This window comes from Occallatibacter savannae (assembly GCF_003131205.1).
GTDB classification, from domain to species: domain Bacteria; phylum Acidobacteriota; class Terriglobia; order Terriglobales; family Acidobacteriaceae; genus Telmatobacter; species Telmatobacter savannae.
Window position 1 is genome coordinate 288,358 of sequence record NZ_QFFY01000001.1, and the last position, 230,686, is coordinate 519,043.

General features: G+C 59.2%; 204 protein-coding genes, 3 tRNA genes and 1 pseudogene (1 of these 208 cut by a window edge). 105 read left to right on the plus strand and 103 right to left on the minus strand.

Annotation, left to right across the window (positions count from 1 at the left end):
• Positions 1-61: 61 nt before the first annotated feature.
• The 4 genes from DHV10_RS01280 to DHV10_RS01295 form a co-directional block, all read right to left on the minus strand.
• On the minus strand, positions 62-385 hold the full coding sequence (locus tag DHV10_RS01280) for a hypothetical protein (protein WP_109484513.1): 324 nt from the start codon (positions 383-385) through the stop codon (positions 62-64).
• A 29-nt stretch (positions 386-414) separates the two neighbouring features.
• The gene (locus DHV10_RS01285) at positions 415-660 is read right to left on the minus strand and encodes a hypothetical protein (protein WP_109484514.1); all 246 of its coding nucleotides are present in this window, start codon (positions 658-660) and stop codon (positions 415-417) included.
• Positions 644-1,405 carry a prolipoprotein diacylglyceryl transferase gene (locus DHV10_RS01290; RefSeq protein ID WP_109485646.1) on the minus strand — a complete coding sequence of 254 codons (762 nt, stop codon included), beginning with the start codon at positions 1,403-1,405 and terminating at the stop codon, positions 644-646. Before DHV10_RS01290 ends, DHV10_RS01285 begins: the two co-directional genes overlap by 17 nt.
• Positions 1,406-1,561: 156 nt before the next feature.
• Positions 1,562-2,314 (minus strand): tetratricopeptide repeat protein, encoded by a 753-nt coding sequence (locus tag DHV10_RS01295; protein ID WP_162601107.1) that lies wholly within the window; start codon positions 2,312-2,314, stop codon positions 1,562-1,564.
• Positions 2,315-2,662: 348 nt separating this feature from the next.
• Here DHV10_RS01295 and DHV10_RS01300 point away from each other — a divergent pair, with 348 nt between their 5' ends.
• The gene (locus DHV10_RS01300) at positions 2,663-4,231 is read left to right on the plus strand and encodes a malectin domain-containing carbohydrate-binding protein (protein ID WP_109484516.1); all 1,569 of its coding nucleotides are present in this window, start codon (positions 2,663-2,665) and stop codon (positions 4,229-4,231) included.
• 537 nt (positions 4,232-4,768) lie between these two features.
• Complete coding sequence (locus tag DHV10_RS01305) at positions 4,769-8,311, plus strand: TonB-dependent receptor (protein WP_109484517.1); 3,543 nt, start codon at positions 4,769-4,771, stop codon at positions 8,309-8,311.
• Between the two features lie 66 nt (positions 8,312-8,377).
• On the opposite strand, the gene DHV10_RS01310 is transcribed toward DHV10_RS01305, so the two are convergent.
• Both DHV10_RS01310 and DHV10_RS01315 read right to left on the minus strand, forming a co-directional pair.
• Entirely contained in the window at positions 8,378-9,487 is a 1,110-nt protein-coding gene (locus DHV10_RS01310; protein WP_162601108.1) for a multiheme c-type cytochrome, read from the minus strand.
• Entirely contained in the window at positions 9,453-10,565 is a 1,113-nt protein-coding gene (locus DHV10_RS01315) for a tetratricopeptide repeat protein (RefSeq protein ID WP_109484519.1), read from the minus strand. The genes DHV10_RS01310 and DHV10_RS01315 overlap by 35 nt, the downstream gene beginning before the upstream one ends.
• A gap of 1,022 nt (positions 10,566-11,587) precedes the next feature.
• Here DHV10_RS01315 and DHV10_RS01320 point away from each other — a divergent pair.
• Complete coding sequence (locus DHV10_RS01320; RefSeq protein WP_109484520.1) at positions 11,588-11,848, plus strand: hypothetical protein; 261 nt, start codon at positions 11,588-11,590, stop codon at positions 11,846-11,848.
• Positions 11,849-11,959: 111 nt separating this feature from the next.
• On the opposite strand, the gene DHV10_RS01325 is transcribed toward DHV10_RS01320, so the two are convergent.
• From DHV10_RS01325 to DHV10_RS01355, 7 genes are all read right to left on the minus strand, one after another.
• Positions 11,960-12,382, minus strand: coding sequence for a type II toxin-antitoxin system VapC family toxin (locus DHV10_RS01325; RefSeq protein WP_109484521.1), 423 nt, complete (start codon positions 12,380-12,382; stop codon positions 11,960-11,962).
• Positions 12,379-12,891 carry a hypothetical protein gene (locus DHV10_RS01330; RefSeq protein WP_109484522.1) on the minus strand — a complete coding sequence of 171 codons (513 nt, stop codon included), beginning with the start codon at positions 12,889-12,891 and terminating at the stop codon, positions 12,379-12,381. The genes DHV10_RS01325 and DHV10_RS01330 overlap by 4 nt, the downstream gene beginning before the upstream one ends.
• Before the next feature lie 184 nt (positions 12,892-13,075).
• Positions 13,076-14,746, minus strand: a complete 1,671-nt coding sequence (gene groL, locus DHV10_RS01335) for a chaperonin GroEL (RefSeq protein WP_109484523.1) — start codon at positions 14,744-14,746, stop codon at positions 13,076-13,078.
• Positions 14,747-14,868: 122 nt separating this feature from the next.
• Entirely contained in the window at positions 14,869-15,180 is a 312-nt protein-coding gene (locus tag DHV10_RS01340; RefSeq protein ID WP_109484524.1) for a co-chaperone GroES, read from the minus strand.
• A 258-nt stretch (positions 15,181-15,438) separates the two neighbouring features.
• Complete coding sequence (locus tag DHV10_RS01345) at positions 15,439-16,377, minus strand: glycosyltransferase family 2 protein (RefSeq protein WP_109484525.1); 939 nt, start codon at positions 16,375-16,377, stop codon at positions 15,439-15,441.
• A 113-nt stretch (positions 16,378-16,490) separates the two neighbouring features.
• Positions 16,491-17,840: a GntT/GntP/DsdX family permease gene (locus DHV10_RS01350; protein WP_109484526.1), complete on the minus strand. Its 1,350-nt coding sequence runs from the start codon at positions 17,838-17,840 to the stop codon at positions 16,491-16,493.
• Positions 17,841-17,882: 42 nt separating this feature from the next.
• Entirely contained in the window at positions 17,883-19,334 is a 1,452-nt protein-coding gene (locus DHV10_RS01355) for an N-acyl-D-amino-acid deacylase family protein (RefSeq protein WP_109484527.1), read from the minus strand.
• Positions 19,335-19,390: 56 nt separating this feature from the next.
• Here DHV10_RS01355 and DHV10_RS01360 point away from each other — a divergent pair, with 56 nt between their 5' ends.
• Together DHV10_RS01360 and DHV10_RS26870 are read left to right on the plus strand one after the other, a co-directional pair.
• Entirely contained in the window at positions 19,391-20,662 is a 1,272-nt protein-coding gene (locus DHV10_RS01360; protein ID WP_239461241.1) for an amino acid deaminase, read from the plus strand.
• Positions 20,663-20,848: 186 nt separating this feature from the next.
• Positions 20,849-20,942, plus strand: a tRNA-Sec gene (locus DHV10_RS26870).
• Positions 20,943-21,043: 101 nt separating this feature from the next.
• Here DHV10_RS26870 and DHV10_RS01365 read toward each other — a convergent pair.
• On the minus strand, positions 21,044-21,490 hold the full coding sequence (locus DHV10_RS01365; RefSeq protein WP_109484528.1) for a MarR family winged helix-turn-helix transcriptional regulator: 447 nt from the start codon (positions 21,488-21,490) through the stop codon (positions 21,044-21,046).
• Positions 21,491-21,584: 94 nt separating this feature from the next.
• On the opposite strand from DHV10_RS01365, the gene DHV10_RS01370 reads away from it, so the two are divergent.
• The 4 genes from DHV10_RS01370 (at position 21,585) to DHV10_RS01385 (ending at position 28,061) form a co-directional block, all read left to right on the plus strand.
• Positions 21,585-24,041, plus strand: a complete 2,457-nt coding sequence (locus DHV10_RS01370) for an ADOP family duplicated permease (protein ID WP_109484529.1) — start codon at positions 21,585-21,587, stop codon at positions 24,039-24,041.
• Positions 24,042-24,205: 164 nt separating this feature from the next.
• Complete coding sequence (locus DHV10_RS01375; protein ID WP_109484530.1) at positions 24,206-24,394, plus strand: hypothetical protein; 189 nt, start codon at positions 24,206-24,208, stop codon at positions 24,392-24,394.
• A gap of 145 nt (positions 24,395-24,539) precedes the next feature.
• Positions 24,540-24,616, plus strand: a tRNA-Asp gene (locus DHV10_RS01380).
• Between the two features lie 472 nt (positions 24,617-25,088).
• On the plus strand, positions 25,089-28,061 hold the full coding sequence (locus DHV10_RS01385) for a beta strand repeat-containing protein (protein WP_109484531.1): 2,973 nt from the start codon (positions 25,089-25,091) through the stop codon (positions 28,059-28,061).
• A 54-nt stretch (positions 28,062-28,115) separates the two neighbouring features.
• Here the strand turns inward: DHV10_RS01385 and DHV10_RS01390 are convergent, their stop codons facing one another.
• From DHV10_RS01390 to DHV10_RS01420, 7 genes are all read right to left on the minus strand, one after another.
• Positions 28,116-28,802, minus strand: a complete 687-nt coding sequence (locus tag DHV10_RS01390) for an endonuclease III domain-containing protein (protein WP_162601109.1) — start codon at positions 28,800-28,802, stop codon at positions 28,116-28,118.
• A 60-nt stretch (positions 28,803-28,862) separates the two neighbouring features.
• Positions 28,863-30,584, minus strand: coding sequence for a hypothetical protein (locus DHV10_RS01395; protein WP_109484533.1), 1,722 nt, complete (start codon positions 30,582-30,584; stop codon positions 28,863-28,865).
• Complete coding sequence (locus DHV10_RS01400; RefSeq protein WP_109485648.1) at positions 30,577-31,341, minus strand: ABC transporter ATP-binding protein; 765 nt, start codon at positions 31,339-31,341, stop codon at positions 30,577-30,579. Before DHV10_RS01400 ends, DHV10_RS01395 begins: the two co-directional genes overlap by 8 nt.
• Before the next feature lie 187 nt (positions 31,342-31,528).
• Positions 31,529-33,238 carry a sensor domain-containing diguanylate cyclase gene (locus tag DHV10_RS01405; RefSeq protein ID WP_109484534.1) on the minus strand — a complete coding sequence of 570 codons (1,710 nt, stop codon included), beginning with the start codon at positions 33,236-33,238 and terminating at the stop codon, positions 31,529-31,531.
• Between the two features lie 69 nt (positions 33,239-33,307).
• Positions 33,308-33,991, minus strand: a complete 684-nt coding sequence (locus DHV10_RS01410; protein WP_109484535.1) for a Dph6-related ATP pyrophosphatase — start codon at positions 33,989-33,991, stop codon at positions 33,308-33,310.
• Between the two features lie 3 nt (positions 33,992-33,994).
• Entirely contained in the window at positions 33,995-34,825 is an 831-nt protein-coding gene (locus DHV10_RS01415) for an Mrp/NBP35 family ATP-binding protein (protein WP_109484536.1), read from the minus strand.
• A gap of 40 nt (positions 34,826-34,865) precedes the next feature.
• Complete coding sequence (locus DHV10_RS01420) at positions 34,866-35,393, minus strand: acyl-CoA thioesterase (protein WP_109484537.1); 528 nt, start codon at positions 35,391-35,393, stop codon at positions 34,866-34,868.
• Positions 35,394-35,553: 160 nt separating this feature from the next.
• Here DHV10_RS01420 and DHV10_RS01425 point away from each other — a divergent pair, with 160 nt between their 5' ends.
• The 4 genes from DHV10_RS01425 to DHV10_RS01440 all read left to right on the plus strand — a co-directional run bounded on the left by DHV10_RS01425 (position 35,554) and on the right by DHV10_RS01440 (position 38,954).
• The gene (locus DHV10_RS01425; RefSeq protein WP_109484538.1) at positions 35,554-35,874 is read left to right on the plus strand and encodes a tetratricopeptide repeat protein; all 321 of its coding nucleotides are present in this window, start codon (positions 35,554-35,556) and stop codon (positions 35,872-35,874) included.
• 93 nt (positions 35,875-35,967) lie between these two features.
• Entirely contained in the window at positions 35,968-36,972 is a 1,005-nt protein-coding gene (locus DHV10_RS01430) for a glycosyltransferase family 2 protein (protein WP_109484539.1), read from the plus strand.
• A gap of 162 nt (positions 36,973-37,134) precedes the next feature.
• On the plus strand, positions 37,135-38,103 hold the full coding sequence (locus tag DHV10_RS01435; RefSeq protein WP_109484540.1) for a quinone oxidoreductase family protein: 969 nt from the start codon (positions 37,135-37,137) through the stop codon (positions 38,101-38,103).
• A 134-nt stretch (positions 38,104-38,237) separates the two neighbouring features.
• The gene (locus tag DHV10_RS01440) at positions 38,238-38,954 is read left to right on the plus strand and encodes an SIR2 family NAD-dependent protein deacylase (RefSeq protein ID WP_109484541.1); all 717 of its coding nucleotides are present in this window, start codon (positions 38,238-38,240) and stop codon (positions 38,952-38,954) included.
• Positions 38,955-39,062: 108 nt separating this feature from the next.
• On the opposite strand, the gene DHV10_RS01445 is transcribed toward DHV10_RS01440, so the two are convergent.
• Positions 39,063-41,366 (minus strand): TonB-dependent receptor, encoded by a 2,304-nt coding sequence (locus tag DHV10_RS01445; RefSeq protein ID WP_109484542.1) that lies wholly within the window; start codon positions 41,364-41,366, stop codon positions 39,063-39,065.
• A gap of 570 nt (positions 41,367-41,936) precedes the next feature.
• Between DHV10_RS01445 and DHV10_RS01455 the strand changes: the two genes are divergently transcribed.
• Entirely contained in the window at positions 41,937-43,235 is a 1,299-nt protein-coding gene (locus DHV10_RS01455; protein WP_109484544.1) for a homoserine dehydrogenase, read from the plus strand.
• 56 nt (positions 43,236-43,291) lie between these two features.
• Positions 43,292-43,504, plus strand: a complete 213-nt coding sequence (locus DHV10_RS01460) for a hypothetical protein (RefSeq protein WP_109484545.1) — start codon at positions 43,292-43,294, stop codon at positions 43,502-43,504.
• A 3-nt stretch (positions 43,505-43,507) separates the two neighbouring features.
• Here DHV10_RS01460 and DHV10_RS01465 read toward each other — a convergent pair whose 3' ends face one another.
• Positions 43,508-44,587 carry a LacI family DNA-binding transcriptional regulator gene (locus DHV10_RS01465; protein ID WP_109485649.1) on the minus strand — a complete coding sequence of 360 codons (1,080 nt, stop codon included), beginning with the start codon at positions 44,585-44,587 and terminating at the stop codon, positions 43,508-43,510.
• Positions 44,588-44,683: 96 nt separating this feature from the next.
• Positions 44,684-47,116, minus strand: coding sequence for an alpha-L-rhamnosidase-related protein (locus tag DHV10_RS01470; RefSeq protein ID WP_109484546.1), 2,433 nt, complete (start codon positions 47,114-47,116; stop codon positions 44,684-44,686).
• A gap of 232 nt (positions 47,117-47,348) precedes the next feature.
• Between DHV10_RS01470 and pstC the strand changes: the two genes are divergently transcribed.
• From pstC to DHV10_RS01495, 5 genes are read left to right on the plus strand one after another with little or no spacing between them, the layout of a single operon-like run.
• Complete coding sequence (gene pstC, locus DHV10_RS01475; protein ID WP_239461242.1) at positions 47,349-48,431, plus strand: phosphate ABC transporter permease subunit PstC; 1,083 nt, start codon at positions 47,349-47,351, stop codon at positions 48,429-48,431.
• Positions 48,432-48,460: 29 nt separating this feature from the next.
• Positions 48,461-49,330 carry a phosphate ABC transporter permease PstA gene (gene pstA / locus DHV10_RS01480; protein ID WP_109484547.1) on the plus strand — a complete coding sequence of 290 codons (870 nt, stop codon included), beginning with the start codon at positions 48,461-48,463 and terminating at the stop codon, positions 49,328-49,330.
• The gene (gene pstB, locus DHV10_RS01485) at positions 49,331-50,089 is read left to right on the plus strand and encodes a phosphate ABC transporter ATP-binding protein PstB (protein ID WP_109484548.1); all 759 of its coding nucleotides are present in this window, start codon (positions 49,331-49,333) and stop codon (positions 50,087-50,089) included.
• The gene (phoU, locus tag DHV10_RS01490; RefSeq protein WP_109484549.1) at positions 50,086-50,784 is read left to right on the plus strand and encodes a phosphate signaling complex protein PhoU; all 699 of its coding nucleotides are present in this window, start codon (positions 50,086-50,088) and stop codon (positions 50,782-50,784) included. Before pstB ends, phoU begins: the two co-directional genes overlap by 4 nt.
• A 60-nt stretch (positions 50,785-50,844) precedes the next feature.
• Positions 50,845-52,665: a MutS-related protein gene (locus DHV10_RS01495; RefSeq protein WP_109484550.1), complete on the plus strand. Its 1,821-nt coding sequence runs from the start codon at positions 50,845-50,847 to the stop codon at positions 52,663-52,665.
• On the opposite strand, the gene DHV10_RS01500 is transcribed toward DHV10_RS01495, so the two are convergent.
• The gene (locus tag DHV10_RS01500; RefSeq protein ID WP_109484551.1) at positions 52,662-56,324 is read right to left on the minus strand and encodes a UvrD-helicase domain-containing protein; all 3,663 of its coding nucleotides are present in this window, start codon (positions 56,322-56,324) and stop codon (positions 52,662-52,664) included. The genes DHV10_RS01495 and DHV10_RS01500 overlap by 4 nt on opposite strands.
• Complete coding sequence (locus DHV10_RS01505; RefSeq protein ID WP_109484552.1) at positions 56,311-59,031, minus strand: PD-(D/E)XK nuclease family protein; 2,721 nt, start codon at positions 59,029-59,031, stop codon at positions 56,311-56,313. The genes DHV10_RS01500 and DHV10_RS01505 overlap by 14 nt, the downstream gene beginning before the upstream one ends.
• Positions 59,032-59,141: 110 nt before the next feature.
• Between DHV10_RS01505 and DHV10_RS01510 the strand changes: the two genes are divergently transcribed.
• The 8 genes from DHV10_RS01510 (at position 59,142) to DHV10_RS01545 (ending at position 68,126) form a co-directional block, all read left to right on the plus strand.
• Positions 59,142-60,041, plus strand: a complete 900-nt coding sequence (locus DHV10_RS01510) for an SCO family protein (protein WP_239461243.1) — start codon at positions 59,142-59,144, stop codon at positions 60,039-60,041.
• A gap of 41 nt (positions 60,042-60,082) precedes the next feature.
• On the plus strand, positions 60,083-61,162 hold the full coding sequence (locus tag DHV10_RS01515; protein WP_109484553.1) for a PfkB family carbohydrate kinase: 1,080 nt from the start codon (positions 60,083-60,085) through the stop codon (positions 61,160-61,162).
• Between the two features lie 86 nt (positions 61,163-61,248).
• Entirely contained in the window at positions 61,249-61,629 is a 381-nt protein-coding gene (locus DHV10_RS01520) for a hypothetical protein (RefSeq protein WP_109484554.1), read from the plus strand.
• Positions 61,630-61,633: 4 nt separating this feature from the next.
• Complete coding sequence (locus tag DHV10_RS01525; RefSeq protein ID WP_239461244.1) at positions 61,634-63,526, plus strand: ABC transporter ATP-binding protein; 1,893 nt, start codon at positions 61,634-61,636, stop codon at positions 63,524-63,526.
• A gap of 136 nt (positions 63,527-63,662) precedes the next feature.
• Positions 63,663-64,478, plus strand: coding sequence for an IclR family transcriptional regulator (locus DHV10_RS01530; protein ID WP_109484556.1), 816 nt, complete (start codon positions 63,663-63,665; stop codon positions 64,476-64,478).
• Positions 64,479-64,754: 276 nt separating this feature from the next.
• Positions 64,755-64,934, plus strand: a complete 180-nt coding sequence (locus DHV10_RS01535; RefSeq protein ID WP_109484557.1) for a hypothetical protein — start codon at positions 64,755-64,757, stop codon at positions 64,932-64,934.
• A 147-nt stretch (positions 64,935-65,081) separates the two neighbouring features.
• A complete protein-coding gene (locus DHV10_RS01540; protein WP_109484558.1) occupies positions 65,082-66,254 on the plus strand; it encodes a Gfo/Idh/MocA family protein in 1,173 nt (390 codons plus the stop codon).
• Between the two features lie 63 nt (positions 66,255-66,317).
• Positions 66,318-68,126, plus strand: a complete 1,809-nt coding sequence (locus tag DHV10_RS01545; protein WP_162601110.1) for an alpha-amylase family glycosyl hydrolase — start codon at positions 66,318-66,320, stop codon at positions 68,124-68,126.
• 37 nt (positions 68,127-68,163) lie between these two features.
• On the opposite strand, the gene DHV10_RS01550 is transcribed toward DHV10_RS01545, so the two are convergent.
• From DHV10_RS01550 to DHV10_RS01565, 4 genes are read right to left on the minus strand one after another with little or no spacing between them, the layout of a single operon-like run.
• Positions 68,164-68,688 (minus strand): hypothetical protein, encoded by a 525-nt coding sequence (locus DHV10_RS01550; protein WP_109484560.1) that lies wholly within the window; start codon positions 68,686-68,688, stop codon positions 68,164-68,166.
• A gap of 53 nt (positions 68,689-68,741) precedes the next feature.
• Positions 68,742-71,927, minus strand: a complete 3,186-nt coding sequence (locus DHV10_RS01555; RefSeq protein ID WP_239461245.1) for a WD40/YVTN/BNR-like repeat-containing protein — start codon at positions 71,925-71,927, stop codon at positions 68,742-68,744.
• Positions 71,928-71,976: 49 nt separating this feature from the next.
• Complete coding sequence (locus DHV10_RS01560; protein ID WP_109484561.1) at positions 71,977-73,131, minus strand: glycoside hydrolase family 88/105 protein; 1,155 nt, start codon at positions 73,129-73,131, stop codon at positions 71,977-71,979.
• Between the two features lie 57 nt (positions 73,132-73,188).
• Positions 73,189-73,812 (minus strand): NAD(P)-dependent oxidoreductase, encoded by a 624-nt coding sequence (locus DHV10_RS01565; protein ID WP_109484562.1) that lies wholly within the window; start codon positions 73,810-73,812, stop codon positions 73,189-73,191.
• Between the two features lie 127 nt (positions 73,813-73,939).
• On the opposite strand from DHV10_RS01565, the gene DHV10_RS01570 reads away from it, so the two are divergent.
• Positions 73,940-74,149, plus strand: a complete 210-nt coding sequence (locus DHV10_RS01570) for a hypothetical protein (protein WP_162601111.1) — start codon at positions 73,940-73,942, stop codon at positions 74,147-74,149.
• A 27-nt stretch (positions 74,150-74,176) separates the two neighbouring features.
• Here DHV10_RS01570 and DHV10_RS26875 read toward each other — a convergent pair whose 3' ends face one another.
• Positions 74,177-74,425: a hypothetical protein gene (locus DHV10_RS26875; RefSeq protein WP_162601112.1), complete on the minus strand. Its 249-nt coding sequence runs from the start codon at positions 74,423-74,425 to the stop codon at positions 74,177-74,179.
• Positions 74,426-74,739: 314 nt separating this feature from the next.
• Between DHV10_RS26875 and DHV10_RS01585 the strand changes: the two genes are divergently transcribed.
• On the plus strand, positions 74,740-75,267 hold the full coding sequence (locus DHV10_RS01585; RefSeq protein WP_109484565.1) for a DinB family protein: 528 nt from the start codon (positions 74,740-74,742) through the stop codon (positions 75,265-75,267).
• A 28-nt stretch (positions 75,268-75,295) separates the two neighbouring features.
• Here DHV10_RS01585 and DHV10_RS01590 read toward each other — a convergent pair whose 3' ends face one another.
• From DHV10_RS01590 to DHV10_RS01600, 3 genes are read right to left on the minus strand one after another with little or no spacing between them, the layout of a single operon-like run.
• Entirely contained in the window at positions 75,296-76,210 is a 915-nt protein-coding gene (locus tag DHV10_RS01590) for a dihydroorotate dehydrogenase (protein WP_109484566.1), read from the minus strand.
• A 33-nt stretch (positions 76,211-76,243) separates the two neighbouring features.
• Positions 76,244-77,977, minus strand: coding sequence for an alkaline phosphatase family protein (locus DHV10_RS01595; protein ID WP_162601113.1), 1,734 nt, complete (start codon positions 77,975-77,977; stop codon positions 76,244-76,246).
• Between the two features lie 49 nt (positions 77,978-78,026).
• On the minus strand, positions 78,027-80,090 hold the full coding sequence (locus tag DHV10_RS01600) for an Abi-alpha family protein (protein ID WP_109484568.1): 2,064 nt from the start codon (positions 80,088-80,090) through the stop codon (positions 78,027-78,029).
• Between the two features lie 853 nt (positions 80,091-80,943).
• Here DHV10_RS01600 and DHV10_RS01605 point away from each other — a divergent pair.
• Positions 80,944-81,423 carry a hypothetical protein gene (locus DHV10_RS01605; protein ID WP_204101295.1) on the plus strand — a complete coding sequence of 160 codons (480 nt, stop codon included), beginning with the start codon at positions 80,944-80,946 and terminating at the stop codon, positions 81,421-81,423.
• A 71-nt stretch (positions 81,424-81,494) separates the two neighbouring features.
• On the opposite strand, the gene DHV10_RS01610 is transcribed toward DHV10_RS01605, so the two are convergent.
• Entirely contained in the window at positions 81,495-82,436 is a 942-nt protein-coding gene (locus DHV10_RS01610; RefSeq protein WP_109484570.1) for a branched-chain amino acid transaminase, read from the minus strand.
• 217 nt (positions 82,437-82,653) lie between these two features.
• On the opposite strand from DHV10_RS01610, the gene DHV10_RS01615 reads away from it, so the two are divergent.
• A complete protein-coding gene (locus tag DHV10_RS01615; protein ID WP_162601114.1) occupies positions 82,654-83,337 on the plus strand; it encodes a class I SAM-dependent methyltransferase in 684 nt (227 codons plus the stop codon).
• 212 nt (positions 83,338-83,549) lie between these two features.
• Entirely contained in the window at positions 83,550-84,482 is a 933-nt protein-coding gene (locus DHV10_RS01620; RefSeq protein ID WP_239461246.1) for a carbohydrate kinase family protein, read from the plus strand.
• A 605-nt stretch (positions 84,483-85,087) separates the two neighbouring features.
• Here the strand turns inward: DHV10_RS01620 and DHV10_RS01630 are convergent.
• A complete protein-coding gene (locus DHV10_RS01630) occupies positions 85,088-85,570 on the minus strand; it encodes a nuclear transport factor 2 family protein (RefSeq protein WP_239461247.1) in 483 nt (160 codons plus the stop codon).
• A gap of 131 nt (positions 85,571-85,701) precedes the next feature.
• Between DHV10_RS01630 and DHV10_RS01635 the strand changes: the two genes are divergently transcribed.
• On the plus strand, positions 85,702-86,271 hold the full coding sequence (locus DHV10_RS01635; RefSeq protein ID WP_109484574.1) for a hypothetical protein: 570 nt from the start codon (positions 85,702-85,704) through the stop codon (positions 86,269-86,271).
• Positions 86,272-86,546: 275 nt separating this feature from the next.
• A complete protein-coding gene (locus tag DHV10_RS01640) occupies positions 86,547-88,649 on the plus strand; it encodes a phosphocholine-specific phospholipase C (protein WP_109484575.1) in 2,103 nt (700 codons plus the stop codon).
• Positions 88,650-88,702: 53 nt separating this feature from the next.
• Here DHV10_RS01640 and DHV10_RS01645 read toward each other — a convergent pair whose 3' ends face one another.
• Positions 88,703-91,099 carry a tetratricopeptide repeat protein gene (locus DHV10_RS01645; RefSeq protein WP_239461248.1) on the minus strand — a complete coding sequence of 799 codons (2,397 nt, stop codon included), beginning with the start codon at positions 91,097-91,099 and terminating at the stop codon, positions 88,703-88,705.
• 294 nt (positions 91,100-91,393) lie between these two features.
• Here DHV10_RS01645 and DHV10_RS01650 point away from each other — a divergent pair, with 294 nt between their 5' ends.
• The 13 genes from DHV10_RS01650 (at position 91,394) to ilvA (ending at position 105,772) form a co-directional block, all read left to right on the plus strand.
• Positions 91,394-91,765 carry an NADH-quinone oxidoreductase subunit A gene (locus DHV10_RS01650; protein ID WP_109484576.1) on the plus strand — a complete coding sequence of 124 codons (372 nt, stop codon included), beginning with the start codon at positions 91,394-91,396 and terminating at the stop codon, positions 91,763-91,765.
• 151 nt (positions 91,766-91,916) lie between these two features.
• A complete protein-coding gene (locus DHV10_RS01655) occupies positions 91,917-92,531 on the plus strand; it encodes an NADH-quinone oxidoreductase subunit B (protein WP_109484577.1) in 615 nt (204 codons plus the stop codon).
• Between the two features lie 77 nt (positions 92,532-92,608).
• Positions 92,609-93,280 carry an NADH-quinone oxidoreductase subunit C gene (locus tag DHV10_RS01660; protein WP_109484578.1) on the plus strand — a complete coding sequence of 224 codons (672 nt, stop codon included), beginning with the start codon at positions 92,609-92,611 and terminating at the stop codon, positions 93,278-93,280.
• The gene (locus DHV10_RS01665) at positions 93,277-94,449 is read left to right on the plus strand and encodes an NADH-quinone oxidoreductase subunit D (protein WP_239461249.1); all 1,173 of its coding nucleotides are present in this window, start codon (positions 93,277-93,279) and stop codon (positions 94,447-94,449) included. Before DHV10_RS01660 ends, DHV10_RS01665 begins: the two co-directional genes overlap by 4 nt.
• A 125-nt stretch (positions 94,450-94,574) precedes the next feature.
• Positions 94,575-95,411, plus strand: a complete 837-nt coding sequence (locus tag DHV10_RS01670) for a 4Fe-4S dicluster domain-containing protein (protein ID WP_109484579.1) — start codon at positions 94,575-94,577, stop codon at positions 95,409-95,411.
• Complete coding sequence (gene nuoH / locus DHV10_RS01675) at positions 95,408-96,583, plus strand: NADH-quinone oxidoreductase subunit NuoH (RefSeq protein WP_109484580.1); 1,176 nt, start codon at positions 95,408-95,410, stop codon at positions 96,581-96,583. Before DHV10_RS01670 ends, nuoH (DHV10_RS01675) begins: the two co-directional genes overlap by 4 nt.
• 105 nt (positions 96,584-96,688) lie before the next feature.
• Positions 96,689-97,285, plus strand: coding sequence for an NADH-quinone oxidoreductase subunit J family protein (locus tag DHV10_RS01680; RefSeq protein ID WP_162601115.1), 597 nt, complete (start codon positions 96,689-96,691; stop codon positions 97,283-97,285).
• Positions 97,285-97,599: an NADH-quinone oxidoreductase subunit NuoK gene (gene nuoK / locus DHV10_RS01685; protein ID WP_109484582.1), complete on the plus strand. Its 315-nt coding sequence runs from the start codon at positions 97,285-97,287 to the stop codon at positions 97,597-97,599. Before DHV10_RS01680 ends, nuoK (DHV10_RS01685) begins: the two co-directional genes overlap by 1 nt.
• On the plus strand, positions 97,599-99,686 hold the full coding sequence (gene nuoL / locus DHV10_RS01690) for an NADH-quinone oxidoreductase subunit L (RefSeq protein ID WP_239461250.1): 2,088 nt from the start codon (positions 97,599-97,601) through the stop codon (positions 99,684-99,686). The genes nuoK (DHV10_RS01685) and nuoL (DHV10_RS01690) overlap by 1 nt, the downstream gene beginning before the upstream one ends.
• Positions 99,683-101,203 carry a complex I subunit 4 family protein gene (locus DHV10_RS01695; protein ID WP_109484583.1) on the plus strand — a complete coding sequence of 507 codons (1,521 nt, stop codon included), beginning with the start codon at positions 99,683-99,685 and terminating at the stop codon, positions 101,201-101,203. Before nuoL (DHV10_RS01690) ends, DHV10_RS01695 begins: the two co-directional genes overlap by 4 nt.
• Before the next feature lie 5 nt (positions 101,204-101,208).
• A complete protein-coding gene (locus tag DHV10_RS01700) occupies positions 101,209-102,717 on the plus strand; it encodes a complex I subunit 4 family protein (protein ID WP_109484584.1) in 1,509 nt (502 codons plus the stop codon).
• On the plus strand, positions 102,714-104,264 hold the full coding sequence (locus DHV10_RS01705; protein ID WP_109484585.1) for an NADH-quinone oxidoreductase subunit N: 1,551 nt from the start codon (positions 102,714-102,716) through the stop codon (positions 104,262-104,264). Before DHV10_RS01700 ends, DHV10_RS01705 begins: the two co-directional genes overlap by 4 nt.
• A 293-nt stretch (positions 104,265-104,557) precedes the next feature.
• Positions 104,558-105,772: a threonine ammonia-lyase gene (gene ilvA, locus DHV10_RS01710; RefSeq protein WP_109484586.1), complete on the plus strand. Its 1,215-nt coding sequence runs from the start codon at positions 104,558-104,560 to the stop codon at positions 105,770-105,772.
• Here the strand turns inward: ilvA and DHV10_RS01715 are convergent.
• Positions 105,766-106,776, minus strand: a complete 1,011-nt coding sequence (locus tag DHV10_RS01715) for a hypothetical protein (protein ID WP_162601116.1) — start codon at positions 106,774-106,776, stop codon at positions 105,766-105,768. The two genes, ilvA and DHV10_RS01715, sit on opposite strands and share 7 nt — an antisense overlap.
• A gap of 164 nt (positions 106,777-106,940) precedes the next feature.
• Here DHV10_RS01715 and DHV10_RS01720 point away from each other — a divergent pair, with 164 nt between their 5' ends.
• On the plus strand, positions 106,941-107,564 hold the full coding sequence (locus DHV10_RS01720; RefSeq protein ID WP_204101296.1) for an FMN-binding negative transcriptional regulator: 624 nt from the start codon (positions 106,941-106,943) through the stop codon (positions 107,562-107,564).
• 38 nt (positions 107,565-107,602) lie between these two features.
• Positions 107,603-108,139: an RbsD/FucU domain-containing protein gene (locus DHV10_RS01725; RefSeq protein WP_109484589.1), complete on the plus strand. Its 537-nt coding sequence runs from the start codon at positions 107,603-107,605 to the stop codon at positions 108,137-108,139.
• 28 nt (positions 108,140-108,167) lie between these two features.
• On the opposite strand, the gene DHV10_RS01730 is transcribed toward DHV10_RS01725, so the two are convergent.
• Positions 108,168-109,184 (minus strand): amidohydrolase family protein, encoded by a 1,017-nt coding sequence (locus DHV10_RS01730; protein ID WP_109484590.1) that lies wholly within the window; start codon positions 109,182-109,184, stop codon positions 108,168-108,170.
• 155 nt (positions 109,185-109,339) lie between these two features.
• Here DHV10_RS01730 and DHV10_RS01735 point away from each other — a divergent pair.
• From DHV10_RS01735 to DHV10_RS01745, 3 genes are all read left to right on the plus strand, one after another.
• A tRNA-Leu gene (locus DHV10_RS01735) sits at positions 109,340-109,425 on the plus strand.
• A 27-nt stretch (positions 109,426-109,452) separates the two neighbouring features.
• On the plus strand, positions 109,453-109,755 hold the full coding sequence (gene secG / locus DHV10_RS01740) for a preprotein translocase subunit SecG (RefSeq protein ID WP_109484591.1): 303 nt from the start codon (positions 109,453-109,455) through the stop codon (positions 109,753-109,755).
• Between the two features lie 89 nt (positions 109,756-109,844).
• Positions 109,845-110,471 (plus strand): MBL fold metallo-hydrolase, encoded by a 627-nt coding sequence (locus tag DHV10_RS01745; protein WP_109484592.1) that lies wholly within the window; start codon positions 109,845-109,847, stop codon positions 110,469-110,471.
• A gap of 78 nt (positions 110,472-110,549) precedes the next feature.
• Here DHV10_RS01745 and DHV10_RS01750 read toward each other — a convergent pair whose 3' ends face one another.
• Positions 110,550-111,752: a pyridoxal phosphate-dependent aminotransferase gene (locus DHV10_RS01750; RefSeq protein ID WP_109484593.1), complete on the minus strand. Its 1,203-nt coding sequence runs from the start codon at positions 111,750-111,752 to the stop codon at positions 110,550-110,552.
• 23 nt (positions 111,753-111,775) lie between these two features.
• On the opposite strand from DHV10_RS01750, the gene DHV10_RS01755 reads away from it, so the two are divergent.
• The gene (locus DHV10_RS01755) at positions 111,776-112,489 is read left to right on the plus strand and encodes an HAD family hydrolase (protein ID WP_338042558.1); all 714 of its coding nucleotides are present in this window, start codon (positions 111,776-111,778) and stop codon (positions 112,487-112,489) included.
• Between the two features lie 500 nt (positions 112,490-112,989).
• Here DHV10_RS01755 and DHV10_RS01760 read toward each other — a convergent pair whose 3' ends face one another.
• Positions 112,990-114,342 carry a GGDEF domain-containing protein gene (locus tag DHV10_RS01760; RefSeq protein ID WP_162601118.1) on the minus strand — a complete coding sequence of 451 codons (1,353 nt, stop codon included), beginning with the start codon at positions 114,340-114,342 and terminating at the stop codon, positions 112,990-112,992.
• 333 nt (positions 114,343-114,675) lie between these two features.
• Between DHV10_RS01760 and DHV10_RS01765 the strand changes: the two genes are divergently transcribed.
• Together DHV10_RS01765 and DHV10_RS01770 are read left to right on the plus strand one after the other, a co-directional pair.
• The gene (locus tag DHV10_RS01765; RefSeq protein ID WP_109484596.1) at positions 114,676-115,086 is read left to right on the plus strand and encodes a hypothetical protein; all 411 of its coding nucleotides are present in this window, start codon (positions 114,676-114,678) and stop codon (positions 115,084-115,086) included.
• A gap of 186 nt (positions 115,087-115,272) precedes the next feature.
• Positions 115,273-115,527, plus strand: a complete 255-nt coding sequence (locus DHV10_RS01770) for a hypothetical protein (RefSeq protein WP_162601119.1) — start codon at positions 115,273-115,275, stop codon at positions 115,525-115,527.
• 34 nt (positions 115,528-115,561) lie between these two features.
• Here the strand turns inward: DHV10_RS01770 and DHV10_RS01775 are convergent, their stop codons facing one another.
• The 3 genes from DHV10_RS01775 to murA all read right to left on the minus strand — a co-directional run bounded on the left by DHV10_RS01775 (position 115,562) and on the right by murA (position 119,387).
• A complete protein-coding gene (locus DHV10_RS01775; RefSeq protein WP_109484598.1) occupies positions 115,562-116,143 on the minus strand; it encodes a hypothetical protein in 582 nt (193 codons plus the stop codon).
• 144 nt (positions 116,144-116,287) lie between these two features.
• Positions 116,288-117,814: a phytoene desaturase family protein gene (locus DHV10_RS01780; RefSeq protein ID WP_109484599.1), complete on the minus strand. Its 1,527-nt coding sequence runs from the start codon at positions 117,812-117,814 to the stop codon at positions 116,288-116,290.
• Between the two features lie 295 nt (positions 117,815-118,109).
• Positions 118,110-119,387: a UDP-N-acetylglucosamine 1-carboxyvinyltransferase gene (murA, locus tag DHV10_RS01785; protein WP_109484600.1), complete on the minus strand. Its 1,278-nt coding sequence runs from the start codon at positions 119,385-119,387 to the stop codon at positions 118,110-118,112.
• 158 nt (positions 119,388-119,545) lie between these two features.
• Between murA and DHV10_RS01790 the strand changes: the two genes are divergently transcribed.
• Both DHV10_RS01790 and DHV10_RS01795 read left to right on the plus strand, forming a co-directional pair.
• Entirely contained in the window at positions 119,546-119,863 is a 318-nt protein-coding gene (locus tag DHV10_RS01790; RefSeq protein WP_109484601.1) for a polyhydroxyalkanoic acid system family protein, read from the plus strand.
• Positions 119,864-119,935: 72 nt separating this feature from the next.
• Positions 119,936-120,583: a dihydrofolate reductase family protein gene (locus tag DHV10_RS01795; RefSeq protein WP_109484602.1), complete on the plus strand. Its 648-nt coding sequence runs from the start codon at positions 119,936-119,938 to the stop codon at positions 120,581-120,583.
• A 70-nt stretch (positions 120,584-120,653) separates the two neighbouring features.
• Here DHV10_RS01795 and DHV10_RS01800 read toward each other — a convergent pair whose 3' ends face one another.
• The 3 genes from DHV10_RS01800 to DHV10_RS01810 form a co-directional block, all read right to left on the minus strand.
• Positions 120,654-123,116 (minus strand): serine/threonine-protein kinase, encoded by a 2,463-nt coding sequence (locus DHV10_RS01800; RefSeq protein WP_109484603.1) that lies wholly within the window; start codon positions 123,114-123,116, stop codon positions 120,654-120,656.
• 449 nt (positions 123,117-123,565) lie between these two features.
• Positions 123,566-124,546: an N-acetylmuramic acid 6-phosphate etherase gene (gene murQ, locus DHV10_RS01805; RefSeq protein ID WP_109484604.1), complete on the minus strand. Its 981-nt coding sequence runs from the start codon at positions 124,544-124,546 to the stop codon at positions 123,566-123,568.
• Positions 124,547-124,646: 100 nt separating this feature from the next.
• Positions 124,647-125,774 (minus strand): serine hydrolase domain-containing protein, encoded by a 1,128-nt coding sequence (locus DHV10_RS01810; RefSeq protein WP_109484605.1) that lies wholly within the window; start codon positions 125,772-125,774, stop codon positions 124,647-124,649.
• A gap of 60 nt (positions 125,775-125,834) precedes the next feature.
• On the opposite strand from DHV10_RS01810, the gene DHV10_RS01815 reads away from it, so the two are divergent.
• The 6 genes from DHV10_RS01815 to DHV10_RS01840 all read left to right on the plus strand — a co-directional run bounded on the left by DHV10_RS01815 (position 125,835) and on the right by DHV10_RS01840 (position 133,536).
• Positions 125,835-126,779, plus strand: coding sequence for a TraB/TrbI/VirB10 family type IV secretion system protein (locus DHV10_RS01815; protein WP_109484606.1), 945 nt, complete (start codon positions 125,835-125,837; stop codon positions 126,777-126,779).
• Positions 126,780-126,826: 47 nt separating this feature from the next.
• Positions 126,827-127,435, plus strand: coding sequence for a signal peptidase I (lepB, locus tag DHV10_RS01820; RefSeq protein WP_109484607.1), 609 nt, complete (start codon positions 126,827-126,829; stop codon positions 127,433-127,435).
• A gap of 80 nt (positions 127,436-127,515) precedes the next feature.
• Positions 127,516-128,649, plus strand: coding sequence for a glutamine-hydrolyzing carbamoyl-phosphate synthase small subunit (carA, locus tag DHV10_RS01825; RefSeq protein ID WP_109484608.1), 1,134 nt, complete (start codon positions 127,516-127,518; stop codon positions 128,647-128,649).
• Between the two features lie 80 nt (positions 128,650-128,729).
• Positions 128,730-129,134, plus strand: coding sequence for a carboxypeptidase-like regulatory domain-containing protein (locus DHV10_RS01830; protein WP_162601120.1), 405 nt, complete (start codon positions 128,730-128,732; stop codon positions 129,132-129,134).
• A 19-nt stretch (positions 129,135-129,153) separates the two neighbouring features.
• On the plus strand, positions 129,154-132,471 hold the full coding sequence (carB, locus tag DHV10_RS01835) for a carbamoyl-phosphate synthase large subunit (RefSeq protein ID WP_109484610.1): 3,318 nt from the start codon (positions 129,154-129,156) through the stop codon (positions 132,469-132,471).
• A gap of 9 nt (positions 132,472-132,480) precedes the next feature.
• Entirely contained in the window at positions 132,481-133,536 is a 1,056-nt protein-coding gene (locus DHV10_RS01840; protein WP_109484611.1) for a dihydrodipicolinate synthase family protein, read from the plus strand.
• 184 nt (positions 133,537-133,720) lie between these two features.
• Here the strand turns inward: DHV10_RS01840 and DHV10_RS01845 are convergent, their stop codons facing one another.
• Both DHV10_RS01845 and miaB read right to left on the minus strand, forming a co-directional pair.
• Positions 133,721-134,209: a bifunctional nuclease family protein gene (locus tag DHV10_RS01845; RefSeq protein WP_109484612.1), complete on the minus strand. Its 489-nt coding sequence runs from the start codon at positions 134,207-134,209 to the stop codon at positions 133,721-133,723.
• Between the two features lie 18 nt (positions 134,210-134,227).
• Positions 134,228-135,547, minus strand: coding sequence for a tRNA (N6-isopentenyl adenosine(37)-C2)-methylthiotransferase MiaB (gene miaB / locus DHV10_RS01850; protein WP_109484613.1), 1,320 nt, complete (start codon positions 135,545-135,547; stop codon positions 134,228-134,230).
• A 248-nt stretch (positions 135,548-135,795) separates the two neighbouring features.
• Here miaB and DHV10_RS01855 point away from each other — a divergent pair, with 248 nt between their 5' ends.
• Both DHV10_RS01855 and DHV10_RS01860 read left to right on the plus strand, forming a co-directional pair.
• Positions 135,796-136,206 carry a VOC family protein gene (locus DHV10_RS01855; RefSeq protein ID WP_109484614.1) on the plus strand — a complete coding sequence of 137 codons (411 nt, stop codon included), beginning with the start codon at positions 135,796-135,798 and terminating at the stop codon, positions 136,204-136,206.
• A 27-nt stretch (positions 136,207-136,233) separates the two neighbouring features.
• The gene (locus DHV10_RS01860) at positions 136,234-138,672 is read left to right on the plus strand and encodes an ABC transporter permease (RefSeq protein ID WP_109484615.1); all 2,439 of its coding nucleotides are present in this window, start codon (positions 136,234-136,236) and stop codon (positions 138,670-138,672) included.
• 18 nt (positions 138,673-138,690) lie between these two features.
• On the opposite strand, the gene DHV10_RS27915 is transcribed toward DHV10_RS01860, so the two are convergent.
• On the minus strand, positions 138,691-139,065 hold the full coding sequence (locus DHV10_RS27915) for a c-type cytochrome (RefSeq protein ID WP_109484616.1): 375 nt from the start codon (positions 139,063-139,065) through the stop codon (positions 138,691-138,693).
• A gap of 57 nt (positions 139,066-139,122) precedes the next feature.
• On the opposite strand from DHV10_RS27915, the gene DHV10_RS01870 reads away from it, so the two are divergent.
• Positions 139,123-140,079 carry a threonine dehydratase gene (locus DHV10_RS01870; protein ID WP_275425885.1) on the plus strand — a complete coding sequence of 319 codons (957 nt, stop codon included), beginning with the start codon at positions 139,123-139,125 and terminating at the stop codon, positions 140,077-140,079.
• The gene (locus DHV10_RS01875) at positions 140,076-140,528 is read left to right on the plus strand and encodes a PaaI family thioesterase (protein WP_109484618.1); all 453 of its coding nucleotides are present in this window, start codon (positions 140,076-140,078) and stop codon (positions 140,526-140,528) included. The genes DHV10_RS01870 and DHV10_RS01875 overlap by 4 nt, the downstream gene beginning before the upstream one ends.
• Before the next feature lie 38 nt (positions 140,529-140,566).
• On the opposite strand, the gene DHV10_RS01880 is transcribed toward DHV10_RS01875, so the two are convergent.
• Together DHV10_RS01880 and DHV10_RS01885 are read right to left on the minus strand one after the other, a co-directional pair.
• Positions 140,567-142,090 (minus strand): flagellar hook protein FlgE, encoded by a 1,524-nt coding sequence (locus DHV10_RS01880; protein ID WP_109484619.1) that lies wholly within the window; start codon positions 142,088-142,090, stop codon positions 140,567-140,569.
• A gap of 47 nt (positions 142,091-142,137) precedes the next feature.
• Positions 142,138-142,602 carry a flagellar hook assembly protein FlgD gene (locus tag DHV10_RS01885; RefSeq protein ID WP_239461252.1) on the minus strand — a complete coding sequence of 155 codons (465 nt, stop codon included), beginning with the start codon at positions 142,600-142,602 and terminating at the stop codon, positions 142,138-142,140.
• A 295-nt stretch (positions 142,603-142,897) separates the two neighbouring features.
• Between DHV10_RS01885 and DHV10_RS26880 the strand changes: the two genes are divergently transcribed.
• The gene (locus DHV10_RS26880; protein ID WP_162601122.1) at positions 142,898-143,062 is read left to right on the plus strand and encodes a hypothetical protein; all 165 of its coding nucleotides are present in this window, start codon (positions 142,898-142,900) and stop codon (positions 143,060-143,062) included.
• Between the two features lie 1,306 nt (positions 143,063-144,368).
• On the opposite strand, the gene DHV10_RS01895 is transcribed toward DHV10_RS26880, so the two are convergent.
• The 11 genes from DHV10_RS01895 to DHV10_RS01945 all read right to left on the minus strand — a co-directional run bounded on the left by DHV10_RS01895 (position 144,369) and on the right by DHV10_RS01945 (position 154,293).
• The gene (locus DHV10_RS01895) at positions 144,369-144,833 is read right to left on the minus strand and encodes a hypothetical protein (protein WP_109484622.1); all 465 of its coding nucleotides are present in this window, start codon (positions 144,831-144,833) and stop codon (positions 144,369-144,371) included.
• Positions 144,820-146,148, minus strand: coding sequence for a FliI/YscN family ATPase (locus DHV10_RS01900; RefSeq protein ID WP_109484623.1), 1,329 nt, complete (start codon positions 146,146-146,148; stop codon positions 144,820-144,822). The genes DHV10_RS01895 and DHV10_RS01900 overlap by 14 nt, the downstream gene beginning before the upstream one ends.
• The gene (locus tag DHV10_RS01905; RefSeq protein WP_109484624.1) at positions 146,145-146,810 is read right to left on the minus strand and encodes a FliH/SctL family protein; all 666 of its coding nucleotides are present in this window, start codon (positions 146,808-146,810) and stop codon (positions 146,145-146,147) included. Before DHV10_RS01905 ends, DHV10_RS01900 begins: the two co-directional genes overlap by 4 nt.
• A gap of 97 nt (positions 146,811-146,907) precedes the next feature.
• Positions 146,908-147,945: a flagellar motor switch protein FliG gene (fliG, locus tag DHV10_RS01910; protein ID WP_109484625.1), complete on the minus strand. Its 1,038-nt coding sequence runs from the start codon at positions 147,943-147,945 to the stop codon at positions 146,908-146,910.
• A gap of 70 nt (positions 147,946-148,015) precedes the next feature.
• The gene (gene fliF, locus DHV10_RS01915; protein WP_109484626.1) at positions 148,016-149,623 is read right to left on the minus strand and encodes a flagellar basal-body MS-ring/collar protein FliF; all 1,608 of its coding nucleotides are present in this window, start codon (positions 149,621-149,623) and stop codon (positions 148,016-148,018) included.
• Between the two features lie 82 nt (positions 149,624-149,705).
• Positions 149,706-150,035, minus strand: coding sequence for a flagellar hook-basal body complex protein FliE (fliE, locus tag DHV10_RS01920; RefSeq protein ID WP_109484627.1), 330 nt, complete (start codon positions 150,033-150,035; stop codon positions 149,706-149,708).
• A 19-nt stretch (positions 150,036-150,054) separates the two neighbouring features.
• Positions 150,055-150,516 (minus strand): flagellar basal body rod protein FlgC, encoded by a 462-nt coding sequence (flgC, locus tag DHV10_RS01925; protein ID WP_109484628.1) that lies wholly within the window; start codon positions 150,514-150,516, stop codon positions 150,055-150,057.
• A gap of 26 nt (positions 150,517-150,542) precedes the next feature.
• Positions 150,543-150,899, minus strand: coding sequence for a flagellar basal body rod protein FlgB (gene flgB, locus DHV10_RS01930; protein WP_109484629.1), 357 nt, complete (start codon positions 150,897-150,899; stop codon positions 150,543-150,545).
• 45 nt (positions 150,900-150,944) lie between these two features.
• The gene (locus tag DHV10_RS01935) at positions 150,945-152,252 is read right to left on the minus strand and encodes a sigma-54 dependent transcriptional regulator (protein ID WP_109484630.1); all 1,308 of its coding nucleotides are present in this window, start codon (positions 152,250-152,252) and stop codon (positions 150,945-150,947) included.
• A 29-nt stretch (positions 152,253-152,281) separates the two neighbouring features.
• Positions 152,282-152,983, minus strand: coding sequence for a response regulator transcription factor (locus tag DHV10_RS01940; protein WP_109484631.1), 702 nt, complete (start codon positions 152,981-152,983; stop codon positions 152,282-152,284).
• Positions 152,984-153,240: 257 nt separating this feature from the next.
• Positions 153,241-154,293, minus strand: coding sequence for a GGDEF domain-containing protein (locus tag DHV10_RS01945; protein ID WP_109484632.1), 1,053 nt, complete (start codon positions 154,291-154,293; stop codon positions 153,241-153,243).
• Positions 154,294-154,432: 139 nt separating this feature from the next.
• On the opposite strand from DHV10_RS01945, the gene lexA reads away from it, so the two are divergent.
• Positions 154,433-155,038: a transcriptional repressor LexA gene (gene lexA, locus DHV10_RS01950; protein WP_109484633.1), complete on the plus strand. Its 606-nt coding sequence runs from the start codon at positions 154,433-154,435 to the stop codon at positions 155,036-155,038.
• 53 nt (positions 155,039-155,091) lie between these two features.
• Here the strand turns inward: lexA and trxA are convergent, their stop codons facing one another.
• From trxA to DHV10_RS01970, 4 genes are all read right to left on the minus strand, one after another.
• Positions 155,092-155,424, minus strand: coding sequence for a thioredoxin (gene trxA, locus DHV10_RS01955; protein ID WP_109484634.1), 333 nt, complete (start codon positions 155,422-155,424; stop codon positions 155,092-155,094).
• Between the two features lie 355 nt (positions 155,425-155,779).
• A complete protein-coding gene (gene thrB / locus DHV10_RS01960) occupies positions 155,780-156,688 on the minus strand; it encodes a homoserine kinase (RefSeq protein ID WP_109484635.1) in 909 nt (302 codons plus the stop codon).
• A complete protein-coding gene (gene thrC, locus DHV10_RS01965) occupies positions 156,685-158,040 on the minus strand; it encodes a threonine synthase (RefSeq protein ID WP_109484636.1) in 1,356 nt (451 codons plus the stop codon). The genes thrB and thrC overlap by 4 nt, the downstream gene beginning before the upstream one ends.
• 73 nt (positions 158,041-158,113) lie before the next feature.
• Entirely contained in the window at positions 158,114-159,163 is a 1,050-nt protein-coding gene (locus DHV10_RS01970; RefSeq protein WP_109485658.1) for a UDP-N-acetylmuramate dehydrogenase, read from the minus strand.
• An 80-nt stretch (positions 159,164-159,243) separates the two neighbouring features.
• Here DHV10_RS01970 and DHV10_RS01975 point away from each other — a divergent pair, with 80 nt between their 5' ends.
• Positions 159,244-159,672, plus strand: a complete 429-nt coding sequence (locus tag DHV10_RS01975; RefSeq protein ID WP_109484637.1) for a BrxA/BrxB family bacilliredoxin — start codon at positions 159,244-159,246, stop codon at positions 159,670-159,672.
• A 65-nt stretch (positions 159,673-159,737) separates the two neighbouring features.
• Here DHV10_RS01975 and DHV10_RS01980 read toward each other — a convergent pair whose 3' ends face one another.
• The 26 genes and pseudogenes from DHV10_RS01980 to DHV10_RS02115 all read right to left on the minus strand — a co-directional run bounded on the left by DHV10_RS01980 (position 159,738) and on the right by DHV10_RS02115 (position 184,384).
• Positions 159,738-161,306 carry an APC family permease gene (locus tag DHV10_RS01980; protein ID WP_338042559.1) on the minus strand — a complete coding sequence of 523 codons (1,569 nt, stop codon included), beginning with the start codon at positions 161,304-161,306 and terminating at the stop codon, positions 159,738-159,740.
• 52 nt (positions 161,307-161,358) lie between these two features.
• Positions 161,359-162,000 (minus strand): thiamine phosphate synthase, encoded by a 642-nt coding sequence (locus DHV10_RS01985; protein WP_109484639.1) that lies wholly within the window; start codon positions 161,998-162,000, stop codon positions 161,359-161,361.
• 78 nt (positions 162,001-162,078) lie between these two features.
• Positions 162,079-162,579: a DinB family protein gene (locus DHV10_RS01990; RefSeq protein ID WP_109484640.1), complete on the minus strand. Its 501-nt coding sequence runs from the start codon at positions 162,577-162,579 to the stop codon at positions 162,079-162,081.
• Positions 162,580-162,669: 90 nt separating this feature from the next.
• A complete protein-coding gene (locus DHV10_RS01995) occupies positions 162,670-164,082 on the minus strand; it encodes an MBL fold metallo-hydrolase (protein ID WP_109484641.1) in 1,413 nt (470 codons plus the stop codon).
• A gap of 49 nt (positions 164,083-164,131) precedes the next feature.
• Positions 164,132-166,543: a c-type cytochrome gene (locus tag DHV10_RS02000; protein WP_109484642.1), complete on the minus strand. Its 2,412-nt coding sequence runs from the start codon at positions 166,541-166,543 to the stop codon at positions 164,132-164,134.
• A gap of 111 nt (positions 166,544-166,654) precedes the next feature.
• A complete protein-coding gene (locus DHV10_RS02005) occupies positions 166,655-167,554 on the minus strand; it encodes a flagellin N-terminal helical domain-containing protein (protein WP_109484643.1) in 900 nt (299 codons plus the stop codon).
• 38 nt (positions 167,555-167,592) lie between these two features.
• Positions 167,593-169,014 carry a flagellar hook-associated protein FlgK gene (gene flgK, locus DHV10_RS02010; RefSeq protein WP_109484644.1) on the minus strand — a complete coding sequence of 474 codons (1,422 nt, stop codon included), beginning with the start codon at positions 169,012-169,014 and terminating at the stop codon, positions 167,593-167,595.
• Between the two features lie 312 nt (positions 169,015-169,326).
• Positions 169,327-169,641, minus strand: coding sequence for a flagellar biosynthesis anti-sigma factor FlgM (gene flgM, locus DHV10_RS02020; RefSeq protein WP_109484646.1), 315 nt, complete (start codon positions 169,639-169,641; stop codon positions 169,327-169,329).
• Between the two features lie 67 nt (positions 169,642-169,708).
• On the minus strand, positions 169,709-170,011 hold the full coding sequence (locus DHV10_RS02025; protein WP_109484647.1) for a hypothetical protein: 303 nt from the start codon (positions 170,009-170,011) through the stop codon (positions 169,709-169,711).
• Positions 170,011-171,132 (minus strand): flagellar basal body P-ring protein FlgI, encoded by a 1,122-nt coding sequence (locus tag DHV10_RS02030; RefSeq protein ID WP_109484648.1) that lies wholly within the window; start codon positions 171,130-171,132, stop codon positions 170,011-170,013. Before DHV10_RS02030 ends, DHV10_RS02025 begins: the two co-directional genes overlap by 1 nt.
• A 127-nt stretch (positions 171,133-171,259) precedes the next feature.
• Positions 171,260-171,982: a flagellar basal body L-ring protein FlgH gene (locus tag DHV10_RS02035; protein WP_109484649.1), complete on the minus strand. Its 723-nt coding sequence runs from the start codon at positions 171,980-171,982 to the stop codon at positions 171,260-171,262.
• Positions 171,979-172,449, minus strand: coding sequence for a flagella basal body P-ring formation protein FlgA (locus tag DHV10_RS28140; RefSeq protein WP_109484650.1), 471 nt, complete (start codon positions 172,447-172,449; stop codon positions 171,979-171,981). Before DHV10_RS28140 ends, DHV10_RS02035 begins: the two co-directional genes overlap by 4 nt.
• A gap of 9 nt (positions 172,450-172,458) precedes the next feature.
• Complete coding sequence (flgG, locus tag DHV10_RS02045; protein ID WP_109484651.1) at positions 172,459-173,247, minus strand: flagellar basal-body rod protein FlgG; 789 nt, start codon at positions 173,245-173,247, stop codon at positions 172,459-172,461.
• Positions 173,248-173,265: 18 nt separating this feature from the next.
• On the minus strand, positions 173,266-174,003 hold the full coding sequence (locus DHV10_RS02050; protein ID WP_109485659.1) for a flagellar hook-basal body protein: 738 nt from the start codon (positions 174,001-174,003) through the stop codon (positions 173,266-173,268).
• 138 nt (positions 174,004-174,141) lie between these two features.
• The gene (locus tag DHV10_RS02055; protein WP_162601127.1) at positions 174,142-174,639 is read right to left on the minus strand and encodes a chemotaxis protein CheX; all 498 of its coding nucleotides are present in this window, start codon (positions 174,637-174,639) and stop codon (positions 174,142-174,144) included.
• 84 nt (positions 174,640-174,723) lie between these two features.
• Positions 174,724-175,107, minus strand: a complete 384-nt coding sequence (locus tag DHV10_RS02060; protein WP_109484653.1) for a response regulator — start codon at positions 175,105-175,107, stop codon at positions 174,724-174,726.
• Between the two features lie 962 nt (positions 175,108-176,069).
• On the minus strand, positions 176,070-176,822 hold the full coding sequence (locus DHV10_RS02070) for a FliM/FliN family flagellar motor switch protein (protein WP_109484655.1): 753 nt from the start codon (positions 176,820-176,822) through the stop codon (positions 176,070-176,072).
• Positions 176,806-177,783, minus strand: coding sequence for a flagellar motor switch protein FliM (locus tag DHV10_RS02075; protein ID WP_109484656.1), 978 nt, complete (start codon positions 177,781-177,783; stop codon positions 176,806-176,808). The genes DHV10_RS02070 and DHV10_RS02075 overlap by 17 nt, the downstream gene beginning before the upstream one ends.
• A 35-nt stretch (positions 177,784-177,818) precedes the next feature.
• Positions 177,819-178,643, minus strand: coding sequence for a FliA/WhiG family RNA polymerase sigma factor (locus DHV10_RS02080; protein ID WP_239461253.1), 825 nt, complete (start codon positions 178,641-178,643; stop codon positions 177,819-177,821).
• A 23-nt stretch (positions 178,644-178,666) separates the two neighbouring features.
• Positions 178,667-180,772, minus strand: a pseudogene (locus tag DHV10_RS02085) (flagellar biosynthesis protein FlhA).
• Positions 180,769-181,926: an EscU/YscU/HrcU family type III secretion system export apparatus switch protein gene (locus DHV10_RS02090; protein WP_109484658.1), complete on the minus strand. Its 1,158-nt coding sequence runs from the start codon at positions 181,924-181,926 to the stop codon at positions 180,769-180,771. The pseudogene DHV10_RS02085 and the gene DHV10_RS02090 overlap by 4 nt, the downstream one beginning before the upstream one ends.
• Positions 181,927-182,715 carry a flagellar biosynthetic protein FliR gene (locus tag DHV10_RS02095; protein ID WP_109484659.1) on the minus strand — a complete coding sequence of 263 codons (789 nt, stop codon included), beginning with the start codon at positions 182,713-182,715 and terminating at the stop codon, positions 181,927-181,929.
• Positions 182,716-182,724: 9 nt separating this feature from the next.
• On the minus strand, positions 182,725-182,994 hold the full coding sequence (locus DHV10_RS02100; RefSeq protein WP_109484660.1) for a flagellar biosynthetic protein FliQ: 270 nt from the start codon (positions 182,992-182,994) through the stop codon (positions 182,725-182,727).
• Between the two features lie 13 nt (positions 182,995-183,007).
• Positions 183,008-183,715: a flagellar type III secretion system pore protein FliP gene (gene fliP, locus DHV10_RS02105; RefSeq protein WP_109484661.1), complete on the minus strand. Its 708-nt coding sequence runs from the start codon at positions 183,713-183,715 to the stop codon at positions 183,008-183,010.
• The gene (locus tag DHV10_RS02110) at positions 183,712-183,987 is read right to left on the minus strand and encodes a flagellar biosynthetic protein FliO (RefSeq protein ID WP_338042581.1); all 276 of its coding nucleotides are present in this window, start codon (positions 183,985-183,987) and stop codon (positions 183,712-183,714) included. Before DHV10_RS02110 ends, fliP begins: the two co-directional genes overlap by 4 nt.
• Before the next feature lie 34 nt (positions 183,988-184,021).
• Complete coding sequence (locus DHV10_RS02115; RefSeq protein ID WP_109484663.1) at positions 184,022-184,384, minus strand: FliM/FliN family flagellar motor switch protein; 363 nt, start codon at positions 184,382-184,384, stop codon at positions 184,022-184,024.
• Between the two features lie 184 nt (positions 184,385-184,568).
• Here DHV10_RS02115 and pdxS point away from each other — a divergent pair, with 184 nt between their 5' ends.
• The 3 genes from pdxS (at position 184,569) to DHV10_RS02130 (ending at position 187,097) form a co-directional block, all read left to right on the plus strand.
• Positions 184,569-185,522 (plus strand): pyridoxal 5'-phosphate synthase lyase subunit PdxS, encoded by a 954-nt coding sequence (pdxS, locus tag DHV10_RS02120; protein WP_109484664.1) that lies wholly within the window; start codon positions 184,569-184,571, stop codon positions 185,520-185,522.
• A 111-nt stretch (positions 185,523-185,633) separates the two neighbouring features.
• The gene (gene pdxT, locus DHV10_RS02125; protein WP_109484665.1) at positions 185,634-186,248 is read left to right on the plus strand and encodes a pyridoxal 5'-phosphate synthase glutaminase subunit PdxT; all 615 of its coding nucleotides are present in this window, start codon (positions 185,634-185,636) and stop codon (positions 186,246-186,248) included.
• Between the two features lie 84 nt (positions 186,249-186,332).
• Positions 186,333-187,097: a cytochrome c oxidase subunit 3 gene (locus DHV10_RS02130; protein ID WP_109484666.1), complete on the plus strand. Its 765-nt coding sequence runs from the start codon at positions 186,333-186,335 to the stop codon at positions 187,095-187,097.
• A gap of 9 nt (positions 187,098-187,106) precedes the next feature.
• On the opposite strand, the gene DHV10_RS02135 is transcribed toward DHV10_RS02130, so the two are convergent.
• Together DHV10_RS02135 and DHV10_RS02140 are read right to left on the minus strand one after the other, a co-directional pair.
• Positions 187,107-188,138: a metallophosphoesterase family protein gene (locus DHV10_RS02135; protein ID WP_109484667.1), complete on the minus strand. Its 1,032-nt coding sequence runs from the start codon at positions 188,136-188,138 to the stop codon at positions 187,107-187,109.
• A gap of 32 nt (positions 188,139-188,170) precedes the next feature.
• A complete protein-coding gene (locus DHV10_RS02140; protein ID WP_162601130.1) occupies positions 188,171-188,452 on the minus strand; it encodes a hypothetical protein in 282 nt (93 codons plus the stop codon).
• Positions 188,453-188,834: 382 nt separating this feature from the next.
• On the opposite strand from DHV10_RS02140, the gene DHV10_RS02145 reads away from it, so the two are divergent.
• The 13 genes from DHV10_RS02145 to DHV10_RS02205 all read left to right on the plus strand — a co-directional run bounded on the left by DHV10_RS02145 (position 188,835) and on the right by DHV10_RS02205 (position 202,816).
• Positions 188,835-189,236: an NADH-quinone oxidoreductase subunit A gene (locus DHV10_RS02145; RefSeq protein WP_109484669.1), complete on the plus strand. Its 402-nt coding sequence runs from the start codon at positions 188,835-188,837 to the stop codon at positions 189,234-189,236.
• Entirely contained in the window at positions 189,237-189,743 is a 507-nt protein-coding gene (locus DHV10_RS02150; protein WP_109484670.1) for an NADH-quinone oxidoreductase subunit C, read from the plus strand.
• Positions 189,740-190,960, plus strand: a complete 1,221-nt coding sequence (gene nuoD, locus DHV10_RS02155; protein WP_109484671.1) for an NADH dehydrogenase (quinone) subunit D — start codon at positions 189,740-189,742, stop codon at positions 190,958-190,960. The genes DHV10_RS02150 and nuoD overlap by 4 nt, the downstream gene beginning before the upstream one ends.
• A 200-nt stretch (positions 190,961-191,160) precedes the next feature.
• Positions 191,161-191,490: a transcriptional regulator gene (locus DHV10_RS02160; RefSeq protein WP_109484672.1), complete on the plus strand. Its 330-nt coding sequence runs from the start codon at positions 191,161-191,163 to the stop codon at positions 191,488-191,490.
• Complete coding sequence (locus tag DHV10_RS02165) at positions 191,487-191,999, plus strand: NADH-quinone oxidoreductase subunit NuoE family protein (RefSeq protein ID WP_109484673.1); 513 nt, start codon at positions 191,487-191,489, stop codon at positions 191,997-191,999. Before DHV10_RS02160 ends, DHV10_RS02165 begins: the two co-directional genes overlap by 4 nt.
• On the plus strand, positions 191,992-193,308 hold the full coding sequence (nuoF, locus tag DHV10_RS02170; RefSeq protein ID WP_109484674.1) for an NADH-quinone oxidoreductase subunit NuoF: 1,317 nt from the start codon (positions 191,992-191,994) through the stop codon (positions 193,306-193,308). The genes DHV10_RS02165 and nuoF overlap by 8 nt, the downstream gene beginning before the upstream one ends.
• A gap of 151 nt (positions 193,309-193,459) precedes the next feature.
• A complete protein-coding gene (locus tag DHV10_RS02175; protein WP_109484675.1) occupies positions 193,460-195,796 on the plus strand; it encodes a molybdopterin-dependent oxidoreductase in 2,337 nt (778 codons plus the stop codon).
• A gap of 25 nt (positions 195,797-195,821) precedes the next feature.
• Positions 195,822-196,871, plus strand: a complete 1,050-nt coding sequence (nuoH, locus tag DHV10_RS02180) for an NADH-quinone oxidoreductase subunit NuoH (RefSeq protein WP_420818731.1) — start codon at positions 195,822-195,824, stop codon at positions 196,869-196,871.
• 184 nt (positions 196,872-197,055) lie between these two features.
• Positions 197,056-197,568 (plus strand): NADH-quinone oxidoreductase subunit J family protein, encoded by a 513-nt coding sequence (locus DHV10_RS02185; RefSeq protein WP_109484676.1) that lies wholly within the window; start codon positions 197,056-197,058, stop codon positions 197,566-197,568.
• 1 nt (position 197,569) lies between these two features.
• A complete protein-coding gene (nuoK, locus tag DHV10_RS02190; RefSeq protein WP_109484677.1) occupies positions 197,570-197,887 on the plus strand; it encodes an NADH-quinone oxidoreductase subunit NuoK in 318 nt (105 codons plus the stop codon).
• On the plus strand, positions 197,884-199,791 hold the full coding sequence (nuoL, locus tag DHV10_RS02195; RefSeq protein WP_109484678.1) for an NADH-quinone oxidoreductase subunit L: 1,908 nt from the start codon (positions 197,884-197,886) through the stop codon (positions 199,789-199,791). The genes nuoK (DHV10_RS02190) and nuoL (DHV10_RS02195) overlap by 4 nt, the downstream gene beginning before the upstream one ends.
• A gap of 8 nt (positions 199,792-199,799) precedes the next feature.
• The gene (locus DHV10_RS02200; protein ID WP_239461254.1) at positions 199,800-201,305 is read left to right on the plus strand and encodes a complex I subunit 4 family protein; all 1,506 of its coding nucleotides are present in this window, start codon (positions 199,800-199,802) and stop codon (positions 201,303-201,305) included.
• Positions 201,302-202,816, plus strand: coding sequence for an NADH-quinone oxidoreductase subunit N (locus tag DHV10_RS02205; RefSeq protein WP_109484680.1), 1,515 nt, complete (start codon positions 201,302-201,304; stop codon positions 202,814-202,816). Before DHV10_RS02200 ends, DHV10_RS02205 begins: the two co-directional genes overlap by 4 nt.
• Here the strand turns inward: DHV10_RS02205 and DHV10_RS02210 are convergent.
• Complete coding sequence (locus tag DHV10_RS02210; protein WP_162601131.1) at positions 202,806-204,032, minus strand: glycosyltransferase family 4 protein; 1,227 nt, start codon at positions 204,030-204,032, stop codon at positions 202,806-202,808. The two genes, DHV10_RS02205 and DHV10_RS02210, sit on opposite strands and share 11 nt — an antisense overlap.
• A gap of 120 nt (positions 204,033-204,152) precedes the next feature.
• Between DHV10_RS02210 and DHV10_RS02215 the strand changes: the two genes are divergently transcribed.
• Both DHV10_RS02215 and DHV10_RS02220 read left to right on the plus strand, forming a co-directional pair.
• Positions 204,153-205,268 (plus strand): glycosyltransferase, encoded by a 1,116-nt coding sequence (locus DHV10_RS02215; RefSeq protein WP_109484682.1) that lies wholly within the window; start codon positions 204,153-204,155, stop codon positions 205,266-205,268.
• Positions 205,268-206,431 (plus strand): glycosyltransferase, encoded by a 1,164-nt coding sequence (locus DHV10_RS02220; RefSeq protein ID WP_109484683.1) that lies wholly within the window; start codon positions 205,268-205,270, stop codon positions 206,429-206,431. Before DHV10_RS02215 ends, DHV10_RS02220 begins: the two co-directional genes overlap by 1 nt.
• Here DHV10_RS02220 and DHV10_RS02225 read toward each other — a convergent pair.
• The 3 genes from DHV10_RS02225 to DHV10_RS02235 all read right to left on the minus strand — a co-directional run bounded on the left by DHV10_RS02225 (position 206,428) and on the right by DHV10_RS02235 (position 211,291).
• Positions 206,428-207,645 carry an O-antigen ligase family protein gene (locus DHV10_RS02225; RefSeq protein ID WP_109484684.1) on the minus strand — a complete coding sequence of 406 codons (1,218 nt, stop codon included), beginning with the start codon at positions 207,643-207,645 and terminating at the stop codon, positions 206,428-206,430. The two genes, DHV10_RS02220 and DHV10_RS02225, sit on opposite strands and share 4 nt — an antisense overlap.
• Positions 207,646-207,648: 3 nt before the next feature.
• Positions 207,649-210,033, minus strand: coding sequence for a polysaccharide biosynthesis/export family protein (locus DHV10_RS02230; RefSeq protein WP_162601132.1), 2,385 nt, complete (start codon positions 210,031-210,033; stop codon positions 207,649-207,651).
• A gap of 304 nt (positions 210,034-210,337) precedes the next feature.
• Entirely contained in the window at positions 210,338-211,291 is a 954-nt protein-coding gene (locus DHV10_RS02235) for an SDR family oxidoreductase (RefSeq protein WP_109485661.1), read from the minus strand.
• Positions 211,292-211,401: 110 nt separating this feature from the next.
• On the opposite strand from DHV10_RS02235, the gene DHV10_RS02240 reads away from it, so the two are divergent.
• The 8 genes from DHV10_RS02240 (at position 211,402) to rbsK (ending at position 220,266) form a co-directional block, all read left to right on the plus strand.
• Positions 211,402-212,748 (plus strand): nucleotide sugar dehydrogenase, encoded by a 1,347-nt coding sequence (locus tag DHV10_RS02240; protein WP_109484686.1) that lies wholly within the window; start codon positions 211,402-211,404, stop codon positions 212,746-212,748.
• Between the two features lie 13 nt (positions 212,749-212,761).
• Complete coding sequence (tsaA, locus tag DHV10_RS02245) at positions 212,762-213,214, plus strand: tRNA (N6-threonylcarbamoyladenosine(37)-N6)-methyltransferase TrmO (RefSeq protein WP_109484687.1); 453 nt, start codon at positions 212,762-212,764, stop codon at positions 213,212-213,214.
• Positions 213,215-213,708: 494 nt separating this feature from the next.
• On the plus strand, positions 213,709-215,784 hold the full coding sequence (locus DHV10_RS02250) for a (Fe-S)-binding protein (RefSeq protein ID WP_239461255.1): 2,076 nt from the start codon (positions 213,709-213,711) through the stop codon (positions 215,782-215,784).
• A 14-nt stretch (positions 215,785-215,798) separates the two neighbouring features.
• On the plus strand, positions 215,799-216,242 hold the full coding sequence (locus DHV10_RS02255) for a hypothetical protein (RefSeq protein WP_109484688.1): 444 nt from the start codon (positions 215,799-215,801) through the stop codon (positions 216,240-216,242).
• Between the two features lie 47 nt (positions 216,243-216,289).
• Complete coding sequence (locus tag DHV10_RS02260) at positions 216,290-217,078, plus strand: electron transfer flavoprotein subunit beta/FixA family protein (protein ID WP_109484689.1); 789 nt, start codon at positions 216,290-216,292, stop codon at positions 217,076-217,078.
• The gene (locus DHV10_RS02265) at positions 217,075-218,043 is read left to right on the plus strand and encodes an electron transfer flavoprotein subunit alpha/FixB family protein (protein ID WP_109484690.1); all 969 of its coding nucleotides are present in this window, start codon (positions 217,075-217,077) and stop codon (positions 218,041-218,043) included. Before DHV10_RS02260 ends, DHV10_RS02265 begins: the two co-directional genes overlap by 4 nt.
• Positions 218,044-218,297: 254 nt before the next feature.
• Positions 218,298-219,314: a GRP family sugar transporter gene (locus DHV10_RS02270; protein ID WP_109484691.1), complete on the plus strand. Its 1,017-nt coding sequence runs from the start codon at positions 218,298-218,300 to the stop codon at positions 219,312-219,314.
• A 7-nt stretch (positions 219,315-219,321) separates the two neighbouring features.
• Complete coding sequence (gene rbsK / locus DHV10_RS02275; protein ID WP_109484692.1) at positions 219,322-220,266, plus strand: ribokinase; 945 nt, start codon at positions 219,322-219,324, stop codon at positions 220,264-220,266.
• A gap of 79 nt (positions 220,267-220,345) precedes the next feature.
• Here rbsK and DHV10_RS02280 read toward each other — a convergent pair whose 3' ends face one another.
• Complete coding sequence (locus DHV10_RS02280) at positions 220,346-221,173, minus strand: fumarylacetoacetate hydrolase family protein (RefSeq protein WP_109485662.1); 828 nt, start codon at positions 221,171-221,173, stop codon at positions 220,346-220,348.
• A gap of 182 nt (positions 221,174-221,355) precedes the next feature.
• On the opposite strand from DHV10_RS02280, the gene DHV10_RS02285 reads away from it, so the two are divergent.
• Entirely contained in the window at positions 221,356-222,021 is a 666-nt protein-coding gene (locus tag DHV10_RS02285; RefSeq protein ID WP_109484693.1) for a bifunctional 4-hydroxy-2-oxoglutarate aldolase/2-dehydro-3-deoxy-phosphogluconate aldolase, read from the plus strand.
• Between the two features lie 129 nt (positions 222,022-222,150).
• Here DHV10_RS02285 and DHV10_RS02290 read toward each other — a convergent pair whose 3' ends face one another.
• The gene (locus DHV10_RS02290; RefSeq protein ID WP_109485663.1) at positions 222,151-222,807 is read right to left on the minus strand and encodes a UdgX family uracil-DNA binding protein; all 657 of its coding nucleotides are present in this window, start codon (positions 222,805-222,807) and stop codon (positions 222,151-222,153) included.
• A 172-nt stretch (positions 222,808-222,979) separates the two neighbouring features.
• Here DHV10_RS02290 and DHV10_RS02295 point away from each other — a divergent pair, with 172 nt between their 5' ends.
• The 3 genes from DHV10_RS02295 to DHV10_RS02305 are packed head-to-tail and all read left to right on the plus strand — an operon-like array spanning position 222,980 to position 225,887.
• Positions 222,980-224,209 (plus strand): extracellular solute-binding protein, encoded by a 1,230-nt coding sequence (locus DHV10_RS02295; protein ID WP_109484694.1) that lies wholly within the window; start codon positions 222,980-222,982, stop codon positions 224,207-224,209.
• A complete protein-coding gene (locus DHV10_RS02300) occupies positions 224,206-224,997 on the plus strand; it encodes an SDR family NAD(P)-dependent oxidoreductase (protein ID WP_109484695.1) in 792 nt (263 codons plus the stop codon). The genes DHV10_RS02295 and DHV10_RS02300 overlap by 4 nt, the downstream gene beginning before the upstream one ends.
• Positions 224,998-225,053: 56 nt before the next feature.
• Positions 225,054-225,887 carry a fumarylacetoacetate hydrolase family protein gene (locus tag DHV10_RS02305; protein ID WP_239461256.1) on the plus strand — a complete coding sequence of 278 codons (834 nt, stop codon included), beginning with the start codon at positions 225,054-225,056 and terminating at the stop codon, positions 225,885-225,887.
• Positions 225,888-226,047: 160 nt separating this feature from the next.
• Here DHV10_RS02305 and fucP read toward each other — a convergent pair whose 3' ends face one another.
• Entirely contained in the window at positions 226,048-227,391 is a 1,344-nt protein-coding gene (gene fucP, locus DHV10_RS02310) for an L-fucose:H+ symporter permease (protein WP_239461257.1), read from the minus strand.
• A 201-nt stretch (positions 227,392-227,592) separates the two neighbouring features.
• Here fucP and DHV10_RS02315 point away from each other — a divergent pair, with 201 nt between their 5' ends.
• The 3 genes from DHV10_RS02315 to DHV10_RS02325 are packed head-to-tail and all read left to right on the plus strand — an operon-like array spanning position 227,593 to position 229,843.
• Positions 227,593-229,176: an aldehyde dehydrogenase (NADP(+)) gene (locus tag DHV10_RS02315; protein ID WP_109484696.1), complete on the plus strand. Its 1,584-nt coding sequence runs from the start codon at positions 227,593-227,595 to the stop codon at positions 229,174-229,176.
• A gap of 47 nt (positions 229,177-229,223) precedes the next feature.
• Positions 229,224-229,466 (plus strand): type II toxin-antitoxin system Phd/YefM family antitoxin, encoded by a 243-nt coding sequence (locus tag DHV10_RS02320; protein ID WP_109484697.1) that lies wholly within the window; start codon positions 229,224-229,226, stop codon positions 229,464-229,466.
• Positions 229,466-229,843, plus strand: coding sequence for a type II toxin-antitoxin system VapC family toxin (locus DHV10_RS02325; protein ID WP_109484698.1), 378 nt, complete (start codon positions 229,466-229,468; stop codon positions 229,841-229,843). Before DHV10_RS02320 ends, DHV10_RS02325 begins: the two co-directional genes overlap by 1 nt.
• Here DHV10_RS02325 and DHV10_RS02330 read toward each other — a convergent pair.
• A complete protein-coding gene (locus DHV10_RS02330) occupies positions 229,830-230,156 on the minus strand; it encodes a hypothetical protein (protein ID WP_109484699.1) in 327 nt (108 codons plus the stop codon). The genes DHV10_RS02325 and DHV10_RS02330 overlap by 14 nt on opposite strands.
• A 302-nt stretch (positions 230,157-230,458) precedes the next feature.
• Here DHV10_RS02330 and DHV10_RS02335 point away from each other — a divergent pair, with 302 nt between their 5' ends.
• Positions 230,459-230,686 carry the 5' portion of a FeoA family protein gene (locus DHV10_RS02335; protein ID WP_239461258.1) on the plus strand. Its footprint extends 105 nt past the window's final position, so only the first 228 of its 333 coding nucleotides appear in the window; the start codon lies at positions 230,459-230,461; the stop codon falls past the right edge of the window.

Below are 230,686 nucleotides of genomic sequence, written 5' to 3' on the forward strand. Positions count from 1 at the left end.
TGAAATGGCCCCTCGGGATACGTGTGTGACACTTTGCAAAGTGACCCTCTCCGCGGAAAAGCTAAAACCTGTCTGAATCCGTATCGTTTGCTGATTCACCGGCGGGCGTAGTGCCTGACGTTGCGGCAGCACCGTCGGATGGTCGGTAGAAAATCAGAAATGCTATCAGGACCAGGAAGACAACGCCGGCCAGCAGAGCCTCGACCATCATGTAACCCAAAGCGTCGTAGTTGTGGTTCAAGTGTGTGCCCAGGGTTTGGTCGGACCAGGAAACGGTGGCCGGGGTCCCAAAACACAGACCGATTTGCAGAATGAGTGTTGTCGCGATGATCGCGATCGCCTTGGCCCGCCTGCTCTTTTGTTGCCACCAGCTTTGAAAGCTCATAACGATGTGCCTTCCTTATCGCGATAGCTTCACTTGCGAACGCCCATGATGGTGGCGATTACCCACAAGATGAACGTAATGACTAAGCCGGCAGCAGAAAGCACCATCAGCACCAGTTCGGCGATTGCGAGAGGAAGCATGGCGTCATTCGCTCCCGACCGCCTGGAAAATGCGACGAGAGCCGTCAGTCCGCACGCTCCCAAGGAGACGACCAGTGCAATGGCGAGCACGGAAAAGAGTTTTGCGAAGTTGATTCGACTAAGCAATTGCCGCATCGTTCGAGGCCCTTCCGCGCAGATTTCGCAGATCGTTCAAAAAGAAGACGGCCAGCGCAGCAAGGCCGCTTGCGCATGCCCATTGAATCACGTTCATTCCGCCGACGAGCGGTTGCGGCTTGAAGAAGTCGATTACGATCCGCCAGCCCAGGTACGCAGCTAGAAATATCCGGAAGCGCTGCCCATTGGGAAGAAAGGCTAGTCGGCTCAGCGCAAATGCCAATATGGCCAGAAAGATGATTTCGTAAAGCTGGGTCGGATGGCGTCCGATCCCGTCGCCAAAGTCTACTGCCCACGGCAGCTGCGTCGGCTTTCCAAACGTATCATCGGAGAGCCCCGCTACAAAACATCCGACCCGCCCCACTGCGATCCCTAAGCAAAGCGGAATCACGAATAGATCTCCAGTCCGTGATTGGATTCCGCTGACCCGTTTCGCGATCTCGACGCCGAGCCAGCCCCCCAGCAAGCCGCCGACGATGGTCTTGCCTCCCGGCGTAAACAGGAGGGCGATGATGTGCCCCGAACGGAAGGCGCTGAGAGCCGTAGGCCACTGCTCTGCAATCCCGAGGATGCGGCTGCCCAGCAGCGCCCCGACTGCGGCGGCGGCAATCACGGTCCACCGCTGCGACTCGGGGATGATGTCGCCCTGCCTCTCCCGGGCCCGACGAAATGCAGCGTACCCCGAAGCATAGGCCAAGGTTTCGAAGATGGGGTGCCACAGAGGATGCGAACCGATCGGGATCATTTCGGCCCAGTATACGAGGGGAGAGATGAAGGATCTTTTGACGGATGGCAAGAGCCCGGCTGGACTGCGAAGCTTTTCCGCTTCTGGATTCACAGACAGCACGCCCCGCTGCGATTGCTCGCGGCGGGGCGTGATTGTGCAGCGGGGCAGGTGTAGTTACCGCTTCACAATCTTTTCGAGACGAGGATCGGTCCAGAGCATGGCGAATTCCTGGTCCTTGTAGACCCGTCCCATCTCCGGGAAGCGCCCGTCTCGCGCGCGTTGCAGATACTCGAGCGCGCCGTCGATGTTGCCGCGCTTCGCATACGCTTTGGCGATCAGGAAGTTGACGCGGGCGCGCTGTTCGGGCGTGCTGACGCGGGCCGAGACTCCGGATGCGCTATCGCTCAGGATGTCCGCATCGAGTTCAAGAGCGCGGGCGTATTCGGTCATGGCGCGATCGATTTGATTCATGCCCATCCACGCTTCGGCCAAATTGAGATGAGCCGGCGCGCTCGACTCATCGAGTTCCAGCGCCTGTTTCAGATACTTCACGGCGTTCTTGTACTTCTTATCGAGGTACGAGACGGCGCCTAGATTGTTCAGCGCCGATATGTTGCGCGGATCGTATTTGAGCGCCTGGCTGAAGTGCTTGCGAGCCGGACCGCGATCGCCGATCTTCAGTTCCGCGATTCCGAGCTTGTTGAGGACGGCCGGGTTGCGGGGATCGGCGCGGAGCGCCTGCTGGTAGTAGTTGATCGCCAGGATGAAGTTGTTGTGGACCCGCTCGAGGTCGCCTCTCATTTCTGCCGATTTTGAAATTTGAAGGGCATCGGGTTTCGGCAGGTCCAGTACAGATTCCGCTCTGAGTACCGGCGCCGCAAAGAACGCCAGGCTGGTAACCGCGATTAAGGCGAAGAGTGTGCGCATCGTTCTACCTCTCATACGGAGCATCTCGCTCGACCCTGCCGATCGATGTCTTCGAACCGCTCACGTCCAGCTCAGTAAACGCCAGGCGAAGTGCGGGAACAACGCTACACCTGCTACCTGACGGTTGCGGGACGTACCATACGGTCGCCGTTCATCCCTATCTGCCTGCCTGCATGGGTGTTCTGCAAGGAAGCCCCGGGGCGCTGGAGGGGCGTTTAGCCTCGATTCCCCGGGGTTAAACCCCGTTACATGGGCAAAAGAGCCCGCTAACTACACGGTTAATACCGGCTGGGAACCGAAGAGTGGAACTAAGATGGGTGCGATCGCGAATATGTAGTGCAGGAACCCATGGAAGGCAGGAGCGAGATGGCCGCTGCAGGCGCAGAGACGGTCGAGACAGCATCGCAACGCGCGGAGCTGCAGGCAGTGCTGCGCTCGCAGGATTTCGTGCGTGCGCCGAGGCTTGCTCACTTGCTTTCGTATTTATGCGAGAAGCTTTTCGCGGGAGAGGCCCACCAGATTAAGGAGTACTCGATCGCGCTGGAAGTATTTAACCGCGCTCCTTCTTTCGATCAGGAGTCCGATTCCATCGTGCGGGTTGAGGCGAACAGGCTGAGAAAGCGCCTGGCCGACTACTACAGCGGCGCGGGCGCGTCGCACGCACTGCAGATCACGATCCCGGTAGGGCAGTATGTTCCGCGCTTCGAGCTGCGTCGCACGGCGCCGGAGGAAAGAGAGCTTGCGGCTCCGCCGGAGAGCGCGTTCGTGCAGAATAGCCGCAAAGGGCTTCCATGGTTCATCGGCGCCGGGATCGCGGGGCTGGTGATTGCGGCTGTGGGCACGACGTATATGCTTACCCGTCACCGTGTGGAGGAGCGCACGACTGCTCCCACAAACGGTGCCCAGCTTCAGGCCGATTCTCCGGACGGCCACTTCGGTCCGCCCGCGGGCGAAGAAATTCGTATTCTTGCCGGAGCGTCGCGAAGCCTTGTGGACCACGCAGGCAAGCTCTGGAGCGCGGATGTGGGATTCACTGGCGGAGCCGCCGTGAAGAGTTCGGTTCTGCACATCGGGCGAACGTTGGAGTCCGGATTTTACAGAACCAGCAGACAAGGCCAGTTCCGCTACGACATTCCCTTGAAAGCCGGACTCTACGAACTGAGGTTGCACTTTGCTGAAACTGTGTACGGTCCTGATGCGACCGGAACGGGCGGAGAGGGCAATCGCCTGATGACTGTGAAGGCAAATGGGCAGACTCTGCTGAAACACTTCGACGTGGTGGGAGATGCGGGCGCGAGCGGTATGGCGGACGTGAAGGTCTTTGGCGGATTGCAGCCCGCGAGCGATGGCACAGTTCATCTGGAGTTCTCCGGGGAAGACGGCCGGCCCGCCATGGTTTCCGCCATCGAGATTCTGCCCGGCCTTAAGGGCCACATTCGTCCTGTAAGGGTTCTGGCGCGGCAGTCTCCGTACTACTCGAACGACAGCCATTGGTGGAGTCCCGACAACTATTTTGAAGGCGGTCAGCTTGCAACGTACGCGCAGGAGGTAACGGGAACCGACGATCCGGAGCTATACGAGACCGAGCGTTGGGGGAATTTCTCCTATGCGGTTCCTGTTACGCCCGGGCGCTACTCCGTCGTGCTGCACTTTGCGGCTCGGCATAGCAGGCCGGGAGAGCCGACCAGTGAAACGGCGGATCTTGTCTCGAACGTGTTCAATGTGTTCTGCAACGGTCGAGCATTGCTGTCGAACTTCAATGTCGTCTCAGAAGCCGGCAAGACCGACGTAGTCGTGAAGCGATTTTCGGGGATGGAACCCAACGCGCAGGGAAAACTGCTGCTGAGTTTTGTTCCGGTTGTGGGACATGCCACTTTAGTGGGTCTTGAGGTTCTTCCGGAACGCAAAGAACAGTGAGCTCGCATCTGCAGTTGATGAGCGGTAGATCAAAAGCGTGAGTCGCTGATTTTGATCGCGATAAACTCCGACCTAGAGTGAATGTGATGTTAGTTATAGCTTAGTTTAACTAAGTTACCGCCACTAATCCCCGTTGGTGCAGCGCCACATCCACATTGCATATCGCTCAGTCCGATTTGTGACCGGTGAAGTTGACGCCGCATTGGAAGTGCGGTAGCGTTTGTAGGGTTTAATTAAACGTTTTAGGCAGGTGTGGTACGGGCCACCTACAGGTAGATCCCAGGACGAGAAACTGCTGAGGGGATTTCTGTAGATGGACTGTATTTGCACCTGCTTTTCTCATTGCAGTCAGCAGTTATCAGGCAAGAGCTTTTGAACAAAGCTGAAGCCAAATTTTAGCCAGGCTGCGGCCTGAGGGAGAGTGCGAGCTTCACCAGCATTTTGGTAAGGAGCCGAGATTCCGACCACGGGGAAGCACGATCGCACGTTCCCAGGCTGCCACAACAGAGCAGTATCACTTCGGAATAGGAGAGTCAGATGCAAGACAATACCAGTCGAAGAAGCTGGGTATTTCTCCTTCTGCCACTGATGTTCGTTTTCGCCTGCATGCAGTTATTCGGCCAGGCGAACTCAAACGTCACCGGCATCATTTCGGATCAGTCAGGGGCAGTGATTCCAGGCGCGAACATCACCCTGACAGATTCAGCCACGGGCGCAACGAAGAACACTACCTCCAGCGAGACCGGACTGTATGAACTGGCCGGATTGAACGCTGGAACCTACAACATGACAGTGGCCGCGAAGGGTTTTCAGACCTTCGTGCAAAACGGAATCGTCGTAAACGTATCGGCTACTTTCCGTGTTGATCCCAAGCTCACGGTTGGCGCGGAATCCACCACAATCACGGTACAAGCGGACGCACTGACGGTGCAGAGCGACTCCAACGTCGTCAGCACTCTGATCAGCGAGCAGCAGATCACCGAACTCGCAACTGCCAACCGCAACGTTGTTGCGCTGGCAACACTGGGCCTCGGCGTCAGCGGCAACCTGCCGGATTCGAACACTCCGACATCGGTTGGCTCGAGCTTCGCAATCAGCTTCAACGGCCTGAACCAGGCTCACAATATCTGGCTCATCGACGGCGGCGAAGCATACGATCGCGGATCAGGCGGCAAATCGTCCATGATGCCTTCGCAGGATGCATTGGGTGAATTTCAGGTCCTTGCCAGCAACTATCCTCCGGACTACGGAATCTCTTCAGGCGGCACCGTTTCGATGTCGATCAAGAGAGGGTCGCAGAACTTCCATGGCACGTTGTGGGAGTTTGTCCGCAACGACGCCATCCAGGCGCACAACTACTTCGACTACAATGCGGCAACCCAGACCACGAAGGCCAAGCCGGAACTGCGGCTGAACATCTTCGGCGGCAACATCGGCGGCCCGCTGTTCATTCCGAACGTCTACAACACCAACAAGCAGCGCACGTTCTTCTTCTACAACCAGGAATGGCGCAAAATCGTGCAGGGAAGCGCTCCTGCCGGCATTCACACTATTCCGGCGTCGAACTACATCACGTCCGCACAGGACTTCACCTACGTCGCTCCGGCCTATAACTCGGGCCACCAGATCGTCGTTCCGAAGCCGGCTCCGGGTACCGCACTCGCCGCCGCGATCGCTGCCGGCGGACTGGTTCCGGGGCAGCCATTCCCGGGCAACGTTGTGAAGGCGAACCTGCTGGATCCCGTGGCTCTGCAGTTCATGAGCACAGGCGCGATTCCGAAGGCCAACACCGCGGGCGATCTGGTCTCGATGTCTTCGAAGCAGCCGACCAACGTGCGCGAGGAACTGTTCCGTATCGATCACAATATCAACGACAAGTGGCAGCTCTTCGGTCACTACATCGGCGACTCGGTCAGCCAGACCTATGCCACATCGATGTGGAGCGGCGACAGCTATCCGACAGTCGGCTCAAACTTCAGCAACCCGTCCTGGAGCTCTGTGATCAAGCTGACCGGTTCTATGACGCCGAACGTGCTTCTTGAAGCCGCTTTTAACTTTGACGGCAACAAGATCAACATTCAGCCATCGGGCCCGTCGTTTACCAAGCCCTCAGGCTGGACTGGCTCTTCATTCTTCCCGGCTTCAGCCAATGCGTTGAACCGTCTGCCAACCATCCAGCTCGGCTCGTACGGCACGCAGTTCGATCCGTGGTCGCAGCCCTGGAAGAACGCAGCATTTGACTACGCCGAGGTCTTCGGCCTTTCGGTCACCCACGGCAAACACGGAATGAAGTTCGGTGGCGGGTACAACCGCTACATCAAGAATCAGCAGCTGTTCGGAAACACGAATGGCAACTTCAACTTCGCCGACAACTGGGACGTGAAGAACAACAAGCCGACCGTGGATGGCCTTACCGGCGATTCCTATGTCGACTTCCTTCTCGGTCTCAGCACCAATTACACCCAGCTCCAGGAGCAGGACATTCGCCACTATGTGAATCAGACGGTTTCGGCATATGCCATGGATAACTGGCATGTCACCAACCGCCTGAGCGTGCAGTACGGCATCCGCTACGACGCACTGCCGCACGCATGGGAACGCAATAACTTCCTGGCCAGCTTTGACCCGCGGCTGTATCAGGCCGCTCTGGCTCCTTCCGTCGATGCGACCACGGGTGCATTCTGCACGGCTGTAACAACGAATTGCCCCAAGGTCAGCGCCGGTCTTCAGACCTACAAGGGTGCGCAGTTCTATCTGAATGGCGTTACCATTGCCGGCCAGAATGGCACAACTCGCGGAATGGTGAAGAACTACTCCGATACCTACATGCCTCGACTTGGCTTCTCGTACGACCTTACGGGCAATGGCAAGACCGTGCTCCGTGGAGGTTTCGGGACCTTCTTCGAGCGCATGCAGGGCAACGACATTTACAACATTGCTACGGCTGCACCGTTCTCAAACGCTCCCAGCCTTAACAACGTGACGTTTGCAAACCCATTCCTGAGCTGGCAGACCGGCGCTGCCTTGTCGCAGTCTCAGTTGCCTGTTGTGCCGCAAGGCATGACGACACTCGACCCGAACTATCCGGCGCCGGGTGTTGCCCAGTACAGCATCGGCTTGCAGCGTGAGATCGTTCCGTCTCTCATTCTCGCCAGCCAGTATGTCGGAAATGTTGGATGGCACCAGAACATCATTCTGCCGATCAACGAGTTCCCGTTGAGCACAACTCTGGACACTCGCAAGAAGGCAGCAGCCAACCAGCTCACCACGGCTGAAACGACCCTGACCAGAACCTACCAGGGATACAACAACATTCGCGAACAAACTAACCAGGCGACCACCAGCTACAACAGTCTGCAGGTTGGACTCCGGCAGCAGAGCCGGCACGGCCTGAGCTTCGAAGTCGATTACACGTGGTCGCACCAGATCGACTCGCAGCTGGGAAGCGCGGACCTGACGCAGGTCAGCAATCCTTTCAACCTGAAGTATGACAAGGGCTCGGGCAACCTGGACCGTCGTCATATCCTGAATCTCAACTACATCTACGACATTCCGCTTTTCGCTCATTCAAACGGTATCGCTCATAGCGTGCTGGGTGGATGGACAATCTCCGGCACGATGATCGCCTCAACGGGTCTGCCGTGGGCTGGCGGCAATGCTCCGGGTTATGGCGGCTCCGACACGGTGGGTCTGGGTGGCGACTACACCATCCGTCCCGACTTCAACGGCAAGGTGCAATATCCGAAGGCGAGAAACTCAAAGGGCAACTACCAGTGGGTCTCTCCGGCTGGATTCTCTGCTCCGCTTCCGTTGTGGAACGGCGGCAAGAACCTCGGTTTCGGCAGTGCGCGCCGCGACGTGGTCGTAGGTCCTGGCCGCACCAACTTCGGCACGAACATCTACAAGGCGTTCCATATGACCGAGGGAACGCGCTTTGAGTTCCGCGCCGAGTCGTTCAACACGTTTAACCACACGCAGTTCAACGGCATTCGCAACAACTTTAGCGGAAGCGATTTCGGTGAAGTGAGCGGTGTGCAGGATCCAAGAACGTTCGAACTGGGCGGAAAATTGATCTTCTAGCCTGATTCGAAACTCTCCGGAAAGCGCGGCGGTCGATGATCGTCGCGCTCTTCTTTTGAAGATTTTCTATTCGGGATAGATCTTGCCGGGCTTGACGACGCGAATGAAGTGGTCTGTGAACTGAGCATGCCCGCCGGGGAGTTCGACCTTGGGCATGTGGCAGCTGGCGCAATTCGACTTCGCGACCGGACAGGTCTTGGCAGTTTGAAGATTGTTGGCTGCCGCTGCGGTCTTTGCTTCACCGTGACAGGCGAGGCACTTCGAATCGTAATAGGCAGCGCTGTGATTCAGCGTCTGGTGAGGATTGTGGCACGCCGTGCATGCGATGCGCGGGTCATTACCGACGAAGCACTTGCTCAGTGCCATGCGGTAGGGCTGAAAGCGGACAAAAGCGGGACCGTGCCAGCGGTTGCGCATCACGGTATCGAAGGTGCGATGACACCGACCGCAGAAAGTGGAGATTTGCTCGGCATCGAGATGCTTCAAAGAGGGGGGCAGCGTCTTGAAGTTGTCGCGGGCAGCATCGGCCATGTGCTGTTGTGAGCCTGTGTGACAGTGTTCGCATTCGAGGCCCGGCGTAATCTTCACAACATCAAGTCTATTGCCCACACCCGTTGCGTGGCAGTCGAAGCAGACGCGCGTCTCCCAGATGGGCAGGCGTCTTCCCATGGCCTCTTCAACAGTATGCGGAGTGATGCGCTGGTCGCCCGGAGTCGTGGCGAGCGCGTTCTCGCGCGGGAAGTAGCTGACGAGGCTTTCGTAGAAGTGGCCGTCTTTCTCGAGCACCCAGGTCTGAGTATGCTGGCCGAAGATCCAGTGAATCGGCAGGGACAGCGTGTCTGTTCCGTCTGTCACGGAGTACGTGCTGTGACCGTTGCGAGTCTGGACGGTGTAGGTATACGCGCCAAGCTTTACCGTGAGGTCGGGGTGTGTCGCGAGCAGGGTGTTCGCGCCGTCGGGTTCCATGGCGTGCCGCATGGGCGCCGAGCGAAAGGAGTTCGCTACCCCCGCATGGCAGGTCGCGCAGGTGGGTGAGGCAAGCGCCTTCTGCTGCTGGGCGGAGACGCTCCCGACGCCGAACAGGGCGCACATGAGCGCGACGCACGCGCTGCAGGCGATCGCGGCACTGAGGAGCCGTAAGCTACTTCGCAAGATCGCGGCAAGCCTTGCGCTCACGAGCCTCTTCCTCTCTGTTGCCGGTGCGGGAGTAAATGGAAGCGAGTCCGAGATGCGCCTCAAGGTCATTGGGATCGCGCTGAACGGCGCCGGTCAGAAGCTCGGTTCCGCGCTTCATGTCGCCAGTCTCGGCCAGGGCGCGGCCAAGGGCGACCTGCGCGATGTGTAGATTGGGATCGGCACTGTAGGCTGCCTGCGCGGGCTCGAGGGCCTCAGAAAAGTGGCCTTCATAGATCAGGGTGAGCGCAAGAAGTGCCTGCGTTTCAGTGGTGGGCTTGAGCGCAAGCTCCTCGCGGAACTGGTCTCCGGCCATCGAGGGATCGTGCGGGAACAGGAGGTAACCATAGTAGAAGTGAAGCCCGAGACGAGCGGGATACTGGGCAAACAGCGCAGTGAAGAGCCGGTCAGCCTGTTCGTCATCACCGGAGAGGAAAACATATCCGGCGCGGCCGGCTGACTCGTAGAAGGCGCGGTCTGTCGCAGAAATGTCGGCCGGAAAAGCCGTTGACCTCGTGCCCGCAAGCCCGATCGCAACGAACAGGTCTGGTGCCTCGGCATGCAGATGCGCCAGCGCCGTGTATTGCGCGAGCGCATCTTCGAACCGGGACGCGTGAGCCAGAAGCAATGCGAGGTGAAACCGGATGATTTGCTCGTTGCGAGGCTCATTAGCTGCGCCGTGTGCGACGGCTTCGTCCAGGTCGCGCAGTGCGCTGTCGTAGGCGCCAGTCTCAAACTCGCAAAGCCCGCGCAGTGCCATCGCCGGAACCGCCGTCGGCGCCAGTTGCAGCAGATGCGAGAAGGCGTCGATCGCCCCAGGGTACTGGTTCGAGCTATATTGCAGCACCCCGAGATACCACCATCCCTCCTGCCATGAAGGGTTAACCTGCTCGGCCTGTTTATAGAGATCGATGGCCAGCGGAAGGTTCTGCTGGTCGCGGGCAGCCGCAGCGCGGGCAGCGATGTCGGCGAACTGACTGGAGGACTGCCGGGCAGGTGCGAACCATGGAGCGAACAGGAGTGAAAGGACGATGAGAACGCGGGCACTCGCAGCCGGATTGGGAAAGGAGGGAAGAGCCACTTTACGCGCTGATGTCGGAGCTTCTACTGGGGCTGGTGACCGGTCAAACCTGGACTCGATGTCGCGCCCTGGTCAGTTCGAGCAGGCCTTGGTTCCGCGCCAGATTCATCGTAGCAGGTGCCGAGTTTCCGTTTGCAACCGCGGTGCGGGCAGACCGCATCCACCGGCACATGTACCTCGTGTTGTGGGATACCCGGCCTCACTCCCCCTGAGGACGGGTTCACCTCGGGTCAGGGCCGATCTCCTAGGCGGCCCTGACTCGTTCTCTTGATTTCACCGCGATCAACGGGGATGTGGGACGATGAACACGTACTTCTCGGATTAGTTGATTCCAAGTGCGATTCTGGCGCATCTTGTCGCTAGACGCCGAAGCTTCCCACCATGCCCGGGCGCGCATCCTCCGCGCCCGATGCCTCTCTTCAAGCAAGAAACAGGGAATTCTCCCAGTTGTTCTCTCACGAGATCGGGTTCAAGATTCCTGCATTGGCGTCTGATGAGTGTGTTCGCCGACGAAGCTCCCGAAGGAGCACCCCCCACGGGCTGGCGTCCCGACCGCAGAGGTTGATGCCAGCCCGCGGTAGACCGTATGCGGCTCAAGCTGTTGGATCGATTGACCCAAAACAGGTCGTTCGGTAACTTTCAGACCATCAGGCTTCCCCGAAGAGTGCATACGCATAAGCCGAAGTGTGCATTGGGTTCTGCATCAGACGGAGCTACTCTTTGCCCAAGCAAGTGTGTTTTTCGGCCTTGAGCGGCGCCACGCCGTGGAGTCGCCTGCAGGTTTGTTGTGATCTTGTGTTTCGTGTTCGTGACGCCCGCCTAACCTGGCGGGCTTCCTTTTGCGCCATGCAGCGCGAACCAGAGAGAGTAAGGCCAGTACAAACACCATGGACAAACACGCAGGAAGTGGGGGATCGTTCGGTCCAAAAGTAAGGGGGTCTGCACATTTTTTGTTGCGGCGCAGGGAAGTGCGGGATTATTGTTGGATTTTCCACAGGTCAATAAGTTTCTGGAGAGTCACCATGGTCTGTCCCAAATGCAAGTCGGGAGCCCTCTCGACCATCCCTGCCGAAATCCGGCTCTATCGCAATGCTCCCCGCACGATGAGCCATCCGCCGTTTTCCCCTCAACCCGATGTTCAGGTTTGCCTGGATTGCGGCAACGCAGAATTCGTTATTCCTGAGAAATGGCTCTCCGCTGGATGGCTCCACGGACAGAAGAAGGCTCCGGCGACGGTGAGCGCGCCTACGCTGATCACCGAAGTACGTCGCCATATCGCTTAGGTTGTATAGGTGGGTAGAAGGCGGGCCGAGTGAGTTTGGGCCCGTCAGAGCAGAGTGTTGGACCAGAAGGCCTTCAGCAGAAGCTGAAGGCCTTCGGTTTTGAGTAGTCAACTAGAGTGGTACCTTGTCGAGCGGAGCTATAAACCCGATCCCTGGAACATTGAGCTTGTGAAGAACTTTGTCGTTCGTCACGAAGAGATCGACGCCGAAATGGGCTGCGCACGCCAGTTGGATAGCGTCGGCGCTTCGAAGTGTGTGGGTCGCGCGCAGCGACGCATATCGCCAGGCCACAGACGAATCGAAGTTCACAACCTGAGCCGTGGACTTGATTGCGCGATCGTACTGCTCAATGAGAGAGGTTTGAGCCAACTTCGTCGGTTTGACGAGAACTTCGCCCAGCGTCATAGCTGAAGTTACGATACGATCGCCCCGTTCCAGCATTCTTTTCCGGATTTCCAGCATTCTGCTGCGGTTTGGCTCAAGCCCTTCAAACATGTAGATGAAGATGTTCGTATCGAAGAAGACCTTGCTCATATGTCTTCTCTGCGCAGTCTTTCTACGTATTCGTCCGCGTGCTCGTCAGCCCAGATATGTTTGCCGGATCCGATGAGTCGAATCAGTGGATCATTCTCCCAATCAGGAACGGTGCTTCCACTCTGTTTTCTGGACCACTCTTCATACCAGTCGAGAAGGTCATGATATCTTGACGGAACCTCTTCACGTTTCGGCATCTGTTTGTTGCCTCGTTGAGATCGTCTTTGCGGATCGATCAAATCTCCTGGCCGGTATAGGCGCAGGAAACCTGCTCTCGTCTCAAACAGCATCGCGTATTTGCCCGTTGAAGGCGGCACATTCGCAACGAGGTGCTGTTTCAAATGCGCGTTCACAGAGGCGAGATTCGTTCCACTCCCGAGACCAGACTTGCCGAGTTCTTCCCGTATTTCATGCTTTGAAAAAGCCCTATCAGGAAATGCCCTTTGAAGCATAGCGACGGCGAGCCAAATGCGGTCTGTCAGTCGTAAGTCCGATGTGGTGAGGGTCATGGTGTGTACTCTGTTCCAATATTGGTAGTATACCTTGTAATTATAGGTATGACAATTAAGAACAGAAAGCCCCCGGCCGAAGCCGAGGGCTTTTGACTTTCCGGTGAGGCGCCGCAGGCGCGAATGGGCGCACCGCAGGTGCCTCGGGGTCCCCAGCGATGGGTCTTCGTCGCTGGGGTGATCCCTAGTACATGCCGTCCATGCCACCACCGTGGCCGCCGCCGGCCGGGGCCGCCTTGGGCTCCGGAATCTCGACAACCAGTGCTTCGGTGGTGAGCAGCAGTCCAGCGATCGACGCTGCGTTCTGCAGGGCAGTGCGGGTCACCTTGGTCGGGTCGATAACGCCGGCCTTCACAAGGTTCTCGAACTCGCCGGAGGCTGCGTTGTAGCCGTAGTGCTGATCCTTGGACTCGAGCACCTTGGCAACGACGACTGCACCCTCTTCGCCGGCATTCGCGACGATCTGACGCAGGGGCTCTTCGAGAGCGCGGAGCACGATCTGTGCGCCGATCTTCTCGTCACCCTGCAGGTTGTTGATCAGGTCCTTCACCGCTGCCGAGGTACGAACCAGAGCGACGCCGCCGCCCGGGACGATGCCTTCTTCAACCGCCGCACGGGTTGCGTGCAGTGCGTCCTCAACGCGAGCCTTCTTCTCCTTCAGCTCGGTCTCGGTGGCTGCGCCAACCTTGATGATGGCAACGCCGCCAACCAGCTTGGCGAGGCGCTCCTGGAGCTTCTCCTTGTCGTAGTCGGAGGTGGTCTTCTCGATCTGCGAACGGATCTCCTTCACGCGGCCTTCGATGTCGGACGACTTACCGGCTCCGTCAACGATGGTGGTGTTGTCCTTGTCGATGGTGACGCGCTTCGCACGGCCGAGGTCTTCGAGCTTCACGCCCTCGAGCTTAATGCCGAGGTCCTCTGTGATGGCCTTGCCGCCGGTGAGGATCGCGATGTCGCCGAGAATGGCCTTGCGCCGATCGCCGAAGCCCGGAGCCTTGACGGCTGCCACGTTCAGCGTTCCACGCAGCTTGTTGACGACCAGGGTGGCCAGTGCCTCGCCCTCGACGTCTTCCGCAATGATCAGGAGCGGCTTGCCGCCACGGGCAACCTGCTCGAGCAGGGGAAGCAGATCCTTCATCGCGCTGATCTTCTTTTCGTAGATCAGGATGTACGGATCGTCCAGAACCGCCTCGAGGCGCTCTGCGTCGGTCACGAAGTAGGGGCTCAGATAGCCGCGGTCAAACTGCATTCCGTCGACGGTCTCGAGACCGGTGTGCATGGTCTTCGATTCTTCGATCGTGATAACGCCGTCCTTGCCAACAACCTTCACCGCGTGAGCGATGATCTCGCCGATCTCGGCGTCGCCATTGGCGGAGATGGTGCCGACCTGGGCAACGGAGCCCTCGTCAACCGGCTTCGACAGCTTGCCGAGCGCGCCGGTCTCAGTGAACTTGCCGTCCTTGTCGCGCGAGCCGATCACAGCGGTGACGGCCTTGTCGATGCCGCGCTTCAGGGCGGTCGGGTTGGCGCCGGCAGCAACGGTCTTCACGCCTTCGCGGAAAATGGCCTGGGCCAGAACGGTTGCGGTCGTGGTGCCGTCTCCGGCAACATCGGAGGTCTTCGAGGCGACTTCCTTCACGAGCTGAGCGCCAACGTTCTCAAGCGCGTCCTTGAGCTCAATTTCCTTGGCGACGGTCACGCCGTCCTTGGTGATGGTGGGCGAGCCAAACTTCTTCTCGATTACGACGTTGCGGCCCTTGGGACCCAGCGTCGCCTTCACAGCGTCTGCGAGCACGTTCACGCCCCGCAGTACCGCCTGACGGGAATCTTCACCGTGCAGAATCTGCTTTGCCATTCTTGAATCTCCTTTAGCTGTCAGCCTTCAGCTCTCAGCTGCTTATTGCCATTCGATTTCTTGTGGGTCATCCGGCGAGTCTTTAGCTGATAGCTGACAGCTGAAAGCTCGCGCTCCCCGCGTTACTTCTTGATGATGCCGAGGACTTCTTCCTCACGCATGATCAGGAACTCCTCACCGTCGATCTTGATCTCGGTGCCGGAGTACTTGCCGAAGAGGATCTTGTCGCCAGCCTTGACGTCGAGAGGGAACACCTTGCCCTCATCGTTCGACTTGCCCTTGCCGACGGATACGACTTCGCCTTCTTGCGGCTTCTCTTTTGCGCTGTCGGGAATGATGATGCCGCCACGGATCGTTTCGCCCTCTTCCAGACGACGGACGAGGATGCGATCGTGGAGCGGCGTGAAGGTGGTGGTCACAGAGGTTGCTGCCATTGCTTCGCTTCTCCTTCACACGCGACCGACTGTCGGCCGCGGAGTTGGTTTGAGTTGAATTGAACTTCGGAACCCGGCCCGGACTGGGCTCGGATCTGCCTGCAAGCAGTCCAGGTACTCAGCTGCTAGCACTCGACGCTTCCAATTGCTAAAGATAGGACCGCTTCGAGTGTTTGTCAAGAGGCAGAGGGTGAAATATGAGTGAATCGCACTCAGGTTCCGGAGGTACCATCCGGAAATGGGTCTTCTGCCGACCTTTCAGGGGCGCTTCGGGCTCTTGACGAAGAGACTTAGGCCCTTGAAAGCGGCTTCTAGCTTGAGACTCCAGCTGCTCGAAACGATCTCGCCAGGCTCTCGTGAATCCCTCGGCCAGGCGAGCTCTTTGCCCATGAGCCGCCCGCCTAAAAAGCGGAGGAGAGCAAGACGCTGGCGAGGAAACTCACTGAAAAGCAGCAGCCAGTAGGCAAATGAGTTCCGAGCTTCTCGCTTGAGCTCGAAGCGGGTGAGCGGCGGGTGGTGCACGATTGCTGACGGGATGTACGCGACACTGCGTCCCCGCGAAAGCATTGCCGCAAAGGCGTAGCTTTCGTCGCCGATCTCGAACGGGGCGCCGCGCCCGAGACGCTCGTCGAAGAATTTTCCCGGAGGGCAAGCGCTTTTCCGAAGCGCCATGTTGGCTCCGAAGCCGATTCCGCCGAACGCCGCCATTTCGAACCAGTGTGGATCGCGATCAGAGATGATGCGGGTACTCTGGCGGCGATAGTGGTCGGCAGGGAACGAATCGGGTGTGACTACCTGGCCGCCAGTAGCGCCGATGCGTTCGTCATCGAACGGCTCGACCAGGAGCTTGAGCCAGTCGGAGCAGGGCGTGACGTCGTCATCGAGGAAGACGACGATGTCGGTGTCGCTCTCTGCCAGCGCGCGATTGCGAGCCCGGCAGAGGCCGCAAAGCGGCTCCACGATGTAGCGGGCGCAGTAGTCCCGCGCTACCTTGCGCGTGTCGCTGTTTCCCTCGCAGTTGTCGATGACGAGCACTTCTTTCGGACCGGGATTGAGCCGGGAGACGGCTGCGAGACACTTCTGGAGAAGAACCGGACGGTTGCGGGTGCAGACTGCAATCGTGGCGGTCGCGATTCTTCTCTTTACTTCGTTGGGTGTGGTGGACGACCGGGCCGGTGATTGAAGGAGGGAATTCAAATGCGGACCTCGACCTCACCTTAGATGCACGCACAGCTTTATGAGTCCGGCTTGTCTGCAAGCATGAAAATGCGATCAACACTCCGAGTTCGTTGCCGCGCGGCCGATCTCTCTTACATCACCAGGGATGCGAGCAGAGCGAATCCGAGTCCCGCGAACGAGATGATGGTCTCGCAGATGGACCAGGACTTCATGGTCTCTGTCACGCTGAGATTCAGGTATTCCTTCACCAGCCAGAAGCCGCCATCGTTTACGTGAGAGAAGATCAGCGATCCCGCGCCGGTAGCAATGGCGAGCAGTTCGGGCGACGTGCCGGGTGTTTCCAGCGCGATGGGGGCAACGATACCGGCGGCGGTCGTCATGGCCACGGTGGCTGAGCCCGTCGCCAGTCGCATGAGGGCGGCGAGTGTCCAGGCAAGCACCAGCAAGGGAAGGTGATGCTGCATCGCGATCTTGATCATCGCGTTTGAAACACCGCTATCCTGGAGAACCCGTCCGAAGCCGCCGCCCGCTCCGACGAGCAAGGTGATGGTAGCGGTAGGCGCGAGGCACTCGTTGGTGAACCGAAGAATGGTGTCACGTGAGACGCCTCGCGCCGTGCCGAGCGTGACAAAGCTGATCAGGACTCCGATGAGCAGGGCAATATCGTCATTGCCAACAAAGCGAATCGACTCGTTGGCCAGAGTGCCCTTCGCCGCAAACGCATCAGCCCAGCTGCCGACAAGCATCAGCACGACGGGAAGCAGGATGCTGCCGATCGTAAGCCAGAAACCGGGTAATGCGCGATCCGGGTTGTGATCTTCAAAGTCGTCGGCCATGGGGTTCTCGGCGGGAACCTTGATCCACGGCGTGATCACTCTTGCAAAGAGCGGACCCGAAAGCGTGGCGGTCGGAATTCCAATCAGAAGGGCATAGAAGATAGTGCGCCCTACATCGGCGTGATAGGTGTTGACGGCGAGCAGAGCAGCCGGATGCGGAGGCACCAGTCCATGATCGACGGACAGCGCGGCAACGAGAGGAAGGGCCACGCTGATGAGCGATGCTCCTGTACGGCGCGCCACCGTGAATGCGATCGGAATCAGCAGCACAAAGCCGACCTCGAAGAAGGCCGGCAGGCCGACGATCAGGCCGATGCACATCATCGCCCAGGGAAGGCGCTTCTCGCCGAAGACGCGGATGAGTGTGAGCGCGATAGTATCGGCGCCGCCCGATTCCGCCATCATCTTGCCCAGCATCGTCCCGAGTGCGACGACAACCGCGATGTGGCCCAGCACATTACCTACTCCCACCTCAAAGGAGTGAACGGAGTTTGCCATCGGCATGCCGGAGACGATGGCAAGCGCCAGAGAGGCAAGCAGCAGGCTGAGGAACGGATTGAGTTTGAGCCAGGTGACGAGCAGGATGATCCCGATGACCGCGCCGAGCGCACTCAGGAGGAGAAAGATGCTGTGAGAATCAATCATCGGGTGATGAGCTCGCCGGTTCTGCGGAGATGATTGCGCGTCCTACTGGACCCACTCAGTTCGTTCGCGAGGAAGAAATCGGCCTGCGCGATGGCCTGTGAGTCCCTGAGCAGTGTACGACAGCGTGCCGTTGACCCAGACAGAATGAATGCCTGCAGCGGGGCGAATCGGGTCGGCGAAGGTGGCGGTGTCGCGGATGGTTGCGGGATCGAAGAGGACAAGATCGGCGGCATAGCCCTCGGCAATCATGCCCCGGTGTGCGAGCCCAAAGCGCTGCGCAGGCATTGAGGTCATCTTGCGAACAGCCTGCGGCAGAGAAAACAGTTTTTCCTCGCGGCAGTAGCGGCCCAGGACTCGCGAATACGTTCCCCAGAGGCGTGGATGTGGATGCTTATCCCAGGGCAGTCCATCCGAGCCGATCATCGTAGCGGGATGCGCGAGGATGCGGCGCATGTCGTGCTCATCGATGCTGTGGTAGATGGCTCCAGCCGGTTGAAGCCGGCGTGCGGCGTCCAGATGAGAGAGTTTCCAGTCAGCAGCGATCTGAGCGAGCGTGCGCCCGGCGGCTTCAGGACAGGCCGTGCTCCAGGTGATCTCGATGCGAACGCGCTCGTCCACCTGCTTCAGGTCGAGCGTGCTGGAGCCTGCTGCGTAGGGATAGCAGTCGCAGCCGATCTGCTGCGTGGTGCGAGCTAAGTCGAGCGAGTGTAGGACCTCGGGGCTGCGGCCCCAGTTGGCGATGCCCGCGCATTTCAGATGCGAGATGATGACCGGCGATTGCGCATAGTCGCCGATCCGGAACGCTTCGACCATCGCATCGAGGATCGCGTCGGTTTCCGTCCGCATATGGGTGGTGTAGACGGCGTGCGCGCCGATGAGTGCTTCGGCGAGCGCGAGTACTTCTTCAGTGGTCGCGGCGTTCGCGTTGGCGTAGGCCAGCCCTGTGCTGAGGCCGATTGCGCCGGCCGCGAGTGCGGATGCCAGCTCTGCACGCATGGCTGCGATCTCAGAATCTGTCGCACTGCGGTCGAGGTGATCGAGATGGTTATTCCGGAGCGAAGTGTGTCCGATAAGGGCCGCGACGTTTGTGGAGGGCCGCGCCGATTCAAGCGCCTTCAGGTAGTCAGAAAAGCTGGGATAGCGGAAACGCTCGCGCGAGCCGAGCAGGTTCATCGGGTCGGGCGGATCGGCTTCGAGGCGAACAGGCGAAGCGCTGATTCCGCAGTTGCCAACAATGACGGTGGTGACGCCCTGGGAGATCTTCGGGAGCATCTCCGGTGTATCGATAACGCTGGTGTCGTCGTGCGTGTGCGCGTCGATGAAGCCGGGCGCCAGCGAGAGGCCTTCGGCTTCGACGATTTTAGCGGCCTTGGCGCGGAGCGATGGTTCGATTGCGAGGATGCTGCCGCCAGCAAAAGCGACGTCGGCGAGTTCGGCGGCATTGCCGAGCCCGTCGAGCACGTTTGCATTGCGGATGAGGGTTTCGCAATTCATGCGGGCTGACTCAGACTATAGACTATGGGTTCGCGGAATGACGTGCGGAGGTGTGAGTGGATTCGAAGCGCGCGCAGCCATTGGAATTGATCGAGCCGCTGAACAAGGGAATCGGCGCGCTGACCGAAGACACGCCGGCGTCATCGATTGCGGCACGCAGATGGAATCTGCTTCGCGAGGACCTGTGTCTGCCGGCGGCGGTCCTGTATCAGGACAAGATGGAGCACAACCTTCAGTGGATGCAGCGCTTCATCGATCGCTACGGCGTTAAACTCGCACCCCACGGGAAGACCACCATGGCTCCGGCGCTCTTCAACCGCCAACTCAAGAGCGGTGCGTGGGGAATCACGCTTGCGACGGCACAGCAGCTGCAGGTGGCGTACGCGCACGGTGTGCGCCGCGTTTTGATGGCGAACCAGCTCGTCGGCCGCCGCAACATGGAGATGATCGCCGACGTTGCTGCAGATCCGGAGTTCGATTTCTATTGCCTCGTCGATTCGGTGGCGAATGTGGAACAGCTGGGCGCCTACTTCGGCCAGCGTAAGTTGCGGCTCAAGGTCCTGGTTGAGCTCGGTGTGCCCGGCGGGCGCTGCGGAACGCGGGATGACGCGCAACTGCAGGAGGTCCTCGACGCTCTGGAGCGGTCGCGCGGAATGGTCGATCTCTGCGGATTGGAACTGTACGAAGGCGTACTGAAGGATGAAGACAGTATCCGAGCGTATCTGCGGAGAGGCTGCGAGTTGATGAGACGCCTTCTCGGAGAGCGGAGGTTTGCGCGCACTCCCGCGCTGATTTCGGGCGCAGGTTCGGCGTGGTACGACCTTGTGGCCGAGGAGTTTGCCGCCGCCGGATTCGGAGATGCGGTCGAAATCGCATTGCGGCCCGGCTGCTATCTGACGCATGACGTCGGAAACTACGAGACACAGCAGCAGCGAATACTCCACTCGAATCCCATCGCACGGGAGATGAAATCCGGGCTCATGCCGGCTCTGCACGTGTGGGCTTACGTGCAGTCGATCCCCGAGCCGGACCTCGCCGTCGTAACTATGGGGAGGCGCGACGCCGCATTCGACTCCGGGCTGCCGCGGCCGGCTTTGCACTACCGGCCCGGGAGCGCAGCGCCGAAGAATGTCCCACTTCACTGGGAGACAACCAAGCTTATGGATCAGCATGGCTACGTGAAGATCGCTCCCGGAGACGATGTGCATGTCGGTGACATGATTGGGTTCAACATTTCTCACCCGTGCCTGACCTTCGACAAGTGGCGCGTGCTGGCGATTGTGGACGAGAAGTTTGACGTGGTGGATGTGGTGAAAACATATTTTTGAGTTGTCAGTTGCCAGTCGTCAGTCTTCAGTATTTCGGTCTGTAGTTATCAGTTGTTAGTTCGTAGTCTTCGGCGCGGAACCCCGCAGTGTGTCACTGATCGCGGCGGGTCGCCACGTATGATGAGGATTGCGTGCCGTCTGAGATAGCAAGTTCTCCGGGCTGGTGCTGAACCTCTTCTCACAAATGGAAGCGCTTGGGATCCGGTGATCCTCCCGGTCTTCAAAACCGGCGGTCGTCCTTAGGGGCAACGGTGTGTTCGACTCGCACGCGCTTCCGCCAGTCCCTCAACCCCGCCAGCAGAGAATCCGAAGGTCCGGCCAGACCGGGACCTACATGATGCGTACACAAGAGTCGACACGCAGCCGATGCGAAGTAGCGGCTCAAGAAACTGCGAGCAGATTCCGGCGGAAGGCAGTCCAATCTACGGTTGGAGATTGTTCCTCGATCTCCTCATGCGTCTTCTGCCAGACGGGAAGCGCGCGCACAAGCAGGGCACGGCCCTTCTCTGTGAGAATCAGAACGCGGCTCCTACGGTCGTTCGGATCGTTCTGCACCTTGAGCAGACCGCGTCTCTGCAGCGGCTTCAGCGCGGCGGTCAACGTTGTGCGATCCATGGCCAGCAGGGAAGCGACAGGTCCCATCGAAGGCGGCTCGGGGCGATTCAAGGACATCAGCAGCGAGAATTGTCCATTGGTGAGATCGAAGGGGCGAAGAGCGTCGTCAAAGCGCCTAGCCAGAGCGCGGGCCGCGCGCTGCACATGGAGGCAAAGACAGCGGTCTTTGACCATCAGCGTTGTGACGAATGGCAGCGCATTTCCGCTTGACACATCCGCAGACTAGTTGATATCAACGTATCTGTCAACTTGAGCGGCTTCTCCCGCCGGTTTATCGTTCAGCAGTACCTTCCCCGGAGGTTTCTCGATGTCCTTTCTGCGTGATCTGAAGATTGCCATTCGCTCGCTGTCCCGTGTGCGCGCCTTGTGGTTCACGGTGGCGCTGACGCTGGCACTGGGTATCGGTGCGAATGCGGCGATCTTCAGCGTTGTGCGGGCAGTGCTCTTGCGGCCCCTGGCCAATCGAGACGAGGACCGGCTGCTCTATGTCCGCCAGAGCGCGCAGGGACTCGGAGTCGCCAATGCTACCTTCTCCGTTCCAGAGATCCACGATCTCGAAGGCAATCTGAAGACGATCACGGAACTGGGTACGTTCTCGCAGATCGACTTCACAGTGATCGGTCTGGGAACGCCGCGCGAAATCCCCGCAGGCGTGGTCGACGGGCACTACTTCGAGGTCATGGGACTAAAGCCGGTGCTGGGCAGGCTGCTGGGGCCGGGAGATGACGGCCAGACTGCGGCGGGCGCTGTCGTGCTGACTTACAACTTCTGGAAATCGCAGATGCACTCTGACCCGACGGTTCTGGGCAAGCAGGTTCGGCTGGAAGGCCTGCAGGGCGCCCGGTCGGCCACTGTGGTCGGCGTGCTGGAGCCCGCAGTCCCTTATCCCGTGTCTACAGAGATCATTTCCAACGTGGTGACCAGCCCGCATCATCTTTCCGCCACGATGGTGCAGGGCCGCGAGCATCGCATGACCGAGGTCTTCGCCCGGCTTGCTCCTGGCGCTACTGTCGACCAGGCGCGGTCTGAGCTGAAAACGGTGTATGGCGCCATGATCGCGGCTCATCCAGAGGTCTACAAGCCGAACGATCATTACGCCATCGAAGTGACGCGGATGCACGACCAGATCAACGCTCGTGCGAATTCTATTCTCTGGATCCTCTTTGCTGCTGCAGGATTGCTGTTTGTAATTGCCAGTTCCAATGTTGCGAATCTTGTGCTCGCGCGTACGGTGCGGCGCGAATCGGAGTTGGCTGTGCGGCTGGCTCTCGGCGCGAGCGTCGGGGCCATACGCCGCTCGCTGCTGGCCGAGGGGCTGGTGCTCTGCGGCAGTGGAGCGATTGCAGCGATTGTGCTCGCCATTCCGATGGTCTATGAACTGGGACGCTACGCCGCGCGATTCTCCGTACGGGCCAACGACCTGAGCCTCGATTTCAGTCTGGTCTGGTTCGGGATCGCGCTCGCGCTTGTGGCAGCGGTGTTCCTCGCGTTCATCCCCCGTCTGCCCTCGCCCAACAATGCGCAGGGCGGGTTGTCGGCGCGCGGAGTTCGTTCCGGCGGCGGCAGCAGCAAGCGGCTGCGCGTCTTTGCCGTTACGCAGATCACAGCCTCATTCCTGCTGCTGGCTGGTGCATGCGTGCTGATGAAGACGCTGTTCACGCTCGAGCAGACCAGGCCGCCCTTCGATGCGGCCAAGGTAATGGCCATCAACCTTCCCGTGATGTCATACGGAAAGACAGATGAACAGGTCAGGCAGTTCTACCGCGAGGTGACGCGGCGGGTCAGCGCCATTCCCGGCGTGGAGCATGTCTCCTCAGGTTTCAGCGCGCCGTGGAGAGACGATCGCGGGCTGAACATCAGCTTCGCATTTGCCGCGCAGGGCGCGCGCCGTCCCGATGGACAGGACTTCCGTGCCAGCTTCCGCTCGGTCGCGCCGGGGTTCTTCGCGACTTTCGGCGTGCCGATCACGGCCGGCCGGGACTTCAACGACGGCGACAAGGATGGATCGGAGCGGGTCGTGATTATCAGCCAGAGCCTGGCAAACCTGCTCTATCCCGGGCAGGATCCGCTCAACCGCAAGCTTGAATGGACCGATGGGGTGATGAAGTTCATCGGCATCAGCACCGAGCCCCGCCGGATCATCGCGGTGGTGCCCGACTTCGACGACGAAAACATCATTCCATCCCCGGCCATGACCATCTACCAGCCCGTGGAGCAGGAGGGATGGGGCGGCCGTCTGTTTGTCCGGGCGCACCAGGATCCGTATGCTCTTGTCCCCGCCATCACCAAGACCATCCACGACATGTCGAACGACCAGCCCGTAGAAAAAGCGAGCACGCTGGGAGATGTGCGCGCCGAGGTGCTGACTCCGGACAAGCTCAACGCTGTTGTCTTTGGCGGATTCGCCGCTGTCGCGCTCCTGATCTCAGTGGTGGGTGTTGCGGGTGTTCTGGCGTTCAGCGTGAGCAGCAGGACGCGGGAGTTCGGCATTCGGATGGCGTTGGGCGCTCAGAGGCGCGACATCCTGAAAGATGTGCTGGTGGATGGACTGGCAATGGCTCTGATCGGCGTGGGAGTCGGAGCGCTCGTCGGCTTCGGTCTCGACCAGGCTGCAGCGAGCTACCTCACTGCGCTGGGCAAGCCGGGAGCGCTGGCATTCATCGCCTCGGCGTTCGCCATTCTGACAGCCGCGGTGGTTGCGGCCGCCGTTCCGGCTACGCGGGCAGCAAACGTCAACGCGGTGGAAGCGTTGCGCGCTGAGTAGAGCAGGGCACTGCGCGAAATCTTTACAATCCGTTACACGTTGTGACGGCGCTGCATTGCGAGGCGGGTTCTACTGATTCTGGCGAGTCTGGGTTCGAGGCAGCTGAAACGAGCCTTCGCCTCGCAGGTGGTGTAACCATGCACTCAGTCCAGGATTTGAGACGAATGGGTCTCTCCTTCGCAATCTCTGCGGTGATGCTTGCGCTTTGCCTCGCCTTTGCCGCCAATTCGCAGCAGCGTTTCCCGGTACTCAATCATCCGGCAGTTCACCCCGGGCACGACAAGCATGCGCCGCCGTGGTTGAAGGTTATGGTTGGCAGAGCGATCTCGCTTGCCGGGTACCTTGGGGCCTGACAGTCAGGTCGCTTTCCGGTCATTGAAATCCACTGTGCATAATCCGTCGGCAACGGGAGCGGTACAGGGCGTTTCTGATACACTCAAACATGTTGTGCAGCGCGGCGGTTCCGCCAGCGCGCGACAGTGTTTCAGGTTTTCATCTGGGGACGTAGCTCAGTTGGTTAGAGCGCTGCCCTGTCACGGCAGAGGTCGCGGGTTCGAGCCCCGTCGTCCCCGCCATCATCGAACCTCGATGGCCTACCTCAGATGAACCAGATCAGCCCTCTTCCAGAAGGCTCCCTAAACGGAGCCTTTTCTCTTGCGCCCGCAGTCCCCAAACTCACCAGTGGCATAGTCGCACGCTTCGCGGCCGGATTCGACCTCTCTCGGAGACGCCCAGAGGTAAGTTCCTGACTTTGGTGCTATTACCTGCGTGTCTCAATACCCGTATGTTGTATGTACCCACGCACATTACCCCGCCAAACTAGCTACTGTATCGAATCAGATCAGCCGCGGAACTGGTGCATGTACGAGGGCGCCCTTTCCCACAGAGTCCCCTAGGCGCGAATAAGAACTTTGCGGCTGCCGTCGAAATCGACCCCTGATTCGTTCGATCGCTGCTCCACTTGCTTGTTTTTCCGCGACATTGCGCACGGCCTTGGGCGAATTGCTCCAAATTGAAGGAAATCTGGTTGAGGAAGAGGTCTGTTGTATGAAGAGAATCGGCGCGATCGTATGCTCGATTTTGTTTGTTTGTCTTGGTTTCTCGGGTTGCGGCGGCGGCAGCAGCCATAAGAGCACGCAGAGCAGCGGTGCCACCCGCACGCTTGCTTCCATTACGGTTTATGGAGCGAACGCCGCGCGATCGCTATCAGCCGGTACCACCCTGCAGCTCACAGCGCAGGGCAACTACAGCGACGGAACAATCGCCGACATCACTTCGCAAGTGACCTGGAGCTCGTCCGACTCCACCATCGCGAAGCTCAGCACGGCCGGTCTCCTGACCAGCTACAAATCTGGTTCAGTGATCGCCACGGCGACGCAGGGTACTGTCTCAGGCACACTGGCCATTACGGTGAACGGGGCCGCCCTGAGCTCCATCACGGTGTCGGGTAACGGCGCTCTCGCCGCAGGGCAAAGCGAACAGCTTGCAGCCCAGGGCACCTACACCGACAGCAGCACACAGGTGCTCACCAGCCAGGTGAGCTGGTCGACCTCGGATGCGACGGTCGCCACGGTCTCCAACACGGGCATGCTCAAGTCTCTCAAGGCAGGAACAGTCACCATCACGGCGACCATGAACTCCGTTTCCGGCACCGCTGGGGTAACGGTGGGTTCTGCTGTACTTTCAACCATCAATGTCGGTGTGACCGCTGCTTCGTTGGCATCAGGCAACACAGAGCAGCTGACTGCAACCGCGGTCTACTCTGACAACAGCACTCAGACAGTGACCAGCCAGGCAGTCTGGCAGAGCTCGGACGCGACCGTCGCTTCGATCGCAGCGGGCGGCCTGCTCACGGCTCTGAAGACAGGAAATGTGACGGTCACGGCTACGTGGAATTCGATCTCAGGCAATGCCGGCATCGCTGTGACGGCCCCGGCGCTGTCCTCCATCACCGTCTCGCCGGTCGCGTTTTCAATCGCGTCTGGCCAAAACAAGCAGCTATCCGCACTCGGCACCTACTCTGACGGCACTTCACAGGACGTAACGAGCCAAGCGACATGGAGCTCGAGCACGTCAGCAGCCGGCGTCAGCGCTTCCGGCCTGGTAACTGGCTCGTCAGCCGGCACCTCTACCATCACGGCAACGATCGGCTCGAAGAGCGGATCTGCAGTCGCAACCGTTTCGGCGGCCGCGCTGCAGTCCATCAGCCTCAACCCCCTCGCGGCATCGATCGCGACCGGCCAGACCCAGGTATTCGCTGCAAACGGAATGTTCTCTGACGGAAGCCAGACGGACATCACCAGCGCTGTCACTTGGAGTTCGGCATCGACCAACTTTGCGACGATCGATCAGACGGGTCTTGCCACGGGCGTGAGCGCCGGCGTATCGGCAATCTCGGCGGCTTCCGGCAGCGTGACCTCCGCGGTGCCGGCACAACTGACGGTTACTCCCGCGGTTCTCACCGAAATCGACATCGCCCCGGATGCGCAGTACATCCCGGTTGGTGGACAGCTCCAGCTGAGCCTCACCGGCACTTACAGCGATGGCTCAACGCAGGACGTCACGGCAAATGCGACCTGGTCTTCGTCGGATCCGACGCTGGCCTCGGTCGATCCGGCCACGGGCATCGTGACCGGCGTAGCAAACAGCAACAACAACCCCGTAACGATCACGGCCACGTACGGCAGCATCACGAACACCACTACCGTTTACGTGACGGACGCGGTTCCGGCGTCGATTCAGCTGACGCCCGCCACGGCTTCGATCGCGAGCGGCACCACGCAGCAGTACGCCGTGAACGTGGTCTACACAGACGGCAGCTTGCAGCCGGTGACGACGGGCCTCTCGTGGCTCTCCTCGTCGGCGTCCGTTGCCGGCGTGAACAGCAACGGCCTCGCAACAGCAATCGCGCCGGGCAAGACGACGATCTCGGTCTTCTATGACGGCATGTCGGCGACTGCATCGCTCACCGTAACGCAAGCGGTTCTGACCAACCTGGTCGTTACGCCAATCACCACGGTCGTGGGTGTGAATGGCAACGTTCAGTTCACGGCAACAGGGGTCTTCTCCGATAACAGCACGCAGGACCTCTCTTCGCAGGCGGTCTGGAGCTCCTCCAACGGCGCATTCGCGACCATCAGTGCGAGCGGCCTTGCAACGGGCATCAGCGCCGGAAGCTTGACGATCTCGGCAACATCGGGTGCAATCAGCGGTTCCGCGACGCTGAACGTGACGACGGCAACCCTGCAGTCGATCACAATCAGCCCGGCGAATCCGATCGTTCCTCCGCATTCGAGGGTCCAGCTGACGGCAATCGGTCACTTCTCCGATGGCTCGACGCAGGTGCTCTCGGGCGTGACATGGCGCAGCAGCAAGCCGCAATATGCGATGGTGAGCAGCAGCGGCGTGCTTCGTACCAAGAACGCAAAGAACAAGCCGGTTATCGTCTCAGCTACGCTGAACGGCATCCCGGGCACAACCACGGTGACGGTCACCGCCATGACGGTTCAGACGGTTGCAATCCAGCCGGCGAACCCGACGATGGCAGCAGGCACCAAGCTGCAGCTCTCGCTCATTGGAACCTTCAGCGATGGCGTAACGCAGATCGATCTGACGGCTTCAGCTCGCTGGCAGACGTCGAACTATGCGGATGCGGTCGTCAACCGCCAGGGTCTCGTCTCCGGCATCGCAGCCGGCAGCGTGACCGTGACCGGAGGCATCAACGGCGTGGCCTCGGCAAGCACCACGCTGACCGTGACCAATGCAACCGTGCAGAACATCACGGTGACACCGGCCAACCCGACGGTGGCGCTCGGCTCTTCGCAGCAGTTCGCCGCGAGCGGCTCGTTCAGCGATGGATCGACCCAGGACATCACGAATGTGGTCACCTGGACCTCCTCCACGCCGACCGTCGCAGTTGTGAACCAGAGCGGCATGGCGGCCAGCGCATCGCATGGCACAACCAACATCACAGCAACCCTGACGGGCATCAACGGATCGACGCAGCTCACGGTGAACTAGCCGAAGCTGCACCGGTTCAGAGTAGAACTGATCCAACTCTCAAGGCTCACTCCCTCACGGGAGTGGGCCTTCTTCTTTGTCCGGAGTACCTTGGTGCGGATCGAATGCGAGGGGGCAGTTCTCGCAATAAGCGATTCGGCCGCAGTGAGCCTTTCCCACCGCTACCGTCAAAGCATGAAACTCATTGAACAGCGTCGCGCGAATTTCGGGAGGATCCGCTGAGAACGCCTCAGTCGTGAGCTGAACGAGCGCTTCGTAGCCCCGACGGTTCTTGCCGGGTGCTGGGTGGACCAGCCCATGGCGTGTTGCCACGCGGCGCAGGTATTCGTCCGCAACCGGCACGGGATGGCCCAGAGCGTAGAGCAGGATCGCGTCTGCGGTCTCCGGGCCCACCCCGGGCAGGGAGAGGAGTCTTTCGCGTATGTGCGCCGTCGGAGCCGCGGCGAGCCTCTGGAGCGATCCACCGAACTCGGAATCGACCATAGCGACAAAGGATTTCAGTGCGGGCGCTTTCCGGGTGTAGAAGCCGGAGGGCCGGATGTGCCGCTGCAGATCGGCCAGTGAGAGCGCGCGAAGGCCCTTTAGACTGAGTGCTCGTGCGCGACGAAGGTTCAACAGCGATACTTCGACCGCCTTCCAGGATGTGTTCTGGGTCAGGTAGGCGCCGACAATTACTTCGAAGGGCGTCTTCGCCGGCCACCAGAACTGCGGCCCGTAGGCTTTCACCAATTCGTCGTGCATCGCCCGGAGCCGCGCAGCTGCGGATGGCACTCGGGGCGACCGTTTCTGCTTTGCTTCCATCTAGACGTGTTCGATCTTGGCTGGTTCTGGAGTTCGCGGAGGAGGCAGAAATGTCAGACCGAGTCGAGTGATGACTTCCGGCAGAACTTCGTCATAGTAGAGCACCGCGCTGCGGGCGCGGATGCGATTAGAGATCCAGAGAACCACTGAGATCGCGACAGACCAGGTCATGAGAATAGCGTAATCGCGGGGATGTTGGAGCGCGCGGGATTCATACGCACCGAACAGCAATCCCAGAATCAAGCACACGAATGCTGCTCCCCAGAAGATGACCTGGATGTTCGTCTTTCCTGGGATGAAGGAGCAGGTGAAGGGGACCTTATCGAAACGGACGAGGCAGAGCTCGACCAGCACCCATCCGAACACCGACAGGAATGCAATGTGCTCGTAAGCGTGACCCACGGGTCTGTAGTGGCGAGACAGGAGAGCCGTCACCGCAAGAACGGGAAGTACGCCGAAGAGGAACAGGCAGCGCCTTGTCGCGGCTACGTAGTTGCTGGTAGGCCGCAGCTGCGTGACTCTGAGAACCCAGTTGGCCTTCAGAGATATGGGCAATGAGAAAACTCCGCGCAATCCGACCACAGCGAACCCCATCATGATGATTGTCGGAAGGATGAATCCCGTTGAGATGACCTCTGGAGGTTCCGTCAGCATCTTGCGGGCCATCGAGAGCGCAATCGAGATGACGATTGACCAGTAGAAAGCGAGAGCGATGCGGTGCTGACGGCTGCGGGTGATGGAGCGGAATGCAAAAACTGTGATTGCCGCCTGCAGCGACCTGCCCAGGTTGGGAAGGAATCGAATGGAAGTGGAGCCGGGGTCGATGTCGGGCTGCTCGACTGTGTTTTTCATCGTGCGGAGATAGCACAACGCGAGAGAACCGATTGAGCCGGCAACGACGATGGCTAGTGCAATCGATGCTCGATTTGCGATCCACTGCAGTTCGCGGGGGAGGGTCCCGTTGATGTAGTTGAAGAGTGCGAAAAACCAGTAGGTAGGCGACCACGCCAGGAGGTTGTGATGGGCAGGGCTGGTCAGATCCGGGAAGGTTGCGACCCACGGCTGGAGAAAGCGTCCGGCGAGGATTGCTCCGAATGCAGCTAGCTGAAGAACTGCAGAGACGACCAGCGAAATGCGCCTGGGCAGTAGCAGTGTGCCGAGGCCCTGAATCGCGAGCACTGAGCCATAGAGGAACAGCGAAGCCGTGATCAGGGTGAACCACCAGCAGAAGAAGAAGCGGAAGATGCCGTTCGATCCGCTGCCGAAAACGATGGACATGGCAAATGCGGAGGCGAAGTTGAGTGCTACGATCGCGATGCCGAGGACTTGCGACGAAGCCGACAGCTTGGCGAGAAGAATTGTCCGGGGCAACACGGGTAAAGGGCCCAGCACCATGGAATCGCGCTTATCCGGAAAGGTCGTGTCCCACATCAGAACGGCACACAATCCGATGACGAGCTGAATGTCGGCGATTCGCGCCTGCTCGTAAATCCATGTCTCGGGGCCGGGAGGCGGCGGAAACCACATCAGACCCATCCCGTGACACAAGCTGAGCATGATGAGGATGCCTGCGAACTGGCCTAGGTAGGAGAGGATGTCGGCGTCGATCGACAGCGCTTCCAGATCGATCACCCGCAAAAGGAATTGCGAGTGGAGCACGCGGAAATCACGGGGAAGCCGAGTAGCGATGCGGTCCCTGAGAGCGGAAAGGAGTCTACGCATGGATCAGATCCGCAAACTGCCGTGCCATTGAACCGCTGTCTTGCTCCACAGCGAGTTGAGAGAAGATCGCCTCAAGGTTTGGCAGTTCCATCAGCGAGCGCAGATGCTCAATGGAGTCGTCCGCAACCACCTTGCCGCGATGCAGGATTACGACCCGATCGCTGATGCGTTCCACCGTATCCAACTCGTGCGAGCTGAACAGAACTACTTTGCCTCGGACCGCAAGCTCGGTAATCAGGCTGCGCAGAACCAGCGCGGAGCCGACATCCAGCCCCGAAAAAGGCTCATCGAGCAGAACGAGATCCGGATTGTGCATCAACGCTGCCGCAATCAGCACCTTCTGCCGCATGCCCTTCGAGTATCCGGAGATCCCGGCGTGTCGATCGTCGTAAAGCGAGAGCAGGCGCAGCATGCCGTCGATACGCTCACCGGCGACCCGCGCAGAAAGCCCACGAAGATCGGCAACCATCGTCAGGTATTCGGCGCCGGAGAGGTGAGTGTAGAGATAAGGCTCCTCGGGCACATAGCCCATCCGCCGCTTGTAGGAGACGATGTCGTCTTCGATGAGCTTGCCGTTGAACAGGATTTCGCCGGACGTCATCTCCAGCAGGGCAGTAATCATCTTGATCGTCGTCGATTTGCCGGAGCCGTTCGGGCCCAGGTAGCCCGTCACCTCGCCGGGACGCGCAGAGAAGGTGACATCGTCAACGGCAGCTATGCCGGAGAAATGCTTGGAGACTCGCCTCAGTTCGAGCATGAAATGCACCCCACAGAACCGTGAGCACCGAGAGGGAACGCGACTCGGCTGCCTACCTATGTAGCATTCGGCATAACCGATGTCAAGACGCTCCTCAGCACGGGGCTGTTTCGCCGAAGTTTATTGAACTGTGGGAGGCGTTCGAGTGATTGCGGTCACGATTTGAAGTTCGCATTCCCCGACGGCATCATTTCGCCGAGAAAGCGCGCTCGTACAGGCAGACCTGATTCCTGCCATTGTGCTTGGCGTCATACAGAGCGGCATCGGCGTGCTGCAGCAGCTCCTCCGCGGTCTCGCCATCGCCAGGAAAGAACGCGATCCCGATCGATACGCTGAAGCCGTCGAAGCTGTCGCGTCCTGAGCTGACCTGGAGTTGCGAGATGGCGGTCAGGATCGATTCGGCTCGATCGCAGGCGCCCTTCACTGTCGTATCCGGCAGGATAATGGTGAACTCTTCGCCACCGTAGCGACAGGCGATATCTTCCGACCGGATGTTGGATAGGAAGATATCGGCGAAAGCCTTGAGGACCGCATCTCCGGCTGCGTGTCCGTGCGTATCGTTGAACCGCTTGAAGTGATCGGCATCGAGCATCAGCACCGCCATGATCTGCTTGCGGCGACGCGCGCGCGTCATTTCGCGCTCCAGAGAAATCTGCATGAAGTGGCGGTTGAACAGGCCAGTCAACGAATCGCGGATGGACTGGTTCTCAAGCTTGGCGCGCAGATTCAAAGTCGCGATAGCAAGGGCGGTAATCTGAATAAGCTGTCGCACCGCATCCATGTGTTGATTGACTTGCATCACCAGCTCGTCGCTGTCGCATTGCAGATAGAGCAGGCCGATGGTATTGCCATAAGCCACAATCGGCCGGCAATGATACCGCTCGGGCGCGCTGGCGCTGAAGTGAGCGCATTGAATTTCGGAGATACCCGGCCTGCGCCACCTGGGCTGACCCGATCGCAGCGCGCAGCACGATTCCGGCTGGCTGAAATCATCGTGGCTCGGGGAACCCCAGAAGGAGACGGCCTCGACGTGATTCCGCGAGTTGTTGATCATGTACAGGCAGCCGGAGCTGCCGGGAAGCAGCCGCGAGAAGCTCGTCGCAGCCGTAACGTACACCTGCTGCACATCCACGCATAGCTGCAGTTCGTTGCGGCATGCCGTCATCAGCTCCGACTCCCGCGCCGTCCCCTCGAGGGCGAGAATGCTTCGCGCATGATCGTCGTTCACCTTCTGGGCGGCGATGGCGCTGCGCTGCAGGACGACCGCGTCGCGCAGGAGCAGAGCGAAGAGAATGATCAGGCTCAGAATCGAGACGGGGATGAGGAAGAATTCCGTGCTGATGGAGGTGAGCAGCCGCCTCTTGGAGTGCGCGGCGCGCTCGGTCAGGAGCATCTGCTCCTGATCAGACATGAGGCTGATCGTCTTCTGGCAATCCTGAACATCGCTGGTCGGCAGAGGCGTGTTGCCGGCGAAGCGGGCCATGGTGTCAGAAAGGCGTGAGGCGCATTCCGAGAGGCTCTGTGAATTCGTGGTCTGGTTTGAATTGTCCGCGGTAAGCGCGCGAATGTGGACAGAAGAGGTGACAAGGTTGTTTGCGGCGCTTCGCGCCAGGTTCAAATCGTCCTCGTCCTTGTCGAGAAGGTAGAGGTGCGTGCGGTAGAGGACACGTTCGGAAAGCAGCGACGCACGCTGGAGTGAACTGATCACTTCCTGTGTGTGCTGCACACGCTCGGCTGCCGCGGTCAATTGCTGAGTGTTGAGATAGAGGACAGCCCCGGCGCCCAATGTGAAAAGGACAGCGCCGACGAATGCGGCAATGATGATGATGACTGCATTGCCTGAGGCCGGCCGAGCCTTGCGAGCTGAACCGCCTGAACTGGGGAACCCGGAGAGCATGGGGGAGCTGATTCGATGGTACGCGGAAGCTTGCTGATTGCAGCCACAGGAGCTGGATGGGAGTGCACTTTAGTTACAGGCGACGACAGATGCCCGCAGGGCGAAGTCACTGTAGATGAAGCCATCGCGATCAACCGTCTCGCTTTGCTCCAGAGGTATGGCCCGGGAGAACATCGGGCCATCGTAGACGCAGGAGTGAAACTCGCCATTCTCACCGCAGGGGTCGACGCCAGCCGGGAGGGCGCGGAGGAATTCTGTGTCGAACTCGCGTCCCGCAAAGCCGCGGTCTAGCTGGCCTGAGTCTACACATACTACTTTGGCGCGCAGTCCACCGGAGATCATCTGGAGCGCTAGCTCTTTGGTGGGAATCCCCCAGAGCAGAAAGAGGGGGGTGAGGCCTGTGGGCTGTAGCTGAGCCTCACGATAGGCCCGGATGTCTGGGAGGAAGAGATCGCCGAACGCGACTGAGTTCACGCCTTCCGCAACCGCACGTCTGCAGGCTTCAGACATCTGCTGCTCGTAGATGTCGTTGGGGCACGGCCATGGAAGCGGAATCTGCCACAGGGGCAGACCGGCCGCCGCGGCCTGCGCTTCCAGAACAGCCCGCCGCGTACCGTGCATGGCGACGCGATCGAACTGCGCGTTGACGGTCGTCAAGAGCCCGACGACTTCGATGTCAGGCTCCTGTCGGAGCAAGTGAAGCGCCCACGCGCAATCTTTGCCGCTGCTCCAGGAGAGAAGGACGCGCTTCATCCGCTAGCTGATCTCGATTACGTCTGAAGCGGAGGCTGCAGCCGCGTCCGCGCGCTCCATCAATTTCTGTGCGACATTGAAGAACTCGGTCGCCTGTGGGCTCTTCGGTCCGGCGAGCGTTACAGGCAGCCCTCGATCTCCGCCCTCGCGAATAGCAGGAATCAGTTCAATGGAACCGAGAAACGGAATCTTGAACTGCGCCGCTGTCCGCTCTGCGCCGCCCTTCGAGAAGATGTCGATCTCATGATGGCAATGCGGGCAGGTGAAGTGGCTCATGTTCTCGACGATGCCCAGAACCTCGACGTTCACCTGCGCGAACATCTCCAGCGCCTTGCGCGCATCCTGCAGGCTGACATCGCTCGGGGTAGAGACGACAACTGCGCCCGTGAGCGGAACCGTTTGTACGAGTGAGATGACCACGTCACCCGTGCCAGGAGGCAGATCGACGACGAGGTAATCGAGTTCGCCCCAGTTCACCTGCTGCAGAAACTGCCGGATGATCTGGTGCAGCATGGGCCCGCGCATCACCAGCGGCTTGTCGCCTGGAGAGATGTAGCCGATGGAGATCGTCTTGATGCCGTGAGTATCGTTGGGCTGAATCTGGTTGTTCTGGTCAACCCGGGGAGATTGCGTCGAACCCATCATCAGCGGAACGTTGGGACCGTAGATGTCCGCGTCGATCAGTCCCACGCGCTGGCCCAGCTTTGAGAGCGCGATGGCGATGTTCACGGCGACGGTGGTCTTCCCGACTCCGCCTTTTCCGGAACCAACTGCGATGATTTTCGAGACGCCGGGCAATGCAACCGGCTGCGGCATGGCATGTGAATGAGCCATTGTTCTAAGTGCTCCTTGAGCAGGTTCGTGAGGGTTTCAGTCAGACCCGAGTCAGGCCTGCGTTGCACCGTTCCTGTTTGCGGCGCGCTGCTTCTCGCTCGCGATGTTCGCGGCGAAGCATGGCGTCGTTGTAGCGCCGGACCTCGTTCGGCGTCTCCGGTTGCACAGCCGGAACCTTCTGCCGGCGGCCGTGCTCGTCGACAGCGACAAACACCAGGTAGGCGCTGGCGACATGAAGGTGCGATCCGGTCTGAGGGTCTTCGACCCACACCTTCACGCCGACCTCGAGAGAGGTATTGAAAGCGCGGTTGACGCTGGACTTGAGGATCAGCAGGTCGCCCACATGAACCGGCTGGATGAAGTCGATGTGGTCCATCGCCGCCGTGACGACGTGCGTGCGCGAGTGGCGGTACGCGGCAATAGCGCCGGTCAAATCGATAAAGTGCATGAGCCGCCCGCCCAGAAGATTGCCCAAAGTATTCGCGTCGTTGGGCAGGATGACCTCGGTCATCTCAGACTGCGTGCTGGCGACAGTACGCACAAGCGGGTTGGGTTCAGTCGTACTCATAATTGTCTTGCTCCGGTGATTCTCAAACGGGATCTCGGCACAGTGTTCGCTTCCGGCTACAATGAAGAAACCCGGTGACTTCGCGCCGAGCCGCTAATCCCAGTGTCGGCAATCAGAGGTCATTTACGCAAATCCGCCTTGGTGCAGAGATTTCCAGATTATGAGTACAACCGACAAGATCGCAGGACTTAAAGAGATCCTTGCCCTCGACCCGAAAAACAGCTTTGCCCGTTACGGCATCGCCATGGAATTGGCGAACCGTGGCGAGGTGGATGCCGCATTGAAGGAATTCGATGTCCTGATCGAGCAGAACCCCGACTACGTGGCTGCCTACTTCATGTCGGCCCAGACCCTGGCCAAGGTGGGACGAAACCAGGATGCGGCGGAGAAGCTGAAGGCCGGCATCGCCTGCGCTGCGCGGACTGGCAACCGCCATGCCCTCAGCGAGATGCAGCAGATGCTTGATGAAATAGATCGCTAACCACCGGCCGCTCCGGTTACACACCAATGTTCGCCCCGATTGGCTGGCGAATATCTGCGCCTTTCATAATTGACCCGCGTCTATACTGTAGATATGCCGAAGTACTCGATTGTCGTTCCTTTTCACAATGAAGAGGACAATGTAACCGTTCTGTACGCGCGTCTGAAACAGGTCATGGAGCAGGTGGGCGACACCTTTGAGCTTGTCCTGGTCGATGACGGCTCGAGCGATCGCACCTACAAGCTGCTCGAAGAGATTGCCGCAGTCGACAGCCGCGTGCTCGTCGTCAAGCTGCGCCGCAACTTCGGACAGACCTCGGCGCTGGCGGCAGGGTTCGACAACGCTTCGGGTGAGTTCATCCTGGCGATGGATGGCGATCTGCAGCACGATCCCAACGAGATTCCGAACTTCCTCGAGAAGCTGGAAGAGGGCTACGACGTCGTTTCCGGCTGGCGTAAGGAGCGCATCGACAACTTCGTCATGCGGCGGATTCCTTCGCGCTGCGCCAATTGGCTGATGGCCAAGCTCTCGGGCGTGGACATCCACGATTTCGGAACGACGTTCAAGGCCTACCGCCACGAAGTGATCCAGAACATTCCGCTGTACGGCGAGATGCACCGCTTCATCCCGGCATTGGCGAGCTGGTACGGCGCCTCGATCTGCGAGATTCCCATCAAGAACGTACATCGCGAGCGCGGCAAAAGCCACTACGGCATCGGCCGCACCTTCCGCGTCTTCTTCGACCTGCTGACCATTCGCTTCCTGCTCAAGTACATGAGCAGGCCGCTGCACTTCTTCGGCACCTTCGGAGCACTGGGCATTCTGTTCGGCGGAATCATTTCGACGCTCCTGCTCGGCATGAAGATCTTCAATCCGCATCAGAACGTGATGGATGCGCACGGGCCGCTATTTGTCATCGCCGGTGTTCTGATTCTTGGCGGAATTCAGTTGCTGGCAATCGGGCTCCTTGGCGAACTGCAGGTGCGGCATTACTACACCGGCCAGCAGCGCACGCCTTATGCGATCGATCGCATCGTGCGGCTGCGGACTCCGGAAGAGCCCAGCATTCTGTCCGACCGGAATGGTGACAGGTTTTAAGAAACAGGGATCAGCGATCAAAAAAACATAAGCCCCGCGCGGAGATGATCCGGGCGGGGTTTGTGTTTGTGGACATGAAAGCTCACTCAGGCGAGTCGAGCGAGGCGAACGAGAATACTTCGCTTGCAGTGACGCGGTGTCAGGGTGCATGCTTTCGCATGTATGAACGCAATACAAATTCACAACACTGGCGGGCCTGAAGTTCTGCAGCTCGTCGACTTGCCGATTCCTGTTCCCGGTCCGGGACAGGTTCTCATTCGTGTTGAAGCCGTCGGTGTGAACTTCATCGAAATCTATTTCCGCAAAGGCCAGTACAAGGCGACGATGCCTCTTGTTCCCGGCAGCGAGGCTGCGGGGACCGTCGAAGATCTCGGTTCCGGTGTCACCGGGTTCAAGCCGGGAGATCTTGTCGCATCCGTAGGCGTGCTGGGTAGCTATGCGGAGTACGCTCTGGTGCCGGCCGCGCAACTGGTGAAGGTGCCCGACGGGCTGAGCCCCGAGCAGGCCGCAGCTGCGATGCTGCAGGGCATGACCGCGCACTATCTCGCGCACTCTACTTACCCCCTCAAGGCCGGAGAAATCGCGCTAGTCCATGCCGGCGCGGGCGGGGTGGGATTGCTGCTCACGCAGATGGCATCGAAGATCGGCGCGCGTGTCATCACAACCGTCTCTACAAAGGAGAAAGCGGAGCTGTCGCGTGATTCCGGCGCAGCGGAAGTGATTCTCTATACCGAGCAGGATTTCGTCGCGGAAACGAAGCGCCTCACGGGCGGCAAGGGTGTCGATGTCGTATACGACTCGGTAGGGAAGACGACCTTCGAAGGCAGCCTGAATTGCCTCCGCCCGCGCGGACTGCTGGCGTTGTTCGGCGGATCAAGTGGCGCAGTGCCGCCATTCGACCTGATTCAACTGAGCAGCAAGGGTTCCTTATTCATTACCCGGCCGACGCTGTGGCACTACGTCGCAACCCGGCACGAGCTGGAATGGCGTGCGGGCGAGGTCCTGAGTGCGGTGAAGAGCGGAGAGCTGAAGCTGCGGATGGAACACATGTATCCGCTGTCGGACGCGGGGCGTGCGCAAGCAGAGATGGAAGAGCGGAAGACAGCAGGCAAGATTCTGCTGGAACCGTAAACACAGCTACTAGCTATTAGCTTTTAGCCATCAGCTCTTAGCTCAATGCCAGAATGGATTAAGAACCTGCGATTGAGCGAGCAGGGCTTACGGCTAAGAGCTAAAAGCTAAGGGCTAAGAGCTCGTATTCAAAGATGGGCAAAATCAATATCAAAGCATCGGATCGCGTGTTTGTCTTGACTGGGGCGGGAATCAGCGCGGAGAGCGGACTGCCGACATTTCGCGCTTCCGACGGATTGTGGGCCGGACATCATGTCGAGGATGTCTGCACGCCTGAGGCCCTCGAGCAAAATCCTGAACTCGTCTGGCAGTTCTACTCAGAGCGTCGCGAGCAGGGAGCAAACGCGAAACCGAATCCGGCGCATCTCGCGCTGGCTGAACTTGAGGCGAAGCTCGGCGACCGCTTCTTTCTTTGCACGCAGAATGTTGACGATCTGCATGAGCGTGCCGGTTCGAAGCGCCTGATCCACATGCATGGCGAACTGGCAAAGTCACGCTGCTCAGAAGAGTGCGGGCAGCCTCCGATTGAAGATCGCCGTGTCTACAAGAATCTAAGCGAAGTGGGACGCTGTTCATGCGGTGCTCGGCTGCGTCCGCATATCGTCTTCTTCGGCGAGATTCCGCTGGATATGGGAATGATCCAGCGCGAGATCGACCAGGCCACCTTGATGATTGTGGTCGGTACTTCGGGCTCCGTATATCCCGCAGCGAACTTCGTCCACTGGGCGCGCCAGAACGGCGCACGGACCGTCTACATCGGCCCCGAGCCGCCTCTGAATGCAAGTGCCTTCACCAACGTGGTCGAAGGCAAGGCGGGCGAAGTGATGCCGGGGCTCTTTGAGGTGGAGTAGACGATCGTATATCACCCAAGCAGGACCAAAAGCAGATCCTTCACTCCGCTGAAGAAGACCGCTCCGTTCAGGACGACAGCGTTGCCCGGAAAATTGCTGTTGCGTGCCTCAGAACTTAAACCGATACCGCACCTGCCCCGAAATCATCCTCGGGTCGTTGAAGTGAAATCCACCGACTGTGATGCTGTTGTCCTGCAGCACACGATGGTTCGTCACATTCACCGCGTTCACTGCGAAAGACAGCCTCTCGCCGAAGCTGTGTCCAAACGACGAATCAAAGGTGGTGTGCGCCGGCAGATAAGGTCCGTTGTAGGGGCCGACATTCGCGCCTGCCAAGCCGTTGGCGAACCCGCTGCCATAGTAGACATTGCTTGCAAACCAGCTTCGCATTGGCAGTTTCGCCGTGAAGCCCGTGTTGAGCGTGTGGCGCTGGTCGTGATCCACGGGCACGTAATCAGGGCCTTCAGAACACGCTTCGTCGCCCGGCTTCGAACAAGTAAACCCTCCGGTAATGCTGCCGCGCTGCTGCGCAATTTGGTTCGAGTACGCGAGGTGAAACTGGCCGAAGTGCGCCAGCTGCGGCGAGCGGATCGCCAGTTCCCACGGGCGCACCAGCGCCCCATCCACCGAGATCGGAAAGTAGATGTTCGACTCGCCGACGTTGGCGTGATCGAGGAAGTTGTTCACGCGATTCCGTGAGTTATTGATGTCGACTGTCCATCCGCGCCACGGAATCGTGATGCCGAGTTGATGTTCCTCATCGCGTTCCGACGGGATCGGGACGAAGGCGTTCTGCCCCGGCTGGCTGTGAACGTAATCCAGAAGCGTTGATGAGACCGTCTGGACTGGCGCCGGCTGAAAGTAGTGCCCGTAGTAGCCGCGGAAAGCCCAGTGCAGATGCGGAATCTCGACCGTCGCACCGATGCGCGGGTATGCTGCGTTCTCCGTCAACGCCGCATGGTAGCTGGAAATGCGCATTCCGCCGTAAAGCGAAACGTAGCGGCCAACCCGGAACTGGTCAGAGAAGTGGAACTCCGCTATGCCGGCATTCTCGGTTGAGGTGGTGTCGGGAACGCTGGAATCCGCAAAGCTGTCGTCGTTGATCCGCAACCCGAATACATCGCGCTCACGCTGGAAGAACGAGTAGAGTCCGCCGGTGAAGTTGTTCGGCCCGACGCTTGTGTGCACGTCAGCCTGCGCGCCAACGTAATTCGACGTCTGATGCCATGTGGTCGCAACAGGGAAGTCGTTTGCCGGAGAGTCGTAGTTCGCCTGGTTGAAGTGATAGAACGGAGCCACTTCGAAGGTCGTCTTCGGCGAGAGTGTTCGCACCCAGTTAAAGATGGCGAACGAATCGCGTTCGCGCTGTCGGTCGCGTAAACCGTAGGAGTTGTAGTAGTCCGCGGTCTGCTCCCAGTCGTTCGGATCAGGATCGTACGGGATCTGAAAGAAGTCATTCCGAAACTGCGCGTCGAGCCGAAGCTGGTCGCGGGCGGTCTGGTTGCGCAACAGCGATGCGAATACGCTCTCCGAGTTCGTCGAGTCGTGCCGAATCTGCGGGATCGGCGTTTCCAGCCCATAGTTCGATCGCGAACCGGTTCCGCTCAGATACCATGCAGTCTTCGACGTATGGTCTCCGAAGGAGAGCTGCGCCTCCCCTGTATCGAGATTGCCGCCGGAGACGAGCAGTTCTGCTTCGTGGTCGCGTTCGAATCCGTTCCGCGGCAGGACATTGAAGATGCCGTAGGTGCGGTCGCCTACATCGGCCTGGTAGCTGCCGCGCTGCGTCTCCACCTCGTCGATGTCCTTCGGATCGATCTGCGGCCCGACATTCGATGCGATCTTTGTATTCGGAATCGAGACTCCATCAATGAGCCAGCTGGTCTGGTGGCCGCCGCGGATGTGAAGCATGTTGTGGCTCATATAGGAGCCAGGAACGAAGTCGGTGATCATCTGCATGCCAAGCGTCCGCGTTGCGCCGGGTGTTTCGTCGATGTCGGCGCGGCTGACGAGAGCGGTGGGCGAAGTAGCCTCAACCTCCAGCGGTGAATAACCCTTGGCGCTCACCGTAACGCTCTCCTCGGTCCCCGCGATCGCCAGAGGGATGTGCAGAACCGGATTCGAAGACGATGTGACGGTCAAAGGTTGATCGTAGTCGACATACCCCGCAGCGGAGATGGATAGCCGATAAACGCCGAGCGGCACATTCGCAATTGCGAAGGTGCCGTTATCAGCCGTAAAGGCTTTGAGTGAGAAACCTGAGTCGGCAGCGGCAACGGTCACCTTTGCGCCGGTGACAGGATGGTGCTGGGCATCGTGCACAACGCCGTGGATTGTCGCGAATACGGTGGCGTGGCCCGGAACGGAAAACAAGCCAATAAGGAAGCACGAAAGAAAGCGGGGAAAACGCATGCGGCAATGACCTCACGACAACAGGGGCTGCGCGCCAAGCTGAAGTAAGCGCGCGTGACCGAGGGAAGCTTAGGATGTTGTTGTCAGCTTGCGTGCGTTGCCGGAGGGCCGCGTAGGACGGGAGTCCTGAGATGGATGCTCGTGCAGCCGGAGTCAGCGGGAACAGGGCACTTGATCTCCCGCGCAGCATAGACCGCAGCCTGATAGAAACCTTGAGCCGCCGCGAACGATGTTGTTCTTGCATCCGGGTGCTGGGGAAACTCGGAGCACCGCGAACGCACTTTCACTGCGGCATTACCGCCAGCATCCTGCGCCCGCTGTCCATCCATTGCGCAATGGTGAGCGCCAAGGCGGCGGCAGCATGCGGGCAGTGAAACGTCGTCGCTCGCGTTATATGCGAACGAGAGAGGTCCGGCTCCAAAAAGGAGCACTAGCAGGATGGAAAGGGTTCGCCGCATCCTTTGACCCATGCTACATGACGCATCGCATTACCTGCGATTCAAGGGGAACTTCTTGCTTTCAGGTATCATCGAGACATCCTGAACCCCAGGCTGCCGATGGAAGGATTTGATGCCGTCCGAAGTGAAAACCTCTGTCTCAGATTCCCCGAGTCTCATTGAAGCGAATGGCCGTCCACCGCTGCGCATCGCGCTTTTCGGGTTCGGAACAGTCGGCAGCTCTGTCGCCCGCATTCTGCTCGAGTCGAAGCCTGAAGGCCTCGAGATCACGCATGTCTATAACCGGAACGTAGCTCGAAAGAAGGTCGACTGGGTTCCCCGCAGCGTGGTCTGGAGCGACAACTGGGAAGAGGTGCTCGCCTCCGACGTGGATGTAATCGTCGAGCTTGTCGGCGGGTTGAACCCGGCTGGAACATGGGTCAGGCGCGCGATCGAAGCGGGAAAAAGCGTTGTCACGGCAAACAAGAAGTTGATCGCCTATCACGGAGTCGAACTGGAGCGCCTCGCCGCCGAGAGGGGTGGTCACTTGAAGTATGGTGCCGCGGTTGCCGGCGGCATTCCGGTAATTCCCGGCCTGGAGCAGGGCCTCGCAGGCGATCACATCCGCCGCATGCAGGGAATCCTCAACGGCACCTGTAACTTCATCCTCAGCCGCATGGAAGCCGGCGCAGAGTACCCAGCCGTGCTGGCTGAGGCCCAGGCGAAAGGCTACGCCGAGGCCGATCCAACCGAGGATGTGGGTGGGTTCGATGCGCGCTCGAAGCTTGCGATCCTCATGCGGCTCGCGCTGCGCGTTATCGTCGATCCCGAAGAGATTGTCCCCGAGCCGATCACGTCGGTCACCGCAGTCGACTTCAGCTATGCACGCGATCTGAATTGCACCATCCGGCAGGTCTCCCGAGCTGAGGAGGTCGACGGAGAAGTTGCTGCAACCGTAGGTCCTATGCTGATTGATCTCAACTCGCCCATGGCATGGTCGCGCGGCACAGAGAACATGGTCATCCTTACGGGCAAGTACGGCGGCGACGTGGTCTTCTCGGGTCACGGGGCGGGCGGTCACCCCACGGCAGTTGCGGTCGTCAGCGATTTGCTCGCGCTGGCGCATGGTTCGCGCAGGGTGGCTGTGCCATCGGCACCGGCCAAGATTGGCGCGGAGTTCGAAGTGCCGCACTACATCCGCTTCACGGTTATTGATCGTCCCGGCATCGTTGCTGAAATCACCGCGGCGCTGGCACGCGAGCGCATCAACATTCGTGCCATCGTGCAAAAAGCCGGCTACCCGGCCAACGCACTGCCGTTCGTGGTTACTGTCGAGCCGTGCAAATCATCCGCGCTCAAGCGGGCCCTCGCACACATCGCCAAAATGGACTGCCTGCTCGAGCCGCCTCTCGACTTGCAGATCCTCGAATAGCCGCCGAACACGAGCGCAATGAATCAGGAACGCAGTACACATTCCCGGAGGTAGTAGTGATTGACACAATTTATCGATGTGAGATCTGCGGCGAGGAGAGCGAAAAGCCGGTTCGCTGGATTGCGATCCACTGCAGTGACGCACAGCTCACCATCTTCAAGTGGACGAAAGAAGCCGCCGACAAGCCCAGCGCGCGGCACTATTGCGGCGAGGCACACGCGCAGGTGTACATCAGCCGGTGGTTCGAGTCGATGTGCGGCAAAATCTAGAGTTCAACCGGCGAGCTTGCCATTCGCCGGGCCGGTCGACTCCCGCACGATCAACTCCGGCGCCATGACGATCTCCGCTGCGTAGTCGGCTTCTCGGTTCGCGATGCGATCGAGCAGGATCTTCGCTCCGCGCTGGCCCATTTCGAAGAGCGGCTGGCGAACGGTTGTCAGCGACGGTGTCGAATAGGCCGCAGACTGGATATCGTCGAAGCCTACCACGGACACATCCTCCGGTACTCTCAGACCGGCATCCTTTAGCGCTCGAAGCGCGCCAATGGCCGCAATGTCGTTGAAGCAGAACACCGCTGTGAAGTCCTTTGTCGACTCCAGAAGACTCTTCATCGGTTTGAAGCCGATTTCGGGCGCCATTGGGTGCTCGCCGGTCTTGCTTGACCAGCCCGACGCGTCGATCCGAACCACAAGCGCGGGATCGATGCGAAGCCCGATCTCGCCGGCCACTTCCTGTATGCTCTGCCAGCGGTAGTCGGAGTCCGGGATCGCCTTCGGTCCGCGCATGAACGCGATGCGGCGATGGCCCAGCTCGAACAGATGCTTCAGCGCAATCTCAACGGCCTTGTGATGATCGAGCACGATGTTCGTCACGTTCTGCACGGGACTGTGGGCCGAGATTGCGACCACAGGAACCGGCACGGAGATCTGCTCCGCGGGAGTATTCAGCAGCAGGAAGCCATCAACTGCGCGCTCGACAAGCATGCGCGGATACTGGTCGATCAGCTCCTTCTTCCAATCGTGGCAGGCAGTGAAGTAGAAGTAGTGAGCGCTCGTAAGCTCCTGCACCACGCCGCTCATCACGCGTGTGAAGTAGCCTTCGCTCAGGTCAGGCGCGAGAACGCCGACCGACATCGACCTGCTTTGCCGAAGAGAACGCGCGAAATAATTGGGCCTGTAGTTCAGCCGCGTCGCCGCTTCCATCACCCGGTTCCGCGTCTCCTGCGGGATGGATTTGGCCGACGGAGAGTTGTTCAGAACAAGGGAGACGGTCGTCTGCGACAGCTCCAGATGTTCCGCAAGCGTCCTTAGATTCACATGTCCTGCAGGCTCTACGCTCTTACTTCTTGGCATGTTGGATGTTGTAGCACGTTTGGCTGGAAACGCGGTACCTCCGAATGAGGGGTAATACATCGATTTTCTTGCGAGGTAACCACGCGAGTCAGCCGCTCACCTGGCCTCGATATGGTTGGCTCCCGGCTTCAGCTCCCAACTTCTGCCGCCGTACTGAAAAGTCCCGGTGAGAATCCCCGGCAGGGTGACTGTGGCATCCAGACCCGACCCCGTGCGGCGATACACCATCTGGATGTTTCCCTGCGGGTGCGGATAGGTGGCGTTCAGGTGCTCGAGCGACCCGAGATGCGGCGCAATCCGGACGCTCGCAAACCCTTCGCTGGCAGGCTCGACACCGGCAACCAGCGTGAGCAGATCGTAAATGGGGTGCGCTGACCACGCGTGCGAGTCGGACCGTGTCTCGCCGGGCTGCTCCGGCCAGGTGCTGAAGTGCATGGGCAGCAGCTCGCGCCACGGGTCCAGAGAGTTGAGGTACTCTTCTCCGAGCCCCGCATGATCCAGCGCCCGCGACAGGTAAAAGCGGAAGTAGTACGAAGCAGACATCACGCCGTCGGGAGTGGTTCCGGGCTGGATGCTCATGAGCCGCCGGAGCACGTCCTGCTGCTTTTCCTTCGGGATCACGTCATAGAGCACGCCGAGAATGTTGGCCTGCTGGCTAAAGACCTTCTGCTCGGGATTCTCGGCCAGTAAACCGCGCGACGGTACCCAGCACATGCTGGCGATGCCGGAGCGCACATGACTGAGCCGAGCCTGGTAGCGCTGGGCCAGCACCGGGTCGCCAAGATTTTTCTCCAGGTCCGCGGCGTCGATGAGTGCGCCGAGGTACTGGAGCGAAGTCATGCACGATTCGTGATTGGCGTCGTAGGAGGGGATCTCGCCTTTGACTACCCAGTCGATGAAGCTCCACCAGGGCAGCTCGCCGAGCAGTCCGTCCGTGTGCTCGTACTTCGCGAACCAGGTGAGGACATCGCGCGTGCCGGGCAGGGAATCGCGAACGATCTGCGGGTCGGGCCTGTACATCCAGTAGTCGTGCAGCATGCCCACCCAGATCAGGGAAAAGGTAGGGATGTTCTGGGGCAGCGAGCTTGGGTATCGGCTCCGCGTGATGCCTTCCGGAATTCGGGACTGGTCGAAGGCCTGCAGAGCCTGGCGGCCAAGGCGGTCGTCTCCTGCAACGGAATAGGAGATGAGGGCCTGGATACGGGTATCGCCGATGTATTGCAGCTGCTCGTAGTACGGCGTATCCATATAGGTCTCGTGCGCATCGAGCCTCGCGGTGCGCCAGCTGACTTCCCAGATCTTGTCGAGATCGGCCTGGCCTGAGTCGAACTTGGCGCGCTCTTCAAATGGATAGGCAGTAAAGTATGCTTTCAGCGAATCGAGGGTGAGGGGCTCGGAGCCAGTTGTGATGTCAAGGTCGAGGTAGCGCCACGTCCGCCACCAGAGCGGCATGAAGGTGCGATGCTGGCCGCCGTCGGGGAGGAAGCTGTCGGTCAGGCCTAATGCTTTGCGCGGGTGCCTCACCCCGCTCGAGTCGGTGTAGTCTGCCGCATCGCGATCGCCCTTGTGCCTCTTGTCGTCGTAAAGAGCTTCGGAGTAGGTGAGTACGATGTGAGCGCCTTTGCCGCCCGAGACGATGAGTTCGGGATAAGCGGTGGTGAGTGTTTTGCGATCGATCGTGATGTTGAAGTGTCCGTTTGCAGGCAACTGAGCGGATTGGCCGGGGAACTGAGGCACTCCAGGCTGTTCCTTTCCGCTGTTCCTGACTGTCGCCCCCACCTCGGTTGGCCCATACTCCATCTTCGGCAGCTCATCGGGAATCATCCCCCAGGGATTGTCCCCCGTTGTATCAGCTGAATGAGCGCCGTTCGTGGGAAAGATGCTGTCCCGCATCGGGCTGCCGACCGGAACCCAATTCTTGCCCTCGCCGGAACTCCACTCCCAGTCGTACTTGGAGGCATCGAGCTCTTCTCCCGGCCCCGATGCGAAGTACGTCTGCAGCGTCACCTTGTCCCGCCCCAGCGGATGGACACCGGCCTCCTCTTCCACCAGCCAGTCCCTCGGCGTACTGATACCGGTGGCGTCCTTTGCCTCGCTCTCCAGCAGAAAAGCCGTGCGGTCGCTGAACTGGGCGAGCGGTGCATAGACCCCAAAATTCCACACCGTCGCCGTGATCAGGTTGGGTCCCGACTTCAACAAAGGAGCGATATCGAACCGCTCGTAGCGCCAGTGCATCAGGTCGCCCCGCGCCGGCCCATCGCCCACCCGGCTGCCGTTCACATAAAGGATGAAGCGATTGTCGGCCGATACCCGGACCACGTAGGTAGTTGGCTTCGAGCCCAGATCCACCGCCCGCTTGAAGTGCAGCACGATCGGCTCGCGCAAAGGAGCCGTGGGATGCGTAACCCAGGCCGCATGCCAGCTCCGGTGAACTGGGTCAGGTTGAAGGACGGGGGCTGCGGTTGAAGTTTGACCGAAAGCGAGTGTGGGCGCGAAAGTCAGAGCCAGAAGCAGTGCAATTGGGCGCATAGGTAAGCCTTAATGGTTTTCAGCACATAAGCTTACCGGAAGCCCCCGGCCTGCGTGCGCCCTTCTGGCATTCTCCAAGCTGGGATTGTCCCTCTCCGATCCGCCCGGCGCATCGAAGTACTCAGAATCGGGCTTTGCGGGAGGCTGAAATGCCTTGTATGCGCTGGATTTATCAGCACTGTAACCTGTTATTCATCTTTCCCCTTTAGCCTTATCAACGGTGACACTCCAAGTGCCAGAGATACGCATCTCTCAACAGCCAACTCAAGCTCCGCCCAAGGTTTCTGTCCCGGAACGTGTCGCCGAACCGCCGCGAACGGGAGTCTCCGCAGTCCGGCAGTTTCTGAACACGCGCGGAAACTCGGCTTTTGCCGACCGGGTCTTCCGATGGCTGATGTTGCTGTGCGGCCTCAGCATCTTCGCAATTGTGCTTTTGATCCTCTCTGAGTTGATGCTGCGCTCGGGAATGGCCTGGCACAAGTTCGGTTTCAAGTTCTTTTTTCAGCAGGGAATTCCCGATCGCTACAGCGGCCAGATGAACTACTGGGATCCGGTCAACGGCGCCTTCAGCGCCCTGCCTTTTGTATACGGCACACTGGTCTCGTCGCTGTTGTCGCTGCTGATCTCCGTCCCTCTCGCGGTCGGGCTGGCAATCTTCCTCACCGAAATGTGCCCGCGGTTCCTGCGCGGGCCTCTCGCGTTCATCACTGAGCTCCTGGCCGCCATCCCGAGCATCATTTATGGTCTCTGGGCCGTGTTCGTGCTGGTTCCGCTGTTGCGCGAATACGTCAACCCCGCACTTTCCAAATACCTGGGCTGGACCGGCCTCTTCGCTGACACCAATCCGACCGGCCTGGGATACGTGGCTGCCGCGGTCATCCTTGCGGTCATGATCTTGCCGATCATCTCTTCTCTGACGCGCGAAGTGATGACGGCGGTCCCGCACTCGCAGCGCGAAGCCGTGCTGGCACTGGGCGCCACTCGCTGGGAGATGATCCGCACCGGTGTCCTGCGCAATGCTCGCATCGGCATCGTAGGCGCGGTGATTCTCGGTCTCGGCCGCGCGCTCGGCGAAACGATGGCCGTGACGATGGTGATCGGCAACACGCCGGCGATCAGCAAATCGCTGCTCGCGAATGGCAGCTCCATGGCATCGGTAATCGCAAACGAATTCGCCGAGGCCGTAAGCGACGTGCATCGCAGTGCGTTGATCGAAATCGGTCTGGCTCTGTTCGTCGTCACCATCATCGTGAACGCGCTTGCGCGGTTCCTGGTGTGGATGGTGACCCGCGGGGCGCCGGCAAGAGTGCATTGAAGACGGAGATGAGGGGTTAGGACAGGTTGATGGCGACGAGCGCATCCAGTTTTCGTTCGAAATACCGGGCAGCTACCGATCACGTCGTGACTGGGTTAGCTATTCTGGCAACAGTCCTGGTCGTCGTGCCCCTGGTTGCAATCTTCGTCTACCTCCTGCTCAAAGGCGCGAGTTCGCTCAACCTCGATTTCTTCATCAAGAATCCTGTGCCGGAGGGTGAATCCGGAGGCGGCATGGCGAACGCCATCGTCGGCTCGGGCGTTCTGCTCGGCATAGCCAGCCTGATCGGAATCCCGATTGGGATCGGTGCTGGTATATATCTCGCGGAATATGGGCGCGGTACGAAACTCGCCAACGCTGTCCGCTTCACCGCTGATGTACTCAATGGCGTGCCCTCAATCGTCATGGGTCTCGCAGCCTACTCATTGATTGTCATTCCGCAGCATCATTTCTCCGCATTCTCGGGCGGCGTCGCGCTCGGCATCATGATGATCCCGACAGTGGCGCGAACTACAGAAGAGATGCTGCTGATGGTTCCGAACATGATTCGCGAGGCCGCGCTCGGTCTCGGGTTATCGAACTGGCGTTCGGTCCTCTCCATAACGGTGAAAACCGCTTCTCCGGGAATCATCACCGGCTGCATGCTGGCCTTCGCCCGAGTGGCGGGAGAAACTGCTCCGCTCATCTTCACTGCCCTCGGCAACGCGTTCTGGAGCGTGAATCCGAACCGCGAGATCGAGGCGCTTCCGCTGCAGATCTGGGTTTATGCCACCGGGCCTTACGAGGATCAGCACCGCCTGGCCTGGGCCGGCGCTCTGGTTCTCATCGTTTTGATTGTGCTCGCGGTATCGCTGGTCCGCTACGTCACCAGCCGCGGCGTTCTGAAAGGGGCAAGTTAAGTGGGAGTCGGAATCGAGGTAACAAACCTGAACGCGTGGTACGGCACAAACCACACGCTGCAGGACATCACTCTGAACATCCCCGCAAATCACGCCACCGCGCTGATTGGACCATCCGGCTGCGGCAAAAGCACATTCGTGCGCTGCCTCAATCGCATGCACGAAACGAATCCCATCGCCCGCGTCACAGGCACCGTCCGCATCGGCGACATGGATATCTACAGCGATGCCGCTCCGGTCGAGATTCGCCGTCGCGTTGGCATGGTCTTTCAGCGCCCCAACCCGTTTCCGACTATGTCGATTTACGACAACGTCGCCGCTGGTTTGAAACTGAATGGGTATAAGAACAAACGCTCTCTTGACGAAATCGTCGAGCGATCCCTCAAGAACTCAGCGCTCTGGGACGAAGTAAAAGACGACCTCAAGTCGAAGTCAGGCGCAAGCCTCTCCGGCGGCCAGCAGCAGCGCCTTTGCATCGCGCGCGCTCTCGCCGTCGACCCTGAAGTCCTGCTGATGGACGAGCCAGCCTCCGCCCTCGACCCCGTATCTACTTCGAAAATAGAAGACCTGATCTTCCAGCTCAAATCGCAGTACACTATCGTGATTGTGACCCACAACATGCAGCAGGCCGCCCGGGTGGCCGAGAAAACGGGCTTCTTCCTGAATGGGCGCATGGTGGAGTTCGACTCAACGCACAAGATCTTCACGAACCCCAGCGACAAACGCACTGAGGATTACATCACGGGCAGGTTCGGATGACACGCATTCGCTTTCAACAAAGTCTCGATCAGTTGAAGGAAAATCTGCTCGTCATGGCTGGTTTGGCGGAGCAGGCGATCCAGCGCGCCATCGAGGCCTACCGTGTTCGCGACCTCTCCATCTGCGATCTGGTGAGCCGCAGTGAAGTAGCCATCAATCGTTTGGAGCGCGACATCGATCAGGAAGCCCTTGACCTGCTCGCGATGGAGCAGCCCATGGCCATCGATCTGCGCTTCATTCTGAGCGTGATCAAGATCAATGCAGACCTCGAGCGCGTGGGTGACTCCGCCAAGAGCATCAGCGAACGCGTCCGCAACATGGAGCAGATGCCCGCCGTGTCAGACCTGCCTGTGGACATTCCCCGCATGGCGACGCTCTCGGCGGAGATGGTTCGCAAGAGCCTCCAGTCCTTCATCGATGCGGATCCGGCGCTGGCTCGTGCCGTACTCACCATGGATGACGCCGTCGACAAGATGAATCGCGCGGCCTACAAGTCGCTCACCAAGGTTATGGAAGAGCAGAGCCATATCGCCCCGCAGGCCCTCAATGCGCTCATGATCTGCCGTGCTCTTGAGCGCGTCGCGGACCACGCCACCAACATCGCCGAAGACGTCATCTTCTGGATTGAAGGCTCCGACGTGCGCCACCACAAGAGCGTGATGGCCCAGAAGCAGGCCGCCGAAGCAAGAGGCTAGTCCCACCGGTCTGAACTTCAACTTCGCTGCGTTAGTCTTGAAAAAGCGGCGGAGCGGGCGATGAGTTCAGGCGAAACAGAGCACGGTGTACACACTCCTGGGGACCTCTACCAGCGCCGCCTCGATCAGCTTAAGAGCAAGCAGGCAATCGACGAAGCCGCGGAGAAACAGCTTGGCTACTCGAAGCTGGTTGTCGCCTTCGTAACCATCGCAGCCGCCGTCGTACTCCTTTGGCATACCAAGTTCCTGGTTCTGCTCCTCGTGCCCGCCGGGGTGTTCGTCTACCTTGCCGTCCGGCACGAGAACCGCCTGCAGCAGATTCGACATCGTCTTCGGTCCATTACCTTCTACGAACGCGGCCTCGCCCGACTTCAGGATCGATGGGCCGGCACAAACGAAACCGGCGAGCGCTTTCTAAACCCAGCTCATCCGTACGCGCGCGATCTCGACATCTTCGGTCCGGCATCTCTGTTCGAGCTTCTTTGCACCGCGCGAACAAGGGCCGGGGAAGACACGCTCGCAGATTGGCTGCTGCACCCGGCGCCCGTCGCTGAGCTCGCGTTGCGGCATGGCGCCATCGCCGACCTGAAGCTCCGCACCGACCTTCGGGAGCAGTTGTTCTGTCTCGGCGAAACCGTGCGCGCCGGAGTGCATCCTGACGCGCTTGCTAGCTGGGGCGAGCGCAAGCCGCTGCTGAGCGATCGTTCGATTCGCGTTACGAGCACCATGCTCGCCTTGCTGTGGATCGCCGGTCTGATCGCCTGGGGTGCATGGGGCCTGGGCTCGGCTGCCCTGGCAATCTCGGCACTGAACTTGGCCTGGGCGCATCGCATTCACGGGCGTTGGGATGAAGCTGCCGACAAAATCGAAGAGGCGACGCACGACCTCGACATCCTCGCCGGGGTGCTTCGCCTCATCGACCGCAGCCAATTTGAAGCACCGAAGCTGACTGCCATTCAGGCCCGGTTGCGGCACGCGAACTTCGCACCTTCTGACGCGATTCGCCGGCTTGATCGCATCGTCGGCTACCTCGAGAACCGGCGCAACCCGGCGATGCGGCTCCTGGACGTGCTTGTCTTCTGGAGCGCGCAGTGCGTATTTCGCGCAGAAAGATGGCAGCTTGAGTTCGGGCCCCATATCCGCGAGTGGCTTGAGGCTGTTGGTGAGTTCGAGGCGTTAACCGCTCTTGCGGCATACGCATTCGAACATCCGGCGGACGTTTTGCCGGAACTCGTCAATGACGGGCCGCTGTTCGACGCAGTATCGATGGCGCATCCGCTCTTGCCTCAGGACAAGGCAATCCGCAATGACGTGAAGTTTGGCGACGGACTTCAGCTCATCGTCCTCAGCGGCCCAAATATGGCAGGGAAGAGCACCTTCATCCGCAGCGTCGGCGTGAATGCAGTGCTCGCGCAGTGCGGTGCGCCGGTCAGAGCCGCGTCGCTCAAGCTTTCGCCTCTCTCCGTTGCAGCCTCCATCTGCGTCCTCGATTCGCTCTCTGGAGGAACATCGCGCTTCTACGCGGAAATTCAGCGACTGAAAGTCGCCGAAGATCTCGCTGCAGGCGAAACTCCCGTCCTCTTCCTAATGGATGAACTTCTCTCCGGCACCAACTCCCACGATCGCCTCGAAGGTACGCGTCTCATTGTGCGCAGCCTGATCGATCGCGGCGCAATCGGCATCGTCAGCACACACGACCTTGCGCTTGCGGAGATACCCGCCACGATGCCGGACCGAGCGGTGAACTGTCACTTCGAAGACCGTCTCGAGAACGGCCGGCTGATATTCGACTACAAACTTAAGCCAGGTGTGGTGAAGACAAGTAATGCACTGGAGCTCATGAGGTCCATCGGCCTGGGCATCCAGCCCCAACCGCGCTAGACGTCCCACCAGTCGAATAGCGTCATGCGGGGATAGTAAAGGCCTGCGCGGATCTGAGTTTCGCTGCCGTGTAGATTGCGCAAAATGGATGCATACATCTCAAGCTGCGGCGCGAATGTCTTCCGCAGGGCGGCAATTGCTGATGCAGAGTCTTGCGATTCCACTCGCGCTGTCTTGTAGTCAACGATCCAGAGAGCGTCATCGCCCTCCGACAACGGATTTACTCCAGCGTGGAACATCCGATCGATTCGGATCTGGTGCAGCGTGCCGGATAACGTTCCTGCCCACCCGGCTTCGGTCGCCGACTCTCGATGCGGCGACAAGATCCACTGGCCATGCTGTTCATACGTCGCTTTGAACGCAATCTCGTATGCCTCTCTGCTGATCGTGTCCGCATCTGCCTTCGCGACCCCGAGCGCGCGGATCGCGGCGATCGTGCGGGCGCGGAGTCCCTCGAGTGCCGTGCGGCATTGCTCCCATTCCATCGACTGCCGAAGCCGGCTCAGCTCTTCGAGCAGCTTGTGAACCGCGTTCCCAAGCGCCCTCGAAATGAGCCCCCCCTCGTGACGTGTATAGCTTTGCGGTTCGCCGAGTCCGACAACTTCCGCCGGTGGCCGCCTGGCGAAGCCTGGGGCTGCGCTGCTGAAGTCCGACGGAAGCCGGTGAATCACGGTTGTCCTGGGCGGCGAGGGCATGACGATGAGATTGTCCCTGCCGCCGGCGGCAATCGAGGTCAAAACGAGTTCATTGCCGGAAGAGTCCACCCGCTGCGCAGTTCTTGTGCGTGCATCGAACCGCGCCTGTATCTCCTCTCCCAGGGCAGGCCACGCTGTCGCCAGCAGGCACCTTGAGGGCTCTGTCAGTTTCTCCGTCCCGTCCGCATCGACTTTGTAGGTGGCTTGCGCGAATAGATGCAGTTCCTCCCGCGCCCGTGTTGCTGCCACGTAGAGCAGCCGCCGCATCTCCTGGCTCTCGCGATCGCGTCGCGCCTTGTCGACCCATCTCTTCGCAGCGCCCGCGTCGGCGCCTTTGTACTGTACCGGCGCGATCAGGAACTCGGTCAGTGCACCCTCTTCATCAGGCTCCGGCAATCCACGCTCGAGCCACGACAAGAGATCCACCGATCCCCGGCCGCCCTGCGCGTGGAGATCGGGAACGATCACAACCTCGAACTCCAGACCCTTGGATTTATGGATGGTCATCAGCTGCACGCCGGCATCCGTGCTGCTGCCCGGATCCGGCAGAGCGCAGAGATCCGCAAGCGCTGCATCGAGCGCCGGACCAACGAGATCCGCCTCCCCATTCGGCAGACTGTCGAGCAGCCTCCAATAGAGAGCAAGGTTCGCCCTCGCAGCCTCATCCACGCAGGCATCTCCGCCCGCTTCTCTCCAAATCTGCTCAATCAGCGTCCCTGTTGCTGCCGTCGGCATTGCCAGTCGCAACTCGCTCATCGATGAGCAGGCCGAAAGCACACGTTCGGCAGCCAAGCGCGATTCTGCGGAGAGCATGCTTAATCTTTCGCGCAAAAGCTGCGGAACCGGGGCAGCGGCGCGTGAGCCCTCATCTATCCCTGCAACATCGTGCAGTTCCGCCAGGCTCAGGCCGCACCAGGGCGCGCGCAGCACACCCAGCCACGCCACACGATCCTGCGGATTGAAAAGGGCGCGGGTGAGCATGACCGCATCCAGAATCTCCGGGCGATCGCGAAGATTCTCAAGCTCGACAGCGCGGAAGGGAATTCCTGCCTCGCGCAGCGCGGCTGCAACAGGTGCCAGTGCGGTGCGAGCCCTTCCCAGAACTGCGATCCGGTACTTCCTGCCCGAAGCACGGGCCTTCTCTGCGCGCTCAAGATAGTCGCGGATCAGCCCCACAATTCCGCTGGTCTGTGCTTCCCGGGCGGCCTGCCTCTCTGCCGCGATCTCCTGCTTTCTTCGCACGGCCTCCGCATCGTTTGCGCCGCCCCCTCGGGGCGACTGCACAAACTCCACATGCAGATCGAGGCGCTTCCCGGGAGCAGTTGCCGCGGGCCGGGCAGCCTCTGCTCGGGCGAATTCGATTCCACTTCCATCCGCAGCCTCGAAGATCTTCTCAAAGGTCTCGTTGAGTTCGGCGACGAGTTGCGGCTCGGTCCGAAAGTTCGCCGAAAGCGCGACCGGCGCGAGAGGGTAGGACTCGTCGCCCGTGAGTTCAAATCCGTAATCTTTGACTCGCGTGAAAAGCTCGGCTTCGGCATCCCGAAAGAAGTAGATCGACTGCATCGGATCACCGACCACGAACACCGTGCGGCCCGCGACGTCGGGCCACGCCTCGATCAGGGCTGTCACAAACTCATGCTGCCGGCGGCTCGTGTCCTGGAACTCGTCGATGAGCAGGTGATGGATGTCGTCCGCCACAGCCTGCGCCGCGTCGCTGGGCAGGTTGTCGTCGCCCAGCAAAACCTGTTTCGCGATCTGCGCAACCTCGACGAAGTCCACCGCACCTGCTTCTGCAAACACCGTCTTCAACTCCGCGGCGGCATGCCGCAGCAGCAGGAAACTTGCGCGAATGATCTGCCAGTCTTCCTCGCTGTATCGGGCGGGGGGAAGCGATCGTATGCGCCCGAGCGCTTTATCAAGGCCCGGCACGTCACCCAGCCGCTCCAGCAGATCCTGCATCCGGAGTTTTTCGTCGAGATGCTCCTTGGGAAATCCGAGGCGCGCATCGATGTTTCTCCGGATAACTCCATCATCCTTCAGCAGCAGCTTCGCCACGCATGCGTACGCGCCGCGCGCCTCTTCCAGAGCCTCGTGACTGTCATGCGGGCCCGACGGGAAGTCAGCCAGCTCCGCGAGGCCGCCATACCTTTCTCCAGCGCCGTTTGAACAGGCAAACTGGGCCAGTTGGTGAGCCTCGCTCCGATCCTCCTCTGTCAACATCTCTTCAAGCGCAGTGAGTGCATCGCGAACAGCCCTGGCCATCGGCCTCTCCAGCCGTTCCCGCAGTGCGTCCCAGTCCTGTTTGCGATCCAGCACAAAGCCCTGCATCCACCTGTCCCGCTGACCGAGCATTCTGACGAGGAGGTCCAGTAGCTCCTTCCAACTGTTATCCCGCCACAGAAGCAGATCGCGAATGGCAGCGCTCAGTTCTGGATAGCGCGTGTCTCCAAGCTTCTCGAGCGTGGCTTGCGCGGCGATTGCGTAGAGTTCCGCCGGCCTCTCATTGATTTCGAGGCTGTTGCCGATACCCGAGAAGATGGGCTGCTGCATGGCGAGGTCCCGGCAGAACGAATCGATGGTGGAAATGCGAAGCTGCGAAGAAAGCTCGATCAAGCGCCAATTCAGCTTTTTCGAGTGTTCAAGCGCGCGCGATGCCAACGCTTCCATCGATCCATCTGCGAAAGATTGATGGGACGGCCCGGCTGCCGATCTTTCCTCCGCGCTTTCCAGCTCTTCAAGAATTCGGTTTCGCATCTCCGCAGCAGCGGCCCTTGTAAACGTGATTGCTACGATGCGCCTGGGATCATCCACCTCTGCGAGCAGACGCAGAAATCGCCGCGTGAGCAGATCGGTCTTCCCCGATCCCGCCGGAGCCTGCACCAACACTGACAGCTTCGGGTCGAGAGCGACATTGCGTTGCTGCTGGTCGGGCGGAACAGGGAAAGGCGAGCTATTCGGGCGCATCGATCTGCTCCCCGTCCTGCAACTCGCCCGGCTTTTCGAAACGCCGGCGATTTTCTGGTTCCTGAATGCGGCAGACCGGCTGCAGCCCGCATTGCTCGCAGGTCTTCGGATAGTCTCGTGGATCGACCTCTGCTCGCCCGCGGACAAACTCCTCCGCGAGAGATTCGATGTATCCCTTCCACGCGTCTTCTTCGCCGGACGTAAGCTTCCGCTTCACCAGCAGGCTGTTGCCCTTGAGATCTGGATCGAGTGTGCCTTTCGCGTCCGCGACCCGGCCGGCAAAGCAGGTGTCTCCGGTTCGAACCCGTGCAAACACCAGCCCGCCACTCGCAGGCCCGGCGTAGCTGTCGAACAGGGATCGCTGCAGAGGAGCCAGCCCGAATAGCTTATACAGCGGCAGCTGCACATCATCGGGGCGTGGCAGGTCCCACGCCTTCGGATCCACCGTGCCCGTCTTGTAATCGACGACAAGTTGCGAGCCGTCATGGAGGCGGTCCACGCGATCGAGCCGCAGATTCATGTTCAGACCTGCTATCGTTACGGCGCTCTTCGCCTCTGTCGCATCCACGGTGAATGGGACCCGCCTTGTTTCGAACAGAAGCCATTCGGTAATCAAGCGCGTGAGCCGCGACTCTTCGAGATCGAGATACATCGCCGGCATCTGCTCCCGTACCTGTCCAGGCACGCCCGCTTCCATCACGCTGTTCACGTGCTTCCGCACGAACTTGGGTAGATCTTCGGTGTCGATCTTCATCAGATCGCCATGGCTTCGGATGCCCTTCGGACGCCCTGACCAGATCGAATGCAACACATCATGCAGGATCTGTCCGCGCTGCTTAGCATTGAGTCCGTTCTCCGCCGGATCCCAGCTTCGTGCTCCGAGTCTGGCCGTCGCGAACGCCTTGAAAGGGCATTGCGACTGAGCTGACAGAACGGCGGAACCCCCGTGAAGATGTCCCCCGGTGTAGGGAATTCTGCTGAAGTCCTCCGTCGCATAGGTTGCGGGCGTCTCGTGCGGTGGTGGAAGCATATCTTGCGGAATCGGCGCTGCTTCCCCCACCATCTGCAGCATCAGCCGCGAGGGACGGCTCTCGACATCTCCCTTATGCGAGGCGAAGCTGAAGTGTACCGACGGCGCTGACGCCAGCAGCCGCGTTGTAATCGCCTTGGAAAACTCCCAGTCTGCGAGATGAGACGAATGCGGCATCCCATACTCGCGCTGAACGTGCAGCGGCAGAAATGGATGTGTCGAAGCTACGGCCGGCCACGATTCCTCATCCGCACCCAGAAACCAGATCGCGTCCGCGGTAAGCCCGGCCGACTCTGCCGGACCCGCAATCTGAATCGGCGCATCCGCCGACTGCGGTGCAAACAGAATCTCGCCTGCCGCGTGCTCCAGCTCAGCCAGAAATTCAGTCCAGGTGAGCCGGCGTCCATCAAACCCGAGAGATCCGGCCGTGTCGATGGCCTGTGTCCACCTGCGCTGCTGCTGGAACTCGATGCTGTTCTGCGGAAGTGCGCCGCGCCAGCCCATCTCCGCCAGCAGGCCCGACACTTTGTCTGCCCAGCTGACCGGGCTTTGCGAGTGAAGCTGTTCCTTCAGGCTGCGCTGGGCAGTGATTAACCTGCGCCCCCACTCCTGCGGAAGCGCCGAAGCCGGAGCATGATTGAGAAAGCCCTGCAACTCCCATCGCGGTCGCTGCTCGTCGCGCGATCTCAGCAGTCGCATAGCCAACTGCAGAGCAGAAGATTCATCGTCGTTAGCCGCAAAGCCGGACGCGAACAGCCAGTCCAACTCGGTTTCGCTCAGAGGTGTGTGCAGCCACCGAAGCAGCAGCAGCGCCGAGCGCACAAGAGGTATTTGGGTAAGCGGAGCGCCAAGCGAGAACTCGAACAGGGAGGTGCCCGCGCGATTTCCGAATCTCAGGAAGGCGCGCTCGATCTCGCCTCTCCTCTGTGCCTGCTCCTGCGTAATGACAAGGATCCTCCGCTCCGGATGTTCGGCGAGTTGGCGCTGGCACCAGAACGCGCAGGCCTCGACTTCTGTCTGCCCGTCGGGAGCCGAGTAGAAGTGCGTTTGCGAGCCGATCGACTCGGATTCGAAAACGTGCCACGGGCCCCAGACGTCGAAAAGCTCCCGCTGTACGGGAAGTATCCGGTCGAATCCCGCCAGCCGCACCGGCTCGCGCGGTGATGAGTCATCGCGCAAGTACGTGATGAGCTCAAGCGGAACACGGCTCGTGCTGCTCAGACTCTTTTTACGGCACTCCTTGTTGAACTCGGAGAGCCAGCCGCTGAAGGCCCCGGCGTCCTGCTCCCACCCCGCGCGGGCCTCGTCTCGGAGCAATCGCGGCGTGTAAGCGCAGATCAGCTCGTGTGCTTCCATCGCCATGGCTGCAAGGCGACGAATCGACGCCGGCAGCGCGGTGGGCAAATACTGATCGCTTCGGACGATCTCCGACCAGATAGCCAATTCCTGGGCGGCGTTCAGCAGCAGATGGCCTTCGCTGTTGCGCTCCTCCCAGGCGGTCCGGGCAAACGCGTTCCAGTCCGCCACTCTTGGTGCCGGCCACGCCTTGAGCCCCTCAGACCGGCGTCGGCGATGGAAAGCCGCGAGAATGGCACGCGCAGCGCGATCGCTCGATGCGACAACAAGGCCGCCCTCGCGCAACCATGCGTCAACGCTGGCCCCAGGTTGAGTGCCCATACCTGCGTTATACGCCGTTCGACGCCGACGTTCTCTGTGGGAAACAGGGCGCTCCTAAACCCCGCGAACCAGAGGTATTTCCGAGCCAGAGCCCGGTTGTAAACTGGTGAGTGATACGTACATTTCTGGTGCTCGCAGTGATCGCGATGTCGATGGCTACCGGCTGTCACCGGCAGCAGGCGGCGCCTTCCGGCTCGGCCGCGGAGAGTTCGTACAAGATCTACAAGCTGCGAGGGAAGGTCGTCTCGATAAACGCCGCCACCGGCGAGGTCACCATCAACCATGAAGCGATTCCGGGCTTCATGGAAGCCATGACCATGCCCTACAAGCTCAAAGACCCGAACATCCTCAGCGAGCTTCATCCAGGCGACGTTCTCGCCGCCGATCTTCTTGTATCGCAGGAGTCCGATGCGGACGTTGTTCTCGACCACATCGTGGTGGTCGCGCAGGGCAAGCCCGACTACAAGCCTGCGACGATCTATCACGTCCCCGCGCAGGGCGATGCCGTTCCCGATTTCAAGCTGCGCAACCAGGACGGCCGCATCATCCATCTCCATCAGTTTCGCGGCAAAAACCTGCTCATCACGTTTATCTACACACGCTGCCCGCTGCCGAATTTCTGCCCGCTCGTCACGCGCAACTTCGCCAGCATTGATAAGCAGCTTTCAGCCGATCCAAAGCTGAAAGGGAAGACGCATCTACTTTGCGTAAGCTTCGACCCGGAGCATGACACGCCCGAGCGCCTGAAGGCCTACGGCGAGGAGTACATCGGGAGCAGCTCTAAATTTGCATTTGCTAACTGGGACTTCGCCGTGCCCGAGCCTGCGGTGCTCAAGGAAATGGCAAAGTTCTTCGACGTCGGAATGACCACCGAACAGGACCAGACCATCACGCACACGCTTTCAACCACTCTCGTGGGACGCGATGGTAAGGTGGTCAAGTTCTACCCGGGCAATGAGTGGACAGCGGACCAGGTTGTGGTAGACGTGAAGCAGTCGCTGGGCGCGTGATCGAAGCAGGAAGTTCAAAGAACAGGAGCTTGAGACAGACAATGGCCGGCTTGAATATTCGCAAAGACGCTGAAATCGACTTTCTTTCGCTCGGTGCGCTGGTGCACCGGCTCGATCCCGGCGTCATTCCGTTCCGCAAAGCAACGGAGTGCCAGATCCACGTCAGCGGAGGCGAATTCAACGTTGCTGCGAATCTCTCCAATTGCTTTGGCCTCAAGACCGAGATCGTCTCCGCCATGTCCGACTACCCGATCGGCGATCTGATCGCTGAGCGCGTGCTTGCAATGGGCGTAAAGCCCATCTACAAGCATTTCAAGCACGACGGCGTTACAGGCCCCAACATGGCGACCGTGTACAGCGATCGCGGGTTCGGCCTGCGCGGCCCCGTCGTCTTCTACAACCGGGCCAATGAGGCGGCTGCGCAGCTCAAGCCCGGTGACTTCGACTGGAAGACCATCTTCGCGCGTGGAGTTCGCTGGGTTCACTGCGGCGGAATCTTCGCGGCGCTCTCTGCAACAACCGCGCAGCTTGCTGCTGAGATGATGCGGGAAGCCAAGGCCGCCGGCGCGGTCACATCATTCGACCTCAATTTCCGCGAAAAGCTCTGGAAGATCCACGGCGGCGACACGCATGCCGTCGAGACGATCAACACCATTGTCGAGAATGTCGACGTCCTGGTCGGCAACGAAGAAGACTTGCAGAAGGGTCTCGGCATCCCTGGCCCCGAGGTCGCCGCCAAATCCAAACTCGATCCAAGCGTCTTCTTCGGAATGATGGCCGGGGTTGCGAAGAAGCTGCCCAAGGTCAAGATCGTGGCTACCACATTGCGTGAGGTGCACTCCACCAGCCGGCATAGCTGGAGCGCAGTCGCATGGATTGAAGGCAATACCTACACCGCTCCAACCGCCGAGCTTGAGGTTCTCGACCGTGTTGGTGGAGGCGATGGCTTCGCCGCCGGTTTCATCTACGGATTGCTCGCAGGCGAAGAGCCCGAAGCCGCCCTCAAACTCGGATGGGCGCACGGAGCGCTGCTCACCACCTTCCCGGGCGACACCACCATGGCCACGCTCGACCAGGTGCGTGCTTTCGCCAAGGGAGGTTCGGCGCGTATCCAGCGCTAGCTGCAGCCGATTCTCCGAGTCGCAGGGTCCCGCTGCCGCATCCTTTAGGCTGATATCCTTGCGTCAGCCTCAAGGAGAGGCCCTGTTTGGCAAAAGTCACTGTGGTATTTGCGGTTCTGCTGATTGCCCTCGGTCTGATCGGATACTTCGGCACCGGCGCGCAGCATGCCACCGCCCTTATCCCAACCTGGTTCGGCGCAGCACTCGGCATGTTCGGCCTCCTGGCCATGAGCCCCGATGAGGGCCGGCGCAAGCTCTTCATGCACATCAACGTCACGCTCGGCCTGCTCGGCTTCATCGGCGTCGGCGTCGAATCCCTTCGCGGCTATCTCGCCGCCAGCCATGCCGGCAGACAGCCCGATATGATCGCGCTGGCTTCCAAGCTCACCATGACAGGCCTGCTGCTGGTCTACGTCATCCTTTGCGTACGGTCATTCATAGCTGCGAGACGCTCGAGGTTGGTCTAAATCCATGGGAACAATGCGCGGTCACGGGATGGGAATGAGCTCGAGTGCGGAGAGGTCTCCGCGCGGCGGCAGCGCCCGCCTTCGCGCGAATGCTGACCTGCCCAAGCGCAAGCCCAACCTTAAGAAGCTCTGGCCTGAGATCAAAGCCCTGATTGCCCCTCGAAAAGGGTTGTTGGCAGGTGGCATGGCCTTGATGGCCGTGAATCGGGTTGCAGGATTGGTGCTCCCCTATACGTCGAAGACTCTGCTGGATAAGGTGCTTTCACCGACCAACCCGCATCCTGAGTTGCTGGGCAAAATCATAGCCCTCGTCTTCTCAGCGATGATCGTGCAGGCCATCACGTCTTTCTCCTTGACGCAGTTGCTCTCCAAGGCCGGTCAGCGGTTGATCGCCGAAATGCGGAGGCAGGTGCAGAAGCACGTCGGCCTTTTATCCGTGGCCTATTACGACGAGAATCGCACCGGAACACTGGTAGCGCGAATCATGTCTGACGTCGAAGGCGTGCGCAACCTGGTTGGCACCGGGTTGGTGGAATTCGTGGGCGGCCTTTTGACTGCGGTCCTGGCGTTCGTTTTTCTGCTGCATCGCAGTGCCACCGTCACGCTGACTGTGTTCGCGGTGGTAGGCCTGTTTGTCTTCGTTCTTCAATATGCGTTCAAGAAGATCCGGCCTATATTCCGGGAGCGCGCCAAAATCAATTCAGAGGTGACCGGCCGGCTGACTGAATCACTGGGCGGAGTGCGTGTGATCAAGGGCTATCACGCAGAAGAACGCGAAGCCAGCGTGTTCGCCTTGGGAGTCGAGAGGCTGCTGAACAATGTAATGAAGTCGCTCACGCTGACAAGCGTACTTGGGTCGGCTTCTACTACGGTGTTGGGGTTGGTTTCCGCGCTGGTGATGTGGCTCGGCGGCCACGCCGTGTTGAACCACACTTGGACCGTTGGCGACTACTTCAGCTACAACATGTTCCTGGCCATCATGGTCATGCCGATCTTCCAGATCGTGAACATCGGCACGCAGCTCACTGAGGCATTTGCTGGTCTCGATCGAACCCGGGAAATCATGTCGGAGTTAGAGGAGAACCAGGATCCAAAGCGAAAGCTGAGCATGCCCCCCATCGAAGGCAATGTGCGCTTCGAGAACGTAGAGTTTGCATACGAGACCGATAAACCCGTTCTGCACGGCATCAGCTTTGAGGCGCAGCCGGGAACGGTGACGGCCCTGGTGGGTTCGTCGGGTTCAGGCAAGTCAACAGTGATCAGTCTGGTCTGCGCATTCCACACCCCGACAAGCGGGCAGGTGCTTGTGGACGGGATCGATCTGGCAACGGTGAATCTGAACACATATCGATCGCAGTTGGGCGTGGTGTTGCAGGATTCGTTTTTGTTCGACGGATCGATTCGAGAGAATATCTTGTTTTCGCGGCCGGAGGCGACCGAAGAGCAGTTCCTCTTCGCCTGCCGTACCGCCCGCGTCGACGAATTCGCCGAGCGCTTCCCCGAGGGTTACGACACCATTGTGGGCGAGCGCGGCGTCAAGCTCTCAGGCGGCCAGCGCCAGCGCCTCTCCATCGCCCGGGCTCTCCTTGCCCAGCCCCGGATCCTGATCCTCGACGAGGCAACCAGCTCGCTCGATTCAGAGTCGGAAGCGATGATCCAGGCAGGATTGAACCAGCTCATGGTGGGCCGGACCACTTTCGTGATCGCCCACCGGCTTTCTACAATTCGGCGGGCCGACCAGATCCTGGTTGTGGAGCAGGGAAGGATCGTGGAACGCGGCAACCACGCAGCTCTGTTTGCCCTGGGGGGCCGCTACTACGACCTCTACACCCGCCAGCATGGGCTTGAGGAGAATCTCTTCCTGGCCCCCGGCGAGGGCGACGAAGTCCCGGCCTGATTTCATCCCACCAAACGGACGCGGTTGCTTTCGGTCTAACCGATTCATTCCCCGGCATTTAGATGCCAATTTCTTGACGTAAATCCCATATCTTGAGAAACTAAGGATGTACTTTTTGACGGAATAAAGGACCACTATGCGAGATTCAGCCCCTCAGGGCACCTACAAAGTTCAGGCACTTGATCGGGCCTTTGCTGTACTTGATCTACTTGGCGAAAGCGAGGTCCCCCTGGGACTGGCGCAGGTAGCATCGTCGCTGCAACTGCACAAGAGTACCGCCCACCGCTTCCTCATGGTGCTGGAACGCCACCGCATGGTCGAACGGACCGTCAACGGCAAGTTCCGCCTGGGACTGCGGCTCTTTGACTTCGGAAACCGTGCGATCGAGCAGTATGACCTGCGCGAGCGCGCCCAGCCCCACCTCCGCCGCCTCGTAGCCGAAACCGAAGAGACCGCCCACCTCTGCATCCTCGAGCAGGCCCGGGTGATCTACATCGACAAGATCGAGCCGGCCCGCTCCGTCCGCATGATTACCCGCATCGGCTCCAGCAATCCCATTCACTGCACCTCGGTGGGGAAGGCGATGCTGGCCTTCCTTCCCGAAGATCGCATCAACGACATCATCCGACGTACCCGCTTCGAGAAGTTCACCCACCGCACCATCTCATCGGCCGAGGCGCTGCGTACGGAAATCGAGAAGACCCGCCGCCGTGGCTATGCCGTTGACGATGAGGAATTGGAAGAAGGGCTCCGCTGCATCGCCGTTCCGCTGCTCGACGCCCAGCGCCAGCCGGTGGCAGCCGTCAGCGTCTCTGGGCCATCCTTCCGGGTGACAGCGCAAAAGCTGCCCTCGATTGCCAATCACTTGCTGCAATGCGTCCGCGGCATCTCCGTGGACATGGGCTTCACCGCGGCGCGGAACAACCGCCCGGCTGCCGCCTGGACGGCATGACCGGTACTAGGTCAAAACCGACGCTCCGGCGCAAATTTAGCGCCGGAGCGTCGCCGAACCTCCTAACGAAACAAAACGTACGTACATTTTCCATCACACGGATCCGCTGCTCACAAAATTACATTCCCCTGACATTCCTCTGCCGCGCTGCCTGTAGGCTTCCATAATCAGCATTCCACTACCCCGGGGCCAAAGTTGCTTGCTCACACTCACGGATCGAAGAAGTTGATTTTGTGCCGAGCGGGCGTCAATTCTTTAATACCGCAGGAGAAGTTCATGCAGTCGCAACGTCGCCCGGGACCTGCATCATCGAAACCCCAAGCCGCGGATCCAGCTGTATCTGAAGCGCGGATGCGCGAGATCCTCAAGGAAGTGCAGTTGCTGCTGGAGTCCTATGCGCCAGCCTGGTACACAGAGGCCCTGAGCAAAAAAATCGAAGCGGCACTGAAAAAATAGCCCTCCCCCTCCCCCTCGATCTTCACTCGCTTCCTCGACCTTCGATCCTATTCCTCTGCGGAGAACGGCACAACTCCCCCGGGCAGCATTACACCTGCTTTGTTAATATCCTCCCGACTCAATTTTCCACGGGAGAACCACATCTACATGATCGATCGACGCAGCTTTCTGATTGCCGGCGGCATCACCGCTCTGGCTTCGACGCGAGTTTTCGCCGCCAATGAACGGCTTCGTATCGGCGTAATCGGCGCAGGCGGGCGCATGCACGGGCTGCTCAACTCGGCGGAAAAAACCGGCGTCCCCTTCGAGATCGTCTCCGTAAGCGATGTGTACACTCCGCACCGCGAAGAGGTGAAGACGCGCGCCAGCGCAACGAATGCGACGACGTGCATGGACTTCAACCAGGTCCTCGACGACAAGAGCATCGACGCCGTGATCATTGCCACGCCCGACCATTGGCACGTGCGCATCGCCTCGGCGGCAATCGCAGCAGGGAAGGACGTCTACCTCGAGAAGCCGGTAACGCACACGCTTGAAGAGGGCGAGACTCTGCGCAAGAGCGTGCGCGGAAGCAAGCAGGTTCTGCAATGCGGCATGCAGCAGCGGAGCTGGACCCACTTCCGCAATGCAGTCGAGCTGATTCAGGGCGGCGCGCTCGGGCAGGTCACCCAGGTGCGCACCTACTGGTGGCAGAACTACGGAATGAGCTGGATCCCCAGGCCGATCGATGAGTCGCAGCTGGACTGGAAGCAGTGGCTGGGCGGCGCGCCCGATCAGCCCTTCACGCTGGAAAAGTACCATCGCTGGCGGTGGTTCTGGAACTTCGGCGGCGGCGCTATGACCGATCTGTTCACGCACTGGATTGACGTGGCGCAGTGGGCCATGAAAGCCGACGAGCCGAGCACGGCCTTCATGCTCGGCGACAAACGCGTCTTCAAGCAGTGGGAGTGCCCGGATACGATTCAGGCTGCCTTCCGCTACCCGGAGTTCGACGTGGTCTACGAAGGAATGATGAGTTCCTCGATCGACGACGGAGGCCTCGAGTTCCGCGGGACTGACGCTACCTTGAAGATCAACCGTTCGCGCATGGGCGTGTACCGTGAAGGCGTCAAGGACGAGCGTAATCCCATCCTGAAGGAGGAGAGTTTCGAGGATGGCACTGACACGCACATGCGCAACTTCTTCGAGTGCATCAAGTCTCGCAAGGAGCCGAACGCACCGGTCGAAACCGGCATCGCCGCGGCCAGAGCTGGACATATCGGAAATCTTGCGTACCGTCGCGGCGGAATGACGAACTGGCCAGTCTCGTCAGGCAAGTGAGTGGCCATGCGTAGTTCGTTATGTCCTTTCCTCATTGGTGTGCTCTCGTGCCTTTGCGCCCCGGTGATCTCACTCGCAATCGAGACCGGCGCGCCCGTTATCAGCCGCATCGACCCGCCAAATTGGTGGCCATCGCTGCCCGATCCCATGCTGCTGGTGTACGGCCGCAATCTGCAAAATGCCAAATTCAAAGTGCGGGGAAGCCGTGTCCGGATCGAACGTGCGCAGCCGTCTGCAAATGGCCACTATGCCTTCCTGCAGCTCTCAACGAAGAGTGCGGGAGCACAGCACCTGCGGATCACGGCTGCGAGCGCTGAAGGTACTACCGCCGCTGACTGGGAGTTGAAGCCGCGTGAGCCGGAAACCGGGCGGCATCAGGGGTTCAGTCCGGCGGACGTGATGTACCTGATCATGACGGACCGCTTTGCCGACGGCGATCCCAATAACAATCAGCCCGGCTACGATCCTGCAGCGCCGCGCGGCTGGCACGGCGGAGATCTGCGTGGCGTCGATGCGCACCTTGATTACATCCAGAAGCTCGGCGCAACCACGCTCTGGCTTACGCCAATTTTGTCTAACGGCAGCGAGAAGGATTCGTATCACGGCTACGCTGCGGCAGACATGTATGCCGTTGACTCGCATTTCGGCACTCTCAGCGATTACTTGAAGCTGGTGCGTGATCTGCATTCTCGCGACATGAAGATTGTCTTTGACATCGTGCCGAACCACATTGGCCTCGACAGCCCGTGGGTGCACGATCCGCCGGCGCCGGACTGGCTACATGGCACAGCCGAGCATCACACGCAGACCCGTTACAACATTCAGGAACTCGCCGACCCGCATGTCACTCCCGCAGATGGCTGGGACATCACGCACGGATGGTTTGTCGATTCCATGCCGGATCTGAATCAAGAGAACCCGCTCGTCGCGAAGTATCTAATCGAAAACGCAATCTGGTGGACCGAGACGGCGGGCCTGGATGGCCTCCGGGTCGATACCTTTCCGTATGTCGGCCGGGAGTTCTGGGCACAGTTTCATCGCGAACTGAACGCGGTCTACCCGAAGCTCACCACCGTGGGCGAAATCTACAACGGCGACCCAAAGCTGACGTCGTTCTTCGCGGGCGGCGTCGAGCATCAGGGCATAGATACGGGCCTGTACACGCCATTCGATTTCCCTGTCTTCTTCACCTTTCGCGACGTTCTCCTGCGCAACACGCCGATGTCGACGCTGAAAGAGCTTCTCGGTCAGGATTACCTTTATCCACATCCGGAGCGTCTCGTCACCTTCTTCGGCAATCACGACACAAAGCGCTTCATGTCTGAGCTGGGCGCAACTCCCCAGAAACTCAAGCTTGCATTCGTCCTCTTGGCGACACTCCGCGGCACGCCAGAACTCTACTCAGGCGACGAAATTGCAATGCTTGGAGCCGATGATCCCGACAACCGGCGGGACTTCCCCGGCGGCTTCAAATCAAGCAGCCACGATGCATTTGCAGCCGCAGGCCGTACGGCGGCCGAGCAGGAGATGTACGCGTGGACGACTGGTCTGTTCAAGCTGCGCGCTCAGCACCAAGCTTTCGCAACCGGCGAACAGCAGAATCTCACGGCAGACACAACCACATTCGCATTTCTGCGCGGCGAAAACCTCAACGCCGGATGCAAGCCCGGTAGCCCGGAGCGAATTCTCATCGCATTGAGCAAGGACCCTGCCGAGCGATCGGTGGAAATCCCCGTCGCGCAAACCGGCCTCGAAGGGTGCACGTCGTTCCGCCTGTTGTTCCCCATTCCTTCGGCCGAAGTGAAGCAGCAGGCCGGGAAAGTACTCGTTCCGCTCCAAGCGGGAGGCGCTGCGATCTTCTCGGTGCGTTGAAGCTTGTGCGAAAAGGACTTTCAGGTTTGTCTTGGAGCTATTTGCCTCTCGTGAATCTGCTGGCAAACTTCCTCAGCAACCCGCTGCGCTTCGACGCGACCGGATAGGGTGAGGATTCCTGCTGTGGTGCCGCCCATGAGGCTGCTGCTGGGCGTTGGGAACCTATCGGTTCGATATCCTCGCCCGCTCGCGCTCGCAGCATATCGAGCAATTCTTGAGGATGGACCGGTTCCGGTATGATTTCGAACTCGTAGCCCCGTTCGCTTGCGAGAGTTAATGGGCCAATCACCCAATCCCCGGAGCCGCCAGGTATGAGCATGATGTGGCACGAAGGCACGAGTCCGCGAACGGCTACAGCAGCCCATACCCCATTGAACTCGTCATACAACGGAACGATGCAGAGAATCGCAATGTCCGGTTTGATTGACAGAATGGGTTCAATCGCAGCTGAGTTGGCGTAAAAGGCCGTTGCGTCGACATTCGACTGACGCAGAATCGTCGCCAGGGTATCTGCGATGACTTTTTCGTGATGCGTGATCACGACCTTCATCTTTCGAGGCATTGGAGTGCAGTACCTCACCGGGTGACAAAAGTATACGTCTCAGTTCGTCGTCGCTATTCCTCGTCCCCCATCTCCAATTCATCTTCTCCGTTGCGATCGAACTCCCGCGTATCTAGATTGATCGCTCCCAGATGATGCTTCTGCAATGCAGCATTCAGCGCCTTTAGATCGGACTGCTTGAACTGCTGCCATTGCTCAATCAACCCAGCCAGCGGTTTCTCAGCAATGCTGAAGGCTTCCATCTGCGCTGATGTCGGTGCCTCATCGGCGTTTTCAATCGAGTGCTCGAGTCGCGCCAGCTGCATGCGAACGGAGGCCAGCGTTGGCGGCCCCGCCGGTCCGCGGCCGAACCCGCGCGGCCCGTGCTCCGGCCCGGCAATCGCATCGAGACGCGAGTCGATCGACGGCATCGACTGTCCCACCACCGGCTGGCCTTTGCGCGCCTCCATTTGCTCACGCAGAACGCTGATCTCGTGCAGCGCGGCAGTCGCCTTGATCAGGTCCTCATACATCTTCTTCGCGGCCGTAAACTGCTTCTCGAGATCTGCCTGCGAAGTCTTCACGCGCGGGTCCATCACGATCTTCAACGGCTCTGTCCGCGTCTTTCCGTTTGCCGTCAGTCGAACCGAATAGTCGCCCGGCAAAACCCACGGAGCAGTTGAGACTGGCGGCGTATTATGCGGCGTCGCGAGGTCATCGTCTGGACTCGTCGACATCCCGGGCACCTGCGGATACTGCATGTTCCACAAGAACCGGTGATGGCCTGAGGCCGACGACAACACCCGTGCTGGCCGTGCCCAGACGATCGGATCGGGATAGCGCGGATCGGCGGGCGGCACGGGATCGTTGCTGTTGAATCGTGCAATCGTCTGGCCTTGGCTGTCTGCAATCTCCAGCGAGACCACGCCTGTGACCCCCGGCCCAAGATAGTAATCAATCACCGCACCATCCGGAGGATTCGGCGTAGCAGGGAAGTCAGCCGGCCAGGGCGTTGGCGGATTCATGTCGTTGCGAACGCGGAGCGCCGTCTGCGGCTTGTATAGGTGCGCGCCCTCTGCCGCCGTCTCCGCTGCGATTTGCCGCAGCGGAGTAATGTCATCGAGAATGATGAATCCGCGTCCATGCGTTGCGGCAATCAGATCGTCATTCTTGATCTCGAGATCGCGTACCGAACTCGCCGGCATATTGAGTCGCAGCGATTGCCAGTGGTCTCCATCATCGAACGACACATAGACCTGCGTCTCCGACCCGGCGAAGAGCAGGCCCTTGCGCTTCGGGTCTTCGCGGATCGCGCTCGTAGCCGCACCGTTCGGAATTCCATTGTCGATCTCCGTCCAGCTCTTCCCCCCGTCGTGTGTGCGGAACAGATGTGCCCGCATGTCATCGAGCCTTAACGTATTGACCGCCGCGTAAGCGGTTTGCGCATCGAAGTGCCCGGCATCCATGTTGAAGACCTTCCAGAACGGCTTCAACTCCGGCGGAGTGACGTTAGCCCAGTGCGCCGCGCCGTCGGTCGTGGTCCAGATCAGTCCGTCGTCCGTGCCGGCCCAGATTCGATTCACATCAAGCGAAGAGAGTCCCAGCGCGTAGATCACTCCACGGCGGGATGCCTTTGCCGCGGGCGATTCCTTATATGCCGCGGCGCTCCCCGGCAGTTCCCACGTCTCACGCGAGAGATCAGGACTGATCTCCTTCCAGTCGTTACCGCCGTTCTCCGTCAGCCACAGTGTGTTCGCGGCAAAGTACAGCTTGTGCGGGTCCACCGGCGAAAACTGCAGCGGCTCGGTGCGAAGCACGCGATAGCTGCGCAGCGGCTTCGGCTCGACGTTCTGGATCTGCCCCGTGCGCCGATCGTAGCGAGTCACCTTGCCGCCGTACACGATGTCCGGATCGAGGGGGTCCGGCGCGGCGTAACCATACTCTTCGATTCCGGCTGGATGCCAGTCGTGAAACGTGATGCGCCCGTCGTTGCTGCGGCTCGGTACGCACGCTGAGCCTGAGTCCTGCTGCCCTCCGCAGACGCGGTATGGAAACGCATTGTCCGTCGTCGCATGATACATCTGCGCTGTGCCCTGGTTGTACCACTCGGCCCACGACTCCCCGCCGTTCTGTGAGACAACGACTCCCTGGTCGCTTGCGAGCGCAATGATCCGCGTGTTGTTCGGATTCACGAAGACATTCTGATAATCGTCTCCGCCTGGAGAGCCGCGCAGCGCAGTCCATGTCTTGCCTGCGTCCGTCGACTTCATGCAGACGATGCTCGCGACATACACCGTATCCGGGTCCTTCGGATCGACAACCGGCACCGGCACATCGCCTCCACCAATGCGCTCTTCGGGCCGCGCATCATCGTCCGGAGTGTGCACCCAGTGATCGCCGCCATCATCGGATCGATAGATGCCCACCGGTCCGTGCACCGCAGCAATCGCGCCGTAGATGCGCTTGGGGTTTGTCGGCGATATCGTGAGCTGGACCTGAAGAATCTGATCGGGAAGTCCATTGCCGCTGAGCTTCGTCCAGTGGTCGCCGCCATCGGTCGAGCGATACAGGCCTCCTTCCGTGCCGTCAAACGCACCGTTCTCCCAGGGAGCCTCTTGACGTTGCCACATACCAGCAAAAACGATTTGCGGATGTTGCGGATCGATCTGCACCTCGGAAGCGCCCGTGCGATCGCTGACAAACAGTACACGCTGAAAAGTCTTTCCACCATCCGTGCTTCGAAAGAGCCCGCGCTCCTGATTCGGGCCATACGGATGTCCTTCGACGGCGACGAAAAGGCGATTAGGATCGTGCGGATCAATGGCCAACTGCCCGATCTGCTGCCCGTCGCGCAACGCATCCAGATGCGTCCAGGTCTTGCCCGCGTCGGTGGATTTGTAAACCCCATCTCCGGTCGAGAGATCAGGCCGTTGCAGTCCTTCGCCGCTGCCCACGTAAATCGTATTCGGATCGCTCAGCGAGACCGCAATTGCCCCAATCGAGCCGCTCGATTGTTCATCCCAGATTGAGTGCCACGTTGACCCTGCATCGGTCGTCTTCCACACGCCGCCATTCACGGCGCCCAGGTAAAACGTCGCCGGCTCACTTGGCACTCCTGCGAGCGCCCGCGTGCGCCCCGCGCGCAGCGGACCAATCTCGCGCCAGCGCATATCCGAGAAGAGCTTCGGATCGACTTGCGCTTGCACAGAAGCGGATAGGGAGAAGAGCGAAAGTGCAACGAGAATATGCAAGCGTTTCAATGCGGCCTCCGGAAAATCAGATCCTGCAGGGTTACACGACAGATCGTTTCTATCTTGCTATTTTGCTCAGCTCGGATCCCGCAAGCAGAAATGCCCCTAGGCCGTACACGTAGCTTGAGGAAGGCTTGAACTGTCCGGGTTCCGCTCCAATCGGCTGAATCGACCCCAGCCGGCCGTCGGCGTAGATGTGCGTCAGCATGCCCTGCCAGCTCTTCGCCGCTACGGGCAGGTACTTCTTGCGATCGAGCAGCCCATGATGGACGCCCCAGGCAAGCCCGTATGTAAAAAACGCGGTACCTGAGACCTCCGGGTTGGGATACGAACCGGGATCGAGTAAACTCGCCCGCCACAACCCGTCTGCAGGTTGAAGGCTTGCGATGCGCTCCGCCATCTGCTTGTACTGCTCCACGTACTTCGCGCGCGTCGGGTAGTTTTCCGGCATGCGATCCAGAACCATCGCCAACCCTGCAAGCACCCAGCCGTTGCCGCGCGACCAGAAAACCTGCTGGCCGTTCGCTTCGTGCTGCGTCAGGTAGCGATCGTCGCGATAGTAGAGGCGCTCTGCGGGATCGTAAAGCGCTCCCGACGTAATCCACCACTCATGATCCATGAAGTCGATGTAGCGGTGATCGCTGGTCGCCGTAGAGAGTTGCGCCAGCACCTTGGGAGCCATGTAGAGCGCGTCGCACCACCACCAGAGGTTCTTCCCGGGTTCGTCGGGACGCGCGACGAGCTTGTCCATTCCTTCGCGAGTCGGATAGAGCTCTTCAGCCTCGTGACTCTCGCTGTAGAAAGTGAGGTACGTGAACCCGACGGCCTCGTCGTCGGCATGAGCGAAGCGCGGACCGAGCTGGAATTTGTAATCGCGCGCGACCTGCAGTACGCGGTTGTGGTACTTCTCATCGCCCGTCGTTTTCGACGCGGCAAGCAGGCCATCGTACAGAGCGGCGTAGGTCCAGTCGATGTTGTAGCGGCCTTCGGAGTGCTTGATCTGCCAGTCGGCGACCAGCTTCATCGCTCTCGTAATGTCGCGATGCTTCAGCTTTGGCGACAACCCAGTCGCAAGCGGGCCGGGATCATCCGGCTGATCGCCCGCGGCCGTTCGCTCATCCAACGGTGGACGGGTGGTGGTTTGAGCCTGCGAGAGCGGGACTACCGTGAGTACCAGCAGAGCCAGAGCAAGTGCCAGGCGAGGTTTCTTCATCTCGCAGATGAGATTACAAGAGTGCGCCCGCCCCTTGCCCAGACTCAGCCCGCAGCCTCAGTATCCGATCGTGAAGCGCTCCCGAATGTGAGCCGGCTTCTCGAGCTCATCCACCAGAGCGACGGCGTAGTCCTCAAACGAAATGCGGCTCTCGCCCTTGACATCGGTAACGAGCTGATCCTTGCCGAGACGGAATTTCCCAGTGCGCTGTCCCGGCTCGAAAAAACCCGCCGGGCTGAAGTAGGTCCACGGAATGTCGGACCCCCTGAGCAGATCGAGCGCCTTGGCATGCGACGTTGCGATCGGAACCCATGCGGCCGGCAAATGCCCGGACGAGAGAACCGTGACGCCCGGCGCCACTTCCAGCGAGGCTGCGCCGCCGACCACGATTAAGCGTGGGCCGCCTGCTTTGCGCACTGCTTCGATAAGTTGGCCGGTGACAGCCACCAGCTGGTCCGTGTCGTCCGGCGGCGGCATATAGGCGCTGACCACGGCATCGGCCCCCGAGATAATCTCCGCAATCCGCTCAACGCTGCCCAGATCATCGCGAACGGATTTGGTGCCGGCGGGCAGTTTTTCAGGATTGCGGACGGCTGCGGTCACGTCGTGACCACGAGACTGCAGTTCGCGAAGGATACGCGAGCCAGCGTTGCCGCTTGCGCCGTAAAGGACGACTTTCATGGATGCTTCACCTCAACCGTATGTTTTCCACGTGGTTCGATTGCTGAGCACGTTCGATCGATGCAGAATATCTTCCACGACGAGCATCAGGAGTGTGCCACAGGTGCGCCATACGCATCACATGGTTATGGCAGAGACTTGGGGCGACGTTGTTACAAAATTGAAGGCAGCTGCAGCAGAGCGCGGCAAAGCGATCACGGATGAGCAGGCTACAAGGGTGATTACGCGGGAGTATAGCGAGCTATTCCCTGAAGGGTACGATCCGATCGATCCGGCTCCGGAGATCTCCGCCGAGGAATACGAAAACCTGGCTGACCTGACAGATCTGGAAAAGTAGCCGGTTCGCCGGCAGGGAGAGGACGCGCTACTCCAGTGACGATTCGCGCTCCGCTTGCACGCTGATCTCGATCGTCTTGAGCGCGACGGCAATCCCGCCGAAAATGAGAGCAACCGAGATAGCATCGGATTGGCCGATCAGCCTTTGGCCGTGGCTGAATCCGCCAAACACGTGCGTCGCCAGCAGAAATGCTAGGCCGGTCAGCGTCATCAGGATTGCGGTCGTACTGCACAACAGCAGGAGAATGCTCGGAGCGGATCGCGTCGCGAGAATCATCGGACCTCCAGCGGATCTGGCTGGTCCTAACACTACACCGAGTGCCGCCGGCTGGAACGATTCCGTGGTAACCCCGCGATTACGATTTCTCTTCTCAACTGCGACCATCGTCATCAGAACCGTTCCGAAACCGCTGAACAAAACGACTTATCTCACGAGACCAGGCGGGCGCCAACGTTGATCTCACACATACTTCCGCACATTGTTTCCACGCGAGAGAAATACACGCCGCAGGAAACCACAAATCAGAGCTGAAACGCTGGCCCGGCGAATCTTTACTGATGAATATCCTTCAACAGGTGGACTGAATCGCCATGACCAGCCTCTCAACGTTGGAAGAGCAAAAGCACGAGCTCCTGCGTGAGCTGAATAGATGGTCCCCTGTGCAGCTGGCATTTCACCCCTCTGCCAATGAATGGTCGGCGCTCAACATGCTCGATCACCTCATTCGCACCGAACGTGAAATTCTGGCAGTCATCTACCGCAACGATGGCCAGTATCACCGCTTCGGAATGACAGATCGGCTCAAGAATCGTCTTCTGTGCGCGTTATTCCGAACCGGCCGGAAGGTCAAGGTTCCTTCGTCGGCTCGTATGGTTCTCCCCGCCGAAGAAGCTGAGTTCTCAGCGCTTGTTGCGGAGTGGGACGAGATCCGAACGAAGTTGGATCAAAACCTTCAACGCCTTCTCCAGAGCTATACGGGAGTCGCTGTGTTCCGCCACCCTGTTGCCGGGTGGATGGACATGCCGGCGGTGCTTGACTTCCTGTCGGTGCATCTTGTGCATCACGGCTTCCAGCTTGCCCGCCTGCGCAATGCTTCCCGGCATCTGGATCCCGACTAGACGGGCACCGTCTTACCCTTGCGACCGCCTACTTCTGCGGAATCTCCACGCATCCCGTCAACGACGCCACGCGTTCAACGTGATGGCTGCGGCACCAGGACTCCATGCCCTTCGCCAGCCGCTCAGTGGCGCGCGGATCCGCGTAGCTGGCCGTTCCCACCTGGATCGCCGTCGCTCCAGCAAGCATGAACTCCACCGCATCCTCAGCCGTGATGATTCCACCCAGCCCGAGGATCGGAATCGTCACCGCCCTTGACGCTTCATAGACCATGCGAACCGCGATCGGCTTGATCGCCGGCCCGGACAGGCCTCCTGTCACATTCGTCAGGCGCGGCTTGCGCGTCTCCACATCAATCGACATCGCCAGGAAAGTGTTCACCAGGCTGACGGCATCTGCTCCCGATTGCGCGCATGTGCGTGCCATCTGTCCAATCGAGGTGACATTGGGAGAGAGCTTCACGATGATCGGCCGCTTCGCAACAGCCTTCACTTCGCGCACCAGGTATTCGAGCGAGCCGCAATCCGACCCGAACGCCATCCCGCCTGCGTGCACATTCGGACACGACACATTCAGTTCGTACGCCGCAATACCGTCCGCGTCGTTGAGGCGTTCCACCACCCCTTTGTATTCGCCCACGGTGTAGCCGAATACATTCACGATGCACTTGCACGAGGGATAATTGCGAAGCCCCGGCAGCTTCTTCTCAATGAACTCGGCCACGCCAATGTTCTGCAGACCGATCGCGTTGATCATGCCCGCCGCGGTCTGGATGATGCGCGGCGCGGGGTGCCCTTGAATCGGTTCGAGCGAGATACCCTTTGTGACAAAAGCGCCGATGCGCTCGAGCGAGATGATCTCCTCAAACTCGATGCCGTAACCAAAAGTGCCGCTGGCGGCGATGACCGGGCTGGTCAACTCGATGCCAGCGAACTGCACTTTCATGTCGGGTTTCACGCGCGGTTTTGTCCTCGACCCTTACTGTTTCGCGTGCTCCGGTTTCAGCGCCTGGGTGAGCACACGTCCAACAGCCGCGGAGGGGAAATTGATGCCCAGTTCCGCAGCGAACGTGGTTGCCAGGTCAACGGGAGCCACACGTTCATGATACTCGCCAGGAACGAATGGGCTGCCGTAGAAGGCCAGCGGCACATGACGATCGTACGACCAGGGGCTGAAGTGGGTTGTGCCGCCGTATGACCGTATGTCCTCCATCTGATACCCGCCCAGCAGCAGCATGACGAACCAGTTGCCGTGGTAGGCATAGCTGTGCGCAAGCTCGCGGCCCATCTCCGTCTGCGGAAGCTGCCCATAAGCCATCTGCAATCGCGTATACGCGCCTCCAAACTGCGGAGCAGGCGGAAGACGGTGCTGCGAGGGTTCAGTCCGGTCAGGCTTGCCGGCCTGCATGAAGGGAGGCGGCGCAGGGTTCTGCGCTTCGATCGCCTCCTGCAGCAGCGCCGCGACCTCTTCCTCAGCGGCTTGCTCGGTAATGTGCGCCTTTTCGAACGCACCTCTGTTCAGATTGATATAGGGCAGTTCCGGTCCGGGCATGAGGTACGTGACGTGCGCCCCCGGCGAGTGCCGCTTGTTCAACTCCTGCTCAAGACGGTCGTAGACCTTCGTCATGGTCAGCATCGCCGAGTTCATTCCAAGCCGGGCGGCTTCGCCAGGAATCGGCGCGATACCGTGGTCCGCGCTGAGCGCAAGCCACACATTGTTAAGGCCGATGTTCTGGTCCAGCCACGAGAAGAACTTGTCGAACTGGCCATCGAGAGCAAGAATCATCTGATCTTCAGAGTCCGAATCAGGCCCCATCTGGTGGCCTTGAATGTCATTCGCCGAGAGCGAAATCGTCAGCAGGTCTGTCACACCTCGCTGCCCCAGGTTCTCGCCCTTGATCAGTGCCTTCGCAAAGTCAAACTCATAGCTGTTCGCTGCAGGGGTTCTGCCCACAAGCTCAAAGAATTGCGTTGTATTCTCGACGTTGGCTTCACGCTCAGCTTCTGCAATGCGTCCGCTGGAGTTGAACTGCCGCGCCCACTCCGGCAAATGCTCCATGTAATAGGTCGATGTAGTGAACTGCCCGCTGGCAGCATCGATCCAGAACGCGCCGTTAGCAGCATGTCCTGGCGGCAGAATGGCGGCTCTATCTTTCAACGACACCCCAAACACCTTCGCCTTGCCCTGGGTAGCCAGGCGCATCTCGTCGCCCAGCGTAGAGGCGCGCAGGTTCAGGGGCGACGCACCGACAAGATACTTCGCTGCATCCATCGGCGCGCCGGGAGCGTTAGCCGGTATCGAAGCCGCGGGAATATCAACCAGCTGGTAGCGCTCATCCTCTACGGACGTCACCTTCTTCTCGTCAGATCGCGAGGCGTCCCACCACTCGTTCGACTCGATGCCGTGCCCGTCAGAGTACGCACCCGTGCCGATAGTTGCGTGTCCCGGAGCAGTCTTTGTATTTGCGTAGTCGTAGTAGCAGTCCGTAAACCACGCTCCCTCCTTCATGAAGAGGTTGAACCCGCGGTCCTTGAATCGTGCTTGTTGCCGGTTCAGGTAGTCGCCGCGAAACTGGTCGATCACGATGATCACGACGAGATTCGGCTTGCCGACATACTCTTGTGCGTGGACCGGAACTGCAGGAGCAACCGAGAGAAGAAAGACGAGCCAGAGGGCCAGTGTGCGGAAGTAACAACCAGGGCGCAGGAACATGCAGCCATTGTAAACAGCCCGCGATGAACAGATCGTGATCGAAGCTGTGCTACGACTGCTGCCCATTGCAGCGCGCAAACATCTTCAAGCCCAGCGCCGTAGGCGTGGTCCGTGTCTTGCTCCTGTCGCTCATGACAACATAGGACGGGCGAGCGGTCTCAGCCAGAAGCCCAACCGAAGCGAGTTGCCCGATCGTCTGCTGAATGCGCGAGAAGCTGTGCGAGTCCGCGGCCTCCATCAGCTCTTCGGCAGTTGAGTGCAGATCGAGTGCTGCTTCAGACTCTCCCGCGGCAATCGCCTCCACGGCGCGGCGGCATACATACGACAAAATCCGCAAATGGATCGGCGTCAATCGTGCGAGCAGATCAATGAAAGGAAGATTTGACCGGTCCTGCCCATCGGCGCTGCACGAGGAGACGAGAAGTCCCGCCCACATCCTGCGAATCCAGTCCTCGTCGATCCACGACCCGCCTTCAATGATCCGCACGATCACTTCGGACGCTACAAACGGTTGCGCCACGTGACCACGGCGAAACAGGATATCTTCCGCCTGCAGTGCGATCTCTACCGCACTGGCGACGCGCTTGTTGCTGAGCCGCTCGAGAAGCGCATGATTCACCTCGTTTGCTGACCAAGGGCAGAGGCGCCGCAGAAAACCCAGAGCTCTGGCCAGGCGCAGCTCGCGAAGAATGAAATCGGCTTCCGTCTCGTCAGAGCGCTTAGTCTTGGCACGCTGCCACGGTTGGAATTCGGTGCCCTCCGGAAACACGAAAGCAACCGCCACTCCCTCCTCATCGCGCCGAACCACGCGCGCCTGAATGCGAACACGATGCTCGGAGTCCCGGTCGCTAGCCCCTTCGTTCACGAGCACGAGCGAGAGCGTGTCGCCCTGATCCCACGGCTCATCTGTCTGGATGTAGAGCCCGGGCGGGCAGATATCGCGTACCTTGTACCGCTTACTGCTGTCGCCGTTGGTTTCATACGCCTGAAGACCTTGCAGCAAGAGCCGAATAATCTTGCGCCGCTCCGGCGGGGGCTCATCCAGAGCGAGCCAGCGAACTACCTTGTTACCGAGATGTTCTTTCCTCTGCTGCTGGTTGCCCGGCTTCCTCCTGGACTTGGCCGGAGGTGCAGGAGCATGAGGAGCGACCCTCACATAGGCTTTTTCGGCTGCCTCTTTGCTGCGTGCAATCAGCTCCTCGGTTGCGCGCAAAACAGGTTTTTCAGGCTCGAGTTCGGGGATGGAGATTGCTTCGTCGAATGCCGATTCCGAGGGCGGCTCGGTTTTAGCCAGCGCCCGCTCCAGTGCGGCGATGTGAGTTAGATCGATGGTACTCGGCTGGGGAAGCGGCTCCTCCACGATTGTGAGCGCAGCGTTCGCCTCGGTCGACGCAGTGCCATCTTCGTTTCTGTCTTCGGGGCTCGCCACCTCCGTAGCATGATCCGCCCCGAAGTCCTCTTTGACTGGCGGCATCGCGGCTGTGGTCGCAGTGGCCACTTGCCAGGTGCTGGCAATCGCCAGAGTGAAGCCGCTCCCCGATCCCACGGCGGGGGCCTGAACCGGAAGCGTCGATCGAGGTGTGAAGAAGGGAACTGGCTCGGACTGCCGCGCGCTCGAAACCTCTGCTGCGGAATCGTGAGGCGCCTCATCAGCCTCCGGTTCCTCTGAAACGGACACTTCGCTTGCAGATGGGGTTGGCGTGTCGGCCAGTCGCAGCTCAAACTCGTCTTCCGGGTAGATCATCAGCTGATCGCCCCCGGCTGTCTTGTTCGCAGCGAGGTAGCCTAACGGCAGAATGAGAGCGCTGGTAGCCTCGGGATGAAACTTCGGAAGCGGGACGCCCGGCGGCAGCTCGACAGCCTCAAGAACGTTCAGCTCCGGATCCAGGTACGCGAAGTCGAGCGGGAAGATGCGGACAATCTGCGGCGTGTATTGAACATTCGTCAGCCAGAAGGCAGCTTCGGGGTTTTGCGCGAGGCCATCCAGGATGACCTTCATCAGCTTGAATGGTTCTCCGGCGCAATCGGCGACCGTGATGCGCAGCCCCAGCCTGTGAGCCTTCGAGGCGTTGTATGCACGGCAGAACGTCGCTTCCATTTGCGTCGCAATCATTCGGGAAGGTCCGTGTTCCTGAGAGTAGCTTCGGTTGGCCTCGATTCCGGGAGAGGTTCGGGCAGACCGCTGAAAGTAAGAAGATACCATCGAAAGCGCCGGCCCGATATGCCCCGAAGGTGACTGCGCGGCCATGGGTACCCATCGCGCAGGGTACGAAAGTAGATGCAGATTAGCCCTTTATTTTTAGTTAACTACCGATTGATCCTCACGCGGCCGTTTAGCTTTTCGTTGTGGAAAAGGGGGTCTGTTCCCAGTTCCTACCGCCCTCCACGGCCTCAGAACCTTGCGGCTGTCGCACGCTACTACCAATCCGCAACTGGCAGTGCGCAGCTCCGCATTTGGTCAAGAGACGAGCCGGTCGCCCACGCCCCTAAGTCGCTGATTCGAGGACGAAAGAATCCCCATCCGACTTTGCAGTCTAATTCGATGATTTCGTCATAATGGGAATGTAGGAGTCTGAAGCTTTGCGAAGAGTGCCGCTCGTCGGGAATATCCTTTGCGTCTTCGTATACATACGCGAAACTTTGACCATACATTAACCCTTTTAGAATGAGACACCTTGTGGGTAACTGACGTAGAATGATACACATGCAGCCGCCCTTGCCGCGCATCTTGTTGAAACAGGAGAACTTCCTCACAAGGTGTATGGGTAGGGGTACCCCCCCTCTAACCGCCCTCAGACTCACCCCAGTACTCATCCGCTCATAGCTTTCGAAAAATCAATCGCAACGAAGGACCGGTCTCGCACCGTTCGATGCCTCGCCTCTCGAACCGATGACGGGGCCGTGGGTTTTTGTCCTGAAACAAAGTTCGGAGCGGCACGATCAGGCATGATCGTGCGATGTCTGCGATGTTTCGCTTGCTCGCGTTCACTCTGATTGCTTGTTCCAGCTTGTCCACGTATGCAGTAGCTGCTTCTGCAGCGGCGAAGCTCGCTCCAAAACCGCAAACGCAATTAGCAGCGACTGCAAATCTGATTGTCGAGCGAGGAGTTCAAGCCGAGTTGCCGCCCCACATCGCGACCCTGCTGGGACTGACACGCGACGAGAGCTGCAAGGTGAGGCAGAGAGTTCTGCGGTCAGATGGACAGATTCAGGGCATCGATGTGACTGAAAAGATTCATAACGACGTGGTGATCTTCACTGTCGATGAAGCGACCGGAAGGCAAATGCTGTACCTCACGTCTCCCCGCGGCGCACTGCGGAGATTGCTGGTGGTGGAGAAAGGCGTTGGGCACGTCGCGAAGCCATCGAAGGCCGATGCTGAAGAGTTCGAGAAAGAGAAGAAGACGTGGAACGCGCGAATGACAGACCACGCAGTGTTGAAGTGATTCTGCTCTGAGCACCAAACAAAAGCGGAGCGGCCGAAAGCGACTGCCCCGCTCAAATGCTTGAAACTATTTCAGGCCGTCACAGGTTCCGTCGCAGTGACTTTTACGGGAGTCAGCCAGCCGAAGCGGTCGGGCTTGAGGCCGTTGGCGATCGAGAAAAACTCGTCGGCGATCTTCTTCGTGATCTCGCCCGTCTTGCCGTCAGCGACAAGAATGCGATCGATCGAGCGAATCGGCGTAACCTCTGCGGCAGTTCCAGTGAAGAAAACTTCGTCGGCGATGTAGAGCATCTCGCGCGGGATTGGCTGCTCGATGACCGTGAGGCCGAGATGACGCGCGATGGTGAGCACGCTGTCCCGGGTGATGCCGGAGAGCGCGGAGTTGGCGAGCTGCGGCGTATAGAGGACTCCGTTGCGGACCACGAAGACGTTCTCACCGGAGCCCTCGCTCACCAGACCATTCACGTCGAGCGCGATGCCTTCGACATAGCCGTTGATATCGGCTTCCATGCGGATGAGCTGCGAGTTCATGTAGTTTGCGCCGGCCTTGGCAAGCGCAGGCATGGTGTTAGGCGCGAGACGATTCCAGCTCGAAATGCAGACGTCGGCTCCGCCGGTGCCGGCGACGTATTTACCCCACGGGAAGTTGGCCATGTAGACCTCGATCGGCGAGCCCTTTGGGTTCACGCCAATCTCGCCGTAGCCGCGGAGAACGATGGGCCGAATGTAGCATGGCGCGATGTTGTTGGCCTCAATGAGGTCAACGACCGCGGCGCAGAGCTCGTCGAGGGAGAAGGGAACCTCCATGCGATAGATTTTGGCGGAGTCGATGAGACGCTGCATGTGCTCGGGAAGCCGGAAAACGGCTGAGCCCTGCGGCTGAGCGTAGCAGCGGATGCCCTCGAAGACGCTGGAGCCATAGTGGATCACGTGGCTCATGACGTGAATGGTGGCGTTCTCCCAGGGAATGAGGTTTCCGTTATGCCAGATGTTGGCGGTCTTGGAGATTGGCATGGGGACTCGCGAGCTCCTTGTCTCGACAAATGCGCAGTACCCAAAGGGTAGCGCGATTGAGGCAGGGCTGTCACGGATAGCTGGGACGAGAGGCTCTGATGGTTCCAAAGGGTTCAATGGGGCTGAAGTTCGAATGTGCTAATGTTCGGGCGTGACGGGAATTGCGGGACAGAAGAGAGCCGGGCTGCCGAGACTCAAAAAGGCTGATGGCTATACTGTGCATCCGTTTGATACGGAGAACGGAGTTCGAACGAGCGGGATCATCCCCGGTCGCTTTCTGAAGACTGGGCATCGCCACGATCGGCACTCGACAGCCTATTTTGGGGTAGCGCCCTCGGTATTCCACGGTCTACTCAGGAGGTGGCAGAAGACGAAGCCCTGCGCCCCCATCGAAGCGTTCACATTTTTCGACGTTGGTGCAGGGATGGGAAGAGCGATGCTGCTGGCTTCGGAACTGCCATTCAAAAGGGTTGCGGGGATCGAGCTGAATCCGGTGCTGGCCGCGATGGCGCGGCGGAATGCGGCGAAGTGGAAGGTTGCTGGACGGGCGAAGTCGCCGATGAGGGTGATGTGCGGAGACGCGGCAGAGTTCCGATTTACCGAGGGTCCGTATGTGGTGTTCCTGTTCAATCCATTCGGCGCATCGGTGATGCGGCGCCTGCTGGAACGCATTGCCGACGCATTTCAGGACCGGCCAGGACAGGTTGACCTGCTGTATGTGAACCACGAGCAAGAGCATGTCTTCGAGCAACGGCGAGGATTTGTCCGGCTGTATCTCGGGCAGGTGAAACGATCGCGGGCCGATGCGATTGCCGATCATCGGATCATGGCGAACCAGCCCGATGGCGAGTACGCGGCGAGCAACTCTGAGGATTGCTCAATCTGGAGATGGGAGGCGTGAACTGATCCCTGCCAGAACACGAACTGCAGCTTACTGCACTCGGCTGTCAGACGATCCGGTAGTGGCTTCAACGATGGCTTTCGGGCATTGGACGGATTTTGTTGACGGATCGAGAGGCGGTAAGGAAAGCTGATTCCGAAGGCGGAGCGAGAGAGCTCTGGCGCCATAACTGGCGGTTCGGATCTCTGCCTCGGGAAGTGGGAGTCATCAACTTGAGAGAGCCGCACCTGGTACTGGGAATTGGCGAGTTGTTGTGGGACATGCTGCCGGGCGGCAAGCGCCTGGGCGGCGCGCCGGCAAACTTCAGTGTGATGGCCGGCCGGCTGGGAAGCCACGCTGTGATTCTGAGCCGGATCGGGCGCGACGATCTTGGGCGCGAAGCTGTGCATCTGCTGGACCCTCTTCCGGCCGACACCGCGCAACTGCAAATTGACACGGCCCACGAGACGGGACGCGTGACCGTTTCGTTCGACGATGGGCAGCCAGAGTACACCATTCATAAACCGGCAGCGTGGGATTCGCTGGAACTCTCAGATGCGTGGGTGAAGCTGGCCGAGAGAGCCGATGCGATCTGCTTTGGGTCGCTCGCGCAGCGGAGTGTGGAGGCGCGCCAGACAATTCAGACTCTGGCGGCGCAGACGCCTTCGCGATGCGTGCGGGTCTTTGATGTGAATCTCCGGCGGCCATACTACTCGAGCGAAGTGATTCAAGAATCCCTCGAATTAGCGACTGTGATGAAGATGAATGACGCCGAAGTGCCGCTGGTGCTGGCACTGCTGGGGATGCCAGTAGAAAACGAAGGACAACCGGCTCATCTGCGCACCGGAGCAGAGCGCCTCCTCGCGGAATTTCCGACGCTGGAGATGGTGGCGATCACGCGCGGTTCACATGGGAGCTTGCTTGTGAAACGTGAGGAGTGGCACGAGCATCCGGGCTTTCCAGCAAAGGTTGCGGACACCATCGGCGCCGGAGACGCGTTTACTGCGGCGATGACGCACTACCTCCTCCGCGGAGCGGATCTGCCGGTATTGAATGAGGCGGGGAATCGGTGGGGAAGCTGGGTGGCTTCGCAGAGCGGCGCTATGCCGCCCTTGTCGATGGAAGTACGAAACGGGATTGACGCGGCAATCGCTCAGAGAGGCTAAAGAGCAAACCAGGCACCTTTGAGCTTTGATTCACTCTCATTGAATCGCACCGTGTGAGGTCCAGCATGAATCCCGCAAAGGGATGCACTTGTTGAAGACGGGGCAAGATTCAGATAAATCAGCTCGTTTCACTAGGCACTGTATGCGAGAACAGTGTCTCAATCGCGGGTAGTAGCGAACTCGTCCGTACTGAGGAAAAGGCTACCTTCTGAGTTCGTTTGCCAACCGCAGAATATCGGTAGCGGTCCGCGCGTCAAACATTGAGTACAGCTCTGGCTGCGTCAATGGGATCTCAATGGCGCTCATTAGCCGAGGTGTCCCGGCCACCAACTGATGGCACAAGAGGCGGCCTCTTGTAGCGCTGGTGAGATGAAGCTCGTAGTTGACACCGTTGATCTTGACGGCACGGTTGCGTTCCGTATTAGAAACCCAGCGGGGGCGCAGGGTAGTTGATAGCGAGAGCATGGCTCGACCTCAGTGCGACTGAGGCATGATCTCAATCCTGACGCTTCGAAACACCTGTTTTCGCGTGTTTCCTGGTTACTTCCGTCCTGTTGGAGTTCTCGTGGTGGGTCTCGAATCCGCAAATAACGCCGTTCTCTCCGCTATTTGGCGGAGCAGGTCTTGGTGCCGGTGTCGGCGACACTGGCAACAAGCCACTTACCGTCCACCCGAACAAGATTGAAGAGGTCGGTTCCGCAGTGGTCGACTTTGCCATCGACGAGGAAGTCGAAGCGAGCCCAGACGACGGCAAGATCGTTGTCAACCCGGACGAGAGGATCGTGGATGCGTTCTTCAATTTGGTTCTTACCGGGTTTACCAACGCGTTCGGCAAAGGCTTCGAAGGTCATCTGGGCTGGCTTGCCGTCGCGCATGAGGACCATAGTTCCGCCGGGGAGAGTAGGTGCTTTGATGGCGGCGGCGTCGCGCTCAGACATCGCTTTAAACATGGAGTATATAGGTGCCAGGACAGCTTGCTCTTCGGATGACTGAGTAAACGCAATAAGAGGGACGCCGGTCATCAGGAGGGCAACGAAGAGGGGAAGCATAGGTTTCAGGCGGTTGTGCATGGTTTCGATTTTAGCCATCTGAGGCCATCGGTCGAAGCCCGAAATCGTTTACAGGAAGAGGGTCGAGAACTATACTGGCGCCATCGCACACAGGGGGCTGGGTGCATCGGGGTTCCATCTGCAATCAATGCTCAAGGGGAGGTCTCCTCGTGGGGAAAAAGATCATATGCAGCGTCGCGGTGTCTGTTTGCCTGGGCCTTGTTCAACCTCTGACAATCGCGCAGCAGGTCGTTCACGCTCTCACCGGCACCGTGAGTTCAATCAACAGCGCGAGCAAGACCATCTCAGTCTTTCAAGACAATGGAATCCAGGGTCTGTTCAGCGACGGCACCGATTCCAAAACCCGGTTGTCCATCGACAAGAAGGTGTCTCTGGAGACCACGGCCGCTGACGTATTCAAGAAGACTGGGGCTTACGTGGTGGTGCTCTACTACGGAAGCGATCAGGATCGTACCGCGGTGGCCCTGAAGAACCTCGGTGCGGGGCCATTCACATCCGTCACCGGCAGCGTAGTGAAATTTGACGGAAAGCATTCCGTTGCTGTCTCAGACGAATCAGGAGCAACCCAGGTCTTCAAAATCACACAGGCCACCATCGGCGAAGGCTACATGGGTGCAGTCGACGGATATAAGATCCAGGTGCAGAAGGGCGACAAAGTTCGAATCGTTGCCTCCAAAGACGACAGCGGCTTGACCGCCTTGTTTGTGCGCCTGATGTAGCTCTCGATCGGAGCGATTCGGCATGGAGTTGATGTCGAGTGCCCCCCTCGTTTCTTCGAGTCGGCATCATTTCCGCCGCACCGCTCTGTTCCGGTGAGGCTTCTGCTTCGGTATGCCGGGATCTCGCTAACTTGACATCAAACGCCGGATAAGGCGGGCGCTACGATGCGCCAGTCACACAATTCCAATCATCTGGTGACGCTATCGCAATAATAGGAGATTAAGGTCGGTGATCGAACGCGGGAACCGCGTTTCCCCAGGAGGATTCGATCACCGTGGCTACAGACCGCCGTACATTTTTAAAGCTCCTCAGCACTGGAGCTGCCTCTGCTGCGCTTCCATCCAGCATCGCCCGCGCCCTTGAACTGCCAGCCAACGACCGCACCCGCAGCATCCGGGACGTGGAGCACATCGTGGTCCTCATGCAGGAGAATCGCGCTTTCGATCACTACCTGGGCACATTGAGCGGAGTTCGCGGATTTGGAGATCCGCGCGTTGCGAAGTTCCCCAACGGAGATCCTGTGTGGTATCAGCCCGACGGAAAGGGCGGCTACGTTCTGCCGTTCCGGCCCGACGTCTCGAACCTGGGACTAACCTTCATCGAAGACACGGACCACAACTGGAATCAAACACACGTCGCGCTGAATGGCGGCAAGTACGACCAGTGGGTAGAGCAGAAGGGAACGACGTCGATGGCGCACCTCACGCGCAAAGACATTCCGTTCCACTATGCGCTGGCCGATGCGTTCACCACGTGCGATGCTTACCATTGCTCGCTGCTCGGGCCTACTGATCCGAACCGCTATCACATGTGGACTGGATGGGTCGGTAACGACGGTAGCGGAGGCGGTCCCGTCCTGAATAATGCTGAAGTTGGCTACGACTGGTCTACCTACCCCGAGCGCCTCGTGAAGGCCGGCATCAGCTGGAAGATCTATCAGGACATCGGCGCAGGCCTGGATGGTCCTGACTACTGGGGTTGGGGCCCGAATGCGTACATCGGCAACTACGGCGACAACTCGCTGCTCTACTTCCACCAGTATCAGAATGCCGCGCCGGGCAGTCCGCTTTTTGAGGGGGCGTTGAGGGGCACCGACATCAAGTCCCTATCGGGCTCGAACCCGCAGATCGCGTCGCACCTTGTCGATCAGTTCCGCGCGGACGTAACGGCTAACCGGCTTCCGCAGATCTCCTACATCGTGGCACCGGAGGCGTACAGCGAGCACGGCAATTGGCCTCCGAACTACGGCGCCTGGTACATCTCGCAGTTCCTCGACGCTCTGACCGCCAATCCGGAGGTGTGGAGCAAGACGGTTTTCCTGCTTACGTACGACGAGAACGATGGATTCTTCGATCACATAATTCCGCAGACGCCGCCAATGAACCGCGCTCAGGGAATCTCCACGGTTCCCACGACAAACGAGATCTTCCCGGGAAATGCTTCCTTCGTTGCCGGCCCGATTGGGCTGGGCGTGCGCGTGCCCATGATAGCCATTTCACCGTGGAGTAAGGGCGGCTATGTCAGTTCCGAACTCTTCGATCACACATCGATCATCAAGTTCATGGAGGCGCGCTTTGCAGAAGATAACCCAGACTTGATCGAGACGAACATCACGCCGTGGCGCCGGGCTGTGGCGGGAGATCTGACGTCGGTCTTTGATTTCCGGAGGCCGAATGCCAAGGTTGTGGCGCTGCCCAGCACGGCCGCATGGGTTCCGCCGAACCAGAGCCGGTATCCGGACTATGTGCCACCGGTTCCGGCTAACCAGACCATGCCGGCCCAAGAGCCGGGGACTCGTCCCGCGCGCCCGGTGCCCTATGAGCTTCAGGCGAACGGCTCGGTGAACGTCGGGAATGGATCTTTCACGATCGAGTATCGCAGCGCGTGGAAGGCCGCTGTATTCCAGACGCGTTCCGGAACCTCAAGCCAGGGGCCGTGGACTTACACGGTGGGATCTCGAGAAGAGGCGGTCGACACGTACGCGCTCGCTGGAGCGGGCCTGTCCGGATACGACCTTTCGGTCTACGGCCCGAACGGCTTTTTCCGGGCTTTCCGTGGAAGTCTGAATGGCTCTGCGACTATCCAACTACTCGTGCATACCCACTACCACAAGGAACGCAACGCGATTACGCTTTCGATTGCGAACCATGGAAGCCAAGCGGTCGACGCGAGCGTGACAGAAGAGTACTCAGGAAAGAGCAGCAAAGTACACCTGCAGCCTGGTGATCGCAGCGAAAGAACCTACGAACTGAGTCGCACTTTCGGCTGGTACGACTTCGTCGTGACCGCGGAATCGGATTCGACCTTCCGCTACCAGATAGCGGGTCACGTCGAAACCGGCGATGAGAGTCGCACTGATCCCGCCATCGGCGCTTAACAAACTCAACAAAAGTGAGCGGTCCTGTACGGATGTGCAGGGCCGCCTTGCTTTTACATGCCTGCCCCGGGGATGTACTTGTACTCGATCTTCGCCGGCGCCTTGACCGGATCGCCCGTTAAGTCGTGTGTGTGCCAGGTGACGCTTTCACTCGCGACCTCAGGGTGCTTGCGCAGGAACATCAGGGCGTAGGTGCTGGCGGTTGGATCATCCTTCTGGTCCGCGAACTTGGCGGACTCAACCGCTGCCTTGTCTTTCTCGCCGAGACGCCGATAAAGAATCGCAAGCTGGTAATGTGCCGCCAGATCGTCGGGATCGATGGCCTGTAGCTTCTCGTACTGCTCGCGCGCATTGGGGTAGTCGTGCGCCTGGTAGTAGCTGAAGCCCAGTTCCCGCAGTCCATCCTTGGCGCGAGGATACTTGGCCAGCATCGCCTTCAGATCTTCGATCGCTTCCTGAATCTGCCCGGCATTCCGTTCAACGATCGCTCGGTAGTAGAGAGCGCGCGGATCGCCCGGCAGTAGCTCTAGAGCCTTCGCCAGGTGCGGTTTTGCATCGTTGTAGCGTTCCCACACGGTTTCAACAACGGCCATGTTGGTGTATGCATCGGCGTAGTCGGGGCGGAGAGTAGCGACCTGCTTGAAGGCTTCAACCGACTTCTCGTACTGCAGCGAGTCGAGCAGCGCGATACCGTAGTTGTTCCAGCGCATCCACTCGGGGTTCTCACCGGGCATCGGGGCAGCCGTCGGGTTGTCACCGATCGCGAGCGTGCGCTTCGTGCTTGCAACCTCGAGAACTGGCTCGGAATAGTGCTTGCCCGCGGGCTGGTCCATTGCGAAGTCGAGAAAGTGCTGATCGAAGCGCCGGTAGCGCACAGAAGCCGTGATCGTAACGGGACCGCTAATCGTCTTCGGCAAGCGGAAGCGGTAGCGCACAAGCTGCGACCGGCCTGACTGGAGTCCATTGTTATAAGCCAGCACGCGATTGTGCCAGATCTGGTGAATGTCGTTCAGCGTTCCCTCGGTGTTAACGAGGCGGCTGGTGAAGGAGTGCGCTGATGGATCGAGATCGCCGTCGGGCTTGATAAAGCCGGATTCGGCGAGCATCTTTCCCGCCGAGTCCTTTACGTTGAAGTCGACCCACGCCTCGTAAAAATCGCGCTGTTCAGGAATAAACGAGTGCCCGATCCCCTTGTTCTGGATCACCACATCGGCAATGAGCGTGTCGCCAGGCGAGAGAGAGAAATCTTTCAGACCGAGCGGCGCGGCGACCATGCTTGTCGTCGGAACTTCGTCAGCAGGTCCAGGCGCAGACTCTTTCTCCAACGCGAAGATATCGACGTTGAGCACTCCCTTGCCATCCGGCCCGTTCTTCAGGAAAGCGACGAGCTTCTCCGCTTGCTCGTCAAACTTGTAGTACGCAGCGTTTAGGCTGTTTCCGCCCAGCCATCGATGCGAGACGAGTGTGCCGTCCTTGGCGCCCGCATCCTTCGCGCCATTCGTCATTTGCTCGCGCGCCATGTGGCAGGTCTGGCAAGTCGAGACCGAATCCTTACGGTAGAAGGGAAGCGGCGACTGCTTCGTGAAGCTTGCCCCCTGCCACTCGTCATACACCGTGAATGCCCGGAGAAACTTATAGTCGTCGAGCGCACGCGGAATGGTCGCCTTATGGCATGCCGCGCAGAACTCGGACGTCTTCAGCAGCGGCCGCATCACCGCCTGCTTGTGGCGATCGAGATGGCCCAGAATCTCGGCGTCCGAAACCTGGCGCGTAACCGGCGCTCCCTTTTCGTCGACCAGCACTGCCGGAGTCGCCATCACGTAGCTGCCGGTGCCCGTAGTGTCCGTGGACTGGATGGAGTGGCAGACCGCGCAGCTGACACCTTCATCTTCGAAGGGGCGCGTCTTTGGCATCCCCTGCGAGAGATCGCCGGAGAACAATGCGATCGGATTGTGGCACCCCTCGCAGTGCCGCGAGAACTGAACGCCCTTCTCACCAATCAGCATGTTGACGTTCTTCAGATACCACGGCTGGCGGAAGCTGTTGGAGTGAACCGACTGCCGCCACTGGTGGTAAGCCTCCTGGTGGCAGTGGCCGCAGTACTCGGCTGTCGGAACAGCGCGCGGGTTCACGAACTGGCCGTTTGCCGTCATCGCGTTCGAGGGCAGGAAGGGATGTTCCTTTCCAAAAGCGTAGTTGTACCGGCTCGTGACGGAGTCGTGGAATTGAGAGGTCGGCCCAGAGACGCGGATGCTGGCCGTATACGCCGCTGGAGGGGCATCGGGAGCAGTTGCGGCGGGAGCAGAAGAGACAGGATCGGATGACGCACGGACCACGAAGCTGACCGTCAGCGGCGAGACCACCAGGCAGCACATGGCGGCTAAACGGCGCGGCGAGAACTTGAACATCTCGGAAAGAACTCCCTGAAGCTGCTTAACGTGCGACGGCATCTTCCCGAAGCGCTCCAAAAGGGGAAGACAATTCGGGGGACATTAAAACGGTATCAAAGGAAACGCGCTGCAGTCCCCATCGAAAGGTGGAGGCGTTCAGGTCATCAAACTAGCCACCGGAGGTTTCCCGTCGTTTCTGATCACTAATCACTGACAACGAAACTCAGCGAGCGGTTCATAGAGTGGGATAAACGGCGCGAAAACGGGATTGGACGGGAACGGATAGCGTCTTGAGGTTTAGCCAAGTCAGGGCCCAAACTGTTAACTTTATTAGGAAAGACCTCTCACTCGCAGATGGCCTCAAGTCCATACTTCTCTTTAGCAGTTCTATTCGTTGTCGCGCTTGGTTTCGGGCTCGCTCCCCTGGGGTTGGCCTGGCTGTGGCAGAAGGTGTTTTCGCCCGCCAAGCCGAATGAGATCAAGAACGCCATCTATGAATGTGGCCTTCAGTCGAGAGGCGATGCGTGGGTGCAGTTCCGCTCGGCGTACTACCTTTACGCAATCATCTTTCTTATCTTCGACGTGGAAGCAATTTTTCTGCTGCCGTTTGCGGTGGCATTTACGGGTTTAGGAGCGGCGGCATGCGTTTCGATGCTTGTCTTCGTGCTGCTGCTGATTGAAGGCCTGGCCTGGGCCTGGGCAAAAGGCGTACTTACGTGGGCGTAGAACAGCTTTCAGCTCTCAGCCGTCAGGCGCTCAGTCATGCTTGGGAAAGCCGGAAGTGATTAGAGCCCTAACTGGCAGTGAGGGATAGCGGACAAGCTGGAAGCTGAGGGCTGACGGCTGAGAGCTGAAAGCTCGTTTGGAGCGTAGCGACATGGCAGTTGACGAAAAACTGAAGATCGAACTCGGCAAGCAGGGCGTGATGGTTACGACCATTCAGGAGCTCTATAACTGGGGTCGCCGCAGCTCGATCTGGCCGATGCAGTTCGGCCTCGCCTGTTGCGCCATTGAGATGATCGCCACCACGATGGCGCGTTACGACCTGGCTCGTTTCGGCTCTGAGGTGTTCCGTCCCTCGCCGCGTCAAGCCGATCTGATGATCATCTCCGGAACAGTAACCAAGAAAATGGCGCCGCAGGTAGTGCGGCTCTACAACCAGATGGCCGAGCCGCGCTACGTGATCGCGATGGGCGCCTGCGCAATCTCCGGCGGACCATTCAAGCAGGGCTACAACGTGTTGAAGGGGATCGATCGCTACATCCCCGTCGACGTGCACATCCCCGGCTGTCCTCCGCGCCCCGAGGCGTTGATACAGGCGTTCATGACCTTGCAGAAGAAGATAGACGAGCAGCACCTCACGGGCGAAGGACGTCCGCGCCATCTGGATGAACAAGCGCCCGGCGAATTCCAGGTGCCAGAGTTCGGCGAGCACGACCTCGATCCGCCCAGCAATCCCGGGACGTGGACAGTTCCGAAGATCATTCAGTGAAGAGAGAGCAGCAAATAGTAAGTAAAGCCATGTTGTAAACCGGTGAAGAGGCTACGAGCTAGGAGCTAAGAGCTGACGTGAAGAGCGTAGAGGAAATCAAAGCGGCAATCGAGACAGCGGTGCCCGGAGCGGCGGTGACGGTAATCCCGAACCCAGCTCCGAACGCGCAGCACTCGTTGCTCATCGGTGCGCAGCATGGTGTAGCTGTGGCCGAATTCCTTCGCGATAATGAAGAACTCGCTCTGGATTATCTGTCCAACGTGACAGGAGTGGACTATCTCGACAAAGAGATCCCGGAGAAAGTTAAAGTCACGCGTCAGGTTTCGAAGACGGTGGATGGTGTCGAGCAGACGGTCGACGAAATGGTGGAAGAGACCCGCAAGCGCGTTGAGCCCGGCTACCTCGAAGCCGTCTACCACCTCTTTTCAGTCGCCAAGAAGCATGGGCCTGTCATCATCCGCATGCGAACAGCCAACCGGACAGATCAGGTTGAGCTGCCTTCGCTTACTCCAGTCTGGCGAGGGGCCGAATTTCAGGAACGCGAAATATTCGACCTCTTTGGCATCGTCTTCACAGGGCATCCCGATCTGCGCCGCATCCTGATGTGGGATGAATTCAAAGATCACCCCATGCGTCGCGACTACGTTGAGCCCGACGACTTCGAGTACGAGCCAACTGCGCATGACGAGGTGCTGAAGCGCGCCCAGGAACACAAGGCCAAAGTTGCAGCTGGGGAGGCGGTCCAGTGAGCTCCTTCGGCATTAAAAACGAGAAACTCGCAGGCTGGAACCGACCGCCCGTCTTCGAGTCCGACGGCGAAGGCGAACTCCTCGAAGTCGCAATGGGCCCGCATCACCCTTCGACTCACGGCGTCTTCCGCATGGATGTAGTGCTCGACGGTGAGCGCGTCATTAAGCTCAAGCCCGTCTTCGGTTATCTGCACCGCAATCACGAGCAGCTCGGCCAGACCCAGAGCTACCTGGCCAATATGCCGTACACCGACCGGCTCGATTACTTCTGCTCGCTCACGAACAACTGGGCGTATGCGCTGGCCGTCGAAAAGCTCGTCGGTCAGGAAGTTCCGGAGCGCGCCGAGTATCTCCGTGTCATCCTCGCCGAGCTCACACGCGTTCAGAACCACGCCTCGACCATCGGGTTCCTCTTGCAGGAGATGGGCGCGAGCGGAACTCCGCTGATGTATGCCTTCCGCGAGCGCGAAAAGATTCTCGATCTCTTCGAGAGCCTCACGGGGTCGCGCATGATGTGCAACTACATGCGCTTCGGGGGCTGCCGTGTCGACGCATCACCCGCATGGATTGAAGCGACGCGCAAAGTCGTTGCCGGTCTGCCTGCGTTCGTCGATGAGTTCGAACGGTTCCTGATGACCAACGAAATCCTGATGGCGCGCTGCCAGGGCATCGGCGTCCTCCGTCCCGACCTCGCCGTTAACTCAGGGATCAGCGGGCCAATGCTGCGGGCCTCCGGCGTGAACTACGACATTCGCAAGGTCGACCACTACGGCATCTACGATCGCTTCAAGTTCCGCGTACCTCTCGGCGATCACGGCGACATCTATGACCGCTATATGGTCCGCATGCTCGAAATGCGCGAGTCGATCTCGATCTTGAATCAGGCTTTGAAAGACCTGCCCGCCGGGCCTGTCATGGACCCGAAGGCGAAGATCCGCAATTTCCGCCCCAAGGCAGGCGAGTCGTACGGCCGCATCGAAGCGCCCAAGGGTGAGCTTGGTTTCTATTTGATCAGCGACGGAAGCCCCAATCCGTATCGTTATCGCGTTCGGCCGCCAAGCTTCATCAACCTCACTGTTTTGGAAGATATGTGCCTCGGCTCAAACGTAGCCGACGTAGTTTTGATTTTTGGAAGTGTAGACATCGTGCTGGGAGAAGTTGACAGATAGCTTCTAGCCGTGAGCTCTTAGCCTTTAGCTGCATCTTGCTCTGGCTGAGTGCGGAGGCTTCGATCAGGTCGGTGGCCAATTCGGATTGGCTAAGAGCTAATAGTTAAGAGCTTGGAGCAGTTTTCATGCTGGGTGATGGAATTCTGAAGGGACTGGCCGAGACGGCAAAGAACTTTGCCGGCAGCTTTGTCTCGAAAGAACGAATGACGACCGTCGAGTATCCGGAGGAGCGGCTGCCGTTGCCGGAAGCTGCGCGGAACTTCCCGTTCCTCGTCTATGACGGCGATGACTGGGAAAAGGGCCTTCGCTGCGTCGCGTGCCAGATCTGCGAAAAGGAGTGCCCGCCGAAGTGTATTTACATCGAGAAGAGCAAGGACAAGAAACCGGATTACGTCGGCAAGCCGCAAATATATCCGGCGAAGTTCGACATCGATATCTCGGTCTGCATGAGCTGCCAGATCTGTGTTGAGGTGTGCCCGTTCGAAGCGATCAAGATGAATACCGAATTCGAACTCGCTACAGATGATCGCTTCGGCGGTCTGCTCCTGGACCGCAAACAGCTCGCTCGCTCCAACGAGTACTATCACGAGATTCATCCCACCGAAGCCAGCGAAGTCGATGCGCGCCTCGCAGAAGAAAAAGCCAAAGTAGAAGCAAAGGCCAAAGCCGCGGCAGAAGCTGCTGCCGCGAAAGCTGCGGCTGCCCCCTCGGCCAACACTCCGGCATCAGCTGCTGTTGCAAAGCCTCAGGCTCCCGTCGAAGCCAAGCCTGCTACCGCCGGCAAAGCTGCCGAAATAGCCAAGGCACCTGCGATGGCCACGGCTGCCTCCGAGCCGAAACCGGTCCCGGGCACAGGAACAGACGGACCCGCTCCGCTGACTGCTGAAGATCAAAAGAACGCCGAGACTCCGGCCAAGGCGAATGCAAGAGAGCCGAAAGCCCAAGGAGAGCCGAAAGAATGACAGAAAGGCTCGATCAGATCTTTGTAGTCCTGAAGCATTGGTTGCTTGGTTATCTGCCTGAGAGCTGGCAAACTCCCGTCGGCGTCGTCATCAGCGTGGTATGCATCATCGGGCTTTATCCAGCGCTCTTCGCCATCACCACCGTTCTGGAGCGCAAAGGCGTCGGGCGCATTCAGAATCGTCTCGGCCCCAATCGCGTTGGACCCTACGGCATTCTTCAGCCCATGGCCGACGGCATCAAGTCGCTGACCAAGGAAGACATCGTTCCCACCAGCGCCGACGCAGTCGTCCACTTCCTGGCTCCCATCATTCTCGTTGTTACTGTCTTCATGGGATTCGCCGTGCTGCCTATGGGACGCAACATGGTGCTCGTCGATATGGATGCCGGGTTGCTCTTCTACTTTGCCATGGGCGCATCGACTGAGCTGTCCGTCTTCATGGCCGGCTGGTCGAGCCGAAACAAATATTCGCTGCTTGGCGCAATGCGCGCCGTGGCGCAAATGATCAGCTACGAAGTCGCGCTGCTGCTCTCGAGCGTGGTGATCGTGATGATGACCGGCTCGCTGTCGCTGGTGAAGATCGTAGAGGCGCAGAACCACTACAGCTATGGTCTTCCGCACTGGTTCATCTTCACCCCATGGGGATTCGCGGCGTTCATCATGTACGCGATCGCCGGAACAGCGGAGACAAACCGCTCACCATTTGATCTTCCTGAGGGCGAATCGGAACTGGTAGCCGGATACCACACCGAATATTCGGGCTTCAAATTTGCCCTGTTCTTCCTCGGCGAATACGTCGCCATGTTCTCGATTTCCGGCCTCGGCTCCACACTGTTTCTCGGCGGATGGATGGCTCCCTTTGCTGCGCTTCAGTTCATCCCGTCCTGGATCTGGTTCTTCGGCAAGCTGTTCGTCTCCATGGGAGTCTTCATCTGGGTGCGCGGTACGCTGCCTCGCCTCCGGCAGGACCAGTTGATGAACTTCGCATGGAAGTTCGTTCTGCCCATGTGCCTGCTCAACCTGTTCGTCGCAGCGCTGTGGCGCTTCATGGGCGATGGTTGGCTCCGCTGGGTCGTCTGCTCCGCAATCCTCATCCTTGCCTACGTCAGCATCGGCCGCGAAGGCATGCGCCGCAAACAATTCGGCCCCAGGAGCTACCGCTATGCAGAGTAAGCCAGGTTTGTTCGCGGTTCGCTCAGGCAGATCAAGAGAGCGGGTGCCCCAGGTCTCGATTCTGAGACCTGGGAAGGCCATGAGTCAGCAAGAAAGGAGCCGGCCGTGGGACTCGTCTTCTATCTGATCTCCGCATTCGCCGTGGGCGGTGCGCTCGCAGCCGTTCTCCTCAAGAACCTGGTCCATGCCGCATTGGCGCTGACCATCGCCTTCTTCGGCCTGGCGCTCCTGTTCCTTCGGCTCGACGCGCAGTTTGCCGGCTTTGCACAGATTCTCGTTTACGTCGGCGCTGTTGCGATCCTCGTGGTCTTCGCCATCCTGCTGACCAAAGGCTCTGAAGTTCCCAAAGACGGTGTCTTTTCCAAAAGTTGGCTCGCCGGGCTTGCGATCTCCGCGGGCGTCTTCGCAGTACTGGCCTGGGCCGTCATGCAAGCTGCTCCATCGCTGCCGAACGAGTCCGCCGTACCCTCCGTCTCGGTCAACGACATCGGCAACGCGCTCATGAGCCGCTACGTTCTGCCGCTCGAGATTATCGCCGTGCTCCTCACTGCCGCGCCCCTCGGAGCCGTCATAGTCGCCATGCACGAGAAAGCAGGCAAGCAAGAGAAGCTGGGTGCCCCAGGTCCGGGGTCCCCGCGAACCTCCTCTGGTTCGTGGGGTGGAGATTTCGTTTCTGAGACCTGGGAAACGAGGAAGAACTGATGCCCAATCCACTCAGCGGTTATCTCATCGTCGCAGCACTCATCTTTGCCATCGGTCTCGCAGGCGCGCTTACCCGCCGCAACGCCATCATGGTCCTCATTGGCATTGAGTTGATGCTGAACGCCGCCAACCTCAATCTCATCGCCTTCTGGCGCTACGGGCCGCATCCCGAGTTGCTCACCGGCATGATGTTCGCCATCTTCTCCATCGCCGTGGCAGCAGCGGAGGCCGCGGTCGGTTTAGGACTCGTAATCTCCATCTACCGTCACGCAAAGACTTCGGACGTTGAACAAATGAACAGGATGAAGGGGTGATGATGCAGGAAGCCGTCGCATTCACACCTCAAGTAGACGCAAGCTCCATCGCCCGCTGGTTGTGGCTTATCCCGGCGCTGCCCATCTTTGCCGCCGGCATCATCTCCGTGCTGAAGCAGCCCCGCCGCAAGCTGGCATCGAGCCTCGCTATCGGCTCGCTCGGAATCTCGTTTCTCATTGCTATTACGGCGTTCGCACACGTACTGAACGGATGGTCCCACGGATACGCCGTTCGAGAGGTCGTCAACTTTTCATGGCTTACCGTTGGCACTCAAGCCGTCGAACTTGGCTGGGTTCTAGATCCGCTCTCTGCCGTAATGCTGGTGATGGTGACCTTTGTCGGTCTCCTCATCTTTATCTACTCCACCGGCTACATGGAGCACGACGAGAATTACACCCGCTTCTTCTGCTTCCTCGCGCTCTTTGCCGGAGCCATGCTCGGCGTCGTCATCGCCAACAGCATCCTGCTCCTCTTCATGTGCTGGGAACTCGTCGGCCTAACCTCATATCTCTTGATCGGCTTCTGGTACTTCAAGCCGTCGGCGGCCGCAGCCGCGCGCAAGGCGTTCATCACCACCCGTGTCGGCGACATCTTCTTTCTTCTCGGAATCGTCTGGCTCTTCGCCCAGACTGGCACGCTCCTCTTCTACGATCACGGCGCCGGATCGATCGAGACCCTTGCGCTCGGCGGCCTCCTCGTTCACCAGTCGCACTGGGGAATCACTGCGGCGGGTGCCATCGGCCTCCTGATCTTCGCCGGAGCAGCAGGGAAGAGCGGCCAGCTTCCGCTCCACGTCTGGCTCCCCGATGCGATGGAAGGTCCGACGCCCGTATCGGCGCTGATTCACGCCGCTACGATGGTCGCTGCCGGCGTTTACCTGATCGCCCGTGTGTATCCGCTCATGTCCGCTGGAGCCATCGCGCATGGCGAGGCGCCCGGCACTACTACAGCTCTGATGGTTGTCACCTGGGTCGGAGCATCAACGGCGCTCTTTGCCGCACTCATCGCCGTTGCGCAGAATGACATCAAGCGCATCCTGGCCTACTCTACCGTCTCGCAACTCGGCTACATGATGGCCGGCCTCGGCGTCGGCGGGGTCGCCGTCGGCATGTTCCACCTCATCACGCACGCCTTCTTTAAGGCGCTGCTGTTCATGGGCTCAGGTTCCGTGATCCACGGCGTGCACGAGGAACAGGACATCCGCCGCATGGGCGGGCTCCGCAAATCCATGCCGATCACGTTCATCACCTACGCCGTCGGCATGCTCGCGCTCTGCGGTGTGCCAATCTTCTTCTCAGGCTTCTGGAGCAAGGATGCGATTCTTGAGTCGGCCCACGGATGGCCGCTCTCGCGGGCACCTTACTACATGTTGGTCTTCGGCGCTGTCTTGACCGCCTTCTACATGACGCGCCAGGTCAGTTACGTCTTCTTCGGACAGTATCGTGGTCACTCCCATCCGCACGAAAGCCCGCGCGTGATGACAACGCCCCTAGCGATCCTGGCAGTATCCGCCGTGGCGCTGGGTGTCATCGGCACCCCCGCCTGGCCGTGGTTCCGAGCCTTCCTGGAAAATCATCCAGCTTACGTCGAGATGCACGCCTTCGCCGAGCCGGCCTGGCTGATGCTCCTCCTGACGTCCTTCGTCATCGTCATCTTGGGCATCGGACACGGCTGGTGGCTTTACGGCAACAAGTCGCCGCGCGCCGAAGAGCCTGACGCACTCGAGAAAGCTATGCCGCCGGTCTGGATCGTGCTCGCCAACCGTCTCTATATCGACGAACTCTACGGAGCAACCGTCATCGCCTTCTACTACTGGTGGGCAAAGGTCGCCGACTGGATCGACCGAGAGATCTGGGGCGACATCGTCGCAACGATCACACTGACCTTCAAGGGATGGGCGCGCCTCAACAAGTTCCTCGACGCGAACATGGTCGATGGCGCGTTCGATAAAGGGTGCGAAGAGATCTACAACGGCGGAGGCGTGCTGGCGCGGATCCAGAACGGCCGCGGTCAGATCTACCTTCGTCTTCTTGCGGTAGCGGTCGTGATCCTCGCTGCAATCCTGATCTGGAGCGGACGACCATGAACAGCCTCCCGCTCCTTACCATCATCACGGTCCTGCCCGTCATTGGTGCCGCGATCTCGCTCTTCACGCGCCGGCACTCCCGCGGAGTCGCGCAGGTCACCGGCATCCTTTGTCTCCTGCTCTCTCTCGTGATCTGGATCCAGCTTCCCCGAGACGGCAGCATCGGCCTCAACGAACTGCACCACTGGGTGCCGTCGCTCGGCGTTCAGTACCACCTCGGAGTCGATGCCCTCGGCGCGCTGATGCTCATCCTCTCCGCGCTTGTCTCGCTCATGGCAATTGACGCTGCGCATCGCGTTCATCATGAACCGGGCCTCTTCTTCGCGCTGGTCCTCCTTCTTGAAGCCGGACTCTTCGGCACATTCACGGCGCTGAATTTCTTCCACTGGTTTATCTTCTGGGAACTCAGTCTGATCCCCGCGTTCTTCCTCATCAAGCTTTGGGGCGGACCGCGGCGCGGACCGGCCGCCACTCAGTTCTTTGTCTATACGATGGTCGGCAGCGTCGCGCTTCTTTTGAGCTTCCTGGCCATCTACCACGCCACTGGGTCGATGGATTTCATTAACCTCGCCGAGTTGGCCGCAAAGGGATACCTGCAGCATCAGGTCCTCGCCAGCCTTGGCCCCGTCATGATGTGGCTCACCATCGGCGTCCTCGCTGGATTCGCTGTCAAAGTTCCCCTCGCTCCTTTCCACACATGGTTGCCGGCCGCATACAGCGAAGCGCCGTCTCCGGTCACCATGCTCCTCACTGGCGGGATGTCGAAGATGGGCGTATACGGCCTCATTCGCATCGCTCTGCCGCTCTTCGGCCCGCAGATTGCCGCTATCCGCACGCCGCTCCTTATCCTCGCCGTTCTCACCATCGTCATGGGTGCGTGGGCTGCCGCCGCGCAGAAGGACCTGAAGCGCGTCTTCGCATACTCCTCGGTCAATCACCTCGGCTACTGCCTGCTCGGCATCTTCGCCATCGCAGTCCACACCGGTGCCAACGTCTCCGACTCCGCCAGCCAGGCCGCGGCGCTCAATGGCGTGATCCTTCAAATGTTCAACCACGGCCTCACTGCCGCAGCGATCTTCTGGTTCATCTCGATGATTCAGTTCCGCAGTGGCGGCCTGCGCGGTATCGACACCTTCGGCGGCCTGCGCATGCCTGCGCCCGTCTTCGCCGGGCTCATGGGCATTGCCCTCTTCTCGTCACTTGGCCTTCCGGGATTAAACGGATTCGTCGGCGAGTTCCTCATCTTCCGCGGTGTATTCCCACTTTCATGGCAAGCTGCAGCCGTGTCGGTGCTCGGGCTGCTCGTGACCGCCGCAGTCATCCTCACTGTAATTCTCAAAGTGTTCACCGGTCCGGTGCCCGAGCGTTGGGCAAGCTTTCCTGACCTTCATGGAGGCGAGCGCCTCGGCATTGCCCCTGTAATTGGACTGATGTTTTTGCTCGGCTTGCTGCCGCAGATCGTCATTGAACGCGTGAACCCCACCGTCCAATATCTGCTGGCGCATTGGAGATTTTAGACAGAATGTTGGCCTGGACGATCTACATCTCGTTTGCCGGTGCGCTGGTGCTGGCGCTGATGCCAAAGGGGAATCCCGCTTTGGCACGCGTCATCGCGCTCCTTGTCGCGGCAGCGGGATTTGCAATTGCGATTGCCGGTTTTGCGGCGGGGGCAGGGCAGGGACGCGTCACCATCATCGACGTTCCCTGGGTTCCCATGATGGGCATCCACTACACGCTTGCTGCAGACGGCATCAGCCGCGTCCTCGTGCTCCTCACCGGCCTCGCAGCCGTCGCCGGAGTTCTCTTCAGCTGGAACATCAACCGTCGCACCAATGAGTTCTTCGCCTTTTTCCTCGCACTCATCGGTGGAGTCTACGGCGTGTTCCTCAGCTTCGACTTGTTCCTGCTGTTTGTGTTTTACGAAATCGCCATCGTCCCAAAGTACTTCCTCATCGCCATCTGGGGATCGACCCGCCGAGAATACGCCGCCATGAAACTGGCGCTCTACTCGTTCGTCGGTTCAGCAATGGTGCTTGTCGTTCTTCTTGCCGCCTACGCCACAGCAGGCAGCCACTCCACCGGCCTTGTCAATCTGGCAAACGCGAATCTCCCCGTCAGCTTTCAGATGTGGGCTTTCCCGGTCGCCTTCATCGGCTTTGGAATTCTCGCCGGCCTGTGGCCCTTCCACACCTGGGCGCCGACAGGCCACGTTGCCGCACCGACTGCCGCATCCATGCTGCTAGCCGGCGTGGTCATGAAGCTCGGTGCATACGGATGCCTGCGCGTAGCCATCGGCCTATTCCCTCACGGGCTTGACCCGTGGGGTTGGTCCTTCTGGGGCATCGGATCCTGGCGCGATGTCTTCGCCCTGCTTGCTGTCATCGGTATCATCTACGGCGCTCTAGTCGCTCTTGCGCAGACCGACTTCAAATTCGTGATCGGCTACTCCAGCGTCAGTCACATGGGATTCGTGCTCCTCGGCCTCGTCACGCTTACTCAAGTCGGCGTTGACGGCGCAGTGCTGCAAATGTTCTCGCACGGCGTGATCGCCGGACTGCTCTTCGCCATCGTCGGGCGCATCGTCTACGAGCGTACGCACACGCGCCAGTTTGGCGAACTCGAAGGCATGTACCTCGGCCGACGTCTGCCATTTGCCGCGTGGGCATTCGTTATTGCCGGTGTTGCATCTATGGGACTGCCCGGCTTCTCGGGCTTCGTTGCCGAGTTGCAGGTGCTGATGGGCGCTTGGATTGCCAAGCCCTGGTGGACCGCCGCATCCGGAATCGGCATCGTCATCGGCGTTGCCTACACATGGCGCGCTCTGCAGAAGGCCTTCTTCAGTGACCGGCTGCCGCGGCCCGACGAGCATCCCAAGGAGGGCTGGCCGAAGTTCGAAGCCATCACCTGGCCGGAAGTCACCGCAACCTGCCTGCTCTTTGCAGCCACGCTCATCGTCGGTATTTATCCCAGCATTCTGCTCAACTCAATCGAGCCCGCAGTCAAGGCGCTGCTTGCAGGAGGTATGCAATGAACTACGCTGACCTCTTCCGGGTGACACTTCCTGAAACCGCCCTGGACATCGCAGCGCTCCTCGTCCTCATTCTCGACCTCGGGCTCCTGCGCAAAGCAGCTTTGCAGACGCGGATCATGGCATCAGTTCTGATCGGCGTGCTCGGCTGCTCGGCGGCAATGCTCGTGATGCCATATCAAGCCGCCGGCGGGCTTACATACCCGGGCAGCCCCGACCTTCTGCTCTCAGCAGGCGGCTACACCTCCATCGCACAGATTGGCATACTCGTCCTCACCGTGTTCACGCTCTTCCTGCTCGTCGGTTCGGATTTCACGAAGCACGTCGGCGAGTTCGTCGCGGTGGTGCTGATGGCCGCAACCGGCGGCCTTCTGATTTCAGCCGGCCAGGATCTGCTTGTCGTCTTCGTCGGCCTCGAACTTCTCTCGCTGGGCCTATACATCCTCACCGCATTCGCCAAGCGGTCCGGCAAAAGCGCTGAGAGCGCGATGAAGTACTATCTGTTCGGCGGAATGTCCGCCGCATTTCTCCTCTTTGGCTTCAGCTACCTTTACGGCCTCACTGGCTCCACCAATCTCCACCAGATCATGCGCGCGCTCTACTCCACGACCGCGAACGGTGCCGCGCCTCTGCTGTATGTTGCGTTGGTCATGATCGCCGCCGGGTTAGGCTTCAAAGTCGCTGCCGTGCCATTCCACCTCTGGGCGCCGGATACCTACGAAGGTGCGCCGGCGCCGGCTGCGGCATTCATCGCATCCGTTTCGAAGGTGGCGAGCTTTGCACTTCTCATCGGAGTCGGCACTGCAGCAGCTCATTCACTCGATCCCAGCAAGCCGATGCACGTCTGGATCACTGCATCGTTGAATCCAAAGGGGCTGCCAACGTACTTTGGCTTCTCTGGCCCCTGGTCGCTCATTATCGCCATCCTCGCAGTAGCCTCGATGGTCTTCGGCAACCTCGCCGCTCTCGCCCAGGACAGCGTTCGCCGCCTCCTCGCTTACTCCGCCATTGCTCACGCCGGCTACATTCTGCTCGCTGTCGCCTACTTCTCGCGCAGCAACATCAGCGCCAACGCAATCCTCTACTACATCCTCACCTACGGCCTCACAACCATAGGCGCCTTCGGCGCAGTCTCGCTCGTCGAGCGCATCAACGGCAGCGATCGCATGGATGCCTTCCTCGGCCTCTACAGGCGCAACGGCGTGCTCGCCGGCGTGCTCCTGATCCTCTTCCTATCGCTCGCCGGCATCCCGCCCCTCGTCGGATTCTGGGCGAAGTTCAACCTCTTCGCGGCGGTCCTTCGAGTCGATCGCGGAGTCGCACCGTTCGCTCTCGTAGCCATCGCAGTAGCTATGAGCGCCGTCTCGCTCTACTACTACCTTCAGGTCCTCAAGCGCGTTTTCGTGATGCCCCCCGCAGAAGACGGCCCGGTGAAGGGAAGTCCACTGACCATCGGCGTCCTCGCGTTGATCACACTAGCAGTTGTTCTTCTCGGCTGCCTCCCCGGACTCATGCAGAGTTGGATGGCCACTTTCTACGCCGGAATGTAAGCACAGTTCAACACGCTAAACAGACGAATGCAGATAAAGCCTGTTCTTGACCTGTTCTACTTGCCTCTGGTCTACTCAAATTGCCATGATGCACATCCTTATCTCGCGCGCGATCCCCGTTCCTGCGCCGTGTTGCATCAAGCCAGTCCCCGTGTTGCGAATTAGCAAATACAACGCGCGCGCGGGATTCAGAGCCTGGCACTAACGGCACCAGCAGTTCAGCACCACTCAGGCCACCTCCCGCAACAGCGGCTGGTGGTTTTGCATTTTGGTCATATTCGAAGGAGATCGCTTTGGAACCAGTCTCGCTGGTCGGAATTCAAGCCGCACGCGCTCGCATCGAGAGCTCGATCCATGTGTCGCCATGCCAGTTCTCGCACCACTTGTCCGAGCTGACTGGCCTGCCACTCCACCTCAAGCTTGAGAATCTCCAACGCACTGGATCCTTCAAAGAGCGTGGCGCGCTCAACAAGCTGCTCACCCTCAGCGAAACCGAGCGCAAGCGCGGCGTCATCGCTGCCAGCGCTGGAAATCACGCGCAGGGAGTTGCGTTTCATTCCTCGCAGCGCGGCATCAAGGCTCAAATCGTAATGCCGCTCGCCACGCCTCTCGTCAAAGTGGCCGCAACGCGCGCATACGGAGCAGAAGTCATCCTTCATGGCGCAACCTATGACGAAGCTTGCGATGAAGCGATGCGCCGCCGTCTCGAGGAAGGCCGCACCTTCATCCATCCATTCGACGACCCCGAAGTAATCTGCGGGCAGGGAACCATTGGTCTCGAACTTCTGGAGCAGGTCCCAGACATCGAAGCCGTCGTAGTCCCCATCGGCGGTGGCGGTCTCATCAGCGGCATTGCCTGCGCGCTCAAAGAGACCAACCCGAGAATCCGCGTCGTCGGTGTCGAGCCCGAACGCCTTCCTTCCATGCTTCGCGCCCGCGTTGCAGGCGCGCCCGTCACAATTAGTCCCGAAGCCACCATCGCCGACGGCATTGCTGTGCGTCGCGCAGGCGACATCACTCTGCCTCTGGTCAGCCGCTATGTCGACGAGATCGTTACTGTCGATGATGAAGAGATCGCCAGCGCCATCCTTATGCTTCTCGAACAGGAGAAGACACTCGCGGAAGGCGCCGGCGCCGCGGCACTCGCCGCCATCGTGCAATCGAAGACCAACCTCCGTCATCGCCGCACTGTGGTTCTCGTCTGCGGCGGCAATATCGACGTAACGCTTCTTGCCAAGATCATCGAGCGAGGCCTCGTCAAAGACGGCCGACTTCTTCGCCTTCGCGTTTACCTGCAGGATCGCCCCGGAGCGCTGCACCACCTCACGCAAGTCCTCGCCCGCGAGCGCGCCAATATCGTCGAAACCGTCCACAACCGGGCCTACTATGGCGTCAGTCTCGGCGAGACAGTCATCGATGTTACACTTGAGACCCGCGGCGCCACGCACATCACCGCCATAAGCCACGCACTGCGCGAGGCAGGCTTCCGCTTCGAACGCATTCAGTGATAGGCGGCTTGGGTTGTTCCGGCGCTTACGCGTGCGGCCGCAAACCAGATTAGCCCGAGCGCACCCGCCAGGAAAATCGCGTTCCCGATCCGAACGCTCGAGTCCAGATTGCCTACTGCAGGATGCTGCAAGAAGGCATGCCACCCATAGGCCAGGGCTGCGCCCGCGCTTAGCGCAAGCTGGTGCACTAGGCCCCAGCCTGCCCTTCGAGACCACGCAATTACGGCTAACAGCATGATCACGTCCAGAGCGAGCAGCTCTGCGACGGCTCCCCACCCCCATGCCTGCGGGACGAGGAGGGTAGCGGAGCCAAACAGAAGCGCAACAGCACCGACTATCCAGGGAGAAGGTGCCTTCCCTTGAGCCGCCGTTCGACGCCCGGGAGGGAGAAGAAATGCGGCCACAACCAGTAATACGATAACCAGCGCTGCCACTGCGAATTGCGTTCGGGACGCGAGAAACTGATCCTGCTTGACCTGAATTGTCGTCGAGGCTACAGCACCGAAAATGAAAAACAGAGTTACGATGCTCATTCCGATCCGCCCAAGCCACGGGGTTTGGGAACGATTGGGAACACATGCTTCAATCAACGCGATCGGCGTCGCGATACTCCAGATTGCATGCACGTTCAACATCCAAAGCGTCCACCACCCGCCGATTCCAAGTGCCGAAATGTAGGCCGGTGTGAGCAGTTCGAGGTGCAACTTCAGATAGTCGGGATTGAAAAGCGATTGCGTAGTGTACGCCTCCTCAACAATCGCGTAGGCCATCCCGAGTAGCAGGATGCTCGGCCAGCCGCGCCCCGTCCTCCGCACCCATTCTCGGATGAGGAGCGCACCGCCACCGTAAAGCGGCGCCAGCACAATGAGCGCCGGCAGCAGTTTGATGGGCAAATTCCCGAGGAGAAACTCTGCGACGAGCGGCGCAGTCATGAAGAGTGCCAGGGCTGGCCAGATTCCTCCCTTCTTCTTGGTGTTGATCGCCGCCGTTCTCATGGGGTCCACAGTCGAGTTCTCAGAAATTCCCATCGTTCAGCTCACTCCCGGATTGAATCGGCCGAGGATATCAGATGGGCCGAGGCACACTCGTATTGCGGCAGTTGTCTCAAACCGCTAACGTTGAAGTACGAGCAGCCTTTTGCAAAAGTTCCAAGGGAGACAGGCCCTGCGTGTACATCCCCAAGTTCAATCTGGTCGCTGATCGCGCCATCCTCCTCGAAACAATGCGCGCGTATTCCTTCGCGATTCTCTTCGGCCCGCTAGACCCGACAATCGGAAGGGCTCCGCACCGCGCCACCCATCTGCCGCTCGTCGTGAGAGACGAAGGTCCGCATGGCGTCCTGGAAGGCCACTTCGCCAAAGCCAATCCACACTGGCAGGCGCTCGCGAATCGTCCAACCCTGGTCGTCTTTCCCGGCCCGCACAGCTATGTCAGTCCGTCGCTCTACGTCGAGCAAACATCAGTTCCCACCTGGAACTACATCGCCATTCATGCATACGGCACGCTCGAACTCGTCGAAGAAGAGACCGCGAAAGAAGCCCTCCTGTTCAATCTCATCGACGCCAACGAGCCTGCGTATGCAGATAAGTGGCGAGGCATGCCCGAAGACTATCGCCGCGGATTGCTGAAAGGCATCGTCGGCTTCCGCATCCCGATAGCCCACATCGAAGGCAAATTCAAGCTCAGCCAGAATCGGTCAGAAGCCGACCGCCGCGGTGTCGAAGCCGCGCACAGAGCCGGCGGCGACGATCAGCGCGCCCTTGCCGACTGGATGAAGCGCCTCATCGGGTGATACCTTCATCCCGACGCCGGGAAAGGGTCTGGATTCTCATGCGCAAACTCGCTCTGCTGATCTTCGCCGCAATCATCCTCATCGCCCCAGCCGCACTCACCGCCCAGCCTGACTGGAAGGCACGTGTCGCTGACACGATGCCGCTGATGGGGCATCGTAACTGGATTCTCATTGTCGACTCCGCCTACCCGCTTCAATCCTCACCGGGCGTGGAGACGATCGATACCAACTCCAGCCAACTCGACGTCCTCCGTTATGTTCTCGGATCCATCAATAGTTCCATTCATGTCCGTCCACTTATCTACATGGACAGGGAACTGCCGTTCGTCGGCGACGATGACGCTCCCGGCGTATCGAGGTATCGCGAGGAAATCCAGAAAATCCTCGCCGACTACACCATCGAACAGATGCTGCACGAGCGCGTGATCAACCAGATCGACGAAACCAGCAAGGAATTTCATGTCCTCGTGCTGAAGACCACGATGACCATCCCCTACTCGTCAGTCTTCATTCGCCTGGACTGCAAGTACTGGTCTGCAGACGCCGAAAAGCGCATGCGCCAGCGCATGCATTAAGCCGGCGTCCAAGAGTTGCGGATCAGGGCTATCTTTTCTCTGGCGTGTCCAGCCGTAGAAATCGCGCGGCGTTGTTGTACAGAATGTCGCGTTTCTCTTCCGGCGAGAGATAGTCCGCGTTCTGAATGATGCTGATCGAGTACGCCATAAGTTTGGGCCACTCCATCTGATCCGTGCCAAACATCACGCGATCCTCAAAGCCCGCTTCCACAATACGCTGGATATAGCGGTTTACTTCCTTCAGTGGATAGCTCCAGATCAGCCCCGCCACATCAACATACACATGCGAGTTTGCCTGCAGCAGCGTGAGCATGTTGTCGATCATCGGATACCCGGCATGCATCACCTGCACGCGCAGCTTCGGATGTCGCGCCAGCAGCTCTTCCAGCAGCAGAGGATTGCCCATCGATCCTCGAAACTTCGGCGTGGTGAGGTTCGCGCGCCCAGAACCTCCTGTACCCATGTGGATCGCGACCGGGATATCCAGTTCCTCAGCCAACGCGAAATACTTGTCGACGGACGGATCGCTCGGTGACAGTCCCTCATACTGCAATCCGATCTCTCCCATCACCTTGAAACCGCCCGTCGTGAACTCTTGGCGAAGTTTGTCGAGTTCGACGCGCGCGCCGGGGGTCATTCCCTCGCTGAAAGATGTTCCCGGGATCACGCGGCCCGGCATCGAGTCCTGCCACTTCTTAACGCTGGCAGCATCTCCGAAGACGACCGCCTTAACGTTCAGGCGCTCCATCTCTGCCTTCATGTCTTTGAGGTACTCGCCCTTTTCTGCCGGGTAGAGCTTGGGCGTGCAGTTCTCCACATCCCAACCAAACGGCGCTTCCTTGGTCTTCGGATCGGAGGCCAGGAACTTCGCTTCGTTGGGGCACATCGGTCCGCCGCCAGGGAACGACTCGTCCATTGCGTGCACATGAACATCGACGACGGGGGGAACGTCGGTAGGTGTGTTCTGGCCTTGGCTGAAAGCTGCAAACGTGAGAACAGCACTCGCGAGAAGCAGCCTCAAGGCGGTGGCGCGAAACCTCGTCATTGGGATCTCCTGGTCGGTGGAACGAAGTCTGGTTCTGTGTCGGGACCATCTTACCTGCCGGAGGCGCAGACGGGAGCTAAACTCTCTGTTTCCGCGCGGTATGAGGCGTGATGGCGGAGTCTCTCTTTTGCTATACTTAGAGGGTTCACCGACAAGCGGAGGTGGCGAAATTGGCAGACGCACTAGCTTGAGGTGCTAGCGCCCACAAGGCATAGGGGTTCAAGTCCCCTCCTCCGCACCACTTACCTTCAGAAAGCAGCTTTCAGCAATGCAGATTCTCTTCTACTTCGTCATGTTTCTTCACGTCGTGGTGTGCATCTTCCTCATCGGGGTCGTCCTCGTGCAGCAGGGCCGTTCCGCCGACCTCGCCGGCGCCTTCGGTGGCCAGGGGTCGCAGACCGCCTTCGGTCCTCGCGCGGCCGCCAACGTGCTTACGCGCCTGACTACGTGGGCAGCCGTGATCTTCATGATCACTTCGCTTACCTTGACGGTGCTGTACGCACGCGGAACTCACTCGCGTTCGGTACTGGGTGATCAGCCGACCCACCAGACGACACCGGCGAAGAAGTAAAGAAGTCTCTCCCTTTATCTGGGCAGGCCCTTGCGGCCTGCCTTCGCTGTTTTTGAATGGAAGATGGCGCGCGGCCTAGAATCGGGTTCATGATCCTTGAAACCTTCCCCGTCGGCCCGCTGCAATGCAACTGCACCATCCTCGGCGACGAGCAGACCCGTGAAGCGATCATTGTTGATCCCGGCGACGAAATCACCCGCATTCACCGCCGCCTTGCAGAACTCGGCCTCAAGCTCAAGCAGATCCTCATCACCCACGCGCACATCGACCACGTCGGCGGAGCCCTCAAGTTGAAGGTGCTCACCGGCGCTCCCATCTACCTCAACGAGGCCGACCTGCCGCTGCTGCAGATGATGTCCATGCAGGCTGCTTGGCTCGGTATCGAAACGCCCGAGACCGCACCTCCGGACGAGTCTCTCACCGATGGCCGTCAGGTTGGCCTCCTCAGTTACCCGGCTCACGTCATCCACACGCCAGGCCACACGCAGGGGTCGATATGCCTTCACTTCGCCTCCATGAACATGGTGCTGGCCGGCGATACTCTCTTCGCCGGAAGCATCGGGCGCACCGATCTGCCCGGAGGAAATTTTGAGCAAATCATCGACTCCATCCAGTCGCGACTTCTAAGCCTGCCTGACGAGACCAGAGTGGTTCCGGGCCATGGACCGGCAACTACCATCGGATCCGAGCGGAAATTAAATCCGTTCCTGAAATAAACAATTGGAGAATCTTCCTTAGTTGAACGACAATATTAACTGGCGTAAATACAATAGCTTGACCGGTAATAATAAAAATTATGGTTGAAGTGTTACCGGACAATTGTTATCAGCTTGATGCGTTCTGAAATAGTAAACAATCGCTTGAACTCCGGTTCTGAATTCCTCAACAGGCCCGAGCAGGCTCAACACCAGCCAGCCGCTCTCCTCCATCCCAAAGAAGTACCCCGGGCGAACCCAGACCCCGCAGCCCAGCAACTCCAGCACCGTCGTCTCATCTAACTGCAGCGCCGGAATCCGAAGCACCGCATACCATCCGCCTTCGATTCCAAGCCGTCGCAGGATCTCCAGTTCGGCGAGCTGTCGATCCAGTTCTGCGAGATTGGCCGCGACTCGCTGCAGAATTTGCTGCTGAATCTGCTTCCGTCCAGATAGCCACGTCGGAATCGCACGCTGGATCGGAGCGTTCATCGAGAGAAACGTATCGGCGATCACCTCGAGCCGAGCCATCGCCTGCTGCGCATTCGGCCCCGTGGCCACGATCCACGCCGCCTTCATCTGCGGCAGTCCGGCGATCTTGCTGAGACCGCTGACGGTGTAGACATCAACGTCTTCGAGGCCGGCGGCAAAGCTTTGCACTGGTTCGGAACCAAGCGTGTAGTCGAGGAAGACTTCGTCGACGATAAGGGCCAGGTTGCGATCCCGGCAGAGGCGGCCGAGTTCTTCGGCTTCCCAGGGCTTCGTGAAATGGCCTGTGGGGTTGTTGGGATGCACGAGTACGATGGCTCGCGTGCGGTCTGTGATCGTGCGGCGGAAGCCTTCGGGGTCTATCTGCCAGCCGTGATCGTAGACGAGAGGGGCGGGCTTGATGCGAATGTCGTCGAGAACGGCCAGAAAGTCGAAGAGGGGATATCCAGGCTGAGGAACGAGGACTTCGCTGCCGGGATCGCAGAGGAGCTTGAAGAGGAAGTTGTAGGCTTCGCTGGTGCTGGTGGTAAGTACGACACGATCGGGGCCGATCTGGACGGCGTGATCGGCATAGTATGCGCAGACTGCCTGGCGAGCGGAGAGCAGACCGAGGGGCTGCGGATCGTAATCGAGCGCGCGGGAATCTGAGAGCGAAGCAAGAAGATTCGGATCGTAGGTGAAGCCGCATCGCGTAGGGTTGGAGGCCGTGAGATCGGCGATGGGGAGTCCAGCGAGGACACGCTCACGGTGTGCCTGCGCGAGAGCACTCTCTTCGGTATTCCACTCGGTTCGCTTTGAGAATCGGTCTGACATTGTGTTCTGGTCGCTCGAAGCTGATGGATCTGAGTTTAAAGTTCTCTCATCTCTACAATAGAGAAAGGCGCTGGGTCAGGCATGCGCCAAGTGAAGGGGGATCTTTGAGTCTGCGCGCGGTCATCTTCGATTATGGAATGGTTCTAACAGGAAACCCGAGCACTGAGGCACATGACGCGATGCTCAGGATTACAGGGCTGCCGCGCGATGAATTCGAGAGGGTCTACTGGGCCGATCGTCATGCGTATGACGAGGGGAAGCTCACAGGCCTGCAGTTCTGGCAGAACCTGATCCGCGATGCAAAGCTCGATCTCGATGCGGCGAAAATTGACGAGCTGAATTTGTGGGACGCGCGGATGTGGACTGTGCAGAATCCGGCGATGATCGCGTGGCAGAAGGAGCTGAAGAAACACGGCCTGCGCACCGCAATCCTGTCGAACATGGGGGATACGGTTCTCGAGAACATCGAGCGCGAGTTCGACTGGCTGCCGCAGTTCGACGTGCTGATCTGGAGCTATCAGCACAACATGGCGAAGCCGGATCCGGCGATCTACGAATTGACGCTGGAACGGTTAGGCACCCGGCCGGAGGAGACGCTCTTCATTGACGATAAGCAGCCGAATATCGATGCGGCGCGGGAACTCGGACTCGTCGGGGTGCTTTTCACGACGGTCGAGCGGCTGCGGGAACAGCTGATCGAGCTTGGGCTGGAGGCGGAGCTTCCGCTGCCGGCTTGAGCCGAAGTCGGCGCCTGCCCGCTGGACAAGGCCAACTACTTGAATCGAGAGCACTTTGCAGCACCATATGGTGTCTTCAAGGATTATGCGTTGCGCGCCAAAGCTCTGGACCGAACCTGCATCCAAGCTCCAGGAATGCCCATCAGGCTTCCAGAGGAGAACAAGATATGGCTGATCAGAAGAAGTGCGCGCATCCGGCGTGTTCGTGCATGACCGACAAGAAATATTGCAGCACCTATTGCGAGAACCATAAAGATACCGCGGAAATCGCCTGCGAGTGCGGCCACCCAGGGTGCAGGGGCGACATTGCCAAGTAATGCAGATTGATTGTTGTTGACTGCGCGCGCCTGCCTTGGGATTCAATGCGCACGAGGCCGGCGCTGGCGCAGCGCGGCTGCCGAATGCCGCGGCTATGGCCGTCTGAATGGTGATTGCGGCACTCAGCAGCCTTCCGTCGGCCCAATGCCGGCCCCCTTAAAGAGGGGCTTTAGCCCCGAAATCTAACCCCTCGGCGCATGCGCCGCCATCTTGAACCCCGCGCTCTCTCCGCCGCGCGACTCACTCGGCCGTTCCGACCGCACCGGCATCCGATCGCCCTCCGCGTCGCGCGACTCGTTCTTCGTGTCGTACATCCGCAGATCCGCCGCGATGCACAGCGACTCAATATCGTCCGCGTCATCCGGAAACACCGCCACTCCGATGCTTGCTCCAACCTGCACCGTGCTGTCCCCAATCTGCAGCGGTTCCAGCAGCATCTCCATCAGCGACTTCGCCACCAGCTTCGCGTTCGAGCGGTTCGTCGGCTCTTCCAGAATCAGCGAGAACTCATCGCCGCCCGTGCGCGCCACCGTGTCCGAGCGGCGCACGCGGCTTGAGAAAACCTCGCTCACCTTCTTTAGCAGCAGATCGCCCGCATGATGTCCAAGCGTGTCATTCACCTGCTTGAAGTGGTTGAGATCGACCACAAGCAGTGCCGCCTTCGATTCCATGCGTCGCGCCCGCTCCAGCGACAGCGCCAGCCGGTCGAGGAACAGCCTCCGGTTCGGTAACCCCGTCAACTCATCGTGCAGCGCAAGGTACTTGTTGTGCTCGATCTGGTCTTCCAGCAGCAGCAGAATCATTCCTACTGCCACCACATACTTCGGAAGGTTCCACACTTCGTTCTCAAACTTCGCACTCGGCACGAGCAAGTCAATGAAGGGGCCCACGGCAAACACGCCAGCCCATCCCAGGAACCCGACAATGCTGATCAGTGAACCCGCGCTCCCACGCCCGCGGTAGCTATACCAGACGTGTACACAACATCCCAGGTACACCGTGAACAGAACTCCATTCACGCCCAGCATCAGGCCATTTCCCGGCCGATTCTGAACAGCCAGCAGGAACACCGACAGCATGCAGTAGAGCCCCACCAGAATCCACCGCAGCACGTGTGTGAAGCTTCGCCGCGCCCCCAGGGCTATAGCCAGGGGCGCAGCCCCAAACAGCACCGCGGCCACATTCAACGCCCACGCAGCGGGATGCTCGAACCCGGCAAGCACCACGTACAGAGTGTTGGTCGCGAGAAGCGAACCAAGCATCAGCTGGCTCGATCGCTCAATGCGATAGGGCACTGACGCCCACATAAAAAGTACGCCGGCCGCTGTCAGGCTCGCGGTCCCGATGTCACCGACAAAATCGCCCCAGAACCCTGGCGTTGACTCAAAAATGGAGGCAGCGAAGTGCAGCGCGATCAGCACCCACCCCATCAGCCAGTGCCGTGAGGTCGAGGTCGGCCCACGCCGCGCCACCGACGCAAACGCGCACGTAAGCGCAACTATGGCCGCCAGATCCGGTAATTTGCTCCAGTCCACCAAGGGGAAGACCTCAATGCAACTATGGTGACTCCAATTCTAGTTGCGTTTCCAGTTTTGACTGTTCCCTGTAACCCTTTCGTTGTATGGCGAACTGGGTTCACACGAAACTTGCGTAATCTTGCCCTGCCACCGAAACCATTGAACCTTTGGAAAACCTGGTCGAAACTAAGACGGTTCATGCCTGAAGGCGCACGGCTCCGCGCATATGCGTCTCGGAAGCAGGAAGCTTCAGGGCACGACTTTAAGAGCCTGCCCTGAGCGAAGCCGAAGGGTGCCGGGGAAGGCCAAATAAAATCCGGGGCTTCAGCCCCTGAGAACTGAACTCACGAAATGGCAGCCAGCTTATACATCGTCGTGGAAGGGGAAGATCCGGGCTTTGACATCTTCGTCAACGGCCACGCCCTGGCGCGTAATGAAGACGCCCTCGAACGCCTAGCCGACTCGCTCGGCGTCTCGCCTTTGCTTCAGTTCTTCTCCGCCGACGAGAACTCGATGTGCGTCCTGCTCGAGCAGGGTGCCGGAGATCCCGACTGGGCCTATCACCTGCCTCGCCCGCAATGGTTCGATCCCGCAGACGGCCTCGCCACCGTCCGCGCCCTGCTTCGGTACATCTCTCAATCGCCCGTCGCCTTCGGATCAGAAACGCAGCCCATCCTTCTCGAACTTCGCGAGTACGAAACCGTCCTCGCCAAAACAGAAAAGCACCATCTCCGCTGGCACCTCGCCGTCAGCTGGCGCTAGAAGCGTCAGGGCACGACTTCACAGCTTGCTGCAAAAGTCCGAAAAGGCTGGGTTTGAAAAGGCACAGATCTATCTGCGCCCATAAGGGATGCAAATAGCGCGCGGCTTTAGCCGCTGCGGGACGCAGAATTTGCCTTCTCATCGCCGGGACTTGCCCGGCTGCTCGTCGCCCGGAACGGAAACCCCTTGGCACGCATCTCTAACTGCATGACGCGTTGTGCTGACTACGACAGGCTCTCTTCTCAGGTCGCTCAGACCCTCGCCAAACTCTCCCAACTCACAACGCAGCAGGCCGATCTACTTCTGCGCGGCGATTTCGCCGGCTGCAAGATGCTCGACCGCGAAGTGGAACTCACGCTGGGCGAGAAGGAGCGCGGTATTGGAGCGCTGGGTCAGCACATGACGGAACATAAGTGCCACAAACAAGCTGACGAAGATTAGTGAGCAGCCGCTGCGCCTTTAAACAGCAGGAAGTTCAATCCGCCTTCGGCGCACTCCCCGGCGCTGTCCTCGTACCTTTCAAATCGATCTGCCCCGTCGTCACATGCGCATGCAGCCGGAACTCGCCATCTTTCGTCGACTCTGAAACCCCGCGAAAGAATCCGCCCTTGTTCGCGTTGTACATCGGCGCATTCACCTGCCCGATACTCACCGACGCCTCCACGCTGCGGTAATTCCAGTTGTGGTTCGTGATCGTAATCTGCCCCGCGCCAACAGCAACGTCTTTATCGCCCGCGACCTGCTCCACCTTCACCTCACCCGCGAACATGCGAACCATCAGGCCCGTCTTCTTCGGAACTTCGATGCGAATCTGCGGGCCGTTTTCGTGGCGCAGATGCTCGCCTTCAATCTTGAGCTTGCCTCCGGTCGCATTCGGCCAGAAGCGAAGACGGATGTGAGCTGCTATGTCTCCATCACCGTGGCGGGAGTCGCACGTGACGTGAATCTGCTCGTCATCGCTGCCCACAATCTCAAGACCAGCAGGGCGCGACGCAATCTCCAGCAGCGATCTGGCATGGAAGGGAACCGTCAGCGCCTGGTCGCAGGTGACACTCACGGTCTGCGCAGAGGCGGCAACCGCGCAGCATAATACCGCTCCTGATAGGGCAACAGGAACTCTCATACAGCTGACTACGTCACAGCCGCCGAGTTTGTTCCCGGCTTAATCCGTTGCTGCAATCTGAAAGCTGACGGCTGAGAGCTATCCTTTAGCCGCCGTCAGCTGCCCATGCACTTCCGGCTCAATCTCAAACGCCACACGATCCCTCTTGCAGATCGCCTTGATCGCCGGCCTCGCCGTCATCGGTCCAGATGGCAGCCCGCCTCCCGGCATGATCCATTGCCCGATCAGAAAGAAGTGATCGAGCCCAGGCAGCGTATTCGGATAGGGCTTGATGCCCGCTCCGGGCGGCATGATCCAGCCTTCCTGCGATCCCTTCCAGTTGCCCGTATAGCGAATGACGGTCGCAGGCGTCGAAACGTCCATCACTTCAATCGATCGCCGTATCCCCGGAAGATGCCCTTCAAGTACGTCGATCACCACCTCAGCCACGCGCGCTTTCTCGGCTCGATAGCCCTGCGGGTCCTCGCTGCGCAGCTTCTCCCAGTACTCGTAATTGCGTGTCGGCAGAATCGACGTGACCGCAGTCTTCCCCGCGGGCGCAGAGGTCGGATCGAAGTGGAAGAACCGGAATCCCACGCTGCTCAACTCCGTTCCCGGATCAATGACGATCGGCGAACCGAGCACCCGCGTCAGCATCGCCGGCTGCTCCTTCAGATCACGAGCAATGCCCAGTGATACCTGCAGGTACGAAGCAAACGTCTCGGACTCCGCGTAGATCTTCCCAATCGTGTCGTTCACATATCGGCCTCCCAGCATCTCGTAGATCGTCGCGTGCCCGTCGGCAGCGGAGATCACCCAGTCCGCCGGAATCGCCTCCCCTCCGACGAGCTGCACCCCGATCGCGCGGTCCTCCTCCACAATCACGCGCTCCACTCGCGCATTGAAGCGGATCGTTCCTCCCAATTCAGCGATCTTCTCTTCGAACAGCCGGATGAGTGCCTGCGACCCGCCGATGCAGTATCCCGCGTCGTGATTGTTCATCCACGCCAGCGACAGCACCATCGCGAGAGCCGTCAGCTTGCCCATATCGCCCGTTGCAAAGAACCCCCGCAGAAGGGGATCGGCAAAGCGAGCCCCGTACTCCTTGCCGCTCATCTTGCCCAGCTTCATCAGCAGCGGCATCACCGGAACATCGCGCAGCATATTGAGCCAATTCTCTGCGATGCCGCCCGCCGGATCCAGCAGCTTGAATTTTCCGAACGTGCGGATCGCATGGATGAAGTCGTGAATAGCGTCGATATCCTGCGGAGCGCGCCGCAGCAGCTCTGCTTCCAGCATGTCCGCGTTCGTATACATCCGCAGGGTATCGCCGTCTTCGGTTTCGATCCGCACGAACTCATGCGGGTCTACGAAGGTCAGTTTGTCCAGATCGACCAGCTCCTTCCAAACCTGGTTGAACTCGCCATCCGGCTTCGATCCGATCAGCCAGTGCAGGCAGGTCTCGAACGTGTACGGGCCGCGGCGCCAGCTCATCGCCAGGCCTCCCGCCATATCGTGCATTTCCAGCACCTCGACCTCATAGCCGCACTTCAGTGCGTACACGGCCGCGCTCAGTCCCGCGATGCCTCCGCCAATAATGACGATCTTTTTGCCGTTGCGCTTCATGGCCGCGATCCTCCTCGCCGCCGCCGATCGCGCAGCACAGGCATCCAGCCCGACAACGAAAGAACAGGGAAATGCCTGCGCAGGATTCACGCGCGCAGACCGCCGGCAGATCAGCCGTGGATCATAGCGCCACTCCTGCACACCAGCCGTGATACAGGTCACGATCTGAAGTGAGCAGTTGTTGGGCAACACGCAGAATAAACGAGTCGTTCCGCCCCCTGATAAAGAGCCTCGATGCGCAGCCGATCCAAGCTCCCGGCTACTGGCTACCGGCTACTAGCCGATAGCTGCTCTCTCACCCAAACACATTCCCCATCCGCCGGATCTGCGCGCCCACGCTCTCCAGCTTCTGCTCGATGCGCTCATACCCTCGATCCATGTGGTACACGCGATCCAGAATCGACTCGCCATCCGCCACCAGCGCCGCCAGCACCAGCGAAGCCGACGCCCTCAGATCTGAGCACATCACCGCTGCAGCCGACAGCGGAGATGGCCCGCGCACTGTCGCTGTCCGTCCGTCCACCTTGATGTTCGCTCCCATGCGCACCAGCTCCTGCACGTGCATGAAGCGGTTCTCAAAAATGTTCTCCTTGATGATGCTCACGCCATCGGCCTGCGTCGCCAGCGCCATGTACTGCGCCTGCATGTCGGTCGGAAATCCCGGATACTCCTCCGTAGAAATATCGGCAGCTCTCAACTTGCCTTCGCTTCGCACCCGTATGCTTTCCTTGTCCACAATCTCGGTCTTCGCACCCGCCTCATCGAGCTTCGAAATCACCGCGCCCAGGTGATCCGGATTGCAATCCGCCACCGTGATATCCCCGCCCGTAATCGCACCCGCGATCAAAAACGTTCCTGCTTCGATCCGGTCCGGATTGATCCGGTAATTCGCACCACCCAGCTTCGTAACACCCTGCACGCGAATCGTCGCCGTCCCCGCGCCTTCGATCTTCGCTCCCATCGCCGTCAGCAGCGCCGCTAAATCGCACACCTCCGGCTCGCGTGCGCAATTCTCCATCAGTGTCTCGCCTTCGGCCAGCACCGCGGCCATCAGAAGATCCTCAGTACCCGTCACTGTAATCTTGTCGAACACGATGTGCGCGCCTCTCAGTCTGTCTGCGCGCGCCTCCAGATATCCATGCTCCTGCGCAATCGTCGCCCCCATTTTTTCCAGACCCTTGATGTGCAGGTCGATCGGCCTTCCTCCAATTGCGCAGCCCCCCGGCATCGCCACCCGCGCCATACCCGCCCGCGCCACCAGCGGTCCCAGCACTAGCGAACTCGCGCGCATCGTCTTCACGATCTCGTATTTCGCCTCGGGACTCGACAGTGTACGAAAGTTGATCCGCGTCCGGTGATCGGCGGCGCCAGTCCCAAGCTCAACCTCCGCCCCCATCGCCACCAGCAGCTTCCGTTCCGTCTCGATATCGCGCACCGCCGGAATGTTCTCGAGCACAACCTCTTCATCCGTCAGAATCGCCGCCGCCATGCACGGCAGGGCAGAGTTCTTCGCCCCCGACACCCGTACCGTTCCCACCAGCGGGTTCCCGCCGCGAATCACAAATTTATCCATACCGGCTTCTCTCGCTCCGTTTCCTCTCAGTGTACTTGCGTCCTGCGCTCCGGCCGGCGCGCCAGCCGGCTCAGGTGCGTTCCGCATCAAAACATGAAACTCTGGACGTGTCCGCAAGGATTGTCAGAGGCGAAGCCATACCGACAGAATGGAGAACCATGCGCATCACTGTTCCGCACAACCGTCCGAAAGAAGAGATCGTGCAGGCCGTTAATCGCTCGTTCGACGATCTGTTCAAAGGCATCGGAGGCATTCCGCTGCAGATCACGAATGAGACCAGGAGATGGTCGGGCAACAGAATGGACTTCGCCTTCGACGCGAAGATGGGCTTCATGGGCTCGCCCATCAAAGGCTTCGTCGACGTAACCGACAGGGACCTCACCATCGACGCAGATCTCGGCTGGCTTGAAAAGCTCTTTCCTGCCAAGCAGGCGCAAGCCGCGCTTGAGGGCCGCGTCAAAGGCCTTCTCAAATAAATCAGCGGGCGCCGATGCCTCCCGCTTCACGATCCCCATCACCTCGCGAGAAAATGGAAACGGAGAACAGTCATGTCCAAAGTGCGCGTCGCAGGATTCGGAATCTCACTGGATGGCTTCGGCGCCGGTCCCGACCAGAGCCTCAACAATCCGCTCGGCAAACGCGGCACGGAACTGTTCCAGTGGTTCTTTCATACCCGGACTTTCTGCTCCATGATTGGAAAAGAAGGCGGCACCGCCGGCGACGTCGACGATCAGTTTGCCCATCGTGCGATGGACAACTTCGGCGCGTTCGTCCTCGGCCGCAACATGTTCGGCCCCGTGCGCGGCCCCTGGCCCGACGACTCCTGGAAAGGCTGGTGGGGCACCAACCCGCCATACCATGCGCCCACCTTTATCCTCACGCACCACGCACGCGAGCCCATCGTCATGGAAGGCGGCACGACCTTCTACTTCGTCACAGGCGGCATCGAAGAGGCGCTCCATCGCGCCAAAGAAGCTGCGGGCTCCAAAGACGTGAAGATTGGCGGCGGCGTCTCCACGATCCGCCAGTACCTTCAGGCCGGCCTCATCGACTCGCTTCATCTCGTCTCCGCGCCTGTATTTCTGGGCAGCGGCGAATCCCTCTTCCACGGCTTGGACTTGTCCGCCCTCGGCTATTCGGTAACGAGCCGCCAGCCCTCCGAACACGGAACGCACCTGATTCTCGAGAAAGCGTGATCGCAATCCCGAAAGCTCCTCGCATCTGACCGCGGCCACCACGCTCCGCACCGGTTGCGAGGAGCATCTCCTACTTCAAGCTGCCCGCAAACTGATCCCACTCCGGCTTGAACTCGCTCATGAAACGATCGTATTCCGGGCTCCCAACAAGCTTCTTCAAACTGGGGTTGTCATGGAACAGAGGGTAATTCGGCATTCCGATCTGTGAAGTGCGCCGCAGCCACAGCACCGCCTCATGCGGCTTTCCCATCTCCGCATACGCGCACGCAATCAAGAATGCAGCATGATGGAAATGATCCGTCGACTTGCCCAGCTTGATTGCCTGCTCAATCTCTGCCTCCGCCTTCGTATGATTGCCTTCAGACGCGTACAGCACGGCTCGCACTGCAGGGAAGTCCACAGGCGAGCGGAAATCACTCGGCCCAGGCGCAGCCAATTCCTCCAGAAGATCCCATGCCTGCTGACGCCGCCCCAGATACAGCAGCGGAATCGTCTCTTCTGTCGCCTTGATGTTGTACCGCTGATAGTTCTGCAGCGACTCTTCGAAACGCCCCGCTTGCCATAGCGCCCTGCTCAACCGGTACTTCGCAGGATCGTCCAGCGGATCCAATCGAAGCGCCGTCCTGTACTCTTCAATCGCTTCGTCATGCAGGCCCGCGTGCGTTAGCTCCGATCCCAGCACCTGGTGCGTCGCGCCGTCGTTCGGGTTCAGCGCAATGGCCTTTCGGTAATTTACGACGGAGTTCACGATGTCGAACGCGTGGAGATGGTTATAGTAGAGGCTTCCGCGAACGACGTAGGCCTCTGGAACATTCGGATTGAGAGCGATCGCCTTGCTCAGAGCAATCATCGCCTTCTCGTCTTCCTCTTTGCCGCCGCCCAATCCGAAGATCCGTTCCTCGTATGCCGCCGCAACCGCGACATATGCCTGTGCAAACCCAGGGTCGAGTCTTACCGCCTCCTCGGCAGCAGAGAGAGCCCTCTCGTTGTCGGCTTTAATGGCCAGACCGGTTTTGTGAAGGTACCTGGATCGGAGATATGCGTCGTAAGCGCCGGCGTTGTGGGTCGGCAAGGTATCCAGCGTGTGCGCCTCAGTCTGACTGAGCGTCACGTGAATCCCCTCCGCGATTGCCCGCGCAATCTCGCGCTGAAGTTTAAGCACGTCTTCATCGCTTCGCTCATAGCTCTCAGCCCAGAGGTTTCGGTCCGTGCCGACATCCGTCAATCGCGCCGTAATCCGCACCTTTCCGCCGTAGCGCGCCACCGAGCCCTCCAGCACCGACTCAACTCCCAACTCCTGCGCCACCTCTCGCAGCGGCTTCGCCGTTCCGCGGTAATGCATCGCGGCCGACTCTGAGATCACGCGGAGATCGCCCGACTGCCCGCCAAGCTGCGCTAGGCTTGTCGTCAACTCGTCCGTCATTCCATCCACAAAGTAGTCCTGCGATGCGTCTCCCGTGCGATTCACCAGCGGAAGCACCGCCAGCGATCGCACGCCGGGCGTACTCGCCGTACTCCGTCCTCCCCGCCATTTCTCCCGTGCGGAAAACGCCACAATCCCTGCGATCAGAAGCGCGGCGATCAAGGACCATCGCCAACTGAAGATGAATCCGGATCGTGCCTGTACCATGGGTTTCGCTTCTGAGTCGGTGCTCATCGCGCCAGACGCTGCACCTCGTTGCAGGCGTTTCAGGTCTGCGCGAATCTCGGAGGCGTGCTGATACCGAAGCGCGGGATCCTTCTCCAGCGCTTTGTCGATCACCGCCTGCAGTTGCGGCGGAATCTTCGCATTCACCGCGACCGCCGGAACCGGCGCCTTGTTCAAGATGGCGTCAAAAATCAGCCCCATGCTTTGCCCCTGAAAAGGCAAGGTTCCCGTCACCATCTCGTAAAGGACAACCCCGAACGAGAACAGATCGCTCCTCGCGTCGAGTTCGCTGCCGCGCACCTGTTCAGGCGACATATACGACACCGTTCCCAGCACCGTGCCCGGAACCGTCAGGTGATCGTCGCAGATCGTGGTGTCATCCGATGCCGCAGCCACGCGATTCTCGCTGGACGATTTCGCCAGCCCGAAGTCCAGGATTTTGGCGTTTCCCCGGCTGGTTACGAAAATGTTTGCCGGCTTGATGTCGCGATGGACGACCCCTGCCGTGTGCGCGGCGTCGAGTGCGTCGCAGATCTCGATAGCGAGCTGCACCACGGCCTCGAGGTCGAGATTGCCTCGCACGATGCGCTCACGCAGCGTAGAGCCCTCCAGGAACTCCATCGCAATGAACACGCGTTCGCCGGCTTCGCTGATCTCGTAAATCGTGCAGATATTCGGGTGATTCAGGGCCGACGCAGTTCTGGCTTCCCGGCGAAAGCGTCTGACCGCTTGCGGATCCCTGGAGATGTCGTCAGGCAGAAACTTCAGAGCAACAAATCGCTCGAGGCGCGTATCGCGTGCCTTGAAGACCTGGCCCATGCCACCCGAGCCGATCGGGCCGAGCAGCTCATAGGGACCTGCAGTTGTACCTGGCTCAATGGGCATGGACGCCGCAAGGGGACGGAGATGGCCAATTATAGCCGAGAGCCTTTTCGCGCCGATTCTCGAGACGTCAAGCGGACGTCGCTGCGCTACCGCCTAAATTGCTGATTCGCAAAGCAAAAAACAAGCAGCTCGTTTTGCAGTCTAATTCGCTGATTCCGGCATACTGGATTCATGCTGCCACTCTGCCCAAGCTGCGAACGTCCCGCGAGACTCATCACCGCTCTTCGGGTAGCTGAGGGCCAGCTAACTCCTTTGGGAAGGAACACTTATGGCTAAACTCAATTGAGAGATACACTTACCGGGGACCCTCTGCCGCAAGCTGAAGAAACCAGAGCACTTGTTTACAAGCAGTATGGGGAGGGGGGCGGGGGGCATGGTGCAACAAAACAGCGCACGCGCCGGTCTATTCGCTTCACTCGTGGCTATTTCGACGAGCAGGGAATTAGAAGCTAGAGTTCGAGAACGTTGTCCTCGATCGCCAGCCGCACGTTGCCGTCCGACTTGGCCAGACGTCGCACCGCTTCAGGCTTGTCCACCTTTGCCTTTAGCATCACCAGCGCCACCGGCACGCTTCGTCCCGCGCTCTTGATCGTCTGCACTGCGGTCTCACGATCGATGTTGCAGGCCCGCATCAGGATGCGGATTCCGCGCTCCACCAGCTTCGAGTTCTGCATGTGCACGTTCACCATCAGGTTCTCGTACACATACCCGAGCCGCGTCATCGCGCCCGTCGTGATCATGTTCAGGATCATCTTCTGCGCACTGGCAGCCTTCATGCGCGTCGATCCCGAAATGACCTCGGGACCAACCTCGGCCACGATGGCAATGTCCGCCGCGCCGGCGATCGGCGTGCCCTGGTTGCAGGTCACAGCCGCCGTGAACGCTCCGCGAGCCCTCGCGTATGCAGTTGCGGACACAACATAAGGAGTCCGGCCGGAAGCAGAGAGGCCGATAACGACGTCCTTCCGGGTCGGCCGGCGCCGCGCGATGTCGCGCTGGCCAAGCTCCTCGGAATCTTCATTCACCTCAACGGCAGAAGCGAGCGCCTTTGGCCCGCCGGCCATGATGTATTGAACCTGGCCCGGAGCAGTTGAGTAAGTCGGAGGACACTCCGAAGCATCCAGTGCCGCAATCCGTCCGCTCGATCCGGCTCCTATATAGATGAGCCGTCCGCCGTCGCGCAGGGAGCGCGCAACATGGTCGATGACCTGGGCGATTTCAGGGATAGCCTTCTTGACCGCCGCCGCAACCTTGGCATCCTCGTGGTTGATGATGCGGGCAATCTCCAGCGCCGACTTCGTGTCAAAGCCCTGCGAAGCTTCATTCTGGCTTTCAGTTGTCAGGTGCTGGAGTAGGGAAGCCGGGTCCGTTTTAGCTTCCTCTTTTCCGTGGGCGCCGGCGCCTTCGTGCGTCGTCGTACTCGTTAACATCAAAGTCTGTCCCCACAATCTATTGTATCTGCAATCACGGCAAGAGACTCACAATTCTGCTCGGGCCCATTGTCACTTTAATGTCATGGAGCCAAACCAGTTAGAGGGATTCACGTAGCGCATCATGGAACGCGGGCCGAACCTGTTTGATCGCTTGGCTCTTGCGGTCAGGCCATGTCCGGTTCGTCAGAAGCACCGCCGCAACCTGCGCCTCCAGATCGATCCACAGCGAACATCCGCTATAGCCGAGATGCCCAATCGATTTACTTGAGAAGAATCTCCCGGCCGACGATCCCGAAGGCGATGGTGTATCCCATCCCAGCGCCTGCGAACTCCCTGCAGGTGTCTGACGTTGCGAAAACAGTTCTATCGTCTCTCGCTTAAAAATTCCTGAACTCCCGTGGTACGAGTCCAGAATGCCGCCCGCAAACCGCAACAGGTCCGGAACATTGGAGAACACCCCCGCATGCCCCGCAACGCCGTCCAGCACCCACGCATTCTCGTCCTGCACCTCGCCCTGAATCCTCCGCCGGCGAAACGTCTCATCAATCTCCGTCGGCGGAATCCGCTCCCACCGCGGTCGCGCCGGCCGGTAGCAACTCGCCTTCATCCCCAGCGGCTCGAAGATCTCCTTCCGCGCCGCCGCGGAAAGCGACTCGCGGTTCAGTATCTCCAGAGCCTTCCCCAGCAGAATGAACCCCGGATCCGAGTACTCAAACCGCTCTCCCGGCGCCGCCTCAATCGGCAGCGCGAGACAAGCCCGAAACAGCCCCGACGCCGTGAGTTCCTTCCGAAAGAACTCCACATATCCCGGCAGCCCGGAGTTATGTGCCAGCAGATTCCGCAGCGTCACTCGCCGCGCCAGCTCCGAATTGGCCCGCCCAATCACGAACCCCGGCAGCAACTCACCGACCGGCATATCCAGCTGCAGTTCACCCCGCTCAAACAGCGTCATTGCGATGGCAGTTGTCGCCACCACCTTCGTCACGCTGGCGACGTCGAACACCGTCTCCGGCTCCACCGCCGGAGCATCCGGTTCATACGTGAAGCTGCCCAGCGCATCCGAGAGCACCATCCGCCCTCCCGCCATCGCTCCAAAGGCGCATCCCGGAAACGCGCGAGCGTCGATCGCGTCCTGCAGTACTCTGTACACCTTCGCGAAGCTGCCGCCCGCGCTCGGCTTCGCTTCTGCCCTGGAATCCGGCTCTGTCCCGATCGTGTCCATCATCTTCGGCTCCAAAGACTGTGAATGTAGCGTACCCTGAATCAAGAACTCCGGGAAAAGAGAATGAGCAGCTATCCTTGGCGCAAAACCGTCCGTCTATGCCTAGTAGAGGAAGTGGAGGACGCAATGCGGCTGGCTAGAGCCTTCGTGTTCATCACTGCTGCAGCAGCGCTCGGCGTTACGCCGCATCGCGCCGTTGCCCAGTCTCCCGCAGACGCAGCCGCAACCGACAAAGCCGGTCAGCCATCGCCACCCGCACAGTCGGCAGCCGCTCCCAATGCCTCGCCCACGCCCGCCAAAAAGACCTACACCGTTCCGGCAGGCACCAAGGTTCTGCTCCAGCTCCGCAGCTCCGTGAACACCAGAAGCGCGAGGCCCGGCGACGGCGTCTATCTCTCCTCCACCTTCCCGGTCGTCGTTGGAAACCGCGTCCTCATTCCAGCCGGCGTCTTCGTCCAGGGTGTCGTCGACCGCGTCGAGCGCGCCGGACACGTCCGAGGCAAAGCCCAGCTCGACATGCACTTCACCTCGATGATCTTCCCCAACGGCTCCGTCGTCGAAATTCCCGGAGTCGTCAACGGCCTCCCCGGCGCCAGCAAGCAGCAGGTGAAGAATGGCGAAGGAACCATCGAACAAGATAAAGACAAAACGCGTAATGCAGGGAAGACCGCGGAAGTCGCGATTCCGACCGGAGGCACCATCGGCTCTGTCGCCGGGCTCGGTTCCGGTCACGCTGTCGCTGGCGGATTCGGCGGTGTTGGTGCTGGACTGGCCGCAGTCGGTCTGGTCTCGCTGTTCACGCGCGGAGCCGACGTCAACATTGAAGCAGGCAGTCAGGTGGAGATGGTTTTCCAACGACCGATGATTCTGGAAGAGGCAAACCTCGCGGAAGGAGTTGCGCCCGGCGCTGCTCCGGCCATGGTGCCCTCCGCCGACCAGCCGCGGCGATTGGAGAAGCCCATCAAGCCTGCAGTTTTCTGCCCTCCCGGAAGTTTGGGTTGCAGCTGAGCGGTTTTGCAGTCAATTAAGTGAGAAAGCGTAAAGTCTAAGTAGAGATGTCGATCGAACCTGAAAACTCACAACTACCCGGCCCACCCCCCTCTGATGTTGCCGCTCCAGCCGCGCAAACCGCGCCGCCGCGTTCCGCAGCCCTGGAAGGCGGCCTCGGTCTTTGGGTCCGCGATCTGTTGATCTCGGCAGCGGTTTCGATCCTCATCATTCTGTTCCTGTATCAGCCCGTTCGCGTCGAAGGCACCAGCATGCTGCCGCGTCTTGAAGATCACGACCGGCTCTTCATCAACAAGTTTGTCTATCACATCACTTCCATTGAACGCGGAGATGTCGTTGTCTTCCACTATCCCCGCGATCCGGAAAAGAGCTACATCAAGCGCGTCATCGCGCTCCCCGGGGACAGGCTCCGCATCGATCACGGCCAAGTCTTCGTCAACGGCAAAGCCCTCACCGAGAACTACGTCCCTGACATGTATCGCGACACGCGCTCTTACGCCAACACCGTGATTCCAGACGACTGCTACTTCGTCATGGGCGATCACCGCTCCATCTCGTCCGACAGCAGGGAATTCGGCGTTGTCGAGCGCGACCTCATCTACGGCAAAGCCGTTTTCGTCTACTGGCCCGCCCGCGATGTGGGCGAAGTGAAATGAATTCGCACTGTCTTTTCCACGTCACACAATCATCCCGCCAAACCTGCTAAAATCTATTGAATCCACTCCTCGGAGAGGCGATGCAGGCGATCCTTGCGCTCGAAGACGGGCGCATCTTCCGCGGCGAGGGCTACGGGCACCCGGGCGAATGCCAGGGCGAAGTGGTCTTCAATACTTCCCTAACTGGCTATCAGGAAATCGCTACCGATCCCTCCTACGCCGGTCAAATCGTCGTTCTTACAAATCCGCAGATCGGCAACTACGGAACAAATCAGGCCGACAACGAGGCCAGCAAGCCCTTCATCGAGGGCCTGATCGTCCGTGAGTTCTCTGCGATCAGTTCCAATTGGCGCTCGGAACAGGTCACCGACGAATACATGGAACGCTACTCGGTTCCTGTCCTCGCGGAGATCGACACGCGCGCTCTCGTTCGCCATTTGCGCACGCACGGCGTGATGCGCGGCGTGATTTCGACGACCGAAACCGATACCGACAAGCTCGTTCAGCGTGCCCGCTCCATCCGCAAGATGGACGGAACCGATCTGGCGAAAGTCGTATCGACAAAGACCAGCTACACGTTCAACACCGATGACAGCCGCAATCAATCAGGCGATCCGCTGCTGCCCGGCTGCGAAGAGAAACCTGCTCTGCACGTCGTCGCCTACGACTTCGGCATCAAGCAGAACATTCTGCGCATGCTCACGCGCGAGTGCTGCAACGTCACCGTCGTTCCTGCGGAGACCAGCGCTGCCGACGTGCTCGCTCTTAAGCCCGATGGAGTGTTTCTCTCCAACGGTCCCGGCGATCCCGAGCCCGTCGACTACGCCGTTCGCGCCATTCGCGACATGATCGGCCGCGTCCCAGTCTTCGGCATCTGCCTCGGTCATCAGCTCTGCGGGCTCGCTCTCGGAGGCAAGACCTACAAGCTCAAGTTCGGCCACCACGGCGGCAATCACCCGGTACGCAACAACGCCACCGGCAAAGTCGAGATCACGGCGCACAATCACAACTTTGCCGTCGATCCCGAATCGATCAACGCCAACGACATTGAACTGACGCACGTTGATCTGAACGACAACACGCTCGAAGGCCTGCGCCACAAATCGCTGCCGCTCTTCAGCGTGCAGTACCACCCTGAAGCTGCTCCGGGCCCGCACGATTCGCACTACCTCTTCCGCGACTTCCGCAATCTTATGGAGGAGTGGAAAGGATGAATTTTGTCGCAAGCAGAATCTTCGGCATTCCAAGACAGCGGGGCTTTTGGCTCCGCTGTTTTTTGAGTGCAGCGATCCTGTTGGCGATCTCAACGCTCTCGTGCTCGGCGCAACTCGACATCCCCAAACCCGAGCGCCTCACACACGTCGAAGGTATCGTCGTAGATCCCGCCGGCCATCCAGCAGCGGACCTCTCCGTAAAGCTGCTTCGCGACGACAAGTCCGTAGCAGAGACCCGCACAGACACAGCGGGCGAATTCGAGTTTGAACACGTTCCCTCAGGCCAGTACACATTCCGCATCGACAGATCGCACTTCGCACCAGCAGCCCGCGACATCGTAGTAACAGACGAAATCGTCACCCATCTCGAACGCAAAAAGCTCTACGTAATCCTCGGCCCCGGCGCATGCCAGGACGAATGCTCCGCCGTGCTGACGAGCAAACGCGACTTCGATCGAACCATTCGCAAAAACAATCGACATTGATTTAGGAACCACGAGAACAATGCCACGCAGAAATGACATCCAGAAGATTCTTGTGATCGGCTCCGGCCCGATCGTGATCGGCCAGTCCGCCGAGTTCGACTACTCCGGCACGCAGGCCTGCAAGGCCCTCAAGCAGGAAGGATTCGAAGTCGTGCTGGTGAACTCCAATCCCGCCACAATCATGACCGATCCCGAACTCGCCGACCGCACCTACATCGAGCCGCTTACCCGCAAGTACGTCGAAGAGATCATCCGGCTTGAGAGCGAGATGCTCCCCGCCGGTTCCGGCAAGTTCGCATTGCTTCCCACCGTCGGCGGCCAGACTGCATTGAACCTCGCCGTCGACCTCGCCGACTCCGGCGTTCTCGATCGCTACAACGTCGAACTCATCGGCGCTAAGCTCGAGCCCATCAAGAAGGCCGAAGACCGTCTCCTCTTCAAAGACGCAATGATCCGCATCGGCCTCGACGTCGCGAAATCAGCGCTGGTGAACAATCTCCGCGACGGTCTCGACTTCGCCGGCAAAATAGGATTCCCGGTCCTCATTCGTCCCAGCTTCACCCTCGGCGGCTCCGGCGGCGGCATCGCCTATAACCGCGAAGAGTTGATGGAAATTCTTGCCCGCGGTCTCGATCTCTCTCCCGTGCACGAGTGCCTCATTGAAGAAAGCATCCTCGGCTGGAAAGAATTCGAGCTCGAGGTCATGCGCGATCTTGCCGACAACGTCATCATCATCTGCTCCATCGAAAACTTCGATCCCATGGGCGTTCACACCGGCGACTCCATCACCGTCGCCCCCGCCCAGACCCTCACCGATCGCGAATATCAGAAGATGCGCGACGCAGCCCTCGCCGTCATGCGCGAGATCGGCGTCGAGACAGGCGGATCGAACGTGCAGTTCGCCATCAATCCTGCCAACGGCCGCATGATCGTCATCGAGATGAACCCTCGCGTCTCGCGATCTTCCGCACTCGCGTCCAAGGCCACCGGCTTCCCGATCGCCAAAATCGCTGCCAAGCTTGCTGTCGGCTACACGCTTGACGAAATTCCCAACGACATCACCCGCAAGACTCCAGCCTGCTTCGAGCCCACCATCGACTACGTCGTGGTCAAGATTCCCAAGTGGCAGTTCGAAAAATTTCCAGGCGCAGACGACACGCTCGGGCCGCAGATGAAGTCCGTCGGCGAAGTCATGGCCATGGGCCGCACCTTCAAAGAGGCACTCATGAAAGCCTGGCGCGCCCTCGAAACCGGCAAGAAGACCGGCAGTGAAGTCCTCGAGCCCCGCCGTCTGACGCAAATGCTCGTCACACCCAAGCCCGAACGCCTCGGCTACGTCCGCTTCGCATTCGAGCGCGGCATGAGCGTCCGCGAAGTCGCGCGTCTCACTGGCATGGATCCGTGGTTCCTCCATCAGCTCCGCGAAGTCACCCTCGCCCAGCAATCGCTGCACGACATCTCGCCGGACGCGATCACAACCGAGCACCTTCGCAAGCTGAAGCGCTACGGTCTCAGCGACGAGCGCATCGCAACCGAGTGGAAGCTGGAAGGCCACGACGGCATCAAGCAGGTAAGGGAACTGCGCGAGCAGAAGGGAATCCGCCCCGTCTTCAAACTCGTCGATACCTGCGCCGCCGAATTCGAATCCATGACGCCGTACCTCTACTCGACCTACGACGAAGAGGACGAGGCGCCACCGACCAACAAGAAGAAGATCATCATCCTCGGTTCCGGTCCCAACCGCATCGGGCAGGGAATCGAGTTCGACTACTGCTGCTGCCATGCGGCCTTCGCTCTCAAAGACGACGGCTACGAGACCATCATGGTCAACTGCAACCCCGAGACCGTCTCCACCGACTACGACACCAGCGACCGCCTCTACTTCGAACCGCTGGTCCTCGAAGACGTCCTTGCCGTCTACAACCACGAGGCGCAGTCAGGCGCCAAGATCGGCATGATCGTCCAGTTCGGCGGCCAGACACCGCTGAACCTCGCCCAGCGGCTTCTCTCAGCCGGCGTTCCCATCATCGGCACCTCGCCTGATTCCATCGACCTCGCCGAAGACCGCAAACGATTCGGCAAGCTCCTCGAAGACCTCAAAATCCCGCAGCCTGCCGGCGGCACAGCCACCAGCGTTGATCAGGCTCTCGCCGTCGCCGAGCGCATCGGCTACCCCGTGCTCGTGCGCCCCAGTTATGTCTTAGGCGGTCGCGCGATGGTCATCGCCTACGACGCGCAGGAAGTATCCGCCTACATGAAGCAGGCCGTCGAGTACTCGCAGGAGCGCCCGGTTCTCGTCGACCACTTCCTCGAAAACGCAGTCGAAGTCGACGTCGACGCGCTTTGCGATTCCGAAGACGTCATCATCGCCGGTATCATGCAGCACATCGAAGAAGCCGGCATCCACTCCGGCGACTCCTCCTGCGTGCTCCCAGCCGTCAGCATCCGCGAAGAGACACTGAACACCATCCGCAACTACACCCGCAAGCTGGCCCTGGCGCTCAAGGTCGTCGGCCTCGTCAACCTCCAGTTCGCCATTCAGCGCGACAGCAACGGACAAGACCACGTCTACGTCATCGAGGTAAATCCGCGCGCCTCGCGAACCGTCCCCTACGTCTCGAAAGCCACCGGCATCCCGCTCGCCAAAATCGGCTCCCGCCTGATGACCGGCCGCAAGCTCCGAGAACTTCTTCCAGAACAGTTGGCCTCCGGCAAGGACCTTGAAGTCGGAGATCATTACTACGTCAAGTCGCCTGTATTCCCCTGGAACAAATTTGCAGGTGTCGACACTGTCCTCGGCCCGGAGATGAAGTCCACCGGTGAAGTCATGGGTGTGGCCGAGACTTTCGGCGAAGCGTTCGCCAAAGCTCAACTCTCCGCAGGCCAGATCCTCCCATCGCGCGGCACGGTCTTTTTCACGGTCAACGACCACGACAAGCCCGTCGCCGTCGAGCTTGCAAAGCGCTTCGTCCATCTCGGATTCCAGATCATCGCCACTGAGGGCACGGCCAACGTCCTCGAACGCGCCGGCCTCACCGTCGAGCGCGTCTTCAAAGTCAAAGAAGGCCGCCCCAATGTTGTCGACCTCATCAAGGGCGATCGCATTCACCTCATCATCAACACGCCGCGCGGCCAGGACACCTTCTTCGACGAGAAGGCGATTCGTCGCGCCGCCGTTCTGGCGCGTGTCCCCACGATTACAACCATCGCCGCCGCACAGGCAGCCGTGGAGGGAATCGAAGCCATGCAGCAACAGGCAACTACGGTCTACGCGCTGCAGAATCTGCACGCAGCCAGGAAAGAGCCGGCGGGAAGGGAAGCAAGTTCCCTCGCCTAAAATGAAAGCATGCTGATCGAAGGCGTTTTCGCGGCCGTCACCACGCCGTTCTATCCCGACGAGCGTGTCTACTATCGCAAGCTCGAAGCGAATATCGCGCGATATTCGCGCTCGCTGATTGCCGGAATGGTCGTCCTAGGGTCCACAGGCGAAGCACCGGCCCTCGACGACACCGAAACCAAAGAGGTCCTTCGCACCGCAGCCGAAGCGGCGGCTCCCGAGAAAGTCCTCATCGCCGGAGTCAATCGCGAAAGCCTCCGCTCCGTCCTCGAACTCGCCGAAGTAGCCGCCAAGGCCCAGTACGACGCCGTCCTGGTCCGAACACCCACCTACTATTCGACGCAGATGACGCCGGACGTCGTCGCAAACTACTTCAGAGCCGTCGCCGACCGCTCGCCTTTGCCCGTCATCCTCTACAACATCCCTCGCTGCGTCCCATACCAGATTCCCGTAGAGATGGTGGCCGAACTCGCTCAGCACCCCAACATCATCGCCATCAAGGACTCGAGCGGCAGCCTCGAACGCATCAAGGGCATCGTTGAAGCCACGAAGTCCGTCCTGAAGCGAACCGTCACCGTTACGCCCATCTTCGAAGCCGTCACCGGTCGCATGCTCAAGCAAGCCATCGCTCAACCGTCGACCTTCGTCCCGGCCGCCGACCTCGCCGGAGGTCCAGCCCTTGCAGTCGCGCCGCCCGTACCGGCCTTGAAGACCCGCACAAAGGAAGTCGGCTTTCAGGTCCTCACCGGCTCCGCCTCCATCATCCTGCCGTCTCTCGAAGCCGGAGCCTCCGGAGCCATCCTTGGCTTCGGCGCCTGCGCACCCGAGGCCTGCTACGAGGTCTACTTCGCCTGGAAGGAACGCGACCCCGCGCTCGCCGCCGAAAAGCAGAACCGCATCGCCGAAGCCAGTACCCGCATTACCGCCGGGCTGGGCATTGCCGGCGTCAAGTACGCCTGCGACTTCAATGGCTACTACGGTGGCTACCCCCGCCTGCCGCTCCTGCCACTCACCGCCGCCCAAAAGGCCGAGGTCGAAACACTCCTGGCCGAAATCAGAAACTAAGGCCCAGCAGCGTGGAGACACTCCAAGTTCCGCGATATCAGTAATGTCCGATAACAGATATTCTGTAATGCAGAAGTAAACTACGAAGAGTCAACCGCACGTGGTTGCTCTTAAAGCAGATCGGGCCGCGCACCAAGCACGGCCCTTCCCTTCGAGCGACTCCAGCAAAACTCACCCAGCAACCCTACATCTTGTACCGCCCCAGATCCTCGTCGTTCAATCCTTCCAACCATCCGCGCAGTTCCTCGGCTGTCGGACCTTCCGGCGGCCCGGACATGTTCAGCTTTGCCGTCTGCATCACGTGCTCTGATACGTAGATCGGACAATCAGCCCGCAGCGCCAGCGCTAGAGCGTCCGAAGGCCGCGCGTCCAGCGTAATCAGCTCGCCATCCTGACGCAGCCACAGCACTGCAAAGAAAGTGTCGTCCTTAAGCTCAGTAATGACCACCCTTTCCAGCTGGGCGTTCATGTGGCGCATGAGGTTTCGCGCCAGATCGTGCGTCATCGGCCGTGGAGGCGCCACTTTCTCAATCTCGATTGCAATGGCGTTCGCCTCAAAGATCCCCACCCAGATCGGCATCACCGTGTCTGACCCGACGTCCTTGAGCACCACGATCGGCATGTTTGTCGCCGGGTCCATCATCAAGCCGCGAATTCGAACCTCGATGTCCATCGGTCCCTCTCTGCCGGTTTAGACGGCTTCTCCAACCAGACTGTTGGGATGCGTGTTCGTGATCCTCACTTTCAAATACGAACCCGGTGCCGGCGCGATTGGAAGCGAGGTCGTAAAGTTCACAGATTTGTTCTGCGAGCTTCGACCGGCAACCTGGCCCCTGGCAGGATTCATTCCTTCTACCATCACTTCCATCTCTTCGCCTAGATGCTTGGCGTAGTTGATCCTTTGTATCTCTCGCTGTCGTTCAAGCACCACCTGTAACCGGTGTGCCTTCTCAGCCTCAGGAAGCGAATCGATCATCGTCAGCGCCGGCGTATTCGGGCGTCCTGAGTACTTGAATCCGAAGACGCAATCGTACTGCACTTCCTGCAGCAGGTCCATCGTTTCAATGAAGTCGTCCGCAGTCTCGCCCGGAAAACCCACGATGATATCCGTCGACAGAGAGATCTTCCGTTTCGCCGCCTTGATCCAGCTGATCCGCTCCAGGTACCAGTCCGACGTGTACTCCCGAGCCATCATCTTCAGAACGCGCGACGAGCCCGACTGCACCGGCAGATGCACGTGGTCGCATAGTGTTGGGTATGCATCGATGGCCTCCACAATATCGCGCGTGAAATTGCGAGGATGGCTTGTCGTAAATCGAACTCGCCGGATCCCGGGGACCTGCCCTACAGCGGCCAGCAGCTCCGCGAAGTTCAACTTCCCTTCTGGATCCCGATAGCTGTTTACGTTCTGGCCTAGCAGCTGGATCTCCGTGTACCCCTGATCCGCGATCCTGCGTGCCTCTTCCAGCACCGAGCTTGAAGTCCGGCTGCGCTCCTTCCCGCGCGTGTAAGGCACCACGCAGTAGGCGCAGAACTTGTCGCAGCCCTCGATGATGGTGATGTATCCGCGATAAGGATTCTGCCTTGACGTGAACTCGGTCTCGAATGTCTCGTCCGTCTGGCGGTCATCCAGCCCCGTGATCCGGCGCTCTCCAGCTTCAAGCCGGCCCAGCATCTCCGGCAGCTTGCGATAAGACGCCGAACCCGAAACCAGCGAGACGTACGGCGCGCGCTCGAATATCTTCTCGCCTTCCTGCTGCGCCACGCACCCCAGTACTCCAAACCGCTTACCGGCTTTGTAGAGCTTTTTGTAATCGTTCAGTCGATTGAAGACCTTCTGCTCGGCCTTATCGCGGATCGAGCAGGTGTTGTACAGGATCAACCCCGCTTCTTCCTCGGTCTCGACCTTCCGGTAGCCCTCACGGAGCAATGTGCCAATCACCTTCTCCGAGTCATGGGCATTCATCTGGCACCCGAACGTCTCTAGAAAGAAGGTTTTTTCCGGTGCCATAGCACTCCTGAGTATAGAGCATCCGATGTTTCGCGGTCCCCTCGCTCCCGCGCCTGAGGCTCGCATTATGGCCATCGTCCATTTGCGAACAACCGGAAGCAGAATCGCACATTCTGCTCCCTCACTCGTACTCCCCTCTATCGTCATTTCAACAAGATGCGCAATCTGCAACTTGGGCTGGAACGTGCTTTGTAGAACGTCGGAGAAAGAATCCAGCCGGAGCGGCGGATCTTCGGAGCAGTTTCGCCATGGCCATCCAGATTCAGGGTCTTGCACCTCTCGTTCAGGTTTTCGATATGCCTCGATCAATCCACTTTTACAGAGATCTCCTCGGCTTCAAGGTGACGGGCAAGTCCAAGGAAAAATCGCGCGATCCCGACGACGTGGACTGGGCGATGCTCCAGCTCTCCGACGCCACCATCATGCTCAACACCGCCTACGATCCCGAGGAGACACCCGCAAAGCCCGATCCTGCTCGCTGGTCGGGTCACGAGGACACGTGCCTCTACTTCGGCTGCCCCGACATCGACAGCGCCTATCAGCAACTTCTCACTAACGGACTGCGGCCTGACCCGCCCAAGGTCGCCTGGTATGGAATGAAGCAGCTTTACCTCAAAGACCCCGACGGCTTCGGTATCTGTTTTCAATGGTTCGCCTGATCAATCTGGTTCAAAGGAGCGCGCTCGATGACTTCCCTCCTCCAGGACATTCGTTTCGGCATTCGCCAACTCACTAAGATGCCGGGCTTCTCGCTCACGGCAATTGTCTCGCTTGCGCTCGGGATCGGAGCCACCACTGCTGTATTCAGCGTTGTCTACGCAATCCTCCTTGATCCGTATCCGTACAAAGATCCAGAGCGAATGGTTCACATGCGGCTGACGATGCCATCTGGCGAGCTCAACGGCTTCGGCGTCACTGGAACTCAGTGGCAGGAACTCCGTAAGTCTCCAGTCGTTGAAGACTCCTTCATGGAAGACGACTGGAGCCTGACCGTCACCGGCGCGGACCTCCCGGAGAATGTGAACGCCGTCTACCTCACTTCGAACGCGTTCAATTTTCTCGGCGTTCCCATGCCCTTAGGCCGCGGACTCCAGCCCTCCGATGCGATTGATGGCCAGGACCCTGCGCCCGTTGTGGTGCTGTCCCACAAGTTCTGGACGCGCCACTACGCCGCAGACTCCTCGGTGATCGGCAAAACCATTCAGCTCATGCGAAAGAACTACACCATCGTGGGCGTATCTAGCTCGAGATTCACCTGGGGCGATGCCGACGTATACCTTCCTCTCAAAGTCACCGGTGATCAGGTCAAGGGCTATTACGCGGGTGTGCGGCTCAAGCCCGGGATTACGCACAGCCAGGCCGACTCGGCTCTGGAGCCGCTGATCAAGCAGTTCGCGAAAGAGAACCCCAAGCACTTCCCTCCAAATTTCATGCACCTGCATGTCGTCGGACTGAATGAAGACTTTGTAAAACAGCTCGGAGGAACCCTTTACCTGCTTTTCGGCGCAGTCGCATTACTGCTGCTGATCGGCTGTGGCAACGTCTCAATTCTGTTGTTGGCTCGAGCCACAGCGCGCCAGCACGAATTTGCACTTCGCTCAGCAATCGGAGCTAGCAGTAGACGTATCATCGCCCAACTGCTCACGGAGGCCCTGCTCCTGTCCGTCACAGGTGCTTTGTTGGGATTGGCTCTCGCTTACAAAACTGTCGATCTGATCGTCGCGAATCTACCCGAGTTCTCCTTCCCTCATGAAGCCGCGATCCACGTCAATCTCCCGGTCTTGGTGTTCTGCGTCATCGTCGCCGTCAGTACAGGCGTCCTCTTCGGGCTCTGGCCTGCTCTGCAGCTTTCACACCCTGAAGTCAGCCAGATCATGAAGGCGAACACGCGCAAGAGCACCGGCGATGTGCGCGGACGTAAAGCCCACGCCATCCTTATCGGCGGCCAGATCGCGCTGACTCTTCTCATGATGGCCGGGGCCGGCGCCGCGATCGAAGGCTTCCTGAAAGTGGCGAACGTAAATCTCGGCTACGATCCGCACAACATCATGTCCGTCGGAATTCCCATCCACGACGGCACTTACGAAACCTGGCCCAAGCGCGCCGCCTATTTCGAGAAGATGTACGATAAGGTCGCCGCTGTCCCCGGCGTGAAGCTTGCCGCGATCTCAAGCAACGCCACGCCGCCGTCAAACGGCTTTGACGCGCATCTTCAGGTCGTAGGCAAACCAACCGATGCGGACCAGCCCTTCCGCTTCAATATGGTCAGCAAAGATTACTTCCCCGCTCTTCGCATACCTCTTGCGCAGGGCCGAATCTGGGACGAAGCTGAGACGCATCGAGGCGCACCATTGATGGTCGTCAATCAGACCTTCGCCAAGAGATACTTCCCTGCCGGGGATGCAATTGGCAAAGCGGTGAAGGTCATGGAACTGAAACCTCAGCCGCCTTATCTGCTCATCGCACCCGGTGCGGAAAACGGATTTCAAATCGTGGGTATCGTCTCCGACAAACTTGATGACGGTCTGTCAAAGCCGGTTCTGCCGGAAACTTTCGTCCCCTACACGGCAGTGATGGGGATGTACACGCAGATCCTGGTGCGCTCGGACGTGCCCCCGCTCACCCTGCTCCACGCCGTGCGGGTCGCCGTCAATTCGGTCGATTCTGACCAGCAAACGAACGATGACGTTCGCGATCTGGAGCACTGGATTACCCGTCTTCCCGAATACGCGCGCGGACAGTTGGTGGCATGGCTCTTCGGAGCCTTCGCCGCACTCGCGCTGGCGCTTGCATCGGTCGGACTCTACAGCGTGGTGGCGTATACAGTCGTTCAGCGAACTAACGAATTCGGAATCCGTGTCGCGCTCGGCGCAGAGCGTAGTCATGTACTCGGCCTTGTCTTCCGGTCAACGGTTGCCAGCGTGGGCGCCGGTATCATCGCCGGAGTTGTCCTCACAGTGACATTGAACAAAGTGATGGCCAGCTGGTCGGCTGAGAGCGTTCGCGATCCGGGGCTGTTGATCGGGGCGACTCTCACGCTCTCTGTGGTCGCAACTCTGGCGTCCATTCTGCCCGCGTGGCGGGCAGCTCGAGTCAATCCCATGGTGGCGATCCGCTATGAATGATTTTCTTCTCCATTGGAATTAGCGCAGCCCGGTGTGGAGATACGCCAGCAGCGCCGCCATCTGCGCTTCGTCAAACCGCCCGGCAAACGCAGGCATCATACCCCTGCCCGCGAGTACTACCCGACGAACCTCCGCGTCGTTCGCCGGCACGCCGCTGGGCAGGATCTCGCTTCTGAACACGCCATGCAGATCGGGCGGGATATTTTTCAAGGCGAGATCATTTTCGTCGTGGCAATGGGCGCACCGTACGTGGTAAAGATGCTTCCCTTCCAACTGTTGCTTTGTGAGCGGCTGCTCCTTACGGCACCCCGCCCAAGCGATCAGGATCCCAACAGCCGCACAAGTCAGCGCTAGGTGCCGGCCCAACTTGCCGTACGTGGTCGGTGAAGTCACCTCACAATTCTAAGCGTCACTTCCCTTCTGTATCCTGAATCCATGGAGCTTCCCTCCTTGCAGCGTGTGCGAGAGGCGCAACAGTCCGTCTACCGGTTCATGCCGCCGACGCCGCAGTATGCCTGGCCGCTCATCAATCAACGGCTCGGCTGCGAGGCGTGGATCAAGCATGAGAACCACACTCCGCTCGGAGCTTTCAAAATTCGCGGAACTCTCCTCTACATGGAATCGCTGCGCCGGTCACAGCCCGATCTGAAAGGCGTCGTCGCTGCCACCCGTGGCAACCACGGCCAGGGTGTTGCAACCGCAGCGCGCATGAACGGCGTGCAATGCATGATCGTCGTACCGCACGGAAACAGCCTTGAAAAAAATCGCGCAATGATGGCCCAAGGCGCGGAATTGATCGAGCACGGCCAGGACTTTCAGGAGTCCCTCGAGTTCGCGCAGGCACTTGCAGCAGAACGCGGCTTCGAAATGGTGCCATCTTTCCACGAGACGCTGGTGCTCGGCACGGCAACCTATGCTCTCGAGTTCTTGGAAGCAGCGCCCCCTCTGGAAGTCGTCTACGTGCCCATCGGGCTGGGATCATCCATCAGCGGAGTCTCCGCTGCTCGAAACGCACTCGGATTGAAAACCGAGGTCGTCGGCGTAGTCGCCTCTCAATCGCCATCCTACTCGCTTAGCTTCTCGAGACGGCAAATCCTCGAAGCGCCCGCAGCCACCGAACTCGCAGACGGCCTCGCGTGCCGCAAACCGAACTCCGACGCAATGGAGATCATCTGGCAGAACGTCTCTCGCATCATTGAAGTATCCAATGAAGAAATAGCTCAAGCGATGCGCGCTCTCTACTACGACACCCACAACCTCGCCGAGGGCGCCGCTGCATCCTCCCTGGCTGCCGCAATCCGCGAGTCAGAATCGAATCACGGAAAGCGCATAGGCCTCGTTCTCACCGGAGGCAATGTGGACGCCCGCGTCTTCACGCGCGTCCTTGCCGGAGAGACCGCAGTATGAAGCCCCACTTCGACAATCTCACTCCCCTCTCGCATGCCGCTCAGAATCGCTGCTTCGGCTGCGGAGAAGCCAATGAGCACGGTCTCCAGCTTGAGTTTCTTCTCGCCTCCGATGGCACCGTTGTCTGCCCCGTAAGCATCCCCGACCGCTTTGAAGGCCACCCCGGGTTCCTCCACGGCGGCATCATTGCGACGCTCCTGGACGAAACCATGAGCAAAGCGGTCCGCGCCCGCGGCCTCACTGCCATGACACGGCACCTCGAAGTGGACTATCGACGTCCCGTTCCTTCATGCACTCCTATCCGGATGGAAGGGCGTATCGTTCGCGACGAGGGCAGAAAGCACTTCGTCGAAGCCACCATCTTCGCCTCAGACTCGACTCCACTCGCTCATGGCAAGGGTGTCTTCATCGAGGTTCGTCCAGCCCCTCCGAAATCGCAGCCTATCTGATGTTCCCCTTCCGTTAAGCGCTGGCATTGTCTAACGTATTATCGGATCATATTGATCGTTTGCTGCGTTACCGTGTCAAACGTTGTAATTGCTTTCGAGTTGGCTTCAAACGCCCTCTGAGCGATGATCAGCTTTGAAAACTCCGCAGAGATATTTACGTTTGAGCCTTCCAGTGCTCCGCCCTGCATCGTCCCCAGCCCCGAGGTGCCGGAGATTCCAATTGTCGCTGGTCCGCTGGCCAGTGTAGTTTCAAACTCGCCGTTCCCTAGAGACTTGAGGCCCTGCAGGTTGACGACATTTCCCAGCGCAAGCTGGCCTACGTTCAGCTTCTGTCCGTTCTTGAAGGTCGCGGTCACCGTGCCATCCGCTCCAATCGAGAACCCGCGATACGTTCCGCTGGCAAACCCATTTTGCGACGTAGATGAGACTGCAGAAGTTTGATCGACCTGCGACAGATTAGCTGATCCGTCCGCACCATACAGTTCCCAAGTCAGATTCATGTTCGATGCACCATCCGAGAGACCCGAGAAGGTGATCCCCGTGATGTTCGTCGACGGTGTCACAAGGTTCCCATTCGAATCGAAGGTCAACGATCCTGTTGTGGGAGCCGAAGCCACCGGATCCTGAACAACGTCACCAGAAGTAGTCAGATTCGTTCCGGTGATTGTCAGTTGTGATCCACTCGTTGTCACGGTCGCTGTGATTCCTGCCGCGTTTAAGGCACTCTGGAGCGCGGCCGCATAGTTGCCGATCGACTCTCCTGCCTGGACGGCCGGCGCGTTAATCGTGCTCGAGACTCCCGCTCCGTTCAAACCGGTGACCGTAAGGTTTGTCGTTGGGTCCACCGTTGCCACCGCCGCCCCGCTCGAACCGAAGTTGTAGCTGATGGTGCCGGCCGAGGCGTTCACGGCCGCCGCGAGTTTGTCCGGCAATGTGATGCTGTATGACCAATTGTTTGTGCCTGTCTTGGTGTACTTCACTGTGGCTTGATAGGAACTGCCCAGAGAATCGTAAACCTGCACCGTTCCCGGAAGTGAATCTCCCACCTGTGCTGAAGAGTTGAGCGTTGCAATCATCCCAAGCGTGGAAGTTGCGCTCGGCAGTTCCGTCTCTCCCACCGGGATGTGAATCGCCGTAAGCGGAGCGGTTGCATCGACCTTTCCGTTGATCGCCGGGAAGCCCATTACGCTAAGACCATCCGCCGTGATCAGATTTCCATTCTGATCCAGCGAGAAATCGCCCGCCCTCGTAAGCAGCATGTTGCCCCCGTCGCCCACGACAAAGAAACCATTCCCCTGAAGCGCAACATTCGTGTCAACGCCGGTGGAGTTTGGAGACCCATTCGAAAAATCTGTCTCAATTGAAGCCACCTGGGTCCCCGAACCGCGTTGAATCGGATCGCCAGACCCAGCTTCCCCGATCTGCTGATAGAACAAATCAGAAAAATTTACTGATTTTGCCTTGTATCCTGTCGTGTTCATGTTCGCAAGGTTGTTTGCGATCGTGTTCAGTGCCGTCGAATCGGCATTCAATCCAGTGAGCGGTATATAGAAACTCGCCATAACGTCATCTCCTAGCGCGCAACTCCGCGCGCTTCTCAGTTCCCGACCTATTCTGTCAAAGCAGTTGCTACCCGATGAGCAGCAGGGTTGATGCTGCCAATTCCGCTGAGGCTTGATGCCCTTCGATCTGCGTCGAGCCTTGTACTAGCCACCGCCGTCTTCTCCGCCGGTTCTGTTGATGACAAACCCGGACTTATCGGAGTTTCTTCCTGCACCGAGTTCGTTACGGAAGTCTTAGGTGCCTGGCGCTGAAGCGTTTCATTGATCGAGATCAGTTGTTCGAGACTGTTCACCTGAACAAGCTGGTTCACATATTGGTTCGGATCGGTGTTTGCAGTCGGATCCTGATTTTTCATCTCAGTTACCAGCAAGGTCAGGAAATCGTTCGCAGCGATTGCCGTTGAACTCCCACTTGCCGGACTATTCGTTGCACCAGAACTCGTGGTTTGCGACCTTGCTAACATCTCTGGCCTTTGATTGCACGGACCTGTGGCGATTGGTGCACCCATCATCTTCTTTTTTCAACTCCTTCCTTTGTATCCACTCTCACGCAACTAGCGAAATACGCCGGCTGTATTCGTCCTTCCGTACCTCAGAAAGCGAATACTCGTCTGGCTTCGGAATCGAATCTCTAGAGCCGGACTGTGCATGCAAATCTACTATCGTCACAGTGGGCTCTCTATGATGTTCGTTGCCTTGATGGCTTCCGTTATGACTGGCTTGCCTCTGAGAATCTGCCCCGGAACCCGCTGGGTACTGGTCAGTCTCAAACGTCGACAACGTCACGGTGCTGACCGGAATCTGATTGTGTCCCAAATAGGCGTTCAGCCCGTCCAGATGTGCGCTCAGGCTGTGAACTGCTTCGGCGGAAGGTGGTACAACAACGGCGTGCAGGCCTGCGTTGTCGCGCGCCGCACGCACGCTGATCCAACCGAACGAAGGATCCTGGAAGCCAGCTTCCGCGAAACGTAGTCCAGCATGAGTCCATTGCTCAGGACATCTGGGGGGTACATCAACCACGCGGCTCGAGGGTTCCGGTGCGCCCGAACCATTTCGCCAGCTCTGTTCCTCCGCACCTGAGATCGCTTTCGCAATCGTTCCCGCGACTGCTGCGGCAGCATGGAACGAGTTCTGGGCAGCTGGCATTACAACGTCGGCCCCATTCACAGCGCTACTCGGTTCGCTGTTTCCTATGGCGCTCAAGCGCTGATGCCGAGTGCGGCTCGACGATGCGGCCGACAGTACGGCAATCTTCGAAGAGTTCAATGGCAGAGACCGTGGAATGTTGCAGGCAGGCGATGGTTCTCCCGTGGTGCCGACGCTCTGCTGCCCACTCCTGGAAAACTCACCTTCCCCTACTCTTAGGATCCGGCTTGGCCCGAAAGAAACACTCGCGGCGATAGCTAAGTTGGCTTCACTCGAATCGCAGGTTTTGCTGTCAAGACCATGAGCCCCCACCGGGAATGCTGAACTGCGCACTGGCTTTCGCTCTGTCAATGTGCCTGAAATCTCCGAGGTGGCGTGAGCCCCGCAGGAGCGAGCAGCCGTGTCCTCGCCGCTGACGACATTCTGGGGACCAGAGGTGCGGCAGCCAGCCGATTGCGGTCTGGTCACGTGCTCTACATATGGCATCTGTAAAGTCGGCGAATCGAAGGACACAACAGCCGCCAAGCCGCTCTCAATTTCTGCCCGCGAAGGGCGCACCGGCCTCTGTTTCGACTCTGTGGTCTTGGGGATTGCGGGTATCACCTTTTCGCAATGCTTGCTCCTGGCTATCCCGACTTCATCGAGGCGTTTTGAGTCTGCGGGTTCAGCACCGATCTTTCCATCCACCCGTCCACCGTTCGCCGGTGTAACGCCATTGTCCATAAAGGTAGATGTCGCCTCAGCATCCAGCGTCGGAGTGAGAGGAGGTTCGCTCGATTCCTGCGTGGCGCCAGAATTCAGCGCTGGATCACATGCCTCGGTCTGGAGACCTTTGCCATCATTGTTGCCAACGCCGATCTTTGAAATCTCCCGAAGAAGTTGCTGCCAAAAGCCCATCGTCATCTCACCGAAAACGATGTGACCGTAGTCGGTCGGCTTTGCTTCTTCTGACCCCTTCGTGGAGAGATCATCTTTCCCATGAATACTGCTTCCGGCAGCACCGATGATCTGGATCATACGAGATGCACGAGCAGGAACCGTGCCAGAATGGTGTCGTGTAGATTAGAAAAACATCAGAGCGGGATCTGAAGATCGTTTTGGCACACTCGCTGCGAAGGATGTCAACGCAACCTCAAGCATCTGGCGCGCCCGACGAGGCCAGAGCGAACCGCCGGCGCTCCGCCCTATACCACTCATCGAGTGTCGCTTGACTCTGGCGTTCACCTCTTTTTGTCTCTTCCTCCAGCACTGAGCTGAGAATAGATTCTGCCTGCCGACGTTCGATTCGCTTTGCGATGAATCGGTCGCACAACCCATGCACGTGGTACTCCAGATGCGGCTTCTCCGCCATGAGCGCGTCCGCCTTGCGCCGCAATATCGCGACCTCCTCAAGAGCGGTAATCCACGACACCGTATCTCCATCGATGCAGCTTTGAACCAGTAGGTCACGCCCCTCCATCTGCCGCTTTCTGAGTAGATGCAGCGCGCTCTCAAGGTCCGCCAGCTGCTTCTTGCCTGCAGCCAGCAGAGCCGCCTGATACTGCTCTTCCACAAGCCGCAATTCACGAATTCGCCGTAGCTGCCTAGCCCTGCTCAAACCGAATCTCCCGGGCCAATGCGTGAACCGCCGCCACAGAGTCGCGGTAACTTACACGTTCGCCGCTTGCCTGCATCATGAAAGCCTTCATGGCGGGTCGAGCTGCAAGAGCTCTGTCGAGCTCCGGATCTGATCCAGCCTTATAGGCACCAATTCGCACTAAGTCTTCCGAATTCGCATATGCCGCCCTAAGTGTGCGAAACAGAGCTGCGTCCTTGCGATGATCCTCCTCAACGATCGTAGGCATGAGCCTGCTCAGAGAATCAAGCACCTCGATCGGCGGATACTGTCCCTCAGATGCAAGATCGCGCGAGAGGACGATATGGCCGTCCAAAAGTGATCGGACTGCATCGACGAGTGTGTCCTGCTGATCATCACCCTCCATCAGAACCGTGTAGAACGCTGTGATAGATCCACGCGCAAATCTCCCAGCCCGTTCCACGAGCTTAGCCAGCCGATCAAATACAGACGGCGTGTACCCCTTCGCAGTAGGAGGTTCTCCTGCCGCCAGACCAACCTCCCGCGCGGCCATTGCGAATCGCGTAAGCGAGTCAAGGACAAGCAGTACATCCTTACCTTCACGAGCAAAATACTCAGCGATCGTTGTCGCCGCGAGCGCCGCACGCATACGCAAGAGGGGAGACTGGTCGGATGTCGATACAACCAGAACTGAGCGAGCCAGCCCACCACTGCCGAGAGAGTTCTCGATGAAATCTGGAACCTCACGACCGCGCTCTCCAACCAGAGCGATGACCGTAACATCAGCTTCGGTGTTTCGCGTCATCATTCCGATCAGTGTGCTTTTGCCTACGCCCGAACCTCCGAAGATACCGACGCGCTGTCCTCGACCCACTGTCAGCAAGGCGTCAATCGTTCGCACACCTGTTCCCAGGGGCGTTCGAATCGGCATTCGCTCCAGTGGATTGCATGGTGCGGTGTTAAGGGCGCACCGCACGGTTGGGCAGGCGACCTTACCGCCTTTGAGTGGCAATCCTTGAGCATCCAAAACTCTTCCGATCACCCCATCGCCAACAGCGATATGAGGCCGTTCTCCCAAGGCCGTCAGCCGGTCTCCAAATCTGACCCCGTCGGCTTTCACGAGTGGCATGGAAAGCACGTTCGTACCGCGGAACCCAATCACTTCTGCCGCGTGACTTAGCCCGTGCGAATCCTCTATTTCACAACAATCCCCAACCCCTGCTACCGGCCCCGCGGATTCGATCGTCAGTCCCAGCGACTGGACGATCCTTCCGCGCCATCGCCAGGGCTGGCTCCGAGCCAGAACATCGTGGTACCGGCTTAACCATTCGCTCATGCGTTCGCGTCGCCTGTCTGCGTTTCAGAAGGACCGCGCCCCTCCAGCGGTGATTCTGCATCCTGCCGAATGAGAATTCTTTCGATCTCGCGCAGCTGGCTCGTGATGCTGAGATCTACGGAGCCACAGTTCGTTTCGAGTTCACATTCGCCTGCACAGAGCTCTTCATCCAGGATGATCTCCGGTTTTACCTTCAAGCTGGGGAGGTGCTCAAATGTCTGTTGCCAAAGATCGCCGTCCACTTTGGGTACACGCAATCGAACGGTCGCATGATCCGCAAGTTGCCCTAGAGCGGCTCGAATAGAATTCGTCAACACCAGAGGATCAACTACAACTTCGTGCCGTACGATCCGCTCAGCAATGCGAAGAGCCAGTTCAACAATCTCCGGCTCGAGCTCCTGCATCAACTTCTTGCGCTCAAGGGCGATCCTGTCACACATCGATGCGACCTGTTCAGTCCTTCGCCTCTCAATCTGATCCAGCCTTATCGATTGCCGGTGCTGCTCAATTCGGCGACCTTCCTCAATTCCTTCTCTTCTTCCCCTGTCGAACGCCTCGGACAGCGTTTCTGGGTGCGAACTACCTGAAGGTGAACTCTCATTCTCGTAAGACTCCACAGCAGCCGTGGCTGCCAGATCCATCGAGAGCACGTTCTGCCACATGGAGGCGCTCGCGTGTTCACCCGCAGTCGGATATCTGTAGTCTTCGACTCTTTTCCATGCATTCCCTGGCAAATCCAATCTCCCACCAGAGCACTTTTTAGGCCAGCATCTCGTCTCCCGTTTCCAGCTTCAAAACCACTTTCCCCTCCGCCTCAAGCCGTCGAGCGAAGTTCAGAATCTCCTGCTGCGCCTGTGCAACTTCCCTCGAACGTACTGGACCGAGGACCTCCATGTCCTCCCGCATCATCTCTGAGGCCCGAGCACTCATGGCCTTGAAGATCGCCGCTCGCAGATCATCCTTCGCGCCGCGAAGAGCCATAGCAAGTACTTTCTTATCTACGCCGGACACAACTTCGCGAATGGTTGCGGGGGGAACGGTTACAAGGTCCTCAAATGTGAACATTAGGTTTCGAATGCTTAGCGCCAGTTCCGGCTGCGACTCCTCGATTGATTCAAGAATCCGCTTCGCCTCCTCTGCATTCAACCGATTCATCAGATCCGCAACGGCTTTGAACCCCGAATAGCTTCGCCTTTGCGTATCGCCTACCTTCTCAAGCCGCCGATGCAGCGTCTGTGCAACCTTCTGAGCCATCTCTGGCGAAAACTGCCTCATCTCCGCCAAACGCTGGATCGACACTACCCGATGCTCCTCGGTTAAATTGCTGAGCACGAGAGAGGCCTGTTTAGGATCGAGGTGGGCAAGAACCAACGCGATGGTCTGCGGATGCTCCGCGTCAAGAAGCTTTCCGAGCTGTTGTGGATCTGTGCGTTGAAGCTGAGCAAGATTGCCTTGCTCCATCTCCTGCGCACGCCGAATCTGAAGCATTAAGTCCTCTGCGCGCTGTTTCCCGAAGGCCTCCGCAAGCAGTCGGCTCGCAAAGTCGACCCCGCCGTGGACGATGTACCCCTGCGTCTCCAGCAATCCCCAGAACTCTTCCAGCACAGCAGACGTGATCTCCGGAGATACACCGCGAAGATTGGCGAATTCACCCGTGAGGCGTTCGACGTCCGGCTCAGGGAGACTACGAAGAATCTCCTTGGCCAGAACCTCTCCTACCGCCATCAGCAGAACAGCGGCTTTTCGAGCACCAGATAGATGCGCGAGTTCGCTACGCTGCTCATTCGGGGTACCCATACTTTCCTTCAAACGACTTGCCGAGGGTCGGTTAATCCGGTAGTCGTTGCCTTTTTCTTTCCCTATCTACTCAATCGGAGTGAATCCAGCTTTGCAGAAGCCGCGATGTTTGTGTCGGCTCGTTTCTGATCTGACCAGTCACTTTGTCGAAGATCTCCTGCGCACGCAATCGCTCGGGGTCCGGCGCTCCAGTCTGCAATCCCTGCTGGTGACCTTCGGTAGCGATCGGGGTCTTGTCTATCCCGACGGGGTTCCTAAGCGTTGTCAACTGCCTCAGCCCCGGACGTATACCGAAGACGAGCAGTGCAACAGTTGCAAGCAGCAGGCAGACATACTTCACCACCTCAGGTTGTCTGCGAAGATTGGCAAGAATCTCAATGGGAGTTGATTGGCCGGTACGGACGATGTTCTCCTCGAACTGCATGTTCTGGACCGTCAGCAAGTCTCCTCTTGCGTTGTCAAACCCCACCGCTGCCTGCGCGAGGACAGTGAGATTGTGCAGTTCTTCAGCTGAACGTGATGACCACTGAGCTGACCGGCTTTTGGTCGGTCCTGCGACCATACGATCGTTGACCACAACCGCGACTGTAATTCTCCGCACTTTGCCCGGACTGTCGACCCTGTGTCGAACAGTTTTCGATACGCCGTATGTTCCTGATTCCGTTCTCGAAGTCTGTGGAGTACTTGTCTGTTTCGGAAAGACCGGCACAGGTGTTGAGTTTGGTGCGTTGGACGCTGTACCGGGAACTCCCGAAGCAATGACCGCTCCTTCTGACGTCTGCTCAGTGCGCTCCATGCTAAGGGTGGCCGATTCTGTCGGATCATAGCTCTCGCTCGTCTCCTCCATCGACTCCTGATCGTAGTCAATGCTTGCCGATGCGCGTACGTTGCCTTGCCCTGTGATGGGCTCCAGTGTCGCAAGTACCTTCTGTTCAAGCGCCTGTTCTGCGCCTAGTCTGAGCGACTCCGCAGTTTTCGGCCCTAGCGGCTGCCGGCCTGCCGCATCCACCAGCACGACACGATCTGGCGACAGGCCATCAACCGCGGATGACAGAAGATTCCGGATTGAATCTGCCTCGCCCTCGGCCAGGGATGCGTGCCGAAGCTTCAGAACCACGGATGCCTTGGCAGGCCTTTGCTCATCCCGGAAGAGAGACTCGTGAGGCATGACGAGATGCACTCTCGCTAATTCGATGTCGGCTAGAGATGAAACGGTGTGTTCGAGTTCCCCCTCAAGCGCACGCTGATAGTTGACCTGCTCATCGAACTCCGAGCCCATCCAGTTTGGCTTGTCAAACAGTTCGAACCCCATGCGACCCGTCCTTAGTGCCTTTCCAGATGTCGCGAGTCTTGCTTTATCCAGTTGTGCTGAGGGTACCCGCAGGGCAAGCCCGTCGTTGGAGAGTTCATAAGGGATCTGAGCCTGGGTGAGTGTCATACCGACCTGACGAGCGTCTTCTGCGTCGAGCCCCGAGTACAGCGTCTTCCACTCTGTTCGAAATCCGAGCCAGGCTAAGAGCGAAACTAGAACAGTTGCGGAAGACAGGGTTAAAGCTGTCCATCGGCGCTTGGATGCCGGCATCGCCAGCCATGTACTTTGAAGTCGCGACCATAGCCCCCTACTGGCATCACCGCCAGGAGGCACTCGCTTCTCGAGTTGAATCGCCTGAGAGGCCATAGTCTCGCCCGTTGAAATCCGTCAAGTATTTCGCCGCCCCTTGCTCCCATTCGTCGCAATCAGCGAAATGGCTTTTCTCACTTCAGAACTGCATGCTCATGATGCTCTGATAGGACTGGACTGCTTTGTTGCGCATCGACAGCGTAAGCTCAAACGCCGCATTCGCCTTCTCAGCAGCGATCAATGCCTGGTGCACATCCACACCGGTTCCTTTCATCAACCCTTCCACTGCGGTCCGCGCCTGTCCTTCGAGTCGCTCGACACTTCCGATTGACTCGCGCAAAAGGCCCCCAAACTCATCGCCGTGGAGATGCTCTGTTTTCTTGGACTGCTTCAACTGGATCAATGAGGCTCGTTCCAGCCCGACAGATCCAGCAAATTCTGCAGTTGTGACCGATAAACCGGACATCATTCCGTATTTGCCTTTCCTCTCAAGATCTGGCGATCTCCAGCGCTGAAGTGATCATGCTCTTCTCGGCCTGCACTGCCGAACTGTTCAGCCCGTAAGCGCGGCTTGCACCCATCAGATCGACCATTTCGGTGAGCGGGTTGATGTCGGGATATGCGACATACCCGTCCGGACCTGCGTCAGGATGCCCGGGATCATAGCGCTTCAAAGGAGCCGACTTATCTTCCAAGACGGTCTCGATGTGAACTCCGCCGGCCGGCTCTCCATCGGAGAAGAGCAGCCCAGATCGCGCTTTCTGCATTCTGTCGCCAAACTCCAAGGGCGCTGGGTTCTCTGCGAAGACGAGATGGCGCCGCCTGTAGGGTCCGCCTGCTTCGGTCCGCGTGGTCTCTGCGTTCGCCATATTGGCTGCGACGACTTCTGCCCTGATTCGTTCGGCTCGCATTGCTGATCCAGATGCTTCCATAATTCCAAAGAGATTCATCGTGCCTCTCCGTCCTTTCGCAGGAACTACCTGTCTGCGTGAATAGCATCCATCATTCTCTGGTTTTCGAGCCTCAGGAGACTTATGCCGGTTCGGAACTTCAGCTGCGCGACTGCGAGCTTCATGCTTTCCCGGTCGACCGAAACGTTGTTGCCATCGGGCCGGGAGATCAGTCCTTCAACGTCATGCACCCTCGGAGGATGAGATCGTCCGTTCTCAATCGTCTCGAAAGCCTTCGCTATTTCCGCCTCAAAATCGAATCCACGCGCGCGGAACCCCGGAGTATCTACATTTGCCATGTTGAAGGCGGATACCTTCGCCTCGCTCGCGGACAGATCCAGATACCGCGACAACTGCTCACCCAACTTGGTCTCGATTCGCATGCGGGACTCCTCCTTGTCGTTGTTGACGCCAGTCGACTCGCAGAGCTAATCAGCTTCATCCCCAAAATCAATCTCCGAGACGCTCAGAACGGGCTCATCTCCCGCCAAAATGCTTGCGCGTTCCAGCACGTGCTGAAGTTCACGAACGTTTCCCGGCCATGGATATGCGCACAGCAGGTTCATAGCTTTGTCGTCCAGCCGCTTGACCGGCTTTGCCCGTCCCATTCTTTCCATAAAGTGGTGCACTAGCACCGGAATGTCATCGACCCTCTCTGACAATGCCGGTGTCCGGATTAGAAATACTGCAAGGCGAAAATATAGGTCCGAACGAAAACCTCCAGACTTCGACGATTGCCGCAGGCGCTGGTGAGTTGCCGAAATGATTCGCACATCTACCTTCACGTTCTCGTTATCTCCGACCCGTTGCAATTCTCCGCTCTCAACGAAGCGAAGCAGCTTGGCTTGAAGACTGAGCGGCATCTCACCGATCTCATCAAGAAAGAGCGTTCCTCCGTTTGCCGCTTCGATGCGCCCGGTACGTCCTTGCAGTGCACCTGTGAATGCCCCTCGTGTGTGTCCGAAGAGTTCCGCTTCCAGAAGCGCCTCAGGGATCGCGGCGCAATTGATCGCAACGAACGGCTTGTGACAGCGTGAGGACATACGATGCAGGGCCGCGGCAACTACTTCCTTTCCTGAACCTGTTGGGCCCTCGATCAATACCGGTGTACTGAGAGGTGCAACTCGCCGGATACGGCGGCTGACTTCGAGCATGACTGCCGACTCGCCGACCAGGCCCGGAATGCGCCCCTCCGTGGGACTTCCGGAGGGCGAACACGACTGAGATCTTTGACATGTTGAGGCTGCATCAGAGACTCGAAGTAAGTGCCTCCTGCCTTTGTTCTCGAGCGAAGCGGGCAATATTGAACTCGGCGAGCCGTTCTGTTCTGAAATGCTGTCTCCCATAGGAGGCGCCGCATTCCAGACCGCAGTGTCGGTCCGCTCCGCGCGGTTCAGTGCATACAGGATTTCTTGTCGGAATGGGCTCGGAGTAGCGTCCTTGAGCGGGCCGTCGTCGTTCGTAATGATATCCACCCCCGGAAAAGAGACATGAAACTCACGCAGGAATTCCTTAATATCCAGATCCGGAAGCCACGAGTCCACGATGATGGTTTGGGGCTGACAATCCATGGCTTCGCCCCACGCCTGAGCTCCGCCGTTTGCTTCCCGGACGCTCCATCGGAGCCCGGTCAAGGCGGCGCTTACAGACTTCCGGAAGCAGCCGTCTGCGCTGGCAACCAGCGCGGTGCGCTGCTTCACCGAAGGTTTTGTTGCGGAATGAATCACCGTAGCCATTTCTCTTCTCCGTTCATCCTCGACGTTCCTCAATCGGCGGCTTGGAACCCTGCTTGAAGTCCTGACGAGCTGGTGATCATATAGCCTCTTCCATGAATGGTTCGAATGATGGAACCCGGAGGACGATCGTCAAGCTTGCGCCGCAGATAGTTCACATACACGTCAACGATATTTGTGGTCTGCGTCGTTTCTGACTTCCATATCCGCTGAAGAAGCTCTGAGCGTGACAGACATGCGCCACGATTGAGCATTAGTTGTTCCAGCAGCGCGAACTCTTTGTTGGTCAGTTCCACCGCGTTTCCGCCGCGCTTCACTGCTCGGCTCATCCGGTCCACTTCCAAATCCTCGATCTTCAGCAACGCGTTGACAGAGGTCCTTCGCCGGAGCAGCGCACCGCAGCGTGCACGAAGTTCCACCATACTGAACGGTTTCTGCAGGAGATCGTCTGCTCCGTGCTCGATGCATCGAACTCGGCTCTGAAGATCCGTCCGGCCGGTCAGAACCAGGATCGGCCTGTCCGCATTTAGCTGACGCATCTCATCCAATGCGCTCTCTCCGTCCTTCTTGGGAAGGTTGAGATCAAGGATCGTCAGATCCGGAACCTCGTCTCGGAACACCTCTACGGCTTTCACCCCGTCTGAGACGACCCGGACGCGACAACCGTCCGCCTCAAATGCGCGCCCTAGGAACAATGCAAGTGCAGGGTCATCTTCAGCGATTAGCAGTGTCATTCCGGCGCATCCCTTGGCTGTGTAGCCGATGAGTTCGAAGTGCGAAGTGCCGGGTTAGATTGATCTAACGCGGCGTCACCTCTCAACAATCGCGCCAAGTGAATAGGAATTCAATGCAAAGGAATGCGGAAGACGAAGTCGGATTTCAAGGTGGGTCTGCTCGAACCCAGGTTCCAAAATGGAGCCGATCGGGTCTGAATAGTGATGGTCAACACATCTTAGTCGTTCTGTTTACGGTACCGGCGGCTATCCTTCCTTCAAGCGCTCTTATCGAGCTCCCGCGCTCGTTCACGGCACATGTCTAAATCCGCTCGTTCAAGTACCGCATGGACATCGTCGCCGTCCTGATAACTGGCCACTCCAATGGACGCTTTAAGCGGAACATTCACATAGCCGGATCTGCCTGGAACATGATATTTCCTGCAGATTGTTGCTCTCAGCCGCTCCACCTTAGGCTTTATCTCTTCCCCGACGTCGTCCAGAAGCAGCATGAATTCGTCATTGCCCCAACGCCCCACGACGTCTGTAAATCGACACGCTGAACGAAGTTCACGAGCAAATTCCTTCAGCAGCAAGTCGCCAACAAGGTTGCCGTGGGCCTCCACCACTCTATGAAACTCGTCGATATCAATAAGTACGATTGAAAACAGAGCTTCCGAGTGAATCCGTTCCTGAATACGTCCCTCCACCCAATGGCGGCTCCCAATTCCAGTCAGCGCATCGCGCGATGAGATCCGCTCTGCGCTTTCCAGCCTTGTCTGGTAGGTCGATACCTCCGCCCGAAGATGATCGATCAAGGCTCTCCCTTCAGCATGAATCTTTTCAACCGCACCCTTCAGATCGCGCGCGCTTGCCTCCAGCGATACACGTATCCGACTCACGTCCTCCAGCCCTGCGATGGAGGTCAATTGCTTCGTGATACAGTCGATGCTCTGCGCGATCCGATCGTCCTTGTTCCCGAGTGACTCCACTGTGCGAGAGACCACAAGCAACATATCTCGGACGTCAGCGGCCTTTTCGTCGTAGTAACTCTCCACATCCTTTGACCACTTCTGGAGTACCTCCCGGATTCCCATTTCTGCCACTCTAAGAAGAGGTTCTGAGGTCGGAGGTCGCAACATTTCCGCGAAGTGCATAATGCCCCGCTTGAGTTGCTGTTCCCGAGCGCGGCAGATGTTGCTCCCGGATTCGCACATCTGAGTGAGAGTTGCCAGGTATGCTTCGACCACTTCGGTACACGGAGAGCGATCAGTCGTATTCCCAGGCACTCGGCTGCTCGTTCCGTCCAGATACTGCTTCAGCGAGATCATCTCGGCGCACTCATTCCTCAGGAGACTTCATCGGCACCGGATCGCCAGCCAATAGTTGGGCTAACTTCTTGAACACGGGGGAGAATGAAAGGCAAAAATAATCCCTTGCAATTCGCTTTTTCTTCGCTATAATCCGCCCATGGCTGTCACGCGAAGGCAAAAAGAAATCATCGACTTCCTTGAATCGTTCGTGTCTCGAAATGGCTATTCTCCGTCTTTCGAAGAGATTGCCCGTGCTATGGGCCTCAAGAGCCTTGCAACGGTGCACAAGCACGTGACCAACCTCGAGAAGAAGGGCCTACTTGATCGCGTTCACAACCGAAGCCGCTCTATCGATATTCTTCCCCCGGGCACGCGTACCCGTTCCAGTGATCGCTTGCCACTCGCGGGCCGTATCGCCGCAGGTCTTCCTGTTGAAACAGCAGAAAACAGTGAGACCATTTCGCTACGTGACGTGGTTGGAAACCGGGATGTTTTTGCCTTGGAAGTGAAGGGCGACTCGATGCGAGACGAGCACATCATCAACGGCGACTACGTGCTTGTGGAGCGGGCAAGAACCGCCCGTCAAGGCGAGATCGTGGTAGCGTTGGTACACGGCTCCGAAACCACGCTGAAACGTTTCTACTCGGAAGGCAACATGATACGTCTGCAGCCAGCAAACACCGAAATGGAGCCAATCTTTGTCCCCGCAGCCCACGTAGCTATCCAGGGCAGAGTCCTCGGGGTGCTTCGCAAGTATCGCTGAGCGCAAGAAAGCCCGGCATCTCGCCGGGCTTTCTTAACACCTTCTACAATGACTCAGGCCAGAAGGCGCTGTACCTTCTCCTCGATCACATTCTGCGGCGCATACCCTACTACCTGGTCGGCAACCTTGCCTCCCTTGAAGAACAGCAGTGCCGGTATGCCTCGAATTCCGTACCGGGAAGGTGTGGCGGCATTATGGTCGACATCCACCTTGGCCACCTTCAGTTTGCCCGCATAGCTCTGTGCAACTCCATCCACGATTGGAGCAATCGCCCTGCAGGGGCCGCACCAGGCCGCCCAGAAATCCACCAGGACCGGCTGCTCACTCTTCAAAACCTCTTGCTCAAACGTCGCGTCGCTTACTTCCAGAACTCCTGCACCCGCCATGATTCTCCTTATCGTGCCAGCGCACTCAACCAGACTACCTGAGCGGCGCCACTATAAGATGCCTCAAATGTCGGATTGGTCGCAACGTGTCCCGAACCTCGCATTCGGAAGGGCTTGGGTCCCCAACAATTGCGCGCCCGCAAAATAGAAGCGCCCGGATCCTGTACGGATCGCGGGCGCTAGAGCAGCCCTCCCCCAGAACTGCCCACGCTGCGAATTTAGGTTGTCTTTACTTCAAGATCAAGGAAACTTAGGTAATCGATCAGGTAATCGTCAGGCGGTGATTTACCTCACGGTCATCACGCCACTTGAAGGGTAACTGCTCAGTGAACTTGAAGCAGACAACCAGAACTGTTCAGCCTCTCAATTCGGCCGCGCCGACCGGCTGAAAGCGGCTGACACAGAAATGCGCCCTCGCTGGTGAAATCGCGCTGTGCATCAGTTCGCAAGCTCCAGCCGTTTCGCTCTCGGCCCCAACGATCGCCAGGACCGCAGGTCCTGCACCACTCAACGCGATCCCGAGAATTCCTTCTCTGCCGGCCAGCGGAAGAAGCTGCGGAAGCAGCCCACACAGTTCCGAGCGGTAAGGCTGGTGAATTCGGTCGCGCATCGCCACCCTCAACAGATCACCGCGTGCTTGTGCGAACGCAAGTCCAAGGATCGACACCGACTGCAGGTTTATCACCACGTCCTCGCTCGAGTAGTTCCCCGGCAGAACGGCACGTGCTGTTGCTGTAGCCAGCGACTCCGCCGGGTATGCAACGATCGCTCTCCATTCCGACGGCGGCTCGACCCGTGCGGCGTATACCGAACTTCCGTTCATGGCGGCAGCGACGAAGCCACCGAGCCAGCATGCTGCGGCGTTGTCGGGGTGGCCCTCAAGCGCGCATGCCTCTTCGAGGACTCGATCGCTGCTCCAGTGCAAATGCCCGAAATGGACCGCTAAAGCAATGCCCGCAAGTCTGCCGGCCGCGGAAGACCCGCACCCCATGCCAAGCGGGATCTCATTTTGCATCTGGATCGTAAGTGGTACAACGGGCCTACCCTGCGCGACCAGCAGACGCCTGTAGGTTTCTAGGATTAGATTGTTCTCCACCTTCGAACAGATCTCGGCATTGCAGCCATTTGCACTGATTGAGAACTCATCTGCGCGCTGGGCTTCAATCTTGAGATAAAAATCAAGGGCAACGGCGGCGGTATCGAATCCGGAACCCAGATTTGCCGAAGTCGCCGGAAACTTCATCCGGAATATCTTCTCGGTCATTCGCCGAATTCCTTGAGCGCCGCCAGCACCGAGTCTGGCGTAGCGTCAACGACGACCGCATCTCGCTTCCGTTCGGCGATCTCTTCCTCATGCTCTGCCGTCTCTTCATCTTCAAGAAGAGTACCGCGATGGAAATTGATCGTGTAGTCGGCATCTTTCAGAGTGTGCCCGGTGAGAAGCAGCACCACAGATTCGTTCGCCGCTACCTTGCCTTGAGCGCACAGCTTCTTCAAGCCCGCAAGCGTAACTGCGGAGGCAGGCTCGCAGCCGAGCCCTTCGGCTCCGATTTCCGCTTTCGCAATCGCGATCTCCGCTTCGGAGACATCCAGGCACCAGCCGCCGGAATCGCGAATGACCTTCGCTGCTTTGCGCCATGAGGCGGGATTCCCTATTCTGATTGCAGTCGCGCGTGTCTGCGCTTCGACGGGCTGCAACTCCTGGCCATTGCTCTCAGCAAATGATCGCACCAGCGGATTTGCCCCCTCCGCCTGAACCACGGAGATTCTGGGCATACGAGCAACCAGGCCAAGCTCCTTGAGTTCACGAAAGCCTTTGCCCAGAGCTGAACTGTTCGCAAGATTGCCGCCCGGGACGATTAGATGATCCGGAACCATCCAGTCGAACGCCTCCGCTATCTCCATCGCCGGCGTCTTCTGCCCTTCCAGTCGATAGGGATTCACTGAATTCAAAAGATAGATCGGAGCTTCGTTCACGATCTGTGCGAGAACTTTTACACAGCCGTCAAAATCGGTCCGGAGCTGACATGTGACAGCGCCGTAATCCATGGCCTGCGACAACTTGCCCCACGCAATCTTTCCCTCGGGGATCAGTACAAGGCCGCGAAGGCCCGCGCGCGCGGCATATGCCGCCATCGCTGCCGATGTGTTTCCAGTCGAAGCGCATGCCACCCACTTAAAGCCACGCTCGCGGGCAACACTTAAGGCAGCTGTCATACCCGCGTCCTTGAAGGAGCCCGTGGGGTTCATTCCCTGGTGCTTTGCGAACAATTCATCGAGCCCCAGTGCCTTAGCTGCTCTTTTTAGCTTGTACAAAGGGGTGTTTCCTTCTCGCAGGCTCACGGCATTGCCGAAGTTGTCAAGAATTGGTAGAAATTCCCGAAACCGCCACACACCGCTCTGGTCGAGTGCTTCGCCTGAACAGCGGCGTTCACGCCACAACCACTTCAAGGCGCCAGGGTTGGGTCGGTCCTTGCCCGGACCACGCCCCCACCCAGCGTACTCGACCTCAAACAGGTCGCCGCACTCCGCACAGCGGAAGTCGGGGCGCGCCTCATTGCCTGCGATGCGCGCGCCACATCCGAAGCACCTCAAGCTGTGCAAGTTGTCGTTCATGCTCTTGGTCTTAGCCTATCAGAGCCATGAATCACTCCTCATCACAGCTAGGTGGCAAGTCGTTGCTGCTGATTCAGAACCCGATGAGCACAGGTTCTATCTCAAGATCAATCGAGAACTTCGCAGAAACAGCCGTTCTTATAGCGTGCGCCAGAGCCAAGATCTCCGCCGCGGTCGCACCCCCGAGATTCACCAGAGCCAACGTATGTTTCGAAGAGATGGCTGCACGACCCAGTCGAAACCCTCGACAGAACCCGGATCTCTCCATCAGCCAGGCGGCCGAAATCTTCATCATGGCTGGAAACTCCGGGCCCGCAGGAAAGCGCGGCGGTTCCGCACCCGCGATCCGCGCAATCTCTGCTGCCTTCTCCTCAGCGATCACGGGGTTCTTGAAGAAGCTTCCTGCGCTTCGACAATCTGCATCCCCCTCCACCAGAAGCATGCCTTTCGATCTCCGGATTCGTCGCACCGCTTCAGCCACTTCTGTCAGAGATGGTTTGGATTCTCCCGGAAACTCACGTTGCACGTCAGCGTACTTTAGGATCGGCGATCCTCCCCTGGTGAGCCGGTACACCACCGAAAGGATCACAAAACGACCTCTATCTGCCGTGTTGAATCGGCTTCGGCGGTAGGCGAACGCACACTCGTCCGCACGGAAGTCGGCGATCTCGTTTCGCTCAAGATCAAGTGCCCGGACCTCATAGATGGTGCTCGCAACTTCCTGTCCGTAGGCGCCGACATTCTGAACCGGCGTACCGCCTACCGTTCCCGGAATTCCCGCGAGACATTCGAGCCCTGCACTGTTTTCTTCCACCGTCCGTTGAACGAAGGTATCCCAGTCCTCGCCTGCTGCCGCCGTGTAGTATCGTTCCCAATCTGCTCGCGCGATCGCTACGTGAACTCCCTTGAGACCCAACTTGATCACGACCCCGTTGAATCCCGCATCGGCCACCAGCAGATTGCTTCCACCACCCAGGACAAACAGCGGCACCCCCCCTGCCGTGGCCCACTTGACCGCCTCCAATACCTCGTCCTCAGTCTCAGGCTCTGCAAACCAGCGCGCCGGTCCACCCACCCCCAGCGTTGTCAGCGGCCCAAGCTCCCTGTTTTCTTCGATCCGCATTTCCATCAAGGGTAAATCAGGGCTCAATGCCTGCTTTTCTGTAGAATGAAGTCAGGCAGTCCACATCTGCCGGAGGTTACATGTATCCAGAACTGATGGTCATTCCCATGCGCGAAGAGCTCACCCGCGCTGGCATCACGGAATCTCGCACCGCCGATGAAGTCGACGCCGCCGTCTCGCAACCCGGAACCACCCTCGTCGTGGTGAACTCGATTTGCGGCTGCGCTGCCGGCAAGATGCGTCCCGGCGTCCGCCTCGCGCTTTCCAATACGCAGAACCAGCCCGACCGCAAGATCACCGTCTTCGCTGGCCAGGACCGCGAAGCCACTGAACGCGCCCGCAGCTACTTCGACGGGAACCCGCCCACCTCGCCCGCCATCGCCATCATGCGCGACGGCAAGCTCGTCTACCTCATGCAGCGCTTCGTCATCGAGCAGTCCACCGCGCAGCAGATCGCCGGCGAACTCATCCGCGCCTTCGACGAGTTCTGCGCCAAAGCGACGGCATAACCTAAACATCTGCGCAAACATGAACGGCCTTCCGCACAGGAAGGCCGTTCATGTTGCATCGCATTTCAGCCTGCCTTTGAAGAAGAGTTACGAGACCAAAGCCAGTACACCGGCGCCCCGAGAACTACGATTGCCAGTCCCGGCCACGTGTATTGCGGCTTGTAGCGCAGAAGCACGATACAAATCCAGGAAGCCATCACGATGTAGAGGCCCGGAAGCACGGGATATCCCAGAGCCTTGTACGGACGGCTCGCATCGGGCTGCTTCACGCGAAGCACGAATAGTCCCAGAATCGTCAACATGTAAAAAACCAGCGCCGCGAAGATGATGTAGTCGAGTAGCTGGCTATATGACCCGGAGATGCACAGCAGCGCTGTCCAGCACGCCTGCACCATCAATCCCGTAGCCGGCGTCTTGTACTTCTCGTTTAGCTTGCCTACGGACCTGAAGAACAGCCCGTCTTGGCTCATTGCGTAGTAAACGCGCGCCCCCGCCAGTGACAGTCCGTTCGCGCAGCCGAAGGTTGAGATCATGATGGCGGCAGCCATCAGGTACGCTCCGCCCGAGTGGAACACCACTGCAAGAGCAGCTGTTCCGACCCGATCCTCGGCAGCAAACTGAATTCCTCGCGCTAGCGCTGTCGTACCCTGCGGGTCTCCGTGCATCGGCAGCACCATCAAGTAGCCGATCGTCGCCAGGACGTACACCGTTGTGACAAACCCAGTACCCAGAACCAGCGACAGTGGTATGTTGCGCCGCGGATTCTTCACCTCTCCGGCAGTGAACGTTATGTTGTTCCAGGCATCCGATGAAAACAATGATCCGACCTGCACCACAGCGAGTACTACGACCAGATTGACCAGCACGATTGGGCCGCCGATACCCACCTGCACCGGATGCATCGCGTGCCAACCCGCATTCCTCCAGAACTCGCTCATATTCGAGCCAAAGTTCGCAGCCATCGCGGTCGCATTTCGCCCAATCGTCAACGTCAGCAGGATAAGGCCAGCCATCGAAAGCGCCTTCGCCGACGTGAAGATGTTCTGGATCAGTGCACCGAGCTTCACGCCGAAGATGTTCACGACCGCCAGGAAAAACACCACGATGATTCCCGTCAGGTTGGCAGTGTTCACGCCGATATCCATGTTCCCCAACACCATCGGCCCCAGAGCGATCGGTGGCACGTGAGCAATATGCCATAGCCAGTGCGTGGTCGAGATCGTCGGGAAGAATACCCCGAGAAATTTGCCGAACGCTACGCATACCGCAGCGATGGTCCCCGTCTGGATTACCATGAAGAGCGTCCAGCCGTAGAGGAACCCCCACATCGGCCCCAATGCTTCTCTCAGATACACGTATTGGCCGCCGGCCTTCGGCATCATCGCTGCGAGCTCGCCATAGCTGAGCGCGCCGATCATCGTCAGAATTCCCGTGACAATCCAAGCGCCAACCACTAGGGCAGGTGAGTTTGTCGTTCGCGCAATATCAGCGTTGACCAAGAATATCCCGGATCCGATCATCGATCCGGCTACGAGCGCGGTAGAACTGAATAGCCCAAGTGTCGGCACCATTCCAGGCGCATGGCTCGTCTCGGAGCGCTGTTTTTCAGAGGTGGTAAGTTCAGGGGTCGCCACTGCGCTTGTTTTATCCGAATTCGACTCGATTTGTCTCGCCTAAACTTCCGTCTCAGCTAAGCTCCCTTACCCACCGTGCAAACTCTCGGGCAGGATCTGCAGCCTTGAAGATAGCTTCTGAAACCGCAACCATAGTGGCGCCGGCGTCGAGCACAGCTCTCGCGTTCGCCAGCGTTATGCCTGCAGCCGCACTCAATACCACGCCGGATCCTGCCTGTTCGCGCAAGCGGCGAACGCCCTCGACGCCGATGGGCACCTCTTCCGTGCGTTTTGTGCGGGTCTCGAAAACTGGGCCAATCGCCAGATAGTCCGCTGGCACACCCAAAATTCCCGGAACCAGGTCATGGCTACCTCCAAATGTACCTACGATCCGAGAAGGTCCTAAAAGCGATCGAGCCTGCGAGGGAGACAGATCCCCTTCGTCGACATGCACCCCGTTAAAGCCAATTTTGCCTACCAGATCTGCCCGGTCATCTAGAATCAACTTCACATATTGGCTCGGCATCGCTCTTCGCAAGACTGCTGAGTCAGAGATGATCTCAGACTCCGATCCAACCTTGTTGCGGTACTCCAGCAGAGTAACTCCCTCGCCCACAAGCGAGGTGCCGAGTCTTATCAGATACTTTTCGCGGTCGACTTTCGGAATCACTGACGCGTCGAGAATCGGATACACCTTCGGGAACACAAGCGCCATCAGCTCAGCTTAATTCAAAGCCGCACCCGCGACCGATGGAGCCACCGGGCGTCCCGGACTTCCAGTGCATAAATCTCTTCACATCTCGTCCGCGGACGGACCGTATGTGCCAGGGATCTTCTTATCAAGCATGCGCAAGTAGACCCCTAACTGGCTTCGATGGTGAATGAGGTGGTTCATCACCCAGGTACGCCATACGTTGTACTTGCTGTCGTCGATCCAGGTCTGGTCACCAGCCACGAACTTCCAATTCGAATCCCACTTCTCCGGAGTCATCGCAGCCAGCGCTGGCTCAACCTCCTTCACCTGCTTCTCAAAGCGTGTCAACAGCTCCTGCTTGCTGCTTGGATCCTTTGAGTTCATCTCCGGGTTCCAGTCCAGCCGGTCCCGGGTGAGCGTATGCAGTGCCCAGTCTCCGTTCGTGTCGGACACGTGCCCGGCGAGTTTGCCGAGCTTCATGGATTTGGCATGCGGTTGCCAATCGAAATCGAGATCCTCGGGGATAGCCTCAAGCAGCTTCCGGGTATTGGCCGTCTCGCGGTTGTATTCAGCGATAAGTTCTCTTTGAATGTCCATCATGCATCCTCCGCCTTGCGATGGACAGCATATCTGATTCCCGTGTGAATACGCGAAGAAAGAGCGGCACGCCCTGTTCGTCCAAACTCCGCCTCAAACTGATCGGCGAGCCTCTGAAACGATCGGCAGCCCCGCCGCCTCCCACGCCGCCAGTCCGCCGGCAATCTCGATGAGGTTCGTGATGCCGTGCTGGTGCAAGATGCTTACCGCGATCGACGATCGGTAGCCTCCCGCACAGTGCACCGCGATCCGGCGATCGCATGGTACACTCGGGATCCTTTCCTGCAAACGATTTAAAGGGATGTTCGTGCTCGATGCGATGTGTTTCCCTTCCCATTCCGAAGGCGCACGAACATCGAGCAAAAACGGAGGGTCCGAAGATTCCAGTTCATCCGCCGCAACCAGCACACTCACGCGCTCAGTTGGCCACACAAGGTCTGGCCGATCCGCGAGAGAGGACATCCCGCCTGCAAGACAGCCCATAATGTGATCGAATCCGATCCGGCCTAGGCGAACAGCTGCCTCGTATTCACGGCCCGGTTCGGAAATAATCACGATAGGCTTCGAGCGGTCCAGCACCGTCCCTGCCCACGTCGCGTACTGACCTCCGAGCCCGATGTTGATGCTGCCGGCCAAATGTCCCTTCGCATACTCGCTAGGCTCTCGGACGTCCAGAATCTGCGCGCCTCGATCCCCCAAGGCCAGCACCTCGTCCAGTTCTACATTCCGCAGTACCTGCTCTATCTTCTGGTCGAGCGTCGCGCGCTCTCGGGTATTCAGCACGGCATCATAGGTGAAGTAGGGCGGCGCGTCAGGCTGGTCGGCTGTCACCAGCCTAATGAATTCATCCTTCGACATCGGCTTCAACGCGTAGTTGAACCGTCTCTGGTCCCCAAGCGTCGAGACCGTGTCCGACGAGAGCTTCTTGCCGCAAAGCGATCCCGCGCCATGCGCAGGATAAACAAGGATCGAGTCAGGCAAAGTCAAGAGCTTCGTATGCAGAGAATCGTACAGATGTCCGCCCAGTTCATCCGCTGTCCACCCGAGCGATGCCCGAAGATCGGGTCTTCCCACGTCGCCGATGAAAAGAGTGTCGCCGGTGAGCACCGCGTACGGATCAATGTCGCTCTTTGATCGATCGAACACAAGAATCGAGATGGATTCGATCGTGTGCCCCGGCGTATGCAACACCTGCAGCCGCATTCCGGGGAAATCGATGACATCGCCGTCCTTCATGCGAATAAAGCTATACTCTGCCTCAGCCCGCGATCCGAGGTGAATCGTGGCCCCGCATGCATCTCTCAGCTCGAGATGTCCGGCAACGAAATCAGCGTGAAAGTGCGTCAGGAATACGTGCCGGATTTTCAGCCCGAACTTCTGGGAGTCGACAACGTACTGGTGAATATCCCGCTGCGGGTCCACAATCACCGCAGTCTCGCTCTCCTCGTCTCCGAGAAAATACGACGCATGGGCGAGACAGCCGAGATAGTACTGCTTCAGGATCATTGGGTGCCTGCGAGTCTAACACCGCAATTGCTCGCCGTCAGCCGAAAACTCAATGCTTCTTCGCCTTTTCCGCAGGTAGCGCGAATGCCACATACATGCCTCCCTGCGGCTCATTCGGAGTTCGCGCATTGCTCGCGGCGATCACGACATACTGTCGGCCGTCCACAGAATAGGTAGCCGGCGTCGCCACTCCGGAGAACGGAAGTTCAGTCTGCCAAAGCACCTTACCTGTCGATGTATCGAACGCTCGGAACATGTGATCGTGCACTGTTGCTCCAATAAAGAGTACGCCGCTCGCAGTCACAACCGGGCCACCGTAGTTCTCGCTTCCAGTGTCAGCCATGCCCTGTTTCGCCAACGCTGGATACTGGCCGAGCGGTACCTTCCAGAGATATTTGCCCGTTTTCAGATCGATCGCGTTGAGCGTCCCCCACGGGGGAGTGATTGCCGGATACCCATCCGGATCAAGGAACTTCCGGTAACCGCTGAAGATGTATTTGTTCGAGAACTCGTCAGGATTGGCGTCCTGCCGTTTCACAGTCGTCCCAACCTCCAGGAACCGCATTAGCGCCTCCAGTTGAGCTCCCTTTGCATCTGCCGGAGGCATATCGCCCTTGCCCTTCTGAACCACTTCCGCAACTTGCGAAGCGTTCAGTCGAGCGCCGATCCCAATCAGAGATGGGGCTGGTTGAATTCCCTCCAGCTTTTCTCCATGACAAGTGGCACACTGCTCCATGTATACCTTTGCTCCCTCCGGATCCACGGCGGAACTCTGCGTATGTTGTGGAGCAGGCGCAGCCTCCATCTCCCGGGGCGGCGCAGCAGCGCCAGCGCCCCGCAGGTAGGTCAGCAACGACTCCAGATGTTCTCCCTTGATATCCGGGAACGACGGCATACGCCCGATTCCGTGCTGGATCGTGGAAACAACTTTGTCGTTCGGTAGCCGACCGCTTATGTTCACGAGCGAGGGGAAGGTTGGCGGCGATCCGGCTCGGTCCATTCCGTGGCACATCGCGCATTGGCTCTGATACAGCGCCTCGCCTGGGCTGTGCGCGCTGCTCGGTGCAATCGCTCCCGTCCACACCATCTCTGTAGCGTTGATGTAAATCACCCCATGCACCGGGTCAATCGCCGGACCACCCCACTCTGCCCCACCATCGAAGCCCGGGAAGATCACCGTCTGCTGGCCCGCCGCGAAGGGATAGAACTGCCCGCCATTTCTGAAAGTGTGAAAGGTCTTCAATGCCCAGTCGTGTGCAGCGGGAGTTCGTGACGTGAGAATGCTCTCGCTCAATTCCTGGCGCGCATACGGCTCGGGCAGATCCGGCTTGGGTTGAGTTGGCGCGGTCACCTCCCCTGGTACGTCGCTCTTCGGATAAGCGTGTTCGTGGATTGGAAATAGTGGCTCGCCATTCTCTCGATTGAAAAGATAGAGATAACCCTGCTTAGTTGGCTGAGCGATGCCGTTGATCTTCTTGCCATCTCTCTCAATGCTGAAGAGCGCCGGAGGCGAAGGGAAGTCCCGGTCCCAGATATCGTGGTGCACTCCCTGAAAATGCCATATTCGCTTTCCGGTGTTCGCATCAAGAGCCAGAAGGCTGTTCGCGTAGAGGTCGTTGCCGACTCGATCTCCACCGTAGAAATCCATCACGGCAGAGCCGGTTGGAACGTAGACGATTCCACGCTCCGCATCGAGTGCCATGCCGCACCAATTATTTGCGGCGCCTGCGTCTTTGTATGCTTCCTTGGGCCATGTCTCATAGCCAGGCTCTCCCGGCACGGGTATAGTGTGGAAGGTCCAGCGAAGCTCCCCGGTTCTGAGATCGAAGGCCTGAATATATCCGGGTGGCGAAGGCTTCGCTTCCGGATTTCGCCCGCCCACGATGATGAGGTTCTTGTAGACCACCCCAGGAGTGGTGAGAGCTATTGAAAGAGCGCTGAAATCGCTCTTCACTCCCGGGATGCCCAACCCTCTCCGAAGATCTACGTGACCGCTTTCTCCGAAACTGTTGATGAGGTGCCCTGTGTCCGCATCCAGGCAGTACAAAAAGTTCATGACACCTGCATAGATGCGCCCGTGCTCGCCATCATTCCAGTACACGAGCCCTCGAGCCGGCTGACCTGCAACGATACCCGAATCGAACTTCCACTTCAGGTTTCCTGTCGCGGCATCCAGAGCAATCACCTCATCCTTCGGTGTGTAGCCATAGAGAGTTCGGCCCACAATGAGCGGATTGGTCTGGATGCTTCCCTGCTCGTTCGTGTCGTACGTCCACGCCTTTTCCAGCGCCTGAACGTTCTCGCGATTGATCTGGGTTAGCGGCGAGTAGTGGTCGCCATCTAGGCCGCCGTTGTAGACCGGCCAGTCAGCCCCGGTCTGCGCATTTGAACAAAGGGCCGATGTCAGGACGGTGAGCAGAATAAGGAAAACCAATTGCGCAAAGCGGAGAAGAGGGGCCATGTTGTGTAGTCGCGAGTCTGAACTCGGCCCGACAAGAATACACGCCGGACCCTGGGCCTCTCACCTTTCCGGGCATTGTGGCATCCACTTCAAATCAATACAACGCGCGGTTTACTGTAGCTTGTCGAATAGGCTTCCTGAACCCAACTGGACGATCACCGCTTCGAGCGCCGTTTGCTGTGTCTTGGTCAGGGACAGCTGAGTGGCCACCTCTGCTAAATCGGCCTGCATCAGCTCTGTTTGTGCCGCGGCAAGCTGAGTTTTCTCGTTTGTCACGGCCTCACCAGCAGCTGAAATCTGAGTAATTGAGTTGTCGATCTGAACTCGTTGTTGCGACACATAGTTTAACGTCGCGGTCAGCGCCTCTGTGTCCTGAGCTGTTTGGCTGGGATTCAAGTTGCCGCCCGAAAGCTCTGCAATCAGGCTATGCAGCACTCCGAATACGCTGTTGGCTCCGAGAAACATCTGATCACCGGGGACGTTCAGCTGAATTCGCTGCCCGTTCGGAGTGACCAGGTAACTAATATCGCTATCGCCGACGTACGTTGTCACGCCCGGAGTGGTTGCTGAGGACGTGGAAAAAGGCTGAGCCATCGTCCTGCCACCGGCGAAAATGTACTGCCCTTGATAGTTGCTGTTCGCCAATGATTCCACTTCACGTAAGATTCCCGCTAATTGGCCCGCGATTGCCTTCACATCGCTTGCGTTCTTCGTTCCATTGTTGGCGCTCGTGGCCAGCGAGATCGCCTGATTTAGCTGACCAACAACACTCCCCAACGCTGAGTCTGCCACTTGGAGCTGGCCGGTTACGAGGCTGGAAGTCTGCGTGAAAGCATCGTCTGCTTGTATCTGGTTCAACAAGAGGGCATTTCTCCCCGCCGCAACCGGATCGTCCGAGATCGCGCCGATTCGCACCCCACTCGCGACTTGATTGCTCAGTCGCTGCTCGCGGCTGACGGCACTATCGAGGGCGTCTACCAGATTCGATACATACGATGGATCAACTCGCATTTCATTCGCTCACGTGTTTGCAAAAGATCATCACCGTCCTACGAGACGGTCGTTTGTTCGCCAAGGTTGATCGCCGAAGCCAGGATCCGGTTGAGGATAGCGAATATCTGAGATGCTGCCTGGTAGCTTCGCTCAAACTGCTGCATGAAAGCTGCTTCATCATTCAAATTCACACCGGACAGAGCGTTCCTGGCCGTCTGCAATTGCGTCAGGGACGCGCTTTCTGCTGTGTTCTCGATCTCAACTTGTGAAACGGTGGCACCAAGACTCGTAACAAAACTTGAGTAGAAACCTGATGGGGTCAGCCCTCGGATTACTCCGGCGTTGCGCAGACCTGCAAGGGCCACGGCGTTGGCATTGTCTCCGCTTCCCTGATTGGCAGCTGCTGCCGCCACTTGTGAAGGGTCGGTCATCAACACGCTCATGTTCGCAGCACTGCCGGTGGTTGTAATCGGCTCATTGAAGATGTAAAGCGGATTTGCTGCGGTCCCGCTATTGCCGTTCAGATCTGTTCCACCGTTGTTCAATGCGTTGGTCTGCTTCGAAATTCCGTATGCGAGTTGGTCCAGCTGCTCGATAATCTGCGGCAAGTCCTGATCTCGTGCGGTAAGAAGACCACCCAACTCCCCCCCGCTCCCGGTCAGATCTGCAGTAATATCGGTGCTGCCAAGAAAAAACCGGGTCATACCATTCACAAATCCAGTCGCGATGGTGTAGCTGGTGCCCTCTGAAACCAGCATCTCTCCGGTCGCTGTCGTAATCGAGGTTCCATTGTTTTCTGTCCTGATCTGGTTGATTCCGATCAACTGAGAAAGCTTCAATAAGTCCGACTGGCGTTCGTCCTCCAGGCTCCCGCCGTCCCGATCTGGCGAATTTCCTTCGATCTCCAAATTGAGCTTCGCAATTGCCGCCGTGAGCGAGTTCACCTGAATCGTTATGCTGGAAGCTTGCTGATCTAGCGAGTTCCTTTGCCCATTCAGGCTCGCTGCTGCATTCGACATGTCCCCAGCCAATGTCCGCGCGCTCGCAAGCACCTGGGATCGCAATGACATGTCCGTAGGATTCGCTTCAAGAGAAGCGAACGAATCAAAGAATGCCGTGATGTCGCTTCCGATGTCCCCTGCCATTGAGCTCGAAGATCCTGAAGCAGGAGGGAAGAGCCTCTCTGCGGAACGTAAAGCAGTTAGCCGGGCAGCAGAGGCCGATGCAACTTGCTGTTGCTGCGCCACTCTCTGTTCCAGAATTCGGTCGCGCACCGAGGTCGGGCCGGTCTGGCTTACCCCAGTTCCATAGGACACTCCATTGATCTCTACCGGAGCATTCTCGCTCCAGTTTGGAACCTCGCGCGTGTATCCGGGCGTGTTGGCATTGGCAACATTGTTTGCAACCACATCCAGCGCTGATTGATCTGCCTCCAGCGCGCCCGTAACAAGATATAAGGCTGAGCTGATCGTCCCCATCTCAATCCTGTGCCCCACCTTCCTCAAGTACCGCGAAAGGCCGATATTCAAGATGCACCGACCGCTTCGTTCTCGAACGGTGTAGGAATCTCCTGTTGTCCCCAGTGACGGCAAGCACGCTGGCAAACGCAGCTGTCTCTGTCTTCAGGTCACGGTCCGGGTCTGCCCCTGACTCTGGAATGTTTCCACTCAAAGCGCTAATCTGGGCAAGGATCTCCTCCAGTAGCACATTGTCACATCGCGCCAGCGCACGCCCTGCTTCTTCGACTAGTCCCTTCATGCTCGGTTGCGCCAAGGTCATCGATGCTCCGCCTATTCCCCTTCGCCGCGCAAGTTGGCGCCGAGCATCGCGTCCACCACCTTATCAGCAACCTTGGATGGCTCCACCTTATAGCTTCCCGAAGCCAGTGCCTGCTGGATGGCAGCGACTTTGTCAAGCCTTACGCCGTCCTGTCCCGCACTACTCTGCATCGCGGCGCCGATCCCGCTCAGCGTGGCCTCATCACCAGTGAATGCGGTCTGCGGTTTGCTTGACTCTGAATCTTTAAGCCTGACGCCCTTCGCCGCCTCGCTTGAACGAACCCCCAGAAGCGTCTTCAGTGCCTCAGCGTTGTTTCGGATCTCCATACGGAACCCTCCTAGGCGGATTCATCGGCTCCACGTCGGATAACGTTAGCGCAAACACACCGGAATCCTAAAGTTTTCCAGGAACAATTGCACTGTTGTCACCTGTGCCATTTCGGGAGAGGCCTGCAATAATCCGGTCAGCAATCCCGAATCCTCCAGTCCGGCTCAAAGCCTGTCCGAACATCTCGCCTCCAAAATCTGCCAGCGCCCCGTCCGACGTTTCATCACCCAACCCGTCGAACCGCGTGAGAGGACGGATCATCTCTTTCATCATCTGGGCTTCGAATTCCTGTGCTGCATTGATGAGTCGCGGCTCGGCTTTCGCGATCTCAATTCGCGCACCGTAGCCGGCGTCTCTTACGCTCAGCATTAGAGAACCTCCAGATCTGCCTCGAGTGCACCCGCTTCCTTCATAGCCTGAAGGATCGCAATCACCTCCCTCGCGCCTGCTCCAATCTGCTGCAGTTCCTGCACAAGGTCCTCTACTGTCGCGCCCTGCTTCAACATGATGCGATTCACGGGCTTGTCTTGCGCATCCACGCGTTCCCGCTCCACCGCCAGTGTTGTTCCACCTGAGAGCGCAGGAGGCTGGGAAACCTGGAACTCTGATTGCACGTTTACGGCCAGGCCACCCTGCAAGATCGATACTGGAAGCAGCCTTACTGTCCCTCCGATCACCACCGTGCCCGTCCTCTCGTTTACCACCACCCGTGCGCGCGGGAATACTTCCACCTCCACCTCTTCAACTCTGTCAATCAGAGAGGCGATATCTTCATTCCCTTCCGGCACGACTTCGACGCGCCTGCTGTCGATGGCGCGGGCCCGATTGCTTCCGATCGCGAGATTCACGGCTCCGGCCATCTTTTCCGCTGTATGAAAGTCGGCGTCGTTAAGGATCAGGCTCACCGTCCGCAGCTGCTTCACTTCAAACCCGACCGGCCGCTCCACCACGGCTCCTCCTGGTATCCTGGCCGTCGTCGGGTGGTTCAGCTGCCGTGAACTCCCTCCGGCGCTGCTCATGTAACCCCCCAGAACAACCGCGCCTTGAGCCTGAGCGTAGATCTGTCCATCCGGGCCATACAGTGGCGTCATCAAGAGAATTCCTCCTTCGAGCGATCGCGCATCGCCTGCCGAGGACGCCGTTACATCGACTCGAAACCCGGGACGGCTGAACGGAGGCAGGGTCGCCACCACGAATACCGCCGCCGTATTCTTCACCTGCATGTTGCTGGCACTGTTCGAGCCGGTTTGGGGGACCGTCACTCCCATACGCTCCAAAGCCGAGATCAGCGTTTGTGCCGGAAATACCGTCTGCGAACTGTCTCCCGTTCCCCGCAATCCCACGATCAGTCCGTACCCGACCAACTGGTTGTCGCGAATGCCCTCGATCGTCGCAACGTCCTTTACGCGAGCGAAACGTCCCGGTGGCACTCCGTGCGCCGGCCTCGCATTCGCAAGGCCGGCACAGGCCAACGTCCAGCCCAGAATCATTGCCAAACCACCTGCGCTCACCCGATAGCAAAATAAGGAAAGTGAAAAAAGCACGAGAGGCGCGAAAGACCCATCCATTGCACTGGCTGTTTTCATGTTTCTCATCGAAATCATTCTCGGGTATTCCCTAGAACACCAGCAGCCTCTCTAGCCAGCGAACAAGCGGGTTCTGGCGATACGTGGAGTCGCTTACAATGCCTTTCCCCGTGACCTCAAGCTCCAGATCCGTCATCGCTGTAGATAGCACCTGGTTCTGGGCGCTCACATCTTCAGGTCGCACTAGTCCTCTCAACTTGATTACCTGCGTCTGCTGTGAAAATGTCAGCTGCCGTGTGGCCTGCACCACAAGCATCCCGTTAGGAAGCACCTCCACGACCTCACCTCCGAAGGTCGTCGAAACACTTGAGTTCGTAGTGCTTTGTCCCTGTGCCGTCAAGCCCGAGGAAGAATTCTGCCCGACCAGGTTTGAGAGGCTGTTCGATGCTTTCAGCGCTCCAAACAGTGAGGAGACACTCGAGCTCGCATTTGATGCGCGAACATTCTTTACCTGTCCGTCGGTAGAAGCTGCAAGGCTCTCAATCACCACGATCGAGACCACGTCGTGCATGCGCGCCGCCTTGGCATCTGTACCGAGCCGCACGAGCCGTCCCTCCGCGCTCCAGATTGATCCCGGCGTAGCTACCTCTGCTGCGTGTTGCGCTCTCACGCGCTCCACATACGACCGCAGAGCCTGCTCAGGAGCCGTCTTGCTCAACGGCTGCGCTTTTCTTGCTCCATGAGCGGTCTGCGGCGCACCGAAGATCCAGAGAGTCGAAAGAAAAATGATGATGCTCCCGTAGGGATATCTCATTCGAGCGCCTCACGTGTATCAGCCAGAACAGCTCCGCCCGGAGATACAATCCGGGCGCGCACAACTTGGCCCGAAACTTGAATTCGTACTCTAATCCAATCGCCGTATGACCCGCTGGTCAAAGCAGTCGCACCCAGATCGGCTTGCACAAGTGGGCTGCTTCGCGACACGCGTAGTAGTTCCCCGTTTCGAACAAGCACTTGACGGCCGTTCGCCCTTGCCCCGATGCCGACTTCGACCATCTTCCCCGGGCCGCCCGGGTGCCGGAAATCCCTACCAACCTTCCAGAGGGTGCCGGTCGTCGGATCGCAAACGAGCAAGCCATCGGCCGCGCGGTCAGCAGCCTTCGTTGCTGGAGTCACTTGCCGGGATTGCCGTTCTCCTTGAACTTCACTGATGGCTGTCGTGGGCGATTGCAGGAGGCCGACGCCGATCAACATGACGCGTATTGCTTGCTTACTGCGCATCGGTTGCTCCTAACGGGAGAGGTTGTTTACCTGCGAATACATGTCATCCGCTGCTTTGATCACCTTTGAATTCGATTCGTAGGCGCGCTGAGCCAGCACCATCTGCACGAACTCGGTAACGACATCGACGTTCGAGTTCTCCAGATAACCTTGCTGCAAACTCCCGAGACCCTCTGTCCCGCCAGGGTTGCCGAGTACTGGATCGCCGGAACTCAGGGTCGAGCGCAGAAGATTCGATCCCATACTCTCCAGCCCTCCCGGATTCGGAAATGTCGCGAGCTGCAGTTGCCCAAGCTGAGACGGATTCTGCTGTCCAGAAAGCGTCGCATTGACCACGCCGTATTGCGTGATCGTCACCGCCGTCGCATTCGCTGGAATCGTGATGTTCGGCACGACCGGGTCTCCGTCCGTCGTGACGATCGTCCCCTGGTTATTCAGGTGAAACTGCCCCGCTCGTGTATACGCAACTGTTCCGTCCGGTCGTTGAACTTGAAAGAAGCCGGGGCCCTCAATGGCAATATCCAGCGGATTCGATGTCTGGTTGAGAGCGCCCTGGCTCATGATCATCTCGGTAGCAGCCGACTTCGTTCCCAGCCCGATCTGCAGACCGGCAGATACTGTGGATTGGCTTTGTGCTGCTCCCGGGGTCACCAGATTTTGATAGATCATGTCCTGGAATTGCAGCCGCAACTGTCTGAATCCAGTCGTCGATGAATTGGCCAGATTGTTTGCAATCGTATCCAGGTTCATCTGCTGGGCGGTCATACCACTTGCCGCCGTGTACAGCGCTCGAATCATGGCTTGCTCCTGTGATCTCTAAACCTTGGGTAGGTCCTCGGTAGCCGTCTTATTGAACTCCGTATGGAACACCATCAGAGCTTTTTGCATCATCTCGGCCTGCCGCTGCATCACCAGCAGGTCGAGTGAGCCTTGAATCGCGTCCTGATTCGCGCCCTCGAGTTCTCCTTGACGGATTACGTATGCCTTGGGCGCCCCGATAGAAGCGCCCTCAGGAGCTGCATACCGGTTTGCTCCTTCTGCCTTAAACGACTGGGTTCCTTGTGGGAAACCGAAGACGCCGACACTCGCGAAAACCGCGCCGTCGACCGAGAGCGCTCCATCGGCTCCCACGGAAATCTGCCCCGGAGGCGTAGGAATCGACTGTTTCGAATGCGAAAGCACTGGTTCCCCCGCTGCGGTCACCAGCAATCCTGCCTGAGAACGGTGGAAACTTCCGTCCCTCGTGAACCGCAGTCCGTTCGCGGTCTGGACAGCAAAAAAGCCATCGCCTTCGATTGCGAGATCCAAAGGATTGCCCGTATGCTGCATGGGCCCCTGTGCCCCGCTCAGCTGAGAGCCTCCGAGCAATCCAAATTCATTGACAGCTTGTCCGACCTGGGAAGGTTCCCTCTGCTCAGCGAGATAGGACCGAAAGTACTCGCGCTCGGCGCGGAAACCCGGCGTCCGCGCATTGGCCAGGTTGGCTGCGGCCTGGTCCAAGGCCTGAGCGCGCGCCACCCATCCCGATACTGCCGCATAATATCCGCTGTCCAAGTCTGCTCCTTCGTAGAGGAGGAGGAGCAGAAAGGTGGCCAAAGGGATCGGTCAGATCTAAGAGAAAACTCACATTCGGCGAAACCAACCGCGTTCGCCTACACGCCTCACATGGCGGTGCAGCGGCTTAACTCTCTCTTACAGCAACTCATCGCAGACGATTGAAACCCGGAAATCCGTGCCATCGAATGTGAACATTTGTACCAAACTGAACTCCGGACTCTGCATATGAAGGTTATAATCTCGCCCCGAGATTACCGCGGGAACTGACAATCCACAGCTGGATGCCAAGTCGGGGACCTTGCTCTTCCAGGTGCCGGCCACCATGTTGCACAGCTCTCCCACCGCATCCTTCACCACGTCGTCAAGACTTTCGAATTCCATGCCGGTCATGCGGCTAGCAATCTGCCGTGCGCTCGATTCGTCGCACGTGATCACGCATGCCCCACTCAGAATCCCGCCAAAACCCACTACTGCAGTTACGGATTCAGCGCCTGCCAGGTCGCTCTCCGATTCACGCGATCGCATTGCCTCACGCGGCACTCCGAGCATCATGTCAAACACTTCCAGAACACTCGATTTCAGGTTTTCTGGATCGGATATAAGATGCGCTGAATCCCGAAGACTCAGTGTCATTGAACGCTCCTCATCTTCTGCCCGACACTGAGCCCGCATCCCGTGCGCGTTCTGTCGAACCCCGTTGAGTGTCATAATTGCTAATCACGCCTTCGGCAAAAGCGACAACACCTTCTGCTTTACCTGGTCCGCAGTGAACGGCTTGCGGATATACCCGATGGCACCGGCTTCAATCGCCTGCTTCACATGTTCCTCGCTGGATTCGGTGGTGATCATCACCACAGGAACACCCTCCGCCAACTGCTGCTTCCGCAACTGCCGCACGAATTCCAACCCGTCCATTGCAGGCATGTTGATGTCGGAAAGAATAAGATCCACCCGCCTCGACCTCAAGACCTCGAGTCCTTCCACGCCCGACCCTGCCTCTACTACGATCAGCGACTCGAGGCCGGCCTGGCGCAGTGACCTTTCTACGATCTTGCGCATCACCGACGAGTCATCCACAATCAGGGCTTGAACCTCAGGCATGCTCGCTTCCCCCTGCTGCTCTTATCGGCAGGTTGCGCCCCGCCTTCACCTCAGAGGGCCTCCTTTGCATACGACGTCTCGGATCGAAGCGGTCTTCATCGGTACCGCATGACCGGGCTCTGTTAGCATCCGTAGCCACAACCAGTCGTGCACTCGTACCAGCCGCGAAGAGACTGGCTGAGCACGCTCGAGTGACTTCGTCAAAAGGTGGGCCGCAGCTGATTCGGAAGCCGCTTCACCTACTTGTACTTCCGGGAAAGCTTCTGCCTCAATCGATTGCATCGCGAAGCGGTGAGAAGAAGACGGCACGATCCCGCCTTCTACTTTTCTGGCCGTCATCCTCTCAAGAGCAAACACAAGTGCCGTATCCACGCATTGTTCAAAGCCGAGGTACAAGAACTTCCCCGTTGCATCTACTAGAGGCAGCGCTCCGAACGCTTCCAGGAGAGTTCGCGGGAGAACCTGGTAACTGGCCGTCAGTCCGCCGTTCCCCATTGGAAGAGCCGGACACCCCCACTGGATACTCAATGCTCGGCAGACAAGCGCCTCCGTCGTCGCGCCCTGGCGAATAAGCCATTCGCCAATTCGGAATTGACCTTCTTTCCTTTGCGCTTCGACTGCTCGTCGCAACTGGCTGCTGGTGATCCAGCCTTGTTCAAGCATGAGGAGCCCAAGCGGAACTCTGTGGTGGTACGGCTTCGCTTCCTGTACCCAGTCCCCAAGTTCTCGACTGACAGCGAGTTGGAGACGTGCCAGGGTGCATTCCGGAGAGCATAGCCAGCCCCCTTCAAACAATGGGCGCTTTCGACTGCGAAACAGTTGAAGCCAGCCAGAGCGGCATGCGGGATTCGAACAGTGCCGGATCAGCGCCGAACTTCTATCTGCGTCCGCTCCCCAACGGATCGGTGTCGGCTGCCAATCTCCATCCATGCGTGCTGACAAGGGCTGTGTGCTACCTAACCTCAGAATAGGCATCGTATGCTCTCCAGCCGTTTCTGCGGTGCAGCAACCTCGGTAACTCGGAGTCCAAAGTTCCCGTCGACCAGAACCACGGCTCCACGCGCCACAATCTTGTTTCCAACGATCAGGTCCACGGGATCAGTAACCTGCCGGTCGAGTTCCACAACATCGCCCGGGCCCAATTCAAGAATTTCGCCCAACGGCATCTCGCAACACCCAAATCGCAAAGCAGCTTCCAACTCGACATCGAGCAGAAGCTCGACTCCGGGACTGAGCTCTGGCTTTGCGACAACCTCGCTGTGGCTTTCCGCACTGATGGACCCGCTCTCCTGAAGCTTCCGGGCCGTGAGTCCGTCGTAGACGGAAACACACCAGGACCGTTCGGTCGTCTTCAACTGAAATACACGGCTCGCTGTCGCTCCTGCTTTCCCTGTACTGAAAGAAGTGACCTGGCATTTCTTCCCCGCCGTGGCCAGCAACTCGCCGGCCGCTGCTTCTGCCACTTCTCGCAGCAGTTCGCCCCAAGACGTTGTTTGCTCCGGGCCCTGTCCCAGCAGAGCCGCTTCGAGGATGAGGGCGTCAAGGGAGACAGTAAATCTGCCCTCGACTTCTCCTTCTACCTGCGCAGTAAACGCGAGTTCGCCGGTCGGCCGGGCGCCACTATCGCTGGCCTCCACAAAACTGGGCTCGCCGGCTAACGCCTGCGGAAGAAGCGATCCCGCTACCGATATCCAGCAATCAAGAAACGTGTTCATGCTCTCCGGCCCTATTCAATTCCTGCAGGCGGCCTCCACGGTGAGTGCCATGCTGCACCACCTCCACCGTTCCCAGTTCCTGACCTCCAACCCGCCACTCCGCAGCGACTGCGGTTGAGATTCCAAGACGCAGCACATCGCCTTCTCGCAACGATTCGATCTCACGTGTCGCAATGCGTACACTCGGCAGTTGGACAGATGCACCGAGACGGATTCTCCCCGCCGCAGCCCGGATTCGAGCGCGCGTCTCAGGAGAGTGGCGGTGGCGACGACCCCAGTCGGTCGTCAGACGCCGCAGAATCGTGTTTGCCACAACTGCCGGAAACGCAAGATTCAGCAGACCTGAGCCCTGCGGCATTCGGATCTCGAAGGTCAGGCAGAGCGTCTTTTCATTCACCGACATGATGCGTGCTACCTGAGTCTGCATCTGGCGCTTTTCAAAGTTGAAGCTCAGACCGACGGACTGCCAGGCGGACGTCAATTCCCGGCAGATAATCTCGACGACGCTCCCGAGAATAGCTTCTTCTATGTCGGTAAGTTCTCGCAGTGGCCCTTCTTTCCCATTCCCCCCCAGCAACAGGTCGATGATCGGGGGAGCCAGTCCCAGGTCGAGTTGCAAAATCGAGAGCGCTCCAAGGGGCTCCAGCCGCACCGATGTTACATAGCTGATCTCCGGGATGCGCATGAGGAACTCGCTGAATGGAATCTGCTCCGCCGATACGAGGTTGACTTGGAAACGGCAGCGGAGCCAAGCCGCCAGGTTGTGTGTGAGATTGCGCGCAAACAAATCATTGAGCATGCTGATCGCTCGCAATTGCTCATTTGAGATCTGTCCCGCGCGCGCAAAGTTGTATGCTACCGCGGCGCGCACAGCAGCGGAACCGCTCGCTGGCTCCGGAGAAGAAGCCCGTGCAGCACGGAACAACGCGTCGATCTCATCCTGCTTCAGCAACTTTTCCATGCAGCTATCCTTTGCCCTTCACCAGTACGCGCGTCTCAATCAGATAGGGACTGCGCGGTAGCTTTCCGTTTCGGCTTTGAGAATTCCCGCAGAGCTGCTCTCAGGTGCACTACCGCAGAAGAGTGGATCTGCGAAACACGAGATTCCACAACTCCCAGCGCCAGTCCGATCTCTCTCATCGTCAACTCCTCGTAGTAGTAGAGTGTCATTACCAAACGCTCCCTCTCGGGCAAACCCTCGATTGCTTCGGTCAGTTTCTCTCTAAGTTCTCCACGTAGGCAGCAGAAGAGCGGATCTTCGTCAGGCCGTCCGGGTACATACGCCAGCTCCTCCTCCCCCGAATCCTCGTTGTGCTCCGCGTGAAGCGTGCCGATCTCAAGGCCCTTGAGATCTCCGAGAAGTGTCTGGTAGTCTTCAACGCTGATTCGCAGTTCTGCTGCGATCTCCGCTTCGGTTGGAGCCCGCCCAAGCCGGCCGGTGAGCAAACTGATTGCCTCTTCCACCGCCCTCCCTTTTCGCCGCAGATCTCGCGGACTCCAGTCAAGCGTGCGTAGACTGTCGAGAATCGCTCCCCTGATTCGAAATTGCGCATAACTGCGGAATTGAACCTTCTTCTGCGGATCGAATTTTGTGAAGGCGTCCATCAGGCCCAGCACGCCTGCGGAGACCAGGTCCTCCATCTCCACATGTTGCGGAAGGCGCTCGTGGATGCGGCGCGCCAGAAAACGCACGATCGGCAGGTGTTCCAGAAGCAGTCTCTCGTCTTCCCCCGCGATAGCGGTTTGCGGCAGATCCCCCGGATATGGGCTCGCAATCCGTCTAGCCTGCGAAGGCCCCCGCAACTCTGAACTTGTCGCCATTCGCTTGTCTCCAGTCCCCCACATCAACGGACAGTTCCCGCGGGTCTCAGCCGTATCTCTGGCGGAATCTCCGCCGCGGCAACCACCGCCAGCATGGGTATAAGCGGTTCCAGCCATCGCTTTACGTGATAGCGAGCCGGACTCGGACAAAGGAGCACAGGGAGTGCCGAATTGTGCGTAGAACTTATAAGAGATCTCAAAGAATCGATCAGACGCCGGACTAGAGGAACTCCGGAACTCGACTTCCCGGACAACAGACGATGAGAACTGTCCGGCGAAAGAGCCTCCACGATCTCCTCCTCGAGCGCAGGATCCAGTAAGAGCACGGGCAGTTGCCCGTCCGAGTCCAACAACGGTGCAACCAGCCGTCGTCCAAGCGCCTGGCGAACACCCTCCACGAGCACCACAAGGTTTTTGTTGACCGCAGCCGTCTCAAGCAGGGTCTCCAGGATGGTTCCCAAGTCTCGGATCGAAACTCGTTCCCGAAGCAGCTGCTCGAGGACCCGGTTCACCTCGCCCAGCGTAAGCAGCTTCGGAACCAGTTCCTCCAGCAGTTTCGGATGGCTCTCATTGAGCGAATCCATCAGCCGCTTGGCTTCAGCCCTGCCCAGAAGTTCATGTGCATGCCGCCGGATCATTTCCCCGAGGTGGGTCGTCATGACTGTCACTCCATCAACGACCGAATAGCCGGCTGCAACTGCCTGCTCCTCCAGTGCGGGCGAAATCCAGGTTGCCGGTACTCCGAATGCCGGATCCCGCGTCTCCCGTCCCGGCAGCGGACGGCGATTTGGATCGGCGGACACCGCCAGAACCTGCCCGCCATCCAGTTGCCACCGCGCTACCTCGATTCCTCTCAGCGAGATCACGTACTCTCGCGGATGGAGACGAAGGTTATCTGAGATGTGCACAGGAGGTATAAGAAATCCCATCTCTGCAGACAGGTGACGCCGCAGGGCACGTACGCGGTTCAGAAGTGTCCCGCCTTGCTTCTCGTCCACCAGGGGGATCAACTGGAATCCGATCTCGAGCGTCAGTTCCTCGACGCGCAACAGTCCTGCGAGATCCGCAGAAGGCGCCTGCTCTGGCTTCTTCTGCTTCTCAATCGCCCCATCCTCCGAAGCCGATCCTTTCACCGGCTCCTTGGCCATTCTTCTTCCCGCCCAGACCAGCCCACCGCCCACCAGCAGAAATGTCGCGCCCGGCAGTCCCGGGATTAAACACATCGCTGCACACACTCCACCTGCAACGTACAGCGTAGAGGGACGCGCGAAAAGCTGTTGCCGGATTTCGGTCCCGAGCAACGCAGCGGAGTTCGCTCGTGTCAGCGTGATTCCACCCGCAACCGAAACGAGCAGCGACGGAATCAGCGTCACCAGGCCGTCCCCGACGGTCAGCACCGTATAGGTTCGCGCTGCCTCGCCAATTGCAACCCCCTGCTGCAGCGTTCCGATGAGCAATCCGGCTACGATATTGATCGCCGTGATCAGAATGGTCGCCATCGAATCGCGCTGGTTGAAGCGCGCCGCACCATCCATCGCTCCTTAAAACTCCGCCTCGCGCGCGATCGCGAGTCGCCGGCGTCTGGCCTCCGCTTCATCGATGAGCCCGGCGTTCATGTCCGCGTCGATCGCCATCTGCTTGCCCGGCAGCGCGTCCAGCGTGAATCTTGCCGTCACTTCAGCCGTTCGCACCGCTCCATGCGAAACCACCAGGAACTGGATTGCGACCAGAGCCAGAAACAGCACGAATCCCACAATGTAATTCCCGCCCACCACAAACTGACCGAATGCTTCAATCACCTTGCCCGCGGCCGCCGTCCCCTCAGAACCGTGCAGCAGAATCCTTCGGCTTGAGGCAAGATTCAGTGCGAGTCGAAACAGCGTCAGCAGGAGCAACAGCGTCGGGAAAACGGACAGTTCGACTGCTCGACGAATCTGGACTGAAGAGAGAAATACGATGACGGACGCTCCCATGGAGAGCGCAAGCAAAAGATCGAGAACCGGCGCAGGGAGCGGAACCAGCATCACGAATATCACGCTGATGGCGCCAATCGGCAACAGATACTCTCGAAATTGCAGGAGAATACCGGCGGGGGCCGGGTTCGCGATTGAGACGCTGGCAGTGCTCATTTCTTCCCCTTCTCTTTCCCTTCGGATCGTTGTTGAGCAACGTTCAGAGAAGTGTGGGGTGCAGTGCCGTTCCTCTCCCGGTTTCGTGCACGACGTTCACGCAATTCCTCCTCCACTCTCTGTCTGTACAGATAGGCAAGAATCGCTGCGACGGCCTCGTAGAGATCTGCGGGGATCGCCTGACCGACCTCTACCCACCGGTACAGAGAGCGCGCGAGCGGCGGATTTTCCACGATCGGTACTCCCGCCCACCTTGCCTCCGACTTGATCTCCTCGGCCCGCAGATTTCGCCCCTTCGCCACAACCCTGGGAGCTTCCATCGTTCCGAAATCGAATCCGAGCGCCACCGCATAGTGCGTTGGATTCGTCAGAACCACAGCCGCGCGCCCCACGTCCGACTTCACCTTTCGCCGGCGCATCTGCCGTTGCAGTCCACGGATTCGGCTTTTTGTTTGCGGGCTGCCCTCCATCTCTTTGAATTCCTGCTTCAGCTCTTCGCGACTCATCATCAGCCGCGCTTCTCGGCTCCTCCACTCCACGATGTAGTCAATCAGCGCCCAGCCCAGCAGAACCCATGCGGTTGCAGCAAGCAGGCCGTAAACGTCCGCGCCGAGCAGCTCGAGGCGTTTCGTCGAGAAAGGTGGAATCGAAAGTTGATGCGCAATGCGCTGAACAGCAACGATCGCTAGAATCATTGCCGGTATGATTGATTTGCCGACGCGCGAAGCTGCTCGAAGTGAGAACACGTTCTTCGCGTTCGTCGCGGGATTGATTCGGTCGAAACGAAAACCGAGAGCAGCCCCGCTCACCTGTACACCCCCGCCCTGCAAGATGCTGCACAACAACGATGCACCCACGATCGTTGTCATGATGATCGCGACCGGAATGCACGATTGAATTAGCGGTGCGCGCAGACCCAGAATCAGGTTCTGCATTCCCGCTTCGCGAGTTGAGCCTCCCGATGCGCTGTCAAACGCGGCCATCAGGAAAGAGCGGAATGCATCCACCATCCTGCTTCCGAAGAGTCCCATGCACAGAACCCCAGCCAGAGTTCCCGCGGCCGAAGCCAGCTCACGGCTGCGCAGAACATCTCCTTGCTTTCGCGCCTTCTCGCGTCGCTGAGGAGTTGCCTGTTCAGTGCGATCGTTCGGCACTTAGCCCTTCATTCCGTTCGCGGCGGCCGCAGGTGCGAGCTGCAGCAGGTGCTCCGCCATGTCAAGTAAAGCCGCGAATCGCGCCTCGATGAATCTGGGCCACAATGCCAGCGATCCCGTCAGAACACCAAACCCTGCGATGGTCTTCAAGGGAACGGTCAATGACATCACTGGAAGCTGAGGGCTTAGTCTGCTCATCAGCGCCACGGCGATCTCGACGAGCATCGTGGCTGCAAGCACCGGAGCTGCGAGCTCCACCGCTGCCAGGAAAATTCCGCTGGCGGCCTGAACGATTGCATGTGAAGTTACGGGAAGCAGCACGTAACTCCCGAGCGGTACTGCGCGGAAACTCCGTGCCATCGACGCGAGCACAATGCGATCCAGGCCGGCTGCAATCACCGTCAGGCTTCCCATGAGTTGAAAAAGGTCGCTCATGAGCGATGTCTGAATCGAAGACGTCGGATCGAGCAGATTCACAGCGGAAAAGCTGAACTGCACCCCAACAATCTCTCCTGCAAACAAAAGGGTTTCATTGAAAAGCGCAAGAATGATTCCGTACACCATCCCCACCATCAGTTCACCCATCACAGAGCCGAACCCGATCTCCGCATGCGCTCTCGGCAATGCGGCGACGAGCGGAGCGAGCAGGAAGGCGACCGCGCCCACAAAAACAGCTTTCGTGCGCATTGGTAGGGCTGGCGATGAGAAGAATGGCGCGAACAGGATGATCCCGCTCACGCGAACCAGCGCAAGGAGCATTGCGCTCAAGAACTGCGTCCACTCGCCCATCTTTCCTCTTCAGCCCAGGTAGCGATGGAGGTCGCCCATCAAATGCATCGCGTACGCGGTTATTCGCCCCAGGAACCATGGCATCCCGCCGAGCAAGATCGCTGCCACCGCGAGCAGGCGCGGCACGGAGGTTAACGACTGGTCCTGGACGTTCGTCAGGGTTTGGAACAGAGTAAGCACGAACCCGAGTAGCACGGTCGCAACCAGAACCGGCGCCGTGAGAATCATGGCCTCCTTCATCAGCTGCCGCAGCAATTCCGACACCAGATCTGGCGACATACGAGTGCGCTCCTTAGAAACTTTTCAACAGTGAATGCGCTAGAAGGTTCCAGCCGTCAACCATGACAAACAGAAGGATCTTGAGGGGCGTTGAAACTACAACGGGTGGCAGTTGAAACATCCCGATTGAGGTCGTGATCGCGGCGGTAACCATGTCGATCAGGAGAAACGGCAGGAACAGAACGGCTCCGATCGCGAAGCCTGCCTTCAGTTCTGAAAGAATGTAGGCCGGGATGACGACCCGCATCGGCAGATCATCTGGCGCGTTCGGCCGCTCCACCTGTCCGGCGGCAGCAAACAAGGCGAGATCCTTCTGCCGAGCGTAGCGCAGCAGGAAGTGCTTGACCGGTTTCGATCCGAGTTCGATCGCCTCCCACCCCGTGATCTTCGCTGCCCGATACGGATCCACCGCTTCTCGGTTCACGTCTGCGACGACGGGCGCGAGCAGAAACCAGGTCATCATCAGTCCGAGACCGAGAAGAGTGGGATTCGACGGAGCTGTCTGAGTCCCAAGAGCCTGACGCAGAAAGTGAAACACCACCAGCAGGCGGACCAGAGGTGTCATGCACATCAATATCGCCGGAACAAGCGTGATCAAAGTCAAGACGAACAGAATCGTCCACGGCGCCGAATCTGACGGCTGGAACCGCGTCGACAAGTCTGGGATCAGCTGAGAAGCAGCCGGACTCGCCGCGCGCGATGCGACAAACAGCACTGTCATACGCAGCTGCCCTCGACCGGGATCGCTACCGGCCTCCGCAGCGGATAAAATGCCGTCGCGCTTCCATCCGAAGTTGCAACCAGGAGACGTTCATCTTCGACCTCGACGAGGAGCAGACCCTGACGAGGAGTCACCCTGAACCGGTCGAGGATCTTCAGCCGGGACTCGGATGCAGCACGCGCTCGCAACCGCGTCATAAAAGCCCCTGCAACTCTCCTGCACATACGAGCAATCACCGGATCGGTCGACTCCCTTCGGCGGACGGCCCCCATCAATGAATCCTTGAAAGCGTTCAAAACTCCCTCCTCAGGCCAACCTCGTAATCCTTACAGCCAGCCTTTGTTCGATCACTTCAATCTCTGACCAGGCGAGTTGCGTCCCGTGGGCCGCAAGCGGCATGTCCTCGCCCTCCATCCAGCGCGTCACAATCACCTGCCCCTGGCTCAACGCCAGCACATCGCGAACCCGAAATCGCTCGATCGGAACCGAAACGTCGACTTCAACCGGGATCCGACGGACTCCTGATCGCTCTTCAGTTGCGGCTTCTGGTAGTTCTGGAACAACCCCGGCAGGTGTCGCGGGCGAGGCAGTCAGCTCGGTTCGGGCATTCGACGAATTCACCTTCGCAATCTGCTGCTCCAGACCGCCGAGTTGGCCCTCTGTCCCCATTCGGAACAACTCTGTGCATGAGGGGCACCAGAAGGGGCTGAGTGATCTTGGAAAAAACTCATGATTTCCCGGACACGCCTCGTCCGCAGGCAGGTCCTTCCATCCATCACTTCGCTGCTACACTAGACCAAGAGAATGCCCGAGAGTTTGGTGAACGACGGCTGCCATTCGAGGTCAAAAGAAAATGCCACAACAGAATGAAAACAAGAGTCTTCCTGGAACCGGTCTCCGCCTGAAAGTGGGTCTCGCCGAGATGCTGAAAGGCGGCGTCATCATGGACGTCATGAGCGTCGAACAAGCCCTGATCGCTGAGGAAGCAGGTGCCGCCTCCGTCATGGCTCTTGAACGCGTCCCCGCAATGATCCGCGCCGAAGGCGGTGTGGCCCGCATGGCCAAGCCCAGCCTCATCAAGCAGATCATGACGGCGGTCAACATCCCTGTCATGGCCAAGGCTCGCATCGGGCACTTCGCTGAAGCTCAGATCCTGCAGGAGATCGGCGTCGATTTCATCGACGAGAGCGAAGTCCTTACGCCGGCCGACGAGACTCATCACATCGACAAACATGCCTTTACGACGCCCTTCGTCTGCGGTGCCCGCAACCTCGGTGAAGCGCTCCGCCGAATCGCCGAAGGCGCGGCCATGATCCGCACCAAGGGAGAAGCCGGCACGGGTGACGTGGTTCACGCAGTGCAGCACATGCGTCAGATCATCAAGGAGATGAGAGCCCTGACCGTACTCTCAGAACAGGAGCTCTATGCGGCCGCCAAGGAGCACCAGGCCCCGTACGAGCTCGTCCGCATGGTTGCTGCATCCGGCAAGCTTCCGGTCCCCAATTTCTCCGCGGGTGGCATCGCCACTCCTGCCGACGCTGCCCTCATGATGCAGCTCGGAGCCGAAGCCATCTTCGTCGGTTCCGGGATATTCATGAAGGAGCGCGCCACCCCTCTCGATGTCGAAAACGATCCGGCTGAGCGGGCTGAAGCAGTATCCCGCGCCAAGGCCATCGTGATCGCCACCACTCACTACAACGATCCCAAGATCCTTGCAGAAGTCAGCGAACAGGTGACCGGAACCATGAAGGGTCTCGCAGCAGCAGCCATCGAAGAATCGCAGCTCCTCCAGACGCGCGGCTGGTAGCGAATCGCTGGTCCCAGGGCCGGAGGCGCACCGCGTCTCCGGCTTTCGCGTTTCAGCCTCTTCCATTGCGTTAGCAATTTCTAAGAACTGTTCGAACCAAGGAGAGTCAGCTTGCACGTCGATCCGCCAAAGCCACATATCGGGGTGCTGGCTATCCAGGGAGACTATGCTGCCCACGCCAGGGCTCTTGCCGAATGCGGTGCAATCCCGGTCGAAGTTCGAAAGCGTGAAGAGCTACGGGGTTTGGATGGGCTGATCATCCCCGGCGGCGAATCGAGCACGATGCTGAAATTTCTTGAACGCCGCGACCTGTTCGACGATCTGAAACAGTTCTGCCAATCCAGTCCGGTCTTCGGTACTTGCGCCGGTGCAATCCTCCTCGCGCGTGAAGTCCGCAATCCTCCTCAGGCAAGCCTAGGTGTTCTCGACGCAGTCATCGAGCGCAACGCCTATGGAAGGCAGATCGACTCGTCAATCCTCTTCTCTGAGACGAAACTGCCGGGGGACAAGCTCGAAATGGTCTTCATCCGCGCACCACGGATCGTTGAAACCGGACCCAGCGTTGAAGTGCTCGCCCATCGCGACGGAAGACCCACCCTGGTGCGGCAAGGCAAGCTAATGGCCGCGACTTTCCATCCCGAACTCACCCCTGACGATCGCCGCGTGCACCAGTCTTTTGTTGATTTGGTCAACTCCGGCCTCCGCAAGAAAATGAAAGCGTCTTAGAGGATGAGAAAAAAGGCCATCCTGTTCCGAAGTGGCCGCGTCCAAGGACTAGTGGTATAGTCTGATCTCCACCAGAGGCTGTAGATGCCCGCGACCTTTACGCATTCCCCTGCGGAAACGGAACGGAAAGAGCCAGGAATTGGCGGAAAGCCACCCCTTGACCGGCGCCCGACGGGTGGCGGCGGAGGAGGAGGTGACGACGACAGGCAGCATGAGCGTCGTGGTCCGCGCGAGTTACTGCACAAGATCCGCTTCTCCGTCTTTTCAATCCTCGCCGCCGACATGATGTTTTTCGCGATCCTGGTCGCTCTATTTTTCGCGCGTCAGGCTGGCACCCACATGGACCCGCGCACCCACGAGCAGATTGGTGATTGGCATCCCGTTCTCCTGCCGCCCATTCTCTTCCTGAATACCGCAGTCCTTCTTCTGAGCAGCCTCACCATCGAAATAGCTCGTCGCAACATCTTCCGGGAGATCGATGTCCTCGAGGAGTGGCTGGGCCTCGGCCATCCCGCCTTGCAGCGCACTCTTCCCTGGATGGCAGGAACACTTGCTCTTGGCTTTCTCTTCTTAATCGGACAGTGGGTAGCCTGGCTCCAGCTGATTGCTCAGGGATTCGCATTCAACCACGCTTCAACTCCCGCGAGCTACTTCTTCTACATCATCACCGGATTGCATGCCGCGCACCTCATCGCAGGAGTCATCGCGCTCGCAATCATTCTCGCAATCGTCCGCAACTTCAAACGAGTCGAGCTTCGCCAGATCGCAGTAGATGCCACCGCGTGGTACTGGCACGCGATGGGACTCGCTTGGATAGTGCTCTTCGCAGTGCTGGTCATCGGTCAATAGCCGCTGACATCACGGGATATACACGCCAGTCTTGTTCGGTTCGGCCACGATCGTGAACTCGTCCTTTTTTTCCACCCCAAGCGTCTCAGCGTTCGGATCTGTGACCTTCCACATGACCGCGTGAATCTTGCCGCGTTCATAATCCATGGTTAGGTAGTGATAAACCGGAAACCCTGTATCTCTGTAAAGGTCTGCAGATCCTCTGAACAGGAGTGGATAGGGTTCGGCGCCCCCTCCGCCGGATGTCACGTACTCGACGCCATTTCGCTCAAACCTCTCATAATTGTGGATGTGACCGCTCAGCACGATCACCTTCGCGTGCATTTTGTGCAAGTGAATCTCCATCAAGTGGCGCAGCGTCAGCGCCTCTTTTGACGGCAGATTCGTAAACAGCTGTGACTGTTGATCGACAACCCACGGCGTGTGATAGAGGATGAAGAGAAATTCCACCTGCTTGGGCACATGATCGAGTTGCGCCGCAAACCACGTTGCCTGCGTACTTGTGCCGCCGGAAGGCGACGTCATATCCAGCGAAATTACCTCCACGCTTCCCATCAGAACCGAGTAATATCGGTGGCCCTTCAATCCCGGATAATTCTCGAGGTAATTCGCAATCCCTTTTTGCTCACCGCCCCTGACCTCGTGGTTCCCAATCGTAGGAAGAACCAGCGTATGTTCCGCCGTCCAGGACCTTGTCTCGTCGCGGTATACCTGCCAGTCACCCTTTGTTGCACCCGCGTAGGGCATATCACCAGTGACCATCAGGACCTCCGGCTTCTCTCGACCAATCTGCTCGGCCAGCCACTTCCTGACGCGCGGATTCGTCCCGATCTTCACCAACGGATTGGTGAAACGCATATCACCGTAACCCACCATGTGTATGGGCATTCCGGGCGCATATTTCGAAATCGTGAACGTGGGATTGATGTCGATCTTTTCAGCAGGTTGCGCGTGCGCCGCCGGAGCAACTGCAAGAGTGATCGCCAGGCACGCCGCGCTTTTCAGAAGTAAGGTGAGGCACTTCGGAAGCTGTTGAAACACAAGCTCAGACTACCAGAGCAAGCATGATCGTCTCATCGCGCCGGATTGACCCCTGACCTCTCCGCCCGCAGCACATACCCGCGCAGAAACGACATGATCCGCTCGCCAACCCCGGGAACCACTGGACAGGCCACGTAAATCTCCCGATTCAATCTCATCAAAATCTGAATCGCATCGACCCGCGGATCGGCCGCCCTCACTTCCTCTGCGTGCTCGACATACTCATCGCTCAGATACTCAATCGCGTGCCCCAGAATTTCCAGCGCCCGTCCCGCTTCCGGAGATATCCGCCGCGCTCTCATTTCCGCCGCCATTCGTCTGTTCCCGCCCGCCTCGATGCCAGCCTTTATCGGCGGTTCCCTCAGAAATTTCACCTTCATCCGTTCCGAGCCGCCATTCGGGTCAAGACCCTGTGATCTCACTCACAGATGCATGATTCGGCCACATCGTATACACATCCCAGTGAAGGAGTGACAGTTCTCACATCCGCGATTGTGTGTCCCACTACGCCCTATCATTTTTCGAACCATCCGGGAAGGGCTTCCGTGGCTCTAAATGTGAGATTGAGAGGGGCTTCCTCGTCTTGACGGGATCAGTTTTGGAACCTAAGCTCAAACCAGCGGCCTGTCGCAGTGGAGCCGATTCGGGACAGGTGCGAACGCCGCCATCTTCAAACGCGTCGCGAACAGGAAGACCATGATTCCCTACCACTGGCAATATTTGTCTCTTATGCTGCAAATTGTGTTTGCAGTGGGACTTGCAGCCGTCATGGTGCTTGCCTCATGGTTCATTGGCCGCCATCGCAACCTTCCCGTAAAGCTCGCCGCCTACGAGTGCGGTATTGAATCCGTCGGCGATGCTCGAGCGCGCTTCAGCGTTCGCTTCTATATGGTGGCGATGCTCTTCATCCTGTTCGATGTCGAAGCGGTGTTCATGATGCCCTGGGCCGTCATCTACCGCCAGCTCCCCCATATCACCGGCCAGCGCCTCTTCGGATTCTGGGAGATGATCGTCTACCTCGGCTTCATCGTCGTGGGCCTCTACTACATCATTCGTAAAGGCATCCTCAACTGGAGCATGGATAAGGCGGACCTCTAAATGGCAGAAGCCACCCAGGAAACCATTGCTGGCAAGCAGGCTGTACTCGAGAGAATGTCGGACCATGCTGCGGTGAAGGCACTCGTTGCCTGGAACGCCGACGCGATCATAGACGCTCTCTTCGATCGCGGAGAGCTCAGCCTTACCGTGCCCTCCGAAAACATCGTCGAAGCCGTGCAGGCAATCAAAGAAGCCGGCTACAACGCCTTTGAAGACATGACGGCCGTGGACTGGCTTCCCTCTGATCCGCGCTTCCAACTCACCTATCACATCCTTTCGCACGCGATGAAGCAGCGCGTTCGGATCAAGGCCTGGGTCTCTGAAGCCGACCCTGCGGTCGAATCCATCACTTCAGTTTTCCCCGGCGCCAACTTCTACGAGCGCGAAGTCTTCGATCTCTTCGGAATCCGCTTCGAAGGTCACCCCAACCTCCGCCGCATCATGATGCCGGAAGAGTGGGTCGGACATCCCCTTCGCAAGGACTACCCCGTGGAGGGCTACCGATGAGCGTCGACGTAGGTACGCCGATCCTTCAAGCCCCGCCCGCCGAAGGCTCCAAAGACCAGCACATGGTCCTTAATATGGGACCGCAGCACCCCTCCACGCACGGTGTGCTCCGCCTTGTACTCGAAATCGACGGCGAAATTGTGGTCCGCCTCTACCCCGAAGTCGGCTATCTCCACACCGGCATCGAGAAGACCTGCGAGTCGAAGTTCTACCAGCAGGTCGTCCCGCTGACCGATCGCGTCGACTACCTCGGCCCGCTGGCCAACAATCTCTGCTACTGCCTCGCCGTCGAGAAACTTCTCGGCCTGGAAATTCCCGAACGCGCAGTCTGGATCCGCGTTCTTCTTACCGAGCTGACGAGAATCAATTCGCACCTCATCTGGCTCGGCACGCATGCCATGGACATCGGCGCGCTCACAGTCTTCCTCTACACCTTCCGCGAACGCGAAGAAATCCTGCGCATCTTCGAAGCCGTCTCCGGCCAGCGGATGATGACCAGCTACTTCCGCATCGGCGGCCTCGCCATGGAGCCGCCCCTCGACCTCTTTGATCGCATTCAGCGGTTCATCAGGACTCTTCCCGAGAAAATTGACGAGTACTCGAACCTTCTCACCGGCAATCCCATCTTCCGGAATCGTCTCCTTGGCGTCGGCATCCTGACTCCCGAAGACGCAGTCGCTCTCGCCGTTACCGGACCCACGCTGCGCGGCTCCGGCGTCGATTTTGACCTTCGCCGCGACATGCCCTACGCCGGGTACGAGAAGTTTCAGTTCCGCGTGCCGATCTCGAATCGCTGCGACTGCTGGGGCCGTTACGAAGTCCGACTCGAAGAGATGCGCGAAAGCATCAAGATCATCCAGCAGGCCCTCGACGGCATGCCTGGCGGCCCCGTCAAGGCCGACGCACCAAAAATCATTCTCCCCGATCGCGAAAAGATGAAGACCCAGATGGAAGCACTCATCCATCACTTCAAAATCGTGACCGAGGGCTTCAACGTTCCCGCCGGCGAAGTCTTCCAGACTATTGAATCCGGCCATGGAACCATGGGTTACTACGTCGTCTCTGACGGCACAGCCAAACCGTATCGCGTGCACATGCGCTATCCGGGGTTCGCCTCATTGCAGGCGCTTGAAACCATGTGCCAGGGCCGCATGCTCGCCGACGTAGTCGCCGTCATCGGCTCCATCGACATCGTTCTCGGAGAAATCGACCGCTGAATTTCTTAAAGGGCACGAATGGAATCGTGCTAGGCGGCAGGCAAAACAATAAGCGTCAGGGCACGACTTTAGTCGTGCCGCACAACGCAAAAGAAGAACCAGGGCTTTAGCCCCTGCAACGAATCAAGTTTTGAAAGGGCACGACTTTAGTCGTGCCAAAGAGAGTCAAGAGAAACCGGGGCTTTAGCCCCTGAGGGAAGATGGGGCAGGCCAAAACCGAAACAACCTGCGAGCAACTGTACATCGAACTTTGGGTTTCACTCGCCTCCCTGCTTCGCAGTTACACCGCGGCGCACGGGCTCAATGGGGACAGGCAGGCAACAGTCGAACTAGGGGAAAATCACATCACGGTCCGCCACGGCAGCAACTGGCTTGACCTCAAACGCAACGGCGCGCACATCACCTGGTCGCGCGACAACGGACAAAGCGGAATAGTGGAACTCACAGAAGCCGGAAGACTCCGCAGCACAACCGGCGAGGAAGAAATGGATATGGCAGCAGAAGCATGGGCAAGGGAGATGATGCAATGACAGCCGAAACCATGAGCATCTTCTCGCCCAAAGTCGCGGCCCGCTTCGACGCGCTCGTCGAGAAATACCCCGTCCGCCGTTCCGCCCTCGTTCCCATGCTCCTCTACGCGCAGGACGAAATCGGCTACCTCTCCGACGCGGTGATCGCCGAAGTCGCCCAGCGCATCGGTATCACAGAGCTCGACGTCCGCAACGTTGCCACCTACTACTCCATGCTCCGCTTCAAGCCGGCCGGAAAATACAATGTGCAGGTCTGCACCAACATCAGCTGCATGCTCCGCGGAGCCTACGACGTCTTCGAGAAATTCCAGGAAGAGCTCGGCATCGGCCACAAAGGCGTCACCTCCGACGGCGTATTCTCCCTTGAAGAGGTCGAGTGCATCGGCGCCTGCTGCTGGGCCCCTGCCATCCAGGTCAACTACGACTTCCACGATGACCTCACTCCAGAGAGCGTCTCCGGCATTCTTGCCCAATACCGACAGAAATCCGAGGGCCAGAACAATGCCTAGGCTCGTCTCCCATCCCGACGAAGTAAAGGTCGTCTCCAAGCGCTTCGGCCAGGGCGCGGCCAACATTGACAAGTACATCGAGCTTGGCGGTTACGAAGCCATCCGCAAGTGTCTCGCCCAAGGCCCCGACTGGGTCATCGAAGAGATGAAGGCCTCCAACCTCCGCGGTCGCGGCGGCGCAGGATTCCCCACTGGCATGAAGTGGTCCTTCGTCCCCAAGCAGTCCGCCAAGCCCAAGTACGTCCTCATCAACGGCGACGAGAGCGAACCCGGCACCTGCAAAGACCACCTCATCTTCCTGCACGACCCGCACTCCGTCATCGAAGGCACCATCATCGCCGGCCTCGCCATCGGCTCCAAGATGGGCTTCATCTATCTGCGCGGCGAATACCGCTACCTCCTCGAGATCATGGAGAAAGCCGTAGCCGACGCCTACGCAAAAGGCTTTCTCGGCAAAAACATCTTCGGCACCGACACCGAATTTCAGATCATCACCCAGAGCGGCGCAGGTGCCTACGAAGTCGGCGAAGAATCCGCGCTCATGGAATCTCTCGAAGGCAAGCGTGGCGTCCCACGTATCAAGCCGCCCTTCCCCGCTGTCGTCGGCCTCTACGGCGGACCCACCGTCATCAACAACGCCGAGACCATCGCCACCGTCCCCCACGTCATCAACATGGGTGGCACAGCCTTCGCAGCCATCGGCTCGCCCCGCAACGGCGGCACGCGCCTCTTCGGCATCAGCGGACACATTGAGCGCCCCGGAGTGTATGAACTCCCCATGGGCTACAACCTCAAGAAGATGATCTACGACGTCGCTGGCGGCGTCCGTGGCGGCCGTACTCTCAAAGCCGTAGTCCCCGGCGGATCATCCACGCCTGTCCTCCTTCCGGAAGAAATCGAAAACCTCGGCATGGACTTCGATCAGGTCGGCAAAGCCGGCTCGATGCTTGGCTCCGGCGGAGTCGTCGTCATCGACGATCAGACCTGCATCGTCGAGTTCGCCCTCCGCACCATCAGCTTCTATCAGCACGAGAGCTGCGGCTGGTGCATTCCCTGTCGCGAAGGTACCGACTGGCTCAAGAAATCCCTCACGCGCTTCCACGCAGGTTTCGGAACAGCGAAGGACATCGACAACATTCGCTACCTCGCCGAAAACATGATGGGCCGCACCTTCTGCCCGCTCGGCGACGCAGCCGCAATGCCCACACTGGGCTTCGTCAAAAAGTTCCGCAAAGAATTCGAAGATCACCTCGACGGGAAGCCCTGCCCCTTCGCAAAGCACGGCGCCCCGGAGCTGACCATCGTGTAACGGGTTTTAGGAGTAACAAACTGTATCAGGGCACCACTTTAGTTGTGATATGCAGTAGGCACAACAGGAAGCGTCAGGGCACGACTTCAGTCGTGCCGAAAAAGTGCAAGACAAGAACCGGGGCTTTAGCCCCTGCGGCACCAAAGGACGAATGGCAGACGTTACATTCACAGTCGATGGAAAGAAACTGACCGCCCCCGCAGGGACGCTGCTCATTGAAGCATGCCGCAAAGCCGGCATTGAGATCCCCGCCTTCTGCTACTACCCCGGACTCAGCCTTCAGGCCGCATGCCGCATGTGCGTCGTCCGTCAGGAAAAGGTTCCCAAGCTTCAGACCGCCTGCACTACGACCGTAGCCGAAGGCCAGGTCTTCACCACCGACTCACCGGAAATCGCACAGGCCCGCAAAGCCACCATCGAACTCCTCCTTGGCAACCACCCGCTCGACTGCCCCGTCTGCGACGCCGGCGGTGAGTGCGAGTTGCAGGACATGACCTTCAAGTACGGCGCCGGCGAAAGCCTCATGGTCGATGCCAAGCGCCATCGCGAAGAACAGCAGTGGTCCCCAGCCGTCTTCTACGATCGCCCCCGTTGCATCCTGTGCTATCGCTGCACACGCGTCTGCGGAGAAGGCATGGACGTCTGGGCGCTCGGCGTACAGAACCGCGGCGTCACCTCCGTCATCTCGCCCGATGGCGGCGACCAGCTCGACTGCGAGCAGTGCGGCATGTGCATCGACATCTGCCCCGTCGGCGCTCTCACCAGCGGCAGCTACCGCTACAAGACCCGCCCCTGGGAGATGAATCACGTCTCCACCGTCTGCACCCACTGCGCCGACGGTTGCAAGGTCACGCTCGGCATCCGCCAGTCCACCAACGGTGCTGAAATCATCCGCGCCGACAATCGCGACAAGAGCGGCATCAACGGCGACTTCCTCTGCGCCAAAGGCCGCTTCGGCTTCGACTTCGTCGAAAACCCCGAACGTCTCACCGCTCCTCTGGTCCGCAACCATGAAGGCAAGCTCGAGCCAACCACCTGGGAACACGCCTTCCGCGTAGCCGGTGCAAAGCTCAAGGAAATCCGCGACACGCGCGGCGGCGCTGCCATCGGCGTCATCGGCTCCAATCGCACCACCAACGAAGAAAACTACCTCCTTCAGAAATTTGCGCGCACCGTCCTCCGCACCAGCAACATCGACCACGAGCGCACCACCGACTACGTCTCCTTCGCGCGCGCCATGGCAGGCCATCCCGGCAAGTCAGCCAGCCTACGCGACATCTCCGCCGCCCCGGCGATCCTCCTCATCGGCGGCGACCCCACAGCTGAGCATCCTCTTCTCGCCTGGACCATCCGCACCAACGTCCGCCTCAATCGCGCCCGCCTCTACGTCGCCAACGAGACCCAAATCAAGCTCGAGCGCCAGGCCAAAGCCGCACTCCGCCTTCCCGCCGGCGGCTACGCTTCGCTCACGAAATTCCTGAGCAGAACTGATTCGAAAATCAACGACCCAGCCTTTCGCGACGCGCTCCTCGCAGAAGAGAACCTCGTCGTCATCTTCGGCGCGGAGTTCCGCGGCTCCGGTGTCGACGAACTCGTAAATTGGGGCCTCAGCCGTCCCAATGTTCGCTTCGCCTACCTTGGCGACTACTCAAACTCCCGCGGCGCAGCCGACATGGGTCTCCTGCCCGATCGCCTCCCCGGCTACGTTCCCGTCAGCACACACGACGCATTCGCCGACGAATACCCCGGAATGCCGCACACCATCGGGCTGAACCAGCCGCAGATGCTCTCTTCCGCTGCGGGCGGCTCCTTGCAAGCACTCCTCATCATCGGAGCCAATCCCCTCGAGATCGACACCTTCGACCCGGCATCTCTCAAAGGCAAGTTTGTGGTGGTCACGGACATGTTCCTGACCCAGACGGCAGCCGTAGCCGACGTCGTCTTCCCTGCAGCCAGCCTCTACGAGAAAACCGGCACCGTGACCAACACATACGGCGACATTCAGCTTGTTCGCAAGGCCGCGGACACACCCGGCATCAAGCCCGACTTTGAAATTCTCGTCAAGCTCGCCGCCAGCATGGACACCAACGTCAAATCTCTTGTCCCCTTCGGGAAAACCGGCGTCAAAGTCGACCTCGGCCAGTCGCGCGGCGCGCAGATGGGCGAAGCTGATCGCCACGCCATCTGGCTCACCGCTCAGGGCCTCGAGCCCCGCGTCAGCCCCTTCGATCCGCTCGCCATCCTCGACGAAATCGAGCGCCTCGTTCCGTCCTACAAACTCGATCGCGTCAATCTCTTCGGCGGCAACGACATTCATACCGAGCCCGGCTTCGTTCCCGTTTCCGCACTCACTTCAAGCGGCCCTGACGTGGTCAGGCCCAGCCACAACGGTCTCTTCACCTCCGGCACGCTTGGCCGATACAGCAAAGGCATCGCAGATCTCCAGCGCCATCAGGCCGAAGTAAAACAAGAAGCAGTTGCAGGTTGAACTTTTTCCGAAAGGCTTTAGGAACGTGACGATTCTGCAGTTTTTCCTCTGGAGCTTGCTCAAGGTCATCGTAGTCACGGTCGTGCTCCTCATGGCCGTTGCCTACACCGTGCTCCTTGAGCGCAAGCTCGTCGGTCGCATCCAGAATCGCTGGGGACCCAGCCGCGTCGGCCCCTTCGGCCTCCTCCAGCCTCTCGTCGACGGCGCAAAATCCTTCCTCAAGGAAGACATCATTCCCACCGCCGTCTACCGTCCTCTTTATCTGCTCGCCCCGGTCATCGCGCTCAGCTGCGCACTCATCTCCATCGCCGTCGTCCCCTTCGGCGACCCCAGCATCACCGGCCCCGGCAACTTCCACGTCTTCCAGATCGCCGACGTCAACATCGGCCTCCTCGTCATCCTCGGCATCACCTCCATCGGCGTCTACGGAATCGCCCTCGCCGGATGGTCTTCTAACAACAAGTATTCGCTGCTCGGTTCCCTTCGTTCTTCCGCCCAGCTCGTCAGCTACGAGCTCGCCCTCGGTCTGTCCCTCGTCGGCGTTGTGATGCGCTCAGAATCTTTGAACCTCGACAAGATCGTCCAGACCCAAGCGACGCACGGCCTCCTCTCCTGGAACCTCTTCGGCGGATTCCAGTTCGTCGCATTCTTCATTTACCTCATGGCCGCCTTCGCCGAAACCAACCGCGCTCCTTTCGACCTGCCCGAAGCCGAAAGCGAACTGACCGCCGGCTACCACACGGAGTACAGCTCCATGAAGTTCGCCATGTTCTTCATGGCCGAATACGCCAACATGATCACCGTCGGCTGCGTTGCCACCCTGCTCTTCCTCGGCGGCTGGACCAGCCCGTTCGGCAACCTACTTCCGACGCCCAACAACATCGTCATCCGCTCCATCCTGCCGATGTTCTGGTTCGTTATCAAGGTTTTCAGTTTCCTGTGTCTCTACGTCTGGGTGCGCGGCACATTGCCCCGCTTCCGCTATGACCAGCTCATGAATTACGGGTGGCGTTGGCTCATGCCTCTCGCCATCCTCAACATCGTTGGTACCAGCCTCTGGCTCGCCTACCGCTAGTACCTGGGTGCCCCAGAGCCTGCCCTGAGCGAAGCCGAAGGGTCTCGTTCATGACACCTGGGAAAGATAAAGGTTGATCCGGAGCACTGTTCATCCATCACCGGGTTTGCCGCAACCGCTCAGTTAGAATCGGAAGGGTTTCATCACCTTCCCACAACCGGATCCTTCGTAAGCGACTTCAACGATGCACCTGATTCTTTTCATCATCTTCGCTGCACTCTGCCTCACAGGAGCCGTCAATCTCCTGTTTCAGAAGCAGCCCATCAATAGCGCGCTCTCGCTCATCGTTGTCATGACGTCGCTGGCAGTGCTCTATCTTCTCCTCGGCGCTGAATTCCTCGCCGCCGCGCAGGTTATCGTCTACGCGGGCGCCATCATGGTGCTCTTCACGTTCGTCGTCATGCTCCTCAACGCGGGCCGAGAAGAGCGCACCCTGGGCAGCAGCGCGTACCGCACCGTCGGATTCCCCGCCGTCGCCGCCATCCTCGCCGTCATCGCCACCGGCTTTATGAAACTTCAAGGCTTCGGCGACGCCGGCATCCAGGACCACATCACCAGCACCGCCGATCTCAGCACTGTCCTCTTCACGCGACTTCTGCTCCCCTTCGAAGTCACCTCTGTCCTGATCCTCGTCGCCATCCTTGGATCCGTGGCCCTCGCCCGCAAAGGCGACGCGGAAGGAAGGGAGCCTAGGTAATATGCATCTCTCTCCTGAAGTCCCGCTTGTCTGGTATCTGCTCCTCAGCGCCGTTCTCTTCTGCCTCGGCGTCGTCGGATTCCTGATCAAGCGCAATCTCATCACGGTCTTCATGTCCATCGAGCTCATGCTCAACGCCGTGAATCTCTCTTTCGTCACCTTCGCCCACCAATGGCACGACGTCAAAGGACAGATCTTCGTCTTCTTTGTCATGGTGGTCGCCGCTGCTGAAGCCGCCGTTGGCCTCGCCATCATCATTGCCGTATTCCGCGCCCGCGCCACGCTCGCCGTCGATCGCATCGACCTGATGAAACTATGAACGAATCCCTCCATCTCTGGCTGATCCCGCTCCTGCCCTTCATCGGATTCCTCCTGAACGGGCTGCTCGGCCGTCGCCTTCCCAAAGCAGTCGTCAGCGCAATCGCGCTTCTCGCGCCGCTTGGATCATTCCTCGTTGTCCTGCTCGCATCGCGCGCCGCACTGCCGCATTCCGAAAGCTACGGCAACTGGATCACCGTCGGCCCCCTCAACATCGACCTCACCTTCGTCCTCGATCAGCTCTCGCTGATCATGCTCCTCGTCATCACCGGCGTAGGCTTCCTCATCCACATCTACTCCGTCGGCTACATGCACGACGATGAAGGTTACTGGCGCTACTTCGCATACCTCAACCTCTTCCTCTTCTTCATGACCACGCTGGTCCTCGCCGGCAACGCGCTACTCATGTTCGTTGGATGGGAAGGCGTCGGTCTCGCCTCGTACCTGCTCATCGGCTTCTGGTTCCAGAAGAAGTCCGCCTCCGACGCCGGCAAAAAAGCATTCATTGTCAACCGCATCGGCGACTTCGGCTTCCTCATCGGCCTCTTCCTCCTCCTCGCCAACTTCGGCACACTCTCCTTCAGCGACCTCGCCCAGAAGATCGCAGCCAATCCCACCATGACTGGCGGCGTACTCACCGCGATCGCCCTCTGCCTTTTCATCGGAGCCACCGGCAAAAGCGCGCAGCTTCCTCTCTACGTCTGGCTGCCCGACGCCATGGAAGGACCTACGCCCGTCTCCGCGCTCATCCACGCCGCCACCATGGTCACTGCCGGCGTCTACATGGTCGCCCGCACCCACTTCATCTTCGACCGCTCGCCGCTCGCACTCAGCGTCGTCGCCATCATCGGAGCAGCCACCGCGCTCTTCGCAGCGACCATAGGTCTCGTTCAGACCGACATCAAGCGCGTCCTCGCCTACTCCACCGTCTCGCAGCTCGGCTACATGTTCCTCGGTTGCGGCGTCGCTGCCTACTCTGCGGCCATCTTCCACCTCATGACGCACGCCTTCTTCAAGGCACTTCTTTTCCTCGCCGCAGGCTCCGTCATCCACGCGATGGGCGGCGAGCAGGACATGCGCAAGATGGGTGGCCTTCGCACCAAGACTCCCATCACCTTCTGGACCATGACCATGGCAGTCCTCGCAATCTCGGGATTTCCATTCATGTCCGCCTTCTTCTCCAAAGACGCGATCCTCGCCGCAGCCTTCGCCTCCGGAAGCCTCGGCAAGCTCCTCTGGTTCGTCGGACTCGTCACTGCCGGTCTAACGGCCTTCTACATGTTCCGCCTGTGGTATCTCACCTTCTTCGGCGAAACCCGAAGCCACGACGCTCACTCGCATGAGAGCCCCTGGTCCATGCTCGGCCCTCTCGCCATTCTCGCGGTCCTCTCCGTAGGCGGCGGTTGGATCGGCGCAGGCCGCTTCGGCGCATTCCTCTCTCCGGTGCTCGGAACCAAAACCGAAGAGCTCACCGGCAGCCTCGAATACATCATGATGGCCCTCGCCGTCGCCGCTGGAGCATTAGGCTGGTTCCTCGCCCACCGCATGTACCACCAACGCTCCGCCGCTGCGCAACTCGCGGCGCCCGCGCCCGCCGGATACAACCTGCTCCAGAACAAATACTACGTCGACGAGTTCTACAACCTCATCGTCGTCAAGCCGCTCCTCACCCTCTCCAAGTACTTCCTCGAGTGGGTCGTCGACTTCGCTATCCTCGGCGGACTCGCCTGGCTTCTCGCCGGCATCGCCTCTCTGTCGGGCGCAATCCTTCAGCGCTGGCAATCCGGCAACATCCGCTCTTACGCCGCGTGGCTAGCCCTCGGCGCCGCCGTCCTACTCTACTTCGTTCTCGCTCCGCACGTCTTCGGAGCGGCCTCTCTGCACCTCGGAATGGCGGGTCACTGATGGACAGCATGATTCTCACTCTGATCCTCCTCGCCCCGCTCGCCGGCGCCATCCTCGTCGCGCTCCTCCCCGACCGCAGCAAACTCCCCGCCTGGCTCGCGCTCATCTCCACCCTCGTCACCTTCGGCCTCGCGCTCCACCTCCCCGCGCACTACGACGCCGCGCATCCCGGCTTTCAGTTCGTCGTGAACAAGCCTTGGATTGAAAACCCCGCCATCTTCTACCACGTCGGTGTCGACGGCCTCAGCCTCTGGCTTGTCGTCCTCGTAGGCCTCCTCGGTCCCATCGGAGTTCTCGCCAGTTGGAAGGCCATTCAGCGCCGCGAAAAGGTCTACTACTCGCTCTTCCTCGTCCAGCAGACCGCCATGCTCGGCGTCTTCATCTCGCTCGACCTCATGGTCTATTACGGCTTCTGGGAACTGTCCCTCGTCCCCATGGCCATCCTCATCGCGATGTACGGCCGCAAAAACGGTCCTGCCGCCGCAACCAAATTCTTTCTCTTCACGTTCATCCCATCAGCCCCACTCCTCGTCGCCATCCTGTATCTCTACTCGCGGACAGGCTCCTTCCAGTTCCCCGACCTCCGTACCGACATCGCCGTCGGCGCAGTTCCCGCAGGAGCCCTCTTCTGGGTCGCTCTCGCCTTCCTTTTCGCCTTCGCAGTGAAGGTCCCCGTCTTCCCACTCCACGGCTGGCTGGCCGACACATTCTCTGAAGCTCCCGTCGCCATGGCCATGGTCGTCGCCGGCAAACTCGGCCTCTACTCAATGCTGCGCTTCCATGTCGGCCTCTTCCCCGTTCAGGCCCACAACATCGCGCCACTCCTCATCGCTCTCGGCGTCATCGGCATCCTCTACGGCGCCTGTCTCGCCCTCGTCCAGCGCGACTACTGGCGCTTTCTCGCCTTCGCGGCCATGAGCCACCTCGGCCTTATCACCGTCGGCGTCTACGGCTTCACCCTCACCGGCTGGACCGGCGCAACCTACCAGATCCTCAACAACGAACTCATCGACGCCGCCCTCTTCGTGCTCCTCGGCGCTCTCGAGATTCGCTACGCCACCAGCCAGATCGCCGCATATGGCGGCCTTGCCAATCGTGTGCCGCGTCTGGCCACTCTGTTTGTCATCGTCTCTCTCGCCATGATCGGTCTGCCCATGCTGAACGGCTTCATCGGAGAATTCCTCATCCTCTCCAGCACCTTCACCATTAGTCATAGCTGGGCGATCGCCGCTACCGTCGGCGTCATCCTCAGCGCCGCCTACATGCTGTGGATGATCCAGCGCGTCTTCTACGGCACTGAAAGCAAACTCGCCGCAGAGTCTCCCGCAACCGACCTCCGGCTCAGTGAGCAGCTCGTCCTCTGGCCCATCGCAGTCCTGCTCCTCATCATGGGCGTCGCCCCGAACCTCTGGCTCCGTACCATCGAAACGGCGCCGAAACCCATCGTCCTCCAGCAGGCACGATCAGCCGATCAGCCCGCCGTCACTTCAGTCCCGATGGAGGTCCAGCGGTGAACTCCATTCCCGACATCTACCGCATCCTCCCCGAAGTCATCCTCACCATCACAGGCGTTCTCGTCATGCTCATCGACGCCTCGCTCGCACCGCTGACCTCGCGCCGCACTCTAGGCTGGTTCGCCACCATCGGAACCGGTGTTGCCTACCTCGCCAGCGTCTGGCAGCTCTCGCTTCCTATGGGCACAGGCTACTCCGGCACAGTCGAGACCAGCCCCTTCACTGTCTTCTTCCACGTCCTCATCTGCGGCATCGTCATCGTCACCCTGCTTCTCTCTCTCGACGCACTTCCTGAAGACAGTCACCACCAGGGCGAGTACTATGCGCTGATGGTGTTCGGAGCTGTCGGCATGTGTCTCCTCACCGCTGCCACCGAGCTCCTCGTCGTCTTCATCGGACTCGAAATCTCCTCCATCTCCACCTACATTCTCGCGGGCTACCGCAAGCAGACTGGCAAGGGCCCTGAAGCTGCCATCAAATACTTCCTCCTCGGCTCCTTCGCCACCGCATTCCTCCTCTACGGCATAGCCATGGTCTTCGGTGCCACCGGCACCACCTCCATCTACGACATCGCCCGACAAGCCGCCACCGCTCAGAACCAACTCCTCGTGGAGGGTGCGCTCGCCATGATGCTCGTCGGAATCCTGTTCAAGGTTTCCGCAGCGCCATTCCACGTATGGACCCCGGACGTCTACGAAGGCGCGCCATCGCCCGTCGTCGCTCTTATGTCAACGGGCCCCAAGGCGGCCGCCTTCGCATTCCTTCTCCGCCTCCTCTACGAGATGTTCCCGCACCTCCGCCATCTCTGGTCGCCGGTACTCTGGGTAGTCGCCGTCCTCTCCATGACCATCGGCAACCTCGCCGCACTGCGCCAGCAGAACGTCAAGCGCATGCTCGCCTACTCCGCCATCGCACACGCAGGCTACTTGCTCGCCGCTTTCGCCGGATTCGGCTCCACAGGAATCGCCGCAGCCACCTTCTACACTGCCGCCTACGCCGCAATGAACGTCGGCATCTTCGCCCTCGTCACCATCGCCGGGGGCTACAACGACGAGCGCCCCCTCATCGCCGACTACAAGGGCCTCATCTACCGCTCGCCTCTCCTCGGCAGCCTGATCATCTTCTTTCTGATCTCGCTCATCGGCATCCCCTTCACCGGCGGCTTCTTCGGCAAGTTCTATTCCTTCACCGCAGCCGTCGGCGGAGGCGCCGTGATCCTCGCCGTGATCGGACTTCTCAACTCCGGCCTTGCCGCGGCATACTATCTCCGGCTCGCCTTTGCCGTGGCCCAGCGGCCCGATGAGGAAGACCGAGCCGTCCGCACCCCAATTGCTCCCATTGGGCTCGGAATCATCACCGCGCTGGCACTGGCTACGATCGCCACCCTGGCTCTCGGCATCGTGCCTGGGGGCGCACTTCACGCAGCGGAAACCGGCGCGCACACCCTGCAGCCTTCCCCTGCACCTGCTTCCGTCCCTGCCGAGGTCACGGTCATCCAGACTACTCCGTAAGTGCTTCGATCTTTGTACTCGGGCTGCGATTGCGGCCCCTCAAAAGCTCTTCATAGAACAAAACCGTCATACGGAGAACGCGCTGCTGCTCAAAGTGCTCAACAGCCCACTTTCGCGCGGCTTCGCCCATCTTCGCCCGTAAGTCTTCATCGCCCAGTAGGCGAAGCACCGCCTCAGCAATTGCATCCGCATACCCGGGTGGAACAAGCAGCCCCGTGACCTCCGGCACCACCGCATCGCACGATCCCGTACACGTCGTCGCCACCGCCGGAACCCCGGACGCCGCTGCCTCCAGCACTACGTTTGGAAAACCCTCCCGCCACGACGGCAGCACCATCACATCCATAGCCCTGTAGTACGGTGCTGCATCCGCAACGTATCCTGTGCACACAATTCGCGGATGTCCCTCGATCCGTTCCCGAAGCCCGCGCCCAAGCGCGTCACTTGCTGCGTCGAACCAACCCACCAGTAGCAGATAGCAGTCCGGCTGCCTCCTCAAGATCTTCGCGAATGCCTCGAGCAGCTCTGGAACGCCCTTATCTACGGTCAAACGCCCCACAAATCCGATCACGCGCGCACTCGCAGGTATGCCCCATTCTTCGCGGACCCCCGACTCCCCCGGCGAGAACCTCAGAGCATCCACCCCGTTGCTGCTTCCCTCACCCAGAGTCCTTGTCTTCTTCTCGTTTGAGATGCCGAGTTCGTGAGCCCGCCGGCCCAGGCTCTTACTGTTCGCTACAACCACGTGCGAACATGCCGCGGCCAGCCTTTCTGACCAGAGAAGAATCATTCGCATCAACCCGGAACAGGTCTCCACGCGCAGACCGCGCAGGAAATATACGCGCACAGGAACCCGATGAATCCATGCTGCAACGATCCCAAGCAGCCCTGCTTTCGGAGTGCTGAACTCCACGATGTCCGGCTTAATCCTGTTCAGAAGCCTCAGCAATCTACAGAAGGCTATAAGGTCGCGAACACCAGCAATTTCGCGTTCCATAGGCAGCACATGCGTAGACACGCCTCGCACGCTCTTTGCCCCAGCGCTCATCGCACCCGGGCCCGAAACGATCGAAACGCGAAATCCCGCATCCATCAATGCCTGTGAGCGAGCAGGCAGCAGGATGCATGTCTGAGCGCTCGTCACGCCGACAAGAATGTGTGGCCTCGAGTCTGTGGTTCCAAACAGCTCGCTTCGATCAGCCGGCAAAACGCTCATGCAACGAGGCCCCGCCATTCCTCAGAGTCAAACAACTCTAGCAACTGGTCTGTGCTTCGTTTGTGAGAGCGGTCACTTACTCTTGGTCAAGTTTTTCCTACCTTGAATCCTTGAACTCGTATGACCGCTTGCCAACGGCCAACATTACTCTTACTTATCCCGCACCTCGCAGGCGGCGGCTCCGAGCGCGTCATCGAGACGCTGGCACGCTCGCTCGACTCTGCGAAATATAACGTCCACCTCGCTCTCATTGCCCCAGCTCAAAGTCATCACCAGCTCCCTTCGCTTCCGGCGACAGTCCATCAACTCGCCGCGACGCGGGTCCGGCGTAGCATCATCCCGTTACTCTCGCTGATCTGGAAGATTCGCCCCGATCTCATCCTCTCCGGAATCGCACATCTCAATCTTCTGGTCCTCGCACTGAAGCCCTTCATCCCGCGCGCAACACGGATCATGGTCCGCCAGAATGGAGCACTCGCCGAGACGCTCCGCTCGATCTCACCGCTGCTGTCGCGCCGCGCTTACTCGCTCGCTTACCGGCACGCTGATCGCGTCATCTGCCAAAGCAAAGCCATGGCTCAAGAAATTCGAAGTGGACTCCATGTACGGATGTCAGATCTCGTCGTCCTTCCAAACCCGACAGATGTCTCGTCAATCCGCAGCATGTCCTTCTCTCAGCAGAAATCCATCTCGGCGATTCTCACTCTGATCGCGATTGGGCGCCTCGTACCTCAGAAGGGGTTCGATCTCCTCCTTGACGCTCTGGCTGCTCTTCCTCCTCAACTCTCCTCCACAGAACTGATCCTGGTCGGGGAAGGCCCTCAACAGTCCCATCTCGAACGACAGGCGCTTGAGCTCGGCATACGCAGCCGCATACATTTTGTTGGGCACGTGCCTGATCCGGTCGTACGCTTCCCTTACGCCACCGCTTTTGTCCTATCTTCGCGAACCGAGGGCATGCCGAACGCGATGCTCGAGGCTGCCGCAGCGGGCCTTCCCATCGTCGCTACTCCTGCTTCCGCCGGAGTCGTCGATCTCCTGAAGAACCACGATGGCGTATGGCTCGCATCGTGCGTCTCCTCAGAAGCCCTCCGGATAGTTCTCCAGGATGCGCTCGTCAGCCTCCGTCCGGGACAACGCTATCCCCACATGTGGATTGAACCCTACGAACTACCGCGTGCCCTGGCCTCCTACGAATCTGAGATCGATCGTCTCCTCGTGTGCCGCAGCTCTTGATGCACATCGCCTACCTCATCCCGACTATCGACCGCATCGGCGGAGCAGAGCGTCAGCTCCTGCTCCTGGCCAATGGCATGGCTGAGCGCGGCTGGCGCGTCACCCTGATCAGCCTTTACGGAGATGGCCAACCGCTCGCAAACCAGCTTACGGCGGCGAACCTTTCCTTCATCAGCCTTGGCATGACTTCCGGACTTAGCGACGCGCATGGCTGGAACACTCTGCGCCAGCTCATCAAGTCAGCACCCCCTGACATCCTTCACTCGCATTTAGCTCAAGCAGCCCTGATGGGCCGTGGTATTCGCGCCATAGCGCCCCTCCGTGTCCTCATCGATACGATCCATTCTCCCGCCACCGGTTCGAGCACTCGCCGAAGGGGCTATCGTCTGACTTCATCGATTCCCGACTGCGTCACCGCAGTGAGCCGCACCGCTGCACGCACCTGGCTCGATGCAGGCATCGTCGATGAACGAACCATCACGGTCATCCCGAACGGTATCGATAGCCGACGCTGGCCCCTGAAGACGACCGGCGCGAGGAGATCAAACCGTTCAGATGAATTCCGCTGGCTTGCAGTGGGCAGGCTGGAACCGGTTAAGGACTACGCAACGATGCTCCATGCTTTCGCGATGCTGCCGCAAACGGCCCGCCTCAGCATCTGCGGTTCCGGCCCTCTCGAAAATGAACTGCGTGCTCTCGCCACACGGCTAGATCTGCAAGAACGGGTTCTCTTCCTCGGCTTCCAAACGAATTTAGCTCAGTTGATGCAAGCTCACGACGCTTTCGTCCTTAGTTCTCGTTGGGAGGGTCTGCCGATGGCCCTCCTGGAGGCTTCCGCATGCGGACTCCCCGCCGTATTCACAGACATCGATGGTTGCCGAGAAGTCCTCACCAGCTCATCGCTCCCAACCGCACCGGTCGGAAACCCGAAAGCACTCGCCATTGCGATGAAAGCGTTAATGAACTTGCCTGAATCCGCGCGCATCGAACTCGGCCACAGAGGCAGGAAACAAATCGTCAGCCGATTTGATCTCAGTTCAGTCCTTGACCAATGGGAACTCCTCTACCGCCAGCTCCTGGCCAAGAACCCTAAACGTAGGCGCTTTCGCCTCCGCGCAAGTCTGTCCCTCCCAGCTAATTCCCTCAAGAGTTTCAGTCTTTAGGCAAGTGACGGCGCATTAAATTCTGCAGAGTCGCTAACCGGGACCTGATCGCGATCAGACATCCTCAAGTTCGATTCTCCCGCAGTCCCTCCGCTCGCAGCCGCAACGCCGATCATCAGCCAAGTGATCCTGTTCTCCCACAGGGTTCCAGTCAGCGACGAGATTACCCACAGCAGCATGAGAATGGAAAGGCCGAGCCGCACGGTAGGTTCCGACCTCCAGATCGCACGCGCAGCAACCAGGAAAATGGCTAAAAATAGAGACAATCCGCACAGGCCGCTTTCAACCAGGAGTGCAAGGGGTGTGTTGTGCGCCGTATCCTCCGGTGCAAGCTTCGCCGCCGACACAAACGCACCCGCGCCGCGTCCAATGATCGGAGCATCCTCAAACGCTTCCCACCCCGCCGACCAGATATTCACTCTCTGATTCAGATCTCCGTACTGACGCGCCTGCGCAGCACTGCCAAGCCTGTCAAGAGTGCCGGACGGAGCTACAACGAAGATCACGCCTGCGGCAAACACCACGGAGCCAGCTGCGATCAGAGTCGCCCTCGCGTGCGAGCGTAGCCCGGCCAACACACAGCCAACAAGAGCGACGAGCTCCAGGAGAATCCCGCTTCGGGAGGCGGTGACCAAGATGGCTGCGGAACCCAAAGGAAAATACAGCAGAGCCAACGCTCGCTCGCGCCGTGTGCATGTGCCCGCGGCTACCAGCATAGCGATCGGGAACCCGAACACAAGGAGCCTTGCCACGTCGTTGGGGTCTTGCCCAATCGCGGCGAATCGTACTTGCTCGGAGGCAAGTCGAACTGCAGAGACGAAACCTGCCATTGTCAAAAGAGCCAGAACTCCCGAACCCGCCAGCCATGCGCGAAGCAACATCCGCAGATCAAGCTTGCTGTCCACGAACTCCCATATTAGCCAGACCACCATCATCTCTTGCGCGTAAGCGCGCAAATGGAACAGTGTCAGTTGCGGGACCAGCGTCCAAAGCAACGTGCAGCACTGCCAGAGGTAAAAAGCAATCATCAGCCAGTGAATCGCACCTGTTCGCCTGAATCTTCCCTCCAGCAGCACAGCGGGAACAGCTGCCAGCAACGTCAGTATGCCGAGTACTCGCGCAACATTTCCGAACGGCGCCCCTGCGTCCAGGGAATACTCCCACGGAATCGCAAAAACGAACAGAACCAGCAGAACCCATGCTGTACGTCGCATCCTTCAATACCTCTGCGAGTACACCAGCCCGGAATAGATACTCACCCCTACCGCGGACTGCACTACTGACTCCAGGCTGCGGTTGATGAGGTTTTTTGCCATCGAATTCGGCACAAATAGAATGTCTCGATCGCGAACGGGTAGATCTGGATCTTTGCCCCTGAGCATCCGTTTGAGGTTCAATGTTGTGACCGTTCGTCCTCCCGGCTGTTCGCGGATGAGAACAGCTTCTTTGAGCGACGCGTTCTGAGTCGGTCCCCAGGCCAGCGATATGGCTTGCACCACCGTGATCGCCTGCACGGGATCGACAGGGAACCCGCCCGGCCGAATCACATCGCCCACCACGTAAACGAGCCCCGCCCTGCCAACCTGAACTGTGTCTCCTGCTTCGAGTTCCGGATTGTGTTTCCCTCCGGGATCAATTCCGCTCGGATCGAGCACCACAGCTTCGGGCTTCTCAGGATCGCTCCGGTGCGTGATCGAGACCAGGCGCCCGGCATTTGGGCTCAATCCGGATGCCAACGAAATCAGATCCAGCAGCTTATGATGAACGGTGAAGCTGTAAACGCCCGGCCGCACCACCTCGCCTAGCACTGACACATCCTGCCCCGCATACGCCGTCACCAGCACCTTCACCTGCGGACGGCGCAACATTCCGTTGACAATCAACGCCTTCTCGATCGCGTGCGCAGCAGAGCGCTCGTCCAACCCACGGACGTCTACTTCGCCCGCCAGCGGCAGCACAACCGTGCCCGCTTCAGAAACACGGACGTTCTCCCGTAGATCTGTTCCATGTCCTTCGGTCACCTCCAGCAGGTCACCGGGCCCGATCGGCGCTGCCATCACCACAGCCGAGTGCTCTGGACCCGGAGGCGTACCCGCCGATGCTCCGCCCGCTCTGCCAGTCTTCCAAACATCCGGTGCATCCTTGGCGTTCGGCATCATCCTCAGGTCCATAGTCTGCGGGCTGTGTGCCACACCAGCCGGTAATCCTGACGTATTTGGTGTCGGTGCCTGGGCCTGGCTCAGGCTGGCACCGATCGCGATCAGAATCGAAATTGCTGCGGTCGGGAGATTTCTCTTGCGGAGACTCTCGATCGCGAGCACGGCTACAACCGCAAGCCACATTGACACAAATGCCGTAATTGTGAGATCGAGCAGAGCATTCGGCGAGTCTGGCTTCGCGGGCACTCGCGCATAGTCAATCACTCGAATTGTCGAGCCGCGGCTCCCCATGGCTACTTTCGCCTCTTCCGATCGCTGTAGAAGCGCCAGGTAGGTCTCGCGGTTTGTGTTCGCCTCCTGCCACATCGATTCGTAGGACAGGGCCGCGCCGCTCAGCTTCAAGCCTGCTCCGGTTACTTCGTTGACATTCTTGCGCAGCAACGCCTCGCGAGCTACCGATGTCTTCCATGCGCTTCGCAGGCTTTCCACAAGTTTCGCATGGGTCTCCTTGATCTGCAGGTCTGTATCTCGAAGCTCAGTGCGAATCTCCACAACACGCGGAAAGTTGGGCCCATGCTCGATCTCCAAGCGTGCCTCCTCCAGCTCCAGGTCGCTTCTGCGTGCCCTCAATTGTTGCAAAAGGCTCATTTGCGGATTACCGCTCGACAATGCACGCTCGGCACTGACTGCCAACTCCGGATCGCCCTTCCTGACGGCCTCATATTCCGCTTCCCTGCCGATGCGCTCCGCCGTCGCATTCGCCAGCGCTCGATTGGCTTCTTCTATCTCCGTCATCACACCGTTCTGGGCAACATCTGCGACGGCCCCAGCTCTGGCCGAAGCGGTCACAATTCCATTTGTGCGTTGAAAATCAGCGAGCCTCAAGACATCTTGATCCACTCGCTTCTTCATTTCCTCAAGCTGTGTGCCAAGCCACTCTGCCCTTCCAGCACTCGCCTGCAATCGCGAGTCTCTCTCCCTCCGTTCATACTCTTCAATCAACGCGTTCACAACCGCTGCAGACAACTCGGGATCACGGGACCGAAATCGTATGCTCAAGACCAGGGTGTGCGGCAAGCTCTCTACCGTGAGACGTCGGTCGAACCGGCGCAGCAGATACTCCTCCGCATCCTTGCTGACCCTATCCGGCCGAAAGTCCCGAAACCTCCGCTGAAAGGAGCGCGCGAAGGCCGGTTTCTCATACAGCTTGAGCCTTGTGATCACATCCCACGCAAGCTGCTCGCTCCGCAGCGCGTTCGCCAGAGTCTCAAGCTGGAGTTGTCCAAGGGCGGCCGCAGACGCACTAGGCTCGTTTCGATCAGTTGCGAGCAGTGACTCCGGCGCGCCACGAAACTCGATTTCACCGCTCGCCACGTATTCCTTCGGGGCGACGAGGCAATAGACCAGAGACGCCCCAATCAGCGTCCCCACGAGCGCTAGCAAAAACCGCCTATTCCGGCGGGCGATGAACCACAGTTCCACGAATGACGTGGTAGAGTTCGCATCGGGCTGCAGTTGTCTGCAGCCTGCTACCTCACTCTGCTCCTTTGGGACCGTAGTTGCTTCCGCCAACGATCAGCGTCCTGGTTCGCGCTCTCCAGCGGCTCGTCGGATACCAGTCCATGACGGCGCACCGGATACACCGGTCTTCTTTTACCGGCTTCCGAACGCAAACAGTGTCACCGATTCTGCAGAGAATAGTTCGTGAGGCGCATCACATATGGAGGCGAAGATAAAGGGGTCCGCATTATCTTGGCGGTAGAGCATCGCTCTCCCGATACCAGTCAACCGTCCGCTTCAGTCCTTCTCGGAAATTCACCACTGGCTTGTAGTCAAGCAGCTCTTCAGCAAGATGAATGTCTGCTAGCGAATCGCGGATGTCTCCCGACCTGGACTCCGCATACCGAGGCTCTCCAGAGTACGCGGTCAACTCCCGAAGTATCCGAAACGTTTCGTTCAGCGTGATCCGGGACCCTGTCGCGAGGTTCATCATTTGCCCTGCCACCTTCTCGGCAGGAGCGGCTGCCGCCAGAAGGTTACCGTGCACCACATTCTCGATAAATGTAAAATCCCGGCTCTGCTCGCCATCCCCATAGATGGTCGGCTGCTCTCCAGCCAGCATCTTTCTACAGAAAATCGCCAGCACCCCGGAGTAGTGCGACGTAGGATCCTGGAACGGCCCAAATACATTGAAGTACCGAAGCGTCACCGTCTCCAGCCCATACACCCGGTTGAACGCCTGCATGTACTGCTCTCCCGCCAGCTTCGCCACCGCATATGGCGAAATTGGTTTCGGCAGCATCCCCTCATGTTTCGGAAGGGTCGGCGTATCTCCGTATGCGGAGGACGACCCGGCATACACCACTCGTCGGACTCCCGCATCTTTCGCCGCCACCAGCAGATTCAACGTCGCAGTCACGCAATGCAGATTTGTACCCGCCGGATCAGCCACCGACCGAGGCACTGAGGCCAGCGCTGCCTCATGAAATACCACCTCAACCCCTTTGCAGGCCCGAGCGCAGTCCTCCGGCTTGGTCAGGTCTCCCTCGATGAACTCCATCTCCTCAAGCCCGGCCAGATTGCTGCGCTTCCCGGTGATGAAGCTGTCGATTCCACGCACAGATTCCCCACGCTTCAGCAGCGCCGCCGCAATGGACCTGCCTATAAATCCAGCCGCGCCCGTCACCAGATACTTCGTCACCGGTTCTCCTTCCCAATTCGGTCCAGTCTGCTCTGGATGAATTTCTATGGTATCCGATTCGATCGCGACAGCCATCCAGACTGACCGAAAAGCCCGCTTACAATCTTTGTATGTCCAGCACCACTGCCGTGTCTCTCACTGAGCTCAAAAATAGGATCGAAACCCGCCAGGCACGAATCGGCATCGTCGGCATGGGATACGTTGGCTTACCGCTCGCTCTTCTCTTCAGCAACGAGCGCTTTCGCGTCACCGGCTTCGACATCGAGCAGCGCAAGGTCGAGACCCTCAACAACGGTGGCTCCTACATAGTCCGAATTCTTCCGCAGGCCATTCAGCAGGCGCAGCGAGTCGGGTTTGTCGCCACATCGAACTACTCCGACATCGAAGCAATGGATGTCATCATCATTTGCGTTCCAACACCCCTTAATGAGTTCCACGAACCCGACTTGAGCTACGTATCCAGCACGGTTGAATCCATCGCCCCTCATCTTCACGATGGCCAGCTCGTCGTCCTTGAAAGCACCACCTACCCCGGCACCACCGAAGAACTCGTCGTTCCGCTAATCGAGAAAGGCAATCGTCACGGCCTCACCGTCGCCCGCAACTCCGCTGAAAATGGCATTCACGTCGCCTTCTCTCCTGAGCGCGAGGACCCCGGCAACGAGACAGTCGCACGACACGACATCCCAAAAGTCGTTGGAGGCTGCGGCGTAGTCGCCTCCGATCTCGCTTCGGCCTGCTACGGCTCCATCTTCCGCCGCGTGATCCCCGTCAGCACGCCCTCTGTCGCTGAGATGACCAAGCTCCTTGAAAACATCTACCGCTGCGTCAACATCGCTCTCGTCAACGAACTGAAGCAGCTCTGCATGCGCATGGGCATCGATATCCACGAAGTCATCGACGCCGCCAAAACCAAGCCCTTCGGCTTCCAGGCCTTTTATCCCGGCCCTGGCCTCGGTGGACACTGCATCCCGATCGACCCCTTTTACCTTTCGTGGAAAGCGAAGCAGTTCGACTTCCGCACCCGCTTCATCGAGCTAGCCGGCGAAGTCAACATCAACATGCCCTACTTCGTCATCGACCAGCTCGCCGACGGCCTCAATCGCCATCGCAAGTCCATCAACGGCTCGAAGATCCTCGTCCTCGGTCTCGCCTATAAGCGCGACATCGACGACCTCCGCGAGTCTCCTTCGCTCACCATCATCGAACTCCTCCGCGAAAAAGGCGCAGCCGTCTCTTACAACGACCCATACTTTCCCACAGTCGGTCACGGTCGCCACTACGCCCTGAACATGACCAACACACCGCTCGACAATCTCGCGCGGTACGATGCCGTCGTCATCGTCACCGACCACTCCACCTACGACTACCGCGCCATCGTCGACCAGTCCCAACTCATCATCGACACCCGCAACGCCACCCGCGGCATCGACTCTCCCAAGATCGTTCGCTGCTAACGGAGGCCACTTCGTGTTCACGCCAAAACCCATCGGCTACGTTCGCAGCCCCTACACCAGCACCAAAGCCATCCCCAAAGGCCTCGGCGTAAAGCACGATGAGGAAGGCGTCCTCGACATCCTCCCCGAATTCGAACCAGGCCTCATCGACATCGATGGCTTCTCGCATCTCTTCGTCATCTGGGCCTTCGATCGTTCCGAGGGCTTCGACCTCTTCGGTCCCTCACCAGCCGACAACCGTCCGCACGGCGTCTTCGCAACACGCTCGCCCCGCCGTCCGAATCCCATCGCCCTCACTGTCGTCGAACTCCTCCGCCGCGACGGTCCCAAGCTCCACGTCCGCGGCGTCGACATGCTCGACGGCACTCCCATACTCGACATCAAGCCCTACATGTCCAGCATCCCCGCCGACAAGCTCCGCCGTGGCTGGCTCGCCGAAGCCGAAGCCCGCAAACAGCAACCCTGATGAAGGGGTGCCCCCGGTCCTTCGCACTTGGGGACCGGGGGCTAATCCCAATTGAACTTCCTGCCTTATCTCAACAACCAGAGCTCGATTCTCTTCGCAACCCGACAACCCGTCCCTCACACACCGTCTCTAATCCATTAACGGAAGAGCAATCTTCCACAAAGGAGAGAGTTAGCCTATGGCCTTGCAGAAAGTCGGCAACGATGATCGAAGGCAATTTGAAAACTCGAGTAACAAAGGTTGTACAGGCAAAGGGAGGGAAACTCGGGCTGAGCTCGAATGAACTACCTCAACTGTAGAACCGCGTTGCGATCCGGATGCCGATCCGGATCTTCGAAAACTACAGAATGCATAAGGGCGAGATCTCGCAAGAGATCCCGCCCTTTTTGCTGTCCTCGAAAACACATCTCTTTGCTTCCACAGACCGCCAGCCGTGAGCCACGCCCCACCCTGCGCGTCACACCCCTGATCGTGTATCGTGAGTGGGTTCGAGTATGAATTTCCTCTCCTCCACGCTGGCTGAACCCCAGAGCTTCCAAACGTGGGAAAAGCTCCTTCTTCTCGCCCTCATCCTCCTCTCCGCGGCGATCTTCCTCCGCCGCTTCGCCCCGATCCTCGGCCGCATACTGCATTCCAAAAAGGACCCCAACTTCACCCTCGCCCCTGTCGGCAAGCGCAGCTGGGATTTCTTCTGGGAAGTCATCTGCCAGGCAAAAGTAATTCGCGAGCGTCCCCTCCCCGGTCTCGCCCATGCCTTCGTCTTCTGGGGATTCTGTGCGTTCGCTCTCGTCACTCTGAATCACTTCGCCGTCGGATTCGGCCTCGGTTTCCTCGATCCGGTCGGCTTCTTCGGCCGTTCCTATTCCTATCTCGCCGCGGCATTCGCCGCCGCATGCGCCATTGGAATCTTCGGCCTCTTCGTGCGACGCTTCTTCGTTCGCCCCCGCTGGCTAGGCCGAAAGGTCTCCTACGAATCCGGCTTCATCGCGGCGCTCATCTTCATCCTGATGGTCACCTACCTGGCCGCATTCGCCGTGAGAAGCGCCAGCCCAGCCGCAACCGCGCTCTGGTGGATCCACGCACTCTCCATCCTCGTCTTCCTGCCCATCATTCCCCACACTAAGCACCTTCATCTCGTGCTCAGCCCCGCCACCATCTTTCTCTCCCGCGGAGGCTTCAGCAAAATCCCGCCCCTCGTCGGGGATGAAGACTTCGGCCTGGTCACCGGCAAAGACCTCACCCAGCTCACCAGCCTCCAGGCCTACTCTTGCGTTGAGTGCGGTCGCTGCACCGAGCACTGCCCCGCCAACAACACCGGCAAAGAACTCAACCCCAAACAAATCATCCTCGGTCTGCGCGGCTACTTGAACGAGCACGGCCCCGCATCCGAACAGAACATCATCGGCACCTACAACTCCATCACTGCCGATTTCCAGTGCACCACCTGCGGCGCATGCGAGTACCAGTGCCCCGTCGGCATCGAACATCTCCCCATCATCATCGGACTCCGCCGCGGCGCCGTGAACACTGGCATGTGGGAAGACGAACACGGTGCGAAGCTCTTCCTCGCTCTCGAGCGCGGCTCAAACGCCCTCGGCATGCCGGCCTCTGATCGCGACAAATTCATTCAGAAGCAGCAATTCCCCGTCTTCGACGGATCGCAGGAATACTGTCTCTGGCTCGGCTGCATGGGCGGCTACGATCCCAAAGGCCGCGAGATCATCGCCGACTTTGCCCGCGTGATGAACTATCTCGGCGCCAGCTACGGAGTCCTCCGCAAAGAGAAATGCACCGGCGATCCCGTCCGCCGCCTCGGCAACGACCTCCTCTTCCAGCAGCTCGCCGAATCGAATCTCGAGACCCTCGCGCAGAATAAGGTCAAGAAGATCGTCACCATCTGCCCTCACTGCGTCCGCACCATCCAGGAAGACTGGAAAGAATTCGGCACACCGCCCGCGATCGAACACCATAGCGAATTTCTGGCCCGCTTCGCCGACAAACTCCCAAGACCGAACCAAAATGTTCGGGTGCCCCAGGTCTCGATTCCTGGAAACCAAAACCTCACCGCCGAACAAGAAGCTCGGGTGCCCCAGGTCTCGACTTTGAGACCTGGGAACGAGAACTCCGCTGTCGAACAAGAAGCGTCAGGGCACGACTTCAGTCGTGCCGAAAACAGTCCGAATCCCGATCGGGCTTTAGCCCCTGCAAACAACAAGATCGTCTTTCACGATCCCTGCTACCTGGGCCGTTACCGCGACGTCTACGAAGAACCTCGCGCCGTGGCCTCCCTCGCAGGCGAAGTCGTCGAAGCGCCCCGCTCCCACCAGCGCAGCTTCTGCTGCGGAGCCGGCGGCGGACTCGTATTCCTCGGCGAAGAAACCGGCGATCGCGTCAGCCACACCCGCGTCAACGAACTCATCGCCACCGGCGCCTCCACCATCGGCACCGCCTGCCCCTTCTGTAATTCCATGTTCCGCGACGCCCTCGCCGAAAAGGGCGACGCCGCCCCGCAACTGCTAGATATCGCCCAACTCACCGCCCGCAACCTTCCGCCTGCTAATCAACAATGAACTTGTGAGGATTCGTGCGCGAAGAAGATTTGAAGCGGTTCTTCCTGGGTGAACTAGATGCGGAACGGCTGGCTGCCGAGGCTGCCTGTTCTATATCTCGAATAGACGAAATCGAGACTTCGATAGCGATTGAAGACATGGATAGGGATTTCACGGTTACCCGTGATCACATGCGTCAGCTGTTGACAGCAGCTTTGGCGGGTAAGCTGAACGAGGCGGAGCTGAATGCAATCGCGTTCACCCTTATCGCTTCGGATCGATTCGAATTCAATGAAGACGAAGTGGTCATCGAGGTTCTTCACGACTGGTCTGCTCCAGAAATCAATTACCCGATCAATAACGTCACCCTGGAGATGCACCGCAGCTGGCTGGATGGGATCAACGCTTTGCCAGCACGTCAACCGCTATCCAAGTCCAAGGGAATCGTTGTATCTCGGCGGTGGAAGAGAAGTATCTGAGCTAAATCAATCACTGCACGCAAGGCACTATAGCAAAGGAACAAGAAATGAAAATCATCGTCTGCATCAAACAAGTCCCCGAGCGCGATGCTCAAGTCCGCATCGATAGCTCGGGCAAATGGATCGAAGAATCCGACATCCAGTTCGCCATGAACGAGTCCGACGCCTACGCCCTCGAAGAGGCTCTTCAACTCAAGGAAAAGCACGGCGGCGAAGTCGTCATCCTCTCTGCCGGCCCCGAACGCGCTGGAACAACAATCCGCGAAGCCCTCGCCAAAGGCGCCGACCGCGCCATCCAGGTCGAATCAGACAACCTCAACACACTCGACGCGCTCGGCGTGGCCCAACTCCTGTCCGCCGCCGCCAAGCAGGAGAGCCCCGATCTCGTCCTCACCGGCCTCCAATCAGATGACATGGGCTACGGCCAAACCGGCGTCATCATGGCCGAACTCATGGACCTCCCGCACGCCTCGCTCATTCTCAACGTTGAGAAAACCGACAGCGGCATCACCGTGAAGCGCGAGCTTGAAGAAGGCTGGTTCCAGAACATCGACCTTCCCCTCCCCGCCGTGCTCATGATCCAGTCCGGTGGCACCAAGCTCCGCTACGCCACGCTCATGGGAATCAAGAAAGCGAAGACCAAAGAGCTGAGTAAAGTCTCCGCCGCCGATTTCGGCGCGTCAGATGCGCCCGGCGCGCCCGCTGCGCCCGCCGCAACACTCGAGAAGATCACCCAGCCACCGAAACAGAAATCCACGCAGATCATCCCCGGCTCACCCAAGGAAGCCGCGGCCACTCTCGTCGAAAAACTCAAGTTCGAGGTGCGCATCATATGAGCGGCATCTACGTAGTTCTCGAAGATCGCAACGGCCGCTTCGGCCGCATCAGCCTTGAAGCCATCGCCGCAGCCAACATCCTCGCCGCGCAGTCGGGCACCAAGCCTACCGCCATCGTCATCGGCGCGCAGACCGAATCTCTCGCCGCCGAAGCCGCAACCAAAAACGTCGGCAAAATCGTCCGCATCGAGCACCCGCTCCTCTCGCCCTACACTCCCGACGGCTTCACCGCTGCGCTCCAGCAATTCATCGCAGCCGAGTCACCCGACTTCATCGTCTTTCCCCACACCTACCAGGTGCGCGACTACGCGCCCGCCCTCGCCGCGCGCCTCGGCCGCGTCCTCATCGGCGACGTCACTCAAATCAGCGACGGCCCCGTCTTCGTCCGCTCGCTGATGCAGGGCCGACTCAGCGGTTCGTACAAGTCCACCGGCAGCCCCACACTCATCTCCGTCCAATCCGGAGCGTTCCGCGCAGAAGAAGCGCAATCCGCCCCTGCCGAAATCACCACGTTCACACCCAACCTCGAAGCCTCGCACATCCGCACCAAGCCCGGCGAGCCATTCCGCGGCACCGCGCAAACCGTCGACCTCGGCTCGGCTCCCATGATCGTCGCCGTCGGCCGCGGCATCCGCGAAGAAGGTAATCTCTCCCTCGTGCAGGACCTCGCCGCCTCCCTCGGTGCAGAGGTCGCCGCCTCGCGCCCCATCTGCGACAACGGCTGGCTTCCCATCGAACGCCAGGTCGGCAGCTCCGGCCAGACTGTCGCTCCCAAGCTCTACCTCGCCGTCGGCATCTCCGGAGCCATCCAGCACCTCGTCGGCATGAAGGGCTCCCAGTGCATCGTCGCCATCAACAAAGACCCCGAAGCCCCCATCTTCGAAGTCGCCGATTACGGCATCGTAGGCGACCTCTTCGAAGTAGTCCCCGCCCTCACCGAAGCCCTAAAATCCGCCCGCCAATAGCTTTCCGCACTACGTCACAGTTGGGTGCCCCGTCCTAGCTCTGCTAGGGCGGGAATCTCAAGATCAACTGAACATCGGTGTCCCAGAGCCGGCCTTGAGCGCAGTCGAAAGGGTCTCGATTCTGAGACCTGGTAAACCAGATGTTCGCGGGTGCCCCAGGTCCCTCGCATTCTGGGACCGGGAATTGAGTTTGCGCTGGCACACCCCCTCCGCGTATCGTTCCCAGTTGCACCAAAACCACTCCGGGGCTCGCAATGTTTCTGCCCGAAACCTATCAGCTCACCCTCGCCCTCATGATCCTCAGCATGCTCTGCTGGGGCTCCTGGGCCAACACCCTCAAGCTCTGCCCAAACTTCCGCTTCCAGCTCTTCTACTGGGACTACACATTCGGCGTCGTCCTCGGCGCGCTGGCCTGGGGATTCACTCTCGGCTCCTTCGGCAAGGGCACTCCATTTTGGGACGCAGTCCTGCACACACCAGCAGAAGCCATCGCATACGCAATCTGCGGCGGGATCATTTTCAATATCGCCAACCTTCTCCTCGTTGCCGCAATTGATATCGCCGGTCTCGCTGTCGCCTTCCCGGTCGGTATTGGACTGGCTCTCATCGTCGGAACTGTCTCTAGCTACTTCGTTCATCCCGCCGCCAATCGCTTACTTCTCTTCGGCGGAGTAGCCCTTGTCACTCTCGCCATCATTGTCGATGCGATGGCCTATCGCAGACGTGAGAGTACCGCGAAAGCGACTTCAACTCGCGGCATCATCCTCAGTCTCGTCGCTGGTCTCCTTATGGGCAGCTTCTATCCGCTGGTCGCCCACGCCATGGCCACTGTCGTGGTCTACCCCGGCGGCCTTGCACCTTTTTACCCCGGCCCCTACGCCATCGCCCTCTTCTTTTCACTCGGCATCCTGCTCTCCACCGTTCCCGCCAACTGGCTCCTGATGAAGAAGCCCCTCGACGGTAAGCCACCCGTCGACGGAGCCGACTACAGCCGCGCTCCCATCGGCTGGCACATCGCAGGCCTCCTCGGCGGCTTCATCTGGTGCTGTGGCGCTGTCTCCAACTTCGTCGCATCGCAGTCGCACGCGAACGTCGGCCCAGCCGTCTCGTATTCCATCGGCCAGGGCGCCACCATGATCTCCGCAGCCTGGGGCGTCTTTATCTGGCACGAGTTCGCCGGAGCGCCGCGACCTGCCCGCCAACTCCTCGTGCTCATGTTCATCTTTTTCCTCTTAGGCCTCACTGCCATTGCAGTCGCACCGCTCTACTGAGACCGCCATGCCCGAATCCCGAACGAGCTCCGCTCAGAAACCCATCGTCGTTGTCGGCAGCGTCACCATGGACATGGTCACCTGCACGCCCCAGATCCCGCGCATCGGTGAAACCATCATCGGCACCAGCTTCTCAACAACTCCCGGAGGCAAAGGAGCCAACCAGGCCGTCGCCGCCGCCCGCCTCGGCTATCCTGTCCAGTTCATAGGTCATGTGGGAGAGGATGTTTACGGCCCGAAGCTCATTCAAAACCTCAAGGATGCTGGCGTCGACATTTCACACCTCACGCCTGTCCCCGGCTCCTCCGGCCTCGCACCCATCTTCCTCGCCGACAACGGCCAGAACGCCATCGTCGTCGTCCCCGGCGCCAACGGCAAAGTAGAGCCCGCCTACATCGACCAGCACAAAGAGATCATTCGCAACGCAGGCATGGTTCTCTGCCAACTCGAACTCCCCATGCGCACCACCAAGCACACCATCGCACTCTGCGCCGAGCTAGGCGTTCCGGTCATGCTCGATCCAGCACCGGCCGCCCCGCTCACCGACTCAATCTGGAAACGGGTCGCCTGGTTCACACCCAACGAGACTGAAGCTGGCTTCTACCTCGACGAAAACTCCTCGCCCGAAACCATCGCGCAGCATCTGCTTGATCGCGGACTTCCGGCCATCGTTCTGAAACGCGGATCCGAAGGCGCATTCATCGCCACATCCGATGGCACCTCCGGCTGGGCCAGGCCCTATCCCGTCGAAGCCATCGACACTGTCGCCGCCGGGGACTGCTTCAACGGCGCCTTAGCCGTCGCCCTGCTCGACGGCCGCGACCCACTCTCCGCAGCCCGCTTCGCCTGCGCTGCCTCTGCCATCTCCGTCACGCGCCGCGGCGCACAAGCCTCCATGCCCACCCGCGCCGAAGTTGACGCTTTCCTTCAGCAACACAGCCCAGCACTCTGATAGCCCGCTGGCGTTAATTGTGCCCCATTCATTCGGCGCGGGTGCCCCGGGTCTCCCGTCTTTGGAGACCTGGGTTCACTCACCCCACCACGTTCTGCAGCGTCCCAATCGGCTCAATCGTAATCCGCACCCGATCCCCGCGCTCCAGCGTGAACGAACTCGGCGGCACAATCCCAGTTCCCGTCATCAGAAATACTCCCGCTGGAAAATTGTCATCGCGGAACAAATACTCCACGAGCGTCTTCGGATCCCGCTTCAACTCCGTAAGTGCCACCGAACCCTCAAACTCGATTCGCTCGTTTCGCACAATCTCCAGCACAATCTCCGTCGACCGCGCCAGCGGATCTCCCGTCACCAGAATCCCCGGTCCCAGCGCGCTGCTCCCGCTGTAGACCTTCGCCTGCGGCAGATACAGCGGATTCTCCCCCTCGATATCCCGCGAGCTCATATCGTTCCCGATCGTGTATCCCACGATCCGCCCGCCCGCACTCACCACCAGCGTCAGCTCCGGCTCCGGCACTGACCACTTCGCATCCGCGCGAATCTTCACCGTCCCGCCTGTTCCGACTGTCCTGCTCGCCGTCGATTTGAAAAACAGCTCCGGCCGCTCCGCCGAATACACGCGATCGTAGAAGTCTCCGCCGCCCGCATCCTTCGACTCCTCCATGCGCGCGCCGCGGCTCCGGTAGTAAGTCACTCCCGCAGCCCAGACCTCCTGCCGCTCGATCGGCGCCAGCACTTCGCCCTCGTGAAATCGCCCGTAAGAATCTCCGCGCGCCACAAACTCGGCAAGGAACTCCGGCAGATCATCCCGCGACAGCAGCGAATCCCAGCTATGCCCCGAAATGAAATAGTGCTGCTCTTCCTCTTCCACGAACACGCCGCCCGTCGTGCGAAACAGTCTCACAATCACGCCTCCAAAGATTCGCTCTCATCCTACACGGACCTCGACCCTGATCGAAGGTGCAACCGTTGCTCAAACACATCGGGTGCCCCATAGCCTGCCCTGAGCCGGTCGAAGGGTCTCCTGCAGTTGGAGACATGGGAACCAGTAATCAATGCGCTCTCCTCGATACAATGAAGAACGAAATGCCGCAGACATCCGCAGACACCACAGCCGAAATCATCGAACGTGTCGGCCTCATCCCCGTCCTCCGCGCTCGCTCTGCCGCGCAGGCCCACGCCGTCGTTCAAGCCATGATCGCCGGCGGAGTTACCGTCGTCGAAGTCACCATGACCGTCCCCAACGCGATCGATCTCCTCAAAGAGCTCAAGCAGGAATACGGTTCCCGTGTCCTCCTCGGCTCCGGCACAGTCACCACCGCAGCCGAAGCGCAAGCCACCATCAACGCCGGCGCCGAATTCATCGTCAGCCCCAGTCTCCACCCCGAAGTCATCCAGGTCACAAAGACAAACGGAAAGCTCTCCGTCCCCGGCGCACTCACGCCCACTGAAGTCATCACCGCGCATCGCGCCGGCGCGAACTACGTCAAAATCTTCCCCTGCTCCGCCATGGGTGGCGCACCCTATCTCAAATCCCTTCTCGCCCCGTTCCCATTCCTCAAGCTCATCCCCACCGGAGGCGTCACCCTCGACACCGCGGCACGCTTCATCCAGGCCGGAGCCCGCGCCCTTGGCGTCGGCGCCGATCTTGTCAACCTCGCTGCAATCGACGCCGGCACTCCCGAAAAGATCACTGAAACCGCCCGCGCCTATCTCAAAATCCTCTCCGACCTCCCCGCAAACCAACATTAACTCTGGGTGTTCCAGGTCCCTCGCATTCGCGGACCCTGGGAGAGATGCCAATCGCATAATTCAATGCTGCCGGGTGCCCCATGTCTCCCGGTTTTGGAGACATGGGAACGAGGATCTCGACTACTCTGATCACCCTCCCGCCACCCTCTTCGCCTCTTTCAAATCCTCCACCAGCATCCGCATCTGCGCATGCCGATCCTCATCGGTCTGCGCCCGCAAAATTGCTGAAGGATGCAGCGTCGCAATCACCGGCGGCATTCCATCCACCTCCTGCACCTTCCCATGCTCCTGCGTAATCCTGAACCCTGAACCCAGCAGCCCCTGCGCCGCCGTCGCACCCAGCGCCACAATCAGCTTTGGCTTCGCTGTTTCCAACTCCGCATCCAGCCAGGGCCTGCACGCATTGATCTCCTTCATGCCCGGCTTCTTATGAATCCGCATCTTGCCCCGCGGCTCCCACTTGAAGTGCTTCACCGCATTTGTGACATAAACCTTGCTGCGATCGATCTCCGCCTCTTCCAGCGCCTTATCCAGCAGCTTCCCCGCAGGCCCGACGAATGGCCGTCCCTGCTTGTCCTCCTGATCTCCAGGCTGTTCGCCGATCATCATGATCGCGATCTTCGGCTTCGCGCCTCCATCGCGCCCGTCAACCTCACCAAAGACCGCCTGCGTCGCATTCTTGTAGAGATCGCATCCCCTGCACTTCTGCACCGCCTGCGCCAGCACCGGCAGCTTCCTCTCCTCCGGCACAAACGGCGCCGCACTCTCCTTCGTCTTTACCACCATCGCATCCACCTGCGAAGCTTAGATGCTCTCAGGGCACGATCAACCTGCAAGCATGCCCCCGGTCCCTATGTCCCTATGTCCCTAGTCCGTTTGTCCCTCAGTCCCTCCGTTCCTAATCCCTAACCCCTGCCTTTATACTTTCCCTGCCGCAACATCCACATCGAGTCCCGCCATGAGCACCCTCCGCATCGCTCTTCGCAACTACGCCGACTTCGAAAACGCACTCACCGAAGAAGCTCGCCTCTTTGAAGCCGCGCACCCCGGCACAACGATCGAGCTCATCTCCGTCGGTATTCACGAGCTCTACAAGTCCGCCATCGCCGACAGCGGACTCCTGCACGGCCACTTCGACCTCGCACTCCTCGTCACCGACTGGCTCGCCGAAGCCCACGCCTCTGGAGCGCTCGAAGACCTCCATCCCTGGCTCCAGCGCATTCACATTCACGACTGGCCCGGCGGATGGCCGCGCTCCCTCGTTCAGCCGCTAATAATGAACGGCCACCTCACCTCAATCCCCTGGCACGACGGCCCCGAGTGCCTCGTCTACCGCACCGATCTCTTCAACGACCCCGCGAAACAAGCCGCATTCCGCAAACAATTCTTCCGCGACCTCACCCCGCCCACCACATGGGAAGAATTCGAGCAGACCGCGCGCTTCTTCACCGACCCCGCCGCCCACCGCTACGGCACCGTCTTCGCCGCCTTTCCCGACGGCCACAACACCCTCTACGATTTCGCTCTCCAGCTATGGAGCCGCGGAGCCGAACTCACCGACTCCACCGGCCGCCCTTTCCTCACCACACCCCGAGCCCTCTCCGCACTCGACTTCTACCGCCGCATCGTCCGCGACCCGGCCATCTGCCATCCTCAGTCCCCGCAACTCGACTCCACGCAATCCGGCGATCTCTTCCTCAAGGGAGAAGTCGCGCTCATGGTGAACTGGTTCGGATTCGCTGCGCGCTCCGGGCGGGAAGGATCGCCACTCGCCGGCAAAGTCGCCATCGCGCCGATTCCAACTTCGTATGGCGCACCGCCCGTCTCGCTTTCGGTCTTCTGGGCTCTTGCCATGGGCAGGGGCTCTCGTCAGAAAGAACTCGTCTGGCAGTTCCTTCGCTTCGTCGCCTCTCCCGAGCGCGACCTGGGCATTACGCGCCATGGCACCGTCGGCTGCCGCCTCTCCACCTGGCGCAATCCAGAACTTCAGTCCCGCATTCCCGTCTACCGCGAAGTCGAAGCCATCTCCCTCGGCGCGCGCCAACTCCCCACAGGCCCCGACATGGCATCCTTCGCCGCCATCATCGACGAAGTCATTACCCGAGCCCTCACCACCGACGAACCCTCCGCGGCTATCCTTGACTCAGCACAGCGCGAGATCGACAGCAAAGGAATCCGCTTCTCATGAGCAGTTCGCCAGCCCCGCAATCATCGCCCGCATTTTCCCTAGCAGGCCGCCACGCCCTCGTCACCGGCGGAGCCAGCGGCATCGGCGAAGCCACCGTCAAAGAACTCGTGCGCGCCGGAGCCTTCGTCACCATCGCTGACATCAATCACACTGCAGCGAAATCTCTCGCGCAATCCATCGGATCATCCCAGGCCGTTCATCTCGACGTCACTGATACGCAATCCATCGCCGCCGCTGTCGCGCAACTAACCCGTCTCGATATCCTCGTCAACAACGCCGGCATCGGCCACGTCGGCTCCATCGAGCAAACCGAGCCCGACGACTTCGATCGTCTCCTCAACGTCAACGTCCGCGCCGTCTATCTCGTCACCCGCGCCTTCCTGCCCTTGCTCTTCGCGGCTGGCGCAGACAACAAGCCCGTAGGCACCATCGTCAACATCGCATCTGTCGCCGGCATCATCGGTATCAAGCAGCGCTTCGCTTACTGCACCACCAAAGGCGCCCTGGTCAACATGACCCGCCAGCTCGCCGTTGACTATCCCAAAACGCTCCGCGTCAACGCCATCTGCCCCGGCACGGTCGAGACCCCCTTCGTCGAAGGCTACCTCGACAAATTCCATAAAGAGAACAAGGAAGAAGTCCGCGCCGAACTTCGCGCTCGCCAGCCCATCGGACGCCTCGGCCGCCCTGACGAAATCGCCTCCATGGTCCGCTATCTCGCCTCCAGCGAAGCCGCCTTCATCAACGGCTCCGTCTTCACCATCGACGGCGGCTGGACCGCCGCATGAAACCCGCAAGGCGCCGCTGACTTGCCGCCCTTATCCCTGACTAAATCGGAGATCCCGTGAAGCTCATCTCTTTTTCAATCGCCAACGGCCCCGTCCGCCCCGGCATTCTCTTTGACGACACGAAGACCGTCCTCGACCTCAGCCCCAACGGCTTCAAATCCACGCTCGAAGTTATCTCCAGCGGCACCGGCAACACCCTTGCCACATCGCGCCTCTCGCTCGAAGACGTTCGCCTTCACGCCCCGCTCAGCAATCCACCCCGCATCTTTGCCATCGGCCTAAACTATCGCGACCACGCCAAAGAGTCCGGTATGGAGATCCCCACCACTCCCGTCGTCTTCTTCAAGCTCGCCACTGCCATCATCGGCCCCGGCGACCCCATAGTGCTCCCCAAGAACTCCACCCAGCCCGACTACGAAGCCGAGTTCGCCTTCATCATCGGCAAGGGCGGCTTCCGTATCCCCGCCTCCGCCTGGCGCGATCACGTCTACGGCTACACCATCGTCAACGACGTCAGCGCCCGCGACGTTCAGTTCGCCACCACGCAGTGGTCCATGAGCAAGAACTTCCCCACCTTCTGCCCCCTCGGCCCCGCCATCGTCACCGCCGACGAAATCCCCGATCCGCACAACCTCCAGATCAGCCTCTCCATCGACGGCGAGCAACTCCAGAACTCCAACACCCGCGAGCTCGTCTTCAACATCCCGGCGCTCATCGAATACCTCTCGTCGATCACGCCGCTGCTACCCGGCGACATCGTCTCCACCGGCACCCCTCCCGGCGTAGGCCTAGGCCGCAACCCCAAGCGCTGGCTAAAACCCGGCGAGACCGTCACCGTCACCATCGAAGGCCTCGGCTCGCTCACTAACCCAGTAGTGGCCGAGCAATAGTCAAATAGTCAGCGCGGCCGCATCGGCTGGCCAGCCCGCATGCCGCTAACTCGCTAACTTGCTAAGTCGCGAACGCGACGCCAACTCGCTAAGAGAGTCACAACACAGTCTGCACATCCGGCGGATGTGGAGCGCAAACACCACGGCCGCTACGTTCTCCTCACGCCCCCGCCAACCCCGGCTCCGCCTCAATCTCCTCGCGATCGGCCCCCGCTCCCAACCACGCATAGAGCGCCACTCCAACAAAGCACAACACCGGAACCGCGTACGACACCGCCACACTCGACAGATCCGCCACGCGTCCCATCAGCGGCGGAATCGCTGCTCCCCCCACAATCGACATCACGATAATCGCGCCGCCCGTCTTCGTGTGTGTACCCAATCCCTTTACCCCAAGCGCAAAAATCGTCGGATACATCGTCGACATGAAGAAGCTCGTCGCCACCAGGCAGTAAACGCCGACCCAACCCGGCCGCAGCACCGCCACTCCACACACCACAGCATTGATCACTGCATAGACGGCCAGCAGCTGCGAAGCACGCACATACCGCAGCAGCCACGTCGAAAAGAAACGCCCCGCCGTAAACGCCACCAGCGCCGCCGTCAGCAGATAGCCCGCCTTTCGCTCACCCAGCCCGGTGTACGTCTGCACATACGGGATCTGCCAGCTCCACGCCCCCACCTGCGCGCCCACATACAAAAACTGCGCCACCACTGCGAACACGAAGTGCTTGCGCTTCCACAGCGGCTTCGACGTGTCATGCTCGAGCGTGTCCCGCGAGTAGTCCATCCCTGTATGCGGAAATGGCGTTCGCGCAATCAGCAGCGCCCACAGCAGCACCAGCGATCCCAGGACCAAATAAGGCGTCACCACCCGCAGCGTCTCCGATTTCAAATACGCCTGATACGTCCCGGCCGCCTGCAGCGCCGCCACCTGATCCGGTTTCAGTTCAATTCCCGAGAAGATAAACCTGCTCCCAATCAGTACCGCTGTGATGCTGCCCAACGGATTGAACGACTGCGAAAAGTTCACCCTCTGCGCAGCCGACTCCGGGTCGCCAATCTGAATGATGAACGGACTCGCTCCCGTCTCCAAAAACGCCAGCCCGCTCGCAATCACAAACAACGCCGTCAGAAAGAACCAGTACTGCCCCACATGCGCTGCCGGATAAAACAAGATGCATCCAGCTCCATACAAGCAAAGCCCAATCACAATACCTGTCTTGTATCCAGCCCTCCGCATAATCACGCCGGCCGGATACGCCAGGAAAAAATACCCGAGATAAAACGCAAACTGCACCAGCCCCGCCTGCAGCCGGTTAATCTCGAACGATTTCATGAACTGGCGAATCAGGATGTCATTGAAGTTGTTCGGAACCGCCCAAAGAAAGAAGAGCGCCGTCACCAGCACAAACGGCAACATGCGATCGCGCGGCACCAGCGGCGCATCATGATCTTTCCTCGAACCAGCCGCACTCACCACCGGAGTCGCATTGAAAGGCATCCTTCCTCCCTAGGCACAATTCGATCTTCACTTCACCGCACGCGCAATCACGCGCGATCCATCCGCCCAGTTCTACCGAATGTCGTTTGCCTCTGGCAAATCGCGCTCCGACCCAATCCAAGTCGCTTCGCACGAGCTAACGGCTAAAAGCTAATAGCTAATAGCTGACGGCTATCAGCTGTGCTCTACACTGAACAAGTCATGGAACTCACCGGACTCTCCTTCATCGGCTCCGAACGCGGCACTCGCAACGGCTCCAGCTTTCAGGCCTTCTCTCCCACTACTGGCGAACCCATCCAGCCGGTCTTCCGCTCCGCCACGCTCGATGAACTCGACCGCGCCGCCAACCTCGCCGCCGAAGCGTTTAACGCTTACTCGCAGATTTCTGGCAAAGCCCGCGCCGCGTACCTCCGCCGCATCGCAGCTGGCTTCGAGTCCCACCGCGACGAACTCGCCAATCGTGCCCACCTCGAAACAGCCCTTCCGCTCCCCCGACTCACCGGGGAAGTCACCCGCACCGCCAACCAATTCCGCCTATTCGCCACCGTGGTCGAAGACGGCTCATGGGTGCAGGCACGGATTGATCCCGCTCTCCCGGACCGCCAGCCTCTTCCCCGCCCGGACCTCCGCGCCATGCTTCGCCCTCTCGGCCCCGTCGCCGTCTTCGGAGCTAGCAACTTCCCGCTCGCCTTCTCCGTCGGTGGCGGAGACACCGCTTCCGCCCTCGCGGCCGGATGTCCCGTCATCGTCAAAGCCCATCCCGCGCATCCAGGCACCAGCGAGATCGCCGGCCGCATTATCTCCGAAGCCGTCTCCGCCGAATCTCTCCCTGCTGGAACCTTCTCCATGCTCTTCGACGCAGGCACTGAAATCGGCACCGCTCTCGTCACGCATCCCGCCATCCGCGCCGTCGCGTTCACCGGATCTCTACGCGCCGGTCGCGCTCTCATGGACGCCGCCTCCTCGCGCCCCGAACCGATCCCCTGCTTTACCGAGATGTCCAGCGGCAATCCGCTCTTCATCCTTCCCGGCGCGCTTCGCAAGGGCCCCGCTGCTCTCGCGCAGGGTCTCTTCGGATCGTTCACCCTCGGCTCGGGCCAGTTCTGCACTAAGCCCGGAGTGATTTTTCTCGCCGAATCCCCGCAGGCCCTCAAATTCCGCGAAGAGCTTCAGCTCCTTGTACAGCAGTCGCAACCTTTTACGCTCCTCACCGGCGGCATCGCCCGCGAATACGACCGCGCCTCCATCGCTCGCGCTGCACGCGTCTCTGCCGTCGAATCCCCATCACCCGCAGACCACGAAGACAGCACTGCACCCTTTCACGCGCGAGCCCGCCTCTTCACCACCACTCTCGACGACCTTGTCTCCCACCCTGAACTTGCCGACGAAATTTTCGGTCCCGACACCCTCGTCGTCCGCTGCGGAGAGCCGAAAGATTACCTCGCCGCCGCCCGCTCCCTCAGCGGCCATCTCACCGCTACCATCTTCGGCGACGAAGACGACCTCGCGGCCAATCAGGAACTCATCCAGGTTCTCGAGCAGAAAGCCGGCCGCCTCATCTTCAACGCCTTCCCCACAGGAGTCGAAGTCACACACGCCATGGTCCACGGCGGCCCGTATCCCGCCACCTCCGACCCGCGCTTCACTTCGGTGGGCAGCCTGGCCATCTATCGCTTCGCCCGCCCAGTCTGCTTCCAGAACTTCCCGGACGCAGCGCTTCGACCCGAACTGCGGGAGTCAAACCCTCTCGGGATCCGCCGCCTCCGCGACGGCAGACCTGAATAAGAACTCTGTGGTAGACTAGACCAAGTCAGACCAAGCGAACTTTACCTATGCCTACTGTCAACGTTTATGAAGCAAAAACGCGCTTATCCCAGCTGATTGATACTGCTGCTTCGGGATCTGATGTCATCATTGCCCGCAACGGCAAACCCGTCGCTCGATTGACAAGCCTGGAGGGATACTCAAAGCCTTGTTATCGTCTCGGACTGCTCAAGACGGAAAACGGCTGGCTCGCAGACGACTTTGATGCCTCACTCCCTGCGAATATCCTGGCTGAATTCGAAGGCGAGTGATGCGGCTGTTGCTAGATACACACGTGTTTTATTGGTCGCTTTACGACCCTGACAGGCTACCTCAAAACGTACTCGAAACTATCATGAGCGCCGAAGCGGTATTCGTCTCCGCCGCTTCCATCTGGGAAGCGGCCATCAAAGTGCGTCTCGGCAAGATGAGAGGTGACCCACTGGCCCTGGCAGGCCATATAAGCGAGTCCGGGTTTACTGAACTGCCCATCTGGTCGAGACATGCAAAGCTGGTGGCAACGCTCCCGATGCATCACTCCGATCCTTTTGACAGGCTCCTAGTAGCGCAGGCAATGACTGAGCCGCTACACCTGCTGACCGCGGATGCAAAACTGAAGCCATACAGCGATCTCGTCATCTGCTTCTAGTCTTCTCCTCCGTCACTCCGGAAACTTCTGACAACAGACCGCAAACGAGCGCTTTCCACTCCTCTTCAGGTGCCAACCGAAAGTAGGTCCGCCCGCCGCGCGCGTACCAGTACTCGGCATTCCCGTTTGCGCCCTCCTTGCGGTGCAGATACGCATGCACCGCCATGCCCTCCTTCGTCTCAAGCTCATCCACAAGGCCGTGAGCCCGCGACCAGTCCCCCTTCGCGTCCCACCACAGCGCAGCTGCCGGAGCCCCCAGGCCAGCCGGTGCTGAATTCCCTTTCAGAGACTGCATGAACTCCTGCACATTCATGCTTTTCCACCTCCGCAACCCACCTGCACATCTCCTCAGTGCGTGACCCAAATCACATCCGCGGGCGCCAACCACGGATAAGAATAGTCACATATCTGGCTGTCATAAAGGAAGTTCCGAGGGGTCGATAGGGGCGTTAAAAAGACCGACTCGGGGAGGTCGGGACCATGTTCTTGAACCCTTTGCGATCAATCCCTCCAGCTATTTGCGATTCCGACCAAATCGGTCGTATACTGAACTCAGACCAATCTGGTCGTAGTTTTCGAGTGCTGCCCTTCGGGCGGTGCCAAGGAGTTCGGCAGGTGAGTGTGCTCACGGATCTGCGCATCGGCGAAACAGCCACCCTGATTGCGCTCGATCTCCCCGATTCAGTCCAAAACTTCTTAATGCACATGGGCTTCGTTCCTGACGCTCAGGTCACCGCCCTTCGCAAAGCTCCAGCCGGGGACCCTACGGTATACGCGATCGACGGCATGGAGATCGCACTCCGCCGCGAGACAGCCCAGTCCATCCGCGTTCGTAGCAACACC

Coding starts and splice junctions, on each gene's coding strand:
- DHV10_RS01280 (WP_109484513.1), bottom strand. CDS start 385: ATGAGCTTTCAAAGCTGGTGGCAACAAAAGAGCAGGCGGGCCAAGGCG.
- DHV10_RS01285 (WP_109484514.1), bottom strand. CDS start 660: ATGCGGCAATTGCTTAGTCGAATCAACTTCGCAAAACTCTTTTCCGTG.
- DHV10_RS01290 (WP_109485646.1), bottom strand. CDS start 1,405: ATGATCCCGATCGGTTCGCATCCTCTGTGGCACCCCATCTTCGAAACC.
- DHV10_RS01295 (WP_162601107.1), bottom strand. CDS start 2,314: ATGCGCACACTCTTCGCCTTAATCGCGGTTACCAGCCTGGCGTTCTTT.
- DHV10_RS01300 (WP_109484516.1), top strand. CDS start 2,663: ATGGAAGGCAGGAGCGAGATGGCCGCTGCAGGCGCAGAGACGGTCGAG.
- DHV10_RS01305 (WP_109484517.1), top strand. CDS start 4,769: ATGCAAGACAATACCAGTCGAAGAAGCTGGGTATTTCTCCTTCTGCCA.
- DHV10_RS01320 (WP_109484520.1), top strand. CDS start 11,588: ATGGTCTGTCCCAAATGCAAGTCGGGAGCCCTCTCGACCATCCCTGCC.
- DHV10_RS01325 (WP_109484521.1), bottom strand. CDS start 12,382: ATGAGCAAGGTCTTCTTCGATACGAACATCTTCATCTACATGTTTGAA.
- DHV10_RS01330 (WP_109484522.1), bottom strand. CDS start 12,891: ATGACCCTCACCACATCGGACTTACGACTGACAGACCGCATTTGGCTC.
- groL (WP_109484523.1), bottom strand. CDS start 14,746: ATGGCAAAGCAGATTCTGCACGGTGAAGATTCCCGTCAGGCGGTACTG.
- DHV10_RS01340 (WP_109484524.1), bottom strand. CDS start 15,180: ATGGCAGCAACCTCTGTGACCACCACCTTCACGCCGCTCCACGATCGC.
- DHV10_RS01350 (WP_109484526.1), bottom strand. CDS start 17,840: ATGATTGATTCTCACAGCATCTTTCTCCTCCTGAGTGCGCTCGGCGCG.
- DHV10_RS01355 (WP_109484527.1), bottom strand. CDS start 19,334: ATGAATTGCGAAACCCTCATCCGCAATGCAAACGTGCTCGACGGGCTC.
- DHV10_RS01370 (WP_109484529.1), top strand. CDS start 21,585: ATGTCCTTTCTGCGTGATCTGAAGATTGCCATTCGCTCGCTGTCCCGT.
- DHV10_RS01375 (WP_109484530.1), top strand. CDS start 24,206: ATGGGTCTCTCCTTCGCAATCTCTGCGGTGATGCTTGCGCTTTGCCTC.
- DHV10_RS01385 (WP_109484531.1), top strand. CDS start 25,089: ATGAAGAGAATCGGCGCGATCGTATGCTCGATTTTGTTTGTTTGTCTT.
- DHV10_RS01390 (WP_162601109.1), bottom strand. CDS start 28,802: ATGCACGACGAATTGGTGAAAGCCTACGGGCCGCAGTTCTGGTGGCCG.
- DHV10_RS01395 (WP_109484533.1), bottom strand. CDS start 30,584: ATGCGTAGACTCCTTTCCGCTCTCAGGGACCGCATCGCTACTCGGCTT.
- DHV10_RS01400 (WP_109485648.1), bottom strand. CDS start 31,341: ATGCTCGAACTGAGGCGAGTCTCCAAGCATTTCTCCGGCATAGCTGCC.
- DHV10_RS01405 (WP_109484534.1), bottom strand. CDS start 33,238: ATGCTCTCCGGGTTCCCCAGTTCAGGCGGTTCAGCTCGCAAGGCTCGG.
- DHV10_RS01410 (WP_109484535.1), bottom strand. CDS start 33,991: ATGAAGCGCGTCCTTCTCTCCTGGAGCAGCGGCAAAGATTGCGCGTGG.
- DHV10_RS01415 (WP_109484536.1), bottom strand. CDS start 34,825: ATGGCTCATTCACATGCCATGCCGCAGCCGGTTGCATTGCCCGGCGTC.
- DHV10_RS01420 (WP_109484537.1), bottom strand. CDS start 35,393: ATGAGTACGACTGAACCCAACCCGCTTGTGCGTACTGTCGCCAGCACG.
- DHV10_RS01425 (WP_109484538.1), top strand. CDS start 35,554: ATGAGTACAACCGACAAGATCGCAGGACTTAAAGAGATCCTTGCCCTC.
- DHV10_RS01430 (WP_109484539.1), top strand. CDS start 35,968: ATGCCGAAGTACTCGATTGTCGTTCCTTTTCACAATGAAGAGGACAAT.
- DHV10_RS01435 (WP_109484540.1), top strand. CDS start 37,135: ATGAACGCAATACAAATTCACAACACTGGCGGGCCTGAAGTTCTGCAG.
- DHV10_RS01440 (WP_109484541.1), top strand. CDS start 38,238: ATGGGCAAAATCAATATCAAAGCATCGGATCGCGTGTTTGTCTTGACT.
- DHV10_RS01445 (WP_109484542.1), bottom strand. CDS start 41,366: ATGCGTTTTCCCCGCTTTCTTTCGTGCTTCCTTATTGGCTTGTTTTCC.
- DHV10_RS01455 (WP_109484544.1), top strand. CDS start 41,937: ATGCCGTCCGAAGTGAAAACCTCTGTCTCAGATTCCCCGAGTCTCATT.
- DHV10_RS01465 (WP_109485649.1), bottom strand. CDS start 44,587: ATGCCAAGAAGTAAGAGCGTAGAGCCTGCAGGACATGTGAATCTAAGG.
- DHV10_RS01470 (WP_109484546.1), bottom strand. CDS start 47,116: ATGCGCCCAATTGCACTGCTTCTGGCTCTGACTTTCGCGCCCACACTC.
- pstA (WP_109484547.1), top strand. CDS start 48,461: ATGGCGACGAGCGCATCCAGTTTTCGTTCGAAATACCGGGCAGCTACC.
- phoU (WP_109484549.1), top strand. CDS start 50,086: ATGACACGCATTCGCTTTCAACAAAGTCTCGATCAGTTGAAGGAAAAT.
- DHV10_RS01495 (WP_109484550.1), top strand. CDS start 50,845: ATGAGTTCAGGCGAAACAGAGCACGGTGTACACACTCCTGGGGACCTC.
- DHV10_RS01500 (WP_109484551.1), bottom strand. CDS start 56,324: ATGCGCCCGAATAGCTCGCCTTTCCCTGTTCCGCCCGACCAGCAGCAA.
- DHV10_RS01505 (WP_109484552.1), bottom strand. CDS start 59,031: ATGGGCACTCAACCTGGGGCCAGCGTTGACGCATGGTTGCGCGAGGGC.
- DHV10_RS01515 (WP_109484553.1), top strand. CDS start 60,083: ATGGCCGGCTTGAATATTCGCAAAGACGCTGAAATCGACTTTCTTTCG.
- DHV10_RS01525 (WP_239461244.1), top strand. CDS start 61,634: ATGGGAACAATGCGCGGTCACGGGATGGGAATGAGCTCGAGTGCGGAG.
- DHV10_RS01530 (WP_109484556.1), top strand. CDS start 63,663: ATGCGAGATTCAGCCCCTCAGGGCACCTACAAAGTTCAGGCACTTGAT.
- DHV10_RS01535 (WP_109484557.1), top strand. CDS start 64,755: ATGCAGTCGCAACGTCGCCCGGGACCTGCATCATCGAAACCCCAAGCC.
- DHV10_RS01540 (WP_109484558.1), top strand. CDS start 65,082: ATGATCGATCGACGCAGCTTTCTGATTGCCGGCGGCATCACCGCTCTG.
- DHV10_RS01550 (WP_109484560.1), bottom strand. CDS start 68,688: ATGCCTCGAAAGATGAAGGTCGTGATCACGCATCACGAAAAAGTCATC.
- DHV10_RS01560 (WP_109484561.1), bottom strand. CDS start 73,131: ATGAAGAAACCTCGCCTGGCACTTGCTCTGGCTCTGCTGGTACTCACG.
- DHV10_RS01565 (WP_109484562.1), bottom strand. CDS start 73,812: ATGAAAGTCGTCCTTTACGGCGCAAGCGGCAACGCTGGCTCGCGTATC.
- DHV10_RS01570 (WP_162601111.1), top strand. CDS start 73,940: ATGGCAGAGACTTGGGGCGACGTTGTTACAAAATTGAAGGCAGCTGCA.
- DHV10_RS26875 (WP_162601112.1), bottom strand. CDS start 74,425: ATGATTCTCGCGACGCGATCCGCTCCGAGCATTCTCCTGCTGTTGTGC.
- DHV10_RS01585 (WP_109484565.1), top strand. CDS start 74,740: ATGACCAGCCTCTCAACGTTGGAAGAGCAAAAGCACGAGCTCCTGCGT.
- DHV10_RS01590 (WP_109484566.1), bottom strand. CDS start 76,210: ATGAAAGTGCAGTTCGCTGGCATCGAGTTGACCAGCCCGGTCATCGCC.
- DHV10_RS01595 (WP_162601113.1), bottom strand. CDS start 77,977: ATGTTCCTGCGCCCTGGTTGTTACTTCCGCACACTGGCCCTCTGGCTC.
- DHV10_RS01600 (WP_109484568.1), bottom strand. CDS start 80,090: ATGATTGCGACGCAAATGGAAGCGACGTTCTGCCGTGCATACAACGCC.
- DHV10_RS01605 (WP_204101295.1), top strand. CDS start 80,944: ATGTTTCGCTTGCTCGCGTTCACTCTGATTGCTTGTTCCAGCTTGTCC.
- DHV10_RS01610 (WP_109484570.1), bottom strand. CDS start 82,436: ATGCCAATCTCCAAGACCGCCAACATCTGGCATAACGGAAACCTCATT.
- DHV10_RS01630 (WP_239461247.1), bottom strand. CDS start 85,570: ATGGCTAAAATCGAAACCATGCACAACCGCCTGAAACCTATGCTTCCC.
- DHV10_RS01645 (WP_239461248.1), bottom strand. CDS start 91,099: ATGCCGTCGCACGTTAAGCAGCTTCAGGGAGTTCTTTCCGAGATGTTC.
- DHV10_RS01650 (WP_109484576.1), top strand. CDS start 91,394: ATGGCCTCAAGTCCATACTTCTCTTTAGCAGTTCTATTCGTTGTCGCG.
- DHV10_RS01655 (WP_109484577.1), top strand. CDS start 91,917: ATGGCAGTTGACGAAAAACTGAAGATCGAACTCGGCAAGCAGGGCGTG.
- DHV10_RS01670 (WP_109484579.1), top strand. CDS start 94,575: ATGCTGGGTGATGGAATTCTGAAGGGACTGGCCGAGACGGCAAAGAAC.
- nuoH (WP_109484580.1), top strand. CDS start 95,408: ATGACAGAAAGGCTCGATCAGATCTTTGTAGTCCTGAAGCATTGGTTG.
- nuoK (WP_109484582.1), top strand. CDS start 97,285: ATGCCCAATCCACTCAGCGGTTATCTCATCGTCGCAGCACTCATCTTT.
- nuoL (WP_239461250.1), top strand. CDS start 97,599: ATGATGCAGGAAGCCGTCGCATTCACACCTCAAGTAGACGCAAGCTCC.
- DHV10_RS01695 (WP_109484583.1), top strand. CDS start 99,683: ATGAACAGCCTCCCGCTCCTTACCATCATCACGGTCCTGCCCGTCATT.
- DHV10_RS01700 (WP_109484584.1), top strand. CDS start 101,209: ATGTTGGCCTGGACGATCTACATCTCGTTTGCCGGTGCGCTGGTGCTG.
- DHV10_RS01705 (WP_109484585.1), top strand. CDS start 102,714: ATGAACTACGCTGACCTCTTCCGGGTGACACTTCCTGAAACCGCCCTG.
- DHV10_RS01725 (WP_109484589.1), top strand. CDS start 107,603: ATGCGCAAACTCGCTCTGCTGATCTTCGCCGCAATCATCCTCATCGCC.
- DHV10_RS01730 (WP_109484590.1), bottom strand. CDS start 109,184: ATGACGAGGTTTCGCGCCACCGCCTTGAGGCTGCTTCTCGCGAGTGCT.
- secG (WP_109484591.1), top strand. CDS start 109,453: ATGCAGATTCTCTTCTACTTCGTCATGTTTCTTCACGTCGTGGTGTGC.
- DHV10_RS01745 (WP_109484592.1), top strand. CDS start 109,845: ATGATCCTTGAAACCTTCCCCGTCGGCCCGCTGCAATGCAACTGCACC.
- DHV10_RS01750 (WP_109484593.1), bottom strand. CDS start 111,752: ATGTCAGACCGATTCTCAAAGCGAACCGAGTGGAATACCGAAGAGAGT.
- DHV10_RS01755 (WP_338042558.1), top strand. CDS start 111,776: ATGGATCTGAGTTTAAAGTTCTCTCATCTCTACAATAGAGAAAGGCGC.
- DHV10_RS01765 (WP_109484596.1), top strand. CDS start 114,676: ATGGCAGCCAGCTTATACATCGTCGTGGAAGGGGAAGATCCGGGCTTT.
- DHV10_RS01780 (WP_109484599.1), bottom strand. CDS start 117,814: ATGAAGCGCAACGGCAAAAAGATCGTCATTATTGGCGGAGGCATCGCG.
- murA (WP_109484600.1), bottom strand. CDS start 119,387: ATGGATAAATTTGTGATTCGCGGCGGGAACCCGCTGGTGGGAACGGTA.
- DHV10_RS01790 (WP_109484601.1), top strand. CDS start 119,546: ATGCGCATCACTGTTCCGCACAACCGTCCGAAAGAAGAGATCGTGCAG.
- DHV10_RS01795 (WP_109484602.1), top strand. CDS start 119,936: ATGTCCAAAGTGCGCGTCGCAGGATTCGGAATCTCACTGGATGGCTTC.
- DHV10_RS01800 (WP_109484603.1), bottom strand. CDS start 123,116: ATGCCCATTGAGCCAGGTACAACTGCAGGTCCCTATGAGCTGCTCGGC.
- murQ (WP_109484604.1), bottom strand. CDS start 124,546: ATGTTAACGAGTACGACGACGCACGAAGGCGCCGGCGCCCACGGAAAA.
- DHV10_RS01810 (WP_109484605.1), bottom strand. CDS start 125,774: ATGATGGACACGATCGGGACAGAGCCGGATTCCAGGGCAGAAGCGAAG.
- DHV10_RS01815 (WP_109484606.1), top strand. CDS start 125,835: ATGAGCAGCTATCCTTGGCGCAAAACCGTCCGTCTATGCCTAGTAGAG.
- lepB (WP_109484607.1), top strand. CDS start 126,827: ATGTCGATCGAACCTGAAAACTCACAACTACCCGGCCCACCCCCCTCT.
- carA (WP_109484608.1), top strand. CDS start 127,516: ATGCAGGCGATCCTTGCGCTCGAAGACGGGCGCATCTTCCGCGGCGAG.
- carB (WP_109484610.1), top strand. CDS start 129,154: ATGCCACGCAGAAATGACATCCAGAAGATTCTTGTGATCGGCTCCGGC.
- DHV10_RS01840 (WP_109484611.1), top strand. CDS start 132,481: ATGCTGATCGAAGGCGTTTTCGCGGCCGTCACCACGCCGTTCTATCCC.
- DHV10_RS01845 (WP_109484612.1), bottom strand. CDS start 134,209: ATGGACATCGAGGTTCGAATTCGCGGCTTGATGATGGACCCGGCGACA.
- miaB (WP_109484613.1), bottom strand. CDS start 135,547: ATGGCACCGGAAAAAACCTTCTTTCTAGAGACGTTCGGGTGCCAGATG.
- DHV10_RS01855 (WP_109484614.1), top strand. CDS start 135,796: ATGGCCATCCAGATTCAGGGTCTTGCACCTCTCGTTCAGGTTTTCGAT.
- DHV10_RS01860 (WP_109484615.1), top strand. CDS start 136,234: ATGACTTCCCTCCTCCAGGACATTCGTTTCGGCATTCGCCAACTCACT.
- DHV10_RS01875 (WP_109484618.1), top strand. CDS start 140,076: ATGAAGCCCCACTTCGACAATCTCACTCCCCTCTCGCATGCCGCTCAG.
- DHV10_RS01880 (WP_109484619.1), bottom strand. CDS start 142,090: ATGGCGAGTTTCTATATACCGCTCACTGGATTGAATGCCGATTCGACG.
- DHV10_RS01885 (WP_239461252.1), bottom strand. CDS start 142,602: ATGATGGGTGCACCAATCGCCACAGGTCCGTGCAATCAAAGGCCAGAG.
- DHV10_RS01900 (WP_109484623.1), bottom strand. CDS start 146,148: ATGAGCGAATGGTTAAGCCGGTACCACGATGTTCTGGCTCGGAGCCAG.
- DHV10_RS01905 (WP_109484624.1), bottom strand. CDS start 146,810: ATGTGGCAGAACGTGCTCTCGATGGATCTGGCAGCCACGGCTGCTGTG.
- fliG (WP_109484625.1), bottom strand. CDS start 147,945: ATGGGTACCCCGAATGAGCAGCGTAGCGAACTCGCGCATCTATCTGGT.
- fliF (WP_109484626.1), bottom strand. CDS start 149,623: ATGGCCTCTCAGGCGATTCAACTCGAGAAGCGAGTGCCTCCTGGCGGT.
- fliE (WP_109484627.1), bottom strand. CDS start 150,035: ATGATGTCCGGTTTATCGGTCACAACTGCAGAATTTGCTGGATCTGTC.
- flgC (WP_109484628.1), bottom strand. CDS start 150,516: ATGAATCTCTTTGGAATTATGGAAGCATCTGGATCAGCAATGCGAGCC.
- flgB (WP_109484629.1), bottom strand. CDS start 150,899: ATGCGAATCGAGACCAAGTTGGGTGAGCAGTTGTCGCGGTATCTGGAT.
- DHV10_RS01935 (WP_109484630.1), bottom strand. CDS start 152,252: ATGGCTACGGTGATTCATTCCGCAACAAAACCTTCGGTGAAGCAGCGC.
- DHV10_RS01940 (WP_109484631.1), bottom strand. CDS start 152,983: ATGACACTGCTAATCGCTGAAGATGACCCTGCACTTGCATTGTTCCTA.
- DHV10_RS01945 (WP_109484632.1), bottom strand. CDS start 154,293: ATGATCTCGCTGAAGCAGTATCTGGACGGAACGAGCAGCCGAGTGCCT.
- lexA (WP_109484633.1), top strand. CDS start 154,433: ATGGCTGTCACGCGAAGGCAAAAAGAAATCATCGACTTCCTTGAATCG.
- trxA (WP_109484634.1), bottom strand. CDS start 155,424: ATGGCGGGTGCAGGAGTTCTGGAAGTAAGCGACGCGACGTTTGAGCAA.
- thrB (WP_109484635.1), bottom strand. CDS start 156,688: ATGACCGAGAAGATATTCCGGATGAAGTTTCCGGCGACTTCGGCAAAT.
- thrC (WP_109484636.1), bottom strand. CDS start 158,040: ATGAACGACAACTTGCACAGCTTGAGGTGCTTCGGATGTGGCGCGCGC.
- DHV10_RS01970 (WP_109485658.1), bottom strand. CDS start 159,163: ATGCGGATCGAAGAAAACAGGGAGCTTGGGCCGCTGACAACGCTGGGG.
- DHV10_RS01975 (WP_109484637.1), top strand. CDS start 159,244: ATGTATCCAGAACTGATGGTCATTCCCATGCGCGAAGAGCTCACCCGC.
- DHV10_RS01985 (WP_109484639.1), bottom strand. CDS start 162,000: ATGGCGCTTGTGTTCCCGAAGGTGTATCCGATTCTCGACGCGTCAGTG.
- DHV10_RS01990 (WP_109484640.1), bottom strand. CDS start 162,579: ATGATGGACATTCAAAGAGAACTTATCGCTGAATACAACCGCGAGACG.
- DHV10_RS01995 (WP_109484641.1), bottom strand. CDS start 164,082: ATGATCCTGAAGCAGTACTATCTCGGCTGTCTCGCCCATGCGTCGTAT.
- DHV10_RS02000 (WP_109484642.1), bottom strand. CDS start 166,543: ATGGCCCCTCTTCTCCGCTTTGCGCAATTGGTTTTCCTTATTCTGCTC.
- DHV10_RS02005 (WP_109484643.1), bottom strand. CDS start 167,554: ATGCGAGTTGATCCATCGTATGTATCGAATCTGGTAGACGCCCTCGAT.
- flgK (WP_109484644.1), bottom strand. CDS start 169,014: ATGGGGACGATCAGCTCAGCCTTATATCTTGTTACGGGCGCGCTGGAG.
- flgM (WP_109484646.1), bottom strand. CDS start 169,641: ATGGAGATCCGAAACAACGCTGAGGCACTGAAGACGCTTCTGGGGGTT.
- DHV10_RS02025 (WP_109484647.1), bottom strand. CDS start 170,011: ATGCTGAGCGTAAGAGACGCCGGCTACGGTGCGCGAATTGAGATCGCG.
- DHV10_RS02030 (WP_109484648.1), bottom strand. CDS start 171,132: ATGATTCTGGGCTGGACGTTGGCCTGTGCCGGCCTTGCGAATGCGAGG.
- DHV10_RS02035 (WP_109484649.1), bottom strand. CDS start 171,982: ATGAGATATCCCTACGGGAGCATCATCATTTTTCTTTCGACTCTCTGG.
- DHV10_RS28140 (WP_109484650.1), bottom strand. CDS start 172,449: ATGCGCAGTAAGCAAGCAATACGCGTCATGTTGATCGGCGTCGGCCTC.
- flgG (WP_109484651.1), bottom strand. CDS start 173,247: ATGATTCGAGCGCTGTACACGGCGGCAAGTGGTATGACCGCCCAGCAG.
- DHV10_RS02055 (WP_162601127.1), bottom strand. CDS start 174,639: ATGACACTGAGTCTTCGGGATTCAGCGCATCTTATATCCGATCCAGAA.
- DHV10_RS02060 (WP_109484653.1), bottom strand. CDS start 175,107: ATGCCTGAGGTTCAAGCCCTGATTGTGGATGACTCGTCGGTGATGCGC.
- DHV10_RS02070 (WP_109484655.1), bottom strand. CDS start 176,822: ATGAACACGTTTCTTGATTGCTGGATATCGGTAGCGGGATCGCTTCTT.
- DHV10_RS02075 (WP_109484656.1), bottom strand. CDS start 177,783: ATGGAAAAGTTGCTGAAGCAGGATGAGATCGACGCGTTGTTCCGTGCT.
- DHV10_RS02080 (WP_239461253.1), bottom strand. CDS start 178,643: ATGGCGACAAGTTCAGAGTTGCGGGGGCCTTCGCAGGCTAGACGGATT.
- DHV10_RS02095 (WP_109484659.1), bottom strand. CDS start 182,715: ATGGGCGAGTGGACGCAGTTCTTGAGCGCAATGCTCCTTGCGCTGGTT.
- DHV10_RS02100 (WP_109484660.1), bottom strand. CDS start 182,994: ATGTCGCCAGATCTGGTGTCGGAATTGCTGCGGCAGCTGATGAAGGAG.
- fliP (WP_109484661.1), bottom strand. CDS start 183,715: ATGACAGTGCTGTTTGTCGCATCGCGCGCGGCGAGTCCGGCTGCTTCT.
- DHV10_RS02110 (WP_338042581.1), bottom strand. CDS start 183,987: ATGGGGGCCGTCCGCCGAAGGGAGTCGACCGATCCGGTGATTGCTCGT.
- DHV10_RS02115 (WP_109484663.1), bottom strand. CDS start 184,384: ATGGGGACAGAGGGCCAACTCGGCGGTCTGGAGCAGCAGATTGCGAAG.
- pdxS (WP_109484664.1), top strand. CDS start 184,569: ATGCCACAACAGAATGAAAACAAGAGTCTTCCTGGAACCGGTCTCCGC.
- DHV10_RS02130 (WP_109484666.1), top strand. CDS start 186,333: ATGCCCGCGACCTTTACGCATTCCCCTGCGGAAACGGAACGGAAAGAG.
- DHV10_RS02140 (WP_162601130.1), bottom strand. CDS start 188,452: ATGGCGGCGGAAATGAGAGCGCGGCGGATATCTCCGGAAGCGGGACGG.
- DHV10_RS02145 (WP_109484669.1), top strand. CDS start 188,835: ATGATTCCCTACCACTGGCAATATTTGTCTCTTATGCTGCAAATTGTG.
- DHV10_RS02150 (WP_109484670.1), top strand. CDS start 189,237: ATGGCAGAAGCCACCCAGGAAACCATTGCTGGCAAGCAGGCTGTACTC.
- nuoD (WP_109484671.1), top strand. CDS start 189,740: ATGAGCGTCGACGTAGGTACGCCGATCCTTCAAGCCCCGCCCGCCGAA.
- DHV10_RS02160 (WP_109484672.1), top strand. CDS start 191,161: ATGGGGCAGGCCAAAACCGAAACAACCTGCGAGCAACTGTACATCGAA.
- DHV10_RS02165 (WP_109484673.1), top strand. CDS start 191,487: ATGACAGCCGAAACCATGAGCATCTTCTCGCCCAAAGTCGCGGCCCGC.
- nuoF (WP_109484674.1), top strand. CDS start 191,992: ATGCCTAGGCTCGTCTCCCATCCCGACGAAGTAAAGGTCGTCTCCAAG.
- DHV10_RS02175 (WP_109484675.1), top strand. CDS start 193,460: ATGGCAGACGTTACATTCACAGTCGATGGAAAGAAACTGACCGCCCCC.
- DHV10_RS02185 (WP_109484676.1), top strand. CDS start 197,056: ATGCACCTGATTCTTTTCATCATCTTCGCTGCACTCTGCCTCACAGGA.
- nuoK (WP_109484677.1), top strand. CDS start 197,570: ATGCATCTCTCTCCTGAAGTCCCGCTTGTCTGGTATCTGCTCCTCAGC.
- nuoL (WP_109484678.1), top strand. CDS start 197,884: ATGAACGAATCCCTCCATCTCTGGCTGATCCCGCTCCTGCCCTTCATC.
- DHV10_RS02200 (WP_239461254.1), top strand. CDS start 199,800: ATGATTCTCACTCTGATCCTCCTCGCCCCGCTCGCCGGCGCCATCCTC.
- DHV10_RS02210 (WP_162601131.1), bottom strand. CDS start 204,032: ATGAGCGTTTTGCCGGCTGATCGAAGCGAGCTGTTTGGAACCACAGAC.
- DHV10_RS02215 (WP_109484682.1), top strand. CDS start 204,153: ATGACCGCTTGCCAACGGCCAACATTACTCTTACTTATCCCGCACCTC.
- DHV10_RS02220 (WP_109484683.1), top strand. CDS start 205,268: ATGCACATCGCCTACCTCATCCCGACTATCGACCGCATCGGCGGAGCA.
- DHV10_RS02225 (WP_109484684.1), bottom strand. CDS start 207,645: ATGCGACGTACAGCATGGGTTCTGCTGGTTCTGTTCGTTTTTGCGATT.
- DHV10_RS02240 (WP_109484686.1), top strand. CDS start 211,402: ATGTCCAGCACCACTGCCGTGTCTCTCACTGAGCTCAAAAATAGGATC.
- DHV10_RS02250 (WP_239461255.1), top strand. CDS start 213,709: ATGAATTTCCTCTCCTCCACGCTGGCTGAACCCCAGAGCTTCCAAACG.
- DHV10_RS02260 (WP_109484689.1), top strand. CDS start 216,290: ATGAAAATCATCGTCTGCATCAAACAAGTCCCCGAGCGCGATGCTCAA.
- DHV10_RS02265 (WP_109484690.1), top strand. CDS start 217,075: ATGAGCGGCATCTACGTAGTTCTCGAAGATCGCAACGGCCGCTTCGGC.
- DHV10_RS02270 (WP_109484691.1), top strand. CDS start 218,298: ATGTTTCTGCCCGAAACCTATCAGCTCACCCTCGCCCTCATGATCCTC.
- rbsK (WP_109484692.1), top strand. CDS start 219,322: ATGCCCGAATCCCGAACGAGCTCCGCTCAGAAACCCATCGTCGTTGTC.
- DHV10_RS02285 (WP_109484693.1), top strand. CDS start 221,356: ATGCCGCAGACATCCGCAGACACCACAGCCGAAATCATCGAACGTGTC.
- DHV10_RS02290 (WP_109485663.1), bottom strand. CDS start 222,807: ATGGTGGTAAAGACGAAGGAGAGTGCGGCGCCGTTTGTGCCGGAGGAG.
- DHV10_RS02295 (WP_109484694.1), top strand. CDS start 222,980: ATGAGCACCCTCCGCATCGCTCTTCGCAACTACGCCGACTTCGAAAAC.
- DHV10_RS02300 (WP_109484695.1), top strand. CDS start 224,206: ATGAGCAGTTCGCCAGCCCCGCAATCATCGCCCGCATTTTCCCTAGCA.
- fucP (WP_239461257.1), bottom strand. CDS start 227,391: ATGCCTTTCAATGCGACTCCGGTGGTGAGTGCGGCTGGTTCGAGGAAA.
- DHV10_RS02315 (WP_109484696.1), top strand. CDS start 227,593: ATGGAACTCACCGGACTCTCCTTCATCGGCTCCGAACGCGGCACTCGC.
- DHV10_RS02320 (WP_109484697.1), top strand. CDS start 229,224: ATGCCTACTGTCAACGTTTATGAAGCAAAAACGCGCTTATCCCAGCTG.
- DHV10_RS02325 (WP_109484698.1), top strand. CDS start 229,466: ATGCGGCTGTTGCTAGATACACACGTGTTTTATTGGTCGCTTTACGAC.
- DHV10_RS02330 (WP_109484699.1), bottom strand. CDS start 230,156: ATGAATGTGCAGGAGTTCATGCAGTCTCTGAAAGGGAATTCAGCACCG.